This window comes from Globicatella sanguinis, from assembly GCF_002847845.2.
Lineage (GTDB): Bacteria > Bacillota > Bacilli > Lactobacillales > Aerococcaceae > Globicatella > Globicatella sanguinis.
In genome coordinates this window covers 576,716-807,401 of sequence record NZ_CP126962.1, presented here as the reverse complement: position 1 = coordinate 807,401, position 230,686 = coordinate 576,716, and the positions used below count along the sequence as shown (strand labels likewise).

Sequence of the window (230,686 nt, the reverse complement as noted above, 5' to 3'; positions counted from 1 at the left end):
TCCAGCAGTTGTTAGTGCCGAAGATGAAGTGACCATCACTTATTGGAACTTCCCTAACTTTACAAGCGATAAAGAATTCCCAGCGTCAGAAGACTATGATGCAGCTTTAATCGCAGCATTCGAAGAAAAATATCCACATATTAATGTAGAATATCAAAAATTGGACTTTACAGACGGTCCAGCAAAAATTGAAACAGCATTACAGTCACAAACTAATCCGGATGTTATCTATGATGCACCAGGGCGTATTATTGACTGGGCAAGTAAAGGCTATTTAGCACCGTTCACTGATGTTGATACGAGCACTTTAATTGAAGCAGCAGTTAAAGCAAGTTCATTTGAAGATGAATTATACTTATATCCACAAGGAATCGCACCATTCTTAATGGCGGTAAACGTTGGATTAACGGATGAATTAGGTGTAACAGATTTATTACCTTTAGATAGTGAAGATCGTAATTGGACTGTAGACGAATTCCAAGCATTTTTAGAAGCGGTGAATGATGCTGAAGGCGATACAATCCCAACCGTTGTTTATTCTAAATCACAAGCAGGAGACCAAGGTCCACGTGCATTTGTCTCTAACTTATTTGGTTCTTGGATTACCAATGATGAAGTAACAGAGTATATCATTAATAATGAAGCAGGCGTCAAAGCTTTAGAATGGATTAAGGAGCAAGCGCCTACTGGTATCTTGGGACAAGGGGCAGCTTTAGAAGCAAAAGATGCCTTAGAATACTTCAAGTCAGGAAAAGCGGCCCTAACGATTTTAGCTAGTCCTGGTTTAGCTGCTCAATGGGAAGATTTAGATTTCAAATTCTTACCATTCCCGAATGTGGACAAAGCACCAAAATATGAATATTTAGTAGCAGGTCCAGCGGTATTTGATAATGGCGATGATGCTAAAATCGAAGCAGCACAATTATTTGTTGATTTCATGATTAACGACGAAGTTTGGGGCAAACGTACTTTATTAGCGACCGGTAACTTCTCAGCTAAAGAGGGAGAAACTGGTTTATATGATAATGAGGAATTAACATTTGCTGAAAAATTAAACGATCAATTTGGTGCTTATTATAATACAATTCCAGGATATGCAAGAATGCGTCCTTTATGGTTCCCATTATTACAAGGTGTATTATCTGGTGATACTGAAGATGTTAAAACAGCTTTAGATGCTTTCGTTGAAGAAGCTAATGCCATCTATGCTGAAGAAGTAGAGTTATTAGGCGAATAGTATTAAATTTAGTTGATTTGGGAATGAAGCTAGGCCTGTATAAGATATATTCAGTCAAGTTTTTGCACATTCAATACTAGCACAGTGATTGAGTGGTCTTAAAGAGATTGGAATGAACTTGAAAAAATCAGTCAAGCTGTTGTTCGTAAATTAAAAGCACAGTGATTGAGTGGTCTCAGCCGGCATCATAAGGACTGGTTTGAGACCAACTCTGAACTGTGCGAGGTTTGCCAGACGAAGTAAAGATCATTCATTTTCTACTTCTGGTCCACTTCTTCCCAATCACTTTTATCAAAAAAATATAATGAAATGATAGAGCTCATCATTCATTATTGGACAAAAATATGTTGACACATGGTTTCGCAATATGCGACGGCTTTATGAACAATACACAAATAGTGTATGGACTTTCAGGTGTGAACGTCTATTTGTCGAGTAATGAAATGGGCTCTATTTTAGTTAAATAGGACGTGTTATAACAATTTTGAAAGAAGATTTAGTGGGCCACATTAAATTTTGATGCTTTTAAAAAATGTGGTATCTCTATATGCGACAATGATAACAATTTTTAAGACCTAAGTTAGCGATTTTAAGCTAAAATTCTAGCTATTATTTATTCAAGACAGAAAGTTAAAGTCTTATAATATTTTGAAGGAGTGTAAGTAAGATGTTAAATCGTTTAAAACGAAAATATGACATAAGTGGTTATCTTTTTATTGCTCCTGCAATGATTTTCTTCTTAACATATGTACTATATCCAATGATTAAAGGGATTCATATGTCCTTGTTTAAGTTTCGTGGAAGAAGACAGATTTTTGTAGGAATCGATAATTATACTAAGTTATTATCTGATAATGTATTTCTAAGATCAATGGGTAATACCATGTTTATTGTAGCAATCGCGGTTCCGATTGTGGTAGTTCTTTCATTATTTATTGCGATTAATATTTATAACAAATCGGCTGCAGTGCGAAGTTTCTTTAGAGGGGTATTTTATTTACCAGCTGTTTCATCCGTTGTTTCGATTACAGTTGTTTGGCTTTGGATTTACAACCCTGACTTTGGTATTCTCAACTATGTTCTAAAATCAATGAATATTATCGATGGAAATATTCAATGGCTAGGTAATTCACAAACCGCTATTTATGCGATTATCGTCGTGCTAATCACAACGAGTATTGGACAACCCATTATTTTATATATCGCGGCTTTGGGGAATGTGCCAGTAGAATTATTAGAATCAGCGAAAATTGATGGTGCTTCAAATTGGGTGATGTTTAAAAATATTATTTGGCCATTAATCATTCCGACTACATTGTATATTGTGGTAACAACGACAATTAATAGCTTCCAAATCTTTGCCTTAATTCAATTGATGACAGCCGGTGGACCGAATTATTCGACATCAACGGTAATGTATTTAGTTTATGAAGCCGGTATTAAGATCCAAGATTATGGTAGAGCGAGTGCGATGGGGGTTGTATTAGCAGCCATTATTGCGATTATTTCAACATTACAATTTAAGTATTTAAATAAAGACATTGAATAGGAGGTATGAAAAATGGAATTTAAAAAATTTGGACTTTTTAATATTTTGTCTTTTACTTTATTATCAGCATTGACAATCTTCTTTATTTTCCCATTTTATTGGATTGCCTCTGGGGCTTTTAAAATTCAAGATGTAGCGATTGCCATGCCACCTGAGTGGTTTCCAATGACACCAACAATGGATAATTTTAAACAATTATTAATTCCATTAACAGCGCGTTGGTTCTTTAACTCAGTGTTTGTTTCTCTTGCGACGACGATTTTAGTGTGTTCAACTGCTTCGTTAGCAGGATACGCCTTAGCTAAAAAAAGATTTCCAGGTGTGAAGCTATTATTCGCCATCTTCATTGGGGCGATGGCTTTACCGAAACAGGTTATCTTAATTCCATTATTGCGATTGATTACTGAAATGCAATTAATGGATACTTATCGGGCATTAATTTTACCGGCTGTTGGTTGGCCATTCGGTATTTTCTTGATGAAACAATTCTCACATTCAGTACCGGACTCCTTATTGGAATCGGCTGATATTGATGGTTGTGGGGAAGTGAAGAAATTTATCAATATTGTTCTTCCGATCGTAAAACCAGGAATTGGGGCACTCGCCATCTTTACTTTTATTTCTAGTTGGAATGATTACTTCTCACAATTAGTGTTTACTAACTCAGAAACAATGAAGACTTTACCATTAGGTTTAGCGTCGATGGCGCAAAATGCTGAATTCTCATTGAACTATGGATTATTAATGGCAGGTGCGTTACTAGCATCATTACCAATGATTATTGTATTCTTAATGTTCCAAAGCTTCTTTGCGCAAGGAATTACAGTAGGGGCGGTGAAAGGATAATGACTCATCCAATAATCGATCAACTAAAAGGAAAATTAATTGTTTCTTGTCAAGCCTTACCAGGCGAACCTCTTTATCGCGAAGAAGGTGGTGTGATGGTGTTAATGGCTAAAGCTGCAATTGAGGCGGGCGCTGTCGGTATTCGAGCCCAAGGTGTCACAGACATCAAGCAAATTAAAGAAGCTTTCGATGTTCCGGTCATTGGCATTATTAAGAAGTCCTATGAAGGATTTGATTCTTATATAACGGTTACGATGGCGGAAGTAGATGCGTTAGTTGAAGCAAAGAGCGATATTATCGCATTAGATGCTACCAATCGCACGCGTGCGGATGGAACGATTGATGATTTTGTTAAAGCTATTAAAGAGAAATATCCTCATCAATTATTGATGGCCGATATTTCTACATTGGAAGAAGGTCTACATGCAGAAGCCTTAGGCTTTGACTTAATTGGTACAACAATGAATGGGTATACACCTTATACTAAGCATCAAACAGAAGGACCAAACTTTGAACTGATGCGTCAGTTGGTAGAAAAAACCCATACTCCCATTGTAGCTGAAGGTAAAATTCATTATCCAGAAGAATTGGCAGAAGCCTTTGCTCAAGGTGTTCATACAGCAGTGGTAGGTGGAGCCATTACACGACCGTACGAGATTGCGTCTCGCTTTATGAAAGTTGTACCAAATTAACATTTCAAGAAGGTAAAATATTGAGAACGAGTCAGCAGACATTCAAGGTGTCTGAGACATTCGATAGGAGGGATAATATGACAGTATCACAATTAATCATAGGGTGGTTTTATTATGGCATTCTCTATATGGGCTTATCCATGATGGCAACGGTCATTATTAACCGAGTGGCTAAACATTATTTTACCGCACCATTAGTTATCAATGCGGTTGCAGTGAGTCTTTTAGTGGTTCTCCTATTATTGAAACAATTTACGGCTGAACAGTTTTGGTTTAATTTATTATTTGTCTATATGCCAATTGTGGCCGCTAGTGCTATCTTCAACTTGGGACTTTTTCTCATTCGTACAGGAAAACCACTTAAAGAAGAGATAATGCCAGAAGAATAAGGAAGTGAGAATTATGTTTGATACAATGTCGCTTGATGAAATGCGTCATTATTATGGTCGTGAAGAAGTTCCGCAAAATTTCGATGAGTTTTGGGATAATGAATTATTACAAGTCTCATCATTACCGGAGTATACTTTAGAGGCTTGTCAATTTAATATACCGAATGTTCAAGCATATGAATAAAAATTTAAAGGAACGAATCATGGCGTTGTATATGCGAAATGCGTGTTTCCTAAAGAAAAGAAAACAGTGCCGGTTGTCTTTCATTTTCATGGTTATCAAGGACAAAGCCCAGATTGGTCACAATGTTTAAACTACGTGGCAGCAGGTTTTGGCGTGGTCGCAATGGATGTTCGTGGACAAGCAGGCAAATCGATCGATCATGGTGTTTTTGATGGCGTAACCGTTAAAGGACAAGTAATCCGTGGAATGACACAATCTCCTGATAAATTATTCTATAAAGATATTTATTTGGATATTTATCAAATGATTGAAATTTTGGCGCAACAAGAGTGGGTAGATGAAAACTGTTTAATGAGTTTTGGTGGGTCGCAAGGAGGGGCACTCGCATTAATTGCCGGTGCCTTAAATCAACGCATCAAAAAAGTCGTTTCTATTTATCCATTTTTATCCGATTTTAAACGCATTTTGGAATTAGGTGATTGCGCCGAAGCATATAATGAATTATTCCGTTATTTCAAATATAAAGATCCCTTCCATGAAACGGAGCAGCGGATTTTAGATAATTTGGCATATATTGATATAAAAAATTTCGCTCATCGCATAAAATGTCCGGTAAAATTTTTTGTAGGGATGCAGGATGATGTTTGCCCACCCTCGACCCAATTTGCCGCATATAATCGCATTGAGAGTGAAAAGAGTGTTCATATTATGCCAGAATATGGGCATGAAGCGATGAATGTTTTCGTGAATGATTTAGTATTTAACTGGCTGGTTGGTTCAGAAATTGCAACAGAAGTATAATTAAAGGAGTTCAATTGAACATGAGCAATTTAGAAAAATATAAAGGGATTATCCCGGCGTTTTACGCTTGTTATGATGAAGAAGGAAATATCAGTGCTGAACGCTGTAAGGCATTAGCAAAACACTATTTATCAGTGGGAGTTAAAGGCTTATATGTCGGTGGATCCTCAGGTGAGTGTATTTACCAAAATGTTGAAGAACGTAAATTAGTATTAGAAAGCGTCATGGAAGCAGTAGGGGGTAAGATGACAATCATTGCCCATGTAGCCGCTCCTTCTACCCGCGATTCGGTCGAGTTGGCGAAGCATGCAGCTGATTTAGGAGTTGATGCGTTAGCAGCAATTCCACCGATATACTTCCGCTTACCAGAACCTTCCATTGAAGCTTATTGGACAGCGATGATTGAAGCAGGACAACGTGATTTTATTATTTATAATATTCCACAGACAACCGGATATGCTTTATCAACAGGCCAATTCAAAAAAATGTTGGAAAATAAATATGTGATTGGTGTTAAAAATTCGTCAATGCCAGTACAAGATATTTTAACATGGAAATTAGAAGCAGACCGTGACATCATTGTCTTTAATGGACCAGATGAGCAATTTGTTGGTGGACGGGTGATGGGTGCTGAAGGGGGTATTGGAGGGACTTATGGTGTCATGCCAGAGTTATTCTTAGCTTGTGATAAGGCTATTAATGAAGGAAATATCCCATTAGCAACAGAGATTCAATTTAAAATAACTGAAATTATCTTTACAATGGTAGGATGCCAAGGCAATCTATATGATGTGATGAAAGAAATCTTACGTCGTGAAGGATTAGAGTGTGGTCATGTTCGGGGGCCATTAGCTCGCATTACCGATGCAGATAAGCCAACAATTGATCGTGCTCATGACATGATAAAAGCAGCCAGAAGTCAGTATTGTTAAATCCCTAATAGAGTGAAAAGGAAGCTATGATGGCTTCCTTTTTTGGTATGACGGGCATGTCATACATCTAGGGTGCAAATCCCTGAGGGCACCTGCTATCGGTGAACCCAATAGTGATTCTCAAGCTTGACCATCGTGAGGTGGCGAGGAGAAGAAGAGATAACGAAATCGTGGCTCCACGAACAGGAACACAATACGAAGGCGCGTATAGCGGATGAGATGGCCAAAAGCATTAAAGTCCAAATAGATAGTCGTAACCTATGCGTGTAAATTGTGGGAGTAAACGAGGAAAGATGTATGACTTATCCCGTGAGGTCTCATGAGCGTCTCAGACGTAGTAATAACGAATCATGAGAAGTCAGCCGAAGCCATAGTAGTGTCGAAGCTTGCGTAATGTAAGTGGAGCGAAGGGCTGAACAATTAACAAAGTGTAAACTACTCGAATTGTATTCCTTTATATGTCTGACTAGTTAGGACAATATCACGTATTGATGGAGAAATAACAGAAAAAAATAAGACAAATAGGAACAGCGAAACAAGAAAGGAGACACACCATGTCGCAACTATTATTACAAATTTTATCGACTTCCAATATGACACTTGCACTCAAGCAGGTGAAACGAAACAAAGGAAGAGCGGGACTTGATGGTATAACGGTGGATGAAATCGAACAATACATCCGAGCAAACTGGCAAGATATTAAAGGTCAGATAATCCACCGCAAATACAAACCGACCCCAGTGCTCAGAGCTGAAATACCGAAGCCAGATGGCAGTAAGCGAAAATTAGGCATCCCGACTGTCATGGACCGAATTATTCAACAAGCTATTGTACAGGTATTGACCCCCTTATGCGAACCTCACTTCAGTGAATATAGCTATGGATTTCGCCCGGGACGTTCCTGTGAAGACGCCATCATGCAGTTATTAAGCTACCTTAACGATGGTTATGAATGGATAGTGGACATTGACCTTGAAAAGTTTTTCGACAACGTCCCACAAGACCGACTGATGTCACGGGTTCATGAACTTATTCACGACGGCGATGTTGAATCACTTATACGAAAATATTTACAAGCTGGAGTGCAAATCATGGGGGTTTATCATGAAAGTACTCAAGGAACCCCACAAGGAGGGAATTTATCTCCACTCCTATCCAATATCATGTTAAACGAATTGGACAAAGAATTAACAAAACGAGGGTTACGGTTTACGCGATATGCAGATGACTGCATTATAGCAGTCTCAAGTGAAGCAGCAGCCAAACGGGTCATGTACAGTGTTTCTCGCTACATTGAACAGAAACTGGGATTAAAAGTCAATATGACAAAGACAAAAATAACGCGCCCAAACAAACTTAAATACCTAGGATTCGGTTTTTATAAAAACACAAAGAGTCGACAATGGGCACCGCGTCCACATCAGGAGTCGATAGCACGATTTGAACGCAAATTAAAGCAGTTGAGCAAACGGAGCTGGAGCGTATCACTCACCCAAAGAATTGAGAAACTAAATCAAGTTATAAGAGGTTGGGTTAACTACTACAGCGTAAGTTCGATGAAAACACGACTAAAAAGGATTGACGAGCATTTAAGAACGCGTATAAGGGTCGTGATATGGAAACAATGGAAGACCAAACGCAAACGACTTTGGGGACTTGCCAAGCTAGGAATGCCTAAAGGAATGGCAGACAAAGTCTCTGGTTGGGGAGACCATTATCAATTTGTGGCACTTAAATCAGGGATACAATACTACATCACAAAGGATATCCTAAGAATAAGAGGATTAATAAGTATCTATGATTATTATATAGAGCGACATGCGTTAAAAGTTAATTGAACCGCCGTGTGCCGAACGGCACGCACGGTGGTGTGAGAGGGACGGGAAACCGTCCCTACTCGATTTGGAGATGATGTTTTTTAGGCTCTTTGTCAAATGGTGCGGGGTCACTCCCCAACCTTTTTGCACTTCGCTTAAATTTTCGGTCGAGTCATTTAGCTTACCCGATTCTCCTATTAAGTAAAGTGCTACTGTTGTATTGAAAGCCATAAAATATTTCCCCTCCAACCGCAACTAGCAGCTTTATTTTCAATCATAAAAAAATGGGGAGGATTCATAATTTAAGTGGCTAATTTAATTTTAGAGCTTTCAGTTTTAACGAATATAATTTTGAGCAATGATTTATTTTGAGTTTCTAAATCGTCTTACTACCTTTCAATCATAAAATAAATTATACTAGTAAATAATAAGTAATATTTGTCAGTTGGTATTTTGGTAGCTGTTATCTCATTGGTTAATCGCAAAATATCATGTGGCTCTTTTTTTATAGTGGATTAAATTAATTTTCAAATACGAGATTTACATTTTTTTTGAATTATAAATAGTAAGATGGAGGGGTTGTATGGATTTATATAAAGGAAAAAGATTTTGGCCAACATTAACAAAAGAAGCATCATTTTCAAAACAAAAAGGCACGCATAAAGTGGATGTATTAATAATTGGTGGCGGTATGAGTGGTTTATTGTCGGCCTATAGTTTAGCAAGAGCGGGGAAGAAAGTATTTTTAGTTGAAAAGGATTCAATAGCAAATGGATCAAGTTCATTAAATACTGGTTTGATTCAATATATGAGTGATGTTGTAATGGTGGATATTGATGAAGAAAAGAATAAAATGGTATCAAATGATTTTTATTTAAGATCGCAAAAAGCGTTAGATTACATTGAAGAAATTGTTAATGAGTTAGATGACCCGACTATTTCATTTAGAAGAAACAATAGTCTTTATGTCTCAAATGATGAAGAGAAAATTTTGAAAATAAAAAGAGAAGTTGCTAGACAAAATGAATTAAATTTTGAAACAGAGTTTTTAGATCAACAGAGATTAAAAAAAGAATATGGTATCGATGCTCTAGGAGGATTGCTTTCAAAAAATGACGTGGAGCTGAATCCGATGGCTTTTGTTTCTGCAATGGCAACCAGCGCTACACAGAATTTTGATTTGCTTATATCGGAACAAACTCAAGTGAACGAGCATAATTTTTCATTTGAAGAAAATAAATTGATAGTGGATGATTTAAGTGTTCAGTATGATAAATTGGTGATTGCGACAGGCTATGACGTGTTCCCAAGTTTTTCAAAATATTTACCGAAAATTGATTTAGTGACCTCATTTGTTGTTGTAACAGAACCGATTAGCAATCAAAAGGTTACTGACACGATGTTTTGGGAAAGTTCAAGTAGCTATCTTTATTTTAGAAAAAGTCCGGATAACCGTTTAATCATCGGTGGAGAGGATGAAGAAAATATAACTTTATCTGAGAATAAAGCTAAGATAAATTCTGAAAAATTAATTAAACAGGTTCAATCTTATCAAACTAATTCGATTAAATTAAAATCTGAATACTTTTATGAAGCTATCTTTGGTGAGTCTTCGGATGGATTACCATATATAGGACCACATCCAGAAAACCATGATATTTTTATTATACATGGAGTGGGTGGTAATGGGACAGTCTATTCCGCAATGGGAGCAATTGAGATTGTGGATTTTTCAAAAGGAAAGTTCGATGAAAAGATGAGTTATTTATGGCCGAGCGAAACCAATAATTAATGGACAAATAAGATAGAAAGAATTGGCTTTCGGCTTCGTGTCAAAATTTGGAAGTTTTATTATTTTTATGATTTTTTTAATTAGCAAAAACATTGAGTAGTACTTTATTATAAAATCAACCATCGACCCTCAAACCAAAAACCAGACTCAATTTTGCTGAGTCTGGTTTCTTTAAGTCCTATTATCGTTGATCGAGTTCCATTTTGTTTTCGGTGGTAGTAAAAATACTGATCACAATGGATAAAATAATGGCAGTGAATAGTCCTTCAATCTGAACATCGCTAACGAAATTATCCGCTAATAAAACCATAGCACCGTTTACAACTAAGTTAAACAGCCCTAAACTAATAATCGTCAATAAACATCCGACTGTTTTAAGAATTTTTCCGACAATACCATTGGTAATACCCAGAATAATAGCAAATATTAGAGCTCCCATAAAACTGTTAACGGTGACTCCTGGAAGAATATAACTCATAACGATGGTAACAACGGTAGTAATTAATAAATTTTTCATAAATGTCCCTCCTCGATACAATCTAATTATAACATATTTTTATGAAAAAGCCTACTAAGTCGCCAGGTATCAATATACTTAAGCAAGCGATTATCTTCTAGCTATCATCATTGTCGTGTTATAATGATAGCAGAATAGACTAAAAGGATGAGTGAAGATGAAGATACATTTATTAGAACCTTTACGAGTATCAAAAGAGAAAATTACTGAACTAGCAGCGCCTTTAGTTAATGCGGGGCATGAGTTCAAGGGTTTTGATACGAAAACGACCGATGTTCAAGAACTGATTGAACGTTCAAAAGGAGCGGATATTGTAATAATTGCCAATAATCCTTACCCTGCTGAAGTGATAAAGGCTAATCCACAATTAAAGTTAATTGATGTCGCTTTTACTGGGATTGATCATGTCGCTCAAGAGGCTGCTAAGGAATTAGGAATTCAAATTGCGAATGCTTCTGGCTATGCGACGACTGCTGTTAGTGAATTAGTGTTAGGATTGGTATTAGCTCTCTATCGTCAAATACCACGAAGCGATGCTGATACACGACTAGCTACTGATTTTCCGGGGCCATTTCAAGGTATGGAAATTAAAGGCAAAACAGTGGGCATCATTGGGACCGGGAATATTGGGATTGAAACGGCAAAATTGTTTAAAGCTTTTGGCGCTAAGTTAATCGGCTATAGTCGCAGTGAAAATGAGCAGGCAAAAGAACTAGGTTTGACCTATCAATCATTAGAGAACGTACTAACAAACAGTGAGATTGTTTCCTTACATTTACCATTAAATGATCACACTAAAGGATTAATATCAAAAGAAAAGTTGGCCTTGATGAAGCAAGAGGCGATATTAATCAATACCGCTAGAGGTCCAGTGGTCGACAATGAGGCACTAGCCGAAGCACTAAATGAAGGGCGCATTGCAGGAGCAGGTATTGATGTGTTTGATAAAGAGCCACCATTAGCTAGCGATTATCCATTATTGGAGGCTAAAAACACTATTTTAACGCCACATATTGCGTTTCTTAGTGATGAAGCAATGGTAAAACGAGCTGAAATTGCCTTTCAAAATGTGATTAGTTTCATCGAAGGAAAACCACAAAATATAATGAATTAATGATTGGGTTTAGAGCATCCTTTATTCAATTTAAATGCAGTGATGCAGGGCATCATGACAAGTCATGTCACCTATGCGGTTTGTATTCCTTGTGAATGTGACTGCTAAACCTATTGGGATCGTGGCGAAAAATCTATTAAATCTGAGGTCAGCAACAACACGTGGATTGGATTGTGCGAAAAATCTATGAAATCTGCGGAGAAACACTCCGTCAGTCCGTGGTGAAAATATCCGTCAGTCCATGGTGAAAATCTCCGTCGCGATGAAAGTGTCCTTTGTTCCACAGTGAATTCTCCACGCAACTCACCGGGACCACGCTCAAATTTATTTACAGTTTGAATTATTAACTTGACATTAGGAACAGATTAATTTATAATGTGAATATAGTCATAATAACATTGACAAGAAAAGTAGATGGATGAAAGTTTTACAGAGAGACTGTCGTTGGTGCAAGCAGTTAAATGGCAATTCATTGAAAATGGTCTTCGAGTTGGCTCTTCGATATTTAGGTGAGTCCGGGTTCGCCCGTTAAAGCGAGCGAGTATGATAGTACTCATTGAGGTATTAATTGTGAGATTAATATAAATTAAGGTGGTAACACGAGTGATCTCGTCCTTTTTAAGGATGGGGTCTTTTTTTGTTAGTGAAATTGACTAATAATTCTAAGGAGGAAGTAACATGTGTCATAATTGTGGTAAACATGATTTTGTGGGGAGTTTTTTAAGACCTGAAAGATTAGTCACTGCTCGACAAGAGTTTAAGGAAGGTAAAATTGATGCACAAGCGTTAAAAATTGTAGAAGATCAAGTGATTGAGGAATTAATTAATAAGCAAAAAGAATTAGGCTACGAATTTATTACCGATGGAGAGTTTAGACGCTCTACTTGGCATTTAGATTTTATGTGGGGATTTGAGGGGATTGACCATCGCCCAACAGAAACAGGATTACCTTTTGCAGATGAAGTGGCACTAATCGATGACACTTATCTAGTAGGACGTTTAGGATTTAATGAGAATCATCCTTTCTTTGAACATTTTAAATTTGTGCAACAGTTTGAAGAAAAGGGTCATAAAGCTAAATTAACAATCCCAGCACCCGCGCAGTTTCTTGAACAATTAATTATGCCTTTTGCCATTGACAATACGCTTAAGTTCTATGATAGTCAAGAAGAGTTGGTAGAGGATTTAGTTTCGATTTACCAACAATTTATCCAGAAGGCATATCAATTAGGTTTGCGTCACCTTCAATTAGATGATTGTTCATGGGGCTTATTAGTGGATGAGCGAGCTGAAGACTTTTTTGGTACTGACCAAGCAGGGTTAGAAGCAATCAAGCAATTATTTTTAGAGACTAATAATCGAGCGATTAGTCAACGTCCAGAAGACATAGTGGTAACGACTCATGTTTGTCGCGGGAATTTTAAATCGACTTATGCGGTGAGTGGCTCTTATGAAGATATTGCGGAGTTTCTTTTTGCAAAAGAAGAGGTAGATGGTTATTTCCTAGAATTTGATGATGAACGCTCAGGTGGTTTTGAACCATTGCGTAAAGTTACCGGTGATAAGAAAGTAGTATTAGGATTGATAACGTCTAAACGTCCAGAGTTAGAAGATAAAGACATAATTATCACACGTATCCATGAAGCGGCGCAGTACATTCCATTAGAACGCTTAAGCTTGTCCCCTCAATGTGGCTTTGCTTCTACCGAGGAAGGGAATAAATTAACACAAGAAGATCAATGGAAAAAGCTACAGTTGATTAAAGAAATTGCTGATGAAGTGTGGAGTTAATGAAGTTAAATTTTGATTGCCGGTTCCGATACGATTGGTATTTCGTAATAGAAGCTAAATCTTAACCCGGCAACCATCATCCTAACCGAGACAATTTCGATTTTATTTAAAGTCGCCCCTTGAGAAAACCGTGTCATTCATTACATGGATGAATCAAGTTCTAGGGCGACCGTCATTGTATTCTGTTAATTGATTTTCAATATATTTTTTAACCGTTTCTTTAGACATACTACCTACTGTTGACATGAAATAACTAGGTGTCCATAAATGGCCACCCCATAACATTACCTTTGTTTCTGGATAAGCTTTGAACCATCGACGGGCAGATTTCCCTTTAAGTGTCTTGACGATATTACTTGCGGCATGTTTAGGGTTGAACGAAATCAACATATGGATATGGTCAGGCATAACTTGCAGCGATTGGATGACAATATCGTGTTCATCACAAATGTGGGTCAACATATCTTGCATGGCGTTTTGTTTTTCAATGCTTGTAAATATTTCTTTACGATACTTTGTTACCCAAACCAAATGGAAATTAAAATCATAGACATTTGTCCTTGTTTTTACCATCATACGTAAACACCTCTTTATTTACATTATAACAATTGATATCGCTATAAACAAGCGTCATGTGTATGATATAATATATCTATAAAAACAAAGGGGGTGAAAACATGTATCAAGGAATTGAGTGTAAGATCTATCCTAACGAAAAACAGCGTCAGTTAATTCATATGACCTTTGGTCATACCCGGTTCATCTGGAACGAAATGTTGGCCATGTTGAATGCGCGGTATGAAAACAATCCTGACCTTCAGATGCTGTCTTATAATGCGTTATCCTCTCTTATTCCGCAAATGAAGAAGGAATATCCCTGGTTGCGTGAAGTTGATAGCGTAGCTGTTCAATGTAGTGTTAAACGCTTATCCGAAACTTTTGTTAGGTTTTTTAAAGGTTATTCAAAATACCCAAAATTCAAATCAAAGAAGCACACCAAACAGTCGTATTTAAGTACCATACGTGGCAACAACATTCGTTTCAATGATAATCAACGGTATATTAAATTACCCAAGTTAGGTTGGGTAAAATGTAAGTCAAGTGTGCTTCACATTGAGAATGAACGCATAAAATCTGTCACCGTAAAATATACACCTAGTGGCGACTACTATCTCTCTCTTTTGGTCACAAGCGATAATCAAGCAATGCCCAAAACAGGGAATGTAGTCGGTGTCGATTTAGGTGTAAGTGATTTAGCTATTACGTCTGATGGTCAAAAATATCAAAGTCAACGACTACATTTGTCTTATAAAAAACAATTACATTATTGGGAAAAGCGAATGGCCCGTAGACGTTTACAAGCCAAAAAGAACGGTATAGCTTTAGTGGATGCGAAAAACTACCAGCAAGCCAAACGCCAAGTTGCCCGTATTCATCAACGTATCAAGAACATCCGTAAGGATTACATTCATAAAATCACAACCGATATGGTTAAAAGTTATGACGTGATCGTACTAGAGGACTTAAAGACGACTAATATGATGAAAAATCATCAATTAGCTCGTTCGATTGCTGGCCAATCCTGGCGGATGTTTAGAACAATCCTAGAGGCAAAGTGCGAAATGTATGATAAGACATTTGTAGCGATTAATCCGTACAAGACGTCACAAAAATGTTCCAATTGCGGATATGATAGCGGTAAAAAAGCGTTAAGTATACGTCATTGGACTTGTACGAAGTGTAATATGCATCACGATAGAGATATCAACGCAGCTAAAAATATATTAAATATTGGCCTGGAACAGGCCTTAGTTAAATAGCTTAGACCGCTGTTTTGCTTTGAAATAAGCGGAACAAGTCATGAGTGTTCCTAGAAACACGCCATTTTAATGGCGTTGTAGTTCATCGTTTACAATATCATTATAGGGAATATCAAGGGGGGAAGATGTGGAAGAATTTAAAGATTATGTGTCTTTCGACTTAGAATTTAACGAGGTAGAGGGCATTCAACATTTATTACAAGTGTCGGCGATAAAGTATGTTAATCATCAAGAAATCGAACGCTTTGACACTTATGTTCATTCGAACGTTCATATTAGAAGTTTTATTACAGGATTAACGGGGATTTCCCAAGATAAAATTAAAAATGCGCCTCCTTTAGTGGAAGTATTAAGGGATTTTAAAGCCTTTGTTGGTGACTTTCCATTGATGGGGTATAATGGCAAAAAAAGTGATATTCCAGTGCTACAAAGTCATGGCTTAGATTTAGAAGCGCAATATCAAATTGATATCTATGAAATAGCACAAGAAATGAAACCGACCTATTTATCAGGTTCAAAGGGATTGAGTCTAAAAGCCGTAGCGGAATATATTGGCTTAAAAGGGCAAGCACATAACAGTTTAGAAGATGCCAAGATGACGGCAGAAGTTTATCAAGGTTTACTAGAATTGAAAGCCAATGAAAGTTATTTAGATGAACAAGAAGCAGTAACTAACAATCCATTCGCGAGCTTAGGGTTAGCAGGCTTGTTCGGCGAAGATGAATAATTGAGTCATCTTGATAAGGAGGGTTTATCAGTAACCTTTTAAATATTATGGCGAATTGAGTTGCTTGCTCTCAATGTTTTAAATTGTAGTTCAACTCAATGTGTTAAAATCGTTACTTGTCTCAATGTTTTAAAACGCTATTCGCCTCACCCAATCTGGCCTAAAACCCACCGCGGTATGAGTTAAAAGCATATGCCTAGCGTTTTATTTGAAAAGAAAGACAAAAAAGGCGCAAAAAAGCACCCTCTATGCTATAATTAAAGTGAAAAATTTTTAAAAATTGTTGCATTAGTTCTGTTGGCGCAGTCCTAATGCTTTTTGTTTATCATAATGAATATGACAAGAAAGTACCTTATATATGATACGTAGTAACTTGTGTCCGCAAGCAACTACAGCTTTCATTTTGGCTCCTCTAGCAGATAGACGTTGATAGAGATTCGAAAAAGCGGGGTCCATCGACCTTCCTGCAATACCGCCACAGGCTATCAGTGTTGTTTTAAGGTATTTATTCCCCCGGGTGGTTCGACTGCTTTTTTTTACTCCAGCACTTTCATATGAACCAGGTGATAGTCCAGCCCATGAAGCTAAGTGCGCAGCTGTCTTGAAGGCCTCTACATCTGGACCAATTTCTGCCAAGATAACCGCAGCACTATTTGCTTTCACCCCTGGGAGCTCCATTAATAATTCATATTCTTCCTTAAAATAAGTGAGTATAAATTCCTCAATATCTCCATCCATTCGCTTAATTTTTTCTGTATAAAAGCGGTACTCTTCCAATGAATCATCTAATAATCGTCGGTCAGTCTTTGACATTTTGCCGTCCATGGCTTCTAAGAGTTGTTTGGGTGTCGCTTTAACATGAGTATGCATACACTCGGCGACTCGTTCAAGGGTGATTTTTTCACCATGAATAAATAAAGAGAGTAATGCTTGGCCTGTTTGACCAAAGATATCTGAAAGATAGCTCGTCAATTTAATATTTGCCCGTTGTAAGATATTATGTATTTCATTTTTCGACTGTGTCCGTTTTTGGATATAGCTTAACCGACGGCGAGTCAATTGACGCAATTCCATTGCTTGTGCACAAGGTAAATAAGATGATTGGATTAACCCACATCGCCCTAATTGAGCAATCCATTCAGCATCTTTGACGTCAGTCTTTCGACCAGGAACATTTTTAATATGGGCAGGATTAGCCAGTGTTAATTGAATCTCACTATCGGAGAAAATATTAAAAACTGGGACCCAATATTGTCCAGTCGATTCCATAAATATATCAGTCACATTGAATGATTGAATCCATTCAAGTGCCGCTCTAAGTTCGGCTGAGGTAGTTCCAAATGTCTTCTGATGTTTTTGGGGTTTATTGGTCTCTAATGGACCAGATAATATACAACAAACGATGGTCTTTTGATGAACATCAATCCCACAGCATCGTTCAATCATTACTTCCATGATCATGACCTCCAAAATAATATTAGGCAATGTGAGCTTTCTATATTAACTTGTAATTTTATTTACACGCTCAAGACGTAATGGGTTTATCGCAAACGATAAAAAGCTCATCCAGTTTTTTTATACGGGGGTACGGACATACCTCACAATAAACGCATCGGATTTGTATTGCCCATTTAATTATAATGCGAAACCGTTTTTCTGTCATGGTTTAGAGTGCGAAGCACTCTTAAGGTTTTTCATGGGGAACAAATCGAATGATGCGAAAGAGTTAACCATTATTTGCATTTTCCATTTGACATTTTGCCCAATGATAAGTATACTTTAGAAAGAAATTTAGGGATCTTTAAACGTGTTCGAGAAACATGAAAGTTACCATAACCATATTTGCCATTGGAGGATTGCGCTAAATCCGTCTAATAGCACTATCTTTATGTACTTTTATGAGCCTACACACGTGTGTAGGTTTTTCTTTTTATCACGAAAGAGTGAAAGGATGATGAAAATGGACGCGAGTAAACCAATTATTGCACTCGATTTTCAAGAAATAGACCAATTAAATGAGTTTTTAAATCAATTTTCCGAGCCTTTAAATGTAAAAATAGGGATGGAATTATATTATACGACCGGTACGCAGATGGTTGAAGCATTACAAAAGCGTGGTCATGATATTTTCTTAGATTTAAAATTACATGATATTCCCAATACGGTAAAATGGGCGATGAAAACCTTGGCTAAGCAAGGGATAGCAATGTTAAATGTTCACGCAATGGGTGGACAAGCCATGATGGAAGCAGCCCGTCAAGGTATTGAAAAAGGGACTGGTGAAGGAGCCAAACGTCCGGTTTTACTAGCGGTGACTCAATTAACGTCCACTAGCCCAGAACAACTTAAACAGGAACAATTGGTTGAAGCAACAATGGCAGAAAGTGTCAACCACTTAGCCAAGCTTACCCAACAAGCACAGTTAGATGGCGTCGTTTGTTCACCTTTAGAAGCCAAAGCCATCAAAGAAAAATTTGGTGAGGACTTCTTAACGGTCACACCGGGTATACGACTAACCAAAGGACAAGATGACCAAAAAAGGACGGCGACACCTTATGAGGCCGCTTTAAATGGCTGTGATTATATTGTAGTGGGACGTCCGATTACCCAAGCCGAAGACCCTGTGGCAGCCTACCAAGCCATTAAAGCCGAGTGGCAAAAAGGCTTGGCTGAAAAAGCATCATTTTAGGAGGAATATTTTATGACGACATCAGCAAAACAAGCCGCCCAAATATTATTAGACATCGAAGCCGTTTGTCTAAGCCCACAAGACCCGTTTACATGGGCCAGTGGCTTAAAAGCACCGATTTACACGGATAATCGTTTGATCATGTCTTATCCTCGTGAACGAAAAGTAATTGAGTATTTATTAGCTAAAACGATAAAAGAGCATTATCCAGATGTCACGGTTATTGCCGGAACCGCTACGGCTGGTATTCCCCATGCTGCTTTTGTTGCAGCAGAATTAGATTTACCGATGATTTATGTACGTTCATCTGCTAAAGACCATGGAAAGGGTCGTGCGATTGAAGGTGCATTGGATAAACAAGCTAAAGTGGTTTTAATTGAAGATTTAATTTCGACTGGACGTAGTGTTTTAAATGCTGCTAAACAAATCCAAGCTGAAGGCGCTGAAGTATTAGGCGTGGTTAGCATTTTTAATTATCAACTCAATAGTGGCCAACAAGCATTTAAAGAAGCAGGTTTGGCATTTCAATCCTTAACGGATTACACCACACTATTAGAAATTGCGACAACAGAAGGAGGGTTAGCTGAATATAAAACATCATTAGAAGATTGGTATCAAGATCCAGTAGCATGGAGCGAAGCACAACAAAATTAATAAAGAATGACGAGATCATTCATTAAGGAGCCAAAAAATGGAAAAAATGAGTAAAAATGATAAAAGAGCCTTAGTTACATCGATTGTCGGCTCAGGATTAGATGATTTAAACGTGATGTTTTTAGCCTTTTCAATGTCCAGTATTGTCTCAACTTTAGGTATCTCTCAAACTCAAGGGGGATGGATTGCGACCATTACGAATTTTGGGATGTTATTAGGGGGCTTAGTCTTTGGAGTCTTAGCCGATCGCTATAATAAATACAAAGTCTTCAAATGGACAATTATCATCTTTTCGATTGCGACCGGATTAATTTTCTTTACTAATAATATTTACTACCTATATTTAATGCGATTCATCGCAGGAATTGGAGTCGGAGGAGAATACGGTGTGGCGGTTGCGATTATGGCTGGTATTGTCGAGCCGAAGAAAATGGGACGCGTATCCGCATTAAACGGGATTGCCGGTCAAGTTGGTTCAATCTTTTCAGCATTATTAGCTGGTTTTGTCGCTCCAATATTTGGTTGGAAAGGATTATTCTTATTAGGATTACTGCCATTAATTCTGGTGGCTTATATGCATTTTGCTGTGGATGAAGCTATTATTTCCAATCGTCGTGTAGCAAAAAATACAGATGTAAAGCCAGAGATAAAAGAATTATTTGCGACACCAATCCTAGCTCACCAAACCATCGCTTTAATGGTGATGACCACTGTTCAAATTGCCGGTTACTTTGGGATGATGAACTGGTTACCAACCATTATGCAAGAGTCTTTAGGCATTTCGGTTAAAAACTCTTCTACTTGGATGATTGCGACGATTGTCGGCATGTGTATCGGTATGTTAGTTTTTGGTCAAATCTTAGACCATTTAGGACCGCGTTTAGCCTACAGTATCTTCTTATTGATGTCAGCTGCTTCAGTCTACTTATTCCAATTTGCGAATTCAGCTTTAACGATGATTATCGGCGGTATGATTGTTGGATTTTTCGTTAATGGGATGTTCTCAGGATATGGCGCTATGACCAGTCGCTTGTATGCAGGACGTATTCATTCAATCGCTAATAATGTCATCTTAAACGTTGGCCGTGCTGTTGGAGGCTTCTCATCGGTAATTATCGGGAAAATCTTAGATAGCTCATCGGTCTCAATGGTGATGTTATTCTTAGCCAGCTTATACTTAATCAGTTTTGTCACCATGTTATCCATTCCCTATTTACAAAAAGAGCGTTATGATGCGTTATTAAATACAGACGGTGTTCAAGATGAAGGAACCGTTAAAGTAGCCACCACTACGGTTTAAGGATAAAGAAAGGAATGTGATTGTTACTGACAGTGTGTCAACTATCAGTAGCAGCCTAACCGATAAAACACTTATATTAACCAGTCGATGCCAAAAAGGTGTGGGCTGGTTTTTTTATGTATGAAATTGAATAAGTGGCATTCATTTCGAAACTAAGTAAGCGCCGAATAACCAGGTACGTATCACAGCCCAACCACCTCCTGTATGATTAAGTTAAAACTTATGGAGGTGGTTGATTGATTATTAATCTCGATGCTGCTAAACGCTATTACATTATGACTGGTCGGACAGACTTACGCAAGGGAGTTGATTCTCTGGCTGCTCTCGTTCAAAATGATTATCAATTAAATCCCTTTGAAAAGAATCTCTTTCTCTTCTGCGGGTCCAGGCTTGACCGCTTTAAAGCTCTTTATTGGGATGGCCAAGGTTTCTGGTTACTGTATAAACGCTATGAATCTGGCCGAATTCATTGGCCTAGACAGGAGGAATCACTGAAGGAAATTGACCGTCACCAACTCATTCAGCTTATGGATGGCTTTCTGATCGAACCATCCGTTCAATCATTGGAAGGATCTTACACAATGTGAAAAAAACTTGATTAAATCGTTTACATGGTTTATAATCAAAGAAATTTGAACAGAAGGGAGGTCCGGGAATGGGCATCAAATCCATCGAGACGCAGACACCTGAACAACTAATCGATATTATTGAAACACAAGAACGTGAAATTGAATGGTTGAAAGAACAGCTTCGTTTGATGATGAACCAACAGTTTGGTCGCAAGAAAGAAACAGCGCCTCAACCTGGACAAACCAGTCTGTTCGAGGATTGGCAGGAAGCTCTAGACAGCCTAGAACTAGAAGAAGAGATCGTCCAAGAAGTGAAGGCTCATAAGCGTAAAGCAAAGAAGAATAAAGGGATCAAGCGGGCGATTCTCGACCAGTTCCCTGCCGAAGAAAAGCTACACGAACTTTCAAACTGCCAGTGTCCAGACTGTGGGGAATCGATGAAACAGATAGGGGCTAGTGCTGTTCGTGAAGAGCTTGTCTTCATTCCTGCTCATATGAAACGAATCATTCATAAACAAGCTTCTTATAAATGCGAGGGTTGCACTCAAAAAGAGGGGGCCAATGACAAAATCGTGAAGGCTCCCGTTCCTAAAGCTCCCCTCAACAATAGCTTGGGGTCTGCATCATTGATCGCTCAAACGATTCATCAAAAATATGGCTTGAAGTTACCCGCTTATCGTCAAGAACAGGAATGGAAACAAATGAATCTGCCCCTAAGTCGGGATACGATTTGCGGTTGGCACATTCGCACCTATCAATATTATTTCCAGAACCTCTGTGACTTACTTTTAAACAAGCTCCGTCAACAAGAAGTTCTCCACGCAGATGAAACCAGCTATCGGGTATTAGAGAGCCAAAAAGCGAAGAATTATTTTTGGCTTCTCATGAGTGGCAAGGACACCCCAGAACAGGGGATTATTTATCAATTTGATGAAGGCAGAGGACGCCAAGTCATTCTTGACCTATTGGGTCCAGATTTTGAAGGCAGCCTTCATGCAGATATGTATGGTGCCTATGTCAACCTATGCAAGGAGAAAGTTAAAGTCAGTGGCTGTTGGGCGCATTTAAGGCGGAAATTCTTTGAAGCCCTGCCAGCTAAAGTGTCTAAGCATCATCCTGCTTATCAGGCGGTTAAATGGTGCGATTCCTTTTTCCAATTCGAACAGAATTGGAAGGAGCTGACGCCTGAGGAACGCTTGACTTGGCGCCAAACTTGCCTTCAAAGACAAGTTGACGAGTTCTTTGATTGGGTCAAGACTTTGAATGCCTTACCTCAAACCAAGCTGGGAATGGCCATCTCCTATGCTCTCAAACATGAGCCTTTCTTCCGTCAATTTCTTGAAGATGGTCGACTAGAGATGAGCAATAATCGAGCGGAGAGACAAATCAAGCCACTGGTAATTGGGCGCAAGAACTGGTTGTTTAGCCAAAGCATTCAGGGAGCCCAAGCGGCTGGGGGGATCCTCAGTCTCTATGAGAGTGCGAAGCTTAATGGTATCCATCCTCCGTCTTATTTTCAATATTTACTTGAGGAGCTTCCTGAACTTCCGGTGCAAAATTTTGAAGCACTCGAGGCTTATTTGCCTTGGTCTTCGAAGGTCAAGGAAGCCTGTCAGGCCATTAAATAATTAAAAAGACTGAAACTGGCCCTTCAACACCTATTGTAGAGTGTTGAGGGGCCGGTTTCTATATACTTGGCTATTCGGCGTTTACGAAACTAAGAAGGAAATGAGAGCAATGATGGTTGCAGTGATTTAGAGACAGTTGGATTTATTGAAATATTAGTAAAGAAGTTTAACGAAATATCACCGGTTATCTTTATGCTGAAATCTATGCCGTTTGGTTTTGAGTGAGTAGCTATTGAACAGCATGTTTGATGGTTACAAGTTTAAACTTTAAGTTAGTAAGTAAAGTAAAAGTTGGTCGCATTGTCACTCGATTTTATCGCCTAACTACTAAAACTAAATTAAAGAGATAAGCAAAACAAACTGAAAATCTCAATCGTTTCTAATGTAAAGTAATTTAATTGACAACTCAATATAGTTTTGTTAGGGTGGTAACATCGTTTTAAATTGAGGAAACTATAGGAGGAAAAAATGCAATTAACCATTAGAAAAATTGAAGATCGCGACATACCTGAAATGATTAACTTAGTTCATGAAGCGTGGTTCGAAGGATTCTATGAAAAAGAAGAATTTGAGAAGGCTGCGGCTGCCATTTCACTTAATAAAGCATTATACAATAGTTCTACAGGCCGTGTGGCAGAAGTGGATGGCCAAATTTTAGGGATGATTTTATGTAAAATAACTAAAGATGATCCGGACTTTCGCAAATTCCAAACCAATACCATTGAAAATTTAATTGAATTATCAAAACATGGCGAAGAACAAGAAATCAATCGCTTAATCAAAACGTTTGAAGCGGAAAAGTCAATCTACAATCAATTCTTAGGTGAAGTAGACACAGATTTTGATGCTAGTATTGAATATATCGCCGTCTCTTCAAAAGCCAGAGGACATGGTTTAGGTAAAAGCCTTATTTATGAAGCGATAAAAGATTTTAAAAATAAGGATTGCCAAAACCTTTATTTATTCACTGATTCTGATTGTAACTATCGATTTTATGATTATTTGGATTTTGAACAAGTGACAAGTGATACGATTCAAATTCCTACTAAAAATGGTAGCAGAGCACGCGAAGAATTTATGTACGCCTATCAATTTATGTAAAAAATAATAGAAGTGACCTAGAAGTGAATACCAAGTGGTTTTGCTTCAGTGGGTCGCTCCTATTTTTATTTGGTTTAAAGTGTCGTCGTGCGCATGATTTTGTATTAGGGAATTTGGACTAACTGTGGTTTTATTTTCCTGCAGGTGTCGTTTTGCGCATGATTTTATATTAGGGGGTCAACTGTATTGGTTAGTTCAGGGTCATTTTGCTTTGGTTTGCGCCCCGCAGAGTCCTTTCCCTCGTGAGCACAAGCTCAAAATTCCGCATTAATTTTAGTAAGTAAAACTATCTCTGTTTCCCTTGGCAAAACGGACTGTCATTTTACATATTATTTTTGGCCAGCAAAACAGTCAATTTCCGTTTTTCTTGGACAAACCGAGTGTCCTTTCCACAATTTCAGTTTCTAAACCGCAATTTTCTTTTCTCACTATTTTTGGCGAGCAGAAGTTTAAAAATCTGCTTGGTTTAAATATTCTAAAGCATATTGTGCATAGAGTTCAGCGCCGACTTTTAAGCTTTCCTCATCGACATTAAAGCGAGCATGATGATGAGGATAGATTGCCCCATTCGTTTCACTACGCGCCCCAACCGTTGCGAAGGCTCCTGGAATATGGTTATTGTATTCACCAAAATCTTCACCAACCATTTTTGGAGGGAAGTTGCCTACAAATTCTTCGCCGAAACTTTCTTTCGTAATACGATGCACCAGCTCCGCACTGTGACGTTCGTTGACGACCGGGTCTAATAAGCGGTCGTAGATGAATTCAACAGTACCACCATACATCGTCGCGATTTTTTCTGCAAAACGATGCATCTCATTTTCAACTGTATCACGAGTAGCAGCATCAAATGTTCTAACGGTACCCTCTAATTTAGTATTTTCCGCAATAATATTAAAACGGTCACCTGCTTCAACTTTCCCAATCGTTAACACGGCTGATTCCATTGGATCGATTGCGCGCGAAATGATATTTTGTACTTGTGAAATATATTGAGAAACCATCACCACCGCATCTTTTGTTAAATGTGGTTGCGCGGCATGACCACCCGAACCTTTGAAATGGACATAAAACCGATCAGTGGCGGCAAAGGTAGGGCCAACATTACAGTTTACTAATCCGGCTTGATCCATTGACCAAATATGAATACCAAAGGCATTATCGACATCGTCAAGTACATCTTGTTCAATCATTAATTTTGCGCCTTTACCGATTTCTTCAGCCGGTTGGAAGATAAAACGTACGGTGCCTTTGATAGAGTCTTTTACTGATAACAAGGCTTTTAGTGCCATCATTAACATCGCTACATGGGCATCATGTCCGCAAGCATGCATTTTGCCTTCAATTTGCGATTGGTAATCGAGATGATCATTTAACTCATGAATCGAAAGTGCATCCATATCGGCACGCAATAAGACGGTTTTACCAGGTTGTGTCCCTTTAATTTCAGTCATCACCCCGGTTGGTTCCATTAAGCGATAGTCCAAACCTAATTGATCTAATTGATTCGCAATATAACGTGTCGTCTCAAATTCTTCCAAAGATAATTCAGGGTTTCTATGCAAATGGCGTCGCATTTCAATCATGTCAGCTTCATGGTCTTGAATAAATTGTTTAACTGTCTGGTTCATATGAACATCCTTTCCTAATTTAGAATTCGTCTTGATTTAAGTAACTAAGAGCGTATTGAGCATACAATTCCGCACCGTATTTTAACGCTTCTTCGTCCACATTAAAGCGTGCATGATGGTGAGGGAAATCAGTTTCCTTGTCGACATTGCGACAACCAACTGTTGCGAAGGCTCCTGGAATATTTTTCATATAATAACCGAAATCTTCCGCTCCCATTGTCGGGTCATCATGATGGATAAATTCTTTTCCAAATGTTTGCTCGGTAATCGATTGGACTAATTGTGCACTTTGTAAATGATTATCCACTACCTCGGTCATATATAAATATTCAAATTCGACGCTTCCATGATACATTTCGGCTATTTGTTCAGCGTATGCTTGCATTTGGGTCGCCACCACTGAACGGGCTTCATTGTTAAATGTTCTGACCGTTCCTTCTAGGACTGCATTTTCCGCGATAATATTAAAACGGTCGCCAGCTTCAAATTTTCCGATGGTTAACACAGCGGGTGAAAGGGGATCAACTGCTCGTGAGATAATGGATTGTACATTGTTAACATATTCAGCTGCCATTACCACCGCATCGTGGGAAAGATGAGGTTGAGCAGCATGACCTCCCTTACCTTTAAAATGAATTTTAAAAATATCCGCGCTTGCAAAAGCAGGACCTGCATCACAGACTACTTTACCAGTCTCATGTACGGACCAAATATGAATCCCAAAGACATTGTCAACACCGTCTAGGACGCCTTGTTCCACCATTTTTTTAGCTCCTGCTGCTACTTCTTCTGCTGGTTGGAAAATAAAGCGTACAGTGCCTTTAATTTGTTCTTTCACAGACAATAACGCTTTTAAGGCGCTCAATAACATGGATGTATGGGCATCATGACCACAAGCGTGCATTTTTCCAGCTTCTACTGAACAATAATCAAGATGCTGGTTAAGTTCTTCAATCGAGAGAGCATCCATGTCCGCACGAAGTAAAACGGTCTTACCAGGTTCTGAACCTTTAATTTCAGCCAAAACACCAGTAGGTTCCATTAAACGATAGGGAACCTTCAATTTATCTAATTCTTGTGCAATAAATTGCGTCGTTTTAAATTCTTCAAGGGATAATTCAGGATGCTGATGTAAATAGCGACGATTCTGAATCAATTCATCCTCATGTTCTAAAATATATTGTTTCACTTGTGTATTCATAAAATCCTCCTAATAATATCTTTGACAGTCTATTGGCGATGATGATTAAATGTCATTAAGATAAACTAAATAGTATTGTATATTAAAAACTTATGAATTTAAAGTGAAAAGCACATGAGAATTAAAGGGTGAAGATGGAAAGAGTAGCAAAAAGCTTTTGAAACTTATATGTTGATAATATTGGTCTTTGTTTGGGGGAAAATATCCGCAATAAAACTCTAGATGATTATGTTTTTGTAACCAATAACTTATTTCTTATCAGGTAAAATGACTTACATCACCAACGAGAACTCGAAAGAAGATAAATGTTACTTTTATTGATTTATGAATGGTCCTATTACATATTGAGTTTGCGTCATTACGCTTCAAAAGCCATGTTTAAACTCAAAGGCTTTAAAATATGGTGATAGTTATCATTTAACTAATCCCCTCAAGTGTAATACAATTGACGTAATAAGAGGTGAGGAAGATGTATCAACATAATCATGCAATCAAACAAGTCGTACAAGAAATCATGGCAGATGAGATGAATCAAGTCTACACAGAAGAAGGAATTGAACCACTCTTTGTGGCCCCGTCAACCGCAAAAATATTATTAGTAGGACAAGCACCCGGTAGACTCGCACAGGAATCAAGACAGACTTTTAATGACCCGAGTGGTGATCGATTACGTAATTGGTTGGGGGTTAGTCGCGAAGTTTTTTATGAATCTGGAAAGTTTGGCATCGTACCGATGGATTTTTATTTTCCAGGTAAAGGCAAATCGGGAGATAAGCCACCACGTAAAGGCTTTGCTGAAAAATGGCATCCTAAACTACTTGAATTAATGCCTAATATTGAATTAATCATTCTAATTGGAGCCTATTCACAGCGATATTATTTAGGCAATCAGCGAAAACGAACTTTAACGGAAACAGTTCGTCATTATCAAGAATATTTACCAAAGTACTTGCCACTTGTTCATCCGTCACCCTTGAACATCCGTTGGATGAAGCGTAATCCTTGGTTTGAAGAGGAAGTTATCCCAGAGTTACAACATAGGGTAAAGGAAATATTGGAATGAACTTAGCACTTACACTCGTTCTCTAAGGAGAGCGAATTTTTTATTTCAAGACGTTAAGAATGATTATTACTTATCTTCTTGAGTTTTTTCAAATTGGAACTATACTTCCAACTTAGACTAAAAATTGGCACCATTGGAACTGTACTTCCAACTTAGACGGTTTCTTATGCGATTAAAAGTATTTTTCATCAGCAGAATAACTTGATATGAGGTGTGAAAGAATCTTTCCTAAACTTTTTATAATCGCGATAAAATTTTATAAAATTAATGGCAGTAGGCGTTATCCATGGTATGATATTAATATACGAGACATGATTATTTAGAGGAGTGCTTAAATGAAAAACAACCTTGTAAAATATCTAACCAAAGTGACCTTATTCGGATTAGTAGTCAATGTTGCGACAACACCGTTGATACCTATTTTTGCTGAAGAGGTGGCGAGTGAACAGACCGAATCACATCAAGAGACAACTACGGAAGCAACCAGCCATTCCGAAACAACTCAAGAACAAGATCTAAGTAAAAATCAATCCCTTGCTTTCTTATTTGAAGGTTTAGAAACCAAAGAGAGTCCACAACCTTATCAAGCGCAAGAACATCAATTAGTGTTGCGTTCAGTAGGCGATATGTTAATCCATGATCGTGTTTCTTGGATGGCGGACACCTATTCTGATTTATATCAAAATACTAAGGCAGCGATGTTGAAAGAAGGCTTTACGGAAGCCGATTTTGATTCAGAAGCTGATTTTGATTTTATGCCCATGTTGAACTACATCAAGCCCTATACCGAGTATGCAGATGTCACAGTCGCCAATATGGAAATTATTGCAGCCTATCCCGATTTACCTGTATCAGGCTATCCTAGCTTCAATGCACCGAATGCGATTTTGGGCAATCTAAAAAATATTGGTATCGACATCTTATCCAATGCGACTAACCATAGCTTGGATTGGTCCAGTCAAGGTGTCTATTCATCCCTTCATAATATCCAAAATACTGGGTTAGAATATTATGGCAGTTATGAATCTTGGGAAGACTATAACACCCCACGTATTATTGAGAAAAATGGGATCAAATTAGGTTTCTTAGCTTATTCGTATGGAACCAATGGCGTCCCGGTACCCGCTGGTGAGGAATATTTGATTAATTTAATTGATTTACCGGTGATGTTAGCAGAAATTGAAAAATTAAAACCACAAGTCGATGCGATTGTCGTCTCATTACAATTAGGTGGTGAATATGATACGTTACCAAATGATGAACAATTTTATATTTATCAAGCATTGAGTGATGCGGGAGTAAGTTTAATTTTAGGTGGGCATCCGCATTGTGTACAACCCTATGATTGGTACAATGGTGACCAAACCTTTGCGATTTATTCTCAAGCCAGCTTTTTAACCGGGCAACGTGAACTGGATAATAAAATTGGTGGCATTACGGAAGTGACCTTTACCAAAGATGCGGAAGGTATGGTGAAAGTCGAAAATCCTAAATTCATGCCAACGTTTAATTTAGGTATCGAAGCAGAAAAAATGTATCAAGTGGTGCCATTAGCCGATTATAATTTATATCAAATTCCAGACGGTGAGTTATGGTGGGAGACTATTAAAGAACGGATGAATTATTTTGAAGCGGATGCGAAAGTGATGACCCATCTTGAAACAGCTGCCTCCCAAGAAGCAGAAGATATTAAACGCTAAATTAGGGAGTGGGCAAGAAGTAGAAAATTAAATAATTTTCGCTTCGTCTGCCCACCCCCGCACAGTTGAGACCACTCAACCACTGCGCTATTAATTACCGAACAATAATCTTAACTAAATTTATTAAGTTTATGCCCAGTCTCAAGCAAGATATTGAAATTCCCCAGAATTTTGATCTCTTGCTTTTTTATTTTCACAATCTATTATTACCAATTCACAAATAGTTATTTTCATAGAAGAGCTCATTTTATGATGAAAGCATTACATTTGCCAATTCAACTGATTTTTCCATGATTATCGAACTCTTCATTTTAGTTAACATCGTTAAGTGTGTCTCGTTTTGAGACATGAAAACGGCACTTTTTGACATTTGTTTTCATTTTCATAAAATTTAAATTTTTTGAGCGCGTTTTTTAAACTTTTCTTAATAATTAGGCAAAAAATGTCTCAAAATGAGACACGCCCATTTTATGAAAACAGTTTTGAGCAAAATAAAACGAATGCACAATGAAGGCTAGCTCATTTCACAAGGTTGTGCATAAATATATGGTAGGTGAGTTTAGAAAGTTGGAATAATAGCAAAAATTGCTAGCATTTGAAATGGTCACTCAACTGGTTCGATTCCAGACTCTGAATGGAATAATAGCAAAAATTGCTGGCATTTGAAATGATCACTCAACTGGTTCGATTCCAGACTTTGCTTGGAGTAATAGCCAAATTTGCTGGCATTTGAAATGTGCTAGCCAAACACTCACTTAACTGAAATAAGCGTCTTTATTTTCTGATAAATTTTTGTTGCATGACGAATGCTAGATGGTTATGATTAAAGGTAGTTGAAAAATAAAGGATGGTTAATTTGCAAGAGAAGAATGAACGGTTCGCAAGATTAAATTTAATTTTAAAGGACGAAGGATTAACAAAATTACAAAATGCTACGGTGATGGTTGTCGGATTAGGAGGCGTTGGGGCTAGTTGTGCCCAAGCATTAGCACGTGGAGGCATTGGAAAATTAATTGTCATCGACGGCGATGTAGTGGATATTACCAATATTAATCGTCAGCTAATTGCTTTTACCTCGACGATTGGTCGTCCCAAAACCGCGGTGATGACTGAAATGATTCACGATATAAATCCCGGTTGTCAAGTATATCCATTGCAAAAATTTGTCCGTGCCCAAAATATTGAACCGGATTTCGCAAGTTTTCCTAGGCCCGATTATGTCATTGACTGTATTGATCATTTTTACGGAAAAGTAGCGATTATTCAATGGTGTATTGAACATCAAGTACCGCTATTGTCTTCTATGGGAGCAGCGAATAAATTAGATCCAGTTCAGTTATTATTTGATTATATTGAAAACACCAGCTATTGTCGGATGTCAAAGACGATTCGTTTAGAATGTAAAGAATTAGCCATTAAGGGTGTCGAAGTGCTTTATTCAAAAGAAAAAGCGGTCAAAATAGAAAGTCATGGCAGTGTGAAAAAAGCTGATACCTTAGGTTCTACCAGTTATATGCCACCCATTATGGGGATGACTTTAGCAAGTAAGGTAATCCGTCGCTTAGCCGGCCTGGAAGACTATGACGGCATTCCTAAAATCATAGAATAAGAAAGTTAGTTAAAATGGATACTTACTTTATTTAAGGTGGGAGTGAAGATAAATGAGTACGATTAAAGTTTTACTGCCTTTAATCTTAGTGGCAATCAGTGCTGTGATGGTCGTCAAAATGGCGGTGTTTAAAGTGGACCGAAATTCGACCCAAAAAACAGCAAAGAAAGAAGCGAATGAACCATCAAATTATATGGCCGAAGGGATGGCTATTGGTATGGGTTTAGGAACGGCCATCGGAATATCATTAGGTGAAGACAATCTGGCCGTAGGTGTGTCTATAGGGATGTTATTGGGCATGGTCATCGGCATGTCGATTGAGAAATAATTAACTTCAAATTCAAGGTGGTGAGAGGATGACCAATTTAATCGATACGCATTTTCATTTTGATTTTATTAAAGAGGATCATTTGCGGCAACAATTATTAACGGAGATGGAACAGGCATCGTTGGAGCTAGTGGCACAAACCGTCCTACCGTCCGAGTATGAACGATTAATCACGCAAGACATTAAGCCTGATAAGGTTTCACTGGGGTTTCATCCTTGGTGGATTGAAAATCAACAACAGGCTGAAAGCGAGTTAGTAGTGTTTGAAAAATGGGTATCACAAACACATTTGATTGGCGAGATAGGGCTAGACTTTAGTGACAAGCGATTAGGGGTTGTACCTCAAGCCTTACAAATAAGTATTTTTAAGCAACTCATCCAACAAGTTATAAGTCAGTCTCAAAATAGCCAAGAACCATATATCTTATCGATTCATGCTGTTCGATCGGTGAAAGAGGTTTTAGATATTTTTGAAGCGTGTCATGTCATGCAAGAAAACATCATCCCCATTATTCATTGGTTCAGTGGTACGAGTGATGAGTTAATCCGCTTGATTAAGATGGAGTGTTATTTATCGATTAATCCTCGTATGCTAACCACTAAAAAAGGGCGGGCCTATGTCAGCCAAGTCCCACGAGAGCGATTATTACTGGAAACTGATTGGCCAAGTGATCCAATAAAGTTAGAAAATGACTTACAAACTTTAATTTCAGCCTTGAAAACAACATTACCGCAGTTAGTTGAGGATTTATCAGCTTTGCGAGATGAAGAGATGTTAGAAGTGATCATGGAAAATCAACAGCAGGTGTATGGAAAATAATAAAATACTTAGATAAGTAGAAATATATTCTGCCCTCTAAATTCGGACACGGATGAAGGGGGTTTTATTTAATGACTAAAATTAATTTTAATTTAGATTAATAATCGTAATAGATCAATTAATAGATGAGTTTGGAAGTTTATCAATAATGGTATTAACTCAAAGAGTTTACCATAAAAATGTTTTTGTCATTTTCGGTCTTTTGGGGTTGAGGATATTCCTAAAAATATACAAAAACAGACTTTTAGGATGATTTTAAATTTTCAGTACTAGTATATAGACCTGAACACGAACGGTCCTATTATAAGAACACAAAATAATTTCATATTAAAAATGTATCCACTAATGCTAAATAGAATTGTATCTAACATGAATAAGGTATCATCCATCTTTCAAAACCTTTAGGATGCTCAAAAGGATTTAGTGACTGATATATTTAAAAACTGAAAAAGAGTAAGTATTAAAAAATGAGAAACACTTTCAGATTGAGGTGTAAGAAATAAATATCTAAAAAACGTGACACCACATTTTTACGCAAGAATCAAGCACCAATCAGAAATAAAACTTTATGGATGCAGTACAAATACAAAGGTGACTATTTTAGTTTTTCTGTGCTTATTATGAAAATTTCCCAATCGTACAGTTAATTTTTTGAAATGATAAAAAAGTCTGTCTTAATTATATAGCGCTTTATTAATATACTAAAGTTAATAAGAGACGAAAGGAGAAATTTCATGACAAGTTGGTTAGAATTAGAGGATAAGGTTGTTGTTGTTACAGGAGGTTCTTCAGGAATCGGAAAAAGTATTGTTGAAGGATTGTTAAAAGAAAACATTAAAGTTGCAAATTTTGATATTAACGAAGGCGATTTAAAGCATGAAAATTTATTGTTTGTCAATGTTGATGTTTCATCAAGAGAAGCTGTTGAAAATGGAGTAAAAATAGTTGTTGAGAAATGGGGAACTATCGATGGTTTAGTAAATAACGCAGGAATTAATATACCAGCGTTACTTATTGATACAAAAGAACCAGAGAGTCAATATGAATTGAATGATAAAATTTTTGACAAAATGGTATCGATTAATCAAAAAGGGCTGTATCTATGCGCTCAAGCAGTGGGACGAATTCTCGCCGAAAAAAAAGAGGGAGTTATTGTTAATATGGGTTCTGAATCTGGATTAGAAGGTTCGGAGGGCCAATCAGGATATGCTGCAACTAAAGCGGCTGTATATAGTTTTACACGTTCATGGGCTAAAGAATTAGGAAAATCAAATGTTAGAGTGGTAGGTTTAGCTCCTGGAATTATGGAAGAAACTGGTTTAAGAACATTAAGTTATGAAGAAGCACTAGCATATACTAGAAATAAAACTGTTGATGAACTTCGAGCAGGATATTCTAACACAAGTACAATTCCTATGGGAAGATCAGGTAAATTATCAGAGGTAGCAGATGCAGTTTGTTTCATGTTATCTAAAAGATCAAGTTATATTACAGGTGTGACATTAAACATCGCAGGAGGAAAAACAAGAGGGTAGGTGATTCATGTTGAGTATAATTGATCGTTGGTATAAATTATTAAATTATTTACTCTTAAATGATACAGTCTCTATCAATGATTTAGAAAATTATTTACAAAATTCTCAACAGACAATCAAAAACTCAATTAATCAGTTAAACAGTGAAATGAGCCAAATAGCTCATATTACTGAGAAAAACAATTATTTTAGAATTGAGATACTCAATTATTCAGAATTTGAAAGAATTATGGGTGGATCAATAAAACTCCAAACAGATTTTAATTCGTCGGATAAACGTCAAGCCTATATCATTAAACGATTATTAGAAGAAGAAAAATATATAATTACCTTAGACCTATCTGAAGAGTTAGGCGTAAGTAGAGGGACATTTAGTAATGATTTAAAAACAATAAAGAAGTTAACAAATGATTATGGAGTACAAATTATTAGTGTTCCAAATAAAGGAATAAAATTAGAAGGGGAAGAGCTAAACTTAAGGTTGTTTGGAATTTATCATTGTATTGATTTTTTTGAATTTAAGAATATTAATCAAGAACATATTGATATGATTCTCGGATTACAGAATAAATATTCTTTTCGAAAACAAGATGCTCATTTTCTTTTAAAAGTTTTAGAATTAACGATTTGTAGGATTAGAAACAATCAACATCTTACTAAACCTATTCCAAAATATGTGAATTATATAAAGAATTCTCAGTTGTATAACGAAATAATACTTTATATTGAAACGGAATTTACAATTACTTTGAATGAATATGAAAAAGATTTTATTACATTTCCTTTATGTATTAACGGAAATAGTATTAATATTTCTATTAGTCAATTAATGGAGAATGATTATCTCCTAGAGTCATTTCAATTAATAATGGGGACAATAAAAAATTATTTTATGATTGAAATTGATGAAGATAATTTTTTTAATGACTTGTCTAAACACCTTGCATTTTTGAATAATCGATTAATTTTCAATTATCAAATAGAAGATATATTTCATGGAGAAATTGAAAAGAAATATCCTTTCTCTTATCGGTTAGCAAAAGATACTTTAAAAGTTTTAAAAACGTATTTTAATTCACACATAAGCGATGTAGAGGCTAACTTTCTTACTTTTTATTATGAATTGGATAGTAAAACTAAAGACGAAGAAAAAGTCAAAAAGGAAATTGCGATTATTTGTAATACAGGTAAAGCAACGGCTGGTATGATCCGTAGACAAATTGAAAAAGTAGTAGGTCAAAATATTAAAATTGTACAATTTTCTGAAAGTAATTATGAAAATGAAGACTTATCAAAATATTTCGCAATTATCACAACTATACCGTTAAAAAATATTCCTCAAGAAATTCCGACTATTAGATTAACTAATATTTTTAAAGACGACTACCTTGCTTTGGAATGGGGAAAATTAAAAGTTGATCGAAATAATTTAGGAGATAAGACATTAGTTTTTTTAAATAGATATTCATCCTCAACATATGAGGAAGTAATTACAAAAATGGTTTCAGAATTAAGGGAAGAAAAATTAATTGACTATGACTTTAAGGAAAGATTATTTAATCGAAAAGCTCCAGTACTTAACAATAATGGTATTATTTTCCCTCATGAATTAAACTATACTAGTAAAAAAATAATAATAAAAATAGGTGTATTAGAAAATACAGTAATTTTAGATAATGAATCAGTTGAATTGATTTTATTAGTGGCTATTCCAAACAATATTCAAAATGATGATAATGATTTATTAGATTTATATGATTTTATATTTGGAATTGGACAAAATCCACAATTAAAAGAACGAATAATAAGAATGGATTCAGTTGAAGAATTTAATCGTTATTTTAGTAAAGGAATGATGAAATGAATCATGTAATTTTATTAAGTATGCTAGCATTAGGAGCATACTTATTGCAATTTATTCTTGGACTATCTCAAATTAAACATTTTAATAGAGTATATAAACAACTTAGAGAAAAAGGAAAAGTAGCAATTGGCACGAGACCAGGAAAAATTTCTTCAGGAACTATTGTTATGTTCGCTATCGATGAAAGTGCTAAAATCATCGAGGCTCAGAAAATGCAAGGAATTTCAGTGATAGCAAAGTTTAAACCTTTAACTCAATATATTGGACAAGATTTACATTTTATTGATTCTAAGCATCCATTAGTGAGAAAAGAAAATAAGTTGACACAGATTGCAATGGAAGATGCTCGAGACCTATTTATAAAATTAGAAATTGGTGATTATGAAGAGAATCAGACTCGTGCTCCACTATCGGATTTAGTCTTCAATACCAAATTAAAAACCAATCAGCTCTTAAATAAATTAAAAGGAAGTGTATAATATGGATTTTTTAGTTAAATTTGCAGAAGGATTTATTTCTTTATTCCAGGCAGGTGCAAACACATTTATAAGTTGGATGGGATCTATTGTCCCTCTAGTACTTATCTTAATGGTTGCTATGAATGCTTTTGTAGCACTATTAGGAGAAGAGCGTGTTAATAAATTAGCTGAAGCCTCAAATTCAAATTGGATAACAAGATATATGATTTTACCTTTTGTTTCAGCATTTATGTTAGGTAATCCAATGTCTATGACCATGGGAAGATTCCTTCCAGAATTTTATAAACCAGGATTTATTGCATCACAAATGCAATTTTGTCATACAAGCAATGGTGTTTTCCCTCACATTAATCCAGGCGAGTTGTTTGTTTGGCTTGGGATTGCTCAAGGTATTGAAGCTCTAGGATTAAACACCGCTGAATTAGCTATTAGATATTTATTAGTAGGTTTGGTAATGAATGCTATTGGTGGATGGACGACAGATTTCATAACCGAAAGATTAATGAAACAACAAGGTGTCGTTTTAGAAAAAACAGTAAAAGCGTAAAGGAGATTTTTATATGACAACCTATAAAAGTATTAAGGTAACTAAAGGAAATGGTGGATTTGGAGGACCTTTAATTATCACACCTACTGAGGAGAGAAATAAATTTATTTACGTTGTAGGTGGTGGTGAAAAACCAGAGATTGCTAATAAAATTGAAGAGTTAACAGGGATGGAAGCAGTAAATGGATTTAAAACATCTATTCCTGATGATCAAATAGCACTTGCGATTATTGATTGTGGTGGTACTTTAAGATGTGGAATTTATCCAAAAAAAGGAATTCCTACATTAAACGTTATCGCAACGGGAAAAGCTGGACCACTAGCTCAATACATTACTGAAGATATTTATGTTTCAAATGTAGGATTAAATCAAATCCAGTTAGCTGAAGAAAATGAGATTGAACTAACAACTGCAAATGTTAATAATGAAACACCAAATATAAGTAAATATGATACGACCAAAAAAATTACGGAGCAGACTACGAATCCTGGATTAATTGCGAAAATTGGTATGGGTGCAGGTAAAGTAGTATCAATCTTTAATCAGGCAGCTAGAGAAGCTGTTCAAACTATGTTAAATACAGTCATTCCATTCATGGCCTTCGTATCAATGTTAATTGGAATAATTGAAGCATCAGGTGTTGGTACGTGGATAGCGAACATTTTAGCCCCATTAGCAGGCAATATTTGGGGACTAATTCTGATTGGTTTTGTATGTTCTATCCCTGTGTTATCACCATTATTAGGACCTGGAGCGGTAATTTCTCAAATAGTTGGAACTTTAATTGGTGTGCAAATTGGAAAAGGTATAATTCCACCACATTTAGCATTACCTGCATTGTTTGCAATTAATACCCAAAATGGATGTGATTTTATTCCGGTCGGATTAGGTTTAGCTGAGGCTGAATCAAAAACAGTTGAAGTAGGAGTTCCAGCAGTGTTATATTCAAGATTCTTAAATGGAGTACCTAGAGTTTTAGTCGCATGGTTAGCAAGTTTTGGATTATATCAATAGTGTAAAGGAAGATTTAGATGGCAATTTATCAAACAAAAGTCGTTAATATTGGATCGGAAGCAAAAATGTTTATTGAAGAAAAAATGGTTGTTTTATTTGGGGAAAATGCACCAGCTGAACTAGCTGATTATACATTCAATATAATTGTAAATCCTTTAGATGGAGAAATTGAACCAGGAATGAAATTACGAATTAATAATCAGGAGTATATCGTAACAGCAGTGGGAAATGCTGTTAAAAAGAACTTAGAAGACCTAGGACATATAACGATTCGTTTTACTGGTGAAAAAGTAGCAGAATTGGCAGGAACATTATACGTTGAAGATAAGCAAATTGATGACATTCAAATAGGAACAGAAATTGCTTTATACAAATAAAACGTAAAATTTCATTTATAAGAAAATTAGAGTAAAGGAGATTAGGATGAAATACGTTATTTTTGATATGGATGGTGTAATAGTTGATTCAGAGTATACATATCTGGAATCCAAAACGGAAATATTAAAAGAATCAGGAAAAGAAATGCCAATTAGCTATCAATATCAATTTATGGGTACAACATATGAATATATGTGGTCAACAATGAAAAATGAATTAAATTTAGAAAAAGGGATAGATTATTATATTTCTGAGATGAATAGAAAAAGAAATGAAATGATTGAAAGAGATGGAGTTAAACCGATAAAAGGGGTACAAAAATTTATTAAAGACATTTATTCTAAAGGAAATAAATTAGCTGTTGCTTCATCATCTCCAAAGCATGAAATTATTAGAAATTTACATGAGTTAGATTTAATACAATATTTTTCGTGTTTAGTGAGTGGTGAGGAAGTTGAAAATTCTAAGCCGCACCCAGACGTATTTCTAAAGACCGCTGAATTATTAAATATAGAACCATCAAAATGTATAGTTTTTGAAGATACTAAAAATGGTTCATTAGCAGCAAAGGCCGCTGGAATGTATTGCATTGGTTTTGAAAATCCAGATTATCCTAAACAAGATTTATCAGCAACCGATCTAATTATCGATAAGTTTGATGGTTTTTCATTAGACAATTAGGAGGAAAAAATTTGAAATTATTGATAGATTCAGCAAATATATCGAAAATTGAAGAATATTTAGAATATTTACCTATCGAGGGTGTAACAACTAATCCTAGCATATTAAAAAAAGAAGGAAATATTGATTTTTTCGATCATATGAAAAATATTCGTAAGTTAATAGGAACAAATAGAAGTTTACATATTCAAGTAATATCTGATAGTTACAATGGAATATTAGAAGATGCATTTAATATTTTAGAAAAGGTAGATGAAAAAGCTTTTATTAAAATTCCTGTTAGCAGAAATGGGTTAATGGCAATAAAAAAATTAAAAGAGGAACAAATAAAAATAACAGCAACGGCAGTGTATTCAAGTATTCAAGGAATTTTAGCATCAGAATGGAATGTTGATTTTATTGCTCCTTATATTAATCGAATGCAAAATTTGGGTACCAACCCGTTTGAAGTAGTATCACAGATAAATGGAAATATTATTAATAGTAGTAGTTCAAGTAAAATACTAGGTGCAAGTTACAAAAATATTTATCAAGTATTAGAATCAGTAAATTCAGGTTCTGAGTATGTGACACTAGGCACTGACGTATTAGATAAGCTATTAGCTGATGTTAATATTGAACAAGCAGTAAAAGACTTTTCAAAAGACTGGTACGCCATTCATAACCGCAACTCAATACTATAAATAAATTATAGCACCTAATCACCTGAACGACTCTTGAGTTCTCTTTTATGAAAAGGTGCTCTTTATATTTTACGCTATACAATAATCAGAATAATCAATATTGGGGCTAGTTTTCTTACAAATTAGTTTCATGGGCACGGTTTCTAACTGTCAAGGGCACTCATGATCTAATTATTTGCGAATAAGCATTGTTAATCTTGGTCATAACTGACAACGAGCATTCATAAGCTATCTGTCAACGACGACTACAGGTCCATCTGCTAAAAACGCAGCATTGCGACACGAGTTTCCATAGTTTACAACCAAGCATAACAATTCAAAAACCGCCTATTTACTCCCATTCATGCCCAAATACTAAAGTATCGTCATTTTACCAACTTCCCATTAATGACTGCATCACTAATGACACAATCGTAATACTAATCCAACAAAGGGCACCTAATAAAATAGCGGGGCCGCCTGAACGGATTAATTTGCTAATATTGGTTTTCATACCAATCGCAGCCATAGCCATAATAATAAAGAATTTAGACAGAGTTTTGAATGAGCTGAATAGGGCCATGTTAATACCTAAGCTATCAAATAAGGTTGTGAATAAGGATGCTAGTACAAAATATAATAAGAATTTGGGAAAAGCACGTTTAAAACTGAATGATTGTCCATTACTTGTTTGGCGATTTGTCATATAAGATAAAGCCAATGTAATCGGAATGATTGCCAGTGTTCGGGTTAGTTTAACAATGGTGGCATTATCAAGTGTATTGGAATGATGAATCGCATCCCAAGCGGTCGCAGTAGCCGTCACTGAAGAGGTGTCATTAACCGCTGTTCCGGCGAATATCGCGAACCCTTCATTCGATAAGCCTAATATTTGCCCTAAAATGGGGAACAGGATTGCCGCCAAAATATTAAATAGGAAGATGACTGAAATGGCTTGTGCCACATCGGATTCTTCCGCATCAATAACAGGAGCAGTTGCCGCAATCGCAGAACCACCGCAAATTGAAGACCCAACACCGACTAAAATCGCCGTATCACGATCGATTTTAAATAATTTATAGCCAAGATACGCAATCAATAAGGAGGTTAAAATCGTACTGACGATAATCGGTAGCGAACTATATCCCACCTTTAACACTTGATTGAGATTCAAGCCAAATCCTAATAACACGACGGCTGTTTGTAAAATGTATTTTGAACTAAAATTTAAACCGTCAGTGAATTGAGATTGGTTGGATACACACTGATTGAGTATCATTCCTAGAAAAATGGCGATGACGGGTCCTCCGACTAAAGGGAATAATTTACCAAGGTACCATGCGACCAAGGCTACTAATAAAGCGATGATTAGCCCTGGTAATTTTGTATTAAATTGTTTCACTGCATATCGTCTCCTTTAATAAGCATAGCTTAATCTTAACAAAGTTTAATTGAAAAAGACACTTGATTTTCGTAAAATCTTTGAAAAAGCGAAGTAACCTTATAAAATAGATTTAGCTTTATTAAAGCTTCACATTACAGTAAAATGAAAATGAAAGTAATAAAAAACACGAGGAGGAGCACATGAAAGCTTTTATTTTTGATATGGACGGGGTCATAATTGATTCCGAAAAGTATTATGCCCTAGCGATTCAACGCGTTGTCAACGATTATGGTCATGAAGTCGACTCAGAGTATACCAACCAGTTTATTGGTACCACTAATACTTATACTTGGACTCGAATTATTGAAGATTTCCAAATTGATAGTACACCGGCTGAACTGACTGAAAAAATGATGGCTTATAAGGAAGAATTGGATGAGGAGCACGGGCTCATTTTTTATCCAGGGATTTTAGATTTATTAAAGAGATTGAAAGCACACGGTTTTCGTCTCGCCATCGCCTCTTCATCGGGAATGAAAGAAATTCAACAAACCGTTGATGTATTAAATGCACAAGACTATTTTGATTTCTTAGTGAGTGGTGAAGCGATTAATCTATCCAAACCAGACCCGGGGATTTATTTGCATACAGCCAAATTATTGGAAATGGAACCTTCACAGTGTATCGTCATTGAAGATTCACACAATGGTGCTCGGGCCGCTAAGGCAGCGGGCATGTATTGTATTGGTTACATCGACAGCCATTATCCTGCGCAAGACTTATCGATGGTCGACCATAAAATTTATCATCACGATGAATTGGATTTAGACCAGTTGATTCATACAGTTTATGGTGAATAAATGCCAAGCAAATCCCTATCGTATTTATGGCGGTAGGGGTTATTTTAGCTTTCGTAAATGAAGGATTACGGTGAATATTATGCAGTTAACAATCCGCAATACGGCTAAATCTTATCATAAAAGCGGGACGCATTTCCATAAACCTAAAAACACGATCATTTAATATATTACAAAATGCAGAAGTTTATGTGTGGCACCTCTAAATCAAACAACCACCATCCTAAAATCACGAGCTTTCAAAATATTAGCCTACACATCGCAATGGAAGCTTAAAAACACGAACACTTATCCCCATATAAAAATAAAACTAAAAATACAATTGACATGTTATTTATTGAATGTTAATATTTAGCATGTCAGTGAACGAACACTGCGAACGAGAGCGGCGAGTCAACACTTTTGCCAAACTTATTGCTGTTTATTAAGAACAGGTTTGAAGTAGTAAACGGACTCTTTAAGGGGTCTATTGAAGAGATGGATATCTATCTGTCGACTCAAATTTTTTATAACATAATGTTGAGGCATTGTGCTTGTGAAAACGATAGTAAGAGTAGTAAAAGTATTGCGCTATATAGACTCTTCGTTCTACAAATGAACTTTAAGGGGCACCGTGTGTCTTCATAAAAGTTTACGTATTTTTAATTTATTAAAAACGAATGTAGATAATTGTAGACCAGGCAGAAAATGCTTGGTCTATTTTTTATGTAAAAAAGTAGACACAAAGGGTAGTCAATTATATTTGAACGAAGCAACTGCAATTAACGCGATAAACGCGATAAACGCAACAAACGTGATAAACTTAACCAACGTAACAAGCGCAAAAACGCAATCACCGCATCCATATTTGAATGAGTAGTCTCATCAACGCAATCACCGCATCCGTATTTGAATGAGCAGTCTCAAATATAAAACTACCACAATTTGTCACCTTATTAAGAATCATAAACGGTTAACCCAAAGGAGTGAAATAGATTGGATCAAACAAGAATGCCGATTGTAGAGGCATTACATGAATTAAAGAGACGACGTATCGTGCCATTTGATGTCCCTGGACATAAGAGAGGTCGTTCAAATAGTGAGCTAAAAGCTTTTATTGGTGAAAAAGCCATCACCATGGATGCCAATTCAATGGAATTATTAGATAACTTAAGTCATCCCGTATCGGTCATTAAAGAAGCCGAGCAATTAGCGGCTGAAGCATTTGGCGCTAAGCATGCCTTTTTCATGGTCAATGGCACTACCTCGGCTGTACAAAATATGGTGTATTCAGTGGTAAAAGAAGGACAAAAAATTATTTTACCGCGCAATGTACATAAAAGCGTGATTAATGCCCTAGTCATGTGTGGTGGAATTCCAGTCTATGTGGAAACGCCCTATAATGCTGAACTAGAAATTTCAACCGGTATGCCACTTGAATACGTCGAACAGGCGATTTTAAACCATCCCGAGGCAGTAGCCGTTTTAGTGAATAATCCGACTTATTATGGCATTGCGTCCGACTTAAAAGGCATCACCGACCTAGCACATCAACATGGATTAAAAGTATTAGTCGATGAAGCCCATGGCACTCATCTTTATTTTGGTAAGCATTTACCGATTTCAGCAATGGCTGCCGGTGCCGATATGGCTGCTGTTTCCATGCATAAATCAGGTGGCTCTTTGACCCAATCTTCTTTCTTATTAGTGAATAATGAAATAGACCCGGAATATGTCAGAAATATTATTACCTTGACTCAAACCACATCCGCCTCTTATTTATTAATGGCCAGTTTAGACTTAGCACGTAGCCACTTGGCATTAAATGGAGCAGCTACTTTTGATAAAGTCGAACAATTGGCAGATTATGCTCGTAATGAAATTAATGCGATTGGTGATTATTACGCCTACTCTAAGGAAATTATTGACGGTCATGGGATTGCTGATTTTGACCAAACCAAATTAAGTATTAAAACTACCGATACCGGATTAACTGGTATTGAAGTCTATGATTTATTACGTGATGAATATGATATCCAAATCGAGTTTGGAGATTCAGCTAATATTTTAGCCTATATTTCTGTAGGGGATCGTATCCATGATATTGAACGACTGGTGAGTGCCTTAGCTGAAATTCGTCGTCGCTTTAAAAAGACCAAAAAAGGTTTGTTAGTCTTTGACATAGCGAAAACTGAAGTGGCCATTTCACCACGCAAAGCCTTTTTCTCAGAAAAATATCCACTACCTTTAGCTGAAAGTGTTAACCAAATCGCCGGAGAAATGGTCATGTGCTATCCACCAGGCATTCCGATTGTGGCGCCTGGAGAACTCATTACTCAAGAAATCATCGATCATATTGAGTATGCTCGTGCCAAAGGCTGTTTCTTAATGGGAACGGAAGACCCAACCTTACAAAACATTCAAGTCGTGAAATAAGCAATGTAATGGCCGAACCAGTACTAAGCAAGTCGTGAAGTAAGCATTGTAATGGGGTGAACCTAGTACTAATCAAGTAGCTAGATTGATTGATGCAACGAAACTTAAGAAAAGCGTACCTTAACCTTTTAATGAATGGAACAATAGCACTAACTATGATGCGATCGTAACAGTAGCAGATACCAACCCATTAAATTAGCGACTCATACATTCGCAGAATAAATTGCTCAAGCAAAAATCAAAACAGGCTATCAATGATCTAGCCAACAAAGTAACAACATACCCAAACCAACCAATAAACACCAAAGGGGGAATAATATGGAATTATGGTTCGATGATTATCATCAAGAAGATGTTAAATTAGGCATTAATGTGCAAAAAGTCGTCCACACCGAACAAACGGAATATCAACATGTCGCGGTTTTAGACTCGAGAGAGTATGGTCGCATTTTAACGCTCGATGGCGAGTTAATTACGACGGAGAAAGATGAGTATTTCTACTCTGAAATGATGGCGCATGTGCCACTATCAGCCAATCCCAACATAAAAAATGTCTTAGTCATCGGTGGCTGCGACGGTGGCGTATTATGTGAATTAGAAAAATATCAATCGATTGAAAATATTGATGTAGTAGAACTGGATCAACGCTTAGTCGAAATTTGCCAAGAACATTTACCGGAAACCCGACCCTGTTTTGATGATCCACGAGTAAGTTTATACATTCAAGATGCGTTAAAATTTGTACGCCACTGTGAAAATACTTATGACTTAATTATTGTCGACTCAGCCAATCCCTTTGGTTTAAATGAATCCTTATTTACCCGTGAATTTTATGGCAATTGTTACAATGCTCTAACAGAACAAGGAATATTATTGTCTCAACAAGTCAATGCCTTTTATAACGAAGATGTCGAAGCATTCAAACATGTTATGAGTCGCTTAAAAGCAGTTTTTCCAATCAATGAGACGTATATGATTTCAGTACCGTCCTATGCAGCAGGTTATATCTTAGCTGGTTTTTCTTCTAAGGGAACGAGCTGGCAGGTCGATGAAGCCAATGTCCGTCTTCACCGCGAACGGATTGAAACCATTTATTATAATTTGGCTTTACACCAAGCAGCTTTTGCCTTACCTAATTATTTAAAGGAGTTGACCTAATATGAAACCTAATATTGAAACCTTTATCGCTTGTGATGCAAGCTTTGAAGAAGCAACGACGGTCATTTTTGGTGCGCCATATGATTCAACCACCTCTAACCGACCAGGGACTCGTTTTGCGCCGAAAGCGATTCGCAATGATTCTTTTGGTTTGGAAACTTATAGCCCGTATCAAGATAAAGACTTATCGGAAGTGAAAATATTTGATTCTGGAGACTTAGAATTATCTTTCGGAAGAGTAGATTTGGCTTTACAAGATATAGAAAATCATGCCCGTGAAATATTATCAGCCGGCAAAAGACCGTTAATGATTGGTGGTGAACATTTAGTGACTTTAGGTCAATTTAGAGCTGTCGCTGAGAAATACCCCGATGTTTGCGTGATTCAATTAGATGCTCATACGGACTTACGTCAAGAGTACTTAGGTGCTGAATTATCTCACGCTACGATTATCCGTCGGCTTTGGGATATTGTAGGCGATGATCGGATTTACCAATTGGGTATCCGTTCTGGCGAAAAAGCGGAATTTGAATTTGCTAAAGAACATACGCATTTAACAAAATTCAATCTTAGTGGCTTACCAAAAGCAATTGCAGATTTAAAAGATAAACCCGTTTATTTAACGATTGATCTTGATGTGTTAGATTCGTCTGCCTTTCCTGGAACGGGTACACCCGAAGCCGGAGGCATTGACTTTATGACCTTATTACAATCGATTATCGATATTGCCCAATTAAATGTCGTGGCCATTGATGTCAATGAGTTATCCCCGCATTATGATTTGAGTGGTGCTTCAACGGCTTTAGCAACCAAAATCATCCGCGAAATTTTATTAGCCTTTAACTAAGGAAAATGAGCTTAATCAACTTAATGACAAGGTGTCTAACCGGTTTATAACACCAAAAGAACCCAATCGTTATTAATTAAGATAAATGATGGACGAATCAAGAAAAAAATTAAAAATAAAATAAATTAGACAAGAACCAAGGAGGAAAGAAAATGGCAAAAGCATTAATTATCGGAGCAGGTGGCGTTGCGAGTGTTGCGGCACATAAATGTGTGCAAAATAGTGAGGTTTTCACAGAATTGTGTATTGCGTCTCGTACAAAATCAAAATGTGATGCATTAAAAGAAAAATTAGATGGAAAAGGGACGATTATTACCACAGCACAAGTTGATGCGGATGATGTGGATCAATTAATCGCCTTAATCGAACAGGAACAACCTGATATCGTCATCAACTTAGCATTACCATATCAAGACTTAACCATTATGGATGCGTGTTTAGCCACCAAAACACATTATTTAGACACCGCAAACTACGAACCAAAAGATGAAGCCAAATTTGAATATAAATGGCAATGGGCTTATCGCCAAAAATTTGAAGAAGCAGGCATTACCGCTATTTTAGGTTCAGGTTTTGACCCAGGTGTCACAGGCGTCTTTTCCGCTTATGCTCAAAAATATTACTTCGATGAAATTGAATACATCGATATTTTAGACTGTAATGGCGGTGACCATGGCTATCCATTTGCGACTAACTTTAACCCAGAAATCAATATCCGTGAAGTGTCTGCCAAAGGTTCTTATTGGGAAAATGGCGAATGGATTGAAACCGAACCAATGGCAATTAAACGTGAGTATCATTTCGACCAAGTAGGCGAAAAAGATATGTATTTATTACATCATGAAGAATTAGAATCTTTAGCTTTAAATATTAAAGGTATCAAACGTATTCGTTTCTTCATGACATTTGGTCAATCGTATTTAACGCATTTGAAATGTTTAGAAAATGTGGGGATGACCTCGATCGAACCGATTATGTTTGAAGGACGCGAGATTGTGCCGATTCAATTTTTAAAAGCAGTTTTACCAGACCCTTCAACCTTAGGTCCGCGTACCGTAGGTAAAACCAATATTGGCTGTATCTATCAAGGAACTAAAGATGGCCAACCAGTGAAATACTATGTTTACAATATCTGTGACCATCAAGAATGTTATCGTGAAGTTGGTTCGCAAGCCGTTTCTTATACGACAGGTGTACCGGCGATGATTGGTGCCATGTTAGTCTTGAATGGTACCTGGGCCAAACCTGGTGTTCATAATGTAGAAGAGTTAGACCCTGATGCTTTTATGGACGCTTTAAATGAATGGGGCTTACCTTGGCAAGAAGACTTCAACCCTGTATTGGTGGACTAAGATGACGGAGATGAACATTCCATGGGCCGTTGATCAAGTGGCAACGCCCGCCTTTGTGGTCGAAGAAAATTTATTACGTCATAATTTAGAAATCTTACAAGAAGTTAAAAGCGCTACGGGTTGTAAAATATTTCTCGCTCAAAAAGCCTTCTCGATGTATCATTATTATCCGCTGATAGCAGAATATTTAGATGGTACGACCGCTTCAGGGATTTATGAAGCACGTTTAGGACATGAACATTTCCCAGGCGAAGTTCATGTCTATTCGCCGGCATTTCGTGATGAGGAAATGACTGAAATATTGCCAATCGCTGATCATATTGTGCTCAATTCCTTTACACAATGGCATCGATTTAAACACTTAAAGAATCAAACAAAAGCTAGCTTTGGATTAAGAGTTAATCCAAATGTTTCAACTCAAGATGGCCATGCGATCTATGATCCCTGTGCACCCGATTCACGCTTGGGCATCTTAGTAACCGATTTTGAAGGACAAGATCTAACAGGCATTGACGGCTTACATTTCCATACCTTGTGTGAACAAGACTCTGATGATTTGGAAATTACCTTAAAAGCGATTGAAGCCCAATTTGGCGATTTACTATATCAAATGAAATGGTTAAACTTTGGCGGAGGCCATCATATTACTCGCCCGGGCTATGATATTGAACGCTTAATTCGTTTGATTAATCATATGCAAACACAATATGATTTAACTGTTTACTTAGAACCAGGTGAAGCCGTCGCGTTAAATGCGGGCTATTTAGTCGCATCGGTATTGGATATTACGCATAATCAAGGTGTCACGAATGCCATCTTAGATACGTCTGCTACGTGTCATATGCCCGATGTACTTGAAATGCCGTATCGACCGAATATTATTAATTCAGGACAACCCAATGAAAAAGCCTATACCTATCAATTTGGTGGACCTACTTGTTTAGCCGGAGATATTATTGGGACATATTCGTTTGACCAACCACTCGCAATCGGTGATAAACTAATCTTTTGTGATATGGCAATCTATTCGATGGTGAAGACCAATACCTTTAATGGCATGCCCTTAGCCAAAATAATGGCTACTGACAGTCAAAATAACCTTAGCATCATTAATCAATTCGATTACAATGAGTTTAAAAGAAGACTATAAAAAAGATTAATGTTTGTTTATAAAATAGAATCGCAATAATTAACTGAATCAAGACAAAGAACAGAATTGAATTTTCTCCATTGGCGAAAATTTGATTCTGTTTTTTTAACGAGGAAAAAATTGTCAGTTTTAGTTACAACTATCACTTTTAGCCGTCTAACTGATTTTTAGATAAAATTTCAAATTAATCAAATTTTTATCTAGTGAAAAGAAAACTGCTAATGTAACTTAACTTTTTAAGAATTAATTAAGAATACTAAATAATATTGCTTAAAACCCAATTATATGGTATTTTTAAACTGATAGGGTGTCTTAAAATTTAGGTTTGATCTACTATCTAAACGATATAACATTGAAGGGGGAATGTTTCATAATTTTAATTAAATTTATTTTTTACTATCCAAGTATTTTTGATTGTCAAATTAAGCTAGAATTTTTACCTAACACATAATACGTTTGCTTTTGTCTAATTGATAATTAAAATGGTTGTTCGAAAGTTCAAGTATAAATTAGCCACTGACTTTAAGGTTTCCACACCGTCAGATTTGTGGCAAGTGTAGTGAGTCAAATTGATGCATTAAATCGTTAGAGCTTTACTTGGATGCTCCGGTATGATACTCGCGAATAGCGAGTTGGGGAAAGGGTTTGGGTAGGAGACCCAAAAAGCATCCCCAAATCATCATGCCGGGCTAGGCACCAAGTCAAGCTCTAACAATCAGGTGCCTTACGCAATGGATTCACTGTCTTAACAAACACATTGTGTGCATTAGAAAGCATCTATCCATCCAAGTTCCTTACAACAATCGATAAAAACTTCAATTGGCGTTCGATAACCTAATGATTTTCGTGGAATTTCATTGCGGAAATGAGCTGTTTGGCTGAGTATTTCCTGCGATATATCGGTAAAATCCATCCCCTTAGATAATCCATCTCTTCGAAGTAGTCCATTAGAGTGTTCATTTAAACCTCGCTGTGACGGACAACCGGGATCAGCAAAGTAAATATTGATGTCATTGACATTTGAAATGGCTTGCCAATCAGAAAATTCTTTTCCACAATCAAACGTAATGGATTTAAATATATTTCTCGGTAAATAAGCAAACCAGTTATCACAAGCTATTCGCACATCACTTGCTTTCCGACTGTTAATTTTTATCGGGATGATGAGTTTACTGATTCTTTCGACCAGTGTTAGGACGGCACTCTTATGGTCTTTTCCGACAATCGTGTCACCTTCTAGATGTCCAAATTCTTTCTCATATTGTGGATTTTCTTTTTTACGATCTTCGATGGTGCGTCTAAAGTGTTGTTTACCTCTTTTTTCCTGATGCCCATTGGGTTTTCTCTTACCTTTCATCGGTAAAGTTGAGGGATCAAAGAGTTCCGAGTCTTTAAAACGACGATAGAGTGTTCGAGCTGTACATCCTAATGGTAGTTCATTCCGACCTATGATGACGTCAGGAGACCACCCCTGGTCCACTTTTTTCTTAATATATGTGATTTGTTTAGTGTTAAAGACCTTCTTTTTGGCACCACAGCGTGATTTATTCTCTTTATATTGATCGTAGTATTCCTGAATATTACCACTATTTTTAAGAAAATTAACGACGTTATAAATGGTTTGGATAGCTCGATTCAATTTTTTAGCGATATCCGTTACTTTTTTACCACTATCGTAATAATTTTCTATCCAAATCAATTCTTTCATGGTAAGATGTGTATAAGCCATTTGTGTGTACTCCTTCCTTAGCATGTGATTTTATGTTTAGGATACCATACAAATGGCCTATTTATTTTTCTAGCTTAATTTTACTATCCAAGTATTATAAAAATAGATTCTTTTTTTTATTTTTTGATTGTCAAATTAAGCTAGAATTTTTACCTAACACATAATACGTTTGCTTTTTTTCTAATTGATAATTAAAATGGTTGTTCGAAAGTTCAAGTATAAATTAGCCACTGACTTTAAGGTTTCCACAACGTCAGATTTGTGGCAAGTGTAGTGAGTCAGATTGATGCATTAAATCGTTAGAGCTTGACTTGGATGCTCCGGTATGATACTCGCGAATAGCGAGTTGGGGAAAGGGTTTGGGTAGAAGACCCAAAAAGCATCCCCAAATCATCATGCCGGGCTAGGCACCAAGTCAAGCTCTAACAATCAGGTGCCTTACGCAATGGATTCACTGTCTTAACAAACACATTGTGTGCATTAGAAAGCATCTATCCATCCAAGTTCCTTACAACAATCGATAAAAACTTCAATTGGCGTTCGATAACCTAATGATTTTCGTGGAATTTCATTGCGGAAATGAGCTGTTTGGCTGAGTATTTCCTGCGATATATCGGTAAAATCCATCCCCTTAGATAACCCATCTCTTCGAAGTAGTCCATTAGAGTGTTCATTTAAGCCGCGTTGTGACGGACAACCGGGATCAGCAAAGTAAATATTGATGTCATTGACATTTGAAATGGCTTGCCAATCAGAAAATTCTTTTCCACAATCAAACGTAATGGATTTAAATAAATTTCTCGGTAAATAAGCAAACCAGTTATCACAAGCGATTCGCACATCACTTGCTTTGCGACTGTTAATTTTTATCGGGATGATGAGTTTACTGATTCTTTCGACCAGTGTTAGGACTGCACTCTTATGGTCTTTTCCGACAATAGTGTCACCTTCTAGATGTCCAAATTCTTTCTCATATTGTGGATTTTCTTTTTGACGATCTTCGATGGTGCGTCTAAAGTGTTGTTTACCTCTTTTTTCCTGATACCCATTAGGTTTTCTCTTACCTTTCATCGGTAAAGTTGAGGGATCAAAGAGTTCCGAGTCTTTAAAACGACGATAAAGTGTTCGAGCTGTACATCCTAATGGGAGTTCATTCCGACCAATGATGACGTCAGGAGACCACCCCTGGTCCACTTTTTTCTTAATATATGTGATTTGTTTAGTGTTAAAGACCTTCTTTTTGGCACCACAGCGTGATTTATTCTCTTTATATTGATCGTAGTATTCCTGAATATTACCACTATTTTTAAGAAAATTAACGACGTTATAAATGGTTTGGATGGCCCGATTTAATTTTTTAGCGATATCCGTTACTTTTTTACCGCTATCGTAATAATTTTCTATCCAAATCAATTCTTTCATGGTAAGATGTGTATAAGCCATTTGTATGTACTCCTTCCTTAGCATGTGATTTTATGTTTAGGATACCATACAAATGGCCTATTTATTTTTCTAGCTTAATTTTACTATCCAAGATTTTAAAAGATTTTTAGGAGGGAAGAGCATGGAGAATGGGAAAAATAGGTTTTATCATGTGCATAAATTGATAACTTTCTTATTTTTATTTTTTCAGATATTCACGGGTAGAGAAATCTTGCTAGCAAATGCAGCAGATATTTCAAACGAAAACATTGTTACGAATGTCACAATGGAAGAAAATTTTACAAGTGGAGACGGTTTGAATGATCATAATGTCACGGTTTATGCAGAGTTTACACTTCCAAATACAGCTCAATCAGGAGATACTTTTTCGATTGTATATGACGAAAAACTTTCTTCAATAGGAAACGATACTGATATCCCCGTCAAATCCGCGAATGGGATTGTAATCGGGCAGATGGACATTGATGCTACAACTAGAACTGTCAAAGTAACTTTGAATGATAATGTTACAAAATATAACAATATTAAAGGAACCTTATCTTTTGAACGTGAAGCTGACAGAAGTGAGTTTACACAGGGTTCTGGGGAATATTCTTTCAACTTTATAACTGGTGATAAGACTATTACTGCAAAATCCAATATCCAATTTACAAATAGTGGTTTCTTTAACCATGGTTTAGCCAAATATCCAGTTTCATATGATCCAGAGACTGGGTTACATAAGTGGGTCATTATTGTTAATCCACAACAAGCTAATATGCCAGTGTCAAGACTAACTGATAGAGTGCAGTCAGGCAACATGACGATCGAATCTTATAAAGTTTATACTGCTACAACAGTCTATGAAAGTTTAGGTTATGAATTAGGTGAATTTTTAGGTGGTGCTAATGTTTCAGCAGGATCATTTAATATAAACTTAGATTCAGGAAGAGATTCATATATTATTGAAGTTTATACTAAAGGAGATCCCAAAGCACAAAATGCGTTTGAAAACTCTGCTACTATTGTTAGACCAGACAATAGTTACAGCACGGCTAATGCCTATATTTATCAATTAGATGCAAAAGCGGATGCAGAAGGTGAAGAGGTATCCTATGAATTTTATAAAATTGATACTTCTAAAAATCCTTTAGAGGGTGCGGAGTTTACAGCAACTAATGACTATGATCAAACTGAGGTTCATACATCTACTTCTGACGCTGAAGGTAAAGTAACATTTACAGGATTGAACTCAAATTCAGTCTATACGATTAAAGAAACAAAAGCCCCTAATGGCTATGTCACAGATGAGTCGTTCTATGCAGAGTTGAGTTTTGATGATCAAGGGAATGCTGTCGTAACTCTATATAATGCAAAAGAGGGAACATATTTAGATGGCAATACCCTACATATGGTTAACTCACCACAAAAACCAGGTATGACGGTAGAAAAATCAGCTACTCGTGTCACAGACAGTGCTGATGTAGCTTATGACGAGGTTAAATTTAAAGCTGAAGGAGATAAAATCTACTATAGCTTTACCTTTACCAACACAGGAACTAATGAAATTACCGCCATCACATTTACTGATGAAAAATTAGGTATTCACGATCAAGTGATTACCCTTGACACACCGTTAGCACCAAAAGATAGCTATACCTATGAAGTACCAACACCATATGTTGTCACAGCGGATGATGTGACCGCAGGTTCAGTGTTCAACACAGTGACTTCGACTGGTACGACACCAGATGGTGACACCCCACCAGGTGACGATGAGAACGAAGTCCCAGGTACACCAACACCAGGTATGACAGTAGAGAAAACTGCTACTCGTGTTACAGATAGTGCTGATGTAGATTATGACGAGGTTAAATTTAAAGCTGAAGGCGATAAAATCTACTATAGCTTTACCTTTACCAACACCGGAACCAATGAAATTACCGCTATCACCTTTACGGATGAAAAATTAGGTATTAAAGATCAAGTGATTACCCTTGAAACACCGTTAGCACCAGGAGCTAGCTATACTTATGAAGTGACAACACCATATGTTGTTACCGCAGAGGATGTGGCCGCAGGTTCAGTGATCAATAGCGTGACTTCGACTGGTACGACACCAGATGGTGACACCCCACCGGGTGACGATGAGAACGAAGTCCCAGGTACACCAACACCAGGTATGACAGTAGAGAAAACAGCCACTCGTGTTACAGATAGTGCTGATGTAGATTATGACGAGGTTAAATTTAAAGCTGAAGGCGATAAAATCTACTATAGCTTTACCTTTACCAACACCGGAACCAATGAAATTACCGCTATCACCTTTACGGATGAAAAATTAGGTATTAAAGATCAAGTGATTACCCTTGACACACCGTTAGCACCAGGAGCTAGCTATACTTATGAAGTGACAACACCATATGTTGTTACCGCAGAGGATGTGGCCGCAGGTTCAGTGATCAATAGCGTGACTTCGACTGGTACGACACCAGATGGTGAAACCCCACCGGGTGACGATGAGAACGAAGTCCCAGGTACACCAACACCAGGTATGACAGTAGAGAAAACAGCCACTCGTGTTACAGATAGTGCTGATGTAGATTATGACGAGGTTAAATTTAAAGCTGAAGGCGATAAAATCTACTATAGCTTTACCTTTACCAACACCGGAACCAATGAGATTACCGCCATCACCTTTACGGATGAAAAATTAGGTATTAAAGATCAAGTGATTACACTTGACACACCGTTAGCACCAGGAGCTAGCTATACTTATGAAGTGACAACACCATATGTTGTTACCGCAGATGATGTGACCGCAGGTTCAGTGTTCAATAGCGTGACTTCGACTGGTACGACACCAGATGGTGACACCCCACCAGGTGACGATGAGAACGAAGTTCCAGGTACACCAACACCAGGTATGACAGTAGAGAAAACTGCTACTCGTGTTACAGATAGTGCTGATGTAGATTATGACGAGGTTAAATTTAAAGCTGAAGGCGATAAAATCTACTATAGCTTTACCTTTACCAACACCGGAACCAATGAAATTACCGCTATCACCTTTACGGATGAAAAATTAGGTATTAAAGATCAAGTGATTACCCTTGAAACACCGTTAGCACCAGGAGCTAGCTATACTTATGAAGTGACAACACCATATGTTGTTACCGCAGATGATGTGACCGCAGGTTCAGTGTTCAATAGCGTGACTTCGACTGGTACGACACCAGATGGTGACACCCCACCAGGTGACGATGAGAACGAAGTTCCAGGTACACCAACACCAGGTATGACAGTAGAGAAAACTGCTACTCGTGTTACAGATAGTGCTGATGTAGATTATGACGAGGTTAAATTTAAAGCTGAAGGCGATAAAATCTACTATAGCTTTACCTTTACCAACACCGGAACCAATGAAATTACCGCTATCACCTTTACGGATGAAAAATTAGGTATTAAAGATCAAGTGATTACCCTTGAAACACCGTTAGCACCAGGAGCTAGCTATACTTATGAAGTGACAACACCATATGTTGTTACCGCAGATGATGTGACCGCAGGTTCAGTGTTCAATAGCGTGACTTCGACTGGTACGACACCAGATGGTGACACCCCACCAGGTGACGATGAGAACGAAGTCCCAGGTACACCAACATCAGGTATGACAGTAGAGAAAACTGCTACTCGTGTTACAGATAGTGCTGATGTAGATTATGACGAGGTTAAATTTAAAGCTGAAGGCGATAAAATCTACTATAGCTTTACCTTTACCAACACCGGAACCAATGAGATTACCGCCATCACCTTTACGGATGAAAAATTAGGTATTAAAGATCAAGTGATTACACTTGAAACACCGTTAGCACCAGGAGCTAGCTATACTTATGAAGTGACAACACCATATGTTGTTACCGCAGATGATGTGATCGCAGGTTCAGTGTTCAATAGCGTGACTTCGACTGGTACGACACCAGATGGTGATACCCCACCAGGTGACGATGAGAACGAAGTCCCAGGTACACCAACACCAGGTATGACAGTAGAGAAAACAGCCACTCGTGTTACAGATAGTGCTGATGTAGATTATGACGAGGTTAAATTTAAAGCTGAAGGCGATAAAATCTACTATAGCTTTACTTTTACCAACACCGGAACCAATGAGATTACCGCTATCACCTTTACGGATGAAAAATTAGGTATTAAAGATCAAGTGATTACCCTTGAAACACCGTTAGCACCAGGAGCTAGCTATACTTATGAAGTGACAACACCATATGTTGTTACCGCAGAGGATGTGGCCGCAGGTTCAGTGATCAATAGCGTGACTTCGACTGGTACGACACCAGATGGTGACACCCCACCAGGTGACGATGAGAACGAAGTCCCAGGTACACCAACACCAGAAGAGACAACAACGACAACAGAAACTACTGTTGAGGAAACGACTTCTGAAACAACAGAGGAAACGACTTCTGAAGAAGAAACAACGACAACTGGCGAAACAACAACGGAAGAACCAACATCTTCTGAAACAACTACTTCGATTGTGACAGTGACAGTAACAGATACAACTTCATCAACTGAGGCACCTCAACCAGAGTTGTATGATGCTTCTATTAAGAAAATTGATCAACATGGTAATGCCGTTAAAGGTGTAACTTTCGAATTGTATCGAATCGTTAAAACGATGGTAGAGGATGCACCAGTAACAGTTGAACCAGCAGCAGTTGATACATCTGAAGTTGATGCAGCCATCGAAGCGTTAAATGAACAGATTGCTAATCTACAAAATCAAGTAGCTGTTTTAGAATCAGAACACGGAACGGTGATTTCTTCAGAATCAGTTGAACCGATTGTTGAAACATCAATAGTTCCAGAAGTTACGGCTGAAGATGGTACAATTATTGAAGAAAGCTATGTAACAGAAGTGTATATTGACCCTGTTACGGAAGCTCCAACTGTAATTGATCATTCAGCAGAAATCGAAAGTTTAAATGCACAAATTGTTCAATTACAAGAACAAGTGGTCGCGAAGTTAGCAGAGAAAACTGCAATGACAACGGAAGCAACCACAACGGCAGCACCAGTCGAAAGAATTGAAGAAGTTAAGATTGGTTCGTATAAAACTGATGCAAGTGGATTAGTACAAGTAAAAGATTTAGTTGAAGGTGAATATTACTTTGTTGAAACGGCAGCGCCAGCTGGCTATGATTTCACAAATGAACAATATCATTTTAACTTACCAAATGATAAACCAGTGTTGTTCACTATAACAAACTTCAATAACAATACTACAACCGTTGAAACGGAAACAAGTATTGTCACTGAAACAACAGAAGAATCGACCACACCAGGTGAAGAAGAAACAACAACACCAGGTGAAGAAGAAACAACAACACCAGGTGAAGAGGAAACAACGACACCAGGAGAAGAGGAAACGACCACATCAGGTGAAGAAGAAACAACAACACCAGGTGAAGAGGAAACGACAAAACCAGGTGAAGAGGAAACGACAAAACCAGGTGAAGAAGAAACAACAACACCAGGTGAAGAGGAAACGACAAAACCAGGTGAAGAGGAAACTACCACACCAGGTGAAGAGGGAACAACTACACCAGGTGCTGAAGAAACGACAACACCGGGTGGAACAACACCAAATAAACCAACAACACCAAACACACCAAATAAACCAAATAATCGTAAACATTTACCAAATACTGGTGAGTCAATCATGAATAAGATTGTTACAACCACTATTGGTATTGGATTATTGGCTGGAGGATTCTTCGTGTTTCGTTCAAAACGTGAACATGAGTAATCAAATCTTCAAAAATTAGACAGCTAAGTCATTAAAATAGCATTCATAGACTACTACCTAATTGATTGGGTAGTGGTCTTTTTGTGTAATGAAGCTTATTGATTATAAAATTCGTGTGAGACATATTTTGAAAATGCACTTCTAGTTTCGCTGTCTCATCGATTTTACTGTCTCATCGATTTTAACAGTAATGAAATGTTTACATTGAAAAGATACATATGATATGAAGTGTTGTAAACTCATAAATCAATGGTACTTTTAGTAGATACCTATCCATATACATATCATAATTATTTTTAGTAGTTAACTAGCAATACTAATAGAAGACATAGCAACCTTTACTAAATTCAATTTGCAACATAAAACTACCCTTCAATAATAAAATTAAACATTCTGAAAAAGCTGAATAAAGCAAGACAAATATTAGGTGCTATCCCCTTTGAAATACCTTTCTGATTGTTAAATTAAATTTTAAATTTAATCTAAATTTAATCTAGTGAACAAAAAACAGCAAATGTAATATTAACTTTTTAAGAATTTGTTAAGAATACTAAATAATATTGATGAAAGCTTATTGCTATGCTATTTTTAATATGATAGAGGATCTAAAATTAGGTTTGACCTGCTATCTAAACGATATAGCATTGAAGGGGGAATGCACCATAAATAGAATTAAATATAAAATTTTATTAATTGGATTATATTGTATCAAATGGAACTTAACACTTTATAGGCCAGGAATGCATTTACGATTGGATAACAGGATGTTAATCGAATCAGATCTATAAAGTTATAGTTGAAAAAATACTGTTTCAAAAGTTAAAATCAACCGAGATGATTTTAATTATGAAACTCGTGAACATAAAAGTGAGACTTATAAAAAATAGTGAAATGTTTCATAATAATGATGATAGTGGATGTTTATTAAGTAAAAATATAACATTGACAGTCTTAGACACCTTGAATTTCATGGTTATGAAGTTAAAGAGACAAGCTTTTTCATAAAATGACCTTTGGATCGACGGTAATAAATCATAGTCAACAGAAAGAAATTAAACAGGTTTATCGCAAACATCAAACCTTTAGATTGTTATATCGTTAAGTACTCAAGTCATTTTTCAAAGTGAAAAAATTGACTTAAAAATTCAATGAAGGATTCATAGGAGAGATCCAGAAGTCACAGTAGTTATTTTTGATGAATAGGGAGAAATCATCAAATGAACAGATGAAAGTAAGGAAGATAAAAATAAAGGAAATGGTTTTTAGCTTAATGACAGTAATTTTACTAGAAGAATTTAAAAGCAATCATCAAATCACAGTAGGGTTAACTTAAAAATTAGGAATCATTTATTTTTATACTGAAAACCAATTGGTAGTTGATGACTTTAGACAAGCGAATTTGTCAATGGAAGACTAAACCATAAAATTTGGTAACAATCAGTATACTACTAAGTTAAGAGTCATCTGAAAACAGGCCAGTCGCTCCCTAACTTGATATCTTCGTCAAGGGGAGTCAGTCATAAATCTATTAATAAAAAAATAGCTTACTTATCAATTATGGCGTTTTATCGCAGTTTGAGTAGGATTGATAAGCAAAAAATGGCATATTATATTCTTAATGAATTAAAAGATGGTAATAAATATTATCTTTTTAAAGATAATAACAAACGATTGAAACCTGTTGTTTTATGATAGGTAAACAAATGGGTTTTATTTCAATATTTCAACATATTAAAGTAAGGAGAATGACATGCATAAGCAATATAGATATACATTACGTAAAACCACTCTCGGTTTAGCCAGTGTGGCGATCTCAGCATTTTTAGCGGGACAAGCGCCCACCGTTGATGCGGCCGAAGCAGCTGAGATTATTAATGTTGAAGGAACACTACCAGCAATAGAAGAACCCGAAGCAACTGTCCCAGTTTCAGAAGTAGCTCCTGAAACTAATAGTGTAGAAGAAGTGCCTGCTGCTACACCAGTGGCAGAAGCAACTTCAAGCGAAGCAACGGAAGCCGACACCAACAATGTGTCTGAAGAAGCTTCAACTGAGCCAGTGGCAGAAGTTGAGTTAACAGAAACCAACCAAGAAACCAATGAAGTTAACACGAAAGATGCTTCTGAAGAAGCCTCAACCGAAGCAGTAACAGTGGCTCGTTCAGCACAAGCTAACGAAGAAAATCGTGAAGCTAATAACGCTGAGGAGACGTCACAAGATGAACCTGCTACAACAATGTTAGAACGAAGTGCAACGGAAGTACCAGCTGAATCAGATACATTAGATACTTCAGCAGAAGTAGCACCGTCTCAACAAAAACCAGCTGCAACTACCGAACCAAACTATGCTGAAGATGAGAAAAAGATTCAAGATTATAGCGAAAAAGAACGCTATAAGCAAACAGAACTGCAGCCAGGAAATACCAATCAAAAATTGGATAACAATGATGAAAAGGTAGTCAAAGACGGTTTTAAATTTCAAACTAGTAACCCAGCAGCTGACACTCCTAGTAAGAGAGAATATGGTTACCAAATCACCATCGACAAGAAGACTGGCCAAAGAACTTATACTAAAATTACTGTAACTGATAGTGGTCTTATTCCTGTAAATCCTGGAGATAAGTCAATGATGGGTCAGGGAGATAAGTTAACTGTTGAATCTCCTGATGTAACCTATAAGCCGAATGAAGATGTAGAACTAACAGCTAGTGGGAGACAAAGAAACCTAAATTATGAAGCTAGTGAAGAAACCTTAAAGCATATCAATAATAAGGACAATGACTCGACTTCTTTTGGTTTTAAGGATAATTATACTCAAGATAATCCTAATAATAAGTTTTTCAGAGATAATTTCGGTATAACTTACCAGGTCAACCCTTGGCCAAATGAAAATGATAAGCTTGAGGAGCTTAAGCTTAATAAAAATAACTATAATCCAAATGCAAAATACTTTGTCCAAGGGCAAGATATCGACACCGGTATCAAGGTAGATAACATCGACGAAAGTGCCAAGGAAAGATTAGTTGGACAAGTTTATAATCCTGTAACAGGAAAGATTGTCCCAGGCGCAAGTGCCTATATCGGTGATAATGGAAATATCTATGTTAAAATGCCGGAAGGAGCCCTTAAGAAGGACGAATCTGGTAAGACAGTCATCAATGAAGATTCTATCTTCAACAAACCTGAATACAAGGGGCTACAAAATTTTGATGTCAAATTCTTTGCCCGTCCAAGAACAGTGGATGAATTTAAAGCCATAGCAGAAGCACCTGAGGATGAATGGGATAGAGGAACTTATGTAGAAACAGGAGCAGGAACTGCTGAAATCAACCATAAAGGTAAGAGTGTCACAATCGATAAGCAAGGCATCGACCGTTACGACCACTACAACCTAGTTGGTGATTTCAAGCTAAACCTAGATGATACAAGATATTATGACCAAAAATTCGTGGATGGTAATGGTGATGATACAACTAAAGTGACTTCATCTGCTGTAAAACCTGGAGAAGCATTTAAGGTTGGAATTGTAGAGCCAGAAAATCCAGGTGAAACTGATAAGTCTGCAGAAGAAATGAACGCTGCCGAAAGCAAGGGGGAAGCTTCTGGTAGGCTGATTATGGACTTTATAGACCGTGAAAACAAGGGCAAGGCACCAGAAGACCAATGGAAGGTTGAATTACACAAGGGAGACATCGCAAACTTTACCGTTACTCCACCAAAATCAGCCAAGGCTGGAGACTTTATGGCAATCCCTATTGAGTACACTTATACAAATGGTTCAAAAGACATCCACTGGTTCCATTTTGTTGTTCAAGAATCAACCTACATCAAGCCGGAGTATGACGCGCAAGTTAATTACCCAACTAAGGAGCAAACCTCACCAGCAAAAGTAATAGAAGATGATAAGAGAATAGCCCCGAACAGTTATACTCTTCCAGATACTCTAGAAACTGACGGAGAGGGTAATAAGCTAGCTACAGATGATAGCGGCAATAAATGGACTGTAAAACTTGATGAAAAAACAGGTCAAGTAACTGCAAAACCAGTAGATCCTACAGCCTTTAATGGTGGTGAAAAACTTACTCTGCCTGTAATAGCTCACTATGTAGATGATCAAAAACCAGGTGAAGACATAACAGAAGAAGTAAATGCTTACTTTGTAATCGAAGAAAAGGCAAATATGACGCCACGTTACAATGCAAAAGTTGGTAAAGAAGAAGACGAACTATCTTCAGATGTTATCCTAAATACAGAAGATAAATACAACCGAAGACCAGGTAAGTATACCCTAGAGTCTAATACCTTTACAGATGACAAGGGTAATGTTTGGAATGTTTCAATCGATGAAACAACAGGTAAGGTAACTGCAACGGTACCAAATGCTGAAGAAGGCAAGACCGTTGACGGAGCCCTACTAAATGTACCAGTAACAGCTCATTATTATGAAGAAGATGGTAAGTTAGAAGTTGGAACAAAGACAACAGAAGTCCAATTTATGGCTTATGGTACAAATGGTACTGTTGAAAAAATCCTAGACATTCCTTTTGAAACTAGGGTAGAAAAAGATTCAAAACTTAAAAAGGGCGAAATTAAAGTTATAACTGAAGGGGAAAAAGGTTCTAAGAAAGTAACCTACACTATCGTAGATTCTGAAATTACAGATACCAAAGAAGAAGAATTAATAAAACCACAAGAACGTCTTATCTATGTAGGTGAAGGCACAAAAGACGGCACTCATTCGATTGAAGAAAAAGTGGAAGTACCATTTGAAGTTGAAGTCCAATTTGATGATAGTCTTAAACCTGGAGAACAAAAAGTAACTCAAGAAGGCGTTCCGGGAGAAAAAACTAGAACAACCACTCTTAAAATCCAAGATGGTGAAGTTATAGATACAACAACTATCGACTTCAAAACAACAAGAGAACCTGTTAAAAAAATTATTAAAGTAGGTAGAAATACAGATGGTGAGATAGTACACAATGAAGTAATCCCATTCGAAACAACAGTCGAAGTTAATTACGAACTAGCAAAAGGTGAATGGCGATATAAAAAAGTGGACAATGTTGAACTCAAGGGGAAAGTTGGTAGTAAGAAAACTACTTATACCATTGAAAATTCTGAGGTGACAGACACTAAAGTTGAAGAAATTAAACCAGAGAATGCTGTTATCGAAGTCGGTGGCAAGGACTTCGTTGGTGAAGTAAAACACGTGGAAGAAATTCCATTTGGATACACTGTTAAAGAAGTAGATAACCTCAAAAAAGGTGAATACGAAATTATAAAACCAGGAAAAGCTGGGTCTAAAACTACAACATGGAAGATTGTAAATTCTATAGTTGACGGAGAACCAACAGTTACCACAGAAACAGCAGAAGACGCTATTATTCATGTTGGTAAGGGGACTCTCGATGGTACTCACAAGGTTGAAGAAAAAGTAGAAGTTCCTTTTGAAGTTGAAGTCCAATTTGACGATAGTCTAGCTCCAGGTGAACAAAAGGTAGAAGTTGAAGGTGTTCCAGGAGAAAAAACTAGAACTACAACCCTAACTATTGAAGACGGCAAGGTAACAAATACTGAAGTAAGCGAATTTACCCAAACCAAAGCTCCGGTTAAGAAAATCATCAAAGTAGGTAGAAATACTGAAGGTACTCACACTCACGAAGAAAAGATTCCATTCAAATACGACATCTCGTATGACAAAAACCTAAAATCAGGCGAATATGTCATTGATGTTGAAGGAACTGAAGGTACTAAGAAAACAACCTGGACGATTAAAAACTCTGAAATTGTCGGAGAAGCAAAAGTTGAAATAACGAATCCAGTCAATGCAGTAATTAGAGTTGGTCAAAAAGACTTCACTGGTGAATTTAGTCACGAAGTAAAAGAAGAGATTCCATTTACAGTAAGAGTCATTGAAGATGAAACTCTAGAAGCTGGTAAGAGTGAAGTGGTAACTCAAGGTCAACCAGGAACTAAGACAACTAAATATACTCAAACTATTAAAAATGGAGAAGCGGATGGAGAATTAAAATCTGAAGAAACAGCGAAAACTGAGCCAGTTGAACATGTCATAAGAGTTGGTAAGAAGCCAGCGACAAATTATATTGAAGAAAATAGTAGTGTGCCGGTAGATATTATATATAAATACGATCCTGACATGGAAGTAACTACTGCCAGAAAAGGAGACTTGATTCCTGGGAAGGTTGAGACAGTTGTAACTAATAAATACAACCCGGAAACAGGAGAAATCGAAACTGTTAAAGAAACAGTAGTAACAAATGCTAAGCAAGAAATAATTATCGGTGTGAAACAGTATACTGGTGAGTTTAAGTACGATTATAACCAACAAATTCCTTATGAAACTGAGATAATCTTTGATGAGACACTAGCTTCAGGTACTATAGAAGTGGATAAACCAGGTCAATTAGGAAATATCAAAACTGAGGTAATTGCTAAATTTGAAAATGGTAAACAAGTGTCTAATGAAGAAAAAGAACTTGAACGAACAGAGCCAGAAAAGAGAATAGTTAGAGTAGGATCAAAAACAGACGGAACACATCAACATAAGGAAGAAATTCCATTTAAATATACTGTGATATATGATCCAGAAATGCCAGCCGGAACATATGAAGAAGTCACTCCAGGTAAAAATGGTGAAAGAGTAACGATTTGGACAATTAATAACTCTAAGATAGTAGGAGTACCAACTACTGTCGAAACTCAACCTGTAGATGCAGTTATTAAAGTGGGAAGCAAAGATTTCACAGGTAACTTTGAAACAACGAATACGAAACCGATTGAATTTGAAACAGAATACGTTGTAGATAATTCATTAGAACCCGGGACAACAAAAGTTGAACAAGAAGGTTCACTAGGTGAGGAAGAAACTAAAGTTACCCATACAATTGTGAATGGTCAAGTAACCGAATCAACAGAAGGAGCAACTTACCAAACAAAAGCTGCAGTTAAGCGAATTGTAAAAGTGGGACCTGCTAAGACGGATGGAACCCATGAATACACCAATAAGATTCCGTTTGATGTAGAGGTTAGAGTAAACCCAGACCTTAAGAAAGGTGAACACAAGGTTGTCCAAAAAGGTGAAGTTGGGGAAGAAAAATACAGAATTACAATAGAAAATTCTAAAGTAACTGAGACTTCGGATGCTGTTATAACAAAAACTCCGGTTAAAGAGATTATTGAAGTAGGTAGCCAAGACTTCACTGGTAAGATTGAATATGTAGACAAGGATAAAGTACCATATGAAACTGAAGTAACAGTTGATCCAAGTCTAAAACCAGGTGAAATTGTAGAAGAGCAAAAAGGTGAACTTGGAGAACAAGAAACCAAGATTTCTAGAACAATTACAAATGGTGAAGCTGGTGAAGAAGTCCGTGGTGAAACAAATGTAACAAAAGATCCTGTTACTCGGAAAATTAGAGTAGGTTCTAAAACAGATGGTACTCACACTTATACCAATAAGAAACCATTTGAAGTAGAAGTAAGAGTAAACCCAGACCTTAAGAAAGGTGAACACAAGGTAGTTCAACAAGGTGTTGAAGGTGAAGAAGAATATACGATTACGATTGAAAACTCAAAAGTAATTAACACTTCAGAACCAAAAGAAACTAAGGCACCGGTTAACGAAATTATTGAAGTGGGAAGCGAAGACTTTACAGGTACGCATGAAACGAAGAAAACCAAGGCTGTTGAATTCGAAACAGAATATATAGTAGATAATTCAATGGAACCAGGCACAACAAAAGTTGAACAAGAAGGCGAACTAGGTGAAGAAGAAACAACTGTAACCCACACAATTGTCAACGGTGAAGTGACGAAGTCAGAAGACGGTGAAACCAAACAAACCAAAGCACCAGTTAAACGCATCGTTAAAGTTGGTCCTGCTAAGACAGATGGTACTCACACTTATACAAGCAAAAAACCATTTGAAGTAGAGGTAAGATTAAATCCAGAACTTTCAAAAGGTGAACATAAAATAGTTCAAAAAGGTGTAGAAGGTGAAGAAGAATATACAATTACGATTGAAAACTCAAAAGTAACAAACACTTCAGAACCAAAAGAAACAAAGGCACCAGTTAAAGAAATTATTGAAGTGGGTAATTCTGACTTCACTGGCAACGTGGAATATGTAGATAAAGACTCAATACCATTTGAAACAGAAGTAACAGTTGATCCAAGTCTAAAACCAGGTGAAATTGTAGAAGATCAAAAAGGTGAACTTGGAGAACAAGAAACTAAGATTTCTAGAACAGTCACAAATGGCCAAGCTGGTGAAGAAGTACGTGGTGAAACGACTCGTACAAAAGAACCCGTAAATAGAAAAATCAGAGTAGGTTCAAAAACCGATGGTCAATACAAAGAAACTGAAACAATTCCTTTTGAAGTTGAAGTTAGAAAAGACCCATCATTAGCTAAAGGTGAATGGAAATATGCCGAAATTGATGGTGTACAACAAACGGGTGAAAGTGGACTTAAAGAAAGAACTCTTACAATTGTGAACTCAAAAGTAACTGAAGAGTCTGAATTTAAGACAACGAGAGAACCTAAGAAGGCTATCATTTTAGTTGGTGAAGACAGTTCAACAGGTGAAGTTAAACATACAGAAGAATTACCATTCGGCTACAAAGTAGAAGAAGTCGACGACCTTCAAAAAGGTGAATACAGAATTGTGAAACCAGGTAAAGTGGGAACAAAAACGACAACTTGGACAATTAAAGACTCTAAAGTAGATGGTGATCCAAAAGAAGAAATCGTTCAAGCAGAAGATGCCCTAATCCAAGTAGGTAAGGGAACTTCCGAAGGTACACACGAAATCAAAGAGACGAAAGAACTATCTTTTGAGACTAGAGTTGAGTATGATGACACACTTGAAGCTGGACAACGTGAAGAGACTGGTGGCGAACCAGGTGAACAAGAAAGAACCAACACACTGGTAATTAAAGATGGTAAAGTTGTTGAAACCAAAGAAGGCGAATTTAAGACAACCAAAGAAGCGACTGATCGAGTAATCAAGATTGGTACGAAACCTGTTACTAAAGTCGTAGAAAAACCATTTGAAACAGATTACATCTATGATGAGAACGTTGAAATGGGCAAAGAAGAAGAAGTAACTCCAGGTGAAAATGGAAAAGTTACCATTACAACTTCTTATGATAAGGCTCAAGGTAAACTTGTTACTAAGGAAGAAACAAAAGATTCAATTAAGAGAGTCGTTAAAGTCGGTGTTAAACCAGTTGTTAAGGAAGAACCAATTCCTAATAATACTGAGTACAAACATAATCCTGAGCTTAAAGCTGGAGAGGTAAGAAAAATCCAGGATGGTACTCCAGGAAAAGTGATCATCACGACTATCTTCAATAAGGAAACCGGTAAATTTGAAACGAAAGTTGAAAGAACCGAACCGACTAATGCGGTATATGAATATGGTTCTAAAAATGATGGTAAAGTAACGGTTGAAAATGAAGTTCCTTTCGAAGTAGAAATTATTGAAGATCCAGAAATGGAAGCAGGTAAGTCTGAAACGATTCAAGAAGGAAAAACTGGTAAAAAAGAAACTACTATTACTATAGAAAATAGTAAAGAAGTTTCTAGAGAAGAAAAAATCACAGAAGAACCAGTTAAGAAAATTGTAAAAGTCGGAACTAAATGTAAATGTGAAATTCCAGAGGTTCCAGAACAACCAGAAGATCCAGAAGTTCCAGAGCAACCAGAAGATCCAGAAGTTCCAGAACAACCAGAAGACCCTGAAGAACCAGAGGACCCAGAGACCCCTGAAGAACCAGAGGACCCAGAAGACCCTGAGACACCAGAGGACCCAGAAGACCCTGAGATTCCAGAGAACCCAGAAGACCCTGAGACTCCAGAGAACCCAGAGGACCCTGAAACTCCAGAGGACCCAGGAGAATCCAGAAGTTCCAGAGCAACCAGAGGACCCTGAAGTTCCAGAGGACCCAGAAGACCCTGAGACTCCAGAGAACCCAGAGGACCCTGAAACTCCAGAGGACCCAGAAGATCCAGAAGTTCCAGAGCAACCAGAGGACCCAGAAGACCCTGAAGTTCCAGAACAACCAGAAGATCCAGAAACGCCAGGTGAGGAAGATCCGAAAGACCCTGAGACTCCAGGGGAAGAAAATCCGAAAAGATTTACAGAAGTTCATTATAATAAATCAAATGTCTTACCTGAAACAGGTGAAAAGACTTCAAAATCATTATTTGCTATTGGATTAATGTCTCTTCTTTCAGGCTTTACACTTATTAGTAAAAAATCAAAAAAAGAAGACCATTAAAAAATAATTTGACTTAACAAATTAGCAAATAGTCAATTTATTGATTTACTTTATCAAAATAGTGATAAAGCAACTACAAAAAATGATAGACCTATGTTGAATGTAATAGTTTATATAATCTATCAGTTCAACATAGGGTCATTATAAAGGGACCTTGGCTAACCAAGCTCCAGTATGACAATGTAATCTTTTGTAATAAAATGCCCCCTAACCGTTAGTGTAACATCTAATGAGTTGGGGGTTATTTGTTGTTCTATATAAGATATTAAAGAACGACTCGGTAAATCATAATAATCTCTCATTATTTGAGTAGCCGAATTTACCCATAGTGCTTGATTAAGAGTAGTGAACCAATCAGCTTAGAATTATTGAATTCACTTATTCTCGATTTATGCATCCAATATTTTCAACTTCATCAGTGGGCACTACTAAAACTATCGCATAATTTGTAAGCCATTATAAAATGATCATACTGTTTTTCCATATCCAATGCCCAACCAAGAACTCGTTAAACCATTTATGATTTTGTTATCTTTTAAATACGGTCCACACTTATCCTTATAAAATACTCCAGACCTTTTTCTCACTTCCAAACCATCGAACATTTTCCATCACATCCCGTTCTAACTTATTATAGCTTCATTAACATTTATAAAATGTCGTCCCATTTACCACTTAAAACAAATTTTTTTATTTTCCAAAATCCATTTCATATTCATTTTATATAGTTGTGATAAAGTTAAGCTATCAAATATGAAAGGATGTTTTTAAATGAAAAACAGCATCAAAACAAAATTATTAATTGCATCATTATTAAGTAGTAATTTAGTGGCACTTCCACTTTATCCTGTGAATGCAGAAGAAATGGATAATACTGAAATGACAGAAGAAATGGAAGACATGAACGAATCAGATACTACCATGGAAGAAAACATGGAAGGCGACATGGAAAGCGACATGGAAGAAACCATGGAAGGCAATATGGAAGGCGGTATGGAAGAAACAACAGAGCCGTCTGTGACGACGAAAGAAGAACATGTAGAAGAAAAAGATCCGATTCCAACAGATAAAGAAGAATTAAAAAAATTAATCAAAGATTATGGTACTAAGATAACTGTTAAAGATTTACAAATGAACGTATATGAATTAGGTGCGGAACATAAAGGTGAATCTAAAACATTAGTCTTCATGCCAGGTTTAGGTGAAGCTTCTCAACCTTTAACACATAAAAACTTATTGGATGCCTTAGCTAAAAAATATCATATTTTAGTAGTTGAACCATTTGGTTATGGGTTATCTGATGTAAGTAATGAAGAGCGTACAGTAGAAAACATTACCGAAGAGTTACATAGTGCATTAGAACAAATGGATGTTAAAGAATATTATTTAGTGGCACATTCATTATCTGGTTTATATGCTTTAAAATATTCTCAAATGTATCAAGATGAAGTCTTAGGTGTGATTGGGATGGATACGAGTACCCCAATGATGAACGGCTTTATGGAAATGCAACATGAAGAAGCACCAATCGATGATAGTGGTCAAGCGACTGATTTACCTGAGATTCCAGATGTAGACGATGAAGTGAATCTTCAATATCGCTACATTGCACAATTGAACTTAAATAATGCCGATGTGGTAGATGAAAGTAATCGTTCAAATCAAGTTTTAAATGACTTCAAAGATGAAAAAATTCCTTCTGGCATCCCAGCATTATACTTATTAGCTCAAGATTCTTATGAAGATATCGAAATGCGTCGTGAATTCATGGATAAAATTACGGAAGATTGGGAAATGCAACATAAATTATTATCTGAAAACCCAGACGAAGTGGAAACTCATATTTTAGAAGGGGATCACTTAATTTATATGACCCAATACGAAGAAATGGCACGATTAATTGATGAATTTATCAATAATCATAACTAGGAGATTACCGATGAAAAAGAGTTTTATCGTACTGCTTTGTCTGTTAATGGCAAATATCGTCTACACAACTGAGGTTTTAGCTGGTGAAATCAATTTACTTGAAAAGTATCCCGTTAACACACCACTGTTTACGCAAGGATTAGAACTCAATCAAGACAATGAATTAATTTTGGGAACAGGTTTACAAGGACAATCCAAAATAGGAAAATTTAACTTAGAGACCGGTCAATTAGAAGATGCTCAACTCCTACCACATAATTATTTTGGAGAAGGTCTTACCCATACTGAAAATTATTTATGGCAATTGACCTGGAAGGAAAAATTAGTTCTAAAACGTGATCCTAAAACATTTGAAATATTAGAAGAAATCCCTATGGAAACAGAAGGATGGGGGCTTTGTTATGATTCAGAAAACAAAGTACTTTGGCGTTCGGATGGGTCAAGCACTTTATATAAACATGACCCAGAGACGTTTGAAGTATTAGACAAAGTCAAAATTATGAATGGTAAATTAGCAGCTTCAAAATTAAATGAATTAGAATATTATAATGGATATATTTATGCGAATCGACTTTATCGTGATGAAATTGTTAAGATTGATACGAATAAAGGAGAAGTGGTTGATCAATATGATGTCCGCTCAATCATCGATGAGACAATGGACGAAGAGCAAATCGCAAGTATGGATACTTTAAATGGTATTGCACACATTAAGGATAATGAATTTTATATTACCGGGAAATTATATCCTTATATCTATAAAGTAACTTTAGATTAAAATGTTAATAAATGATAAAGAGGGGATATTTTGAATATACAAAAAAATGCGTGGGCTTATATTACCCGCAAAAAACACCGAACATTGATTATTTTTCTCATATTGATGTTTATTTTAACAAGTTTATTTACTTGTTTAACCATCTTAAATGCGAGTCAACAAATTGAAAATAATGTTTTTAAAATTTCAAACTCCTCTTTATCGATAACTAAAAATGATAGTTCTTCATTTGCGATGAAAGATTTCGAACAGTTAAAGAGTATAAAGGAAATAGAGGACATTAATCCTGAATATCAAAGTTTGGCTAAATTAGTGGATCACCAAGTGATTGAAGGGGAACAACAAATTTTCCGAGAAGATACCCCGGAACAATTATCGAATGTGGTCGATGTTCAAGCAACCAATGATTCCCAACGAGACTTGTTATTTTCAAGTGGCGTGTTTACACTCGTTGCTGGCCAACCGATTCAATCTGATAGCCAGCATCATGTACTCGTTCACCAAGCATTTGCCGAGAAAAATGGTTTAAAATTAAATGATACCATTCGTTTGCAGTTAGTCGATATCGAAACCTTAAACGTACATGAAACGATAGAATATACCATTAGCGGCATTTTTACAGGGAAAAAGCAAGAAAGTTATACAGGATTAAGTTCAGATTTTAGTGAGAACACCTTTTTTGTCGATTATCAAACCAGTCAGGAACAATTGGGACTAAACCAAGATCAAATGATCACGAATAAACTGACCCTCCATACCAATTCAGTTGAAAACTTAGAATCAGCTCATGAACAAATCAAAAATTTACCCATTGACTGGTCAAAATATGAAGTCGAGAAAAATGATAAAGCATTCCAAAAGACGCTTACGGCCTTGCAAAGTATGCAACAGATTATTGAAATTGTGACCAATGCCATGATTTTAGGTGGCCTAACCGTTCTTTCCTTAATCTTAATCTTATGGCTAAGAGAAAGAATCTATGAAATAGGCATCTTTTTAGCTATCGGCATGAGTAAAAAGGTCATTATTTCACAGTTTATCTTGGAATTACTGCTCGTTTCCTTACCAGCGGCGGTACTTTCCTTTATCCTTGGATGGCAGCTGAATCAATTTTTCTTAACCGATTTTTTCAATTCGATTACCAATGAAAGTATCGGTAGTCAAATGTTACCGATTGAGAATATCGGGGATAATTTAACCCACTTTGGGATGGCTTATGGCTTATTACTGGTCATTATTTTCTTAGCCGTTATGTTATCCTGTTCGATCATTTTATTAAAGAAACCGAAGACCATCTTATCAGAAATTAGTTAGGAGTTAACAATGAAAATACTTGAATTAAAAAACATTTCGTATCAATATAAAAAAAGCAATGAACAAGTCTTATCGCTAGTGAACCAATCATTTGAGTCCGGCAAGTTTTATGCCATCATCGGTAAATCAGGTGCTGGTAAATCGACCTTGCTGTCACTATTAGCAGGTTTAGACACACCAAGAAGTGGCCAAATATTATTTAAAGAGCAAGATATTGCTAAAAATGGTTATAGTTATCATCGTAAACACAATATTTCACTAGTCTTTCAAAATTATAACTTAATCGATTATTTAAGCCCGCTGGAGAATTTAAAATTAGTCAATTCTGATGCGACCAAGGAGAGTTTATTGGAATTAGGCTTAGATGAAACCCAAATCAATCGTAATGTCTTAAAACTGTCCGGTGGTCAACAACAAAGAGTGGCTGTCGCACGCGCTTTGGTATCGAAAGCCCCTATTATTTTAGCGGACGAACCAACAGGTAATTTAGACAAGGATACGGCGACCGAGATTATTGACATCTTAAAAGACATTGCCAAACAAAAAGGCAAATGCGTGATTGTCGTCACCCACAGTAGCGAAGTAGCCGATGCCGCCGATATTGTTTTAGAATTGAAGAACAAACAATTAGTCCCAGTTAAGAATAAGGGGGATCAATAATGTTTAAAAATGCGATTGCCTATGTAACCAGAAAAAGCTTAAAATCATTCATTATCTTTTTAGTCATTTTAGTCATGGCTTCCATCGGCTTAATGAGTGTTTCCATCAAACAATCCACCAATGAAATGGTAAGCTCGACCTTTGGGAATATTAATAGTAGTTTCTTAATGGAAATAAACCGCCAAGTCAATTTTGGGACACCTCGTGGTGGGGGGAATGTTAAAGGTGAAGACATTAAGAAAATTTCTGAGACAGAAGTCGTGGACTCATTTGTGAAACGAATTAACAGTGTCGCCGATTTAGTCGATCATGAGTTAATCGAAACACCTCAAACAGAACAAAACCAACGCGAAAACTTTAAAAATGCTGTCATGATTACCGGGGTTAACAATTCTGAAAAAGAAACGAAATTCGTTTCCGGTGCCTTTACTTTAATCGAAGGTAGTCATTTAAATGACCAAGACCAATACAAGGTGTTAATTCATAAAGATTTAGCGCAGAAGAATAATTTAAAGATTGGCGATAAAATCAAATTAAAATCTAATCTTTATGATGCCGATAATGTCAAACAAGCCAATGAAACGGTTGAAGTTGAAATCAAAGGGATATTTGATGGCCATAATAAAGGCGGGGTCGTTGCCTCTCAAGAATTATATGAAAACAATATTATCTCGGATATCGATACCGCAGCGAAAGTATATGGTAATACTGAAGATACCGCTGTTTACCAAGATGCAACCTTTTTCGTAAAAGGTAATGTCAATGTCGATCAAGTCATCAAAACATTATCGAAGTTGGACATTGATTGGAGACAATATAATTTAATTAAGAGTACGGCTAATTACCCAGCTTTACAATTATCGATTTCGAAAATCTTTGCGATTACCAACCAATTATTAATCGGTTCATTAGTGTTTGCGGGTATTATTATCACCTTATTATTAACCCTTTGGATGAATGCTCGTAAAAAAGAAATTGCGATCATGTTATCAATTGGTAGAACGAAAGGCCAAATATTCTGCCAACACTTGTTGGAGATGATTCTAATTAGTGTACCAGCTATGTTAGGTGCCTACTTACTCACCAATAAAGTCGGAACACAGATTAGTAATCTTATCTTAGATAGAATTAATAATAATATCTTAAATGAAATCGCAGAAAAAGCAGCCTCAAGTCAATTAGGGGCTGGAGCAGAAACAGAAGGCTTTACTAAAACCCTCTCTGATCTTTCGATTCAGGTTGATCTACAATCATTATTATTAGTAGGAAGTTTTATTTTGGTTGTGTTAGTCATATCACTGTTTATCTCTTCATATCAAACTATTAGAAAAAATCCTCGTGAATTATTAATCGATACTAAATAAATTTTTAAGTGGATATTGGATAGGACCATGATTTTATCAATATCCACTTTATTGTGTTTCTGCTTAGTGGGAACAAAGTCCTAAAGTAGGGAAGGGAAAGAATGTTTGGTGGACAAGATAGACATAAAATTGGGAAGGGAAAGAATGTTTGGCAGACTAGATGTGTGGTTGGATCTAGTTAACCGTTATGCTATCAGTCAGTGTTTGGATGTTTGTATGTGAGAAGCTACCAGTTAATCCATATGCTATCAGTCATTGGTTTTGCGCGTTTTATGTGAAGCTAGCTCCTGGTACCCTATATGTTATCAGTGATTGTTTGGGCAATCGAATCGACTTTTTGAATTCAGTTTTTCTAATGGTAAAAAGTTAAGCAGTTGAATAGCTTCAGTAAGTGTAGGATAAATTTCTAGCTCAATGCTCAATCAAAATTTTAAATGAATGACTACCAAACGCAGTTCTACCTTTGATATAATAAGGAAAGAGAGGTAAGCGGTATTTTGATGTTTTGAAGGGATTTGTTGGAGTATTCAAGTAGAAGATTATACCTGTCACATAGACACTTTAAAACATTAATAGATAGCGTATTAGGGTTGAGTGATGATAGCTTAAGAATACCTGTTACCAAAAAGTAGTTATGTCACAACAATTAATGGAGGATTATATGAAAATATTGATAGTTGAAGACGATCAAATGATTCGTGAAGGAGTTAGTGAATATTTAAAAGAATATAATTATTCGGTCATTGAAGCGAAAGATGGTGCGGAAGCATTGTCAAAATTTAATGCTGACATCGATTTGATTATTTTAGACATTCAGTTGCCGATCATTAATGGGATTGATGTTTTGAAAGAAATTCGCAAAAAATCAGATTTACCGGTGATTATGCTGACCGCCTTTGGTGATGAAGACTATAAAATCGATGCGTTTACAAATTTTGCGGATGGTTACATTCAAAAACCATTTTCATTACCGGTATTAAAAGTTCGTATTGAAACCCTTTTGAAAAAATATTATGGGACGACTGATCAGTTTGTTTACAAGGATGTAGAGGTTAATTTTTTAAATTATACCGCCAAGTTAAAGGGTGAAATCATTGACTTGAAAGCGAAAGAATTGGAAGTCTTGAAATATTTATCTAGCAATGAAGGACGGGTGGTAACCCGAAGTCAAATATTAGATAATGTTTGGAAAGACACGGATGAGATACCGTTTGATCGTGTGATTGATGTCTATATTAAAGAGTTGCGCAAGAAATTACAGTTGGATTGCATTGTGACGGTGCGTAACGTTGGTTATAAATTGGAGAGACAATGAAAAAATTAAAAATATTACCTAAAATGTTCATTCAAATCTTTTCGGTGCTCGTGCTTCTTATCATGATTATTCACCTTTTAGTCTTCTTTATGTTTCCCAAATCATACTTAGAAACACGTAAACATGAATTGACCGTGAAGGCTGATGAAATAGCGGAACATTTAGATGGCAAAGATTTGAATTACATTACCCAATCATTAGAATTTTTCTCAAGTAGTAATGACATCAAAGCCTTTATAAAAAAAGGGGTGAATGCGAATGAACTCGCAATAGATGAGGGCATTGATGTTAATTTAAACAGCAATACCAATTCATTAATTGTTGAAGAACGGGCCATTCATTCCAATAGCGGAAGTGAATTGATGATTAACTTTGTTTCAACCGCTGATATGTTAAAGGAAGCCAAATCCATCAGTTTTAAATTTTTACCACTGAGCTTAATATTTTCAATAGCCGTCTCGATCCTCATTGCTTTTATCTATGCTAAAATGATTAAGCGCAATGTAAGTGAAATAAAAGAGGTAACCGATCAAATGATGCAACTTGATCGCCAGGCGTATTTAGAGGTGAACAGTGCGGATGAAATAGCAGAATTAAAATTACAAATTAATGAATTATACCGGTCATTGTTAAGTTCAATTGACGACATCGAAGTGAAAAATAAAGAAATCATCAAATTAGAACAGATGAAGTATGACTTTTTAAGAGGTTCGTCGCATGAATTGAAGACACCCTTATCACGGATGAAAATTATTTTAGAAAACATGAAATATAATATTGGCAAATACAAGGATCGTGATTTGTATATCGATAAATGTTTGGATATTACTAATGAGTTAACTTATAATATTTCACAAATTTTAACTTTTTCATCTTTAGAATATTTAAAGGATGATGAGGAATGGGTTACCATTAAATCGGTGTTAGACGCCGTCTTAGTAAAATATGATGAATTAGCCATGCGCAATCATTTGACCTTTAACAGTACCGTTCACTCAGAACAACTATTAATTAGTAAAAAAGCACTCAATTTGGTCTTGTCCAATTTAATTAGTAATGCGGTCAAATATTCAGAACCGAATACTGTCATCTCAATTGATGTCAAAAACGACTGGTTGTGTGTCGCCAATGTGACACATTCTGAAGTTGATTTAAAACCGTTAATGGACATAAAATTTGATTTGAATAAAGAAGATAGCCATGGTTTAGGCTTATATATCATCAAAACATTACTCAAAAATTATGGAATTGACTATGCAGTCGAAAATAATGAGCGAATGTTTGTCTTTAAAATCAAATTGATGAGTAGAGGCTAGCTATAAACTCGATAAATTTAATCAAACTATTGTTCGTTATTTAAAAGCGGAAAGGTTGATTGGCTTCAAACTGCGTCTCAATGACTTGTTTGAGGCCTACTCAACTGTGCGGGGGAGGCCAACGAAGCGATAATTATTCAATTTTCTACTTCTGGTCTACTCCAAACTATGCGGGGGGTGGTCCTACAAAGTGAAAATCAATCGATTTTCTACTTCTGGTCCACTCCCTTATTAAACGAACCTTCCTAAATAACTGATTGGTTAGTTATTTATATTCTGTTTTCAATAAATCCACCAAGGATTCTTCGTTGCCATGTTTTCCAATATATCTTTCGTATTGTATTAATGATGTTATGAGTTTATCTATATTTTTAAAATAAGCCATAACATAATGATATGATTTAACTTCTTTCATTTTAAGGTTATTTTTACAATATTCACTCGGCTTTATCTTCGATTTTTTTCTTGAATAATTATCAAAGTGTCCTTCAGCAATAAAGATTAATATTTCTATTTCTGGTTTCGTAATTATATTATGAATGATTAATTTACCTTCAAAAATCTTTTGATTTTTTTTACTCAAATTAAATTTTTCATTTTTTGAATCAATTATGCGGTACACATTAATAGGTGCCTTAAAACTGAAGCCTAAATGCTTATTAACAAATTGGTCAGCACTTCTAGTACGTATCGGACCTTCATTTAATAAACTTTCATCATTTTCTATAATAAGGCAATTGTTCATTAATAAAAGTTCGATAATCGCTTCTTCTGCAGAACCTTCACAAAGAATGGCATTTTTTATCATCGCTATACCTACCTTTTAAAAATGACGTTTTAAATAGTGAGTAAGCTTCATTTGTATATGGCATAATTGAAATGTAGTTTACGGCAGCTAATTCATGTTGGTCAAATTCGACCAAAAATATACAAAAAACCACTTGCCAACACTCAAAAATAACTTTAAACTCCTCGTTAGACCAATAACGTTTGACAGGAGGATATTTAGGAGATGTTAACAGTGGCTGAAGTAAATTATATCAGATATGAAGTGAATCAAAAAGATGAAAGTTATGCAAGTGTTAGTCGAAAGACAGGTTTCGATGCTCGTACAGTAAAAAAATATGCCAATCAAGAAGACTTTGAAGTTAAGAAACCTCAGTGCCGAAAAGCACCTGTCATGGATCCAGTAAAACCAATTCTTGATGAATGGTTGAATGAGGATTCTAAAAAGAAACGGAAATATCGCCGCACGGCGAAACGTTTATTTCAACAGCTTGTGGAAGAGCATGATTTTAAAGGGTCTGAGAGAAGTGTTCGCCAGTATGTTTCTAAACGAAAAAAAGAATTAAAAACAATGGTTGATCAAGCGGCTTTACCTTTAGAATCTATCCCGGGGACAGCCCAAGTGGATTTCGGAACGGCTCCTTTTGTTTATCAATCAGAATCGATGGAGTTACCCTATTTGGTGATGTCGTTTCCTTTCAGTAATACGTTTTATTTTCAGGTTTTTCCTTCGGAAAATGCAGAGTGTTTACTCGAAGGTTTACAACGTATGTTTCATCATATGGGTGGGGTTCCGAGAACCATTCGATTTGATAATTTTAGACCGGCAGTGAAAAAGATATTAGGCAAAGGAGAGCGAAAGCTCACGGATGTGTTTGAACGCTTTGTGGGGCATTATGGCTTTCATTATGAATTTTGTAATCCAGGTAAGGGGAACGAAAAAGGCCATGTCGAAGCGATGGTGAAGTATGTAAGGAATAATTTCTTATTACCGGAATGTCATATTGAAGATTTAGATCAATTTAATGAAACGTTATGGCAAAAAGCTGAGGATGATCGTGATCGTTCTCATTACAAAAAGGATGTGCCAATAGATACGCTCTATCAAGAGGATTGCGCACAATGGCTTCTCCTTCCGGAGAAATCATTTGATTGCGTACGTTATGAAGTAGTTAAAGCTGATAAATATGGTTTTATTACTGTGGATAAAAAACAATACTCAAGTTCGCCTCGATTCGCTGGGGATAAGTTAACCGTTGCGATCACATATCATTCAGTGAGTGTTTTAAATGAGCAACATGAAGCTGTGGTTCATCATTCGAGACTCTATGGTGTTAGACGAAAATCAATGGTTTGGCAACCCTATCTTGATTTATTATCTCGACGACCACGAGCGATTAAGTACACCAGTATCTATGATCATTTCCCAGAAGAATGGACGCGATATTTAAAAGCTTGTACAGAAGATGAGCAAAAAGAAGCTTTAAGATTATTAGGTACGTTACTTAAAAATGATGATTTCACGCTACTGAATCAGGCGCTAAATGATGTATCAGCACAAGGACATCCAAGTGTTGATCAAATTAAACATCGATTCTATTCACTCGTTAATAATCAAGAGGATTATTCAACATACACGCCACAAATGTCTTTACCGGATATGCCTGATATCACAAGAGGACTTGATCATTATGACGCCCTCTATGCGAAAGAAGGTGGAGCGCGTGAATAATCAAATTATAGAATACGCCAAACGCTTAAAACTCAGCTGGATTCGAGAACATTACCACGAGGTGACAGCCGAGTCAAATGAAACTTACTTGGTTAAGTTGTTTGAAAAGGAAATAGAGCATCGAGAAGAGCGCAAAGTCAACTTACTGTTGAAGCAAGCGCAACTACCTAAAACAGGCCATCAGCCTTTTCAGTGGGAACATATTCAGATTCCGCACGGAATCGACCGCGATACGATTATTCAGGGTGATTTCATTAAGAGACAAGAGAATCTCATTCTTTATGGAGGTGTTGGGACGGGCAAAACTTATTTATCTACGCTCATTGCCCTAAATGCCATACATAGATATGGCAGCCAGGTGAAGTTCTTTACCGTGGCAGGCTTAGTTAACAAGCTTATAGAAGCAAATCAACAAGGACAGCTACCAAAGTTGATGAAACAGCTAGACAAGCAACACGCGATAATTTTAGATGAATTAGGTTATATCCCTCTCAACAAAGAGGGCGCAGAATTACTCTTTCAGGTCATTTCTATGTGTTACGAGAACAAGAGCTTAATCATCACAACGAATCTTCAGTTTGGGCAATGGAATCACGTCTTTGGAGATCCAGTATTAACGGAAGCCGTTATTGATCGACTCATTCACCATTCCCATTTATTAATGTTTAGAGGCGATAGTTTCCGTTATAAAGAGTCATTAATTCATGAGTAGATAGTGATGGCAAGTGGCATACAAAATTAATTGCCGTTTAACGCAATTCCCTATTGCCAAATACACTTCATTTTCGCTTCATAGTCAGGCGCAGTATTTTCTAAAACACCTTTAATAAACTGGTCACTGCGAGCAACATCATTTCTTTTTAATGATGCTGATAGTTTTTCGACATTAATTTTTACTTGTTTTTTTACAATAAAAATTGCATCATTACGATCGAGCATATCTAATAATTCAGCATAATGGGTGGTATAAATCAATATAGCACCATTAGTATTGACTTTTCTGTCTAAAAAGAATTTTATTAAAGTTGCGGCAATTTCACGATTAAAGTGATTCTCTAATTCATCGACAATTAACACGCCTCCTTTTTCTAGGACGACTAGCATTTCCATAAATAAGCTCATCCCTTTTACTGTACCTGAGGACAATACAGTATGGATGTCCGTAACGGAATTCAATTTAACTATACGATCTTGATTTTTAAAATGAATTTCTACACCAATCTCATTACTATCTTGTTTTGAGATAAAGTTAATTTTTTCGATTGAAGGATCTAGAAATTTTATGATTTCTTCAGGAATAGAACCATAACCACTAAAAAAATTAAAATTGGTAAACTTTACCATGTCTTTAAAGTAAAGGCTTTGATAGTCATTTTTTTTATAAAATACATTCATCATTGAGACATCTTGGCTAAGACCTAGATAGACATCTTCATTGTTACGTTCATGTTTTTTTAAATAGCTTCCTTTTTCAAAGTTGAATATATCTTTCTTCGTTCTAACACCCGTTGTTTTTTTAACAGTTAAGTATTCTTCCTCAATAATGTACTTGATTTGACCGTCCAATTCATCTCTTTTCCGACTGACTGTTGTTTCTAAACGGTTAAGAGTAGGTTTTTGATTAAGATTTTCATAAAAATAAATCACAAAAGTAATCGTTTGACCTAATTCTAAATTTAAAATATTATCTGTTGGCAAAAATGAAATTCTGTAATTGATCGGTTGTGCTTGCAGTAAATTTAAAGCGAATGAAATCGTATTGAGTAATTGTGTTTTACCTGAAGCATTCAGACCTGTAAAAGTGTAAGTGTAATTTAGATAGTAATTATTGAATAAATTTAATAATTCATGCTTTTCATCTGTAGTCACTCTTGCATCTAATAAAAAGTTTACTTCCACTTTTTCTTCGAATAAAGGGTGGTTGAGAATATCTATTTTAATCACTTTCATACGAATTCCTCCTTTTTATATACTTATATTATCATAATTAACACTTATTAACAACAATTATTTACAAGAAAACGTAATTATCTGTTCGTTTTAGGATTGTTCTTCTCTTATATGAAACTTAATATCAAAAAAGATTAGCTCAGTTTTTTTGTAACAGGGGTAAGTTACGTGCAACAAATTGGGTAATCTTATTGTAAATTTTAAGAGTAATGGTAAGCACTGTTTGATTTTCACAAAGTAAGGCATCTTTTTCGAATGTATTTTTATTGCACTTTATAAATAAAACTTATAATTTTTTCTTAAACCAATTGAAACAAGCCTTCAATTATGTTAGAATAAGTTCATAAATTCACAATTGGAGGAAGAGAAATGAATTTAAGAAAATGGGCGATTGGCCTTATATCAACAGCGTTATTAAGCGCACCTATTACAACAGCATTAGCTGAGGAAGCCGACACAACGTCAGGAGCTTCACAAACATCAGAATGGTATGCAGATCCTGCAACCTTAAAGGAATCCTATGATATTGTAATCATTGGTGCTGGTGGTGGAGGGATGGCAGCAGCAATTACCGCACAAGAAGCAGGTGCTGATGTCGCAATCTTTGAGAAGATGCCGATTGCTGGTGGGAATACTTCTAAATCTTCAGGAGGAATGAACGCTTCTGAAACTAAATTCCAAAAAGAACAAGGAATTGAAGATTCAAATGATTTATTCTATGAGGATACATTAGAAGGTGGTAAAGGGACTAACGATCCAGAATTATTACGTTATATGGTGGATCATTCAGCAGAAGCGATTGACTGGTTAGATTCAATCGGGATTACTTTAAACAACATTACTTTCTCTGGTGGTGCTTCAGTTAAACGTATCCACCGTCCAGAAGATGGATCAGCTGTCGGTGGTTATTTAGTCGAAGGTTTATTAAGAAATATTCACGAAAAAGAAATTCCATTATTTGTTAACTCAGAAGTAACCAAAATTAATGAAACAGATGGTAGAGTATCTGGTGTGAATGTAACGGTTGAAGGAGAAGAAAAAACGATTAACGCGAAAGCGGTGATTATCGCAACCGGTGGTTTTGGTGGTAACTTAGAAATGGTTTCTGAAATCAAACCAGAATTAGAAGGATTTGTGACGACCAACCATGAAGGCGCAACCGGTGACGGTATCCGTATGGCTGAAGAATTAGGAGCAGCAGTGGTGGATATGGATCAAATTCAAATTCACCCAACCGTTGAACAATCGACTTCATACTTAGTAACCGAATCTGTACGTGGTGATGGCGGTATCTTAGTTAACCAACAAGGTGAACGTTTCACTGACGAATTATTAACTCGTGATAAAGTTTCCGCAAACATTATTGCCTTACCTGAAAAATATGCCTATATCATTGCAGACCAAAGATTAAAAGAATCTGTCACAGCGATTAACCAATACGAAGAAAAAGGAATTGTAACCAAAGCTGAAACAATTGAAGAATTAGCTGAAAAATTAGAAATTCCTGCTGAAAACTTAAAAGCTACTTTAGACACTTGGAATGAAGCTGTTAAAAACCAAGAAGATAAAGACTTTGGAAGAACAACAGGTATGGAATATGACTTATCTCATGCGCCATACTACGCAATCAAAATTGCACCAGGAATTCACCATACAATGGGTGGGTTAAAAATCGACACTGAAACTCATGTATTACGTGAAGATGGAACCGCAATTGAAGGATTATTTGGTGCTGGTGAAGTAACCGGTCAAGTTCACGGATCTAACCGTATCGGTGGTAACGCAGTTGCTGACATCATCGTATTCGGACGCCAGGCAGGTAACATCGCAAGCGAATATGTAAAACAATAATTGACCATTGACTAAGCCTCTTTCTACGACTACTGATTAATTTCAGTGGTCGTTTTTTTAGCATGAAGCGTGCTAATACTAGTACTCTCTAATGTTATTTAGTAGGAAAAAATTTATGATCGTAATAATGATTAATTAAAAAGAATTGCTATAACTCCGATAACATTATTGTATTTCTTAATAGACATCTTGTTTTTTTATGAAACTTTGTCATTCAGAAACTATTAATTTTCTTATAGTATGAATAAGTATGGGAGTGGGCAAGAAGTAGAAAATTAAATGATTTTCGCTTCGTCTTCCCACCCCCCGCACAGTTGAGTGGCCTCAAACAAGTCTTTAAGACGAAGTTCGAGGCCACTCAACCACTGCGCTATTAATTAACGAACAATAAACTTGACTAAATTTATCAAGCTTATGCCCAGACTCATCGAAGAATTATCATAGTGGATAAATGTTTATTGTATTCTAAAAAGGGGCCAAAAATCGAAAGAATTGCAGCCGAAAAAGGGACCACCTGCAGTCAATTATCCGCTATAATATTTAGATAGAATTTTTATAGTGGAGGTTGCTTGGAGTGTTAAGTATGACTCTTGAATTTGAAATTATCAGTTGTTATCGTCGAGGAGAAACTAAAAGAGGAATTAGTCGTAAACTGGAGGTAGATAGAAAAACAGTCAGAAAAATTTGTGATGCTTATGACGAGACGCTAGTTAAACTGGGCGAAGCTGAAGACGACCAAGCCCTTGAACGTGCCACAGAGGAATTAGTGTTAAAGAGAAAGTATGATAGCTCTAACCGAAAGAAAACAGCCTTTACTCCAGAAGTAGAGGCAAGAATGAAGGAGTTGCTTGAAGAAGAAAAAGAGAAAACAAAAAGATTAGGTTCACATAAACAAGCTCTAACTGCCGTAGCTGTCGCTGAAATACTCAATGAGGAAGGCTATGATATTAAGTATCGAACGGTCGCTCACTATTGGGGACAATTGAATAAAAAGGCTAAGGAGGCTTTTATACGCCAAGAGTATGAATTAGGATCCCGAGTTGAATTTGACTTTGGAGAAGTTAAGCTGGATATCAATGGAAAGGTGACAACACTTTACCTAGCGGTCTTTGCCAGCCCAGCTTCCGATTATTATTGGGCTTATTTATATACCCATCAGAAACAAGATGTTTTTCAAGACGCACATGTTCGCTTCTTTGAACAGGTAGGAGGTGTTTATTTAGAAGTTGTCTATGATAATATGCGTAACGTTGTTTCAAGATTTATTGGCAAAAGTGAAAAGGAGTTGAATGCTCGTCTGATTCAATTAGCTACTTATTATGGGTTTGATATCAACGTCACCAATTGTTTCAGCGGTAATGAGAAAGGAACAGTAGAAGGCAGGGTTAAAAAGGTGCGTCAAGCTTGTTTCACCAAAGTCTATCAGTTCGATAGTTTAGAAACAGCTTGTGACCATCTCCAATCCCAACTGGTAAAACTAAATGAAAGTAGCCAAATAGAAGCCGAAAAGGAACAGCTCTTATCTTATCGCCCACCTTTTGAATTAGCAGATTTCCATGAACTAAAGGTAAATCGTTATTCCGCTATTCATTATGAACGCAATCAGTATTCAGTACCCGATTACCTAGTTGGAAAAACTGTCCAAGTGAAAGCCTATCATGACCGCTTAGTTATCTATTCTAATGATCAAGAGATCGCTAGGCATCAAAAAATAGAGGGTTTTCAAGGCTTCTGTCTCGATATCTTCCACTATATCAAAACTTTGAAAAAGAAGCCGGGGGCATTAAAGCATTCACATGCATTGAAGTATAACCCTGATTTGAAAATCCTCTATGAGAAATATTATAGCGATAAACCAAGAGATTTCCTAGAACTACTTGAAAAATATCAAGTTTTAAATCCTGAGGTTCGCATTCAAACCATTGAAGCCAGCCTTCTTTCTTCACTAGAAGAGCCCTCAATGGAGTCGAGTCAAGATGCCATCATCCAGCAGACTCAGCAGACTCTTCATCAATTCAATGACCTTTTCGGTTTGGAGGAAGTTATATGATGAAGATTGTTGAAGCAGCTAATGAGCTAAAATTGGCCTTTCTTAAAGAGAATCACCAGCAATTAATAAAAGAGTATCAAGCCAGAGGATTGAACATTGAAGAGGCCATCGAAGAATGGCTGAATGAAGAAGTGATGCATCGACGGGACCGTAGTCATCAAAGGCGAATCAAAGCGGCTAAATTTAATCAGAAGAAGTATTTGGTGGACTTTGATGACACAGTCTTTCAGGAGCCTGTTAGAAAGGAACTACGGAACTTAAAGACGTTACAATTTATTGAAGAAAAGGAGAATGCCATTTTTATAGGAAATCCAGGAACGGGTAAGACCCATTACAGTATTGGATTAGGGATGGAAGCTTGTTTAAAGGGTTATAATGTCTTATTTGTCAACGCCCCTAATCTAGTCATCCAGATGAAAGAGGCCGTCACTCAGAGTCAATTTTATCGTTTTAAGCAGCGCTTAAAGAAGGTAGATTTATTGATTATCGACGAACTTGGCTATTTATCCTTCGATGAATCGGGGGCTGAACTTATCTTTAATTTATTATCGAATCAGATAGGAAAGGGATCGGTGATTATTACCACTAATTTAACATTTGATCGTTGGCAAGAATGCTTTAAAGATCCTACTTTAACAGGAGCGCTTGTCGACCGTCTCGCTTACAAAGCCCATGTGGTAGATATGCGAGGAGAAAGTTACAGAATGAAGCAAACAAGCCTATGGAAAAAGGGACTAGAGAAAGGAGAAGATTAGCTCCTATTACCACTGCAAGGTGGTCCCTTTTTCGTCAGCAAAGTGGTCCCTTTTTCATTTGACATATACAATAAATTACGATTAAAATATATGACAAATTTAATAAGTTGAAAGCGACATAATGAGTCTACCTATTTTATTGTGTTGAATGAATGAGATTTGCCATAGCCTAACAATAAAAAATACCATGTATAAACATCATTACACATGGTATAAATTTATTTTACTATTTATTTAATTTAAAACAGTGAAACTTAAAACTCCATACCTTCATTTTGAAACCATTACTTGTAAAAGTGTTATGAATTCTTCTAAATAATTACGATTGAATACGAGAACTTTGTAAACTTTTACGAATGTTTTCGATTGATTCGTTATTTCTTTTTTGATCCGTTAACATCACATTAATATAAATGAAGTCCATCATACTAATATATGCCAATCTTGCCATTAAAGCTTCCGTTCGAAAGGCGGATTCTTCGGTGGTAATAATCACTGTTTCGTCCGCTAATTGTGCGAGATTCGATTGATTGATACCTGACAAAACAATGAGTTTCGCTTTATTTCGCTTTACTTCCTCTGCTAAAATATTTGATTCTCTGGTCATACCAGAATGGGAAAAGATAAAGACACAATCGTTTTTCCCCATTTTAGTGGTATAGGATAATTGCATATGATAGTCCTGAATATAATTGACATGATGTTTGGTACGCATAAATTTATGGTAACTATCATAAGCCACAACCGAGGAACCACCAAGACCAAAGAAATGAAGGGTGGTAGATTTATTTATTATTTCTAAAATATGATCTAACTGTTCTTCTGAAATACTATAGCGAAGATCGAGCAAAGCTTGGACATTCGAGTTTAGAACTTTCATTGCAATATCATAGGTATTATCTTTTTGATCAATATCATGATAATTACTTAAAAAATTATCATTGCGAATTTCAGAAATATTTTTAACTACTGACATTTTAAAATCTTGATAGCCTTCAAAACCTAATTTTTTTATAAACTGAAATATGGAAGACTTAGAAACATTGATGTAAGTAGCCAATTCATCTAAAGTCATTTTACCGATTGAATCATCAGAGTTAATTAAATATTCTGCAATTTGCTGTTCAATCGTGGTTAAGGAACTGCCTAAAGCTTTAATTTTACGTTTTAGATAATAATTGGTTGTATCATCATTCATGATGTTCCTCTTTTCTACTTAGTTCTGATTAAGACTATTATACTAAAAATAAATAGATTTTAAAAGATATCGAGCAAAAAATAAATTTTATTTTTGAAAGAGTTTACAAAAAATATTATTTATTGTATAATGAATTTAAAATAAAAGGCTTCCATGGGGGTGTAAAAACATTTTAGTTGTCGGATGAGATTTATGAAGGAGAGTAAGATGAATAATTATCGTATTGCAATTGTTAATTCAAGTAGTTATGGGCGTATATTTCCTGAACACATTGAACGTTTAGAAGAAATTGGTGAAGTTGAGCGAATTGATGTAGATAGTGATATTGATGGAAAAGCGTTAGCAGAAGTGTTAGCACCATTTAACATTGTGATTTCAAGTGTAACGCCGTTTTTTACAAGGGAATTCTTTGATAATAAAAAAGATTTACTGCTTATCAGTCGTCATGGAATAGGTTATAACAATGTCGATTTAGAAGCGGCTAAAGAATGCGGAACGGTTGTTTCGATTGTTTCTCCTCTAGTTGAACGTGGCGCAGTTGCCGAGCAAAATATTACGAACTTACTGACAGTAATGCGTAGAGTGACTGAATCGACCAAAGCAGTTAAATCAGATCATTGGGAAGACCGAGCAAGTTATGTGGGACGTACTTTATTTAATAAGACTTTAGGAGTCATTGGGATTGGTAATACAGGAAGTTGTGTTGCTGAAATTGCACGTTATGGATATAAATGTGATGTATTGGCTTATGATCCTTATAAGTCACAAACTTATATCGAAAGTTTCGGTGCTCATAAAGTTGATTTTGAAACATTACTTAAGCAATCTGATGTCATCTGTTTATGTGCGAATTTGACAGAAGAAAACTACCATATGATTTCTACTGAACAAATTAATTTAATGAAAGATCACGTCTATCTTTCAAACTCAGCTCGTGGTGCCTTATTAGACGAAGAAGCAATTGTCGAAGGATTAGCTTCAGGAAAAATTGCCGGTTTAGGAACAGATGTATTAGAAATTGAACCAGGTCGAGGAAATCACCCTTATTTACAATTTGATAATGTGGTGATGACCCCTCATACAGGTGCTTATACATTAGAGTGCTTAGAAGGTATGGGGTTAAAATGTTTAGAAGATGTTGAACGGATTGTGAATGGGAAAGTCCCACATACAGCAGTCCAAACAGTCATGAAATAAGGAGATTTGATAATCATGTTAACAGACTTACAGGTAAAAATGGGGCCGTCATTTTATCAATATCATATTGGTGCACTACAAAATATTCCTAAGCTTTTAAAAGAATATCATGCAGAAAATATCTTAATTGTGCACGGAACTATTTCTTGGGAAAAGGCAAAACCATTTTTAAGCTTTATTGATAACTTCGAAGGGGATATCACCTATCATCAATATACTGGAGAATGTAGTTATTATGGCGCGGACTTAATTAAAGATATTGTTGAAAAGCAAGACATTGATTTCATTATTGGTGTTGGCGGTGGGAAATTAACCGACTTGGTAGGTTATGCTGCACATATTGCGAATGTACCTTTCGGGGTGGTACCAACCCTAGCAAGTAATTGTGCTCCTTGGACGCCACTTTCAGTTATGTATAAAGAATCAGGTGAATCAGAAGGTAAATCAGAACATTTCTTAAGACAAGCAGCTTTTTTAATTACAGATCCTGAGCTCGTAATCGATTCGCCTGTTGAATATTTTGTAGCAGGGCTAGCCGATACAATTGCGAAATGGTATGAATCCGATGCAATTTTGAAACAAGCTCATTTACAAAAAGAAAATTATTTGCAACTTGCTCAACACATTACTGTATTATCGAAAGATCAAATTTTAAATGATGCAGCTAAAGCAATTGAAGACATGAAGAATCAAGTCATTAGTGATGAATTCTATCGTTTATCAGAAATCGTCTTTGCGATTGCCGGTATGGTGGGTGGCTTAGGAGGTAAATATTCTCGTAATGCTGCAGCACATGCTATGCATGATGGTTTAGGAAAATATTATCCAGCCGTTAAAAAATATTTACATGGCGAAATTGTTGCTTATGGTATTCTTTATCAAATGGCTATCGAAAAACGTTGGGCTGATATTGATGAGTTAATACCATTATATAATGAATTGAATTTACCTAAGTCGTTAAAAGAAATGCATATTGAGATTGAAGAAGGAGAATTACTCGATAATTTAGTTGAATTTATCGATAGCAAAGAGAAAGTTCATTTAATTCCTCTTGAAATCAATCAAAGTGTATTAAAATCAGCAATATTAGAACTAGAAAATTATATAAATAAATAGGAGGTTTTACTATGGAAACATTATCAGCAATGCAAAGTTTACTCATTGCTATTTGGGTTGCCGCTGTTATGTCTCGTGGATTAGGTGGGATGACCTTAACGCTTCGTTTCTCCCCATTAATGACTGGTTTTATTTGTGGGTTAGTCATGGGAGATGTGAAACAAGCAATGATTATTACTGCAGGACTACAATTAATTTATATGGGGGTATTCTCTCCAGGTGGTTCAATGCCACAAGAACCAGCTGTTGCAGCTGCAATTGCCGTACCGGTTGCTTTATTAAGTAAAATGAACGTGGAGTCAGCGATTGCGGTAGCAGTTCCAGTTGGATTATTAGGATCATATTTATATCAATTCCGTTTCTTTTTAAATACCTTTATAGGTAAAATGACGGATACAGCAGTTTTAGAAAATAATATTAATGATAAGAAAATCAGTAGAACGGTAATAGCTTATCCTACGATTGCATCATTCTTATTATTCGTTCCGCTAATCTTTATTTCACTTTATTGGGGTGCACCTGTTATCGCCGACTTTATGAATAAGTTAGAAGGAACGGTCTTTATTCATATTCTAACCGTAGTAGGTGGAGGGTTAGCAGCGATTGGGATTGCGACCACGATTTATGTTATTGGACGTAAAGACTTATTAGTCTTCTTCTTCTTAGCATATTTCATTTCAGTCACTCTTTCTTCATTAGGTATCACAATGGTAACATACGCAATCTTTGGTATTATGATAGCAATTATTTATGTTACTGCTCGTTCAGCAGGTGGAAAAGAAGCAAAATCAACAGCAAGATCATCTGAAAGTGGCGACGCCTTTGATGATGGATTTGACGATGGTTTTGACGATGGGTTTTAATTAGAGGAGGTAAAAACAATGGAATTAACTAATAAGGAAATGAAACAAACAACTCAAAATTCACATTTAGCTCCTGAGAAAATTACAACGAAAGACGTAACAAAAGCTTATTTAAGATGGCATTGGGCCAATGAAATTCCCCACTCTTTCGACCGCTATCTTGCAGCTTCGTTATTATATGCATTAATGCCTATTTTACGAAAATTATATAAAGATGAAGATCAACTAAGAGCGGCATATCAACGTCAGTTATTATTCTTCAATACTCAATTAACATGGGGTGGTGGAGTGATTACTGGATTAATGGCTTCAATGGAAGAACAAAGAGCGTTACAAGAATACAATGGTGAAGAAGTAACTGTTTCGGATGACTTACTTTATAATACAAAAGCCGGTTTAATGGGAGCTTTAGCGGGAATTGGTGATGCGATTGACTCTGGTACTATTCAATATATCTTCATCGCCATTGCAGTTCCATGGGCTCAAGCAGGATCTGGATTAGGAGCAATCATTCCGTTTGTATTGTTTGCAACTTATCAATATTTAATTGGTTTATTCTTCGCTCGTTCATCATTTAAATTAGGTCGTGACGCAGGGGATATTTTACAAAGTTCAGGATTACAACAAATTATTGATGTATTATCTATTTTAGGGATGTTTATGATGGGAATTTTAGCAGCTAACTATGTTAAAGTGTCCTCTTCACTTGCTTTTAACATTTCTGGACGCGATTTTGTCATTCAAGAATTATTAGATAAAATTTTACCTGGTATCTTACCGTTAGCGACAGTAATGTTTGTGTATTTCTACTATCAAAAGAAAGGATTAAAAGTGACCAATATTCTATTAATCCTAACGGCTATTCTAGTCGTATTAGCAGCAATTGGTATTCTATAACAATAAAAGGAGTAGTATATTATGGGACGAATTAATTTAGCTCGCGTGGATGAAAGATTAATTCACGGACAAGTAATGATTACCTTATCTCAACGAAATGGAGTTAACTCAATTTTTGTGGTGGATGATGTGGTAGCAATGGATAAGTTTATGCGTGAAATTTACATGTCAGCAGGAAGTCGTACGGGTCAAAAGACAATCGTAACGACTATGGATCGCATGAAATCTTACTGGCACGATTATAATTTAAAAGATTACAACTGTATTTTATTAACAAAATCAGTTAAATCAATGTACGAATTAGTAAAAGACGGAGTAGAAATCAAAGAATTGAATATCGGTGGTGTCGCTGAGAAAGATTCTTCTAAAGATATTCGTGTAACTAAATCTGTATACATAAATCAAGAAGATGCAGAAATGCTAAAAGAAATGCATCAACAATATGGTGTTGAAAATATTTATTTCCAACAAACACCATCTGCTGAAAAACATAGCTTAAAAGAAGTTTTAGGGAAATTTAACATCACATTATAGAAAGTCGGGATATTATGAATCAAAGTGAAGAGCGATTAAAAGACTGGTTATTTCGCTATCGTACTGTCTTTAATAAGCGACAATCAACCGTTCAAATCAATCGTTTTATTCATTCATTTGTTAAAGATGTCTATCAATTTCGTGAAGATATCGAAGTGAAAGAGTTAACGAATAATAAACAAGATTTCGGCAAAATTATCATTGTAGGAAATCCAAAAAAAGCACGACAAGTAGTGGCAACCTATTATGATACACCGAAATAACACTTTGGTTCATATGATTTTTTTGATGTGAAAGAACAAGAGAAAAAAACCTTTCAATATATCATGATGTCGGCTGGATTATTATTTTTAGGTGGATTATTGGCACTTTTTATGTATTTAAAACTTAGTCAATTTGCCATCGATTTTAGAGACTATAAAACTTGGATAGTCAGTATCACTGTAATGGCTTTTTTCTTGATAGCGAGTAAAGTATCTCGTGGCGTCAGTCGTCGTAAAAATGTGGTTCGGAACACATCTTCCATTCTTGCGATATTGGAGTTAATGTATCAACGAAGAGATCCAGGAATTGCTTATATTTTAATTCCAAATGGCACTTATGGTTTTGAACAAATAGAGTTAGTAAAGCAATTATTTGTGAAGAGAGGCGAACTCTATTATTTAGACTCTATTGGTAGTGATAACGCGTTATATTGTTTTACCCAGTCTAAAAAAGAACAAGATAAATGTCAGCAATTTTGTATAATGCCACAAGCTGGCACAAGTCATTATCATTATATAATCAGTTCGCAAAAATCAGCGGAAAGTTATTATTTAGATCGTGGTGATTTAAATTCAACTGAGGTCAATTGGAAGAATATTAATACGATTATTGCTTATTTTAAAGGAGGAAATTAAATGTTTGGCATCGTAATAGCTTCTCACGGAACATTATCACAAGGTTTAATCGACTCAGTCGATGTTATCTTTGGTAACACAGAAGGACTAGCAGCTTGTGTTTTAAAAAAAGGGCAAGCAATCGAGGAATTAGGTGACGATATTGCGAAGGCAATACAAACCGTTAATCAAGGAGACGGTGTCCTAATATTAACAGATCTATTATCTGCGAGTCCATATAATCAGTCATTAATGACCATAAATGGATTAGAAGATTCATTGAAAAGTAAATGCCATGTGTTATCAGGAGTTAATTTACCGATGTTAATTGAAGCTGTTAATCAACGATTAATTGGCACTTCGATTGAAGAAGCAATTGAGTCAATTCAAACACAAGCAACATCAGGTATCAGTCATTGGCATATTAGTCAATTAGCTGAAGAAACAACCTTTGATGAAGATGGCTTCGATGATGACTTTTAAGAAAGGAGAAATTTCATGAAATGGTCTTTTAGATGGTACGGTAAAGATGACAATATTCCGATTGAGCATATCCGTCAGATTCCACAAATGCATGGAGTAGTCGGGACATTGTTAAATAAATTACCAGGCGACGTTTGGGAAATTGAAGAAATTGAAGCGTTAAAAAAACAAGTCAATGAAGCAGGACTAGAATTACATGGAATTGAATCTGTATCGGTCCATGATGCGATAAAAGCAGGGACAGCTGAACGTGATAAGTATATTGAAAATTATATTCAAACAATCCGTAATTTAGGTCAATGTGGTGTTAAAGTTATTTGTTATAGTTTTAAACCGGTATTCGGTTGGCTAAAAACAGATTTAAATTATCAGTTTGAAGACGGTTCATATGGATTAGTCTTCGATCAAAGTGTCATTGATGGTATGGAACCTACGGAAGTCTTTAATCACGTCCAAAAACAAACCGGAGGATTTAAACTATCTGGTTGGGAAAAAGAACGCTTAGATAAATTCGAACGTTTAACAAAAATGTATGAAGGCATTACAGAAGAACAACTCTTTGAAAATTATAAGTATTTTATAGAGTCGATTATAGACGCTTGTGAAGAAGCGGATGTCTATTTAGCGGTTCATCAAGACGATCCACCTTGGGAAATTTTTGGTTGGCCAAGAATTACTAAAAATGCGGAAGACTTACGTCGCATCTTATCGATCACTGATTCAAAACATCATGGCTTAACGATTTGTACCGGTTCTTTAGGTGCAGACCCGAATAATGATATTCCAGCTATCATTCGTGAAATGGGCGATCGAATTAATTTCGTTCATTTTAGAAACGTTCGCTATTTAGGTGAAAAACATTTTGCGGAAGTTGCTCATTATTCGCCTGAAGGTGATTTAGATATGGCTGAAATAATGAAAGCTTTGGTTGAAGTAGGATATGATGGGATTATTCGCCCAGACCATGGCCGAGCAATCTGGGGTGAAGTATGTCGACCAGGTTATGGTTTATATGATCGTGCCATCGGTATTGGCTATATGCAAGGCTTATATGAAATGTGTAAGAAACAATTGGCAGAATAAAAATATAAGGAGTAAACCAGACTAACAGTTTAATGTTGAAAGATGGTTTACTCTTTTTTTTGAAGGGTGATACTTGATGAAAAACTACTATCAATGGTTATCGATTAATCCTGAATTATCGACTAAAGAAATTCAAACATTGATAATACAGAAGCTTCAAACGGTCAATCAACAACAAGCTTTAGAAGAAATCAGTGACATTATTTATATTGAAACCATTACCCAATTACGTCAAGCTCAAGAGGTTTTTAAAGATGAGCTATCAAGACAGCAATATGATGCTGAATTAGTACAATTAAATCAAAAGAGAACTGCGAAAATTTCGGATGTTCGAGTAAAAATAAAATCTAAAATGGAACAGCAACACGATAAAATCGTTAGTAAATATCGTTTGTGGCAAAAGTTACTGATTATAATAGGAATTATCATAACTTTTATAATTTCGATGGTCACGGTTGGTATAAAAGCATCCTTCATTTTTTTAGCAATAGCATCAGTCTCGTTATTATTAGTGATGGTCTTGATTCCTGTTTTTCGTAAATTACAACTTGACCAAAGACCTCAATTTTTCAAGTTTGGCGCGATGTTCGTTATATTTATAATATGGTATTATTCCTTACAATTTCTTTTAAATGCAGTACAATTATCAGTAATAGAGCTTGAGCAAATCGGGAATATTCTTATCTATTGTTTGTTAGGTTGTTTAATTACTGGATTAGTGTTAGAATGGTTCATTTTTCAAGAAGAAATTAAATTTGAAGATAGTTTACGTGAAAGGTTAGAAAAACAAAATATGAAGATGGATTCGAAGGAGGATACAGTTTGAAAATCGATCAAATAAAATTAGCAATTTTTGATATGGATGGTACCTTATGTAATACAGAAGATATTCATGCTAAAGGATGGGATGATGCCTTTAAACATTATGGATATGACTTTGGACTCGATTTCGTTAATAGCATGCGTGGTAAAAGTATTGTAGATAATAATCGAGTGATTACGGAACGTACTGGTGATCCGACTTTAACTCAAAAAATGCGAGAATATCGTGAAGCTTATATTTTGGAAATGATTGCGACTAATCAAGTTCAATTAATGCCAGGAGTTAAAGAAATTTTGGAAACATTAAAAGAACACAATATTCCAATAGCTATTGCGACGACTTCCTACACTGAAAGAGCTGAGAAAATTACGGGACAGCTAGATATTCAGAATTATTTTTCAACTAAAGTCTATGGCGATATGATAACTCATCAAAAACCTAATCCTGAAATTTATCTCAGAGTGTTAGAAGAAACCGGATCAACACCAGATGGAGTAATTGCAATTGAAGACTCTCCAACCGGTGTTACAGCCGCTCGATCAGCCGGATTAAAAACTTATTTTATTAATGACTGGCTTACATTGGATATAGATGATTCAGAAGTAACGTCTTATAAGAATATGCATCAATTATTGGATGAACTATTATCCTAATATATGATAAAATAAGATTATAACGAATTACAGATTCTAGCTAATCATATCCAAATAAAAGAGGAAATTAGGTGTAATTATGAAACAACTAGAAAAACAACAATATGACCATACCATTCACTATTGGTACGAAGCAGACCTTATGACCGAACATGAATATGGCTTAATCTTCAATATAGATACAGATACTATTCCGGCTTTAGTTGAAACGATTAAAAAGGATATTGAAGCGGATAGTGAGGATAACCAGCATTTTTGGTATTTTGGACGTACGCTTGATGATTTAATCTTGATGGTGCGCTATGCACACAATCAGTTTATCGTACAAGTTAATGTGAAAGACTTTGAATTTGCCTTATGTTTAGATGAGCACATCGGTTGGAAACAAGAGTTTTTAGCACAATTGACAGCATAATAGGCTATTAATATCGGTCGTGAGGCCGATTTTTTTATTGGTATTGTTCGGTAAGATAGACTTAGCTTTATGTATGTTTTCAGAATCAAAGTTGTATGCTTTGAGAACGATAAAAGACGCTTCCCTTCACATTCGGTCAGCTTTTTAAGATCTAATAAGAGTGTGAAAGAATCAGTAAAGGAATGATAATATGAATAAATGGTGGCAAGATTTAAGTCGCTTATTAAAATGGCTCTTGTATTTCTTAGTGGCCATCTTTACCCTTTTTATTGTCAACCAATTGATGTTGACTTATCAGTTCTTTAGCCAATTATTACATCCTATCATGGGGATGATTGTAGCGGGACTGTTATTAATCGGCCTTGTTTATCTGGGCTTTAAAATTTACAAAACTTGGGGACAACAGCCCGAAATTGTTGAATTAGCAGATGATGCTAGTGAAGCGGAATTTCATATTTATTTGCTGAAGGTTAAAGAAATTTTACAGGACAATCCTAATTTAGCGGATTTTGATTTTGATCAAACAGAGATGCCATTATCCAGTGTGATTGATAAAGCCTTTATCCAATTACACGAGCGCTCTTTACCATTAATCAAGGAAAATGCGAATGCGATCTTTCTTTCAACCGCAATTTCACAAAATGGTGCTTTAGATAGTTTGGTCGTGTTATTTTCGTTGTTACGAATGGTATGGCAATTAAGTAATTTTTATCAAACAAGACCTACGTTAAAAGGCATGGCTAAGCTGTATGTTCAAGTGGCATCGGTCGTTTTAATGGCTCGCACGATTGAAGATGCTGACTTAATTGAAGGACAAATGGAACCTTTAATTACCTCAGTGATTGGCGAAAGTATCGCTTCAGCTATTCCAGGAATGGTTCCTATTACCAATTTAGTTGTCTCCAGTTTAATGGAAGGCTCGATTAATGCCTTCTTAACGCTGAGAGTTGGTCTAATTGCCCAAACGTATCTAGGAATGGATCGCAATGAAGAGAAAAATAAAATTCGCCGTAGTGCCTCCGTGAATTCAATTAGCTATATGGGAGAAATCTTATCCAATAATAGTAAAGTTGTGGTGAAATCCGTCGGTAGTGCCGTGAAAAATGCAGGTAAAGGTTTCATTCCTAAGAAATGGTTTTTTGAAAAATAAATTAAACTATCATAACTCTTTGTCAAATGATGTGGGTTAATTATTTTGCTTTGTGTTAATAGTAATGATTTTGGAAAATTTTGGGAGTGGGCAAGAAGTAGAAAATCAAATGATTTTCGCTTCGTCTGTCTACCCCCGCACAGTTGGGAGTGAACCAGAAGTAGAAAATCAAATGATTTTCGCTTCGTCTGTTCACCCCCGCACAGTTGAGTAGGTCTCAGACAAGTCTTTAAGACGCAGATTGAGACCACTCAACCCCTGCGCTTTTAAACATCGAGCAATGACTTGATTGAATGAATCAAATTTATGCCTAACTCATTAAGACGCAGGTTGAGACCACTCAGCCACTGCGCAGTTCATTAAATAGGTAGGACTGAACAGAATGTAAATGCTAATCTAAAAGTGGTCCAATAATCGATTAATAATAATCGAAAAACGGTCCACTTGTTTTAATTTAAATCCCCATATGTGATAATTCTCATATGGAGGTGATGGGAGTGATAAATTTAATGGATAAGCATACAATCATAAGACTCAAACTTGAAGGCGATTCAAATAGAAAAGTAGCTCAGAAGCTTGGAATTAACCGTAAAACTGTAGCAAAATATTGGAATGATTACAAAAAACTACAAAAAAATCTTGATGAAGGAAAAGTAGATGCTCGCATCGTACAAGAAAAAATAGCACAAGAACCTAAATATGATAGTTCAAATAGAAAAAAAGTAAAATACACTAAAGAATTGGATGAATATTTAGATAAAATCTTAGAAGGCGAAAAAGAAAAAGACTTAAAATTAAAAAATCATAAGCAATCTTTAAGTGTCGTTCAAATTCATAAACTAATACTTGATAAAGGATTTGAGATAAGTTATCCATCAATAGTTTCGTATGTAAGAGAAAAGAGAAAGAAAATTAAAGAAACTGCTGTGAGACAACAGTACGACTTTGGTGACAGGTTAGAATATGACTTTGGAGAGGTAAAACTTTACATAGCAGGAAAATTAAAAACCTTAAGTCTAGCAGTTCTATCATCACCTGCTTCAAACTTTAGATGGGCATATCTTTACACAAATCAACAGGCTGAAGTGTTTTTCGATTCCCAAGTTAGATTTTTTGAAATGATTGGTGGTATGTACAAAGAAGTAGTTTATGACAATATGAAAAATGTTGTTACAAGATTTATTGGTAGAAATGAAAAGAAGCTAAACAAAAATCTTTTAGCTTTCGCTAATTACTATGGATTTAATATCAATGTAACAAACTGCTTCAAGGGTAATGAAAAAGGTCATGTAGAAGGAAGCGTTAGGATAGTAAGAAAGAATGCTTTTGCAATTAAATATGAATTTGATAGCTTTGAACAAGCTTGTGAACATTTAGAAAAGGAACTTTTTATAATGAATAAAACTTCGTTAATAGAAGATGAAAAGAAAAAACTTTTAAGATTAAGACCAAAATATGATTTAGCTAAAATAACTGAACAAAAAGTTGATGCTTACTCATTTGTTACAGTCAATAACAACAAATATTCTGTACCAGACTATCTAGTAGGTGAAACAGTAGTGGTTAGAAGTTATGCAAGAGAAATTAAAATTTATGTAAATGACAATCTTGTTTGCACACATAAAAAGAAAGATGGTTCTTTGGAATATTCTATCGACATTAAACATTACTTAAATACACTAGATAGAAAACCAGGAGCAATTAGAAATTCGCTTGCATTGAAAAGTACTCCATACCTTAAAACCATCTTTGATAAATATTTTATCAAAGAACCAAGAAAATTTGTAGAGATAATTAAAGATAATAAGGAAAAAAGTACTGATGAGTTAGTAGATGTATTTAATGAATACATTAAATATGGCGAAAATGGAGTTCCAAAAGATGTGATAAAGCAAGTTAATAGCATAGAATTAAAGACCAGAATGATAATATCATCCTACGATAATCTTTTAGTTGGAGGTAACAAATGAGTATTAAAGAAATTGCAAACGAATTAAAACTTTCATATCTAAGAGAATGTCATGGAATACTTCTAGAAGAAGCATCAAATCTAGGGTTATCAAATGAGGAGTTTTTACTTCTTTACTTAGAAAGAGAACTTGAAAGAAGAAAAAACAATGGTATCACCAGAAGAATAAGCCGTGCTAAATTTGTAAACAAAAAGTTTTTAGAAGATTTTGACAAAAACAAATACTCTTTAGAATTAAATAAAAAATTTGAATATCTAGAAAAACTAAAGTTCATAGAAAACAAAGAAAATGTACTATTGATAGGAACACCAGGATGTGGAAAAACACACTATGCAACAGCGTTAGGAATTAAAGCGTGTATTGAAGGAAAAAACGTATTGTTTACAACCGTTCCAAATTTAATAATTGAACTACAAGAGTCAATGAGTAAAAACCAACTAACAAATTACAAGAGAAACTTTGAAAAGTATGATTTAGTAATCTTGGATGAACTTGGATACATCTCATTTGATAAGGCAGGATGTGAAATACTCTTTAATTTACTTTCTTCAAGAAACGACAAAGGTTCAATAATATTAACAACAAATTTAACATTTGATAGATGGGAGGAAGTATTTAAGGATCCGATGCTTACAGGTGCGATAATCGATAGATTAGCGCATAGAGCACATATCATGGATATGTCACGAGAAATAAGCTACAGGATGGAAGATACAATTGAATGGTCAAAATTAAATAGCTGAAAAAACAAGAAAAAAATTTTCTCCCCCTAGGGGGAGAATGAATTAATTAACAACAATACTATTATTAAGAATAAATATTGGACCATTTTTCAAATATTATCATGGACCATTTTTCGGTTGACATTTACACAGAATTTAAAAAGTTTATGTCCACTCCCTTTTACGGTCTAAACCACACGTTTTACCGATTTTCACCCATTAGAAAACATCGCAAGAAAGTTCTTGATACCCCCCGAAAAATGATATAATTAGATTAGAATCTAAAGAGAAAGTAGGGGGAATGATGAGAAAATGTTCATTGTCAGTTGTTTTTATGTTGCTTGTTTCCTTGTTTTTGACTAATTCAGTGAATGCTGCTGAGTTGACCATTCCAGAAGGCTATTATCAATATACCGGTGAATCGATGGTGGAAGGCATTTCTATTAGCGATAATCAAGTCATGTTAATATATGACACGGCTACCCAAGTCGAAGAAGATCCATTGATTTCTTTATTATTAAAATGGGGCGATGCTGTCAATAATGGTTTAACTGGTTTAATTAATCCCAATATGAAACCATCAGAAGAGCAACGAGATAATTTGCCATTGATTGAATTAATCACCTATGACCAAGTAGTACCGTTTCCTAAATTAGCTATCGTCATTCACCAACCCTCACTTTATAATGACGAAAATATTTTAAGAATTCGAGTGGGCAATAATACTCAATTTGAATGGGAATTCACTATTGAAGAGAATGGCGATTTAACTGATAAAGACGGCCATACCTTTACCTATGTGGAAGAAGTTGAAGCCGCATCGACAGCAGATACTCATGTAGCAGACGACACAGAGACTTCACAAGTAACCAGTGAAGAATAGGTAATTGTTGATACCATAATTTTGGGGTATGAGCAGAAGTAGAAAAATGTTTGTTTTTGCTTTGTCTGTCTAAATCTGCACCGTTAGCATTTGGCCAGAAGTAGAAAATTAAATGAATCTCACTTTGTTTGTCTAATTTGTGCAAAGTTGAAACCAATTAACCACTACGCGATAAAATATACTATTAGAACACAACAGAATTTTTAAGGTTTATACAATACTCCTAAGCCTCATCGCCAAAAACTTTGAATCAAATGGAATTACCATCACAATATTAATGGGATAGTGTAGCTAATCTTTATCGAAGGTTAGTTAAGCTATCTTTTTTTATTAAATCGATTGTTTGTCAATCAAAATGTTAGTTGATCCTCACGCTATATTCATTCTCTATCGGTTAACGATTTTATTTTCTTTAAAAAATTGTTAAAATAGAGTCAGTATGAAAGGGGAATCAGTATGGGATTATTTGATTGGTTTAAGAAGAAAACATGTAGCGAAAAATCAGCTGAGGAGTCATTAAGTACTCATACACCAGATGTTAATCCAGTCCACAAAATCGTGACGCCTGGGTTACATTTATCAACGCATAAAACAACGACTACCGATCCATCGATAGAAGACATTCAATCGGCCTTAACTATGGCAGTGAATGCTTATGATGAATATGTGTTATTAGAATGGATTGATGATGCCAAGCAGAAGACTTATTTATATGGTGTCGGCTTTGGCACGACTTATCATATTGAGTACCGTCCTAAAAATGGGCAAAAGGGCTATGCTTATGTAAGAGAAGGTGTGCCACTTGAAGAAGCTCAACAACTCTATCTTGCTTTTACAATGTCTCATCAAGTCACCATTGATTTTCAATGGCAATGGCTGGAAGTGGAGTAAAGTTAGTCAGGAGCATGGGCGTTAAGATTAGAGACTGGTTGTTTGTGGGATTTTATCACGAGGTTAAAAATTGCTTGTGTGGGATAACGGAGTCGCTTAGTTTGAAGCTAATTTGTGTGGAATAATGTTATCGTTAAGATTGGAGTCCGTTTATATAGGGAAATGCTGACGTTTCAGCAAAAGCAATCTTATGTAGGGAAATGCTGACGTTTCAGCAGAAGTCAGTCTATTTAGGGGAAATGTTGTAGCTAAGATTGGAGCTCATTTATGTAGGGAAAGGCGGTCACTTCGGTAAAAGCCAGCCTGTGTAGGTGAAAGCTCTCGTTTAGTTCTAAGTTAAATCCACAAACTACAAGAAATTTTGCATAAACCAGGTCGCATTGATTAAGATGATGTCCAAAAACCATCAAAAGATACTTTGCAACGGGTAAGAATCATCAAGCACATCACCAGGTACACTCTCTTATTTAGATTTTTAAAATTTTATTAAAGCGCTCCTTATCAAAGCGTTGTAAAGGCTTTTCTAATTGAGTTTTGTTACACTTAAAATATAATATAGTTATATTGAAGGAAATTGTTAGAACAATCAAGACAAGAAAGGAGCATTATCCTAGATAGCTAGGATAAGTACAAGCCAATGAAAAAGAAAAGATTATTTGGATTAGCCGCCTTAATGGTTGTGTTAGCAGGATGTGATGGGACCTTACCTTATACTTCTACTAATACTTCTTATAATAATACAGCCAAGCAATATTCAGAATCATCAAGTGATTATTATTCTGAGAGTCAACAAGTGAGTTATGATGCTTATGGAACCTTAGAAACCAAAAACTATGACAAAGATGCTGAAAGTGCGATGAAATTAATTACCGATAATGGCGGTATTATTCAATCACAAGATTCAAACCATGCGACTAACTATTATACCGACTTTGTAGGGACGGAGTTATCTGTGGTGGCAGAGATTCCAAAAGATAATTTTGAAACAGTTGTGCAAGCTTTGAAAGAGAATTATCATGTTCAATCCTTTAATATTTCAAGTCGCGATGTGACGGATGATATTGAAAATACTGGCGAAACCCTTGAAGTGAAAAAAGCTCGTTTAGATGAGATTAATAAGAAATTAGAGGACGATAATTTACGCTTTAGCGAACGTGAAGAGTTAGAAGCCGATAAAATTGTTTTAGAAGATGAAATCCGTGCTTTAGAAGAACAACAAACTCAACAAACTGAATCAGTAGATTTCAGTACGCTTACTTTATCCTTACGTGAAGTAGATTACTTTACTTCTGAAGGTTTACCTTTCTGGTTACCATTTGCGAGAGTCTTTAAAAACTTCTTCTTTATCTTAGCATGGGGATTAGTGATTGGTTTAGTAGCTGCTTTGTCAGTGACACCCTTTATATTTGTCGCTTCAGTGGCATACCTATTAATCCGCAAACATCAATATAAGATGTTCCATAAATTAAAACATAAAATGGGTATCAATCAAGATTTTAATTCAAAAGAAGGATCCGTTAAAGTAGACCGCAACAACAATATTTTATTAGACGGTGAACAATCACCTGTTGAGGAGCCGAAAGAATAATTAGACTGTGTTGACGATTAATCATTACTCATCAAAGAACCGAAACTTTAAGTAGAAAGTAGGCATTAAAATGGCAAAATTTGCCCCAACTGGACAGACAGTAGCAGAAGTAATTGAAAGCTTACCCTTTGAAAATAAAAAAGCTGATGCGTATGAATTATTAGCATTATATGAGCGTGTTTCAGGTGAAGATGCTGTCGTTTGGTATCCTAATATTATTGGTTTTGGTCAATACCATTATGTGTATGATACAGGTCACGAAGGGGATGCCACCTTGTTGGCTTTCTCACCGCGAAAAGCGAAAATCAGTTTGTATCTCGACCAAGATTTTCCTGAACGTGAGGGATTATTGGATAAGCTAGGTAAGATTAAAAAGGCTAAAGGTTGTGCCTACGTTAATAAATTAGCCGACATTAATATGAGCTTCTTAGAAGAGTTATTGGAAAAATCATTAGCATATACCAAAGCAAAATACGATGTTAAATAAGTGAGTTTTGAGCCACACACCGAGGGAAAGGTGTGTGGTATTTTTAGTATTTGAAACACTCACTCGTCAACTCGCTACTTATTTTTCTCCACAATGCACAAGGGTTTTCATGCGAAAAATAGTAGTAAATTTGTTACAATAGAAATTGTGAAATAAGCGTTTACTAAGGAGGAATAAAATGGAACAAACTAAAAAATGGTGGCAAGAGGTTGTCATTTATCAAGTCTATCCAAGAAGTTTTTATGATACCGATGGTGATGGCATTGGTGATATTAACGGTATCACTGAAAAATTAGATTATTTAAAAGAATTAGGGATTGGTGCGATTTGGTTATCACCAGTTTATCAGTCTCCTAATGATGATAATGGTTATGATATTTCAGATTATGAAGCGATTATGGAAGAATTCGGTACCATGGAAGACATGGACCGTTTGATTGCAGATGCGAATCAACGTGATATTAAGATTGTGATGGACTTGGTGGTGAACCATACTTCAGATGAACATCGCTGGTTTATCGAAGCGAAAAAAGGCAAAGACAATCCATACCATGATTATTATGTTTGGGCAGATCCAAATGAAGATGGTAGTGCACCAAATGATTTACGTTCAAACTTTTCTGGCTCTGCTTGGCAATTCGATGAGGCCAGTGGTCAATATTACTTACATTTATTCAGTAAGAAACAACCAGATTTAAACTGGGAAAATGAAAAAATGCGTCAAGAAGTTTATGACATGATGAATTTCTGGATTGATAAAGGAATCGGTGGTTTCCGTATGGACGTGATTGATTTAATCGGGAAGTTACCAATGGAAGGCTTAACGGTTGATGGACCAAACTTACATCCATATTTACAAGAAATGAACCAAGCAACGTTTGGCAAACATGATTTATTAACGGTAGGAGAGACATGGAGTGCGACTCCTGAAACTGCCAAATTATATTCAGGTGCTGACCGTAATGAATTATCAATGGTCTTTCAATTTGAACATATTTTATTAGATCAACAAGAGGGTAAAGAGAAATGGGATTTAGCACCCTTACAAATTAAAGATTTAAAACGTGTCTTTGAAAAATGGCAAGTTGAATTAAAAGATGAAGGTTGGAATTCATTATTCTGGGAAAACCATGACTTACCGCGCGTGATTTCACGTTGGGGAAATGACAGTGAATACCGTGAGCGTAGCGCTAAATTATTTGCGATTCTCTTACATATGTTAAAAGGGACACCGTATATTTACCAAGGTGAAGAAATTGGAATGATTAATACGCCTATTAGCGATATTAGTGAAGCCGATGATATTGAATCGGTGAATTTATATCATGAGCGTCTCGCAGCAGGTTATGATAAGGAAGACATTTTAACGTCGATTAATACCAAAGGACGTGACAATGCTCGCCGTCCAGTTGCTTGGACTTCAGCAGACAATGGTGGCTTTACAACTGGCACACCTTGGTTAGCTTTAAATCCTAACTATACTGAGATTAATGTAGAAGATACCTTAAAAGATAAAAATTCAATCTTCTATACGTACCAAAAATTAATCCAATTACGTAAAGATAATCCAATTGTGGTTTGGGGCGACTTTGAATTATTGGATACAGCGAATGATGTTTTCAGTTATTACCGAGAATATGAAGGCAAAAAATGGTTAGTCGTGGCGAATATGAGTAATGAAGAAAACTCATTTAGTACGAATGATACTATTAAAGAAGTGATTATCCAAAATATGGATCAAGAATATACAAGTCTAGAAAACTTAACCTTAGCTCCATGGGAAGCTTTTGTAGTGGAGATTGCATAATAATTGAATAGATACTAAATAACAGCCACCAGTTGGTCTCGAAAGAGAATGAACTGGGGCTGTTTTTAGTATGAAAAAGGGATGGTGATGGAAGGGGAAGTTAAATGTTAATATATTGCTTTCGAATAGTGGAAGATGAAATGATGGAATGATATATCAAATTTAAACATATTCTATCAATCTATAGTCATGATTGTTCTGGTTTTGTCGATAATATTTTATGAAAAACAAAGTAGTAGAGGGTAGACTGTTCTAAACTTTTTGATTAGTGCATTGAATGTTATAAAAGTTACAATAAGATTACCCAAATAACTTGTCATCAAAATAAGAAATATTCTGTCTCAACGATATTAAAATCTTCTTTTTAATATTTAGTTTTTAATTCCAGTGTATAAGGAATAGGTTGGAAAGGTAAATGAAATTCATTATTAGTTAGAATGCATTGTGGACAAATAAATGGTATACTTAAACTCAGATATTGTATTGGAAAATTATTAATAATTTATATTTCAATTTTTATCCGATAAAATTATTGTATATGGTGGGATTTAATGAAAAAAATTGATTTACATTTACATACTCAAAGTTTAAAAACTGGAGATGGGTCAAAAAGAGTTATAAAACCAAAGAATTTTGTTGAAAAAATGAGGGAAAACAATGTTAAAATTTGCTCAATTACTAATCATAATAAATTTGATCTAAATGAATTTAATGAAATAAATTCACTAAATGAGGATTTATTAATCTTTCCAGGAATTGAACTAGATATTAAATATTCTGATGGAGTAGTTAAACATATTATTGTAATTTCTAATCCAAAGAAAAAAGATTTGTTTTCATCAGTTTTTAATGATTCTAAAAGAAACTATGAAACCTATACTCTTGGTTATACTGAGTTTTTAGATAAAGTAAAAAAATTTGATAGTAAAAATATTATCATTATCCCTCATACCTTTTATAAAGAAAAAGATAGAGGTCTAGATTTAAATCAAATAAAACAATTAAAAGTGGATTTGATGGGATATATTATTTTCCTAGAACCAAAAGATTTAAGAACAATGGGGATTATTAATTCACATAATGATTTATCCTTATTTGGCAGTGATGTTAAGAACTGGAATAATTATCCAGAAAAAGAATTACCTGAAATAAAGTTTGATGTTGATAGTTTCGAAAAATTTATAACTTTAGCTAGTGATTCTACTAATTTTGTAAAGATATTTTTGAATGATGCTTCATTATTTGAAATAAATAAAAGTGGACCAGAATCTCAATACAGTGATTTAAAAAATAGTATAAAAATTTATAATGATATCAATATCATTTTTGGTGAAAAAGGTTCTGGAAAAACAGTTTTGATTAAAGATTATATAATTCCGAAAATTTCAAGTGAGGGTAAGAATTATTATTTTTATGAAGCAAAAGAATATCAAAATATTTATGAAAATTTAATAAAAAACATCACAAAGAATGTGATTATTGATAAAGATCTCTTTAAAGATTCTCTAAACCTATTTAAAAATATTATTAATTATAGTGAAGAAACCCCACAGGATTTCATTAAGAAATATAAAAATCATTTTGAAAATATACAAACAAATAGGAAAGCAAAAAAAATTATAAAAACTGAAGCCTCTTATTTATCAAATGAATATTTAGAAAATAGTGATGAACTATTAATTGAATTAAAAGACAACTTAAAGTTAGTTAAAAAAGTTGAATTATTAAATAATGAAACAGATGAATTTTCAAGAGACAAACAAAACTTGAAAACACAATTAAATTTATTAAAACAAGACATATATACAAATCAATCTAATCTAATAAAAAACAATTTTTACCATAATGGATTAAAATTGTTTTTGGAAACATTGAATAGTAGCATTCAGAAACAAACAGGTATTGCTTCAAAACCAATAAATTTAGGTTTTTCGGATTTAATAGCTAAAAGATTAGCTAGAATTCAATGGAATAGTAAATTGCTTGAAAACTTAGAAAATAGATTTAATGATGAACAAATATTTGATTTTGGTAATTTACCCAATAAAGGTAATATAAAAATAAAGGCTTCTATAATGGTAATGGATCAAAATACTAAATTTAATCAAAATCTTCCTTTTAAAAAAAATGATATTGAAAGTCGAAGAATAATAATAAGAAAAATAAAGGAATTTAATTTAGAGAATTTCAGTTCAGTAGATTCATATTTTTCGCCAACAGAAAAACAAATTGAGCCTTCAAACTTCATGAAAGAAGTTGTTAAAAAACATATTGAAATTGTCCTTATGAATGAAAAAGAAAGATTAGTAGCTTATAATCCTAGTGAAGGTGAAAAAGCTATATTATCAATTAGTGGAATTCTTGAAAATGGACAATATGAAATTTTTGTTTTTGATGAGATTGAGCGAGGTTTAGGCAATAAATATATTTCAACGTATTTAATACCAAAAATAAAATCATTAAGAGATTCCGGAAAAACATTAATTTTATCAACTCATAACGCTAACTTGGCAATTAATACATTACCAAGTCAAACAATTTTTTGTAATTATTCTAATGATGATAATAAAGAATATAATTATTATGAAGGAAATATGTATTCAAATGAATTAAGAGCAAGCGATCAAGATATTCTTAAATGGGAAGATGTTGCCCTAATAAACTTAGAAGGAAAAAAAGAAATGTTTGAGACAAGGATTGATATATATGGAATATGATGTAATTAACTGTGAAATATTAACTATTAATGAAGAGGTTTTTTTAAAATCTGACGAAAAATTATTATTTAGTGTAAATCTTTCAAGTTCTGACACAAATGATATTAAACAATTTTTCGATAATATATTTGATTATGTGGTAAGTAACGAAAAATTGATAGAATTTAATTTAATTAATATGAGAGAAACTGATTTATACACAAATGTTGCCCAAAGTCTTATTAATCAAATTAACTCAGAAATTAAAATTTCAGCTAGAAATTTCGAAGCATTAATTCGTATTCGTAATGAAATGGATGAATAATATTCAATTTTAGTTTATAAATGTATTGTGTTCAAGGAGATTGTAAAATGTTAAACAGAAAAGTAATAAAAAAATATATTGAAGACCAACCAATAAAAGTAGTAGAAAAAATCGATTTAGAAAAGAATAATATAAAATATCAACATATTACGCAACATCGTGAAATCACAAAAATAAGTGGCGATGAAGAATTAGTTCGAGCTTTTTTACTAACTAGATTGGTAAATGACTTAGGATATAAACCAGATAAAATTGAAATAGAAAAGGAATATAAAGCGGGACGTCCTTATACTATCACATCTAGAATTGATATAATTGTAAGAGACAAAAAAGATAATGCATTTCTATTTATTGAAGTTAAATCACCGTCAGATTATATTAAAGAAAAAGAGCAAGTTATCGAAGATCAATTGTTTAATTTATCAGCACAAGAAAACGAAAAGTCAGGAGTCAAATATCTAGTATTATATACCTTAAATGATGAAATTGAAAATGAAATAGAAGATGAATGTATGTTAATAGATAAAACTATTACAAAGAATTTTAATGAATGGGAAATAAATAGACAGTATCTAAATGAGTTACCTTCAAGATACGGAAGGGCACAAAAACAACCTTTTGTTAAGAATAGTAAGAATGATTTAAGAACTAATTTTACACCGGAATACCTCTCAGCCTTGCAAAAGGATTTACACAATGTTTTGTGGGGTGGTGGTGGAACTGATGATAATGAAATATTCTCATCCTTAGTTAATTTAATTTTGGCAAAAATTCAGGACGAAGATGAAAAAAATGATGGAGAACGTTACGATTTTCAATCATTTGTTTATAATAATTCATCTGAAGAAGAATTTGAGTCAGCAGAAGATTTATTTAATAGAATAAATAAATTGTATAGATCAGCTTTAAAAGAAAAATTAAATGTTACAGATGATAACGAAATTAATAAATCATACGTTATTGATACAAAAAAGTTTTCATTATCAAAATTGAAATTTACTGTACAACAATTAGAAAATTTATCTTTTGTTGATGGAAAGAATAGCTTAAATGGAAAAGATATTTTGGGTGATTTCTTTGAAGGAATAATTAGAGACGGCTTTAAACAGACAAAAGGACAATTTTTTACTCCATTAAAAATTGTAAAATTTATGCTTTGGGGTACTCAAATAGATAAATTAGCAATCCAAAGAATTAAAGAGGATAAAGTAATTCCATATATGATTGATCCCTCAGCGGGAAGTGGCACATTTCTAATAGAATATATGAAATTTATTACTTACACTATGAAATATATGAATTCAGGAGATGGAAAATACAATAAAGATTTAGGAACATCCAGAGCTGTAAAAGATAGAATATTAAGTGATTGGTTTTACCCAGATTATAGAGAAAATAAATGGGCAAAAGATTATATATATGGATCAGAAATTAACTTTAATTTAGGAACTGCTACTAAGGTTAATATGATATTACATGGAGATGGTTCCACGAATATATTTGTTAAGGATGGTTTGTTACCTTATAAGGAATATGTTAAAGAACAAGAACCAAATGTTATGACGACGAACTTAAAAAGCGATATTTACAAACATGAGCATAAAGATTTAAGAGTAAATGAGAGTTTTGATGTAATATTAACAAATCCACCTTTTAGTGTTGATTTAGATAATGATACAAAAAAATCATTGAATAAGTCTTTTCTATTTGGAGATAAGAAAAACTCTGAAAATTTATTCATAGAAAGATATTATCAATTATTAAGAGAGAATGGTCGAATGGCAATTGTATTACCTGAAAGTATCTTTGATACCACAGAAAATAAATATATTAGGCTATTTTTATTTAAATATTTTAATATTCGCGCTATCGTTTCTTTACCACAATCCACCTTTGCACCATATACTAATACAAAAACTAGTATTTTATTTGCACAAAAAAAAGTTTCTGAGGAACTTAAAATATGGAATCAAACTTGGGACAGAATTAGTTTGGAATATTCAAAATTAAGAACAAGAATATTGAATATTATTAAGGTCTATGATGGCAAAGCTCAAAAGAAAAACTTAGCATCGATTAAAGATTTATCTCAAAGTGAGGAAGCTAATTTAATAAAAGATTTTCTTATAGAATACTCTGAAGATTTTGATGGTAATTTATCTTTGTCAGAATTGATAAAAAAATATTATGATGATTTAAAAGAACTATGTATTTATGATAAAGATACAATAGATGAGTTTGGTTACGTTAATACTTGGTGGGTTTTCAATCGACTATCAAAAGAGTTAGATTACGATATTTTCATGGCGGAAGTGGAAGAAGTAGGTTATAAAAGAACAAAAAATAATACTTTATACCGTCCAAATGATCTATTTAGAGAAAGTAATGGAGAAATTTTAATTGATGATGTAGAGGAAAATCAAATGAAAGTATTAGATTATTTAAGAAAGATTGAATGGAGTTAATAATGAAAGTATTTAATAGATTAATTTCGAATATTTCCAAAGAAAAGACTTTTAGATTTGATAGTTCATATCAATATAGTCGAAATGAAGCAGAATTTGTTAAATTTTCAGATCTTTTCGAGCTTATTGAGCCTACTAAAATTGAATTGAGTGAGTTACCAGATGTTATTCAATATTCTGAGATAGGTAATGTTTCTGAATTTGGTTTTACAAACTCAAAAATGGTTGATTTATCTGATTTCGATGCTAATAATAATCTAATAAAAAAAATTAAAAAAAATGATATTCAGCGCCCACTAGAAAATACAATATTGATTCCAAAAGTCAGACCATATCTCAAAAAATTTGTTTATGTTGATAAAACCAATTTATCTTATTTTACTAAGGCCTTTATACAAATAAAACCTAAGTTTTTTCCAATTCTTAGTTATTATTTTCTACTTATGAATGGGACTGAAAATATTAATTCTGTTTCTCGAATAGGAAAAGGTTATCCAACGTTGAATTCTAATGATTTATCAAATATAATGTTTGAAAAGAATAAGATTGAAAACTTATTAAAAAAAGATAAATATATTGAAGAAAAGGTATTAAATTTACATAATAAAATCCGCATATTGGAAGTAAGATTAAATGAAGAAAATAGTTCAACGGCCTATATTGATGATGTATTTGAAAAATATTTTGATTGGAAGAAAACTGAATTAGAATCTTTAATGAAAGAAAAGGTTAAATATAATAATTTTTCAAAATTTGGGAATAATGTAGATTTAAGATTTAGTTCAAAATTCCATAGAACATCTGGTGTATATGCACTAAAATTATTAAACTTAAATTCAAATAAAATTAAAGATTCTGTTATATCACCTATTATGACAGGAAAAGGAATATCACCAAAAGATTATGCGGAAGATTCAGATTGTTACTATATAACAATGGGGGATATGAGTGAGTGGAAAATTGATTATTCCAACTTAAAATTTGTAACAGAAACATTTGAAAAAAATAATTCTTCTAAAAAGCCTAAAGGATCTAAGTTTGAAATTCCTACTAAAGTTGAAATCGGGGATATATTACTTATGAGATCTGGTGAAGGTAGTGTCAAATATTTTGTGTAACCTGCATATTAAGATTGTAATATAATTAATAACTATTTATTGAATTTCACCTTGCCTTTTAGATGAATTATCATAACGACCAGTGAACTTGTACTTCCTCTCAATAAGATAATTCATCTAAAAGGCAAGGCCAGCAACCGAAGGGCGCTAGTTAAGCCTCACATGATACTTGAGGATTTTTCTGTTTCTCTTCTTAAGTTGAATTCATTAACCGGCCTTTTGAGATCTATCAGCAGTTGAAGTTCAAATGCAACCTTCCCAAAGCCTTTATGAATACGATTTGCGAACTTGGCATTATATTCTATGACATAACAATAGACTGTCTTTTCTAGGGACGCCTCATGTGGAAATTGTTCTTTAATTTTCGTTCGCTTCTTCAATTGCTTATTAAAGGCCTCGGATAGATTGTTTGTATAAAGTGATGGCCATATCTCTTTGGGAAAATGCATGAACGAGAAAAGGTTCTTTTTTCGTCTTAATTGTTCTACCAATTTTGGATAAGTCCCTTTCCAAGTCTGAATAAATTCATTAAGTAAGCGCGTGGCTTCTACGATACTACCAGCTTTAGGGACTTTTTTTAGCCCTTCTAATACTTCTTGACGATCTTTCACCCGTACTTTCATGGCGAAATGTCTCAGCAGATGAGTCCAACAGGTTTGATGAAGGGCCATTGGAAACTCATTGGTTAACGCTTCCGCTAAGCCTGTTAATTCGTCTGACACAAAGAGAAACACATTTTCGAGCCCTCTTTGTTTTAGGTCTTGTAGCATTTCACGATAGTGCAAGGAGGACTCTGTCGGATAGACTTGAAAATCGAGTATTTCTTTATAGCCTTGAGCATCAATTCCAATAATGGTATGGACAGCTTCTTTAGACACACTCCCACGTCTTACCGGGATAAAGGTGGCATCGCAATATAGACAAACATAGTCTTGCTTAATAGGGCGTTGTCGGTAAGCAGCTAATTCTTCTTCAAATGTTTTAGAAAGATGAGAGATAGTCGTTGGCGAATAGTGGTGACCATACATTTTTTCAATGAGGTCTGAGATATCGCGTGTTGTCACACCTTTTTGATACATTAAAATGATCATCTCTTCTAAGTGATTAGGGGCTTGTTGAAGACATTGAATCGTTTTAATATCAAACAGACCTAATCGATCTCTTGGTATTTTGAGCTGTAGCTTACCGTATTCTGTCGTTAATGTTCTGGAATAATAACCATTTCTTGAATTGCCGGTATTGTAGCCTTTCACTTCCCATTTCTCATAATTAAGAAAAACCGTTCTTTCGCTTTCAAGGAGTAGGTTAATAGCTTCTTCTAAAGCTTGACGAAATATTTCATGAACCGATTCACCTTGTGCTAGTGCTGTGATTAATTTTGTGTTAAAATCTTTCATGAGGGACCTCCTGTTTGTGATTGTTTTGTTGTTATTACAATCTTACAAAAAAGAGGTCTCTTTTTCCAGGGAGACTCCGAGGTTACACAAGATATTTTACGCTATGCTGGTGAAGGTGGCATAGGTAAAGTTGCATTAGTCGATAAAGAAATTAATGCAATCTTTAGTGATTTTTTAATTAGACTAAAATTTGATAAAAAGAAATATCTCCCAGAATTTTGTTATTATTATATGAGAAGTTTCTATTTTCAATATTTAATTGAAATTCATAAAAAGGGTTTAGGAAATAATACAAATATATTTCCAAATATTATAAATGAATTTCCCATTCCTGATATTGATTTAGGTTTACAACAAAATATTGTTAAAGAAATTGTACAATCAAAGGAAAACATCAATAAAATTAGAACAGAAATTTTAAATTTAAGATCAGAAATTAAGTTATTGATTAATTAAACGAGAGGTTTTATTGAAAATTATAGTTTATCTATATAATAAAATTTTATGTTATAGAACATAAAGATTAAAACTTATTTTTAGAATGATATACGAAATAACACATTACCAATATAATAGTTGAAATAAATATCTTTTATTGATGACTGAGGAACATTTAAATTTATATGTTCCTCAGTTTTAACCTAAAGCACTAAAAAATCAATCTTATTTATTTTTCAATTAAAAAATATTATTAAGCTATCAATACTTACTCCCAAAATTTGCGCTAATTTTTTTAATTTGTCACATCTTGGATTACATTCACCTCTTTCCCATCTTCCATAAGCAGATTTTGTGACACCTAATTTTTTTGCAATATCCTCTTGCTTTAGACCACGTTTTAATCTAATAGTTTTTAAAGTTTTTACATTCATTTTTTTCACCTCTCGTAATATATATTTAGAAGGTCATTTCACACCCTTCTGATCGTCTCTGTTTCTCTTGATTTACCGAACATTATGTCATGGATAAGGGCTTTACCCGTTGTCAGACTGGACGATTTCGAAGAAATCGAACAGGATGACAATGGCAAGCAAGCGAAGCGCGCTAGCTAAGCCTCATTTCAATTCATAAAATGTTTAATTGTCCCTTCATATTGCTTGGTTACTGTGAGATGTTGTAGGATAATAAGTCTTGGAAAGGGACTTACGGGAATATGCTATTCACCTCTGTGGCTTTGTCTACTTCTTAAGTCTGTAACCCGGACCATTGATGTCACAACCAACACACTAGCTGTTTCCACCCTGGTTCACACCCGCTAGTAGGCGAGTGGCAGCTTGAATCAGCGTGATAAGTATTCTATTAAGCGAGGCTGTTATAGGCAATGGTATCCTGGGATATCCCACAGTAACCAAGCAATTTCCAAATATAATCGAAAGGAGGTCCCTCACATGAACTTATATGTCGGTTTAGATGTTAGTCTAGCTAAGCTAGACGTCTGTTGTTTAACGGATGATGAACAATTTTCTGTTTTGTTAGAACGTTCTTTTAGAAATGATCACGACGGTGCCACTGAACTGAAAGAATGGATTCTTCAAGCCTATCAGGACTATCACTTTGATCGAATCGTCATCGGCATGGAATCCACATCAGCTTATAGCTTTCATCCCGGTTACTTCTTCAAAGAAGACCCAGAGCTGAGTGAGCTAAATGTAGTGGTCACAATTGAAGAACCAAGCAAAATCAAGAAATATCGTGAAGTTTTCTCCGAAAATAAAAACGATGCTTTAGATGCTTTCTATATTGCTGATTACTTGCGTATCCAAAGGTTTAATCTCTCTTTCTTAAAGGAAGACCAATACATCGCCTTACAGCACCTTACACGGTCTCGCTATCAATTAATCAAGCAACTTACTACAGTCAAGCAACACTTCCTAGAAAATCTTTACTATAAGTGTAATACGCTTTCGATGAATCTTAAAGAAGATGGGCATTCCACGACTGCCCTCAGTGCTACCGTCATTTCACTCATGACAGAAGACTATTCTCTAGATGACCTGGCTAATATGCCTTTAGAAGAATTTGGCCAATTGATTCAAAAGCTAGGACGGGGACGCTTCAAAGCACCCGAAGACTTAGCTAAAACAATCCAAAAAGCCATTCGATCGAGTTATCGTCTCTCTAAGGTCCATGCCCAATCCATTGATATCGTGCTGGCTGTCTTAGTCCGTGAGATTCGCTCGCTTGAAAAAGCAATCAAAGATCTCGACAAAGGGATTGAAGATATTGTTCAAATCCTACCAGAATATCAGTGCTTAACTTCTATTCCTGGTATTGGTCCGGTCTATGCCGCTGGAATCATCGCCGAAATCGGACAGATTGAACGCTTTGATTCTCAAGCAAAAATTGCCAAGTACGCCGGCTTATCCTGGAAGGAAAATCAGTCGGGAAAACGATCGTCACAAAACACACCGATGATTCATCGGGGCAATCGGTTCTTGCGTTATTACCTAGTTGAAGCTGCCAACTCTGTTAAACGCTATTTACCTGAATATGCCCAGTTCTATCATAAGAAATTCCAGGAAGTACCTAAACATCAGCACAAACGTGCCCTCGTCTTAACCGCAAGAAAATTAGTGCGTCTGGTGGATGTGCTACTACGCAATCACCAACTCTATACGCCACCGGAGGTGTTGCATAGATAAAAGACGAACAAAATAAAAGAAACAGTTAATAAAGTTCGTGAAAAAACGCGATTTCACGAGTGTTTATTTAGTGCGCCCTTAAACACCTAAATAATCAAAAGCCGAGTCTAAAATAATTTATTTTTCTCTTGACTTATTACCACTAGACTAATATTAAATACGTAGTTTAGGATGAAATACTTTTTTTAAAATAATATCTATCAGGAGGTCTCTCATGTCATTCTCAATCATTCATCAAGACATTACTCAATTATCAGTTGATGCCATTGTTAATGCAGCTAATACCGAACTCTTAGCGGGTGGTGGGGTTTGTGGTGCGATCTTTAAAGGGGCAGGGTATGATGCGATGACAGAAGTTTGTCGTCCTTTATCACCAATTAAAACAGGTGAGGCTGTGATGACGCCGGGTTTTAATTTACCAGCTAAGCACGTGATTCATGCGGTTGGGCCTATTTATAGCCAGTACACGCCAGAAGAAGCCAAGCGTTTATTAGCTCAAACCTATACAGCTTCATTACAAGTGGCAGTTGATCATCAACTAAATTCAATTGCTTTTCCGTTAATTTCAAGTGGGATTTATGGTTATCCCAAAGAAACAGCATATCAGGTCGCAGTCGAGGCCATTGACGCTTTTTTAACTGAGCATTATTTGGATGTCTATTTAGTCTTGTTTCCATAAAATTAAAGCTTCTCATGTGAGGTGCTTTATTATTTTTTTGAATATCTATTTGCATAGGCATCTAAGATTATTCTACTAATAATATGAAGAGGAAGTCTTGATCGTACTTCATATTCTGGAAAATTCGAAGTTTTTGATTTATATCCTAATAAACTAATATCTGATAATTCACGTAGTGGGCTACTACTGTTAGCGGATATTAAAATAATTGTAGTATCCCTATCATGTAGAGTTCTGGCAGCATCGATTAGTTCTTGAGTTTCTCCACTTAAAGAAATAATGATACAGATATCTTTATTATTTGCTCTATGACTAATTAATCTGATAATGTTTGGATCTGTGTACAATTCCGCTCGTTTATTTAAAAGATGAAATTTCATTTCCATTTCGGAACCAATTTGCTCGGAAAGTCCTCTAGCATATAAATAAATGACTTCAGCGCTATTTATATATTGAAGAGTATCATCAATCAACTCTATATTTAAATTCTGGATGGTATTAATGACTTCTTGTTGATTTTTTGTAATGATATTTTTGATTTCTTGTCCGTCGTTTAGCAAATCTAAAAATGTTGAATCTTTAATATTATCCTTTAAAGAAAGCTTGTAATCAGTAAAACCTTTAAAACCTAGTTTTTTTACAGCACGTACAATTGTAGCTGTTGAAACATTTGCTAAATCACTAAGTTCTGTGATAGATAACTCCGATATTTTACTTGAATGGTTTTCAATAAATCTAATTAAATATTTTTCACTTTCAGTTAACTTCATGTCATCACCTCGAAAAATTTTACATATTTTATGTCTATTATAGTATTAAAAAGAAAACATTTACAAGCTTTAGAGTGAGATAATAAAAGAGAAGGGAGTGGTTAAATGATTTATACTTTTACTGCGAATCTAGCAATTGATATGTTCATAGAAACAGAGCATTTAAAACCCAATCAAGTTAATAGAACTAATTATTCCAAGTATTCAGCGAATGGGAAAGGAGTGAATGTTTCAAGAGTATTAAAACATTTTCAAATAGACTCTGTTGTAACTGGGTTTAAAGCCGGTTTTACAGGAGATTTTATAGAAGATGAAATGAAAAAAAATAATATTGAAACTTTCTTACCATCTATTGATGGTATAACTAGAATTAACATTTTTACCCAAGTATTAGATGAAAATAACGAATATACACAAGTTAATAGTGGACCTCACGTTGATGAGAAAGCTAAGTTAGATATTTTAAATTATTTTAAAAGCAACTTAAAAAATGGAGATTTTTTAAGTATTAATGGCAGTTTTCCTAATGGAATCAATAAAGATTTTATTGAAAAACTTTGTAAGTTAGTAAAAGAAAAAGGTGCTGAGATTATTATTGATAATTCATCTAATTTTGTTCCAGAGTTATGTAAATATGAACCATTTTTAATTAAACCGAATGAAATTGAATTATGTAATTGGTTTAATGAAGTAGCCGAAAATCAAGAGCAATATATTGAATTATCAAAAAAACTATTAGAAAAAGGAGCTCAAAATATACTTTTATCTATGGGAAGTGAGGGGGCAATGTTAATTAGTAAAGAGAAAATTATTGCATGTAATGCACCAAAGGGGAAAGTAATAAATACTGCAATGTCTGGAGATGCATTATTAGGTACTTATCTTTCTCATCGTATAATTGGTGAGAGTGAAGAAGAATCTTTAAAATTAGCAGTGACTGCGGGGAGCTCTACAGCATTCAGTGATGGCTTAACTGATTTTAAAGATATTGATGAATTAATCAAGCAAGTAAATGTAACAAAAAATGAGGAGGAAAATTAATGGTAAAATATAAAATTATTGCTGCTACAGGTTGTCCAACAGGAATAGCTCATACTTTTATGGCTAAAGCGGCTTTAGAAGATGCTGCAAAAGCAAAAAATGTTTCAATTAAAGTTGAAACTCATGGACAAATAGGAATAGAAAATGAGTTAACAGTCGAGGAAATTGAAAATGCAGACGCAGTTATTATAGCTTCAGATAAAGATGTCAATGATGAAAGATTTGTTGGAAAAAGAATTATTGATGTTTCAGTTTCTCAAGGTATTAAAAATGCACCAAAATTAATTGAGGAAGCCTTAGAAGGAAAAGGTATAGTAAAATATCCTAATAATAATATTATTGAAAAAAACATCCCAAACACCAAAAATAATTATGAAAATCCATCATTCGGGAGACAAATTTATAAGCATTTGATGAATGGTGTATCTCATATGCTTCCATTTGTCGTAAGTGGTGGTGTCTTAATCGCTATATCATTTTTATGGGGCATATTCTCATCAAATCCAGAACATGAACAATTTAATAAAATTGCTGCTACGATTAACAATGTTGGTGGTACAGCAATGGGCTTAATGACCCCAATATTATGTGCCTATATTGCACAAAGTATTGGGAAAAGACCGGCCATTGTATCAGGATTCGTTGCTGGTATGATAGCTTCACAAGGTGGATCAGGATTCTTGGGTGGTATTATAGGTGGTTTTCTTGCAGGATACATAGTATTGTGGTTAGAAAAAATGCTTAAATCTCTTCCAAAACAATTTGATGGACTTAAAGCTATCTTCTTATTACCATTGATTAGTGTGTTAATAGTAGGAGTATTAATGATAATTATTAATTCACCTATGCAATCTATAAACAACTTTATGATGGAATTTTTATCTGGATTTCAAGGTGCTAATCCAATAATATTAGGTCTTATTATAGGAATTATGTGTGCCTCTGATTTTGGGGGACCGATTAATAAAGCAGCATATGTCACGGGAACTGCATTATTAGCTCAAGGAAACTATTCATTTATGGCTGGTGTTTCTGCAGCATGTATTGCCCCACCATTAATTACCACTTTTGCTGCTTTAATATTTAAAAATAGATTCACAGAAGATGAGAGAAATGCAGCATATGTTAATGCAATTCTTGGGTCTACTCACATTACAGAAGGCGCAATACCATTTGTAGCAAAAGACCCTATTAAAGCTTTACCATGTATGATGTTAGGTTCATCTGTTGCGGCAATTCTAACGTATTTGTGGAAAGTTCAAGTACCCGCACCTCATGGTGGTTTTCTAGTGTTACCAGTTGTAACCAATCCATTACAATGGGTGATCGCCATCTTAATTGGTTCAGTAATCGGCGGTTTAGCACTTGGATTTAGTAGAAAAGTTATTGAGTAAGATAGGAGGAAAAAATGTCTTTATTAGATAATAAATCTGTATTGTTAAATAATGAAGTTGATACACGAAATAAAGCTTTAAATTTGATAACTAATTATTGTAATCAAATTGGAGTTGTCACTAATGTTGAAAAAGTTATAGAAAAATTTATTGAACGAGAAACCTTAGGAAGTACAGGTATGATTGATGGATTTGCAATTCCTCATGCTCAATCAGAATATATTACAACCCCAAAAGTAATTGTACTTAAAAATAATTCTGAAATTAATGATTGGGAGACAATGGATCAAAGTAAAGTAAAAATAGTCTTTGCAATTTTAGTTCCAGAAAAAAGCGAAAACAATGAACATTTACGAATACTATCTCTATTATCTCAAAAATTAATGAATAAAGAATTAAGAGAGCAGATAATCGAGACAAATTCAGTTGACAAAATACTAGAACTAATTAATTTATAAGACTAACTATATGAAGTCAAGTAGAAAACAAAAGAATTTTATGAAAGATAGCAAAAGATAATTTAATAAAAATGAGCATGGCAAATAAGCCTTAATAAAAGGCAATTTAAAAAATGAAGTTAAGCTTGAGGAACAAACTGAGTGTTTGTTTTAAGTAATTTAAATATAACTCTGATTAGCTTTTTAGCAACGTGTGTAAGAGCAACGAAGTGGTGTTTACCATCCTTTCTCTTTCTCTGATAATAATCTTTAAAGCAAGGATCCCTCATAGCTATTAATCTAGAAGCGTTAAGGATAGCCCATCTAAGATAAGGAGAGCCACGTTTAACCATAGAAACACCCGTAGCGATAAATTTTCCAGACTGATGAGTGGTTGGATCAAGGCCAGCAAAAGCTTGTAACTGAGCAGGAGTATCAAATCGATTGATATCAACAATCTCAGCTAAAATAATAGAACCAAGATTGTAAGAAATACCAGGGATAGATAGAATAGGAGAGTTTAATTCAATCATAATATCTTCTATCTTAGCATCTAGTTCATCCATTTTAGAAGAATAGAAATTAATCATATCAATCGTTTGAACAAGCTCAAAACTACTTGCATCAGAACTAGTTCCAATAGAATTGCTCGCAACATTTCTAATTTCTAACGCCTTGTCCTTAGAATATCTACCTTTAGAATTATCTTTAAGGAGATTAGTAAGCCTAGTAAGATGAGCATTTGCGATTAATTCCTTTGAAGGGAACTCATAAAGAAGAGCCATAGTAGATTTTTGATTAATCGAGTAAACGCAATCCTCAAGCTCTGGAAACACAATCTCAATGATTCTAGCAAGCGAGATTTTGAGCCTAGCTAATTGATCTTTAAGTCTAGAACGATATCTAGTCAGTGACTTAAGCTCCGTAACATGGTAAGATAAATCCAAGTGGGGTTTAGCATCACTGGAAGAAAGCATAAGAGCAATTAACTTAGCATCAATTTTATCAGTTTTAGTCTTTCTAAGCGTATGAGCTTTTCTGAAAAGATTAATTTGCAAAGGATTGAAAACTACTGGGGAGTAGCCATTATCAATCAAAAAATTGATTAAGTTTAAGCTGTAATGACCAGTAGCTTCAAGCCCCACTTTTACATTTTCAGAAGATGTTGGCATAAAAGATAAAAGAAGATTGAAGCCTTCCCTATCATTGGAAAAGGTAAAGACATCTCTAATCACATTCCCATCAGAATCACAAATAAAACAATCATGCTTATCCTTAGCAACATCGATACCAATAAGCAACATAAAAACACATCCTATACAATAAATTGGCTGTGGTTATCCACAAAAACTATGTATCGTATCCTTGCACGAGATAAAACGTCTAGCGTTATCTAACTCATAAACAAATAAACATAGAAATGTGGTTGGAGCCTTAATAAAATAGTCTAAGCTATAGGAGAAAGAACCAATCCACAAGGCTATGATTATCATATAGTAAAAAGAAAAAAAGAACACTAATTACTATGTGTTCATTATACAAGGAGTAGACATGCATAATATTACGAAAAATAAATTAGAAAAATTAATAAAAGTTTCTGATAGTAATCAAATTATTTCTGCTTTAGCTATTGATCAAAGAGGCTCATTGAGTAAGATGCTAGGAAGTAATAAGAATGAAGAAGATACTAGTAAATCGCTTCGTGAATTTAAGGGAATTATTTCAAAAGTTTTAACACCTTATTCATCATCCATCTTATTAGATCCAGAGTATGGGCTAGATGCATCTAAAGTAAGACATACTGACTCTGGCTTATTACTAGCTTATGAAAAAACTGGATATGATTCATCAGAAGTCGGAAGATTACCTGATTTAATTTCTGACTTTTCAGTAAAACGTTTGAAGGAGAATGGAGCTGACGCAATTAAATTTTTAATTTACTATGATGTAGATGAAAATAAAAAAATTAATGATATTAAACAAGCATTTATTGAAAGAATTGGATCAGAGTGTCTAGCGGAAGAATTACCATTCTTTTTGGAAATATTAACATATGATTCAAAGATTAATAATGAAAAAGGGATTGAATATGCTAAAATAAAACCACGAAAAGTAAACGAGGCAATGAAAGTATTTTCTCATCCTAGATATAATGTTGATGTTCTCAAAGTGGAAGTTCCAGTAAATATGAATTTTGTTGAAGGATTTAATAGTCAAAATGACTTTGTTTTTACAAAAGAAGAGGCAATGAATTTCTTTAAAGAACAAGATGAATCAACAGATTTACCATATATTTATCTAAGTGCAGGTGTAACAATAGAATTATTTATAGATACTCTTAAATTAGCTAAAGAATCAGGGGCTAATTTTAATGGTGTGCTATGTGGTAGAGCAACATGGAAAGATGCTGTTTCAGAATATTCAGAGAACGGACTTCAAGTAGCAGAAAAATGGCTTTCCGAGAAGGGAATCGAGAATATTATTAAGTTAAATGAAGCTATTAAAAAGTACGCCACATCATGGAGTAGCAAAATTGATGTAATTAAATAATGTTTAAATTATAAAAGAGCAACACGGGAAATTTTATAGATTTTCTGTGTTGCTTATTGGTTTTTATATGCTTAAAATTGAAAAAGAATTAGTAACGAATGATGTTGAACTATAATTTATTAAATCTTATTTTAGAATAAACAGATAGAAATATATAATAACAATATTATACAAAAATAGTTGTATAGTTTTATGTGTATGCATTTGATATAATTAATGGGTATTGCCATCAAATAGCTCCACCCGTGCCAATGTGAGCTCCGCCCTTTGCCAATTTTTGCTCCACTTGTGCCAAATATAGCTCCACCTCATTTAATAGCACTTAAAGCCCCATAAAAGGGCTTTAAGCTTGGAACACCTTATCGTATTCCCATACGCTCGCGCATGGAAATTTGCCCATCTATGAGGATATGGTAGGCATTGTGAACGATGCGGTCTAGTATGGCATCTGCTAACTGGACACTTTCAATTTTTTGGTGCCAGCCCTCTGGAGCGAATTGTGAACAGAAGATAGTAGAAGTTTTATTTAATCGTCCTTCTATCACTTCTAGTAAATACAGGGAGTCCTCTTGACTAATCGGAGTCAGTAGCCATTCGTCAAGAATTAAGAGTTCATACTTACTGTAACTCTTTATGATTTTACGATAGGGTCCACTTCCATCACGTTTGGCGATCTTTAGCTCATCAATCAACTCTGGTAGCCTAATATATTTGACCCGTTTGAATTGCCTACAAGCCTGGATACCGAACGCATTAGCTATCCAAGTCTTCCCATTGCCAGATGCTCCCATAAGGATGATATTTTGTTTATTTTCTAGATAGGTTCCTGTCGCTAATCGTTGAATTAAATCCCTATCTAAATGACGGTCGGCATGATAATGAATATTTTCAATATAAGCTTCTGGATTGGAAAAAGTAGCTTGATTGATTAGCCGATTCAACTTATTGTTCTGCCTCTTGGCATATTCGTGGTCAATCAATAAAGTTAACCTTTCTTCAAAGCTCATGGCTTGGTAGTCTTGGTTATTCATTTGCTGCTCATAGGCTTCAGCCATCCCGCTAAGTCGCATGGCTTTCATTTTATTTAGTGTTTCTTGTTTAACCATTATTTTTTCCTCCCAAAGTAATCTGCCCCTCGGACAAAACCGTGTTGTTCATCTTGTTTTTGTTGAACTGCCTCTTGATGGGTGGGGCGATTCGTTTCTTCCTTTATGATTTGTTTAAATGTCGATAAAGTCGGTTGCTTAGCGATGTCCAGTAGGATTTCACTCGTCTGTTCTATTATAGCTAGCGAATGTTGCTCCTTTAATCGTTGAATGCCTGCGATCATTCTTAGCGCTCGCTTCTCCACCTGTTGAGCTAATATCTTATCAATCAGTGCTTGGGTTGCTGGACCGATTGTTTGTGCCCAATTCCGGCTAGAATCGGGAGTGTGATCCAGATAGAGCCGATGATGGTCAGGCATATGATCCTTGTTCGTGCTATAAATTCCTATGTCACCATGAATTCGTTTATGAGATGCAATTCGCCCCTGATTGAAGTAAACTTCTAGTAAGTCCTGAGTGAGGCGTACCTCGACCTGACTTTGGACGTATTCATAAGGGACGGAGTAGTAGTTCTTGTCTACTTGGATATGATAATTAGTTTGGACTTTAGCTACTCTCCAGTCCGTTAGTTGAAATCGGGGTTGTCTAACCGGGGTGAGATATTCCCATTCTTCTTCTTCGAAGACGCTCTGTCTTGAGCCAAGCTTCTTTTGGAAAGGGGCAGTGGTAATTTCTTCTAACTTCTGAAAAATCAGCTCATTTAATTCATGAAGATAGAAACACTGGACATTCCTCAAGGCGGCAATGATTTGACGACTCGCTAGCCCGACACTTGATTCAACAGATGGTTTGTCTTTCGGTTTTTCTACACGTGCTGGGACAACAACGGTTCCGTAATAATCAGCTAAATCTTGATAAGCAGCATTCAGCTTAGGCTCCGCATAGTTGGGCGTTTGAATCCCCGTTTTCAAATTATCTGGAGACAAGAGTTCTGGGACACCATTGAAGTACTCAAAAGCATGAATGTGAGCAGTCAACCAACTAGGAGAAGTCATATCTAGAAAGCCTTCCACATAGAAATGCTGACTGAATGGCAGACAAGCCACAAAGAGATAAACATCAATATCAGGGCCACCAGCTAAATCTTTTAAAGATAAAGTTGCGCCCGCCCAATCTACTTCTAATATTTCGCCAGGCTTCCGTTTCAATGGCATCGTGACTTTATACTTGCGAGCATAGTCTCCGTAGAAGCGACAATAAGATCGATAGGAATAGCCCATCAAGCCATCCTCTTTAGCGCGATCCTTATACTCCTTATGTAATAAAGTCAGTGACATGTGCTTCTTCCCCAATTCCTTATGAACATATTCCCAGTCTTCTTGATAATAGCCTTTGGCTACCGGCGTCTTTTCTGGAAAAAGAAAGGTCTCCAACCATTGATTGGTCATCTCATCTTCAAGAGAACTTAAGTCTCGAGCTTCAGCTCTTTCAACCACCTCCCTAATTGTGTGTCTGGAACTACCGACGAGACTTTCAATTGTTCGCTGACTCGTTCCTGAAAACGTCAATTCCAGTATTCTGCGATAATTAATCACAAAAAATACCCCCTTATAATATATTCATGCTGGAATTCAGCATGTAAGCCTATTATAAGGGGTTTATTCATTTAAGTGGGGCTCATATTGGCAATGGGTGGAGTCATTTTTGGCACAAGTGGAGCAAAAATTGGCAAAGGGCGGAGCTCACATTGGCACGAGTGGAGCTTTGGGATGGCAATATTCAATTAAAATATAATTTAGGAGGTGACAGGTTGGATATATCAGAAAGAGTCTATAAACGAATAGCTGAAGAGTTCATTGGTAATGGAAAACTAAAGACGTATAAATACAAAACTGGGGAGGAATTAGTTGAACTCTTTAACAATTATTTTAATTTTCAAGATAAATATGATCGTGGATTTCCATCAAGATGGCTATACGTAACTGAAAAAATTAAAATTATAGGAATCGAAAATTTTTTTGCTAGAATTCTGAGTTCAAATTTTTTGAGAGTTGAAGAAGGATATACAAGACAAAATGTTGATTCTGTCATTATGGATTCATTATCTAACTTTAATGAAATATTAGACCCTTTAGATTTAGTTATCAAGAAAGTCCAAAATCGAATATCAATTCAAAATATAATTGATAATGAAGAAATTGGCCACGGTGGTTTCGCTAAAGTTTATTTTAGTAAAGAAAAGAATATAGTTATTAAAAAATTGCACCATACCCTCAAAGATGATGAAGCAGCTTCAAATAGGTTTAAAAGAGAGTTCGATATTACTAAATCTTTAAATGATATTCCTGGAATTATGAAGGTATTTAGGTTTGATTCTGATAAAATGTTTTATGAAATGGAGCATTGTGAATATACCTTAGAAAAATACATAAAGAATATAAAAAGCAATGATGATAAATATTATCTTATTGATGAATTACTAGCAATAATGTCAAAAGTTCATCTTAGAAATGTAATCCATCGTGATTTAACACCTAATAATGTATTTATAAATAATGATCAAGTAGTTATAGGTGACTTTGGACTTGGAAAAGATATTTCAGCAGAGTATTCGAGATATACAAAGGAAACATCGGGGCTTGGTCAGTTTTACTATATTGCACCTGAACAAGTGAATAGTCTAAAAGATGCAAGTTATCCGGCTGATGTTTTTAGCTTAGGAAAAATAATTAATTACATTATGACAGGTTCACCGAATGATAATAAACATGAGTTTGAGTATTTAACTGATAAAGCGACTGCTCAAAACACCGAGAATAGATATCAAAATGCGTCTTTATTTTATGATTCATTTAAGGATTTTATGAGAAAAAAGAATCGGCAATATGAACAAGCAAAATTTGAAATGGACATTGCTTCAGGTCAATTTTCTAATGATACTAATGACTATTTATTACAATTAAGTATAGAAGAGATTAGTGATAAAGTTGCTGAAAATTATAATTACGTTTCTGCAATAAAATATTTAATAGAAGATCAACCACAATTTTCAGAAAAAATTATTGAAAGATTGAGAGAAGGTATAAACAAAGGCTATAAATGGAGTAGTTATGATAATTTTGCAGCGTTAGCGTTTCAAGTTCTAACATCAAATGTAAAATTTAATTTTGACATTAGAACAAGTGCAGCAAAATTATTGGCCTATACTGCTTATGATGTTAACAGATTTTATGCACAAGATTTAATTCAAAAAATTAAGAAAATTGGGATTGAGCCTACAATAGAAGAAATACTTAGTGAAGATTTGTCATAAAATAAATAAAAATATTAATTTAGAAAAGGTTTATGGATTTTATTAATCCATAAGCCCATATTTTTTTGCCTTCTTTTCTTCGAAGCATCTCGTAGAGACTTCGGTTTTTCCTGTAACCTTGTGAATCCAACAAGTTTTCTAATCCTCACTTCACTATCTTTTTGCCTTTAATTTACCTGTTCTTTTCGGACAGTTTTCCAACAAAAAAATTGCCATATTGAACCGATTTTAGCGAAAATTTTTATTTTTTGTGTAAACAATGCAGAAGTGATTCGAAATTGACAGGCAGAGCACTTTTTCCATCTAAATTAACCGTTTAATTAATTGAACATTATAACTTCCTCACAACATTTTAATCATCAATAATCTGGTTATGACACGCTTCACACACTTCAATTCTATTTACGCTTAAGTTTTTCACTAAGTAATCTCCATTGAATCTTTGTGCAATCACCCTCTATTATATTTGAATCATTTCCTAAAGCATTGAATAAAGTCTTAAAATTAGTTACTATTAAAGATGTGAAAGCGATTAATATTATATAGATGGGAGTGTTGACGATGGGGAGACAAGTATATACTTTAACGCAACAACAATTAAAAGTCGTGGATCAAGCCTTATTAAATAAAGAAACTGCGATTAAAGGTCCAGCGGGTAGTGGCAAGACTTTAGTAGCGATTAGTATTGCGAATCGTTTGGCTGAGGAAGATGAATTAGCACTCCCACTGGATGGCGAACGTCTACCGATTGTTTTAACTACCTTTACTAACGCCTTGGTCAATCATATTCGTCAGGATTATTATTTGGATGAGATTAAAGTGATGACCGTTCACCGTGCATTGAGTGATTTTATTCGCAAAAATGGTGGAAAAGTGAAGTTTGCTTCGCGAAAGTTAAGAGCCTTTTTAGAAAGTCATCTCGATACCAAACGTTATAGTGTCAGGTTTATGGAAGCTGAATTTGCCTTTATTTATGGCAATGGCTTGAAGAAGCGTACGGATTATTTACAAGCAGTTCGAATAGGACGTGGCCGAGGCAATCTTGACCGAGAGTATGTGTTTGATTTATTTGAACAGTACCAAGCACTACTCGCTAAAAACAATGAGTATGATTTTTCAGATATTGGTAATTTAGTGTTAGCTTTCATTGCAAAAAATGACACATCACCCACTGTAAAGCATCTTATTTTAGATGAGGTGCAAGATATGCCGAAGACTTGGATACGTGCCTTACAACAAATTACGCAAGATAAAATTGTCTATATTGGCGATGTGGCGCAATCCATTTATGGCAAACGTTTCACTTGGATTGGCGTGGTAGGTTCAAAATTTAGACCATTAGAACTGCAACGCAATTTTAGAAATACAAGGCAAATATTTGAAGCGGCCGATTCGATTTTAAAATTTGAATATGTGATCAATGAAGCCTCACGTCAAGAATATTCGCAAGATATTACGGAGACCCAAGATGAAGGTAATCGACCACAACTTTTTTTATTACGCAATGAACAAAGCCAATTAGAACATATTATATTAAAGATAAAAGAGATTCTATCCGATTATCCTAATGAACGGATTTGCATCGGGTTTCGTAAGACAACGGCCTTTAAATTTCGAGTATTAAAGGCATTGAGTAAAGCTGGCATTGCGTATCAAACCAATCTGAGTAAAGACACAGGGAAGACACCAGTAGTCGTTTCGAGTTTTCATTCCATGAAGGGTCTCTCATTTGACCATGTGATTTTAGCGGAGATGGATGGCGCCATCTTTGCGGATGCGATTGAAGAAACGGATGGTGATGTTGAGCGTCGTTTAGTATTTGTGGCGATGACACGTGCGCGTAAGACCTTGAGTTTATTTGTTGGTAGTGACCAACCGGTTCGGTATTTAAGTGAGATTTCTCCAACTAAAATTTTACCGATTGTCTGGAATCCGACGGCTTTTGATACTTTATTTAAAGAGCAGATTCAACGATTGACTATTCGTCGTAACATTTTGCGTGAGGAGTTTCAACGCTATACGCATCGGATTGCTGAATTAGAAAGCGAGTTAGAACAAGCGCAAGCTGAATTAGCCAAAATGCTCGATCAACCGATTAGTCAGGTAGGATTTGGTAATGAGAAAATATCAAAATTAACCGTTGATATTGAAATTGAGAAGCAACATCAATTAGCAGTTGAAGCAAAATTAATGGAAACCAAAGTGCAAGACCAATTGGCGCATAATCAATTAGATTTAGAGCCAGCGACATATTATTTTAGTGATAATGCGAAACTACTCATATTAGGTGGCGATGGAGGTTTCCGTGAGAAGCATTTACCAGGGCTCTTAAAAGAATACGGACTAGCCAGAGATGCTTATGAATGGATTCCCTATGATGAAATGAAACATTTTGATATTACCACTTGTTATTATTCAACAAAATATTCAGATTTAATCGTCGGGGCTACGCCACATAGTACAAAGGGCATTGGCAACAGTTCGAGCTTAATTCAATTTATTCGTGATCATCAATCCGAATTACCTAGAGCACATATTTTAGAACAAAATGGCATCCCGATTAAATTATCAAAAGAAGATTTTAGAAAGTTGCTTCCTAATACAGCCTTGTATGCTGCATTAAAAGGCATTTAATCGATTAAAGTCTCACTTGATTTGGCAATTAAGCGGTGAGGCACAATGTATTGTTAGATAGGAATGCATGGCTTGAGGCTCAATGTATTGATAGACAGGGACGGATCACGAGAGGTTCAATGTATTATTAGCCAGAGACGAATCCGACGATTATAATCAAACTGTCTATTTAAACAGACAATTTATATTTTGTCTATTATAACAGACAAAAAGAGGTGAGGTTATGCAATATATCGCAATGATTGGCGATGTCATTGAGTCAAAGTCCATTAAGGAACGTCAACAATCACAAGATCAATTAAATAAGATTATGAAGCAATTAAATGAACAGTATCAAACAACGATTGTTTTTAATTTTACGATTACAATCGGTGATGAATTATCCAGGATTAATAACTCAATTTTAATTTCAATCCCACTTATCCTTACTTTCTTTACAGGTGCCTGGCTAGATATTTAATAATTAGTGAAGTTAATAGATACTCAAAAACCCGCTAGCAGATTTCTGCTAGCGGGTTTCTTCATTATATTTAATTAAATTCGACTGCTACTCCAAAGTGATCGCTCACGATGGGTTCTTTTTTGCCATCAAAAACAACTCGGTAATTTTTAACTTCTCCCGGGTAATCCGTAAAGATATAATCGATTCTTTTTTCATCCGTATGGCCTTCCCATCCGTCAATATCACTCAAAACGGTTGCAGATCCAATCTTTTCTTCTGCCTGAACATAAGCATCTTTTAATTGAGGAGCCGTAGTTTTGATATAGTCATAGCCCTTGTCTCTAAGATCTGCCTCATTGTTGAAATCACCCATAAAAAGATGAGTCTTCTGACTCTCTTTTTCAATATGAGGAAGCGTATTATCCCATTCATACTTGAATAAATGATCACCTGATGGATCTAACCACCAAGAGTAGTGGCATGAAAAGACTACCCATTCTTTACCTTCAAGGCTTACATTACCTTTTAGAACTCTTCTGGTGTAGTGATTCGCATAATCCGATATTTCAGACACTAAGAAACTTTCTGGACTGAAAGGTGTTTTGGATAAAATAGCCACACCTTCATCGTACACATCATAGCCAATATGATTGGCTGTCCAACTCCAATAGTAATGAAGTCCACGCTCTTTTAGCAACTGAACGATGAGATATGCAAAGTTATCTTCCTTTATAGCAACAGGGTATATTTCTCCAGAAGCTGGGGTAAATAAATCATCCACAATTTCTTTCGCTTCCATTGTTTGATTAATTTCCTGAAGAGCGATAATTTGAAAATCTTCTTTGGCGATATAATCAACGATTTGTCTTAATTTTAATTCTGGATCTTCTTCCATCCATGAATGAGTATTCAGTGTTAAAACGTTCAATTTATGTCTCCATTCTAACCAATGTTTCTTTAATTCACTCGACCAATCTCTGTATCTGCGGAGATATCATGCGTTTGAATGAACTCAAAGTTTTGATTTTCTGTCAAGTTCGTAAAAACAACCATGATAGTGGTGTCTTTTCCTGCTTTTTTAAGCGAAGCCAAGTCCATTTCAGCTATTTTATCTCCAGCAATTACTTCTTGACCTTCTTCAACAAAGATTTCAAAACCTTCACCTTTTAATTCAACTGTATCTATTCCTAAATGAATAAGCACTTCAATTCCACTTGCTGTTTTAATACCAAATGCATGTTTGGTTGGGAAGACAGTTTGAATTGTACCATCTACTGGAGAGACTACTGTATTTGTTGAAGGGATTACTGCATAACCATCACCCATCATTTTCTGAGAAAATACTTCATCATTTACTTCAGTAATCGGAAGTACGTCACCTTTTGCTACTGGGAAAATTACTGTTGTGAGTCCTTTTGAACCTGTAGCCACTACTTCCTTTTCATCCATTTCATCAAGTTTAGGTTCTGGAATAGCTGCATTAGAGCTCAATACATCCAAAATATCAGATTTTAAGACATCTGCTTTCGGTCCATAAACTGCTTGAACTCCATTATCTTTCTTCACAAGCCCCATTGCGCCTGCTTTTTTCCAAGCGTTTTCGTCTCCAACAGAATCAATATCCTTAACAGAAACACGTAAGCGAGTCATACAAGCATCTACATCTGTAATGTTTTCTTTACCACCTAATAAGTGAATAATATCATACACTTGTTGTGTAGCATCTACAGGATCTCCATTTTCAGATGCTACTTCTCCACCTTCGTAATTTCCATTACGTCCTGGTGTTGCAAAATTGAATTTCTTAATTAAGAAGTTTGCAATAAAGTAAGTCAATATTCCGAATAGAAGGGTTACCCAAACAAAGTTAATTAAATCCATACCTAGTCCCGCACGAATCGCTAATGGCGTACGTGTAAGCAATTCAATGTTACCAAACGAGTGAACACGTAAGTTTACGATATCAGCCATCGCAAATGCTGCTCCTTGGATTACCGCATAAACGATATACAAAGGCATAGCTGCGAACATAAACATAAACTCAAGTGGTTCTGTAACACCTGTTAAAAATACAGCTAAAGCAGCGGATACATACATTGATTTATGTGTTTTTAGTTTGTCTTTATCGACATTTTTATACATAGCATAAGATAGACCCATTAAGATACCTGATGATCCAATCATTTGTCCGACTTTAAAACGAGCAGGAACTACGTTATTTAATAACCATTGGTACGTAGCAGTATCACCAGCAGCGTCTAAATTAATTAAATCTCTTACCCATGCTAACCAAAGTGGGTCTTGACCGAATACCATAGCACCCTGTTGTGCACCAGTTAATACTTCATAGGTTCCTCCAAGAGGTGTGTAGTTAATTGGAATAGTTAACATGTGGTGTAAACCAAATGGTAATAATAAACGCTCTAATGTACCAAATAAGAATGGAGCTAAGACTGGAGCTGATTCTTGTGATTGCGCAATCCATACACCGAAACTATTAATACCACTTTGAATAAATGGCCAAACAATAGCTAATACAATTGAAGCAATTAAAGACCATAAGATAATAACAAACGGTACAAATCTTTTTCCGTTAAAGAAGGATAAAGCATCGGGTAGTTTTCTAAAATTATAATATTTATTGTAAGCAACAGCTCCCATAAATCCTGCAATAATACCGACGAAAACCCCCATATTTAAAGCTGGTGCCTCTAAAACACTAACAAAATAACCATCAATTGGTATTTCTGCTCCAAATAATGTTTGTGTTATTGCATTTGGGTCAGCTAACATTTCACTGGTTACGCCAAAAATCGCTCCTGTAATTCGGTTAATTAGAATAAAACTGAGCCCGGCAGCGAAGGCACCCCCAGCTCTATCTTTTGCCCAACTTCCACCGATTGCTAATGCGAATAAGATATGTAAATTTCCAATAATTGCCCAACCAATATTCTCAATCACACTACCAATCGAAATCAAAGCTTGCATATCTGGATTAATTAGAGGAAGTGATCCACCAATACTAATCATTAATCCTGCAGCTGGCATAACAGCAATAACGCCCATTAAGGCTTTCCCGAATTTTTGCCAAAATTCAAAATTAAATATTTTTTTCAACTTTCTTCTCCTTGTTTTCTTTTATTTTTTATATTTCTAAAAAAATTGTGAATCTGGTATTGTCACCTCCATCTTATTCATTTATCCCCATCATAATAACTACTACACTAAAAACAGTAAAAACGATTTCGATTTATTATACTTTTTTATACAATCGCTCTCATAAAATAGTTCATTTTAGTAGTAATGTATAAAACTTATAGCGTAATATAAATGATAGGTTCTTCTTAGATCTATTAAGGATACTAATAGTTCTAATCTATCATATAACCACAATGTTGTAAAGAATGATACCATCTTGTAAACGTTTAGCAACACTCTTTATGTCTTTGAAATATAACATGAATTACATAAATATTTTAATAAAAAAATAAGTTAATTTAAAAATACTCATTCAATTTTTTGTATTTGTAAGTTAAAACCCTATAAAATAGAAAAATCGGTTGCATTTATTTTAAATATATTTTTTCAGTTTCTGCGACGTTATCAGTGCATTAAGAAGAGGCTGGGCAAAACTCGATAAATTAAATTAAGTGATTGTTCGATAATTAAAAGCGTAGGGGTTGAGTGGTCTCAAACGGCGTCTTAATGAGGTGAGGTATCACTTTGATAAATTCAATCAAGTCATTGCTAAATATTTAAAAGCGCAGGGGTTGAGTGGTCTCAAACGGCGTCTTAAGATAGCTGAGTATAATCTTGAAAAGTCCAGTCAAGTGATTGCTCGATAATTAAAAGCGCAGTGGTTGAGTGGCCTCAATCTGCGTCTTGCGACTTGGTTGAGGCCTACTCAACTGTGCGGGGGTGGACAGACGAAGCGAAAATTATTTCATTTTCTACTTCTGGTCCACTCCCAACTGTGCATGGGTTGGAAGACGAAGCGAAAATTCTTCATTTTTTTACTTCTAGTCCTTAACCTTATTGTACTCCCATTATTTTTCTAGAATAAACTAGGTGAAAACTCTTAAAAACTCATTCATTTTGATCAAAAATCAACTAAAACGGGCTTATTTTTGAAATGTTTCAAAAATTTTTTTAGCCTTTTAAAAAGGCGCTAAAACCTTATGATATCAAGGTTTTTAAGCTGTATTCATTTTTATGTTTTTATACAAAAACAGACAATTGTGAACTTCATCATTCACAAATTTATAATAATTGATTATAATGATGGTAAATGGATGTCATGGGTTAGTTCAATCAATGGAAACTGGTTGGAGGCAACAATTGAAATTTTCAGTCGAATGGTGGACTAACCTCGACATTCAAAAATCGATGAGGAGTGATACCATGTATGGTGCATTAGAAGCAGGTGGCACAAAATGCGTTTGTGCTATGTTTGATAACGAAGGACAAATTATTGAGCGAGTAAGTATTCCTACTGAAACGCCCGATATTTCTGTACCAAAAATGATTGCTTTCTTTAAAAATTATCCTGAGATGAAAGCATTAGGGATTGGGTCATTCGGTCCTTTAGGCGATAATGAAGAGTTATCTTCTTACGGTTATATTACAACCACTCCTAAAAAAGGCTGGAATAACTATAATTTCTTAGGTGCTTTTAAAGCAGAATTTGATGTACCGATGGCGTGGACTACCGATGTGAATGCGGCGGCTTATGGTGAAATGAAACAAGGGGCAGCCAAAGGATTGGATAATGTCATTTATTTAACTGTTGGAACCGGTGTTGGGGGCGGTGTCGTTGTCGACGGTCATGTAGTTAGTGGCTATGGTCACCCTGAAACAGGCCACATGTTAGTCAGACGTCATCCAGAAGATCAATATGAAGGTAAATGTCCTTATCATGGAGACTGTTTAGAAGGGATGGCTGCTGGTCCAGCAATTGAAGAACGTTGGGGCCAAAAAGGTTTTGATTTAGCTGAAGATCACCAAGCTTGGGAAATGGAAGCTTATTATATTGCGCAAGGATTGTATAATTACTATACTGTTTTAGGTTGCGAACGATTCATTTTAGGTGGTGGCGTGATGAAACAACGTCAATTATTCCCATTAATTCGTGAAAATTTCAAAAAGTTCAATAATGGTTATTTAGAAACACCAGAATTAGAAGTCTTTATCGTACCACCAGCATTAGAAGACGATGCCGGTATTACAGGATGTTATGAATTAGCGCGTGAATTACTATCATAATATCGTGTACACATTAAATTCTGTGAATGAATTGAGTCATGCAATCAACAATGAATTCAAATAAAAAGAGTGGTCATGACGATGCGGGACGATTAACTTGTATTCGGTCTGCCACTCCCAATATTAGCGATGGCTAGCGGATGCCTTAATTTGATAGTCATCGTTATAAAATTTTAAGTAAAGTGAGGTGAAAGAAATGGCAACAATGAAAGATGTCGCAGAATTAGCGGGCGTTAGTTTAGGGACCGTCTCAAGAGTCATTAATAAAGCACAAGGCATTAAGCCCCAAACACTTGAAAAAGTTAATGCGGCGATTGAAAAATTAAATTATGTACCCGACCAATATGCACGTGGGATGAAATTAAATCGTACCAACACCGTTGCTTTAATCGTACCGACGATATGGCATCCGTTTTTCAGTGAATTTGCTTATCATGTCGAACAAGAATTGAGTCGCTTAGATTATAAGATGCTTCTATGTAATAGTGCTGGTCCGGAAAAGGAAGCAGAATATATAAAAATGTTACAACAAAATAAAGTAGATGGAATCATTGCGATTACATATAGTTCGATTGAGGAGTTTTTATCTTCAGGTATCCCTTTTGTCAGTTTTGATCGTGTCTTTCCAGGTATGGATATTGCTTATGTTGCGTCTGACAACAAGGTAGGTGCTGAAATAGCGGCGAAGACACTCATTGAGAAAGGGTGTACGCATTTTGGCTTTGTCGGAGCACATAATGAGACGGAGAACGAGACGAAAAAGCGTCGTCAATATTTTGAAAAAGCCATTATAGAAGCAGGATATCAACTTTCAATTTTAGATGAAGTGGAGCCTGTTCCTAACTTAAAAGAAAAGATTCGCGAGTTTTTAATTGAAAATCCTACAATAGATGGTATCTTTACGATTAATGACTTTGCGGCGCTTGATGTGATTGAAGTTGCGGAAGATTTAGGAATGAGAGTGCCAGAAGATCTGCAAATAATTGGCTATGATGGAATAAAAATGGCGATGGAGCGACAATATGTCGTGTCAACGATTAAACAACCGTTGGAAGAAATGTCTAAAAAAGCAGTGGAACTTATTTTAGATATTATTGATAATAAAGAACATACGCGTCAATATTTAATTCCTGGTTATTATGTTGAAGGCAGAACCACAAAAAAATAAAAAAAAAGAAAATACCTATTGACAAAAAACGCTTTCTTTTATAAACTAAGATTGTAGAAAGTTACGAAGTATTTTTTTTTAGAGCGTTATTGAAACGTTTCAATTAGAATGTAAATTCAAATAAAATCAAATTGTGCTGACAGGCAATGCAGCACTAATTTTTTAAAGTTGTTTTGAAACGTTTCAAAAAAGGAGGAGGAAACAGATGTCAACGGTCATCAAAAAAGAGTTGAGTACTTGGGAGAAAATAAAAAAACAAAAAGTATTATTTTTAATGTTGTTACCAGGTTTACTACTAACATTCGTATTTAAGTATATCCCGATGTACGGAGTCTTAATTGCCTTTAAGGACTACAATCCATTACAAGGTATCTTAGGAAGTGATTGGGTAGGATTTAAAGAATTTGCCAAGTTCTTATCAGCACCCAATCTGGGATTATTAGTCGGGAACACCATAAAGTTAAGTGTTTATGGATTATTGTGGGGTTTCTTGCCACCGATTATTTTAGCAATTATGTTAAATCAATTAGCAAGTCCAAGATTGAAAAGACAAATCCAGTTAATCTTATATGCACCTAACTTTATCTCAGTTGTGGTCATTGTCGGAATGATTTTTCTACTGTTCTCTATTGAAGGTCCGGTTAATCGTATTTTAGAGATGGTAGGCATCAATATTAATTTTATGACCAATCCTAATTATTTTAGAAGTTTGTATATTGGAAGTGGTATTTGGCAAGGAATGGGTTGGGCTTCAACCTTATATACAGCTACATTGGTTAATGTCGATCCGTCGCTAGTTGAAGCTGCTAAACTGGATGGTGCTAATATTTTACAAAGAATATGGCATATTGACTTACCGACCTTAAAACCGGTGATGGTCATTCAATTCATCTTAGCAGCGGGTAATATTATGAGTGTCGGTTATGAGAAAGCTTACTTAATGCAAACATCATTAAATTTAACCGCATCTGAGATTATTTCAACTTATGTTTATAAACAAGGTTTAGTTTCAGGTAATTATTCTTATTCAACAGCTGTTGGTTTAATCAATACCGTCATTAATGTGGTATTACTGATAATTGTTAATAAAACAGTGCAACACTTAAATGATGGCGAAGGATTATAGGAGGTAAATGATGAATTCAGCAATGCAAACCGATTTTGACCGTCGAATTTTACTGATTAATAAAATCATGATTGGTCTAATAGTGTTAATTACTTTTGTGCCACTTGTCTATATATTGATTGCTTCTTTTATGGATCCAACTACTCTATTAGCCAAAGGAATTAGTTTTAACCCAAAAGATTGGACATTACAAGGCTATCAAAGAGTTTTTGCTGACGCGTCCATTGTGAGAGGATTTATGAATTCAATTTTCTATTCGTTAGCTTTTTCGATTATTACAGTTGCTGTCTCGATGTTAACAGCATACCCTTTATCTCGAAAAGACTTAGTTGGTAGAAAATGGATTAATATTATGTTATTAATCACTATGTTTTTTGGGGGCGGCTTAGTTCCAACTTATTTATTAGTGAAGCAACTAGGAATGTTAAATACCGTGTGGTCAATCTTAATTCCGGGAGCGGTTAATGTTTGGAATATTATTTTAATTCGAACTTACTGTCAAAATTTACCTGAAGAATTAATTGAAGCAGCCGTTATCGATGGGGCTAATGATTTTCAAATTTTTGTCAAAACTATTGTGCCACTATGTAAGCCGATTTTATTTGTACTGTTCTTATATGCCTTTGTCGGTCAATGGAATTCATATTTTGATGCGATGATTTATTTAAAAGATCCAAAACTAGAACCTTTACAATTAGTTTTACGAAAAATCTTAATTCAAAATCAACCTAATCAAGAAATGATTGGAACGAATACCGCAATGATTGATATTCAGCGGATTGCCGAAATGATTAAATATGCCACAATTGTTGTTTCAAGTTTACCATTGATGATTATGTACCCATTCTTCCAAAAATACTTTGATAAAGGTATTTTGGTTGGTTCAATTAAAGGATAAAAAAATTTTTGGAGGGAAAAAAGATGAAAAAAGCAAAAATGTTAGGATTGTTAATGTCCAGTGGATTAATTTTAGCTGCATGTAGTGGGGGTGGTGGAACCTCAAGTCCTGATTATGGTTTGAAAGATGTAAAATTTCCATTAGAAAAGCAAGTGACCTTAAAAGTGACGACCGGTAGTTCACCGTTAGCGCCAGAAGACCCTAATGATAAATTAATCGTCAAAAGATTAGAAGAAGATACGAATGTTCATATTGAATGGACTAATTACAATACTGATTATGCTGAAAAACGTAACTTAGATATTTCCAGTGGCGATTTACCGGATGTGTTCCATAATGCTGCGGCCTCTGATGTGGATTTAATTAAATGGGCTAAAAACGGGGTGATTGTACCTTTAGAAGATTTAATTGACCAATATATGCCTAATTTTAAGAAAATATTAGATGAAAATCCAGAATATCGTGCCATGATTACCGCACCAGATGGTCATATTTATTCATTTCCTTGGATTGAAGAATTAGGTTCTGACAAAGAATCGATTCACTCTGTTAATGATATCGCATGGATTAACGTAGACTGGTTAGATAATTTAGGTTTAGATATGCCAGAAACAACCGATGATTTAATCGAAGTCTTAGAAGCATTCAAAACTCAAGATCCTAATGGTAACGGTGAAGCGGATGAAATCCCAATGGCCTTTATTAATAATGGAGGTAATGAGGATTTTAAAATTTTAATGGGTGCCTTTGGAATCGGTGATACAGATGATCACGTCGTTGTTTCAAACGATAAAATAGTAGACTTTACAGCAGATAACGAAGAGTACAAAGAAGGAATCAAGTTCATGCGTGATTTATATGAACGTGGCTTATTAGATACTGAAGCCTTTGAACAAGATTGGAATACTTATATTGCGAAAGGCTCAGAACATCGTTATGGTGTTTACTTTACATGGGATAAAGCCAATGTGACGGGAATGAACGATAGTTATGATATTTTACCAGCATTAGCAGGACCAGATGGCAAAAAACATATTACTCGTACTAATAATTTTGGTTTTTCTCGTGACCGTGCAGTCATTACTTCAGCAAATAAAAACTTAGAGTTAACGGCTAAATGGATTGATAAGATGTACGAACCGGTACAATCGGTTCAAAATAACTGGGGAACCTATGGTGATGATACCCAACAAAATATCTTTGAATTTGATGAAGCAACTCAAACTTTAAAACATTTACCATTAGAAGGGACCGCTCCAGGAGAATTACGTCAAAAAACCGAATTAGGTGGACCTTTAGCTATCTTGGATGAATACTATGGTACTGTGACAACTATGCCAGATGATGCAAAATGGCGTTTAGATTTATTACATGAACATTATGTGCCATATATGAATAATGATTATAATTACCCACGTGTATTTATGTCAGTTGAAGACTTAGAAAAGATTGAAACAATCGAAGCTGACTTAATGGAATATGTCAACCGCAAACGTTCAGAATGGATTGTTAACGGCAATATTGATGAAGAATGGGATGCTTATTTAGCAGAATTAGATAGATTTAGATTACCAGAATGGTTAGAAATTAAACAAAAATATTTTGATGAGTATTTAGCTAACCAAGAATAGTAGGAGGCGTATCAATGACTCAATTTACAATCGAGCGAGCAAATCAATTTATTAAAGCAAACAAACATTTAGTCAATCCACAATACCGACCTCAGGTGCATTTTACTGCACCTATCGGGTGGATTAATGATCCAAATGGCTTTATCTTCTATCAAGGAGAGTACCATTTGTTTTATCAGCATTATCCTTATGATGCGATTTGGGGACCGATGCATTGGGGACACGCAAAATCAAAAGATTTGATTCATTGGGAACATTTACCAGTAGCGTTAGCACCAGATAAGGACTATGATCTTGGTGGATGCTTTTCAGGTAGTGCCATTGAAAAAGATGGCAAATTATGGTTAATGTATACGGGGAATATTCAAAATGAACAAGGCGAACCACGTCAAATTCAAAACATCGCTGTCTCAGAAGATGGCGTTCATTTTGAAAAAATCGCTCAAAATCCGGTATTAACTGAAGCGGACTTACCAGAAGGAATAGTGCCAGCTGACTTCCGTGATCCCAAGGTTTTTGAAAAAGATGGTAAATATTATGCGGTGATTGTGGCTCGTCATGTAGACGGTGTAGGTTGCGTTCTATTATACAGTTCCGATGATTTAATAGAATGGCAATATGAGTCGATTTTCCTTAAAGGTACAAAGGAACAAGGTGAAATGTGGGAATGTCCAGATTATTTTAATCTCGATGGTGTCGATACACTCTTGATGTCACCGATGCGTTTTGGACGCGAGGATTTGAGTCATCATAACTTAAATACCACGGTAGTTGTTAAAGGGAAAGTTGATTGGGACAAAAAGGAGTTTATCCCTGAACAATGGGAAGAATTAGATCATGGACATGATTTCTATGCGCCTCAAACATTAGAAGATGATCAAGGGCGTCGCATTATGATTGCTTGGATGAATACTTGGGGTCGTCAGAATGTGACCAAAGAGTTAGGTCATCAGTGGGCTTTCGGTATGACGATGCCCCGTGTCTTAAATTGGCGCGACAATCAATTTACACAAACACCCGTGTTGACCGAAGCTCATTTAACAGCAGAAACGACGGATGATTTCTCAACCAATCAAGCGAAAGTATTAGTCTTACAACCTAAGACACAAGCGGATTTCGAGTTACGAGTGGGGAGTACACAAGACTATGTCAGCATTCGCTATGAGAAAGATGGCAATGCGGTTTATTTAGACCGGGAAAATCTAAGAATTGATTTATCAGGTGAAGAAAATGAACCTGTCACTAAACGAGGTTTCAGAGTAAAAGAAGCTCAATTAGCTAAACTGGAAATTATCTTAGATACGAATTCCATCGAATTAATTGCTAATAATGGTACAGCAACCTTATCCTCTAATATTTATTTAGGAGAAGGAATTGAACCTGTTGTGACATTATGGAGCGGAGATGTTGAAATTTCAAGTTATGTCATTCAATAATTGTTTGATTATTGTTTGTTGAGGCTTTAGGTCATGACCTCCTGAAGTGTCTTTGTATATATTTGATGAAACAGCAGGTCATGCCATCTAATAATACCTCATTGATATTTGGTGAAACAGCAGGTCATGCCATCAAATAATATCTCATGGATCTTGATGAAATTTTAGTTAGTGCCATTTAATAATATCTTATTTAAATTAGGTGAAACTCCATCATGACGTCCAGTAAAAGCTTCAGTGATTGATAGAAGATTATTTAAAACAAACTAATAGGGAATGGACCAATCAAAGGTAATCAAAGGATTACTAATGATTGGTCCTTTTATTTTGGAGTAAATATAAGCCTTCAATTACTAACAATCGAATCATAGGATTGTTCATGCTAGTTCCTGTTGGTGCTGTAACAAAAAAACGAGTCCACAATCATTAAGAAAATGTAAAAATTACTTTTTGTTTTAAAAAATGCTTGACTTAATAATAGATAATTATTACAATTTAAAACGTTGAGTTTATAAATTGAAAGGTTGAGAGAAATGAAAAAAATATGGCGAGCTTTCTTTTTAATCATGTTATTATGCTGTACGTCCCTTATTCAACGTCCTGTCATGATTGCGAAAGCGAATGAACCAACAGAATTAAATATTGTCACCAGTTTTTATCCAATGTACGCTATCACCAAAGAAATTGTCGGTGATTTGCACGAAGTTCGCGTTCTTAATTCTAGAAATGGTATCCATGGTTTTGAACCTTCAGCCAATGATATAGCGGCTATTTATGATGCCGATATTTTCATTTATCATTCTAATATTTTAGAATCTTGGACTAAAAATATTGCGGCTAATTTACAGAATTCATCCGTTATTTTAGTTGAGGCTTCAAGAGGAATGGCCATGCAGAAGGTTACCGGTTTAGAAGATATTGAAGAAATCGAAGGGATGGATAATGCGGCGTTGTATGACCCACACACTTGGTTAGACCCGATTGAAGCTGGTGTTGAAGCGCAATTGATTGCAGATCGTTTATCGGAATTAGACCCAGACAACCAAGAGACTTATCAAGCGAATGCAAAACAATTTGTTGAACAAGCAGAACAACTTGTTGCTAAATATCAACCGATTTTTGAACAATTGAAACAGAAAACCTTTGTTACCCAACATACGGCTTTTTCATATTTAGCCCACCGCTTTAATTTGAAACAGTTAGGAATTGCAGGGGTATCTTCCGATATTGAGCCGTCATCAAAGAAAATTGCCGAAGTACAAAAATTTGTTAATGAGTACCAAGTGAAGACAATCTTTGTTGAACCCAATGTCTCTGACCGTGCCGCTAAAGTGATTGCGGATGCGACCGGCACAACCATTGTGGAATTGAGTCCACTAGAAGGCGATCCACTTAATACTGATCCATTTTTAGTGAATTTAGAAAAAGTATTAGAAACATTAAGCAGTCATTTACAACAGGAGGAATAGTATGAATTTCAAAAAATCATTATTAGTTACGTTATTAGCCAGTGGAGTATTCTTAAATCAAAATATAGTCTTAGCCGAAGAAAACAGTTCATCAGGTATGAATTATGTCGATGGCACTGAAGAAACTAGCTCATCAGGAATGGATTATGTTGATGGAGCTGAAGAAAACCAAACTGACAGTAATCATTCAATGACCGAATCACGCTCACAAGAAGAAGTCAATTTAGATGAAGGCATTGCCGCAGAACAAATTATTGTAAAAATTACCGAAGAAGGTTATGTTACTTCTCATGGAGACCATTATCATTATTACAATGGTGAAGTACCTGAGGATTCTATTTTCTTAGAAAGCATTGTGACTGAAGAGGACCTTGATTCTTTTGAAAAAGTGAGTGAAATTGCGAATGGGTGGATTGTCAAAAAAGACGATCAATATTATGTTTGGTTAGAAGAGGGCAAAAAAGCATCGACTGTACGTTCAACCGATGAATTGTTATTACAAGCGAATGGTCTTAATCCGAAAGATGCTAAGGCAATCGTGGAATTGAGAAAAGATTATCACTTAACTGACGAGAGCTTAATTATGCCGGTTGTAGATAAAACGCCAGAGGAAGTTTTAAAAGATGTAGACTTCGAAGGTCAACCGATTGTCGTTTATATTACTGAAAAAGAATATGTACTGTTAGTTGGCATTGACTTATATGTATTCAGTGGCGAAGTAGCAGAAGAAGCTTATTTTAGTGAATTATTATTAGCACCTAGCGATTATCAATTACAAGAAGCAGATGTTAAACAAGCGATTAAAGACGGTTTTATCGTAAAAATTGATGACCAATATAAAGTCTATCAAGAAAAAAATAATGACCATATTATGGATATCGACACGATTCTTCAACAAGTTAAAAAATCATTTGCTGAATTTCAAGAACAAGATGCATCACAACGTGATAAACGAGAAAAAGTGAATCATGTAAAAGAAGGCGAATTGTTGGGTGGATCAGGTTCAAGAGATGATAGTGGTAGCTATGTGACCAGTGATGGCTATGTGTTCAGCCCCTATGATGTTATTCAAGACTTAGGCGATGGCTTTATCGTACCGCATGGTAATCATTTTCATTTTATACCAAAATCTGACCTTACTGCTGCAGAGTTACAAATTGCGTTAGCTGTATTAGGTAAGAATGGTAACACTAAACCTTCGACATCTGATAATAGCGGACAATTTGGCAACAATCATCAAAATAATCAAAACAACCACAGCAATCAAAATGGTCATACTCATGGCAACACGATAACGGTTAAACCTAGCAATTCTAACAAACCGTATACGACAAGTGATGGATATGTCTTTTCCGTTGAATCGATTACTAAAGTAGAACGTCAAGGGATTATTGCTAAACATGGTAGTCATTATCACTGGGTACCTTTTACTGATTTAAATAAAAAAGAATTACAAGCAGCCAAAGCGTACATTAAAAAACATTTCGGGATTGATTTAGTTTTAGTCAATGAAAATGACAAGAAAGATAAAAATGAATCAACATCACCGCAAGAAATATCATTTAATGCTAAAGCGGTGTTAAGAAAAGAAACTCAAAATGGACAAGTTGGTTATGTCTTTTTAGCCAATCATAAAGAAGTCTTCAAACCCATTAGTGAACTAGATTATCAAGCCATTTCATTTGCAGAGCAACAACTTAATTTAAATGAGAATTTAAAATATAAATTTGAAGTTGCGAAAGCGAATGAAGGTGAATTAGAACCCGGTTTATATGTTCCACTTAGCCAATTACCAATGCATGCGGGTAGCGCCACATACGATACTGGTGATTCCTTTATCATTCCACATATCGATCATATTCACATTGTGTATTATAGTGATTTAACCAAAGAACAAATTGCGACGGTTAAATATTTAATGCAACATCCTGAATATCGTCCAGCACCATGGACAGATGAAGGCCATGAAGACACCATATCGAATGAGATTACTTATGTGCCAAATGTGACACCAAAATCTCAACGTGCTGGATTGAAAAACTGGCAAATCGTTCACAGTGTTGAAGAAGTAAATGCTGCCTTAGCAAAAGGAATCTTTGCGAATGACGAAGGTTATATCTTTAGTCCAGAAGACTTAAAAGACAGTGCAACTTTTGTTTGGGATAATGGTACTGTGTCAATTCCTAAAAAAGGTGGAAGTGAATATTTCACTTTAGATACCAACCAATTACCAGAAATATTGAAAGCACAAGCTCAAGAGATTATTAAAGAAAGACAAAATAAAAAACAAGAAGATTCAACGGAAGCAGACAATCAACCAGAAGCAGAAATTTCAAATGCGACCTTGATTGAATATTTAGAAAAACATTATAATCTACCGCCTTTCTCAGTTTATTATCAATTTGAACCAGAAGGCTTTAAAGTCTATTATTCAGATGATGACTTTATCGTCATTGATAAAGCAGATGTACTTGCTGCGTATCAAGAAAAAAGCACATTACCTGAATTACCTAAGGCTGTTGAAGCAGAATCAACTACTTCAGAAGTGGATGGTGAAACAACAGAAATGAACCAAAACGAAAGTGCTGTGGAAGAAACGACGACCACTGAATCCGTTAATGGTGTTGTCGAATCAACTACTGAAGTTATGGCTGAATCAGATGTTGAAACAACGGTTGAAACCAGTGTCGAAGCACCTGTTGAAGAGACGAGTACTACAATGGAAGTCCCTACCACTACTGAAACAGTAGAGTAATTACCTTCTGGTCCACTCCCAACTGTGTGGAGTGCTCAGAAAAAGCGACAATGATCTATGTTGTTATATTGTGCCTGTTCTTTAATTTACGCCAATAAATTAATACTTTATTTAAAAACGTGCTATTAAACTAATCGGGTATAAGTGCTAACATAAAAATGTACAGTTGTGACAAAATAAAGATGTACAAATAGAAGCTTCACAGACAGGAGGAGATAACGGATAATCATTCATGAGGTGATGTGAATGTATAATCCAATCCAGATAGATTTTGCGGAAGATTTAAAAGTGAAATGTCTTAAGGATTTAGCAAATTATAAGGCTGTTATGGAGGTGTGCAATATGAAACCTAATTTTTCTCAACTTGCTCGAGAGTTGGGGAAAGATCGAAGGACGGTTCAGAAGTATTATGAAGGTTTTGAAAAGGCAACGACGAGAGTCAAGCCTTCTCAAGCGGATGACTACTACAAGTTGATCAAGGAGTTGCTTAGCGAAGACTGTATCCAAACTTTTCACTATATTCGCCACTTATGGCGCTATCTTGTAGATAACCATGACCTGCAACTAAAGGAATCTTCTTTCAGATACTATATCAACAAGAAGCCAGAGTTTAAGCAATACTTTGAGAAGAGGAAATTTATGAACAATGAGCCAATCTTGCGTTTTGAGACTGACCCGGGTCAACAACTACAAATAGACTGGAAGGAGAACTTTAAATACGTAACGAAGGAAGGGGAGCTTATTTATCTGAACGTTTTTGTGGGTATCTTAGGTTACTCGCGCTATAGTTTGTATCACGTTACCCTGAATCGGAGGCAATATACCTTATTTGCCGTCTTAAACGACATCTTTGAAAAGCTAGGAGGAATTCCCAAAGAAATACTCAATGATAATATGACGACGATCATGGAAGAGCCACGAACGTCCTATCGTCCTGGCTCTGTTAATCAGAAGTTTGAACAGTTTAGTCGTGATTATAATTTTGATGTCAGAGCTTGTGTCGCTCGGCGTGCAAGTACCAAAGGGAAAGTGGAAAGCCAAATGAAGTTGATTGATGAACTCGATGCTTATCAGGGAAAGTTTTCCTTTGAAGAGTTGGTGGGCCATGTTGAAAAGATGAATCTTCGTAAAAATCTTGAGATCCATCCAACCACCAAAAAATCACCCATGAGTCTCTTGGAATACGAAAAAGACTTCCTATCCCCGCTGCCTAGCAAAGAGATAAGAAGTCGTTACTATTATCAACAAACCGTCAAGGTGAACAGCTCTTCGATGATTAGCTATCAATCGAATCAGTATTCAGTTCCAGTTGAATACATCGGAAAAAGGCTTGGCCTAGAGGTTGAAGACAATACCTTGTATCTTTATGATAACACGAAGTTGATCGCGAGTCATCCAGTATCTAATCTGGCCATGAATTACTTGCCAGGACACTATGAACAGCTCGTCGCTAGCACCATGCCCTATAAGTCACAAGAAGAGGTCGAAGCTTATTCAAAAGAAAATTTAGAAAGGTTGAACGCTATTTATGGCAAGAAAGGATAAAACAACGTATCTTCAGCTCAAGGAGAACTTAGACTATCTTAAGCTCACTCAGATGAGCCTGCATTTAGACGGGGTTTTAAGTGGCGATTACGACCACCTCTCTATTGTGGATACCCTCTTAAGGTTAACGAATCATGAGGTAGATATTAAGCGTCAAAATAGTAAGGATATGATGATTAAAATCGCTAAATTACCAATCAATATGACCTTTGAAAACTTTGACTTTGACTTTCAACCAAGCATTCAAGAGCGAGAAATCCGTAATTTGATGACCTTATCTTTTATAGAAAAAAAGGAGAATGTCGTCTTCTTGGGTTCAAGCGGAGTAGGCAAGACCCATTTAGCCGCGGCAATTGGTTTAGAAGCAGCTAAGAATCGCTATAACACCTATTTCATTAAGTGTAGCGATCTCTTAGAGAAGCTCAGAAAGGCTCAGTCAGAGAATCGATTAGAGAGCAGTCTGCGTTATTATAATCGGGCCAGCTTACTCATTATTGACGAACTAGGCTACTTACCCTTAAATCCAGGAGATGAGCGTCTCTTGTTCCAAGTCATTGACCGGCGTTATGAGACTAAGAGCACCATACTTACCACGAATATTCCCTTTGGTAATTGGGATGAGCTGTTTCAGGATGCCTTAATTGCGCATGCGATTGTTGATCGCGTCCTTCATCACTCAAAAGTGATTCAAATTAATGGCGATTCTTACCGGTTAAAAGATCATTTAAACAAGGAAGAAGAGGAATAAACATAGTCAATGCGATATGTAATTGTACATATTTATATTCACACTTTTGTACAATTTTGTGTTGACATTTACATCGGGTTCGATGGTACCAAATAGAAATAAGAAAAAGCGTTGAAGTCCTAGTAAGGAACCTCAACGCTTTTTTAGGATGTAAAATCCTAAGCAAAGTCGTATAAATACCAAGCAACATCTCGAAAAGTTGAGGGTAGCTTGGTTTTTATGGTTGGACTGTGTGGCGGTCTCTCGAAAATGAAAAATGATCTAAAACATCAAGATTTCTTTTCCTCAATCTATGTAAAACATTATGTGAAACATTCTTAAAAGAGGTTTTATTCGCTAGCTTTTTTGACAGTGAAGACACCATGATGTGGTGTATCACTCGATGGACGACGGTTCTATTCGCTAGCCTTTTTTGATGGTGAAGACACCGTGCAAATGGCTAGCCGATAGAAATAATCGAATAGTTTTATTCTTTGACTTGTTAAACAATTAGTCTTTCAATGCTTCAAATTTTGCGCGCATGGTGGGATTATTACGTGTTAATTTTTTTACCGTTAAATCATCCGCTTTATTATTTGCTAGACGCAAGTTATTTTCAGAAGATAATAAAGCAGCTTTAGTTTTTTCTAAATGTGTGATGGTTTTATCAATTTCATCAATGGCTGTTTGGAATTTTCGGCTGGCCAGGTCATAATTACGTGCGAAGGCTGATTTAAATTCTTCTAAATCTTCTTCAAAGTGTGCAATATCAATATTCTGTTCTCGAGTTAAAGCTAACTCTTGTTTATATTGTAGTGAGTTCATTGCGGCATTTCTAAGTAGACTAATAATCGGAATAAAGAACTGCGGGCGAATGACATACATCTTTTCATAAGCATAGGAAACATCAACAATTCCATTATTATATAATTCATTATCCGCTTCTAGTAAGCTGACTAAGATGGCATATTCACATTTCTTTTCAGTACGATCTTTATCTAATTCTTTAAAGAAATGTTCATTTTTCTTTTTAGTGGCGGTTTCGTCATTTTCATTTTTCATTTCAAACATAATTGAAATGATTTCAGTACCGTGTTCATCATATTCTCGATAAATATAATCGCCTTTACTTCCTGAACGAGCATCATTATCTTTCCCGAATTGTGCACGGGGAAAGGCAGTAGCGCGAATCTCATTAAATTGAATTTCGCAATGTTGCTCGAGACTTTCACCTACCATTTTAGTGGATTGTTTAGCTTTAAAGTCTTTATAGAAAGCAATGGTTTCATCTTTTTGCATTAATTGAATTTCATAGCGTTCTTTTAAGTTTTTTTGCTCAATTAAAGTTTCTTTTTCTTGTAATTGCAAACGATTGGTTAATTCATTAATTTCTTTATCTTTGGCTGTTACCAGTTCTATCGATGAAATTTTATGCGTATTCTCGATTTGTTTTAATTGAACTTCCAAGTCGGCAATTTGTTTGTCGCGTTGGGTCAATTGTTCGTTTAAATCCGCTTTAATTTGCGTTTCCTTTTCAACTAATGAAGCGGCATTTTTTTCTTTTTGTAAATCAATTTGTGCCTGTAACTTCGCTAAAGCCTGTTCTTTTTCAGCGATTAATTTGGTTAAAGCTTGTTCTTTGTCGTTCTTTAGTTGGGTAATTTCACGTTCTTTTTCTACTGTTAATTGAGAAATAACCTGATCTTTTTCGACCGCTAGTTGTGCTAATTCTTTTTCTTTATCATTTAGTTGTTCAGTTAATAGTTTACTGAATTTTTCTTCAGCAAGGGCAATATCTTTTTGATGTTCTTCATTAATTTGTACTAAGCGATTATGTAGTTCTTGATCAAATTCTGAAGTTCTAACTTGGCTCGCGATATTCGCATAACTGGTCTTATCAATTTGAAAAGTTTCACCACAATGTGGACATTTAATTTGGTGCATTTACTCAACTCCTTTGTTTGTCAATAGTATTGTATCATAGGGTGAGGTCAAGTTTCATCTTTGTATTAAATACGTAAATTTGCTGACAAATACTTCTTTAACAGACACACTGGTTGAATCCAGAACACTTGGGACTGAACTGACCCCCAAAATTAGACAAACAATTTAACTTTTGGTGACACTATAAGTTCTAACAAAAAGGTTGTAGTGGAATTTAAACCCATTTTACGAAAGGTTGCAATTGTAAAAAGATTCTAATAAGCACAAGGCAAGTACGCACTAGCATATTAAGCCCTAAAATCTGTCGATTAAATGACTGTTCGATTTAAGACGGCTTTTGCTTCTTGATAAATGTCTTCAATGATGGTGTGAACCGGCTTAATTTCATTGATCATCCCGGAAATTTGGCCAGCCATTAGTGAACCATTCTCAAGGTCGCCGTCTTTAACTGCTTTGGCTAATGAACCAAGTGTCAAGCTTTCTAATTCATCCCGACTGGCATCATTATTTTCCAGTTCAATAAATTTCTCAGTCATTTGATTACGAAGACAACGGACTGGTGCGCCAGCTCGTGTACCGGTGACGACCGTATCGGTATCGATTGCTTTAAGTATAGCTTCTTTATAGCCTCTGGCAATCGGACATTCTTCACTCGCTAAGAAGACGGTTCCCAATTGAACCCCTTGCGCGCCTAAAGTGTAAGCAGCGGCCATGCCACGACCATCCGAAATTCCACCGGCCGCAATGACGGGGATTTTAACGGCATCAACGATTTGGGGAATCAGTGCCATAGTGGTGGTGTTACCAATATGACCACCTGCTTCTGTTCCTTCTGCAATAATCGCATCTACTCCTAATTCTGACATCTTAATGGCATGTTTTACGCTCGCAACTACAGGAACAACTTTAATCCCGGCTTCTTTTAGATAGGGCATGACATGCTTAGGTGTGCCGGCACCGGTTGTGATGATTGGCACTTGTTCATCAATAATCACTTGGACTAATTCCGGAATATTTTCCATCATCAACATCAAGTTTACGGCAAAAGGACAATCGGTAATTTTTCTTAACTCGCGAATTTCATGACGTAAAGTTTCAGCGGACATGCCACCTGAAGCAATAATACCAAGTCCACCAGCTTGTGAAACGGCAGCGGCTAGGGGGTAGCGTGCAATTTGCGCCATCGCTCCTTGAAAGATGGGATATTGAATTTTAAAAAGTTGTGTAATGGTCATAGGGCATCCTCCTAAAAGTTTGATTTGTATTTCACAAGTTAATCGTATCATAAAATTTATCACTTTAATAGATTTCGCTGGATAATTTTATGATGGAGTGAGCCTGAAGAAAAATAGATGGTTTTCTTTCTATCTATCGACCGCCGCCACAGTTGAGACTTGGCACGAAGTAGACAGTCGGATGCTTTTTGATGCGTCTGTCTAAAACTGTTGGGAGTGGACCAGAAGTAGGAAATCGAATGATTGAATTTGACCAAGTTGAGGTCTCATCTTTTTAAGACGCAGTTTGATGCTTTTCAACACACAGTTGAACATTAGTGAGTAATTCTTTGACTAGATTAATCAATTTGATACTTAGTCTCTATAAGCATTGTTTTATGTCGCTTAGCCATTGTGCATGTCATTAACCAAATTTTACCATGTTTATACCAGCCAAGAGAAGGAAAGCCATTTATTATATCAGACGGATTAAAATCTAAGAAAACCGCTCAATGGTACTAAGTGGAGAATGGGCATGAAAAAGAGCGAGTATCAATTTAAAAATGGGAAACTATCCCACATCATTGTCTGTTTAATTAAATAAATTATTAAAAGTGGGGCGATGGTCGTTTTAGAAGTGTGATAATAAATTAGTTCGTCCATGCATTATTAGAGAGTGTTCTTTCGATAGCGCTCACTTTACGCAATATGGTATAGTATAAGTATGAGAAAATGAATAAAGTGAGGTTAACTAATGATGAATATTGCCTTAATTGCCCATGATCAAAAGAAACCTATCATGATTGAATTAACAGAAAAATATTTAGATGTTTTGAGTCAACATACGATTTATACTACTGGAACTACCGGTAAAGTAATCAATGAAAAAACAGGGTTAGTCGTCAATCGCTTAAATTCTGGTCCATTAGGTGGCGACCAACAAATTGGTGCGATGATTTCCGAACAAAAAATTGAATTAGTTATCTTTTTACGTGATCCCTTGGCAGCACAACCGCATGAACCGGATGTCAATGCGTTAATTCGTTTGTGTGATGTCTATAATATTCCATTGGCTACAAACATCGGAACGGCCGAAGTATTACTAAATGCGTTACCGTTAGTAGAAGCAGTCGAAGAAGGCGCCATTTAATGATAAAAGGCGACATTGATTATAGAAGGTGACCTTTTAATATAAAAGTCGTCCTTGAATGGTAAAAGGCGGTATCGATTATAGAAGGTTGGCTTTAAATATAAAAAACACCCTTTAATGATAGAAGGTGGTATCGAATTAAAAAAAATAACGGCAAATGGATATTCCAATTAAGGAATGCCATTTCCGTTAAGCCTGTTTTTTATAGTGTTTATCTATCATAAAGGAAGGACTAATTCATCTTCCTCGGGCTCACCTAAGACTTCGATAATTAAGCCATGTGGTAAGCAAATTGCTGTTTGACCAGGGCGTTTGATCCAACCCGTCTTAACCCCGATTTGATCAGGTGAATTGTCTTCTTTAATGCGAATATGGTCACCTTCACGTTCGATAATATTATATTGGTTATCACCGGGATAATAAGTCTTTTGTACGTTTTCGGCGCCTTCATATAATTCGAAACGATCGACTTCTTTTCCATGTATTTTGACAATCGCATAATTGGTCACTTCTGGTTGCATTGAATATTGAATCGCGGTAACGATGGTTGGTAAAAAGGAGAGAAATAAAGCGAAGGCAATTAAGATATAATCCCATGGTTTTAGAAAAGTAATTATTTTTTTCATTCTATCACTCCTTTCATTGATCTTACTTGTTTATTGTATACAAAAGAAACATTTTTTGCTAGCCTTTTGTTGAAAATTTTGGTATCATATTGTGTGTGCAACTATTAGCGCTATTAAATTAGGAATAGTAAGGAGATTATATTTATATGAATTTAAAAGCAGAATTAAGAACAACTACCGGAACTTCAGCTTCTCGCAAAGCACGTCAAGAAGGTAAAATTCCAGTAGCAATGTATTCTAAAGGGGAAGAAACCCAATCTTTATTAATTGACCGTCGTGAATTCGAAAACATCTTGAAAAAAGAAGGTGTTAATGCGGTATTTAATGTTGACATCGATGGTAAAACACAACAAGTTTTAATCAAAGACTTTGTTAAAGCTTCATTAAAAGATGAGTTCTACTCAGTAGACTTACAAGCTGTTTCAGCAGATGATAAATTACAAGTTGAAATTCCAGTTGTATTAGTTAACGAAGAAACTGTTAAAGAAGGTATCGTGGACTTATCATTAACAACTGTTTTAGTTGAAACAACACCAGCAAACATTCCTTCATCATTTGAAATTGATGTTAAAGGTATGGAAATTGGTGACGTTAAATACGCTTCTGATTTAGAAATGCCAGCTAATGTTGAATTAGTTACAGATACAGAAGAATCATTAGTGTCAGTCGTAGCTCCAACTGAAGAGCCAGAAGAAACAACTGACGAAGATGAAGTTGCGGAACCAGAAGTAATCGGTGAAAAAGAAGCAACAGAAGAATAATTTCTAGTAGGAAATGGAGGTTGGGGCGCAAGTCTCAACCTTTTTTATTGAAAGGGGGATGGTGATGGTAACAGCAAGTGCTCAGTTAAAAGAAGAAATAATTGCAGCCGCAAAAGAAATTGGCATCGATAAAATAGGTTTTTCAACAGCTGAACCTTTTGCTCATCTGAAAGCCTCACTTGAGGAGCAAAAAGCTAAAGGTCATACTTCAGGTTTTGAACATCCTAATATCGATGAAAGACTTTACCCAGAATTAATTTTTGACGGACCAAAGTCGATTATATCGATTGCTTTAGCTTATCCGAGTCGGATTAAAAATCCTTACCCTCAAGATCGTGAAAATCGCCGAGGAATGTTTGCCAGAGCATCATGGGGAACGGATTATCACCATATTTTACAAGATCGTTTGGATAAGTTAATTGCCTTCATTAAGACCAAGACCGAAACGGCTAATTTTAAAGCAATGGTTGATACCGGCGAATTAATTGATGTGGCAGCTGCTCAAAGAGCGGGTCTAGGATTTATTGGTAAAAATGGTCTGCTGATCACCAAAGAATTTGGTTCTTATGTCTATTTAGGTGAGATTATTACCGACATAGAGTTTGAACCGGATACCCCCGTTGAAAATGGATGTGGGGAATGTACCCGATGTATCGATGCTTGTCCAACCAATGCTCTGCTTGGTGATGGTCGAATGAATGCCCAACTTTGTCTTAGCTATCAAACGCAAACCAAAGGTTATATGCCGAAAGAATTTCGTCGGAAAATCACTCATGTTATTTATGGGTGTGACATTTGTCAAATTGTCTGTCCTTATAATCAAGGCATTGATTCACACATTCATCCAGAAATGGAGCCAAATCCTGACCAAGTTCAACCCTTATTGAAACCGATGTTAACAATGTCGAATAAAGAATTTAATGCTAAATTCGGTGAAATGGCCGGTTCTTGGCGTGGGAAGAAACCATTACAAAGAAATGCGATTATTGCATTAGCTAATTATCGTGACCGTACCGCTTTACCATTATTATTAGAAATAATGGAACAAGATCCAAGACCGATGATAAGAGGTACAGCCGCTTGGGCGATTGCACAAATTCAACGTTATTACAATGTTTCAATGATACAATGCGTGGCGGATCAATTGGAGAAGGAAACCGACCCCGAAACAATACAAGAAATGACTGAGGCTTTACAAACATTAAAGAATAAACGGATGCCTCGAGATGAGAAGAAAGTAGAGTAATCAATGAAAAATCATATCGCCTTATTTGAACCTTTAATGCCAGCCAATACCGGTAATATTGCCCGTACATGTGCGGCGACGAACACGGCCTTACATTTAATCGAGCCTTTAGGTTTTAGTACCGATGATAAAATGTTAAAACGTGCTGGGTTAGATTATTGGCACAATGTTGAAATTTATTATCATAAAAATTTAGATTCTTTCATGGAATGGTTAGGTGAACGTCGATTATATTTAATCACAAAGTTTACCCCTCATGTCTATAGTGAGGTGAATCTAGCCGATGAAAGTATTGAAGAACAAGTGTTTATCTTTGGTAAAGAAACAACGGGTTTACCAATCGAGTTTATGGAAGCACATCAAGATCAGTGTTTGCGGATTCCAATGAATGATGAACATGTGCGTTCTTTAAATCTATCTAACACCGCTAATATTATTATTTTTGAGGCTTTACGCCAACAACAATTTAAAGGGTTGGAGAAAGTTCACCATTATCGTGATACTGAAAAAGCACGCCAACTAGAGTGGTAATACAAAGAGTGAGGAAAAGAAATTGCAGAACATTTGTTTTTGCATCTTGTCCCCACTCTTTTTTATGATGAGACGAAAGCGGCTATATCATTATGCGACGAAACGGCTCTACAATTGTGTAACGAAAACGAGTCTTTAATTAAGCGATTGAAGCGACTTTTTTATTGTGCGAGTGAAGCGAGTCTTTAATGCTGCAACGGAAACAACTCTTTTATTAAGCGAGTCTATCATGATGAGATAGAGCAGAAGAATTGAAAATCAACTGGTTTTCTACTCCTTACCCACTCGTATGTTATTGTCCTTCTCGTCGCAATATGGTATGATAGCAGTAGTTGGTTCCTTAGCTCAGCTGGGAGAGCACTACCTCGACAAGGTAGGGGTCGCTGGTTCGAACCCAGTAGGGACCATTTTTTATTTTTTTAGGTTTACATAAGTTTCAAAAACATTGATAATATAGCATTCTTTACTAGAATATATAATTTTGAATTTTAAAAGTGCCTTGGTTTTCCTGGACACTTTTTAGGACACATTACCCCCCTATAGACTAATGGAATGGACTAGCTAAAATGCTAGTTTTTTTATTACTTACCAAATAAATCCCAATGTCATTAAACCAATATCGAATAGCGATTTCGCATAATTCCGTAAATATGGTGAAGCCACACACCATAAGCCAACCAAACACCTACATACAAAATGAACCGGAACTTGACTTTCATTAGTAGATGATTATAATTAAAGTAACAGATTCGAGTAGTAACTAAGGTATTTGTCTAGAGACGTGATGGTAGGTGCAAATCACGCAAATTAATTAGTGAATCCACGAATCGATATGCCTATGAAAACAATTTATTGAGTAAGTAGTGCCGGTAATCCCGTTAACGATTTGATTTGAGAGCAAGTATGATTATCATATTTGAAATCGGGTGGTACCGCGAACAGAGCCTTCGTCCCAGATAGTGGATAAGGCTCTGTATTTTTTTATACCTAAAGAGGAGGAAGCGATATGTTAGATCGTAAAGTATTAAGAGATAAGTTTGAAGAAGTAGCAGCTAAACTTGCTACCCGTGGTGTAGCTCGTGAGACTTTGGATGAGTATCGTGAATTAGATATTCAACGCCGTGAATTATTAGTTGAAGTAGAACATTTAAAGCAAACGCGTAATGCTGTATCAGGCGAAATTGCCCAATTGAAACGCAATAAAGAAAATGCTGATGGAAAAATTGCTGAAATGAAAACATTAGGAGAAACCATTAAAGAAAAAGATGAAACTTTAACGGCTATTGATGAAAAGTTAGAGTATATTGAACATCGATTACCAAACATTCCTCATGACAGTGTACCTGTTGGGGAAGGTGAAGAAGATAATGTGGAAATTCGTCGTTGGGGTGAACCTACCCAATTTGATTTTGAACCATTGAATCATTGGGATATTGCGGAAAAACTTGGTATCTTAGATTTTGAACGTGCCGCAAAAGTAACCGGTAGCCGCTTTGTTTTCTATAAAGGATTAGGTGCTCGTTTAGAACGTGCAGTCTATAATTTTATGTTAGATACTCATACTGAAAAAAATGGTTATACTGAAATGATTCCACCTTATATGGTCAATGATCAATCAATGTTTGGAACTGGCCAATATCCTAAATTTGTTGAAGATACATTCCAATTAACTGATGAGCGTGGCTTTACTTTAATTCCAACAGCTGAAGTGCCATTAACGAACTATGTTGCGAATGAAATTTTATCGGAAGACCAATTACCAATAAAAATGACAGCCATGTCACCTTCTTTCCGTTCTGAAGCGGGTAGTGCGGGTCGTGATACTCGTGGTTTAATTCGTCTACACCAATTTCATAAAGTAGAGCTTGTAAAAATTGCTCATCCTGACCATTCTTATGAAGAATTAGAGGCCATGACTGCCAATGCTGAAGGTATTTTACAAGCGTTGAATATTCCGTACCGTGTGTTAACTTTATCAACTGGCGACATGGGCTTTTCAGCAGCGAAAACTTATGATATAGAAGCGTGGATTCCAGGACAAGATACTTACCGTGAGATCAGTTCATGTTCAAACTGTGAGGCTTTCCAAGCGAGACGTGCTAAAATTCGTTTCCGCGATTCAGAAGATCGTGTAGTATTAGCTCATACTTTAAATGGATCTGGCTTAGCTGTTGGACGTACAGTGGTAGCTATTTTAGAAAATTACCAACAAGCAGACGGCAGTGTGAAAATTCCAGAGGTGCTTGTTCCATATATGGGCGGGGTTACTGAAATTAGATAAAAATATAATGAAAAAAGCCTTTGTATCAATAAAGTACAGAGGCTTATTTTTATTGATGGTCTTAATTTGGTCTTAAAAAAGTTTCTAGACACAGAAACTCCGTATAATATATACAAAAGAAAGCCTGTAATATAATAAAGTTAACTAGGAGATAATCTATTATAATATGGGCGGGGCTACTGAAATTAGATAATATCTTTTAATAGCCAAACTATATAATAACTAACATTTTTCTCTATCAATGATGGGCCTTAACTAGCTTAAATCGCTGGTTACCAAATTGATAGAGATTTTATTTTAGGTAATTTTTGAATGGATTGTAAATATTGAAAAAAGGTCAAATTTTAAATGTTTCATTTGTAATATAACCTGGATGTTTTATAATAGACTTATAAGATAGTATGGGAGGGTTTACAATGAATCGAGGACTGAAGCTTTTAAGAAAAGTAAAAGGCGTATGGGTTGCAGTGGCCATGTTATCTGGGTTTATGGGAGCAGGGCAAATTGTATCAGCCGAAGAAACGGTACCAGAACCAACTGCAATATTAGAAGAGAACAATATTGATGAGGATCTACCAGCATTCGTTGAAAGCGAAGTTATAGTTGAATCGGTGACAGAAGAGAACGAGGCAGAAGTTGTAGAAATATCGGAAGCACCAGTAGCAGAAGACACGACCGAAGCTTCATCAGTTGAAGAAACGACCGAAACTTCAATAGAAGACACAACTGAAGCAGTAGCGGAGGAAACGACCGAAGCTTCATCAGTTGATGAAACGACCGAAGCTTCAATAGAAGACACAACAGAAGCACCAGTTAATGACACGACCGAATCATCAGCAGAAAATACGACTGAAGAAACAACAGAAGACACGACCGAAGAAACAAAAGAAAAAACGATTGAAGAGCAGATTGCTGACTTAGATGAAAAAATCAAAGAAAAAGAAGCGGAATGTCAGACATGTGAAATTCAAATGGCTGAATTAAAAGATGAGATTACACGTAAAGAAAGTGAAATCGCAGAACTTGAAGCCACAATCAAACAAATTGAACAGCAACAAGTAATTGATGAAGCGCACCTTACTGAGTTAAAGGAATGTTTAGCCAATGTTGAACAAATCCGTGCAGAACTAGTTGCGAAGCAATCAGAATTGACTACTGAAATGGCAAAGACAGCATCCGATTTAGATGCGAAAAAAGAAGAACGGGCTTTATCGGAAGAACAAAGAAAACAAGCTGAGGCAGATAAAGAAAAAACGGCAGAAAAATTAGCGGCCGCTGATAAGGAGGTAGCTGATAAACAAGCTGCTTTAGATCGTTTAACCAGTGAAGGCGTCGCTACTGAAATTAAAGCCTTAGAAAATGAAAAAGCAAAATTAGGACAAGAGATTGAATCCCTTAGCCAACAAATTGCTGACTTACGAGCGCAAAGTGCACAGAATGCTGATACAGCTGCGATGGATGCTCGTATTAACGAATTAACGGTAGCGTTGGATGAATGGAAACGGGTCGCCGATGCACTCCAAGCACAAAAGGATCAACTATTAGCACAAAAATCAGACTTGGATGATAAAATTAATCAATACCGGGAATTATTAGGCACTCCACCAGTAGTGGGCGAAAATCGTATTTTAATACCCGCTGAATTTACGATGGAAAATATTTACAAATTATATACTGGTGAAATGACTGGCGCTGAATTTGATGCGATTACCAAACCATATTCACAATTAGAAGGTTCTAAAAATCAATTTGTGATGAATCCAGGTGATAAAGAACGTATTGTTCCAGATATTAATGATGTTAGCGAACAATTAATTCAAGAATTAACCTTCTATTCATTGGACCTCATTAATCAAATTCGTCAAGCCGTTGGTGTTTCACCTTTAGTAGCCAATCATAGTACCATTAAATTTGCCGATGACATCGCCAAGCGTTATGTTAATGATGCCTATACATATGCACAAAGTCGTCTAGACATTGAGAATGGAAAAAGTACTGCCGGTCATTATGATAAAGCAATATCTGAAGAAGCTGGTAAGAATGGATTAGATGATACCTATGGCAACTTTTATGAGAATCTCGGTTGGGGCTATATGGAATATGAAGGTCAAAAGACAGAGACCGGTGGTGGCGAATTGACAGAAGATGGCTATGTGAACGTTCCGGTGTCAAATATTAAACGTGCCATTTATTCAAGTGTTTTAAATATGATGTTTGACGATGGTGGCGAACCAAATTATGGTCATTTATATTCATTGATTGGTTTAAGTGAATATATGGCATACAAAGAATTCGAAGCACTAAATGGCGATTATAAAGTAACTGACCCTGAATGGTATAACAAACAATTAACCAATATTGCGAATGATGCAAAAGGGCACTTTGGTTTCTCCATGGGGAATGTTAAAGAAGATAATTATTATCAAACGCGTCATCACTTTATTACGGTAACCAAACCACAAGTTAGAGATGAAAAACTATTTGATCTTAATGCTGATTTTACATTAGATTCTGTTACTCAACAAAACGAAGAAGTTGAACAGCTTTTAAATGAAACTTTAGCTCAATTTGAGAAAGTAAATATGGAGCTTTCACAAAATGAAAATAACATTCAAGCCAATAATGCTCATGGAGCTGAAGTAAAAGCTGAGCAAGATGCTTTAGCTGAAGAAAAGACGCAAAAGGAAGAACTGGCAGCAACACAATCAGTGCAAGCGGATCAACTGGTAACAACTCAAACGACAAAAGAAGAACGATTGGTAGAAGTAAATACTTTGTTAGAGTCATTATCAGAAGAAAATGCTAACCTAGCACAAGCGATTGCAAAGGCACAAGAAGTATTAGAAAAGGCAAAAAGTAATAAAGAGTTACAAGAGTCTAATTTAATAGCAATCAATGATTTTATTGAGCATATAAATACTAAAATAGCTGATTTAACCACAACAATTAAAGAATTAGAAGCATCATATACTTTAATTACGACTCAATTAGCTGATGTTGATACAGAAATCAAGGCTTTGGCTGGTTTACCGGTATTAATCGAACAACAACAAAAAACATTACATACTCATGCAACTCATTTAGCAACATTATCAAAACAATTAAATGACAAAGAAGCTGAATTCACTCCATTAAAAGAGGCATTAACAGCTTTAGAAAAAAATTGTGAAGAAGTTGCGAATAATTTAGCTGAATTGAAAGAAAAACGTAAACAATTAGTGGCTTCAATAAAATCTAAAGAAACTGACAAAGAGCAAAAAGGAACTCAAACATCTGTCAAGAAAAGTGCTGTCTTACCTGAAACAGGAGAAAAAGACCATAATGTTTTACCGGCAGTTGCTATTTTATTAACAACAGGATTAGGTTTTATCACCTTATCTAAACGTAAAGAAGATGCATAATTTTAAAAAACGATTGGCCGAGGGTCAATCGTTTTTTATAGTTAGGGATAAATTGCAGTCATTCCTGACATTCTTATTGTAGGTGAAAGGACGCCACTATTACGATAATTGATTTTATTTCTTTGAGAAGCTCTTTCTTGTAGGTGAATAGACGTCACACCATTTTTGGTGAGTATAATTGCCACTACTGAATAACAAGAAAAATAGAGGCTGGGCAAAAACTTTTAAAATTCTGTTCAGGCATATCTATTTAATTAAAAGCGCAGTGGTTGAGTGGCCTCAACCTGCGTCTTAATGACTTGTTTGAGGCCTACTCAACTGTGCGGGGGTAGGCCGACGAAGCGAAAATCATTCGATTTTCTACTTCTGGTCTACTCCCAATAATAAACCGTGCACCAATTCGATTTCATCAGCATTTAAGCCCAACGAAACAAAGTAGTCTGCCACATCAGGATATTTAGCGGTAAATAATTGATCCAAGCCTTCCATAATCTCCGGATAAGAATGATAAATATTTTGCTGATGCCCTTCTTTAATAATACGTTCATCATATTTAATGTAACCATAACTTACCTGATAATCCGCCACGATTTCTTCAATTGGGACGCCCGCCATTTTTAATAACAAATAACTGATGACACCAGTTCGGTCCTTACCCGCACTACAATGAACTACCGCCGGTAGACTATCTGGCTGAATTAACTGTCTAAATAATTTCGCAATTTCATCTTTAGCTTCTTCTAAATATTCCATATAGCGAAATTTCATAAAGTAAGGATCATCGGTTGTTTTGCTCATTTCTAAGGAGCGCCCTGCGTCGGCACCACTACTCAAATTAATCGTTAAATAGTGGGGGACTAACTTTTGAAACTGATTGGGATGGCGTTCAATTTCTTTCGGTGAACGCAAATCAAATATTGTTTGAATCCCCAAGTCTTTCATTTTTTCAACATCGGCTGCTTCGTCCGCAAATAACATACTAGAACGATAAATGCGTTCATTCTGTGTTAATTGATCATTAATCGTATTAAAGTCTCCTAATTCACGAAAATTAACAATTCCTTTAAATTTTATTCTTTTTCCCATGTAACTTCACCTCCATAACAGAATACCATAGGAAAATTACTTATAAAACTATTTACATGATTTTTACATAGATTTACAAAACACTTACAGGAACTTTATTTTAAATTGTCCTGGATTTGATAAAATAGTCTTATCAAATCATTTTGGAGGATTATCATGTTTAAACTTAACAAATTAGTTTCACTTTTAGGTTCAACGATTGCTTTAACGGCTTTAGGTTCTAATTTATTAATGGATCCAGTGGTAGCAGGTGCGGAAGACTTAGCTGGAGAATTTACTTTATATACCTCACAACCTGAAGAAGATGTGGCAAAATTAGTGGAGGCTTTTAATGCGGAATATCCTGATGTGAAAGTGAATGTTTTCCGTTCAGGAACTGAAGAAGTGATTTCAAAATTACAAGCTGAAAAAGAGACGGACAATGTTTTAGCAGATGTTTTGTTAGTTTCTGACAGTTTTACTTTTGATAATTTAGTAGAACAAGATTTATTGCAAGCCTACGAATCACCAGAATTAGCGGAGATTGATACAACGTATGTGGATGATGAACACTACTATACGGGTACTAAAATTATCGTAACAGGTATCGCAGTTAATACCGATATGGCAGACGCTGAAATGATTAAAGGATTTTCTTCTTTAACGGATGAATCATTAAAGGGTCAAGTGATGATTCCGAGTCCATTATATTCAGGCGCAGCATCATTAAACTTATCCATCCAAGTACAACAAGACAATATTGGTTGGGCTTTCTATGAAGGCTTAAAAGCGAATGAAGTCTTTGTAGGGAAAGGAAATGGTACGGTTCGCGATGCGTTATTAAATGGAGAGAAAGCGGTTGGCCTTTTAGTTGACTATATGGCTAATCGTGCAAAAAATGATGGCGCACCAATTGAATTCATTTATCCAGAAGAAGGGGCTTTATATGTTACCGAACCCATTGGCTTAATTAAAGATACGCCAAATCAAGCAGTAGCAGAAAAATTCATTGACTTTGTTTTATCAGAAGCTGGTCAAAAAGTAGCTTCAGAAATGGGGTATACACCGGTACGTAATGGCGTGGAAGCACCAGAAGGATTGAAAGGTGCGGATGAGATTTCTCCGATTGAATTTGATGCAGCAAAAGTCATCGAAACTCGTGATGCAGATAAAGAACAATTTGCTGAAATGTTCGGTGCGGGTGAATAATTTTAAAAAAAGGAAATGATAGTGGATGAATAAAATAAATAAGTCAATCCAATCGTTCTTAATTGGAGCGCTAGGGATTTTCATATTTATTATGCCATTACTGACCTTATTTGCTTTGGCGTTTGAAACTGAGGGCGGTTTTAGTCTTCAGAATTTCAACGCCATTTTTAGTTCTTCACGTAGTGGATTGGCGATAAAAAACACCCTCATCGTAGGGGGTGCTTCTACAGTATTAGCTTTTCTATTAGGTGGACTCTATGCATTTATGGTGGCATATACAAATGTGAAATATAAAAAATTATTAGAGATTTTAATTATCTTACCGTATTTAATACCGGGCTATATTGTAACATTAGCTTGGACTTCTTTGTTTTCAGGCAATGGTGTTATTAATCGCTTACTAATGCAGCTTGGTTTACCAAAAGTTAGTATGTACTCCTTGGGTGGGATTATATTTGTTTTAGGTGTTAGTAATGCCGCCCTCGTTTATTTAAATTTAGTCGATGTGTTAAGAAAAATACCACAAGAACAAGAACAAGCTTCTCAAGTGGCGGGATATGCTTTAAAAGAAACCTTAATGAAGATTAATTTAAAGAGTGTGCGAGGTCCCATTTTAAGTGCTGTAGTCTTATCGTTTTTAAGTGCTATTGATAACTTTGCTATCCCCATTACTTTAGGGACTCCCGGTGGTATTAGTGTTTTAAGTACTTATATCTACGAAAAAGCCATTGGTTTTGGGCCCACTAGTTTTAATGAAGCCTCAGCTTTAGCGATAGTGTTGTCTAGCATTTCATTATCAGCTGTGTTGATTCAAAAAAGTTTAACCTTGCGTGAAAAACCGCTTGAATCACAAATGGCAAGCTATCATCATCGCGTGGCCTTAAAACCTGTGCAACGTCGGCTTATACAGTTTGTTTTAATCGTCCTATTGATGATATTAAATATTATTCCCCTCATCTTTATGTTCTTGTCATCTTTACATAAAGGTTATGTGCGATCGATTTTTGATGTATCACATATGTCACTAGCGAATTATCAATTCATTTTAACGACACCGGGGATGTATTCAGGCTTCTTAACAAGTTTATGGTTAACCTTAAGTTCATTAGTGGTGTGTTTATTAATTGGCGTGTGGGTCATGTATATGAAGAGTCGCTATCAACTTAAATCAGTCTTTTTTGTAGAAACGGGAGCCTCTTTAACCTATTCAGTCCCAGGTATCGTGTTAGCGTTAAGTATGATTTTTTATTGGGGGAAAGTCCCTAATGTTTATGGAACCATGTTAATACTGTGGATTGCTTATGTGACTCGATATGCTTTGTTATTAATTCGTGGTAGTCAAACTGCCTTTATGACAGTTGGGCCAGAATTGGAAGAGGCAGCAATAGTTTCGGGTTCGAGTTCTATTGAAAAATGGTTTAAAATTATTTTACCTATGATTCGTCAACAACTATTATCGAGCTCTTTCTTAATGATTATAGGAGCCTTAACCGAGTTGACCTTGTCCTCGTTATTATCAGCCGCTAATTCAAAAACCATTGGGCTAACAATTTTTGCTTTACAAACCGGCGGTGATAACGCGATTGCACAGGCCTATTCGGTATTATTAACCTTATTAATTTTAACCATTTTAATGATGCGTAGTCGTTGGGAAAGCAAGGAAGGTGAGAACAAATGAGTCATTTAGAAATAAAAAAATTAGTGAAGCAATTTGGAAATTTTACAGCGCTTGAAGAAATTAATTTGGAGATTCAGTCGAATGAATTTATTGCGATATTAGGTCCGTCTGGGTGCGGGAAAACTACGCTATTAAGATCGGTAGCAGGGTTTGTTGAACCGACGGCTGGCTCAATTCGCTTCAATAATCAAACATTTTACCAAGATAAGCAAGTATTGTCGGTTAATGAACGTCAAATTGGCATGGTCTTTCAACAATTTGCCTTATGGCCTCATTATGATGTTTATCAGCATTTAATGTATCCCTTAAATGCTAAAGAAAATCGTCAACAACTTACTAAACAAGAAAAAGAAATGAGAGTCAAAGAAATATTAGAATTAGTGGAATTAAGTGATTTCAGTCATCGTTATCCTCATGAACTATCCGGTGGGCAAAAACAACGGGTGGCATTGGCGCGAGCCATTGTGGCGCATCCAAAGTTATTATTGATGGATGAACCTTTATCAGCATTGGATGCCCATTTGAAAGAAAGCATGATACGAGAAATAAAAAAAATCCATCAAGCATCTAATGCGACCACATTATATGTTACGCATGATCAAAAGGAAGCGATGGCCTTAGCAGATCGTGTGATAGTAATGAACCAAGGTCAAATCGAACAATTTGATACGCCCTATAATTTATATCATCATCCTAAGACCGAGTTCGTTGCACGTTTTGTTGGTAAAGCTCAATTGATTAAAGGCATCTGGAAGGGCGAACAGTTTTATCCTAATCAAGCGGTCAATGGTGCCAGTTGGAGCGCTCCACATATTGATGCGCATTTTAAACAACTTAATACATTGCCAATCTTACCTGAGCAATTTGAATTACGTGACTATCATGTTCAAGGAAAAGGCATTGTCGGCAAGTTACTTGATCAACAGTTTTTAGGTCGTGAGACTCAATATGGTATTCAATTAGAAGATGGTCAAGAATTAGTAATTTCAAGTAATCAACCTCAAGCTTTTAAAGTCAATCAAACAGTCCTATTAAATTTTAAAGGTGGTCAAGCATCATGAAGCTTCATTTACATGACAATCAATCCTTTCAAATTTTACAAATAACCGACTTACATTTAAAAGACTATCCATGGAATGATGCTGACGAGAAAACCTTAATTCATATTAAGGAAACGGTAGCACGTTACCGACCGGATTTGGTTATTTTTACTGGGGATATGATTTGGGCTACATTAAACAGCCAGCCTTTGGTCAGTTATCAGCAATTTATCACTTTTTGTCAGAGCTTAGCGGTGCCGATTGCGATTACTTATGGAAATCATGATACTAATCATCCTGATGTTAGTCGGAAAATCTTACGCGAAATGGAATTGCAAATTGATTTATTAGTAGAGAAACAGCAAGTCATGATTGCTGAAGAACGTGAATCTTATATTATCCCAATTTATGATGAACAAAAGGAAACGATGAAATATGCATTATTTGTGCTTGATTCAGGTGGCTATAATACGCAATATGATGGGCGTTACGATTGGATTTTACCGGAACAAATTCAATGGTTTAATCAATGCTCTAAAACATTATTAGAGCAAGGAGAAGTACAAGAGACATTAGTTTTTCAACATATCCCATTGCCAGAGTATTTTGAAGCCTATTATCAACAAAAGCCACGTAACGCAGTGACAGAGGAATTTTTTCGTGTCGATGGTCCTAGTCTAAATACCGGATTTTTCGCTCAATTAATCTTTGATCCATTGGCGACCACTTTATTCGTTGGTCATAATCATAATAATAATTTTGATGTCAATTATCGTGATTTTCGCTTAGTTTTTGGACAGGTATCGGGTTTTGGTGCCAATGCCTTGGTCAATCGTGGAGCCCGCTTAATACGCTTAACATCACAGGGTGTTCAATCGGAAATAATTGAATTTTAGTTTAGCATAATAAGTCCTCTGTTACTGTTGTTTTTAAATAATGTATCAGGAAATAACTTAATAGCCGATGATTTTTAAGCTCCTAATGGGGTGACAGTTTGACATTAAGTCAGCGTTAAATATTTTTATGTGAGAGTCAATTTGTCGGTAACCCATTAATCTAGATTGCATAACAAAAAAAAGTTGAGCCAACGAGCTGGCCCCCAAAGGTTAGATTTTGTCTAACCTTTGGGGGTCACTGCAAATGTTGAATATTACTCAGCTTTTTTTATGATTTAATTATTCATCATCGTTCATATCATCGACGTCATTATCTTGATGATCATTGGCTTCATCGACGATAACTAAGCGGGTGCGTTTACGGTTATTTGTACGAACACTGTAAACAATCGTACGGATTGCGCGTGCGACACGTCCTTTTTTACCAATGACACGCCCGATATCTTCTGGGTTTAAAAATAAGTGATATTCGTAGAATTCATCTGTATCTACTTCTTCAATTGTTAATTCTTCAGGGAATTCGATTAAAGGTTCAACAATTGTACGAATTAATTGATTAATATTTGCCATCTAAATTCTTCCTTTAAAGTTTCATTTCTTATTGAAAATACAACAAGATTTCTGTTTTATAATAGCATAGAAACCCTTTTCGGTCAAACTAAGATAGTCGACGAAATCGTGACAAAATATGATGTTTTAGAATAAATACCATAATAAAGATGATAAAACTAACGACCGCTACCATTCCCGACATAGAGACATTAAAATGGATGGCTAGCTGATAGCCAATGACACTATTAATACAAGCAATCATCGCTCCCAAAATCAGTAATTGTGGGAAACTTTTAGCGTATAATTGAGCGCTTAGGGCGGGTGCAACCATTAAGGCAATGACTAAAATAGCACCGACACTTTGAAAGGCAATCACACAGTGTAAGGCCACTAAAGTCATTAATAAAAAATTGATTAAGGAGACCTTAATATTGGTTGTTTTAGCAAAAGTACTATCAAATAAAATCAATTTTAAAGGATGGTAAAAGAATAATAGAAACAATAGGATGATTCCCAGTAAGATCGTATTTTGAATCAAAGCAACAGGGAAACTGTGTCCGAATAATTCTATTCGATTTAAAGGGGCAAAGATAATTTCTCCTAGTAAAACGGCATCGATGTCCAGATGAACATTGTCAAAGCATTTGGAAATTAAGATCACGGCTAAAGCAAAAAAGAAAGTATAGACAATCCCAATTGCAGCATCGATTTGGATATTGGTTTGATAGGTTAACCATTCAATCGCATACACCGTTAAGACCCCAAACAAGGTTGCGCCGATAATCAGTAGTGGCGAGTCTAAATTTTGGACTATAAAATAGGCTAAAACAATCCCTAATAAAATAGTATGTGAGATAGCATCGGCTACCATGACGGTTTGCTTTTGAACTAATATATTACCTAAAAGGCTACTTGATATTCCCACTAATAATAAAATCCATAATGATTCAATCATTTTGCTTCACCTCGCTTAAATAAGGGGCTTTTTGGGCCGATGATGAGGGAGAGAATGGTCATCATAAATAAGCAGAGAACGACGGTCGGACCAGTGGCCAATTTTTCGATAGTGGTACTAAGATAAGTGCCGCCTACCGCTGCGATAATCGAGGCAATACTGCCGATGATTAATACTTTTTCATATTGATTACTCCATTGTAAAGCGATAATAGTAGGGGCAATTAATAAACTACTTATCAATAAAGCACCAACCGCTTTTAGTCCTACAGCAATAATAATAATCGCTAAAAACAAATTGAGAAATTTAAAAAATGGGACATTGATGCCAATGCTAGTGGCAAAGTCTTTATCGAATAATACAGTTTTTATTTTCGGATAGTGAATCAAAAAGACGATAATCGTAAAGATGGCTACAATTCCGATGGTAATCACATCATCTCTCATTAGGTAGGCTGCTTGTCCCATAATATAATTATTAAGACCAGCTTGTGCTGTCTTAGCAAAGTTAGGATTACCTTGAATATAACTCATTAAGACCATCCCCAATCCAAAAAATGATGAAAGAACCAGGGCGAGGGTACTTTCAAAATGAAAAGCTTTTTCGCGACTTAGCCAGTGGATAATGACGATTGACAATAAACTGGCAGCGACTGCTCCCATTAATAAAATAATGGGATTACGTTGTTGAAAAATCATGTAGGCAATGATGACACCTGGATAAGAAGAGTGACCGATTGCATCACCTAATTGACTTTGTTTTTCTAAGACCAAGGTACTCCCTACAATGGAGCTAGCAACGGCTAGTAGGCTCAGCCCGATGGCGACCACTAGATATAGGTAATGATTATTCCATAAGATGCTCATGTTTATTCGCCTCCAGTTGTGAGTGTTTGATGCCATAGTAGGTTAAATCCAGATTGTCTTTGGTTAGCACTTCGTCAATGGGTCCTGCTGTGATTAGTTGTTGATTAATCATGACAACATAGTCGAAATAGTCTTTTAATGTTTCTAATTGATGATGCACGGTAATACTTGATTTATTTTGTTTTTGGAAATCATTTAATTGTTGCATAATCAGTTGTTCACTGGTGCGATCAATACCTGCTAGTGGTTCATCAAGAAAATAAGCCTGTGCATCTTGAGCAATGGCCCGTGCTAAAAAGACTCTTTGTTTTTGTCCACCAGAAAGTTGGTTAATTTGACGATCTTTTAAATCGGTTAATTTCATGATGGCTAACGCTTGTTCCACTTTGTCTTTCTTTTCTTTAGAGATGGGTGAAAAGATAAAGCGATTGCTGCTGACACCCATTTTAACCACATCTTCAACCGTTGTTGGAAAGTACCAATTCACATTGGAGCGTTGGGGAACATAAGCAATGTGTTGACGACTTTCTTTAATCGTTTGGTTTAGTACGCTCACTTGGCCGTCATAAGGAATTAGACCAAGACAGGCTTTGATGAAAGTGGATTTACCGGCACCGTTAGGACCGATAATGGCAATCTTTTTATTTTGCGGTAATTGTATATTGAGGTTGTTTAAAGCTTTTACTTTATCATATTGAACAGTTAAATCGACTGTTTCTAATAGAGGATTCATATAAAGCGCTCCTTTCAAGCAAGATGATGAATAATGCAAAAATAAACGAGTGGGGAGCGGGCACTAAGAGAAGTGTATGTTAAACTCTTTTGTCCACTTCCGCACTCGTTAGTTAACTAAAATCTAAAAATTATTTAGCTAAGTGTTGAATAATGACATTAATATTATGTTGATACATCGCGATATAATTATCACCAGGTTGGCCTGCTGGTGCTAATGAGTCAGAGAATAAGGCTTCATCTTCATTCATTACCACTTCCACTGAACCACCTTTTGCTTTAACAGCTTCTTGTAATTTTTTCATTCTATCCGGATTAGTGGTAGACTCTACAAAGATTGCTGGTACTTTATTATCGATAATAAAATCAACAGTTTCTGAAATTTGTTGATTTGAAACTTCAGAATCGGTACTAACACCTTGTGGGGCATAGACGACAAAATCATTACTTTTGGCAAAGTAGTTAAAAGCATCATGTGGGGTAACTAAGTTACGTTGTTCAACCGGTAATTTTTCTAGTTCTGTAGCGACCCATGATTTTAATTGGTCTAGCTCATTTAAATATTGTTCGGTATTGCGTTCGAATGTTTCTTTTAATTCAGGGAATTTTTCTTGTAAAGCATTGCTAGCGGTAATAGTTGCTTGTTTATATAAATCAATATCAAACCAAAAATGCGGGTCGATTTCTTTTTGACCATCTTCTTCCATTTCTCCGATTTGATCTTCTTTAAAATCTTTCGTTACTGCCACACCATATTGTTCTAAAACATCCACCATTTTGCCTTCAAAATGCAAACCGTGATATAAAACAATGTCAGCTGTTGAAATTTTATTTAAATCTTGCGCTTTCGGTTGATATAAGTGTGGATCACTGCCAGCTGGAATTAAAAGCTCTAGCTCCACTTCATCACCCGCGATATTTTGAACCATATCTGCTAAGAAAGAAGTAGTGACCGTCACTTTTGGTTTTTCATTAGCACTGACAACTGGGCTCCATAATCCCAACCCTATGATAAACGACAAAATACTAAAAATAATTCTTTTCATTTTAAAATCTCCTTTTTAGGCATACCTAATTTATTTGTTGACTATAGTATATAATGTCATAAAAAACAAATCAATAGGTTTGCCTAATTTTTTTTAGGTTCAATCTTAGTGTAAAATAACTGTTGGTCAGCTAAAAGCAAAAAAAGATAATCCTCTGCTATACTGTAAGTAGTCTAAACACACAGAAAGGTAGAGGATTATCCATGAGTATTATAACACAAATTATGCAAAAAATTAATGAAATGATGGCAGATTTATATAATCAAGCGATTCAAGGTGAAGTAGATTTTTCAACATGCATCAAAACCATTAGCAATACGATGCGTCAACTCTCAGTCGATTTAGGAGAAGATCTCTGTACAACAATTGAGGAATCACTCTTTGAAAGTCCTGGAAGAAAAGCAAGATATAGCGTTCATCGTTGCGATGATGAAAAAACAATCTCCACACTGATCGGTGACATTAAACTCTCAAGGCGTTATTACAAAGATAAACAAACGGGTGAGTTCTGCTATTTATTGGATGACTTCTTATCGCTCACGCCTCACCAGCGCATGGATATTGATCTAGAAGCAGCCATTTACGAGAAGGCTAGTAAGCATTCTTATCAAGAGACCATTGATAGCTTCGAACATATCGGGATTTATAGTCGTCAGACAGTCAAGAATATTGTACATAAGTATAGCCCAGATTCTGTTGCGTTGCCGGTGGAAGCAAAGCGTTAGGTAGACTGCTTATATATTGAAGCCGATGAAGACCATGTAGCTTATCAAGATGGGAAGAATCGGGAAATGCGCTTGGCGTATGTTCACGAAGGATACAAAGAAAATTTAGAATCAAGTGACCGAAAAGAATTAAATATTAGTCGCATATTCACAGGGTTATACGAAGATAGCGAGGAATTGTGGGAAGATATTTATTACTATCTCGACCAACAATACGATTTAGCAGCCTGTCCGCTCCTTTATTTAAGTGGAGACGGGGCTCACTGGATTAAGAAAGGGTTGGACTATCTACCGACTCAGACGCGCTTTGTTCTTGACCCTTATCATACGGTTAAACACCTTCGTCAGGCATGTGTTGGTATCAGTAATGATCATTTATACGCCACTTTACATCGTTGGCTTTATACAGGTGAAAAAGGCTATTTACAGGACTACTTCCAAGTGCGACTCAGCGATCCGTCGCTACCGGACTCTTCGAAACAAACGCTTCAAAAGGTTCGTCGCTATCTAATAGGCAATTGGGATTCTATTCAAAGACAAAGGGACCCTCAATATATCGGTTGTAGTGCCGAAGGTCACGTCAGCCATTGGTTAAGTGCTCGTTTAAGTTCGCGACCGCTAGGATGGAGTACAACAGGAGCAGAAAACATCGCTAAAGCCCGTGCTTATGACTTAAATGGTGGCGATTTAAAAACTTGGGTAACAAATCAAATTAAAACAAAAGAAAGAAAAAGAAGAGTAGAGAAATTAGATGGCCGTGTGGGGCGGAAATACGTTCGTCAGTATGATTGGAGTGGTAAAGTAGCCATCTTACACTATTCCAATAACACACGCAGTCGCCAGGCTTTTGGGACAATCGCTGGTTATTGAAATATAGTAGATTGAAGCCAGTCTTCATAATGATAGCTAAAGGCGATGAAGTGAATGCTTGATAGCGAGCAACGGCATGGTACTGGCGTCTAGCGAGACTGGATTGGCTATCGGGTGGAAATGCCTCCCTAAAGACTTCCAGAACCTCCCATGCCGCTAGAGGCTGGCTATCAAGGATATCGATTAAAATATGGAATCCATGAAACTAGGTTCAGAGAATTAGTAAAAAGTATGGTAGAGGAAAACCAACAATAATTTGACACTATCAGGTTCAATTAAAAATTTGTCTAATCACTAAGATAATGTTAAAATAAGTTGATGAACTTTAGGAGGGTGTTAGATGTCCCAGAGTAGAGAAGACTATGTGAAATTCATCTATGAAAATGGAACTTCACAATTGGTATCAAATAAAATGATTGCTAAAGGGCTGCAAGTATCTGCACCTTCCGTTTCGGAAATGGTTGTCAAACTAGCAGCTGAAGGGTTGTTAGAGTATCAGCCTTATCAGGGTGCAGAGTTAACGCCAAAAGGAATTGAAATGGCTAGAAACTTAATTAGAAAACATGAAATTTGGGAGTATTTCTTAGAAAAAGAATTGGGTTATACCAAAGAAGAGGTTCATGATTTAGCAGAAGTTTTAGAGCATTCAACGCCTAATGAGTTGGCCGATCGTTTAGCAAAATATATTCAATATCCTGAATAGAGGTGATTGAACTGTCACTAGAAGCAATGGTTAGAATGAATATGTTATTTAGTTATTATCAAACCTTATTAACTAAAAAACAACAACAAATGTTGGCACTTTATTATGAAGAAGATTATTCATTAGGTGAAATCGCCGAACATTATAAAATCAGTCGACAAGCGGTGCATGATACGATTAAACGTAGTGAAAAAGCGTTAGAACAATACGAAGCCAACCTTGGACTATTGAAAAAACGTAACCAACGTGAAGTATTATTGGATGAATTATTATTAAATCTTGATAATAAAGAACAAGCAACTAACATTATCCACCAATTAAAAGAATATGATGAATAAGTAAAGAGGAGATTTAAATATGGCATTTGAAGGGTTATCGGAACGCCTCCAATCGGCTATTAGCCAAGTAGGTGCAGGAGGGACAATTACTGAAGCAGACTTAAAACAAATGATGCGTGAGATTCGTCTTGCGTTATTAGAAGCGGACGTTAACTTCCAAGTAGTTAAGACATTCGTCAGAAAAGTCAATGAGCGTGCATTAGGTTCGGATGTATTAGCTTCATTATCACCAGCACAACAAGTATTGAAAATCGTTGATGAAGAATTAACGGCCTTAATGGGTGGTGAAATAGAAGAGTTAAATCTTCAATCAGCGCCGCCAACAATCATTATGATGGCAGGTTTACAAGGGGCAGGTAAAACAACCACGGTTGGTAAATTAGCGAAATATGTAACAGAAAAAGGTAAAAAACGTCCATTATTAGTAGCTGCTGACGTTTATCGTCCGGCAGCGATTGACCAATTAAAAACGATTGGGAATCAATTAGGATTTGATGTTTTCAGTTACGGTACAGAAGCGAATCCGGTAGATATTGCACGTGATGCAGTGGCTCAAGCGCGTATACAAGGTAATGAAGTCGTTATTATCGATACGGCTGGTCGTTTACATGTTAATGAAGAATTGATGAATGAGTTACGCAATATTAAAGCAGCGGTTCAACCTCATGAAATCTTATTAACGGTTGATGCGATGACCGGACAAGATGCCGTTAACGTCGCCCAATCCTTTAATGAAGCCTTGGATATTACCGGGGTTGTTATCACTAAGTTAGATGGGGATACCCGTGGTGGGGCGGCCTTATCTATCCGCTCCATTACGAATAAACCAATTAAATTCACCGGACAAGGAGAGCAATTAGATGCTTTAGAACCATTCTATCCAGATCGTATGTCTAGCCGTATTTTAGGTATGGGTGACATGATGACCTTGATCGAAAAAGCCCAAAGAGATTTCGATGAAGCGAAAGCTCAAGAAATGGCTGAAAAGATGAAGGATGCAACCTTTGACTTTAATGACTTCCTAGAACAAATGAATCAAGTTAATAAGATGGGGCCAATCAAAGACATCTTAAAAATGATTCCAGGCGTGAGTCAAATTCCTGGTTTAAATGATGTAAATATCGATGAAAAAGATATGGGACGTGTTAAAGCCATTATTTATTCGATGACACCTGAAGAAAGAGCCAATCCTGATATTATTTCTCAAAGTCGCCGTAAACGGATTGCAGCTGGTTGTGGTCAAACATTAATGGATGTAAACCGCATGATTAAACAATTCAACCAAACACGTGATATGATGAGTCAATTATCCAATGGTAAAATGGGTGGCATGAAGAAAATGATGAATCAAATGCAACAAATGCAAGGCGGTATGCCAGGTATGGGTGGATTACCAGGCATGGGCGGAATGCCACAAATGAGTGACCGCGACTTCATGACACCAGAACAAATTAAAGCAGCTAATGAAGAGAAAAAATTACGACGTTTATTGAAAAAGAAAAAACGCCGTTAGTTAATGAATGAACCGTCTTATATAGATAAAATGAACTTCGGTAAGTTTTAAGTTTAACACCGAAATGTTAATGGAAGAACTGTCTTAGATAGACAAAATGAACATCAGACCGTTTTAGATAACTCGTTTCGTAAGAGGCGGGTTATTTTTATACAAAAAAATCCCCAAAAAATTTGTGTAATATTTATTATAGGTAGACTAATTTGCAAATAATTTTTGAAGAAACATCTACTTTCTTTGGGACTGGAAGCGTTTTATACTAAAGATGTAAGGAGGAATGAGAGTGAAAGAAAGAACTAGTTCAATATTAAATCGATTACTATCATCAGAAGTACCACTTACAATAAAATATATAGCCAACGAATATTCTGTTAGTGAAAGAACTATTCGTAATGAAATTAATATTATTAATGATGAGCTTGTTAGTTTAAATTTACCACAAATCAAAACAATAAGAAATAAAGGGATATTTCTTAGTTTGGATAAAAAACAAAAAAATATATTAAATTCAAAATATGATTCAACAGATGAATTTCAATACTTGACACCTGACGAAAGATTAATTGATATTATTTTAGACATTGCATTTGGTAATCAACCAGTATTTTTAAATAAAAAGGAAGAAGAGTATAAAGTATCAAAGTCAACTTTAGATGATGATATTCGTAATGTAAGAAAATATTTGTCAGAATTTAATTTAGAGGTTGTTAGTGTACCTAAAATTGGACTTCAATTTAACTCAGATGAAAATAAGATTAGATCAATGCTTTTTTTTATGCTTAGTTCAATCTATTTTGATATTGATGATGCAAAGAAAGACAGAATGTTTAAATATGTCCCTAAAAATGATTTAGAAATACTCGATAAAGTGAATAACAAATACTTTTTTGATCGAATCGGAACACATTACCCTGCGCATTTTAATCTTTTAACTTATATATGGATGAGACGAATTAAGCAAGGGAATTTAATTAGATTTGACTCAAATGAAGATAGAAACAATAAAACTATTGATGAGAATATTCTTCCTTATGTAAGTGAAATAATAAATCTATTTTCAATCGAAACAACTGAAGACGAATTTTTTTACATTACAATGCTTCTTAAGTCTCTAAATAAAGAGGATGATTATTACCCTTCAAATTGGTTAGATATTCAATTATTGATAGTTAGAATGATTCAGTATGTTGAGTATAATACTTCCATCCTCTTTACAAAGTATGAATTTAATCTGCAAAAATCTCTCTATAGTCATATTTCTAGCATGGTTAAAAGGATTCAAAGTGGTTTACAGCTTGTAAATCCATTAAAAGATAAAATTAAACATTCTTACAGTGTGATATTTACTACAATAAAAGACTTCATGCTTAAAGTTGAAAATGAATTAGGTGGAAGAATTACAGATGATGAAATTGCTTTTATTACTATTCACTTTTCAACGGCTTTGAGTGAACTTAATCAAAATAAACAGTATTGGTATAGGGCAGTAGTTGTATGTAACTACGGGATAGCTACTGGAAAATTATTAGCTGAAAATTTAAAAGAAAACTTTAATATTGAAATTTTAGCGGTTGTAAGTAGCCATGACATTACATTATTAGAAAAATTCGACGCAGATTTAGTTTTTTCAACAATTCATTTTGAATATACAAAAAAACCATTATTAGTTATTGACTCTATATTCAATTCGGAAACCAAATTATTGGTAAATACTTTTTTAGAACAAAATAGTAGTTTAAAAAGAACCGTTAATTATGAAAATGACTATACTGAGATGTTCCAAGAAATCCTTGAATTATATAAAAGAAGTGAATCAGGAATGAGTGCTCATTTATATAAAGAAATTGAGCAGATATTTTATAAAAATAAATTATTAATTAATAAAAGGAAGGTACAGCCTATGATTCAAGACTTATTGCCAGACGAAAACATTTCAGTAGAAAGAGGTGAATATACTTGGGAAGAGGCAATCAGAAAGGTTTCTGAGCCCCTTCTAAAAAGTGACGTGATAACGGAAGAATATGTAAATGCTATGATTAAAGGTGTAAATGATTTTGGCCCTTATATCGTAATAGGTCCACACCTTGCACTTGCACACGCTAGACCAGAAGATGGGACAAAAAAACTCGGACTTAGTGTTTCTGTTTTTGAAAAATCTATAAAATTTAACCATGAATTTAATGATCCAGTGAAAATTATTTTCTGTTTATCTGCTGTCGATTCTTATTCACATTTAAACGTAATGAAAAGTTTAGTTAATCTAATTAGAGAAGAAAATAAACTCACAAAATTATACAACGCGAAAAATAAAAATGAAATAAAAGAAATATTATTTAATGAATAATGGAGGAAGAATAATGGCAAAAAAATTAAATATCTTATTTGTTTGTGGAGCAGGATTGGGGTCTAGTTTTGCAGCTCAGATGGCTGCAGAGGATGTGTTAAATAAATATAATATAGATGCAAAATTAGATCATGTAGATATCTCTACAGCAGCTTCAATGCAACCCGATGTTATTATTACGGCACAAAATTTTGAAAAGCAGTTCGCTCAATTTACAATCAATACTGAAAAAACAGCTTTGATTTTTTTAAAGAATATTGTTTCTACTAAAGAAATTGAAGAAAAGTTAATCCCTGTATTAAAAGAGCGTTCATTTATCTGATTTATAGGAGGAAAAAAACATGAGCTTCGTAAATTTCTTAATCAATAACGTATTAACTCAGGCATCTATAACAATTTCTTTAATCGCAATGTTAGGTCTTATTTTACAAAAAAGATCTGTTGGACAAATAATCTCTGGAACTCTAAAAACATTATTAGGATTTCAAGTATTAAGTGCGGGTTCTAGTATTATTGTTTCTAGTCTAACATATTTCGGAGAAATTTTTCAAAAAGGTTTTAATACTCAGGGAATCGTACCTTCAATTGAAGCGATAAATGGGCAGGCTATGAATGAGCTTGGTTTAGGTAGTAGTATAGCATTAACTTTTTTAGCTATATTTATTTGTAATATTTTGATTGCTAGATTCACAAAATGGAAATATATATTTTTAACTGGTCAAGCACTTTTATGGATGGCAACTATGACAACGGTTTTTGGTTATTTTGCTGGACTAAGAGGATTTTTATTAATTTTAGTAGGTGGAATCGTTGGCGGAATTTTTACTGTTTTGATGCCTGCAATCGCTCAACCAATTATTAGAAAAGTTACAGGTTCAGACGATATAGCTTTGGGTCATTTTTGTACAATTGGTTATTTATTCGAAGCGGGTATTGCAAAAATCTTTGGTGAAAAAGGAGAAAATAAAAAATCAATCGAGGATATTGAACTGCCTAAAGCATTTGAATTTTTACAAGATACTTATTTGTCAGTGATGGTTGTAATGGTTCCGCTTTATTTAATTACAGCATTTTTTGCTGGCCCTTCTGCAGTTGATACCGGAACACAAAATTATTTAATGTTTAGTTTCTTACAAGCAATTCAATTCGTAGTTGGGGTTTATGTTCTATTGTCAGGTGTGCGTTTATTACTTGGAGAAATTGTTCCGGCATTTAGAGGTATTGCCATGAAATTAGTGCCAGATGCAATTCCAGCTTTGGATTGTCCAGTATTTTTCCCATACTCACCTAACGCAGTAATATTAGGCTTCATTACTACCACGATAGGAACACTTATAGCAATGTTTACACTTCCGATGGTTGGATTAGCAATGATCTTACCAGGAATGTTAACGAACTTTTTTGCAGGTGGTACTGCTGGTATTTTCGGAAATGCTGTTGGGGGACGAAGAGGAGCAATTATTGGTGGTATTGCGCATGGTTTCTTTATTACATTATTGCCAGCGTTATTAGTAACAGCGTTTAATCAACTTGGATTTGTAAATGCAACAGCAACAGACGTAGATACTGTAGCAGCAGCTTTATTATATTATTGGATTTTAAGTCCTATCTTTAAAATGTTTTAATAATTTTTAAAATGGGGGTGGCATAATGTTCAATCTATTTAGAAAGAAAAAAAATATTAATAACAAATTAAAACCAAACAGTGAAAAAAATATTAAAACTGAAGACGAAGTTAGAGAAATAAAACATCAAATTGATGTTTTATTGAATACAAACAATGAAAAAGATGCAGAATATTATGAAAAAATTGGATTGCTATATTCAGAAATTGACAATATTGAACTTGCTATAGAAAACTTAGAGAAAAGTCTAGAAATTGAAATTTCAATGGGGGAAGGTTATAAAAAATTAATGAATCATTATAACCAAAAACGGAAAGATGCAGCCTTTGCAAAAGACAATGAAAAAATCGATTACTATTTGTCAAAAATGGATGAAATGAGAAATATCGCAAAAAGTGCAACATTGAAAGGAAAATAGGGGAATGTATATCACACTAAAAGAAATAATGAAAAAAGCAGATAAGTTGAATATGACAGTTGGTGCATTTAACATGCATAATTTAGAGATGCTACCAGGGATGATTAGATCAGCAAAAGAAGTAGGCGCTCCGATAATTATTCAAACAAGTATCGATACAGCAAAATATATTGGATATGATGTAATTGTTGCTGTTTGTAAACAATTAGCTGAAAATGAAATTGTTGACGTAACTTTACATTTAGATCATGCAAAAGATTTAGAAGCAATTAAAGATGCGATTGATGCAGGTTATTCTAGTATAATGTATGATGGTTCAAGCCTACCTTTCAAAGAAAATATTGCAAAAACAAGGGCTGTAGTTGAGTATGCACATGCGCGTGGTGTGTCTGTAGAGGGAGAATTGGGAACTATTGGTGGTACCGAAGAGGGAGTTTCAGTCGCTGAAGAAGATAAACAATATACAAAACCTGAAGATGCTCTTCGTTTTGTGCAAGAGACTGGGGTGGATGCTTTGGCAGTGGGGATAGGAACAAATCACGGACAATTTAAGTCAAAAACGAATGTAAATATTCCATTGCTTAAAAAAATTCATGAAACTGTTGATATCCCTCTTGTTTTACATGGTGGGACAGGAGTTAAAGAATCGGATTATCCAGAGTTGATAAATAATGGAATTAGAAAATTTAATGTTGGAACAGAATTATTAGTAAATTGGACTGAAACAGCAAAAAAATACTTCGTTGAAACGCCAGTGAATAAATCATTACGACATAATATTATTCCATGTAATGATCGTGTAAATGAGATTATAAAACATAAGTGTCATTTGTTTATGAATCTAGATAGTCCTTTAAAGTAAAAACTTATGAAAAAAACATTAATTTTGATTGCAGGGCCTCCGGCAACAGGAAAAACATATTTGACTAATTTAATAGAGAAAATACAACCTAATTTATTTAAGGTAACTCCTGATGAATTAAAAGAAGATATCGCTGATAATATAGGGTTTGGCAACTTGTCTGAAAAAAAAGAATTAGAATTGATAGTTTGGGACTCCTATTACTGCATTTTAGAATCTTACATGAAAGTTGGAAAAAAAATAATTCTTTCCGAATATCCATTTTCTGATAAACAAAAAGGAACATTGACTAAACTCACTGATAAGTATGGATATGAAATTATTACAATAAGATTGATAGCTGATTTTGAAATACTTTGGGAACGAAGATATATTAGGGATAGAGAAAATGACAGACATCTTAGTCATATCATGACACATTATCATTTTGGAGACCAGCTTCATAATAGGTCTGAAGCTGATAATCATATAACTAAGGCAGAGTTTTATAATATTATCACTGAAAGAAAATATAACGATTTCGAATTGGGAAAATTATACGAATTTGTTGTAAATGATTATAAAACTGTTGATTATTCAAAACTCTTAAATGAATTAAAAACAATCTAAGATTGCTGATGACTAGAAATAGTACTAATTAAGTATTGTTTCTAGTTTTTTTATATTTAAAATTATTTATGAATTTACAAGTTGGAAATATTACTTCTTTTTTGTCTTACATTCGCATCCATCTGTCAATTCTTGAAAAAACCGAGAAACTTGGCAATTTTAATACAATAGTCAATCATTTTTTGATATAATTTTATACGGTGTGTGAATTTCGTGACACAGATCCATAAGACAGAATCGGAGGGACAAACGTGTCAACATTACAAGAAAATATTAAAAATTTAAATGATAAACAAAGAGAGGCCGTATTAACAACGACGGGCCCAGTCTTAATCGCTGCCGGAGCCGGTAGTGGGAAAACGAGAGTCTTAACTCATCGAATTGCTTACTTAGTAGAAGAAATCGGGGTTAATCCATGGAATATTTTAGCGATTACCTTTACCAATAAAGCCGCGACAGAAATGCGAGAGCGGGTGCAACAATTAGTTGGCCCAGCCGCCGAACAAATTTGGGTATCTACTTTTCATGCGATGTGTGCTCGTATTTTAAGACGTGAAGCTGAACATATTGGCTATGAACGTAATTTTACGATTATTGATACTGGTGAACAACAAACGTTAATGAAACAAGTACTTAAAGATCTAAATTTAGATAGTGAACGATTCAATTATAAGGTGTTATTACATGTAATTGATGAAGCCAAAAATGAAGGCCAATTACCAGAAGAATATGCTGAGTTAGCTGATGGCTACATTGAAAGAATTCATGCAGATGTTTACCGTAAATATCAGTCACGTTTAAAAGAAGCGAATGCGATGGATTTTAATGATTTGATCTTATTAACAGTTAAATTATTGGAATCAAACGAACAAATACGTCATTTTTATCAACAGAAGTTCCAATATATTCATGTCGACGAATACCAAGATACCAACCATAGTCAGTATCAATTAGTGCAATTATTAGCGGGCTTACTGCGCAATGTTTGTGTGGTAGGGGATGCTGACCAAAGTATTTATGGTTGGCGTGGGGCGAATATGGAAAATATTTTGAACTTTGAAAAAGATTATCCTGATGCCAAAGTGATTTTATTAGAACAAAATTATCGTTCGACCCAAACTATCTTAAAAGCGGCGAATAGCGTTATTGTGAACAATAAAAAGCGTAAAGAAAAGCAACTTTGGTCTGACAAAGAAGTTGGTGAGAAAGTGGTTTTCTATCAAGCGGATAGTGATCGTGAAGAAGCCCAGTTTGTGATCCAAAAAATTCATCAACTTAAAAATGATGAAGCTTATAAAAATCGTGATTTTGCGATTTTATATCGTACACAAGCCCAGTCACGTAGTTTAGAGGACCAATTGCTTCATGCCAACTTACCGTATAAAATTGTTGGAGGATTAAAATTCTATTCACGTAAAGAGATTCAAGATACTTTAGCTTATTTACGTTTAATTGATAATCCTAATGATAATATTAGTTTTAACCGTATTGTCAATGAACCGAAACGGGGGATTGGTCAAGCAACTGTGGAAAAATTAGCCGCATTTGCTGATAGTCAACAAATGTCTTGGTTTAAAGCGATTGAACATTTAGCACATTCTAATATTAGTAAATCAGCTCAAACGAAATTAGCCAATTTTGCGACGATGATTCAAAATTTACAACAACAAGCTGAATTTTTAAATATGAGTGAATTAGTCGAACAAGTTTGGGAACAAACGAAATATATTGAAATATTACGGGCACAAAATGATATTGAATCAGCCAATCGTATCGAAAACTTAGAGGAGTTCGCTTCCGTTACCAAGCAGTTTGATGAGGAAGGAACGGTCGATGAGGTTGAAATCGATCCCGATTTTGCTCTACCAACGACAACGCCTGAGTCAACAGTACAACCTGAATTAATCTTATCCTTAACGGAAGATTCATCAGAAACGAGTGAGCCCTCTACATTAACGCGCTTTTTAACCGATGTTTCTTTAGTTAGTGATACCAATGAGGAAACAGATTTTGAAGATCAAGTGACCTTAATGACCATGCATGCCGCTAAAGGATTAGAGTTTCCTTTTGTCTTTATTGTCGGAATGGAAGATGGCTTATTCCCACTATCTCGGGCAATGGAAGATGACGATGAATTAGAAGAGGAGCGTCGCTTAGCATATGTGGGGATGACGCGTGCTGAAAAACGCTTGTTCTTAACTGCTACTCGTTCGCGCCTTTTATATGGGCGTTATCAAAATAACTTGCCAAGTCGTTTTATTGATGAAATTGATTCCGAATTATTAGACAATCAATCATTCGGTTCCCGTGTCTATACCCGTCCGTCTATTAGCGAAGGGGGTGTGATGAACCCCGGTTTAGGACGTTTCAATCGAGCACGTTCGACAGGAGGAGCAAGTCACAGTGGAACAGCAGCTTTAAGAAGTGCCAACAAAGCAGCACTTTCCAATAAACGTCCCCTTTCTACAGCCAAAACCAGTTTAAGTACGAATGAAGGACCCGTAACTTGGAAGGCCGGTGACAAGGTTCAACATAAAGCCTGGGGCGTTGGAACCGTTGTACAAGTTGTGGAGGATAAAGGCGATACTAAATTAACCATTGCCTTTCAAACTCAAGGTATTAAGGATTTATTAGCAGCTTATGCCCCCATTACCAAAGTAGAAGAATAGGATGAAGAATATGCAATCAAATTCAATTGAACGATTAGAACAGTTGATTGAGTTACTAAATGATTATGCTTATCATTATTATGTGTTAGATAAACCGATAGCTTCAGACCATGAATATGATGTGCTATATCGTGAATTAGTCCACATTGAAACCCTCCACCCTGAGTGGATTCGTCCGGAATCGCCTACTCAACGGGTGGGAGGACAACTGTTAGAAGGTTTTAAAAAAGTGAGTCATGCTCAATCAATGTATAGTTTAGGCAATGCTTTTAATGAAAATGAAGTGGCAGCCTTTATTGAAAGAGTAACAAATGCTGCCAGCGGTCCGGTGAGTTTTATGTGTGAATGTAAAATCGATGGTCTCGCAATTGCTTTAACCTATGAAGCAGGTAAATTAGTCAGAGGGGCCACGCGTGGCGATGGGACGATTGGCGAAGATATTACGCATAATATCCGCACCATCAATTCGATCCCTTTACAACTACGTCGTCCTATTTCAACGGAAGTTCGTGGTGAAGCGTATATGCCTAAAGCGGTCTTTGCGGCTTTAAATGCCGAGCGCGATGAAAAAGGGGAAGTACCATTGGCTAATCCGCGTAATGCAGCTGCTGGAGCCCTAAGACAAATTGACCCTAAAATGGCGAAACAAAGACAATTAAATGCTTTTATTTATGATTCGATATTAACGGAAAGTTTTAATCCTATGTCGCAAGAAGAATTATTTAATCAATTTAGTGAGGTGGGGTTAAGAACGAATCCTTTACGTCGCTTATGTCAAACCAAAGATGAAGTAATGGACTTTATTCATGAAGTAGGCAATAAACGACACGATTTACCTTATGATATTGATGGCGTGGTCATCAAGGTTAATAACTTCCAATTAAGAGAAGCATTAGGTTTTACTGTTAAGGCACCACGTTGGGCAATTGCTTATAAGTTTCCGGCTGAAGTAGCGACTACTGTCGTTAGGGACGTCGAATGGACAGTAGGGCGAACAGGAGTGGTCACTCCAACGGCCGTGATGGACCCGGTTAATTTAGCGGGTTCAGTCGTCCAAAGAGCCACCTTACATAATATCGATATTATTGCTGATTTAGATGTCCGTATAGCAGATACTGTTCATCTGCATAAGGCGGGTGACATTATCCCGGAAATTTTAGAAGTATTAATGGACCAACGTCCAGCTAATTCACAACCTTTAACCATTCCGAATCAATGTCCTGCTTGTCAAAGTGAGTTAATTAGAATTGATGATGAAGTGGCATTGCGTTGTCAAAATCCTTTATGTCCAGCCCAACAATTAGCTCAGTTAAGTCATTTTGTGTCAAGAAATGCGATGAATATTGTCGGTTTAGGTGAAAAAGTCATTGAACAATTATTGAATAAAGAATTAGTAAAAGATGCGGCTGATTTATATTATTTGACTTATGAAGAATTATTAACACTTGATAAAATTAAAGATCGTTCAGCTAATAAAATCTTACAAGCCATCGAAGAGAGTAAACAACAATCGCTTGAGCGTTTACTATTCGGTTTGGGGATTCGTCATGTCGGTGCCAAAGCAGCCCAATTAGTGGCTCAAAAATTTGGTACAATAGAACGAATTATGACCGCAACATTAGAAGGATTTAGCAGTATTGAAGGACTAGGAATCATGATTAGTCAATCTTTAGTGAACTTTTTTGCTGAAGAGGGTTCGCATCAATTAATTCAAAGATTACAAGATGCGGGAGTGCAAATGTCGTATCAAGGTGTTAAAATAGAGGATATAGCAAATTTATCGACGGAATGGACTGGCAAAACGGTGGTCATTACCGGTAGTTTTGCTGATTACGACCGCAAAGAATTACAAGCGAAATTAGAATCATTAGGCGCTAAAGTAACGAGTAGTGTTTCAAAGAAAACCGATATTGTCGTTGCTGGTGAAGCGGCCGGAAGTAAATTAACGAAAGCCCAAGATTTAGGCATCACAATCTATAATGAGGCTCAGTTATTGGAACGAATATAAAGGATGTGAATGAACTGAATGAAAAAAAGCATAATGAAAGTCACGACATTATTATCAATTGTTGGCTTACTATCAGGGTGTTTAAGCGAATTAGATAAGGAAGTTGTTGAAGAGACGATAGCACCCGATCAAGTAGCAGTTCAAACGACTGCTAATCAACTTTCAATGGATTATTACCGTGCGGTTATTACCGATGGTCGCTATGAAATGGGGGTTGCTTCCAGTAGTAATACTAATTTAAGTTCTGCTGGAAATACAATCGCTTTTGAAGAAGGGCTCTTACGTATTAGTAAAGGGATTTTCCCAACTGATCAATATTTCTTACAAGAAGGACAAATTATTGACGAGGATACTATGACGAATTGGCTAGCCCGTGAGTCGAGTGATAATCCGGAAGGGCTCAACCCAGCCTTGGCGGCCAATGAAGAAGAAACAGCACCAGATACCGAGACGACCATGGCCGAAGGTGAGGAGACCACGATGGCTGCTGAAGAAAATCAAGTAATCGTTGATTCGACTTCAACACCGATTTACTTAACGCAAGTAATGGAAAAAAACATTATGGTTGAAACCGATGAAGGCTATCAATTAGCGGGCGTGGTGATTGGTTTAGCGATGAATAGTGTGTATCAATATACCGATGATGAAGGTGTTTCTTATGAACAGGAAATTTCTTTAGGTGAAATGCGTGAACGGGGTCGTCAATATGCTAATATTATCGTAGGACGTTTACGTAATACCGAAGCCTTACGTAATGTGCCGATTGTTGTTGGCTTATTTAGACAAACAGCGAATAATGAAATTGCCGGTGGGGCTTATATGATGAACGGTATTTCACGAGAAGGTAATTATATTTCTGATTGGACTGAACAAAATGAATATCGTGTTGCTTTACCGATAGTATCTTCGGGCGATTATAGCGAACAATATGCATTCTTTGATAATTTTAGTGATGAAGTGCGCAACTTCTTTCCACATTTAAATGGGGTGACAGGCGAAGCTTTATATATTGATAACGGCTTAGCATCTTTAACTATTGAAATTGTCTCACAATTCTATCAACAATCTGAAATCACCGCTCTAACACAACATGTGACAGATGTGGCGACAAAGAACTTGCCAGAAAACATACCTGTAGAAATTAGCATCGTGTCCGCTCATGGTCCAGAAGCGATCATTACGCGTACTGGTGAAAACACTCAATTTACGGCGCATATTTACGAGCAATAGAAAAGGGGAATTAATATGACAGAACGTGAAGAAATCATCCGTGTAGCAAATTTATCGAAACTCGCTTTTGATGATGCAAGTTTAGATACTTTTGCGAAAGAATTTAATAGTATCGTAGAATTAGTTGAACATTTAGAAGAGGTTGATACAACAGGTGTCAAACCAACTTATCATGGCAATGACTTAATCAATGTGTTTCGTGAAGATGAAGTCATTCGTGGTACTAAGCGTGAAGCCTTCTTGAAAAACACCAAAACAAGTCAAGATGGATTTGTCAAAGTACCTGCTATTATTGAAAGTGAGGAGGCATAAAATGACGGTATTTCCAACAACAATTAAAGAAATGAAAGCTGGCCTAAAATCGGGCGATTTTACAGCGGTTGAGTTAGTGGAACATACATTTAACCAAATTGAAGCCATTGATGCAAAAGTTGAAAGTTTTTTAGCTTTAAGTAAAGAAGCAGCCTTAGCAGATGCGAAAGCCGCTGATGAGCGTGGCTATGGTGAGGATGCACCGGTTTTAAATGGTATTCCGATTGCCATCAAAGACAATATCGTCACCAAAGATTTAACAACCACGGCAGCCAGTAAAATGCTAGAAGAGTTCAATCCTACTTATGATGCTACAGCTGTTGAAAAATTAAAAAATGCAGGTGCGATTATTGTAGGGAAAGTGAATTTAGATGAATTTGCGATGGGTGCAAGTACAGAGCGTTCAGCTTTTAAAACAACACGCAATCCTTGGAATTTGGACCGAGTACCGGGTGGGTCATCAGGTGGTTCAGCTGCGGTCGTAGCGAGTCGTCAAGTCCCAGCGTCATTAGGTACGGATACTGGCGGTTCTATTCGTCAACCAGCAGCTTTTAATGGTTTAGTTGGGTTAAAACCTACTTATGGTACTGTATCACGTTATGGTTTAATTGCCTTTGGTTCTTCATTGGACCAAATTGGACCAATGACCTTAACGGTTGAAGATAATGCCTTGATTTTAGAGGTAATTGCTGGACATGATCGTCATGATTCAACCAGCTTACCTAATCTACCAATGAATTATGGTGCTAAAATCGGACAACCTTTAACTGGGATGAAAATCGCTTTTCCTAAAGAGTATAAGGACGAGGTTATTGCTGAAGATATTCGTCAAGCAATGCAAGCAGCAGCTGATTACTTTACTTGTCAAGGAGCGATTGTTGAAGAAGTATCGCTACCGTTGATTAAATATGGTATTAATGTTTACTACATTATTTCTTCCGCAGAAGCATCCTCTAACTTACAACGTTTTGACGGCGTCCGTTATGGTTACCGTTCTGAATCCGCTCATACTTTAGAAGAGGTTTATGTTAAGTCACGTTCTGAAGGTTTTGGTGAAGAAGTGAAACGTCGTATTATGTTAGGAACTTATTCATTAAGTTCAGGACAATTTGATAAATTCTTTAAAAAAGCGGCGCAAGTGCGTACCATGATTAAAGATGAATTAAATAAAGTCTTTGAAGAATATGACATTATTATGGGACCTACTACAACCAGTACCGCCTTTGAAATTGGTGGACGGGTTAAAGATCCAATCGCAATGTATGTGGAAGATTTATTAACTGTTACGGCGAATATCTCTGGTTTACCGGGGATTTCAGTACCGGCTGGCTTTGATCACGAAGGATTGCCGATTGGTTTACAAATGATGGCTAAACCATTAGCAGAAGCAACCTTATATCAAGTCGCTTATAATTTTGAACAAAATCATGACTTTGTTCAAAAAGCACCAACATTATAGGAGGTAAGACAAATGAATTTTGAAACTGTTATTGGATTAGAAGTCCACGTTGAATTAAAAACTGATTCTAAAATATTCAGTACGTCACCTGCTCATTTTGGTGCCGAACCGAATACGAATACCAATGAAAAAGACTGGGGTTATCCAGGAGCACTACCCGTTATGAATAAACGTGCCATTGAATTTGGCATGCGTGCTTCATTGGCATTAAACTGTGAGATTAATCGTGAAATGCGTTTTGACCGTAAAAATTATTTTTATCCAGATAATCCAACAGCTTACCAAATTTCGCAAGCCGATTATCCAATTGGACAAAATGGTTATATCGACATCGAAGTAGAAGGGCATCCTCGTCGTATTCGCATTGAACGTGTCCATTTAGAAGAAGATGCGGGTAAAAACACTCACGGTACTGACGGCTATTCTTATGTGGATTATAACCGTCAAGGAACACCTTTAATTGAGATTGTAACCGAAGCGGATATACGTTCTCCTCAAGAGGCGTATGCTTTCTTAGAAGCGTTACGTGAAAAAATTATGTATACTGAAGTTTCGGATGTGAAGATGGAAGAGGGATCATTACGTTGTGATGGTAATATTTCCATTCGTCCATTTGGCCAAGAAGCATTTGGGACCAAAACAGAGTTGAAAAATTTAAACAGTTTTAACTTTGTTCGTAAAGGTTTAGAGTTTGAAGAAAAACGTCAAGCGCAAATATTACTAGCAGGTGGTAAAATTCAACAAGAAACTCGTCGTTATGATGAAGCAACTGGTAAAACCATTTTAATGCGTACTAAAGAAGGTGCAGCGGATTATCGTTATTTCCCAGAACCCGATTTACCACCGGTCACCATCGATGAAGAATGGATTGAATCGGTGAAAGCCACGATTCCTGAAATGCCAGACGTTCGTCGTCAACGTTATACGAAAGAATATGGCTTACCTGAGTATGATGCGATGGTCTTGACTTTAACGAAAACAATGTCAGATTTCTTTGATCAAACAGTGGCGAATGGTGCTGATGCCAAATTAGCTTCTAATTGGTTAATGGGTGATGTGTCAGCTTACTTAAACAGTGAGAAAACCACCCTAGAAGAAATCAAGTTAACACCGAAGAATTTAGCACAAATGATTCAATTGATTGAAGATGGCACTATTTCTTCAAAAATCGCCAAACAATTATTCAAGATTTTAGCTGAAGAAGGTGGCGATGCGACGGAAATCGTTGAAGCGCGTGGGATGGTTCAATTGAGTGATCCAGCTAAATTACAACCGGTTATTGATGAAGTCATTGCAAAAAATGAATCTTCATTAGAAGACTTCCGTAATGGTAAAGATCGTGCAGTTGGTTTCTTCGTTGGACAAGTGATGAAACAAACGCGTGGTCAAGCGAACCCTCAAGTCGTAAATAAATTATTGATGGCGACTTTGAATAAGTTAAAATAAAAATTTTATTAACAGTCCTAAAAGATGAGAATACGCTTCTCATCTTTTTTTAATATACTTAAGTTATTGTTGGCTGAAGAAGCAGAAAGCAGGCCAATTTATTGCGGATGTTAGATAATGCAACACAAGTTGTTAAAAAGAATTTGCTAATAAATTAAAATTTGATTATAATAAGTTTAAATCATTTTATATTAGAAAGGAATATTTCAAATGGATACGAAGAAGAAAACAAGTGCTTTAATTGGAGCAGCCTTTATTATGGCGACTTCAGCAATTGGACCCGGTTTCCTAACGCAAACAGCTAAATTTACCAATGACCTGCACGGTAGCTTTGGTTTTGTTATTATTATTACCATTATTTTAGCAGCTATAGTGCAATTAAACGTGTGGCGTGTTTTATGTGTCACTGGACTACGTGGTCAAGATGTCGCGAATAAAGTATTACCAGGTCTAGGATATTTTGTCGCGGCTCTGGTCGTATTAGGTGGATTAGTCTTTAATATTGGTAATGTAGGTGGTGGAGCATTAGGATTTAATACTTTATTAGGGATTCCAACTCAGTTTGGTTACTTTTTAGCTGGCGCCATCGCGATCATGGTTTTTTTACTTAAAGATGCCATGAAAGCGATGGATACTTTTACTAAAGTATTGGGAGCGATTATGATTGTCGTTATTTTCCTTGTCATTCTCATTGTGCAACCACCGATTGGGACAGCATTAAAAGAATCGCTATTTCCTACAGCAACGAGTGATTCATTATTTACAGCGATTTTAACTTTATTAGGAGGAACAGTTGGCGGTTATATTACTTTTGCTGGCGCTCACCGTTTAATTGATGCCGGCATTACCTCTGAAGAAAACTTGCCACATATTAAGCAAAGTTCTGTTATGGGGATTTCAATTGCTTCGATTGTGCGTGTATTTTTATTCTTAGCTATCTTTGGTGTGATTAGTAAAGGTGTTTCACTTGATCCTAACAACCCAGCAGCCGATGCCTTTAAACAAGGAGCCGGCGAAATTGGCTATCGTTTCTTTGGTTTAGTCTTATTATCAGCAGCAGTTTCTTCGATTGTGGGTGCGGCTTATACCTCTGTTTCTTTCTTGAAAACATTAAGTAAATCGGTAGCTAAATATGAAAAACAAGTTATTATTGGTTTTATTGCAGTATCGACTTTGGTAATGGCCTTTTTAGGTAATCCTGCGACCTTATTAGTGATCGCCGGTTCATTTAATGGATTAATTTTACCCGTTACCTTAGGTATCAGTTTATTAGCGGCCAATAATCCAGATATTATGGGTCCCAACTACAAGCACCCTAAAGCTTTATGGATACTAGGGATTATAGTGGTTATTTTAACTGCTTATATGGGCATTCTATCGTTAGGCAATTTGGGCCAATTATTTGGCTAAAAGTAGTATAAAGGAGTATTGAGCCGAGGCTTACTCCTTTATTTGTTTTGAGGATAGTAACTTTAAATATTCTTAATGAGGATAGGCATAAACTTGATAAAATTAATCTAGAGATTGTTCGCTAATTAAAAGCGCAGTGGTTGAGTGGCCTCAACCTGCGCCTTAAGGTAGCTGAGAATAATCTTGAAAAATTCAGTCAAATTAATGCTCGTTAATTTATAGTACAGTGGTTGAGTGGTTATAAACGTTGTCATAATGACTTGTTTGAATCCTACTCCATTTTGCGGAGCGGCAGACGAAACAAAAATCAATCGTTTTTTCTTCTGGTCTACTCCCAACTGTGCGGGGATAGGTCGACGAAGCGGAAATCATTTGATTTGCTACTTCTGGTCCACTCCCATCTATGATAATATTAAAATATGAAGATTTAATGAGAGGCTGTTATCAATGTAACAGTCAAAGCAATGGCAGATGAGGTGAAAAAATGAGCGAAGTAAAAATTGTACCACATGGTGACGCTTCGATGTTAGTCGAATGGGGAGCTGTAATTGATCCGAAAATTAATCAAAAGATTACCGGTTTGGTATCATTGTCTAAAGATCAAAAAATTGAAGGGGTCATTGATTTTATACCAGCTTTTTCTAGCTTATTAATCAATTATGATCCGCGTATTATTACTTTTCAACGTTTAAAAAAGATAACTCAAGATTTATTAACCATTGAAATCAGTAATCACCAACTAAAAAAACGCATCTTTGAAATTCCAGTTTGTTATGGTGGTGAGTATGGGCCTGATATTGAGTTTATTGCGAAAAACGCACAATTGACCAAGGAGGAATTAATTCAAATTCATTCTGGAACCGACTATTTAATCTATATGTTAGGTTTCTTACCAGGCTTTAGCTATCTAGGGGGATTAGATGAGCGGATTCATACCCCGCGTTTAAATAATCCACGAAAAGCAATCCCAGCAGGGAGTGTGGGGATTGGTGGCTCACAAACAGGGATTTATCCCCTAGAATCGCCAGGTGGTTGGCAATTGTTAGGACGTACGCCAATCAAAACATATGATCCAGAGCGTGAAGAACCAATTTTGTTTGAAGCAGGAGATTATATACGTTTTGTACCAATTGACCAAGCGACTTATCAAGAAATTGAAGCCGCAGTAGCAGCTGGTGACTATCAAGTGAATGTCGTAGAGGAGGGGTAAGCATGGGGATTAGAGTATTAAAAGCCGGAATTTATACGACGGTTCAAGATATTGGCCGAATGGGCTATCAAAGTCAAGGATTCGGAGTGGCGGGCGTCATGGATGTTCGTTCTTTCAAAATTGCCAATTTATTAATTGATAATCCTGAAAATGAGGCTGTTTTAGAATTTGCATTAACGGGACCAACCCTTGAATTTACAGCCGAAACCATTATCGCGATTACCGGTGGCGATTTTCAGCCGAAGATTAATGATGAGTCAGTACCGATGTATACCGCCATTTATGTTTATAAAGGGGATGTTTTATCATTTGGAGGAGCCCGTACAGGAACGAGAGGTTATATCGCTTTTTCTAGTTATTTAAGCATTCCCGTCGTGATGGGCAGTCGCTCAACCAATACTAAAAGCGGGATTGGAGGCTTCAAAGGACGACGTCTAAAAGAAAATGATTTTATTGGCTTTCGGATAAAACGACGCTATCTACCTTATTTCCTATCACGGACTTTAGATATTGATGAATTTGATCAAGAAGAAGCTATCATTCGGGTAGTGATGGGGCCTCAAAGTGATATGTTTACCCCGGATGGATTAAGGACCTTTTTGAATGAAGAATATACGGTGACCAGTGATTTTGACCGCATGGGTTGTCGATTAGATGGTCCTTATATTGCCCATAAGGGGAAAGCTGATATCATTTCAGACGGTACCGCCTTTGGTTCTATCCAAGTGCCCGCTCATGGCAAACCCATTATATTGTTAGCGGATCGTCAAACTACCGGAGGCTATGCAAAGATTGCGACAGTTGCTTCGGTGGATATCCCGAAACTAGTCCAACGTAAAACAGACCATAAAATTCGTTTTGAGGCGATTTCAGTCGAAAAAGCGCAACAATTATTATTGGCAGAACAACGGGAATTTAGTCAAATGCGCCATACTATCCATCAACCTTGTCAAGAGGTGTTAGATGTGCGTTTAGTGGCTAAACGGTTGACGACGTTATTTGAATAGGAGGAAACAATCAATGGATTTAGAAAAAATTAAAGCATTGGTACAAATTGTAGAGGAATCATCTTTATTAGAATTTATGATAGAGGATGGTGACACTAAAATTAAAATGAGTCGCAAAGGTGAAATGGGACAACCCACAGCTGCTATTAGCACTCAAATAGAAAAATCTGAAAAGGATACTGATAATGAGGAGTCAGATCAAGACTTGTATATCACCTCTCCCATTGTCGGGACTTTTTATTCAGCTTCAGGTCCGGATGTACCAGCCTATGTGTCAGTAGGAGATACTGTTAAAAAAGGTGAAACCGTCTGTATTGTCGAAGCGATGAAATTAATGAATGAAATTCAATGCAACTATGATTGTGTTATTGATGCCGTATTAGTAAGTAATGAACAAAAAGTCGAATACGGGCAACCATTATTCCGCGTGAAAAAAATATAATCACAGTGGAACGGAAGGAGTCGTACAATGATTAAAAAATTATTAGTAGCAAATCGTGGTGAAATAGCTGTACGAATCATTCGTGCCTGTCGTAATATGGGAATCCGTAGTGTTGCTATCTATTCTGTTGAAGATAAAGATAGTCTTCATGTTAAACTGGCTGATCAACGTATCTGTATAGGAGAAGGTCCCGCACGTAATAGTTATTTGAATCAAGAAAGTATTTTAACGGCCGCGATTAATATCGGAGCCGATGCCATTCACCCTGGGTTTGGTTTTTTATCAGAAAATCCTAATTTTGCCAGACTTTGTCAAGAGCATGGAGTCATTTTCATTGGTCCTGAAGGGGATGTGATGGAAAAGATGGGAGATAAATCCCATGCCCGTCAAACGATGAAGATTGCTGGAGTCCCAATTGTTCCCGGTACAGAAGGTACTGTTCATGATGTGGATGATGCGATAAAAGCAGCTGATATTATCGGTTATCCGGTTATGATTAAAGCAGCTGCCGGTGGTGGCGGGAAAGGGATGCGCGTAGCCCATGAGCCAAGTGAATTTAAACGTTTGTTTAATATGGCACAGCTGGAATCCGTTAATTCCTTCAGTAGTGATGCGATGTATTTAGAACGATTTATCGTTAATCCCAAACACGTTGAAATTCAAATCATTGCCGACATGCATGGCAATGTGGTCGCTTTAGGTGAGCGTGATTGTTCTACCCAACGTAACCACCAAAAGTTAATCGAAGAAGCACCCTCACCCGCAATTGATGATACAAGCCGTCAAGCAATGAATGAAGCAGCTGTATTAGCAGCCACCACTGTTGGTTACGTCAACGCAGGAACGGTAGAGTTTATTTTAGATAATGAAGGTAACTTTTACTTTATGGAAATGAATACTCGTATACAAGTAGAACATGGTGTGACTGAAATGGTGACTGGCACTGATTTAATTATTGAACAAATAAGAGTCGCCAATGGTGAAAAATTAAGTTTTAAACAAGAAGAAGTACAATTACTTGGTCATGCGATTGAATGTCGTATTAATGCCGAAATACCTGAAAAGAATTTTATGCCCAATCCAGGTAAAGTCACCCATTTACATTTACCCGCAGGCAATGGGGTGCGAGTCGATACTGCTTTATACAGTGGTTATGTCATACCGCCAGACTATGATTCGATGATTGCCAAAATTTTAGTTCATGCACCAACCCGTGAGGCAGCCATTATGAAGATGCGCGCGGCACTGGACGAAACGGTTATTTTAGGTGTCGAGACGAATTTAGATTTTCAGTACCAATTATTGCGTCATCCATTATTTGTTGAAGGTAATGTGGATACTGGTTTTGTGAATCGTATGTTACATCTTGATTAGAAGGAGGAGAGACATGCTAAAAGTAGATTTAAATGCTGATATGGGCGAAAGTTTTGGTGCTTATCAAATTGGCGCTGATCAAGCATTGGCACAGTACATTTCATCAGCGAATGTGGCTTGTGGCTTCCATGCCGCTGATCCCAATGTCATGGCAAAAACAGTCGACTTATTGGTAAAAGAGGAGGTAGCGATTGGTGCTCATCCTGGTTTAAACGATTTAATGGGATTTGGCCGACGCCCCATGACCATAACGCCTACTGAAGCTAGAAATGATGTTTTATATCAATTAGGTGCTTTAAGTGCCTTTGCTAAAGCGAAAGGGAAGAAATTACATCATGTGAAGCCCCATGGTGCTTTATATAATATGGCCGCTCAGGATGCATCATTAGCCATGGCCATAGCGGAGGCAGTCGCCAGTTTTGATGCTAATTTAGTTTTCTTAGGATTATCTGGTAGTGAGATGTTAAAAGCCGCAAAGGCTTGTGGATTAAAAGTTGCTTCGGAAGTGTTTGCTGATCGTGCTTATACGGATGAAGGTTTATTAGTGAATCGAAAATTACCAGGCGCCATGATTGAAGACCCCGATGATGCAATTAATCGGGTTATCCAAATGATTAAAGAAGGTACAGTTACCAGTATTAATGGTAATTTTATTCCGATTGAAGCTGATTCGATTTGTATACATGGGGATGGTCCCAATGCAGTAACGTTTGCTAAACAAATCCATCAACGATTAATTGCCGAAGGTATTCAAATTGTTTCGTTGCAAGATTTGATTTAAGCAATACAATTTGATTTAACTAGCACAATTTGCTTTTGAGTTTTCATTTAGGTTAGATTGACCGGACAGAAACATTAAGCGTTCTATCTGGTGCTGTCAATCGTTCAGTAAGGGCGACTGGCGTCGATATAGAGCTGACTATTTAGTGCCTTAAGGTAGACAGTTTTCATGACTTGCAGTCGCTTTTTTCATTGAAAAGTCTTACTAAGTTAAGATGAAAGAACTTTTTTGACAATTTAATTTTTTGATATTTAATTGAAGCAATTAAGTTATAGTGTATCAAAGCGAGAAAATTATTAATAAAAATAATAAGGTTTCAATTGCAATTTGAAGTTGATTTGGTATAATAATAATATAATTTCATATCCATAAGGGAGTAACTTAAGGTTTGAATACCTTGTCAGTATCAACATCGTCAAGTAGATATATCTGCTGGTACTGTACTTAAAAAGTGAGACTTGTGCGTTCAATTGCTATTAGGTGAATTGGCGTAGAAGTCTCATTTTTTTTTAAAAGAACTTCTAATGAGAATATGAAAATTAAAATTTAGGAGGAGAAACATGACAAAGAAAGATTTTGTCCCATATCTTGAGTCTAGTGACTCAGTAGTCTCAATGTTGGAATCGAATGTTTCGCAAGGTTTAAGCGAAGCTGAGGTAAAAAGACGCCAAGAAGAGCATGGTTTCAATGAATTAGAGACAGAAGAAAAGACAACGTTGCTACAAAAATTCATTGAGCAATTTAAAGACTTTATGATTATCGTCTTATTAGTGGCAGCGGCAGTATCGGTTGTTGCTGAAGGGATGGAAGGTTTAACTGACGCCATTATAATCTTATTGGTAGTGGTTTTAAATGCGGTAATGGGTGTTTTCCAAGAAGCAAAAGCCGAAGAAGCGATTGATGCTTTACGTAAAATGGCCTCACCGAGTGCTAAAGTCCGTCGTGACGGTACCATTAAAAATGTTAAAAGTCCTGAATTAGTACCCGGAGATATTATTATCCTAGAAGCTGGAGACGTAGTTCCTGCCGATGTTCGTTTAATTGAAGCGAGTTCATTACAAATTGAAGAGGCAGCTTTAACTGGAGAATCTGTTCCAAGTGAAAAAGCAGCAGCCACCTTAGATGCTGACGATGAGGTTGGTATTGGTGATCGTAGTAATATGGGGTTCTCAAGTACTAACGTTACTTATGGTCGTGGTGTTGGGGTCGTAACCGGCACTGGTATGCAAACTGAAGTTGGGCATATTGCGACCATGTTATCAGGTACTGAAAAACAATTAACACCATTACAACGTGATCAAGAAAAATTAGGTAAGACCTTAACAGTGTTAATCTTAGCAATTGCCGCGGTTACTTTCTTAGTGGGTATTTTACGTGGACGTTTACCATTGGATATGTTATTAGTGGCTATTTCATTAGCGGTTGCTGCTATTCCAGAAGGTTTACCTGCTATTTCAACCATTATCTTATCATTAGGTACGCGTACGATGGCTGATCGTAATGCTTTAGTTCGTACTTTGCCAGCGGTTGAAACCTTAGGAAGTACTCAAGTAATCTGTTCGGATAAAACAGGTACCCTTACTGTTAATAAAATGACGATTGAAAAAGTTTACTATAATGGTGAATTGCATGATGCAAGTGAAGCGATTGACTTAAATACACCATTATTAAAATCAATCGGATTTGCCAATGACACGGAAATTGATGATCAAGGCCAATTATTAGGAGATCCTACTGAAACGGCAATGATTAAATATGCTTTAGACAAAAAATTTGACTTAAAAGGCGAATTGGCAAAATATCCACGTGTCGATGAAGTACCATTTGATTCTACTCGTAAATTAATGTCAACAATTCATCAATTAGAAGACGGACGTTATTTCGTTGCTGTTAAAGGGGCACCGGACCAATTAATTAAACGTTGTACACAAGTTGACAACAATGGTGAAGTTACTACTTTAGCTGACAAACAAGTAGATGAAATTTTAGAATATAATACAAACTTAGCGAAAGATGCTTTACGTGTCTTAGCGGGTGCTTACAAAATTATTGATGAAATTCCTGCTGATGTTAAATCAGAAACAATTGAAACAAATTTAATCTTTGCTGGTTTAGTAGGAATGATTGACCCTGAGCGTAAAGAAGCAGGCGATGCAATTGCTGTGGCTAAAGAAGCGGGTATCCGTACCGTTATGATTACCGGTGACCACGCTGTAACAGCGCAAGCGATTGCAGAACGTTTAGGTATCTTAGATGCCAATGACACCAATAATGAAACACATGTTTTAACTGGTGCGCAATTAGATGAAATCTCTGATGAAGAATTAGCACGTACCGTAGCAAATTACTCTGTTTATGCGCGTGTTTCTCCAGAACATAAGGTACGTATCATCAAAGCATGGCAAGCTAATGATGTGGTTGTTTCAATGACGGGTGACGGTGTTAATGACGCACCATCATTAAAACAAGCAGATATCGGTGTTGGTATGGGAATTACCGGTACAGAAGTATCAAAAGGTGCTTCAGATATGGTCTTAGCGGATGATAACTTTGAAACAATCGTAGTTGCAGTAGAAGAAGGACGTAAAGTATTTGCGAATATTCAAAAAGCTGTTCAATTCTTATTATCTGCTAACTTAGGTGAAGTATTTACTTTATTCTTTGCAACTATGTTAGGTTGGACAATTTTAGAACCCGTTCATATTTTATGGATTAACTTAGTAACAGACGTCTTTCCAGCGATTGCCTTAGGTTTAGAAGGCGCTGAAAAAGGTTCAATGAAACATGCTCCTCGTACATCAAAAGATAGTTTCTTATCATTTGGTGTTTTACCAAGTATTATTTACCAAGGTATTTTAGAGGGTGGTATTACCTTATTCATGTATTGGTTAGCTGCTTATGGACCATTCCCAACTCAATTAGTAGGGGATGAACGTCATGTTTTAGCTGAAACAGTCGCATTCCTAACATTAGGTATGATACAATTATTCCATTCTTATAATGTGAAATCAGTATTCCAATCATTATTTAGTACCAATCCATTTAACAACAAATACTTAAATATGGCATTTGTTGGTTCTGGTGTTTTATTATTAATGGTTGTGTTAATTCCAGGTTTACAATCATTATTTGGCGTTCATGATTTAACTGGTATTCAATGGTTATTAGTTATTTTAGCGGGTCTAAGTATCGTTGTCTTCGTTGAAATCATCAAGTTTATTTTACGAGCAACAGGTGTAGCTGCTAAGTATGAAAAATCAGGAGCAGACTTTAAAGCTGTTAAATAATTTTGTAAGACAATTTGAATAAACAAACTCGACTAAGAGTGATTAAAATCAAGGCTGGGCAGAGATTATATCTGTTCGGCCTTGTATTTTTATAGGCATTTTGTCAAATGGTGTGAAATTACTAGAGGTCAAATGGTTTGACCCCACTAGCAATAGGCTATTGATGGTGGGTGAGGTTTGAAAAAACTAAATTTTGTTGTTTGGGGCTGGGCAAGAAGGAGTGGCTGGGAAAAAACTTTTAAATTCTATTCAGTTTTTGCTCGAACATTAATAGAGCAGTGTTTGAATGGCCTTAAACGGCGTTTTAAAGACTTGTTGGATACCTACTCCTGCTTCGTCTGTTCACACCCATAATGATTGAATGGTATTAATTAAGCGTATTGGATTATAAAGTGGCTTGTTGAAATGGAGAAAACCGCTTAAAACAGCTTAGAACCGCTCGCTAGTTATTATGAATCTGTGCGGTCAATTAAGAAAACAGCATCATTTTATACTATTTAGGTGTGTGTTTATTTGTAAGATAATCGACAATTGAAGCTTACTCAATCATAAACTAAGTTTAATATTTAAAGTGAAAAATATTTTTTCAATAACCCACGCTTTTTTTGTTGAAATGTCGTATAATAGGCGATGGAAACGTAAAGATAGCAAATAAGATGATTAGAACCTATTAGATACAATTCCTTTATTAATTTGATTAGAGGTGACGCTTTGATAAGAACAATTGAAGAAGCAATACAGTGGATGGATGACCAGCAAACTGAAGTACATCGTGTAGGACTGGATAAAATTCTCGTCGCATTAGACTATGTTGATAATCCACAAAAAGGTTTAAATACCATTCATATAGGTGGAACAAATGGCAAAGGATCTGTAACTGCTTATTTACGAAATCTATTTATGAAACACGGATTTTCTGTGGGAGGATTTACCTCACCACATATCATGAAATTTAATGAACGTATCAGTTTGAATGGACAAGCAATTGACGACGAAACGGTTGTTCGTTTAGTGAATAAAATGGTCGAACTTAATGAGTATATGGCCACGACACCGCATAGTCGCTTGGTATTTTTTGAACTCTATACGGTGATGATGTTTTTATATTTTAATGAAGTTCAACCGGATATTTGTTTAATTGAAGTTGGATTGGGCGGTTTAAACGATTGTACCAATGTGATTGACTCTAAATATATTTTGATTACCACGATTGGCAAAGATCATGTGGAACGATTAGGCCATACTTATCGTGAAATTGCACAACAAAAAGCCGGTATTATTCATGGTAATGCGGATGTCTTCATTGGTGAATTACCTACTGAAGCGGAAGCAGAAATCGAACGAATTTGTGCCATCGAAGGGGCAACACTTTATCGATTAGGCCAAGATGCAACTTATGAAATTCAAAGCCAATCATTAACCCAAGGCAGTATTTTCCAATTCAATAACCATGATATTTATTGTATTAATATGATTGGAAAACATCAAATTCATAATGCTTCCTTATCGTTATTATTTTTCCAACATTGGATGAGAAAATATGGTCATGTTATTGATACTCAGCTCGAACACCAAGCCTTATTTGAAACCAAGTGGATTGGCCGGATGGAAAAATTAAGTAATCAGCCATTAATTTACATTGATGGCGCTCATAATGAAGCCGGTTTGAATGCTTTGGCAGATACGATGCAGACCTATTTAGCAGACAAAAAGATTAAGTTAATATATTCAGGTCTCATGACAAAAAATCAATTAGAGCACGTTAATTTATTATTGAAAATGCCTTTAGCAGAAATCGTCTTTACGGAGTTTGAACATCCAAATTCTATGTTAGTGGATGATTTTAAATTGTTGGTTAAACAACATCCTGAAATAAATATTCCGACACGTTTTAGTATTGATTGGGAACATGAACTTACGCCAGGTGACCAAGATATATTAGTGGTGACAGGTTCATTATACTTTATCGCTCAAGTTCGAGCTTATTACTTAAATAAAGAGCTGGTACTGAGTGACGTATAAAAAAGATTGAATTAAAGTATTTTAACTCCTTTTGGTGTATCTATCACTGAAAGGAGTTTTTATATGGAAGTGAGTAAAAATCGTAATCTATTTATAGAGGAAGTCCCCAAACAAAGTAGACCACGAGAACGCTTGTTATATTTTGGTGAAAAGGCACTGGCTGATCATGAATTGCTGGCAATCTTATTACGGACCGGTACCAGACAAGAAAATGTGATTGAATTGGCTTTGCGTTTAATTCAAGAATTTGAAACTTTATATGGTTTAAATCAAGCAAGCTTAGAGGAATTACAAAGTGTTCCGGGGATTGGGCCAATAAAGGCCATTGAGCTAAAAGCGAGTATGGAGATTGGATTAAGAATTGCGACTAGTACCATTCCAAAATATGGGAAGATTACGTCGACCAAGGATGTGGGAGAATGGCTTTTGCGCGAGATGAGACAATTTCATCAAGAACATTTAACAGCACTCTTTTTAAATACAAAAAATGAGATTATACGACGGAAAGATATTTTTAAAGGGACGGTTAACAGTTCAGTAGCGCACCCGCGTGAGAGTGCGAAATGTTCCTTAGTGAAAAGCTAAGGCTCTTATTTTTATAAGAGAAGGCTTATTTCGAAAAGTAGAATGAAGGGGTAACGTCCGGAAATACTTTCTTTAAGCTCCGCCATGCGATTTGTTACGTAAATAATAAATGGTATGAAGCGCGGTAAAGTCGGCAGAAAAATTTAGCAGTGATTTGATATGCCGGAAGTCGGTTAATAAGATGAGGAGAACGAAGTTATGTGGACCAATAAGTAAGTAGAGGTTGAGTAAGAAGTCTCGCTATGAAAAACCTTCTATTTTTACAGGAAATAGCGAACTTATTTATTGAAAGTAGCCATCTAAGTTAACCTAAATGATAGAAATAAGTCAACATTGAAAACAGAAGCTAGGAAGAATTTACGTTCGTTGAACTAGTTGATTGGTGACAGTCATTTACTTCTGTGAGAGCGAAGGCATGACCTTTGATCTGTCTAATCCACAGGGAGGAATAGCCTTCAGTCAATTGTGTAAAACAGTATGATATAAAGCACAATTGATGGAACGCGGTATGCGGTGAAAGCTGCACGTACCGTGTGGTGTGGGGGAAAAATTGGTGATAACTTCAAAAATTTACCTATCACAATTATTTAAAGAAGCCGTAAAATATCCAACTGCGCGAATTATTATTGGACATAACCATCCATCCGGCGACCCAGAACCATCGCAAGCAGATTTAATTTTTACCAAACGAATGATTGAGTGTGGTAATTTAATGGGAATTGAATTATTGGATCATATTATTATTGGACAAGATAATTATTTAAGTTTAAGAGAAGTTACTAATATTTTTGATTAGGTTGATTACGTAATTTTAAGAAATTTGAATTGGCTATACGAGTCTAAATGTTAACGATAGAACAACTAAAAAATGATAAGGCTTGTAGTTAAAAAGATAACCAGTTAAAGATGAAACTAGATATTTTCTAACATTGGCCAAGTTGAAAATAGATAAGTTTAATTTAAAAAATGATTGAATCACTTGAGCCTTTTTTTCAACGCGTCTACGATGGCATTTATTTTCATTGAAATGGTATCGACTTTGCATCTTAATGTGAGAGGATTCTTAAAGTTAAGCCATATTGCTTGTTAACAAAATGAAAACGTGTTACAATAAACTTATGTTTTTGTTAAGGGAAAGTTTGAATTATAATTTGTTTTACCATAAGGGAAAGTTGATTTATATTTAGTTTTACCATTCACAGAAATAAATATTTACGTGCATAGGCACAAAGGAGTTCATTATTAATGGAACAAGGAACAGTTAAATGGTTTAATTCAGAAAAAGGTTTTGGATTTATCGAACGTGAATCTGCTGATGATGTATTTGTTCATTTCTCAGCTATCCAAGGTGAAGGGTTTAAAACTTTAGAAGAAGGTCAATCAGTTACTTTCGACGTTGAAGAAGGCGCTCGTGGACCTCAAGCAGCTAACGTACAGAAAGCTTAATTTTAATTAAATCAATGATGCGGTTAGGACTTCGGTTCTAACCGTTTTTGTATTATTAAGACAATCGCTAGTCACTAGATGCCTTAGTGAATTGAAAGTTTCGTAATGATAACACAAATTAAGCCAAAAAAAAGCAATTATTAATCTCTAGGTGACTTAGTACATTGAAGAGGCTGAAAGCTTCAATTTAACCATTAGCGAATGAATTTACTTTGTAAGGAACAGTAAAAAATTGATATAATATAGAGGAGATGAGGTGTCGAAATGAAAGTAGAATTAATATCATGTGGAACAGAATTATTATTAGGCGATATTATTAATACCAATGCGGCTTATTTAGCGAATGAATTAGCCAATATTGGGGTTAATATTTATAAACAAACAACAGTAGGAGATAATCCTGAACGATTTAAAAGAGCATTAGAATTAGCCTTTGAAGCAGCTGATACTGTTATTATTACGGGAGGGTTAGGGCCTACTGATGATGACTTAACCCGGGATGTTGCTGCCGAATTTATGGGAATGCCCCTTGAATTTCAAGAATCTGTGTGGGAAGAGATTGTTGATTATTTAATGGGAAAAAATCCTAATTATCAATTGGCTGACAATAATCGCAAACAAGCGATGGTGCCACAAGGCGCTATTATTTTACACAATCCGATTGGTACTGCGCCAGGATTAATATTAGATAAAGACGAACGGCGAATTATTTTAATGCCGGGGCCACCTCGAGAAATGAAACGGATGTATCACGAACAAGTAGAACCTTATTTGAAATCAAAAAGTCATCAAGTTTTTGCATCGTGTTATGTTCGCTTTTTTGGAATTGGTGAATCATTATTAGAAACAAAAATTAAAGATATTTTAGATCAACAAACGAATCCAACGATGGCTTTATATGCTAAAACAGCAGAAGTATTATTAAGAGTGACCGCATCAGGTGAAAATGAAACAGAGTGCTTATCTTTGATAGAGACGGCACTCCAACCGATTAAAGAACGGGTAGGTGAATATATCTATTTAGTCGGTACTTCGGAAGTATCTGAAACACAAACCGAAATGCATCGTGTACTAGCTCGAACACTGATTGACAATCAATTAACGATTAGTGTAGCCGAGTCACTAACAGGTGGGGATGTAGCGTCATTACTAATTGAACAAAGTGGTGTTTCACAAGTGTTTAAAGAAGGGATTGTGTGTTATTCCAATGAATCAAAAATAAGCACCGTTGGCGTGAAAGAATCAACGCTTAACCAATTTGGTGCTGTGAGTAGTGAAGTCGCAAGAGAGATGGTCATGGGAGTCGCGCAAAGACTCAATGCTGATGTCGCAATCGCGACGACGGGTTTAGCTGGGCCTGAAAGTGATGAAAGTGGTAAACCAGTTGGCCTAGTGTATGTAGGAACTTATTATAAGGGGCAAGCTGAAGTAAAAGAATATCACTTCTTTGGCGACCGGGCGCTTATTAGGGACCGTGCGGCTAAAAACGCGTTGAATCAATTAAGATTAATGATCAATCGCGTCAAAGATAAATAGGTCTAGAGGCCGATTAAAGAATCACCTTCAACCTGTATAATAATAATATAGAATAAAGGAGGTCTTTAAAATGCTTATGATATATCAATTACCTTATGTATTATTAGTGTTAATTTACTTCGCCTTACTAGCAAGTATCTTTACTAAGCAAGCAACATTTAAATATAAAAAAGTAACTCAAATTTCAAGTGGTGCCTTGATTATTGTCCTGTTTGCGAATTTATTGTCTACGATTATTTTCGGTCGTTATTCAAATGTACCCGAAACCAATATCGTCGTAGTATCAACCGGTATTTTTGCGGGACATGCACTCATTTCCTGGTTGTTTGATTTATTAGATCGCCGTTTCCACCAAAACTGGTTAAGAGTGATTTATTATATTGGCATGGGATTTGTTGTACTGACCAGTTACTATGCTGGAGTTGATACCTATGCGGCACGACCGATAGATGGCATGATTGGCACAACTGTTATGATTTGTTCCTTAGTGGTTGGTTGTACTATACCTTTCTTTGGAATGGCATGGTTGATAGATCTTTTCGTTATGCGTCATCGTGCGCCTAAAAACTATAAATTTAAACCGACTCAAGATAAATTAAATCATTATCGTGAACATGGTTTATCTGAACAAGAAATCATCTTTTTCCGTCAACAAATGGCCGAAGCCAAAGAGCGGATTGAAAATATTGAAGTGGAAATGAATAAAGTGGCTAAATTAAGAGTCATTGAAAATCGTCACAATGTAGTAGCCGTTTCAAAACAATATTTCAAAGATATTGTTAATGAACCTGAACGGGTAGCTCAAGCAGGTATCTTCTTAAATAAATTATTACCATCATTAGAAGATTTAACCGCTAAATATACCGAGATATCCGGTCACGTTGCTAAAAATAAACAAACCTATTTAATCTTAGAAAAAAGTGCTCTGACAATTGACAATATTTGTGAATCCATTACAGAGAGCTATGTCCGTTTCCATCAATCATTATATAATGATTTACAAGATGAAATAAAATTAGCGAATCGTGCGCTTAATAAGGAAATAGATGACACAACTGAACAAGATACGATTGATGAGTTAGTGAGCGACCCATTTAACTTTGAGGAGGAATAATATATGGCTGAAAAAGATACTGAAAGCTTATTTGATGAATTAATTGGCGAAGCGACATCATCAGAAGTTGAGGAATTAATTAGTAATCCTTTTGATGAAAAAACAACCCATGATGAATTAACAAGTGTTCAAAAAGATTTATTAGATGCTCAAATGTTATCGAAGCGTCAAATAACGAATAGTAAACTGATTGACCGTTTACCTGAACATCGTCAAAAGCAAGCGAAAGATTTAGCTAGTCAAATTGACGAAACCAACATGAATGCTGTCATTGCTTATGGTTCCAATGCCCAAAAGAAATTAAGTGAGTTCTCACATTCAATGTTAAATCGTGTTCAATTAAAAGATACTGGAGAAATTGGTGATTCATTAACCGAATTGATGACTCAATTACAAAAATCTAATCCAAAAGATTTAACCGCTGAACCTAATCTTTTTAAACGATTATTTGGAAAGGTGAAAGCTTCAATTTCCGAAACACAAATACAATACCAAAAAATCGGTAGCCAAATTGATAAAGTAGCCATCCGTTTAGAACGTGAGAAAAACGAGTTATTAAACGATAACTTAATGTTAGAACAATTATACGAGAAGAATAAAGATTACTTTGAAGCACTCAATATTTATATCGCTGCCGGCGAAGTTAAAATGCAAGAATTACAAGAAAAAATTATACCTGAAGCGATTGAAAAGGCTAAAAAAAGTAATAGTCAAATGGATGTTCAAGTCGTCAATGATTTAAATCAATTTTTAGATCGTTTGGATAAGCGAACGCATGATTTACGATTAACTCGCCAAATGACGATTCAACAAGCACCCCAAATTCGTATGATTCAAAATACGAACCAAGCATTAGCTGAAAAAATCCAAGTATCTGTGCATACGGCGATTCCATTATGGGAAAACCAAATAACCATTGCTTTAGCCTTATTAAGACAACAAAATGCTGCAGTTTCTCAACGTCAAGTTTCGGAAACAACGAATGATTTATTATTAAAGAACTCTGATATGTTGAAACAAAGTGCTATCGATACCGCGCGAGAATCTGAACGTGGTGTGATTGATATTGAGACCCTACAAAAAACGCAAGCTAACTTAATTGAAACTTTAGAAGAAACCTTGCAAATTCAATCAGAAGGGCGTCGCCAACGTGCTTTAGCTGAACAAGAGTTACAAGCAATGGAGCTTGATTTAAGAGATAAATTATTGCAAATAACGGCCGAACAAAAGCAACAAGAAGCCAATCGCACTCAGGATGATAATTATCAATTTTAATATAAAAAACGGAAAGAAATCAACATTTCTTTCCGTTTTTTTTTTCAAATGAGTCAAAGTGCTTGATGATACTTAATATTATTACAAAAAATATAGACAATAGCCATCGCTTCTTAGCGAGTGGAAGAATGTACCGAACTGGTACAGAAAAAGAGAGTGAGCTAGAAGTAGAAAATCATCTGAATTTCCCTACGTTTGATCACTCCCGAGTTGAGTAGTTATTAAGTCATTTGATAACTACTCAGTATTTAATTGACTAGTGTTGGCAAGAAATAATGTATTTCGTGTCCAAAGCCGAAATTATTTTAACCCTATTATTTAAGATTAAAGAAGAAAATATCCTTTTCACCTAAACGGTCAAAATCTGTATCTTGAGGTTTTAATTCTAATACCCAATCATCTTCTGCGAATTTCTCATAAGTTTTGCCATCCATTAAGAATGTGTGGTAACGTGAGGCTGTTTCACCAGCAGGTAATTCACGATTTTCTAAACGTGGCTCTAATAAGCCTTCGCTATAGTATTTAATCATATCAGCTAATACTAAGGTACCTGAAACCGAATCTAACTGTAAATCTTTTTTAGTTTGGTTGTCATAGGTGACAGCTAGCGTTAATAAATAAGCACCATCTTCAAAGTCAGCAAAGCGATCTTTATAATCTTCATTTGGTTCTAATTCTGTTAATTGGTAACTATCAACCGTAATAGTTAAACCTTGGGATTCAATGGTTTCACCTAATTCAACTTCATCAACGAGCGTTTTATTACCCCAATTTTCTAATGTGAAGACATCAGGATAGAAATCAGCGGCTGCAGCTGCAATTTCTTCACCTTTAGTAGTAAATGGAATACGAATGTTAGTTCCACGAGCTAATAAAGTCTCAGTTTCAAAATCTTCAGAGGTATAAACAGATGGTGTTTCCATTAGACCAATACCTTCGGCTTCAATTTTTTCCATTGTATTTGGTGTAATCGCTAATGGATAGAAACCACGAATTTCTTTGCCCGCTTCTAAGACACCTTCATTATCGGTATGGAATAACCAAGTGATTGATTGAGATTCTTTCACTAAAGAATTATTATGCGAAATATAATCTTCATTACCTGTCACCGTCGTATCGAAGGTAGGAACAGGGTAAAGGTCTTGATCACCTGTGTTTTTTAAGGTGATATCATAGACAATTACACCACCTTTTTCTGTTTGATCACCGAAAACATATTCCCAGTCAACATCGAAATTACTTATTTCATAGTAGTAATAACCATTGATGATAATATCAATGCCGTCAACATTTTCAGTTAAATTGATTGGTTTTAAGTTTTTATATAAAACATCTACTTTTTCAGCTTCTAATATTTCTTGTAATTTAGCTTGAAAAGCTTCCCAATCGGCTGCATCAGCTTCATCCTCGGCCTCATCATCATTGGCAGGTGGTTCTTCATTGTTTCCAGGTGTTTCTTCATTATTTGTTTCATTGTCATCAGTATCATCGGAGTCTCCGTCAGAACTTTCATTATTTTCGGAAGATTCTTCTGCGCTACTTGTTTCTTCTGCTACGGTAGTTTCTTCTGCTACGGTAGTTTCTTCTGCTGTGGTTTCTGCTGCTGTAGTTTCTGCTTCATCTTCAGAAACTGTTGTTGTTTCCTCTGCATAAGCAGGGGCAAGTGTTGGTACAAAAGTACCGGCTAACAATGACAATATCAATGTACTAGCTAATAATGATTTTTTCATTCTAATTCTCTCCTCTCATATTAACTACTTAAAGCATAGCTAAATTTAAATTCAAAGTAAAATGATAAGCTTTTCAAAATGTTTAAAAAAATAATAAGAATTTTAATTGAATGAGTTTGTTAGTATTATATATTTTTCACAAAGTTAGATAAAAAATAGTTTTAAAAGAGTGGTAGAATCAATGATGAATCAATGATGATAGAACACTTAAATACTGTATAAGCAATTTTCGTTTGTGAAAAGAAAAATAAAAACGACCGGAAATGGGAAAATTCCAGTCGTTTTTGATTTAAGTTTCTTAATTAAAAATTAAGTTATACTATTATTGTATAGGTGGTAGCAATTGATTAAAATGGTTATTTAACGAGGTATTCAATCATCACATCTTGATTTGCTTCATCGGTATTACCAGCATAATTTGGTGTTGCTAAAGAAATTCCACCTTGAGCATTATGGAAGAGATACATGTCTTTAGCTAAATCTCCCTCAAGCCCCGATACTTTGATAACGGTATTGACTTTAACATTACGGACACCAGAGCCATCATGTGAATTGACACGAATTTCTTTTTCTGGGACTACCTCAAATTTTATTTCGCCTTTTTGTGGTTCTGTACCAGGGTAGACAAAGCTTACGGTTCCCTCTGATGAATTTAATGTGATTTCGTTTGGAATATTCATGCCGTCATTACCAAAGAGAGTGTCACTTGATACTTCACTCTTATCAACCATAAATGGATATTGACTTGGGTCAACCGCTTCCTCATTTCCTGAATTATCAGAATTATCTTCAGGGACATATTCACCAACTAAGTATTCAATCATGACATCTCTATCTGCTTCTTCTACATTGCCAGCGTAATTTGGCGTTGCAAGTGAGACACCACCGTTCGCATTTTGGAATAGATACATTTCATTTGCGAAATCTCCTTCAATACCTTCAATTTGAATGACGGTATTGACTTTGACATTACGAATGCCTGATCCATCATGTGAGAAAATACGAATTTCTTTGGTTGGAATCTTAGTAAAGGTTGCTGTTCCAACTGGTTCGCTACCATCAGCAGCTTTAAATGTAACAGAGTTAGCGTCAGTATTGATAATAATATTATTTGGAATATTCATTCCTGGATTAAAGAATGGTGTTTCACCAGCTATATGTGATAAATCAACCATATAAGGGAAATCATCTGTATTTTCTTCAGCAGGTGCCTCAGTTGTTTCTTCAGCAGGTGCCTCAGTTGTTTCTTCAGCTGGAGCCTCAGTTGTTTCTTCGGCAGGCGCCTCAGTTGTTTCTTCAGCAGGTGCTTCAGTTGATTCCTCGGCAGGCGCTTCAGTTGTTTCTTCAGCTGGTGCTTCAGGTTGAGTACCTACTAAGTATTCTAACATGACATCTTTTTCGGATTCGTCAACATTACCAGCATAGTTTGGTGTCGCTAATGAAATACCACCATCTTTATTAACAAATAGGAATAGATTTTCGCTACCTTGTTTTGAACGAATTACTGTATTTACTTTAATATCGCGAATACCAGAACCATCGGCAGAGAAGACACGAATGTCTTGAGTTGGAATATTGGTAATTTCAATATTTGATACTTGTGATTCTTGTTCCGGATAATCGTAAGCTAAGGTTAAATCATTTTTAGCTAAGTTTAATCCGTTAGGAATATTCATACCTTCACGTACGAAGTAAGTTTTATCTTGTAAAATATTTAAATCAACCATATATGGGAAGTCTTCTAAACTAGGTTCTTCAACATCAGTTTGAGTAGGTGTTTCAGTTAGAACATATTCTAACATACCTTCTTGACCAGCTTGTCCGCTGTAATCTGGTGTTAATAATGAAATCGTACCAGAATTGTTGAAGAATAAGTATAAATCTTCGGATTCTTTTGCCCCGGTATCAGCAACAGGTTTTAAATGTAAAACGGTGTTGACTTTTACTTGACGGGTTGATCCATCTTGAGCAATAGCTGTCAATTCTTTAGTGTCAATATTTTCGGTTGTTAATTCATAAGTAGCTTTGCTGTCCATGAAATAAACACGTTTATCTAATAATGAGACTTGAATATTTTGTGGAATGCCTTCGCCATCACGTTTGAATGTGGCATAGCCACCAAATTGATTTAAGTCTACTGCATATGGCTTATTAGCATCTTCGGTAATACTTTTATCTAATTGATCAACGGTGTCTTTATTTTTAGCCGCTTCAGTTTCTGAGTAATCTTTTGCGACTTGTTTTAAGAACTCAATTGTTTCATTTGATAATTTAATATCCGGATTGTTATTGATAATGGTTTGAACAATAGTGTCAATGTTAACTTCTTGATTATTTACCACTGTATTGGTAATTTGGGTTTTCATTTCGACAATAATTTTATTGATTTGAACATCTGTTACTTGATTTTCTTTTTTCGCTTGTTCGACTAATTGAATCTCTTTTTCAGCGACGACGATTGATTTTTGATCAACTTTTAAGCCGGCTTTTTCAAAGAGAGCATAAACACCTGCTAACGCACCTTCACCGGTTACCGGTTTAACAGTTGCGATTTTAATGAGTACGTCTTTGGCACCTGAAGTAATGGCTGCATTCTGATAAGTCGTTGGTTTGACCACTAAAATGTTTTGTGGGGTAATGACTTGTACTTGCACACCAGAACCTTCTGGTAATTTTTCAATTAAGGCACTTGAGAAAACACCGGTATTTTGATTTGACCCATCTTGTAAATATTGGTTAACGACAGTACCGTCAACATAAATTGTATTATCGATAGGCAAATTATTAGCACCTAATAGTTGTTTGGTTTGCTCAGCTTCTTGTGCGGTTAAAGATGCACCTAATGATAATTCACGTTGTGGTGCAGTGGCTGGGGTTGTTGCTTGAACTTCTGTTAATGAGATGACACTAGAGCTAATTGGGACAATTGCTAAGGAACTTAACGCTAAGACCACGGTCATTTTTTTCATAAGTTTCATAATAAACTCCTCCTCTTTATGATTTAATTATATCATTAATTTTTTTGGAGTGGGTGAAAAAGGCTTGAATAAAATTTGAAAATATGAACCGTTTTCGAATTTTTTGTAAAAAAAAAGAAGTCAAAAGACTTCCATTTTTAATCAATTATTTTTTTGATTCGTGGTATTTTGTCATAATACCTTTTGTAGAGAATAAGTTACGAACGGTATCAGATGGTTGTGCACCATTAGCTAACCATTGTAAAGCTAATTCTTCTTTAATGTCTAAAGTAGCTGGCTCTGTAAGTGGGTTGTAAGTACCGATTTGTTCGATAATACGACCATCACGTGGAGAACGAGAGTCTGCAACAACGATTCTGTAGAATGGTTGTTTTTTAGCACCCATACGTTTTAAACGGATTTTAACTGCCATGTTCATTTCACCTCCATAAATATCATTCACAAGTATGTATTGTATCAGATTATTATCACCCTGTAAAGTATTTTTCCTTTACACCTTCAAGTTTTTTTGAATTAATTTTTTTGCAATTGTTTCCAATCGATTTTATGGTAGACAAAAGCCGCGATTAAGACGGTTAAACCATTTGATAACAGCATTGAAATCCAAATCCCGGTTGAACCAAGATTACTAAAGTTACTGAATAACCAGATGAGTGGTAAGCGGAATAACCATAGACGACCGATTGACATGAACATCGAATAATTGGTTTTACCCATCCCTTGGAAGACCCCATTATAAGAAGAGAAGAATCCCATAAAAAAGATAATGAACGTACTATACATCAAATATTCAATGGCTTGATTCCAAAGATTTTGATTACTCATATCGGTAATAAACAGTGATAGTAAATCTTGTTTAAAGAAATAAATAACAAATGAAGAAATAATTGAAATGAATCCAATAATAAAATTAGTGCGTCTAAAGATTGCTTTGGCACGATCAAATTGTTGTGCTCCGATATTTTGGCCAATTAAAGAAGTTAAAGCCATCCCAATCCCCATTTGTGGTTGTGTTAATAAATCAGATAAGCGATTGCCCATCGAGAAAGCTGCTAAAGTATCCGTCCCATATGATTGGATTAAGCCATTTAAAACAGTAAATCCCATGGCAGCACCACTATAACCTAAGGCTGAAGGGAGCGCAATTTTAGTTAATTCTTGAATAATTGGAAAATGGTATTCACGATTTAGTAGACGTACTTTAACTTGTGACTGACGTTTAACCACATAAGCGGCTAGTATTAAAAGAATCATTTTAGAAATGACTGTCGCCCAAGCGGCACCTGCAATCCCCATATCCAAACCAGGTAAATTAATTAAGGGAATGGTTTTAAAAATAAAGATAGGATCTAAAATTACATTAATCAAGGAGGAGATGGTACTAATAATCGTGATAGTCTTATTGTTTCCCTCAGAGTTGAGAATCGCTTGGTGGGCAAAATAACCAAAGTCGAAAAAGAGACCGATGAAATTAATTTTTAAATATGTCGTACTTTTAAGCGCGAATTCTCCCGTGCCACCCATCCAGCTAACAAAGTCTGCTGAATAAATATAACCGATAATCGAAACGAGTAAGCCAATAATTAGAGAGAGGTTGAGCGCATTTTGGGCAAATTGATTGGCTTTTTCATATTGTCGAGCGCCTAAGCGCTGTGCGATTAAAGTAGTGGCACCGACGCCAATTCCCATACCTAAAGAAATAAATAGGAAATTTAGTGGCCAAACAAAAGCGGTAGCAGCAAAGTCATCTGAAGAGAGCTGAGCCACATAGAGACCATCGGTTAAATTATAAAGAGTTCGAATTAAATTGTTAAACATCAGAGGGGCTGAAAGGGCAATAATTGTTTTGGTAATGTCGCCTTCCAACATAATATTTTGTTTTGTTTTATTCATATTTTTATCACCAAACGGTATTATAGCAGTTTCATGAATTATTTGCACCTGTTAAGTAATTTTATTTAGGCAAAAATATTTCAGTTATCGTTAAAATATGCTATCGTTATTTTGATAGTGAATGAAAGAGGGATGAATATGAAACAATATGATTTAATTACCATCGGTGGCGGTAGTGGCGGCAGTGGAGCAGCCAATCGAGCAGCTGAATATGGTGCTAAAGTTGCAGTCATTGAAGGTGGTTTAGTTGGTGGGACTTGTGTTAATCTGGGATGTGTGCCCAAAAAGGTAACGTGGTATGCTGCCAGAGTAAATGAGGCCATTCGCCATTATGGACCAGGATATGGCTTTACTGCTGACAATGTACAATTTGATTATCAAAAATTTTTAGAAGCGCGTGATGGTTATGTTAGCCGTTCACGTAATGGTTATGGCAATCGATTTGAAAAAAATGGCATTGATGTTTACCGAGGGTTTGCTAAATTTCTTAATAATAATCAAGTGGAAGTTAATGGCGAAGTACTTGAAGCGAAACATATTGTGATTGCGACCGGTGGTCGTCCAAGTTTACCTAAGGTCAAAGGGATTGAATTAGTAGATACTTCTGATGACTTTTTCAATTGGGATAGTTTACCAGAGACCGTGGCAATTATCGGTGCCGGCTATATTGCCGTTGAATTAGCGGGTGCGTTACATTCACTTGGTGTCAAATCCCATTTAGTAGTCAGATATGACCGTCCATTACGACAATTTGATCAAATGTTAGGTGAAAGTTTAGTAGAAGCGATGGCTCAAAATGGTCCTACTTTAGTTCCTAATACCACGATAACGGAATATCGCCAAAATGGGGATAAAATTGATTGTTTAGTTGGGGATAAAGTCATCTTAACCGTTGATAAAGTGATTATGGCGATTGGTCGTCAACCTAATACCGACCAATTAGGTTTAGAAAACACGGATGTTGAATTATTGCCATCGGGTCATATTAAAGTCGATGAAGGACATCAAACAACCGTGCCAAATATTTATGCGATAGGTGATGTAATCGGTAAGGCTGATTTAACGCCGGTAGCTATTAAAGCTGGACGTCAATTATCAGAGTATTTATTTAATGATGCGACAACTTCTGCCATCTCATATGACATGATTCCAACGGTTATTTTTAGTCATCCAGCTATTGGAACGATTGGTTTAACTGAACAGGAAGCAGTTGATCAATATGGAAAAGATGCCGTTAAAGTCTACCGTACTAAATTCTTCTCAATGTACGCTAGTGCTGCTTGGCATCGTGAACCCTGTTATTTTAAATTAGTTTGTGTAGGTGAAGAAGAAAGAGTGATTGGCTTACATGGTATTGGTGAAGGCGTTGATGAAATGATTCAAGGTTTCGGTGTCGCTATGAAGATGGGGGCTACTAAAGCACAATTTGATGCAGTCGTTGCGATTCACCCTACGGGTAGTGAAGAATTTGTGACGATGCGTTAACATCTTGATAGGGAGAGTTAATAGGATGGATTCAGTAGCATCAAGGTATTAACTAATATTTTTAACTATGCTTAGTGTAAAATAACTGTTGGTCAGCTAAAAGCAAAAAAGATAATCCTCTGCTATACTGTAAGTAGCTAAAACACACAGAAAGGTAGAGGATTATCCATGAGTATTATAACACAAATTATGCAAAAAATTAATGAAATGATGGCAGATTTATATAATCAAGCGATTCAAGGTGAAGTAGATTTTTCAACATGCATCAAAACCATTAGCAATACGATGCGTCAACTCTCAGTCGATTTAGGAGAAGATCTCTGTACAACAATTGAGGAATCACTCTTTGAAAGTCCTGCAAGAAAAGCAAGATATAGCGTTCATCGTTGCGATGATGAAAAAACAATCTCCACACTGATTGGTGACATTAAACTCTCAAGGCGTTATTACAAAGATAAACAAACGGGTGAGTTCTGCTATTTATTGGATGACTTCTTATCGCTCACGCCTCACCAGCGCGTGGATCTCGAGCTAGAAGCAGCCATTTACGAGAAGGCTAGTAAGCATTCTTATCAAGAGACCATTGATAGCTTCGAACATATCGGGATTTATAGTCGCCAGACAGTCAAGAATATTGTGCATAAGTATCGCCCGGATTCTGTTGCGTTGCCAGTGGAAGCAAAGCGTCAGGTAGACTGCTTATATATTGAAGCCGATGAAGACCATGTAGCTTATCAAGATGGGAAGAATCGGGAAATGCGCTTGGCGTATGTTCACGAAGGATACAAAGAAAATTTAGAATCAAGTGACCGAAAAGAATTAAATATTAGTCGCATCTTCACAGGATTATACGAAGATAGCGAGGAATTGTGGGAAGATGTTTATTACTACCTCGACCAACAATACGATTTAGCAGCCTGTCCGACCCTTTATTTAAGTGGAGACGGGGCTCACTGGATTAAGAAAGGGTTGGACTATCTACCGACTCAAACACGCTTTGTTCTTGACCCTTATCATACGGTTAAATACCTTCGTCAGGCATGTGTTGGTATCAGTAATGATCATTTATACGCCACTTTACATCGTTGGCTTTATACAGGTGAAAAAGGCTATTTACAGGACTACTTCGAAGTGCGACTCAGCGATCCGTCGCTACCCGACTCTTCGAAACAAACGCTTCAAAAGGTCCGTCGCTATCTGATAGGAAATTGGGATTCTATTCAAAGACAAAGGGACCCTCAATATATCGGTTGTAGTGCCGAAGGTCACGTCAGCCATTGGTTAAGTGCTCGTTTAAGTTCGCGACCGCTAGGATGGAGTACAACAGGAGCAGAAAACATCGCTAAAGCCCGTGCTTATGACTTAAATGGTGGCGATTTAAAAACTTGGGTAACAAATCAAATTAAAACAAAAGAAAGAAAAAGAAGAGTAGAGAAATTAGATGGCCGTGTGGGGCGGAAATACGTTCGTCAGTATGATTGGAGTGGTAAAGTAGCCATCTTACACTATTCCAATAACACACGCAGTCGCCAGGCTTTTGGGACAATCGCTGGTTATTGAAATATAGTAGATTGAAGCCAGTCTTCATAATGATAGCTAAAGGCGATGAAGTGAATGCTTGATAGCGAGCAACGGCATGGTACTGGCGTCTAGCGAGACTGGATTGGCTATCGGGTGGAAATGCCTCCCTAAAGACTTCCAGAACCTCCCATGCCGCTAGAGGCTGGCTATCAAGGATATCGATTAAAATATGGAATCCATGAAACCGGGTTCAGAGAATTAGTAAAAAGTATGGTAGAGGAAAACCAACAATAATTTGACACTATCTAACTATGTTCATTATTAGCTCATTGTGCTGTTCTAAGGTATAATGGTGTTACATTCATTTAAGGAGAGGTTACGATGATAGTAAATTTAATTATTGGTGGGATAATTGGCTGGTTAGCTGGCTTACTTTTAGGTAAAGATATTCCTGGTGGTGTTATTGGGAACATTATCGCCGGTTTATTAGGATCAGCTATTGGCGAGTATTTATTCCATGATACAGGTTTTATTGCTTCATTTTTAGGAGCAGTTATTTTAATTATTGTCTTTAGTTTTATCAACAAAAATAGACAATAGATTAGTTATTAAATAAATGGACAAGAGCTTAAAGTGTTAAAACTTTTAGATCTTGTCCATTTTTATTTTATCGATTTTTTAGTTGATTACCAAGGCGTTCAGCTTTTCAGATAAAGACGTACTAGCAAAGTGTGAGATTGTTATGTCAGCGTTTAATTGTGCTTCAAACAAAAAGTAGGTAGGGTGTGGGCAAGAAGTTGAAAATCATTCGATTTTCGCTTCGTCGGCCTACCCCCGCACAGGTGAGTAGACCTCAAACAAGTCTGTAAGACGCAGTATGGGTCACTCAACCCGTACGCTTTTAATTATCGAGCAATCACTTGATTGAATTTATCAACTTTATGCCTAACTTCTTTAAGACGTAGTGTGAGGCCTATCACCCATTGCGCTGATGAGTTTCGAATAATCACTTGAATGAATTTATCAAGTATTGTCCATCTTCAAACGCTATTATTATACAGTTTCTATACAGTTTCATAACCGACCATTAGACCACCACGTTGCGCATAGTAGCTACATAAGCCACTGGTTGGACGGATGTTAATGGTTGCCTGTGGAAATGATTTTAAAATGACCTCTCTTAGTTTTAAGGCACCAGATTCATTTAAGCAATGTGAAATATCAATACGTCCATTATTAAAGTTAGCTTCGGTAAGTACGTCAACAATTGAATTGTGTGCACGTTTTTCCCCTTTTGATTTATGAACGACTTCAATTTGACCAACGTCACTACGAACACCAATTAAGCGAATATTCAGTAAACCAATCATCCCACCCACTATACGGTTTAAGCGACCATTTTTTACTAGATTATCAACTGACTCTAGCATAAAGACTAAACCAGTTGATTGATGATAATTTTCTACTTCTGTCACGACTTCATCGAATGATTTGCCTGCTTGTATTAATTCAATCGTCTTATCTACTAAAATATCCATTTCAGTCCCAGCAGAAAGAGTATCAATAATTTGAATATTTTTTTCAGGGTGTGATTCTAAAACAAGGTTTTTGGCTAATTGAGCACTATTAAAGCTTCCTGATAAAGCACCCGAAATTGTAAAACAAATAATAATATCTGCATCCATAAAAGCTGAAGCGTAAGTATCAGGTGACGGACAAGCGGTTGAAGAACCTAATTTGCTATGTTCCATAGAGTCCATTAAATCCGGAACTTTACTAAGATCGTCGTCAATAAATAACTCGGTACCAATATTAATTAATAAGGGAACCACTTGAAAGCCAATCTCATCGGTTATTTTTTCTTCATGTCTGATGCATGATCCGGAGTCAGCAAGTATTTTCCATTTCATGTTTTTTACCTCCTTGGTTTTTACCTAAGTATATAAAAATAATGGTGAAAGTGCAATTATTTAGGGATATTTGATGACCGGGCTATCAAGAACATTTCTATATAATCGATCAATCATGTTTAAAAGTTCGCTGTTAAAAAATATTTCTATGGCAATTTTTAGCAGATTGATTGAAATAGTTTTCAAAACTAGATAAAATATAGATGTAAATAGGATTTAGGAGGGATACCATGATTTTAGGAAATTTAAATAAAGCAAATCTATTGGTCATTATTTTTCTGTTTTTTGGGTCAGTATCAGTAGGATTTACCATGATTGGCGAGACTCATTATGCCATTATGTCGATTATTATTGGAGCAATCATCCACTTTTTTAATGGAGCGTATCAATACCAAGAAGATTTGGAAGAAGAAGAATTATCGTTTGCAATTGAATTGGATTCTTTAAGTAAAATGGTAACGTATGGATTGGCACCGAGCGTTTTGTTAGTGCAGATTACTAATCAAAGCGTGGTTTCGGTAATGGTAGCTGCTTTTTATTTACTAGCAGTAGCGACTCGAATTGCTCATTATAATCGGCCTTTGGAGCTTCAAGGTGAAGTAGAAGAAAGTTCTGTCTATGGTTTACCATTAGTGTCGATTGCGATGGTGTTACCATTATTATCAATTTTAACTTGGATAGCACCCACCGACTTGGTGATGTATCTATGGATTTTAGCATTTGGATTATGTTTAGTGGGCTTTATATTAAAAATTGAACTCCCTAGAATTCCTGCTAATTTTATTTTTGCTATTTTAGCATTAGGGATCTTTGCATTGGGACTATTATTAATTCAAGGACCGATTAAATTTTAAACTAAGATTGGAATAAAGCTAAGGGCTGGATAGAAATGTATGATTTCTGACCAGCTTTTTTTGATGCTTGGATTGTGATATACAGTGTAGTAACCTAATAAATGTGGATTGAATCAGTAAGCGCATGATGGCGACAAAAGATAACAGTTGGTAGCTGGGAGTAGACCAGAAGTAGAAAATTGAATAATTTTCGCTTCGTCGGCCTACCCCCGCACAGTTGGGAGTAGACCAGAAGTAGAAAATTGAATAATTTTCGCTTCGTTGGCCTACCCCCGCACAGTTGAGTAGGCCTCAAACAAGTCGAAAGACGCCGTTTGAGGCCACTCAACCACTGCGCTTTTAATTACCGAGCAATCACTTGATTGAATTTATCAAAGTGATACCTCACCTCGTTAAGACGTAGTTTGAGGCCACTCAACCACTGCGCTTTTAATTACCGAGCAATAAGTTGATTGAATTTACCAAGTTGAGGACCAATCTCTTTAAGACGCCGTTTGAGACCACTCAACCCTGCGCTATTCATCAACGAACAATAATTTTACTAAAATTTATCAAGTTTATGCCCAGCCTCTTCATTTATTCAGCAATCGCTTTAAAACGATAATTGTTGCGTTGGAAATGAATTGCTATGTTGTTATTTGCTAATGAATCATTTAAAAATGCTGTCTTTTGCTTCTCAAAAAATTTCTATGCAGTCATTTAACATTTTTTCGACACTAAATAGTTTTTCACAAACTTTCATTTTTCTAAAAGCGATTAAACATTTTCATAGGAAAGGTAATTTCACAATGTAAGCTTTCCAAATGCTCAAAAACAGTAAAAAAACCAAAAAACACCCAATTTTTGTTTTCATAAATTTTCAGCGTGTCTCATTTTGAGACACAAAAACAGTCGTTTTTGAGTAGAATTTTCATTTTCATAAAATTTCGAAAAATAATTCGCAAAACTTGATAAATTCTTAATAATTAAGCAAAATATGTCTCAAAATAAGACACGGGCCTGTGAATAATAAATTTTCATATTAAATAAGGTAATGGAAGTATTATATTCAATTCGTTTCACAAGCCAACGAACCGACATGCATCGAAATATGAAAGAAGCAAAGAGTGTTGTTCTGTTTAGTAAAATAGTCTTGTATCCTTGCACAATTCAAAACTGAAAAAAAGATTACCTCAATAGTTTTTGTAACTGGGGAAAGTTACGTGCAACAAATTGGGTAATCTTATTGTAACTTTTATATTAACTAAATTTTTCAAGTTTATGCTTAGCCTCCTTATTCAATCGTGATTCTTTTTTTTAGTTGTTCTTCATTTCTAGTGTGGTTACTGTTATAATAAAGAATGTTAACTCAATACAATAATGAAATTTATCCATATTATCCTTGAAAGGAGATTTTTGATGTCTAAAAAATCTATCGATACGATTTCTGATCAAATTGAATCCATCTTAACCTCGATTATTCATGATGAAGATGTATCAGAAAAAAATATTCATCAAATTGATGAGACCACTATTCAAATCAATGAACAAATTTATCATGTCGCTACCAATTATCGCGAAGGCTTTGATTTTGGTGCTTTTGAAGCGAGGTATCAAGAGTATTTTGAACGTTTTGATTTTATTGTAGGTGATTGGGGCTTTGAACAATTACGTTTAAGGGGTTTTTATCAAATTAATCGTCGTAAGGTGCCACGTGAACAAATCATTGATTACTTAGATGATTATTTAAAAGAATATTGTAATTTCGGTTGCCGTTATTTTGTTTTAGCAAAAGAAGAAGCATTGGTTAAATACAATCAATTGCGAGAACGAATTAGCCAGGCTAAGCCACAGTCGAAACGACCTACAAAAAATCCTATTAATACGATTCATCAAAAACAACAAAATTCATTGACAACGAATAATGAGAAAACCAAACGGAAATCACGCCATAAACGTCATAACCAACGTGAACAAAATCAAGCTTTTCAAATTAAGCAATTAGGAAAGCAACATACATCACAAAACAAAAAAGCTGATTTTGAAGCCAATAAAGTGGTGAAATCAAAACAAAAACAAACTCATCGTACTAACAAACGAAATTTTATTATTAAACAACAACCTTAGAAGGAGCATTCAATGAAAAAGTATAAAGCTTATTTAATTGATTTAGATGGAACCGTATATTTTGGAAAAAGACGAATTCCAACGGCAGAAGCCTTTATTAAACAGTTGCATGAAAAAGAGATACCCTATTTATTTATGACGAATAATGCAACGAAAACGCCGGAAGAAGTGGCCTTAAATTTACAAAATAATTATCATTTACCAGCTGAACCAAAAAATGTTTATACTTCGTCATTAGCTTTAATTGATTATTTAAATGCACATCATCTAGGACAAACAGTCCATGTAGTGGGCGAGCCTTCCTTTAAAAAATTGATTGAAGATGCCGGCTATCAGATTGATCAAACAGAAAATGCGCAAGTGGTAGTGCAAGCACTTAATCGTGAAGTAACCTATCATGAACTAGCAACAGCCGCTAATGCTATTCGCCAAGGCGCTCCATTTATTGTGACCAATACCGATCGTCGTATTCCAACAGAAAATGGTATGATGCCGAGTTCAGGTGCGTTAACTGCTTTTATCCAACATACGACGGAAGTAGAGCCGATTATTATGGGGAAACCACATCGTCCTATTTTAGAAGGCTGCCTACACCGATTAGGTCTGACAATCGATGAAGTGTTAATGGTAGGAGATAATTACGAAACCGACATTCGTGTTGGGATTGATAATGGAATGGACACACTGTTGGTATTAACAGGTGTGACTCATCCGGAAGATGTTGCCAATTTACCGATTCCACCTACCTATGTGGTGGAAGATTTATCGCAATGGGAGCTTTAATATGATTCAATTCAAACAATTCATGCGCGTGTTGTTGATGATTGTTGCATTTATAAGTTTGGCAATTTCGATTGTCATCTTATCAGGCGGGCTGATTTATCGTGGCTATTTAAGTTTTGTTGATTTAGCTACGCCAGTCGGATTAACCAAAACACAATTATTAGTGAATATCGAACATATGATGGACTTTTTAATTCTACCTCAAGTTAAAACCCTTAATTTTCCTGATTTTTCGAGTTCCGCTGCTGGTATCCAACATTTTGTTGAAGTGAAATATTTAATGCAAGCTAATTTTGTTTTGACTATTTGTGGCTTGATATTTTTAGGATGGAATTATCAGTCTACTAACAAATTAGGTGTCAAAAAATTGCAATATCAACTCTCTAAATTAGCGGTTTATTTTCCGCTTCTTTTACTTTTTTTAATGGTCATTGCCTTTGATCAAATCTTTTTGTTATTCCATCAAGTTTTTTTCCGAAACGATTTATGGTTATTTGACCCTTTAGTCGATCCAATTATCTTAGTCTTACCAGAAAATCTATTTTTAATTTATTTTGTCAGTGTCATTATTTTATATGAATTATTATTAGCGATTTATCGACGCATTATGAAATAGGAGGAATGACCATGTTAAATGTCGGCACCATTGGTACTTCTTGGATTACCGAACAATTTATTCAAGCTCTAAAATTGACGAGACGATATCATATTAAGGGAATCTATTCTCGTAATGCCAAAAATGCCCGTGATATTGCTAAGTTTTATCAAGCTGATTATTATTGTGATCAATTAAATAATTTATTATATGATCCCACCATTGATGTTATTTATGTTGCGAGTCCGAATAGTTTGCACTTTCAGTACGCGAAAGAAGCGATTCGTGCTGGGAAACATGTGATTGTTGAAAAACCGGCCTTTGCTTCGGTTAGTGAATGGTATCAAATCCATGAATATGCTGAACAGCAAGGAGTTAAAGTATTTGAGGCAGCGGTACACTACCACAATCGCAATTATCGACGTTTAAGACAATTAGTTCGAAATTTACAAAAGGGACATTCACAACCATTTTTAGGGGCTAATTTTAATATTGGTCAATATTCTTCTCGTTATGAACAATATATTCAAGCGATGGCGGGTCAAGAAGAGCAACCAAATATTTTTAATCCAAAATTTGCGGGTGGTACTTTAATGGACATTGGTGTTTATCCATTATATGTAGCCTTGGATTTATTCGGTATGCCTGATAGCGTCAGTTACCATACCGTTAAAGGTCCAAATCAAATTGACTTATTTGGTAATGCGATTTTAAAATATAAACATTCTCAAGTAAATATCTTTATGTCTAAAGGCGTTCATTCGATTATGCCATCTGAGATTTACTTCGATGATGAAACAGTGGTGATTGAGGGCATTACTCGGATTGCGAGTGTTAAATTAATTAATAAAGCGGGACAAGAGGCTAAAGTAATCGATTATCGCCCAGAAAATGTTATGTACGATGAACTAATTGCTTTTGCAGAAGTATTGACAGATCCCGATAATATTCAGCAAAAAGTTCGTTATGAAGACTGGAAGCAGATGAGTTTACAAGTTGCACAAGTCATGGAACAATTAAGAAAATCAGCCAATCTAAAATTTAATTAAGGAGTCAATATGGCAAATTTTATTCAAGAACCTTTTAAAAAGATATGGGACCAGCAGGGTTTCGAGCAAATGAGTCCCATACAAGAAGCGTTGTATCCCATCATTCAAAGTGGTGAATCGGTGATAGCTGTTTCACCAACGGGAACAGGTAAGACATTAGCCTATCTGTTACCATTATTAGCGCAAGTTGAAAAAAATAATACTTTGCAATTAATAGTCTTAGCGCCATCACAAGAATTAGTTAAGCAAATTGGAGAGGTAGCTGAACTTTGGGGGCGAGCCAAAGAACTTGAAGTCCTAACAATTCTGGGTAGTGCCAATATGCAACGCCAAATTAATGCCCTGAAAGACAAACCGGAAGTCATTGTGGCTTCTCCTGGTCGTTTATATGAGTTAAGCGAGCAATCGCGTAAATTAAAACTTCATTTAGTCAAAGCCATCGTTTATGATGAAGCCGATTACTTATATGAAGATGAGCAAGCCATTACCATTGAAAAGTTTACTAATAAATTAATGCGTGATGTGCAAAAAGTTTGGGTTTCAGCTACTTTTGGTCCAGCGCTAGTTAAGGTGGCAGTCGAGATGGGAGAAAGTGTTCGAGTCGTAAACGTAGACCATCAGTCATTAGATAATATCGAACATTTTGGTTTGATTGTGCAAAATCGTCAAAAGATTCAATATTTAAAACGCCTTTCACATGTTGAGGGAATGCAAGCCATTGTCTTTTTTGAGCAAGTTAATGAAGTGGATCAAGTGGCAGCCAAATTAATTTATGATGGTCTTAATGTTGTATCTTTACATGGACAATTGTCAAAATTAGAGCGTGAACATGCTATTAATGCTTTTAGAGAAGGCAAAGCTACTTATTTATTGACAACCGATGTTTCAGCACGAGGTCTTGATATAGCAGACTTACCATGTGTGATTCACTATAATCGCGTCAACGATGCTCGAACATACTTGCACCGTTCTGGTAGAACTGGTCGCATGGGTAATAAAGGAACCGTCTTATCATTATTAAATGAGCAAGAGTTTAGGAATTTAGCTCATATATTAATGAATGAAGGGGTTAACCTACAAGAACGCGCTTATTATCAAGGAAAACTCGTGACGATTGAAGAACGTGATGCGTTACGATTAGCGAATATTGAAGTTGAAAAAGAGCAAAGTATTAAACGCAAGGCGCAAGCAAAAAGTAGAGCCAATCAACCGAAATCTAAGAAAAAAGTTGTGAAGAAGAAAAATCGTTTACGTGACACTAAAAATAAAGGCAAACGTCGTGGAAAATAATTAATCGATTCATGCGGCTTCTTACATCACTATTTAATGCCATTTAATCGATTAGGTATAACCCTACAAAAGAGAGAACTCAAAATATAAATAGAAAAAAATAGGTAACAATAATAAAAGCTCATTGAAACCCAATTAACAGATTTTTTTAATCCAGATCGATAAGGGGAGAATTTTTGATTAAGCTCTAATTGTAATCAAATTTCTTCTCTTATTTGTTTTTAAAAGATATAATTGAGATATTGTGAGTGATAGATTATAATATAATGAGTAAATATATCGGAGGGGTATCATGACTGAAAATAAATTAATTTTGACACTATTTGGCGCGACTGGAGATTTGGCGTCGCGTAAATTATATCCCGCAATTTATCGACTATACAAGAATGGTCATCTTTCGAAACAATTTGCCTTGATAGGAACTGGAAGAACTAAGTGGAGCCACGAGGATATGCGTCAAACTGTTAGACAAAGTGTCGCAAAAGAAGTAGAAGATGCAACACATTTGGAAGAATTCTTAACGCATATGTATTATTTATCCCATGATGTGAATGATAAAGCACATTATCAAAATTTAAAAGCTTTTCAAGCAGAGCTTGATCAACAATACCAAACCGATGGGAACCGTATTTTCTATATTTCATTATCACCTGCATTATTCCCAACCATTACCTTACATTTAAAAACGGAAGGCTTGATTACGGAAAATGGGTATAATCGCTTAATAATTGAAAAACCATTTGGACATGATACAGAGTCAGCGCAAGAACTCCAACTAAAATTAAATCAAGCATTTGATGAAGACCAAATTTTCCGTATTGACCATTATTTAGGCAAAGAAATGGTACAAGCGATTCGCAATATTCGTTTTGACAACCGTCTTTTCAGCGATATTTGGAATAATAAGGGAATTGATCATTTCCAAATTAGTTTGTTAGAAGAGGTTGGAGTTGAAGACCGTGGGGAATATTATGATCACTCAGGGGCAACTCGTGATATGATTCAAAATCATGCTTTACAATTATTGGCTTTGTTAGCGATGGATGCACCTAAAGATAATTCGGCAGAAGCGATTCAAGAAGAGAAAATTAAAATACTTGCATCACTTCATTTACCGAAGACAACCGAAGAAGTTAAAGCCAATTTTGTTCGCGGACAATATGGTCCTGCCGCGGATTTTAAAGGGTACCGTGAGGAAGAGAATGTGGCCAGTGATTCCAATACTGAAACCTATTTAGCAGCGAAAGTTGAAGTGGATTTACCTCAATGGGAGGGTGTACCATTTTTCGTAAGAACAGGAAAACGTGTCAATTCTAAATCGACTTTAATTGATGTTCAATTTAAACCGACGATGGAAGGTATTGCCGGAAATCATTTAAGAATTGAAATTGCTCCGCGAACAGGTTATCGTTTATTAGTTAACCAAAAGGTATTTGGCTATTCACATGATACTTATAGCATTCCGTTTGAATATTATTATACAGATGAACAATTAGCACAAACACCGCAAGATTATGAGCGTCTAATTTTTGAATGTATTTTAGGCGACAAGAGTCACTTTGCCCATTACTTAGAAGTGGAACACGCTTGGAAATATATCGATAATTTATTTAGTCATTGGCAAAAGATAGAACCCGATTTCCCTAATTATGAAGCTGGCTCTAAAGGACCACAAGCAGCTGATGATTTATTAGCTAAACACCATATAGAATGGCATCAATAACAAAAAAAGACCGCTATTTAACCGAGAACAATCGGCTAAGTAGCGGTCAGTTTTTATAGGTTTATCTTCCAGTAAATAAGAAGTATAAAATGATAATGGAACCTAAGATAATACGGTAATAACCGAAGGCTTTAAAGTCGTTTCGTTTAATATAATTAAGTAAGAATTTAATCGCAATAACGGAAACGATAAACGCGACGAACATACCGACACCTAAATAAATTAATTCAGCTTGGCTAAAGACTAAACCAAATTTTAGCAGTTTTTTCAAGCTTGCTCCAAACATAATGGGAATACTCATATAAAAAGAAAATTCAGTGGCGATAAAACGAGAAGTACCAAGTAACAATGCCCCTAAGATGGTAGAACCTGAACGAGAGGTTCCCGGAATAATGGCTAATGCTTGGAAACATCCGATTAAAAAGGCGTCTTTAAAGGTTAATGTTTGGAAAGTATTAATCTCATGAGAGTGACGACTCTTTTGACGTGTTTCTATCCAAATAAAGGCAAAACCATAAACAATTAACATAGCGGCAACTACTAAAGGTTTATTAAAATACATCTCCATATAATCATCTAAAACAAGTCCAAATAGGACAGCTGGAATACTCGCCACCGCGACTTTAAACCAGATAAACCAAGTGTCCTTACGTTCTTGTGCGGATTTTTTAAATGAAAAAGGATTTAACTTATTAAAGTAAAGTAAGACTACCGCCATAATCGATCCAAGTTGTACTAAGACAAAAAATAATTCCTTAAATTCTGGACTAGAAGTCAGTGAGAAAAACTCTTCAATAATAATCATATGACCTGTACTACTAATCGGTAACCATTCCGTAATCCCTTGGACTATACTCAAGATTAAAATACGGATTAATTCTAAAATATCAATATCAAAATTCATAAATTTTTTAACCTCGCTTTCATACCTATTTTATTATACACTTATTTGAAAAAATTAGCGATTATTTTTTTACTACTATGATTTGGTATGTTATAATATAGCTACTATACTATGATAGGAGCTAATATAAATGTTTGGATTTTTCAAGAAAAAACAACAAGAAAAAGAACCTGTAATTAAAGAAATAAAATTATATGCACCAGCTGATGGTGAGTTAATCAATATTGAACAAGTAAACGATGTCGTTTTTGCTCAAAAAATGATGGGAGACGGTTTTGCTGTCCTTCCAACAAATGGCTCAATTTCATCACCAGTAGAAGGGACGATTGTTAATGTCTTCCCGACTCAACATGCAGTAGGATTTAAAGCGGGTGAGTTAGAAGTTTTATTACATATGGGCATTGATACTGTTTCGTTAAATGGTGAACCATTCGAAACGGATGTCAATGAAAACGACAAAGTCACCGCTTCAAGTAAAATATCTGAAGTTGATTTAGATGCTTTAGCAACTGAAGGTAAAGATAATGCGATGATCGTTATCTTTACAAATGGTTCAGAAGTGATTGAAGAGTATAAAATAACTGCTTCAGGTAATGTGACCAAAGGTCAAGAAATTGGCTATATCACTTTAAAATAATGGCTCTTTGTCAAATGGTGTGGGTCACGGAATTTTTGGTCGTTCAACACAATTGTGTTGAACGGCCGTTTTATTCTAATTATGCGGTTTTCTCTGTCTTGGATTCTTTTTCTTGACTAAAATATAAAGGGCGATAGTTTTGGTTTTTGCAATTCTTACTTAACAAAATATAGCGTGCTCTTAATCTTAAACGTCTAAAATTAGTATAACCATGTCCTGTTCGTTTGATTGTTTTAATGATATTATTGGTTGCTTCCAGGTGTCCATTTGACAATGTGACGGTTAAAGCATTGGTAATATACTCTTGATAGCGTGTAATCGTGTTAAACGCTGTACGAATCACTTGACGATAGGAATATTTTTTTATTTCTTGAAGTTCATAATGAAACAATTCGACATCGTGTGTCATAATGGCATATTTGAAATCATTTATTTTTTCATAGGCATTTCTAAGCCCTATATCAAGCGAAAGTAGATATTCTACCATCATTTTTTCAGTCACTAATCCATCGAACAGGCGATGGGTTTGATAATTCTCAAAATCTAGATCTTCTCGGTTTTTAAGAAGTAATTTCCATAATTTTTTCAACTTATTATAATCACATTTCGAGGGTTTCTTTTTATATTGATTCATTACTTGAATCCTTAGGTTGTTAAGGGCTCTATTGAGTAATTGAATGATATGGAACCGGTCAATCACAATCTTAGCACATGGGAACAGTGTCTTTATCATGCTAATAAAGGGAAGATTCATGTCCATCGTAATCCATTCAACTTGACGGCGTACGTCCAATGGGAAACGGAAAAAATGTTTTTTGATATCCGCTTGTTGACGACTGTCTAATAAATCTAATATTTGGTGAGTAGAAGCATTGGCATAAATAAAGGACATTTCTGCTTTACATGA

The 230,686-nt window shown here is 35.7% G+C and carries 179 protein-coding genes, 1 tRNA gene, 3 pseudogenes and 2 other annotated features (2 of these 185 cut by a window edge); of the genes and pseudogenes, 148 read left to right on the top strand and 35 right to left on the bottom strand.

The genetic code is table 11. The annotated features are described in order from the left end of the window. The 9 genes and pseudogenes from CYJ72_RS03365 to CYJ72_RS03325 all read left to right on the top strand — a co-directional run. Positions 1-1,237 carry the 3' portion of an ABC transporter substrate-binding protein gene (locus CYJ72_RS03365; protein WP_284630467.1) on the top strand. Its footprint begins 80 nt before the window's first position, so 1,237 of the gene's 1,317 nt are visible here — the last part of the coding sequence; its start codon lies beyond the left edge, outside the window; its stop codon occupies positions 1,235-1,237. A 667-nt stretch (positions 1,238-1,904) separates the two neighbouring features. Then, positions 1,905-2,786, top strand: a complete 882-nt coding sequence (locus CYJ72_RS03360; protein ID WP_284630466.1) for a carbohydrate ABC transporter permease — start codon at positions 1,905-1,907, stop codon at positions 2,784-2,786. A gap of 12 nt (positions 2,787-2,798) precedes the next feature. Next, entirely contained in the window at positions 2,799-3,632 is an 834-nt protein-coding gene (locus tag CYJ72_RS03355; protein ID WP_066126421.1) for a carbohydrate ABC transporter permease, read from the top strand. After that, positions 3,632-4,324: an N-acetylmannosamine-6-phosphate 2-epimerase gene (locus CYJ72_RS03350; protein WP_066126419.1), complete on the top strand. Its 693-nt coding sequence runs from the start codon at positions 3,632-3,634 to the stop codon at positions 4,322-4,324. Before CYJ72_RS03355 ends, CYJ72_RS03350 begins: the two co-directional genes overlap by 1 nt. 77 nt (positions 4,325-4,401) lie before the next feature. Further along, a complete protein-coding gene (locus tag CYJ72_RS03345) occupies positions 4,402-4,713 on the top strand; it encodes a hypothetical protein (RefSeq protein ID WP_284630463.1) in 312 nt (103 codons plus the stop codon). Between the two features lie 13 nt (positions 4,714-4,726). After that, a pseudogene (locus CYJ72_RS03340) lies at positions 4,727-5,698 on the top strand (alpha/beta fold hydrolase). A gap of 20 nt (positions 5,699-5,718) precedes the next feature. Further along, positions 5,719-6,630, top strand: a complete 912-nt coding sequence (locus tag CYJ72_RS03335) for a dihydrodipicolinate synthase family protein (protein WP_066126415.1) — start codon at positions 5,719-5,721, stop codon at positions 6,628-6,630. Positions 6,631-7,184: 554 nt separating this feature from the next. Continuing rightward, positions 7,185-8,468: a group II intron reverse transcriptase/maturase gene (gene ltrA, locus CYJ72_RS03330; protein ID WP_284630461.1), complete on the top strand. Its 1,284-nt coding sequence runs from the start codon at positions 7,185-7,187 to the stop codon at positions 8,466-8,468. Between the two features lie 562 nt (positions 8,469-9,030). Then, the gene (locus CYJ72_RS03325) at positions 9,031-10,239 is read left to right on the top strand and encodes an NAD(P)/FAD-dependent oxidoreductase (protein WP_284630459.1); all 1,209 of its coding nucleotides are present in this window, start codon (positions 9,031-9,033) and stop codon (positions 10,237-10,239) included. Positions 10,240-10,420: 181 nt separating this feature from the next. Here the strand turns inward: CYJ72_RS03325 and CYJ72_RS03320 are convergent, their stop codons facing one another. After that, a complete protein-coding gene (locus CYJ72_RS03320; protein ID WP_066127184.1) occupies positions 10,421-10,756 on the bottom strand; it encodes a phage holin family protein in 336 nt (111 codons plus the stop codon). 157 nt (positions 10,757-10,913) lie between these two features. Between CYJ72_RS03320 and CYJ72_RS03315 the strand changes: the two genes are divergently transcribed. Both CYJ72_RS03315 and CYJ72_RS03310 read left to right on the top strand, forming a co-directional pair. Then, positions 10,914-11,870: an NAD(P)-dependent oxidoreductase gene (locus CYJ72_RS03315; protein ID WP_284630457.1), complete on the top strand. Its 957-nt coding sequence runs from the start codon at positions 10,914-10,916 to the stop codon at positions 11,868-11,870. A 389-nt stretch (positions 11,871-12,259) separates the two neighbouring features. After that, positions 12,260-12,490 (top strand) — a binding site (T-box leader). A gap of 58 nt (positions 12,491-12,548) precedes the next feature. Further along, positions 12,549-13,661: a 5-methyltetrahydropteroyltriglutamate--homocysteine S-methyltransferase gene (locus CYJ72_RS03310; RefSeq protein WP_284630455.1), complete on the top strand. Its 1,113-nt coding sequence runs from the start codon at positions 12,549-12,551 to the stop codon at positions 13,659-13,661. A gap of 153 nt (positions 13,662-13,814) precedes the next feature. Here the strand turns inward: CYJ72_RS03310 and tnpA are convergent, their stop codons facing one another. Beyond that, the gene (gene tnpA, locus CYJ72_RS03305; protein WP_431606503.1) at positions 13,815-14,255 is read right to left on the bottom strand and encodes an IS200/IS605 family transposase; all 441 of its coding nucleotides are present in this window, start codon (positions 14,253-14,255) and stop codon (positions 13,815-13,817) included. Between the two features lie 83 nt (positions 14,256-14,338). Here tnpA and CYJ72_RS03300 point away from each other — a divergent pair, with 83 nt between their 5' ends. Continuing rightward, the gene (locus tag CYJ72_RS03300) at positions 14,339-15,481 is read left to right on the top strand and encodes an RNA-guided endonuclease TnpB family protein (RefSeq protein ID WP_284630451.1); all 1,143 of its coding nucleotides are present in this window, start codon (positions 14,339-14,341) and stop codon (positions 15,479-15,481) included. A 127-nt stretch (positions 15,482-15,608) separates the two neighbouring features. Beyond that, the gene (locus tag CYJ72_RS03295) at positions 15,609-16,208 is read left to right on the top strand and encodes a 3'-5' exonuclease (RefSeq protein WP_066127338.1); all 600 of its coding nucleotides are present in this window, start codon (positions 15,609-15,611) and stop codon (positions 16,206-16,208) included. Between the two features lie 288 nt (positions 16,209-16,496). Here CYJ72_RS03295 and CYJ72_RS03290 read toward each other — a convergent pair whose 3' ends face one another. After that, positions 16,497-17,663 (bottom strand): IS110 family RNA-guided transposase, encoded by a 1,167-nt coding sequence (locus CYJ72_RS03290; protein WP_071407987.1) that lies wholly within the window; start codon positions 17,661-17,663, stop codon positions 16,497-16,499. 505 nt (positions 17,664-18,168) lie between these two features. Between CYJ72_RS03290 and pyrF the strand changes: the two genes are divergently transcribed. The 6 genes from pyrF to CYJ72_RS03260 all read left to right on the top strand — a co-directional run bounded on the left by pyrF (position 18,169) and on the right by CYJ72_RS03260 (position 24,149). Next, on the top strand, positions 18,169-18,897 hold the full coding sequence (gene pyrF, locus CYJ72_RS03285) for an orotidine-5'-phosphate decarboxylase (protein ID WP_284630447.1): 729 nt from the start codon (positions 18,169-18,171) through the stop codon (positions 18,895-18,897). Between the two features lie 12 nt (positions 18,898-18,909). Then, positions 18,910-19,551: an orotate phosphoribosyltransferase gene (gene pyrE / locus CYJ72_RS03280; RefSeq protein WP_101814058.1), complete on the top strand. Its 642-nt coding sequence runs from the start codon at positions 18,910-18,912 to the stop codon at positions 19,549-19,551. 37 nt (positions 19,552-19,588) lie between these two features. After that, a complete protein-coding gene (locus CYJ72_RS03275; RefSeq protein WP_101814059.1) occupies positions 19,589-20,851 on the top strand; it encodes an MFS transporter in 1,263 nt (420 codons plus the stop codon). Between the two features lie 236 nt (positions 20,852-21,087). Further along, positions 21,088-21,438 carry an IS66 family insertion sequence element accessory protein TnpB gene (tnpB, locus tag CYJ72_RS03270; protein WP_084801928.1) on the top strand — a complete coding sequence of 117 codons (351 nt, stop codon included), beginning with the start codon at positions 21,088-21,090 and terminating at the stop codon, positions 21,436-21,438. 68 nt (positions 21,439-21,506) lie between these two features. Continuing rightward, positions 21,507-23,048 carry an IS66 family transposase gene (gene tnpC / locus CYJ72_RS03265; RefSeq protein ID WP_284630444.1) on the top strand — a complete coding sequence of 514 codons (1,542 nt, stop codon included), beginning with the start codon at positions 21,507-21,509 and terminating at the stop codon, positions 23,046-23,048. Positions 23,049-23,516: 468 nt separating this feature from the next. Then, positions 23,517-24,149, top strand: coding sequence for a GNAT family N-acetyltransferase (locus tag CYJ72_RS03260; protein ID WP_066126479.1), 633 nt, complete (start codon positions 23,517-23,519; stop codon positions 24,147-24,149). Between the two features lie 449 nt (positions 24,150-24,598). Here the strand turns inward: CYJ72_RS03260 and CYJ72_RS03255 are convergent, their stop codons facing one another. Together CYJ72_RS03255 and CYJ72_RS03250 are read right to left on the bottom strand one after the other, a co-directional pair. Further along, entirely contained in the window at positions 24,599-25,780 is a 1,182-nt protein-coding gene (locus CYJ72_RS03255; protein WP_101814060.1) for a M20 metallopeptidase family protein, read from the bottom strand. A gap of 19 nt (positions 25,781-25,799) precedes the next feature. After that, on the bottom strand, positions 25,800-26,981 hold the full coding sequence (locus tag CYJ72_RS03250; RefSeq protein ID WP_066126482.1) for an amidohydrolase: 1,182 nt from the start codon (positions 26,979-26,981) through the stop codon (positions 25,800-25,802). A 469-nt stretch (positions 26,982-27,450) separates the two neighbouring features. On the opposite strand from CYJ72_RS03250, the gene CYJ72_RS03245 reads away from it, so the two are divergent. The 13 genes from CYJ72_RS03245 to CYJ72_RS03185 all read left to right on the top strand — a co-directional run bounded on the left by CYJ72_RS03245 (position 27,451) and on the right by CYJ72_RS03185 (position 39,683). Further along, positions 27,451-28,044 (top strand): uracil-DNA glycosylase family protein, encoded by a 594-nt coding sequence (locus CYJ72_RS03245; protein WP_180764817.1) that lies wholly within the window; start codon positions 27,451-27,453, stop codon positions 28,042-28,044. Positions 28,045-28,379: 335 nt separating this feature from the next. Then, positions 28,380-29,744 (top strand): CapA family protein, encoded by a 1,365-nt coding sequence (locus CYJ72_RS03240; RefSeq protein ID WP_284630441.1) that lies wholly within the window; start codon positions 28,380-28,382, stop codon positions 29,742-29,744. 856 nt (positions 29,745-30,600) lie between these two features. Further along, a complete protein-coding gene (locus tag CYJ72_RS03235; protein WP_431606501.1) occupies positions 30,601-31,353 on the top strand; it encodes a tRNA threonylcarbamoyladenosine dehydratase in 753 nt (250 codons plus the stop codon). Between the two features lie 52 nt (positions 31,354-31,405). Then, complete coding sequence (locus tag CYJ72_RS03230) at positions 31,406-31,681, top strand: glycine zipper domain-containing protein (protein WP_284630437.1); 276 nt, start codon at positions 31,406-31,408, stop codon at positions 31,679-31,681. A 28-nt stretch (positions 31,682-31,709) separates the two neighbouring features. Continuing rightward, positions 31,710-32,501 carry a TatD family hydrolase gene (locus CYJ72_RS03225; protein WP_284630435.1) on the top strand — a complete coding sequence of 264 codons (792 nt, stop codon included), beginning with the start codon at positions 31,710-31,712 and terminating at the stop codon, positions 32,499-32,501. Between the two features lie 734 nt (positions 32,502-33,235). Beyond that, the gene (locus CYJ72_RS03220) at positions 33,236-34,036 is read left to right on the top strand and encodes an SDR family oxidoreductase (RefSeq protein WP_071407705.1); all 801 of its coding nucleotides are present in this window, start codon (positions 33,236-33,238) and stop codon (positions 34,034-34,036) included. A gap of 10 nt (positions 34,037-34,046) precedes the next feature. After that, positions 34,047-35,900 (top strand): BglG family transcription antiterminator, encoded by a 1,854-nt coding sequence (locus CYJ72_RS03215; RefSeq protein ID WP_284630431.1) that lies wholly within the window; start codon positions 34,047-34,049, stop codon positions 35,898-35,900. Further along, entirely contained in the window at positions 35,897-36,379 is a 483-nt protein-coding gene (locus CYJ72_RS03210) for a transcriptional regulator GutM (RefSeq protein WP_284630429.1), read from the top strand. Before CYJ72_RS03215 ends, CYJ72_RS03210 begins: the two co-directional genes overlap by 4 nt. 1 nt (position 36,380) lies before the next feature. Next, the gene (srlA, locus tag CYJ72_RS03205) at positions 36,381-36,926 is read left to right on the top strand and encodes a PTS glucitol/sorbitol transporter subunit IIC (protein WP_071407702.1); all 546 of its coding nucleotides are present in this window, start codon (positions 36,381-36,383) and stop codon (positions 36,924-36,926) included. Positions 36,927-36,939: 13 nt separating this feature from the next. After that, positions 36,940-37,941 carry a PTS glucitol/sorbitol transporter subunit IIB gene (gene srlE, locus CYJ72_RS03200; RefSeq protein WP_071407701.1) on the top strand — a complete coding sequence of 334 codons (1,002 nt, stop codon included), beginning with the start codon at positions 36,940-36,942 and terminating at the stop codon, positions 37,939-37,941. Positions 37,942-37,958: 17 nt separating this feature from the next. Then, positions 37,959-38,318 (top strand): PTS glucitol/sorbitol transporter subunit IIA, encoded by a 360-nt coding sequence (locus CYJ72_RS03195; protein ID WP_071407700.1) that lies wholly within the window; start codon positions 37,959-37,961, stop codon positions 38,316-38,318. A gap of 46 nt (positions 38,319-38,364) precedes the next feature. Beyond that, positions 38,365-39,000 (top strand): HAD family hydrolase, encoded by a 636-nt coding sequence (locus tag CYJ72_RS03190; protein WP_284630423.1) that lies wholly within the window; start codon positions 38,365-38,367, stop codon positions 38,998-39,000. 11 nt (positions 39,001-39,011) lie between these two features. Next, a complete protein-coding gene (locus CYJ72_RS03185; protein WP_284630421.1) occupies positions 39,012-39,683 on the top strand; it encodes a fructose-6-phosphate aldolase in 672 nt (223 codons plus the stop codon). A gap of 370 nt (positions 39,684-40,053) precedes the next feature. Here the strand turns inward: CYJ72_RS03185 and CYJ72_RS03180 are convergent, their stop codons facing one another. Then, positions 40,054-41,064, bottom strand: coding sequence for a YeiH family protein (locus CYJ72_RS03180; protein WP_284630419.1), 1,011 nt, complete (start codon positions 41,062-41,064; stop codon positions 40,054-40,056). A 182-nt stretch (positions 41,065-41,246) separates the two neighbouring features. Here CYJ72_RS03180 and CYJ72_RS03175 point away from each other — a divergent pair, with 182 nt between their 5' ends. From CYJ72_RS03175 to nspC, 6 genes are all read left to right on the top strand, one after another. Further along, positions 41,247-41,906 carry an HAD family hydrolase gene (locus CYJ72_RS03175; protein ID WP_284630417.1) on the top strand — a complete coding sequence of 220 codons (660 nt, stop codon included), beginning with the start codon at positions 41,247-41,249 and terminating at the stop codon, positions 41,904-41,906. Between the two features lie 987 nt (positions 41,907-42,893). Continuing rightward, positions 42,894-44,318 (top strand): aminotransferase class I/II-fold pyridoxal phosphate-dependent enzyme, encoded by a 1,425-nt coding sequence (locus CYJ72_RS03170; protein WP_284630874.1) that lies wholly within the window; start codon positions 42,894-42,896, stop codon positions 44,316-44,318. 318 nt (positions 44,319-44,636) lie between these two features. Continuing rightward, positions 44,637-45,476, top strand: coding sequence for a polyamine aminopropyltransferase (gene speE / locus CYJ72_RS03165; protein WP_284630415.1), 840 nt, complete (start codon positions 44,637-44,639; stop codon positions 45,474-45,476). 1 nt (position 45,477) lies between these two features. Beyond that, positions 45,478-46,323, top strand: coding sequence for an agmatinase (speB, locus tag CYJ72_RS03160; protein ID WP_284630413.1), 846 nt, complete (start codon positions 45,478-45,480; stop codon positions 46,321-46,323). A 152-nt stretch (positions 46,324-46,475) separates the two neighbouring features. Further along, positions 46,476-47,675, top strand: coding sequence for a saccharopine dehydrogenase family protein (locus CYJ72_RS03155; protein ID WP_284630411.1), 1,200 nt, complete (start codon positions 46,476-46,478; stop codon positions 47,673-47,675). 10 nt (positions 47,676-47,685) lie between these two features. Next, on the top strand, positions 47,686-48,825 hold the full coding sequence (nspC, locus tag CYJ72_RS03150) for a carboxynorspermidine decarboxylase (protein WP_284630873.1): 1,140 nt from the start codon (positions 47,686-47,688) through the stop codon (positions 48,823-48,825). Between the two features lie 766 nt (positions 48,826-49,591). On the opposite strand, the gene CYJ72_RS03145 is transcribed toward nspC, so the two are convergent. Beyond that, complete coding sequence (locus CYJ72_RS03145; protein ID WP_284630089.1) at positions 49,592-50,554, bottom strand: IS30 family transposase; 963 nt, start codon at positions 50,552-50,554, stop codon at positions 49,592-49,594. 480 nt (positions 50,555-51,034) lie between these two features. After that, a complete protein-coding gene (locus CYJ72_RS03140; protein ID WP_101975427.1) occupies positions 51,035-51,997 on the bottom strand; it encodes an IS30 family transposase in 963 nt (320 codons plus the stop codon). 121 nt (positions 51,998-52,118) lie between these two features. Between CYJ72_RS03140 and CYJ72_RS03135 the strand changes: the two genes are divergently transcribed. The 10 genes from CYJ72_RS03135 to CYJ72_RS03095 all read left to right on the top strand — a co-directional run bounded on the left by CYJ72_RS03135 (position 52,119) and on the right by CYJ72_RS03095 (position 76,780). Continuing rightward, on the top strand, positions 52,119-57,803 hold the full coding sequence (locus CYJ72_RS03135) for a DUF7507 domain-containing protein (RefSeq protein WP_284630409.1): 5,685 nt from the start codon (positions 52,119-52,121) through the stop codon (positions 57,801-57,803). 1,750 nt (positions 57,804-59,553) lie between these two features. Continuing rightward, positions 59,554-67,755 carry a G5 domain-containing protein gene (locus tag CYJ72_RS03130; protein WP_284630407.1) on the top strand — a complete coding sequence of 2,734 codons (8,202 nt, stop codon included), beginning with the start codon at positions 59,554-59,556 and terminating at the stop codon, positions 67,753-67,755. Beyond that, positions 67,643-68,104: an LPXTG cell wall anchor domain-containing protein gene (locus CYJ72_RS11620; RefSeq protein ID WP_369599370.1), complete on the top strand. Its 462-nt coding sequence runs from the start codon at positions 67,643-67,645 to the stop codon at positions 68,102-68,104. Before CYJ72_RS03130 ends, CYJ72_RS11620 begins: the two co-directional genes overlap by 113 nt. A 771-nt stretch (positions 68,105-68,875) precedes the next feature. Next, the gene (locus tag CYJ72_RS03125; RefSeq protein WP_284630405.1) at positions 68,876-70,033 is read left to right on the top strand and encodes an alpha/beta fold hydrolase; all 1,158 of its coding nucleotides are present in this window, start codon (positions 68,876-68,878) and stop codon (positions 70,031-70,033) included. 10 nt (positions 70,034-70,043) lie between these two features. Continuing rightward, complete coding sequence (locus CYJ72_RS03120) at positions 70,044-70,811, top strand: glutaminyl-peptide cyclotransferase (protein ID WP_066126217.1); 768 nt, start codon at positions 70,044-70,046, stop codon at positions 70,809-70,811. A gap of 30 nt (positions 70,812-70,841) precedes the next feature. Beyond that, positions 70,842-72,125 (top strand): ABC transporter permease, encoded by a 1,284-nt coding sequence (locus CYJ72_RS03115; protein WP_066126218.1) that lies wholly within the window; start codon positions 70,842-70,844, stop codon positions 72,123-72,125. Positions 72,126-72,134: 9 nt separating this feature from the next. After that, positions 72,135-72,785, top strand: a complete 651-nt coding sequence (locus tag CYJ72_RS03110) for an ABC transporter ATP-binding protein (RefSeq protein ID WP_284630401.1) — start codon at positions 72,135-72,137, stop codon at positions 72,783-72,785. After that, a complete protein-coding gene (locus CYJ72_RS03105; RefSeq protein ID WP_284630399.1) occupies positions 72,785-74,149 on the top strand; it encodes an ABC transporter permease in 1,365 nt (454 codons plus the stop codon). The genes CYJ72_RS03110 and CYJ72_RS03105 overlap by 1 nt, the downstream gene beginning before the upstream one ends. A gap of 661 nt (positions 74,150-74,810) precedes the next feature. Next, positions 74,811-75,464, top strand: coding sequence for a response regulator transcription factor (locus CYJ72_RS03100; RefSeq protein ID WP_071409302.1), 654 nt, complete (start codon positions 74,811-74,813; stop codon positions 75,462-75,464). Further along, positions 75,461-76,780: a sensor histidine kinase gene (locus CYJ72_RS03095; RefSeq protein WP_284630397.1), complete on the top strand. Its 1,320-nt coding sequence runs from the start codon at positions 75,461-75,463 to the stop codon at positions 76,778-76,780. The genes CYJ72_RS03100 and CYJ72_RS03095 overlap by 4 nt, the downstream gene beginning before the upstream one ends. A gap of 265 nt (positions 76,781-77,045) precedes the next feature. Here the strand turns inward: CYJ72_RS03095 and CYJ72_RS03090 are convergent, their stop codons facing one another. Next, complete coding sequence (locus CYJ72_RS03090; RefSeq protein WP_284630395.1) at positions 77,046-77,588, bottom strand: hypothetical protein; 543 nt, start codon at positions 77,586-77,588, stop codon at positions 77,046-77,048. Positions 77,589-77,792: 204 nt separating this feature from the next. Here CYJ72_RS03090 and istA (CYJ72_RS03085) point away from each other — a divergent pair, with 204 nt between their 5' ends. Continuing rightward, positions 77,793-79,298, top strand: a complete 1,506-nt coding sequence (istA, locus tag CYJ72_RS03085) for an IS21 family transposase (RefSeq protein WP_101814116.1) — start codon at positions 77,793-77,795, stop codon at positions 79,296-79,298. After that, the gene (istB, locus tag CYJ72_RS03080) at positions 79,291-80,010 is read left to right on the top strand and encodes an IS21-like element helper ATPase IstB (protein ID WP_101814115.1); all 720 of its coding nucleotides are present in this window, start codon (positions 79,291-79,293) and stop codon (positions 80,008-80,010) included. Before istA (CYJ72_RS03085) ends, istB (CYJ72_RS03080) begins: the two co-directional genes overlap by 8 nt. Positions 80,011-80,060: 50 nt before the next feature. Here istB (CYJ72_RS03080) and CYJ72_RS03075 read toward each other — a convergent pair whose 3' ends face one another. Next, positions 80,061-81,248 carry an AAA family ATPase gene (locus CYJ72_RS03075; RefSeq protein ID WP_284630392.1) on the bottom strand — a complete coding sequence of 396 codons (1,188 nt, stop codon included), beginning with the start codon at positions 81,246-81,248 and terminating at the stop codon, positions 80,061-80,063. A 369-nt stretch (positions 81,249-81,617) separates the two neighbouring features. Here CYJ72_RS03075 and CYJ72_RS03070 point away from each other — a divergent pair, with 369 nt between their 5' ends. From CYJ72_RS03070 to istB (CYJ72_RS03060), 3 genes are all read left to right on the top strand, one after another. After that, positions 81,618-83,099 (top strand): flavocytochrome c, encoded by a 1,482-nt coding sequence (locus CYJ72_RS03070; protein WP_284630391.1) that lies wholly within the window; start codon positions 81,618-81,620, stop codon positions 83,097-83,099. Between the two features lie 583 nt (positions 83,100-83,682). After that, on the top strand, positions 83,683-85,149 hold the full coding sequence (gene istA, locus CYJ72_RS03065; RefSeq protein WP_284630389.1) for an IS21 family transposase: 1,467 nt from the start codon (positions 83,683-83,685) through the stop codon (positions 85,147-85,149). Then, positions 85,146-85,904, top strand: coding sequence for an IS21-like element helper ATPase IstB (gene istB, locus CYJ72_RS03060; protein ID WP_071408384.1), 759 nt, complete (start codon positions 85,146-85,148; stop codon positions 85,902-85,904). Before istA (CYJ72_RS03065) ends, istB (CYJ72_RS03060) begins: the two co-directional genes overlap by 4 nt. A gap of 319 nt (positions 85,905-86,223) precedes the next feature. On the opposite strand, the gene CYJ72_RS03055 is transcribed toward istB (CYJ72_RS03060), so the two are convergent. After that, positions 86,224-87,102, bottom strand: a complete 879-nt coding sequence (locus tag CYJ72_RS03055) for a MurR/RpiR family transcriptional regulator (protein ID WP_066126150.1) — start codon at positions 87,100-87,102, stop codon at positions 86,224-86,226. Between the two features lie 207 nt (positions 87,103-87,309). Between CYJ72_RS03055 and CYJ72_RS03050 the strand changes: the two genes are divergently transcribed. The 24 genes from CYJ72_RS03050 to CYJ72_RS02935 all read left to right on the top strand — a co-directional run bounded on the left by CYJ72_RS03050 (position 87,310) and on the right by CYJ72_RS02935 (position 112,146). Beyond that, positions 87,310-88,299 carry a D-isomer specific 2-hydroxyacid dehydrogenase family protein gene (locus tag CYJ72_RS03050; protein WP_066126148.1) on the top strand — a complete coding sequence of 330 codons (990 nt, stop codon included), beginning with the start codon at positions 87,310-87,312 and terminating at the stop codon, positions 88,297-88,299. A gap of 15 nt (positions 88,300-88,314) precedes the next feature. Continuing rightward, complete coding sequence (locus tag CYJ72_RS03045) at positions 88,315-89,415, top strand: iron-containing alcohol dehydrogenase family protein (RefSeq protein WP_284630385.1); 1,101 nt, start codon at positions 88,315-88,317, stop codon at positions 89,413-89,415. An 11-nt stretch (positions 89,416-89,426) separates the two neighbouring features. Further along, positions 89,427-90,278, top strand: coding sequence for a PTS mannose/fructose/sorbose/N-acetylgalactosamine transporter subunit IIC (locus CYJ72_RS03040; RefSeq protein WP_284630383.1), 852 nt, complete (start codon positions 89,427-89,429; stop codon positions 90,276-90,278). Between the two features lie 39 nt (positions 90,279-90,317). Next, complete coding sequence (locus tag CYJ72_RS03035) at positions 90,318-91,175, top strand: PTS system mannose/fructose/sorbose family transporter subunit IID (RefSeq protein WP_066126152.1); 858 nt, start codon at positions 90,318-90,320, stop codon at positions 91,173-91,175. A 21-nt stretch (positions 91,176-91,196) separates the two neighbouring features. Beyond that, positions 91,197-91,709: a PTS sugar transporter subunit IIB gene (locus CYJ72_RS03030; RefSeq protein WP_071409294.1), complete on the top strand. Its 513-nt coding sequence runs from the start codon at positions 91,197-91,199 to the stop codon at positions 91,707-91,709. A 14-nt stretch (positions 91,710-91,723) separates the two neighbouring features. Continuing rightward, a complete protein-coding gene (locus CYJ72_RS03025) occupies positions 91,724-91,972 on the top strand; it encodes a hypothetical protein (protein WP_284630381.1) in 249 nt (82 codons plus the stop codon). Between the two features lie 27 nt (positions 91,973-91,999). Beyond that, positions 92,000-92,608: a hypothetical protein gene (locus CYJ72_RS03020; protein WP_284630379.1), complete on the top strand. Its 609-nt coding sequence runs from the start codon at positions 92,000-92,002 to the stop codon at positions 92,606-92,608. Next, positions 92,609-93,070, top strand: coding sequence for a PTS sugar transporter subunit IIA (locus tag CYJ72_RS03015; RefSeq protein ID WP_066126141.1), 462 nt, complete (start codon positions 92,609-92,611; stop codon positions 93,068-93,070). 15 nt (positions 93,071-93,085) lie between these two features. Further along, positions 93,086-94,153: a mannonate dehydratase gene (locus CYJ72_RS03010; RefSeq protein ID WP_284630378.1), complete on the top strand. Its 1,068-nt coding sequence runs from the start codon at positions 93,086-93,088 to the stop codon at positions 94,151-94,153. Positions 94,154-94,229: 76 nt separating this feature from the next. Further along, positions 94,230-94,979 (top strand): hypothetical protein, encoded by a 750-nt coding sequence (locus CYJ72_RS03005; protein ID WP_284630376.1) that lies wholly within the window; start codon positions 94,230-94,232, stop codon positions 94,977-94,979. Further along, positions 94,976-95,629: an HAD family hydrolase gene (locus tag CYJ72_RS03000; protein ID WP_284630374.1), complete on the top strand. Its 654-nt coding sequence runs from the start codon at positions 94,976-94,978 to the stop codon at positions 95,627-95,629. The genes CYJ72_RS03005 and CYJ72_RS03000 overlap by 4 nt, the downstream gene beginning before the upstream one ends. A 79-nt stretch (positions 95,630-95,708) precedes the next feature. Further along, positions 95,709-96,044: a hypothetical protein gene (locus CYJ72_RS02995; protein WP_284630372.1), complete on the top strand. Its 336-nt coding sequence runs from the start codon at positions 95,709-95,711 to the stop codon at positions 96,042-96,044. Positions 96,045-96,234: 190 nt separating this feature from the next. After that, positions 96,235-97,194, top strand: a complete 960-nt coding sequence (locus CYJ72_RS02990; RefSeq protein ID WP_066126132.1) for a DUF697 domain-containing protein — start codon at positions 96,235-96,237, stop codon at positions 97,192-97,194. A 497-nt stretch (positions 97,195-97,691) separates the two neighbouring features. Beyond that, on the top strand, positions 97,692-99,164 hold the full coding sequence (gene istA, locus CYJ72_RS02985; RefSeq protein WP_284629263.1) for an IS21 family transposase: 1,473 nt from the start codon (positions 97,692-97,694) through the stop codon (positions 99,162-99,164). Next, positions 99,161-99,907 carry an IS21-like element helper ATPase IstB gene (gene istB, locus CYJ72_RS02980; protein WP_071408141.1) on the top strand — a complete coding sequence of 249 codons (747 nt, stop codon included), beginning with the start codon at positions 99,161-99,163 and terminating at the stop codon, positions 99,905-99,907. Before istA (CYJ72_RS02985) ends, istB (CYJ72_RS02980) begins: the two co-directional genes overlap by 4 nt. A gap of 280 nt (positions 99,908-100,187) precedes the next feature. Further along, on the top strand, positions 100,188-100,769 hold the full coding sequence (locus tag CYJ72_RS02975; RefSeq protein ID WP_284630370.1) for a hypothetical protein: 582 nt from the start codon (positions 100,188-100,190) through the stop codon (positions 100,767-100,769). Positions 100,770-101,225: 456 nt separating this feature from the next. Continuing rightward, on the top strand, positions 101,226-101,660 hold the full coding sequence (locus CYJ72_RS02970) for a hypothetical protein (protein ID WP_284630368.1): 435 nt from the start codon (positions 101,226-101,228) through the stop codon (positions 101,658-101,660). Positions 101,661-102,297: 637 nt separating this feature from the next. After that, a complete protein-coding gene (locus CYJ72_RS02965; RefSeq protein ID WP_284630366.1) occupies positions 102,298-103,248 on the top strand; it encodes a DUF4349 domain-containing protein in 951 nt (316 codons plus the stop codon). A 70-nt stretch (positions 103,249-103,318) separates the two neighbouring features. Beyond that, on the top strand, positions 103,319-103,735 hold the full coding sequence (locus CYJ72_RS02960) for a DUF1801 domain-containing protein (RefSeq protein WP_284630365.1): 417 nt from the start codon (positions 103,319-103,321) through the stop codon (positions 103,733-103,735). Between the two features lie 178 nt (positions 103,736-103,913). Continuing rightward, positions 103,914-105,542: a glycoside hydrolase family 13 protein gene (locus CYJ72_RS02955; RefSeq protein WP_284630363.1), complete on the top strand. Its 1,629-nt coding sequence runs from the start codon at positions 103,914-103,916 to the stop codon at positions 105,540-105,542. Between the two features lie 551 nt (positions 105,543-106,093). After that, positions 106,094-108,259, top strand: coding sequence for a hypothetical protein (locus tag CYJ72_RS02950; protein ID WP_284630362.1), 2,166 nt, complete (start codon positions 106,094-106,096; stop codon positions 108,257-108,259). Then, positions 108,249-108,563: a hypothetical protein gene (locus CYJ72_RS02945; protein ID WP_284630360.1), complete on the top strand. Its 315-nt coding sequence runs from the start codon at positions 108,249-108,251 to the stop codon at positions 108,561-108,563. Before CYJ72_RS02950 ends, CYJ72_RS02945 begins: the two co-directional genes overlap by 11 nt. A 47-nt stretch (positions 108,564-108,610) precedes the next feature. Continuing rightward, the gene (locus tag CYJ72_RS02940) at positions 108,611-111,028 is read left to right on the top strand and encodes a type I restriction-modification system subunit M (protein WP_284630358.1); all 2,418 of its coding nucleotides are present in this window, start codon (positions 108,611-108,613) and stop codon (positions 111,026-111,028) included. Between the two features lie 2 nt (positions 111,029-111,030). Further along, positions 111,031-112,146, top strand: a complete 1,116-nt coding sequence (locus tag CYJ72_RS02935) for a restriction endonuclease subunit S domain-containing protein (protein WP_284630356.1) — start codon at positions 111,031-111,033, stop codon at positions 112,144-112,146. Positions 112,147-112,304: 158 nt separating this feature from the next. On the opposite strand, the gene CYJ72_RS02930 is transcribed toward CYJ72_RS02935, so the two are convergent. Next, complete coding sequence (locus tag CYJ72_RS02930) at positions 112,305-113,543, bottom strand: IS256 family transposase (protein ID WP_066127251.1); 1,239 nt, start codon at positions 113,541-113,543, stop codon at positions 112,305-112,307. Between the two features lie 674 nt (positions 113,544-114,217). After that, entirely contained in the window at positions 114,218-114,415 is a 198-nt protein-coding gene (locus CYJ72_RS02925; RefSeq protein ID WP_284630354.1) for a helix-turn-helix domain-containing protein, read from the bottom strand. A gap of 516 nt (positions 114,416-114,931) precedes the next feature. Between CYJ72_RS02925 and CYJ72_RS02920 the strand changes: the two genes are divergently transcribed. Continuing rightward, complete coding sequence (locus tag CYJ72_RS02920; protein ID WP_101814127.1) at positions 114,932-116,185, top strand: IS110 family RNA-guided transposase; 1,254 nt, start codon at positions 114,932-114,934, stop codon at positions 116,183-116,185. Positions 116,186-116,399: 214 nt separating this feature from the next. Continuing rightward, the gene (locus CYJ72_RS02915; protein ID WP_284630353.1) at positions 116,400-116,864 is read left to right on the top strand and encodes a macro domain-containing protein; all 465 of its coding nucleotides are present in this window, start codon (positions 116,400-116,402) and stop codon (positions 116,862-116,864) included. Between the two features lie 29 nt (positions 116,865-116,893). Here CYJ72_RS02915 and CYJ72_RS02910 read toward each other — a convergent pair whose 3' ends face one another. After that, complete coding sequence (locus CYJ72_RS02910; protein ID WP_284630352.1) at positions 116,894-117,634, bottom strand: MurR/RpiR family transcriptional regulator; 741 nt, start codon at positions 117,632-117,634, stop codon at positions 116,894-116,896. Between the two features lie 105 nt (positions 117,635-117,739). Here CYJ72_RS02910 and pfkB point away from each other — a divergent pair, with 105 nt between their 5' ends. The 3 genes from pfkB to CYJ72_RS02895 are packed head-to-tail and all read left to right on the top strand — an operon-like array spanning position 117,740 to position 120,527. Then, positions 117,740-118,675 carry a 1-phosphofructokinase gene (pfkB, locus tag CYJ72_RS02905; protein WP_284630350.1) on the top strand — a complete coding sequence of 312 codons (936 nt, stop codon included), beginning with the start codon at positions 117,740-117,742 and terminating at the stop codon, positions 118,673-118,675. Further along, complete coding sequence (locus CYJ72_RS02900) at positions 118,675-120,069, top strand: PTS fructose transporter subunit IIC (RefSeq protein ID WP_284630348.1); 1,395 nt, start codon at positions 118,675-118,677, stop codon at positions 120,067-120,069. Before pfkB ends, CYJ72_RS02900 begins: the two co-directional genes overlap by 1 nt. A gap of 14 nt (positions 120,070-120,083) precedes the next feature. Beyond that, positions 120,084-120,527: a PTS sugar transporter subunit IIA gene (locus CYJ72_RS02895; protein ID WP_284630347.1), complete on the top strand. Its 444-nt coding sequence runs from the start codon at positions 120,084-120,086 to the stop codon at positions 120,525-120,527. A 119-nt stretch (positions 120,528-120,646) separates the two neighbouring features. On the opposite strand, the gene CYJ72_RS02890 is transcribed toward CYJ72_RS02895, so the two are convergent. After that, positions 120,647-121,810, bottom strand: coding sequence for an IS110 family RNA-guided transposase (locus CYJ72_RS02890; RefSeq protein WP_284630345.1), 1,164 nt, complete (start codon positions 121,808-121,810; stop codon positions 120,647-120,649). Positions 121,811-122,057: 247 nt separating this feature from the next. Here CYJ72_RS02890 and lacD point away from each other — a divergent pair, with 247 nt between their 5' ends. Then, positions 122,058-123,056 carry a tagatose-bisphosphate aldolase gene (gene lacD, locus CYJ72_RS02885; protein ID WP_284630343.1) on the top strand — a complete coding sequence of 333 codons (999 nt, stop codon included), beginning with the start codon at positions 122,058-122,060 and terminating at the stop codon, positions 123,054-123,056. A gap of 359 nt (positions 123,057-123,415) precedes the next feature. On the opposite strand, the gene istB (CYJ72_RS02880) is transcribed toward lacD, so the two are convergent. Together istB (CYJ72_RS02880) and istA (CYJ72_RS02875) are read right to left on the bottom strand one after the other, a co-directional pair. Beyond that, positions 123,416-124,162 carry an IS21-like element helper ATPase IstB gene (istB, locus tag CYJ72_RS02880; protein WP_066125522.1) on the bottom strand — a complete coding sequence of 249 codons (747 nt, stop codon included), beginning with the start codon at positions 124,160-124,162 and terminating at the stop codon, positions 123,416-123,418. Next, positions 124,162-125,697: an IS21 family transposase gene (gene istA / locus CYJ72_RS02875; RefSeq protein WP_066125521.1), complete on the bottom strand. Its 1,536-nt coding sequence runs from the start codon at positions 125,695-125,697 to the stop codon at positions 124,162-124,164. Before istA (CYJ72_RS02875) ends, istB (CYJ72_RS02880) begins: the two co-directional genes overlap by 1 nt. A gap of 215 nt (positions 125,698-125,912) precedes the next feature. Between istA (CYJ72_RS02875) and CYJ72_RS02870 the strand changes: the two genes are divergently transcribed. The 3 genes from CYJ72_RS02870 (at position 125,913) to CYJ72_RS02860 (ending at position 130,509) form a co-directional block, all read left to right on the top strand. Then, positions 125,913-127,415 (top strand): protein kinase domain-containing protein, encoded by a 1,503-nt coding sequence (locus tag CYJ72_RS02870; RefSeq protein ID WP_284630341.1) that lies wholly within the window; start codon positions 125,913-125,915, stop codon positions 127,413-127,415. A gap of 561 nt (positions 127,416-127,976) precedes the next feature. Further along, complete coding sequence (locus tag CYJ72_RS02865) at positions 127,977-130,049, top strand: UvrD-helicase domain-containing protein (RefSeq protein ID WP_284630339.1); 2,073 nt, start codon at positions 127,977-127,979, stop codon at positions 130,047-130,049. A gap of 223 nt (positions 130,050-130,272) precedes the next feature. Then, positions 130,273-130,509, top strand: a complete 237-nt coding sequence (locus CYJ72_RS02860; RefSeq protein WP_066124303.1) for a SatD family protein — start codon at positions 130,273-130,275, stop codon at positions 130,507-130,509. A 70-nt stretch (positions 130,510-130,579) separates the two neighbouring features. Here CYJ72_RS02860 and CYJ72_RS02855 read toward each other — a convergent pair whose 3' ends face one another. Next, positions 130,580-131,419, bottom strand: a complete 840-nt coding sequence (locus tag CYJ72_RS02855) for an endonuclease/exonuclease/phosphatase family protein (protein ID WP_284630336.1) — start codon at positions 131,417-131,419, stop codon at positions 130,580-130,582. A gap of 29 nt (positions 131,420-131,448) precedes the next feature. Continuing rightward, positions 131,449-133,608: a PTS transporter subunit IIBC gene (locus tag CYJ72_RS02850; protein ID WP_284630335.1), complete on the bottom strand. Its 2,160-nt coding sequence runs from the start codon at positions 133,606-133,608 to the stop codon at positions 131,449-131,451. Positions 133,609-134,892: 1,284 nt separating this feature from the next. Between CYJ72_RS02850 and CYJ72_RS02845 the strand changes: the two genes are divergently transcribed. The 10 genes and pseudogenes from CYJ72_RS02845 (at position 134,893) to istB (CYJ72_RS02800) (ending at position 148,529) form a co-directional block, all read left to right on the top strand. Further along, positions 134,893-135,753 carry an ROK family protein gene (locus CYJ72_RS02845; protein ID WP_284630872.1) on the top strand — a complete coding sequence of 287 codons (861 nt, stop codon included), beginning with the start codon at positions 134,893-134,895 and terminating at the stop codon, positions 135,751-135,753. 196 nt (positions 135,754-135,949) lie between these two features. Beyond that, a complete protein-coding gene (locus CYJ72_RS02840; RefSeq protein WP_101813398.1) occupies positions 135,950-136,921 on the top strand; it encodes a LacI family DNA-binding transcriptional regulator in 972 nt (323 codons plus the stop codon). A gap of 205 nt (positions 136,922-137,126) precedes the next feature. Further along, positions 137,127-138,047, top strand: coding sequence for an ABC transporter permease (locus tag CYJ72_RS02835; protein ID WP_066124309.1), 921 nt, complete (start codon positions 137,127-137,129; stop codon positions 138,045-138,047). A 10-nt stretch (positions 138,048-138,057) separates the two neighbouring features. Beyond that, the gene (locus CYJ72_RS02830) at positions 138,058-138,945 is read left to right on the top strand and encodes a carbohydrate ABC transporter permease (RefSeq protein WP_284630332.1); all 888 of its coding nucleotides are present in this window, start codon (positions 138,058-138,060) and stop codon (positions 138,943-138,945) included. A gap of 23 nt (positions 138,946-138,968) precedes the next feature. Beyond that, positions 138,969-140,576 (top strand): ABC transporter substrate-binding protein, encoded by a 1,608-nt coding sequence (locus CYJ72_RS02825; protein WP_284630331.1) that lies wholly within the window; start codon positions 138,969-138,971, stop codon positions 140,574-140,576. A 14-nt stretch (positions 140,577-140,590) separates the two neighbouring features. Continuing rightward, positions 140,591-142,012: a glycoside hydrolase family 32 protein gene (locus CYJ72_RS02820; RefSeq protein WP_284630329.1), complete on the top strand. Its 1,422-nt coding sequence runs from the start codon at positions 140,591-140,593 to the stop codon at positions 142,010-142,012. Positions 142,013-142,545: 533 nt separating this feature from the next. Then, positions 142,546-143,481 carry a metal ABC transporter solute-binding protein, Zn/Mn family gene (locus tag CYJ72_RS02815; RefSeq protein WP_284630328.1) on the top strand — a complete coding sequence of 312 codons (936 nt, stop codon included), beginning with the start codon at positions 142,546-142,548 and terminating at the stop codon, positions 143,479-143,481. 1 nt (position 143,482) lies between these two features. Continuing rightward, a pseudogene (locus CYJ72_RS02810) lies at positions 143,483-145,381 on the top strand (pneumococcal-type histidine triad protein); the annotation flags it as partial. A gap of 1,101 nt (positions 145,382-146,482) precedes the next feature. Continuing rightward, on the top strand, positions 146,483-147,781 hold the full coding sequence (gene istA / locus CYJ72_RS02805; RefSeq protein ID WP_284630270.1) for an IS21 family transposase: 1,299 nt from the start codon (positions 146,483-146,485) through the stop codon (positions 147,779-147,781). Continuing rightward, positions 147,765-148,529: an IS21-like element helper ATPase IstB gene (istB, locus tag CYJ72_RS02800; protein ID WP_101813346.1), complete on the top strand. Its 765-nt coding sequence runs from the start codon at positions 147,765-147,767 to the stop codon at positions 148,527-148,529. Before istA (CYJ72_RS02805) ends, istB (CYJ72_RS02800) begins: the two co-directional genes overlap by 17 nt. Positions 148,530-149,018: 489 nt before the next feature. On the opposite strand, the gene CYJ72_RS02795 is transcribed toward istB (CYJ72_RS02800), so the two are convergent. Next, on the bottom strand, positions 149,019-150,452 hold the full coding sequence (locus tag CYJ72_RS02795; RefSeq protein WP_066124321.1) for a DUF2130 domain-containing protein: 1,434 nt from the start codon (positions 150,450-150,452) through the stop codon (positions 149,019-149,021). A 308-nt stretch (positions 150,453-150,760) separates the two neighbouring features. After that, a complete protein-coding gene (locus tag CYJ72_RS02790) occupies positions 150,761-151,687 on the bottom strand; it encodes a nitronate monooxygenase (protein WP_284630324.1) in 927 nt (308 codons plus the stop codon). Between the two features lie 736 nt (positions 151,688-152,423). On the opposite strand from CYJ72_RS02790, the gene mgsA reads away from it, so the two are divergent. Beyond that, positions 152,424-152,816 (top strand): methylglyoxal synthase, encoded by a 393-nt coding sequence (mgsA, locus tag CYJ72_RS02785; protein WP_066124335.1) that lies wholly within the window; start codon positions 152,424-152,426, stop codon positions 152,814-152,816. Positions 152,817-153,034: 218 nt separating this feature from the next. Here the strand turns inward: mgsA and CYJ72_RS02780 are convergent, their stop codons facing one another. After that, positions 153,035-153,442: a NusG domain II-containing protein gene (locus tag CYJ72_RS02780; RefSeq protein ID WP_284630323.1), complete on the bottom strand. Its 408-nt coding sequence runs from the start codon at positions 153,440-153,442 to the stop codon at positions 153,035-153,037. Between the two features lie 146 nt (positions 153,443-153,588). Between CYJ72_RS02780 and CYJ72_RS02775 the strand changes: the two genes are divergently transcribed. From CYJ72_RS02775 to CYJ72_RS02750, 6 genes are all read left to right on the top strand, one after another. Beyond that, complete coding sequence (locus CYJ72_RS02775; RefSeq protein WP_066124327.1) at positions 153,589-154,203, top strand: 50S ribosomal protein L25; 615 nt, start codon at positions 153,589-153,591, stop codon at positions 154,201-154,203. 64 nt (positions 154,204-154,267) lie between these two features. Then, complete coding sequence (gene queG / locus CYJ72_RS02770) at positions 154,268-155,449, top strand: tRNA epoxyqueuosine(34) reductase QueG (RefSeq protein WP_284630322.1); 1,182 nt, start codon at positions 154,268-154,270, stop codon at positions 155,447-155,449. Positions 155,450-155,452: 3 nt separating this feature from the next. Beyond that, on the top strand, positions 155,453-155,980 hold the full coding sequence (locus CYJ72_RS02765; protein ID WP_071407798.1) for a tRNA (cytidine(34)-2'-O)-methyltransferase: 528 nt from the start codon (positions 155,453-155,455) through the stop codon (positions 155,978-155,980). A 334-nt stretch (positions 155,981-156,314) separates the two neighbouring features. Then, positions 156,315-156,387 (top strand) — tRNA-Val (locus tag CYJ72_RS02760). 327 nt (positions 156,388-156,714) lie between these two features. Beyond that, positions 156,715-156,938: a binding site (T-box leader), on the top strand. A gap of 48 nt (positions 156,939-156,986) precedes the next feature. Next, positions 156,987-158,261 (top strand): serine--tRNA ligase, encoded by a 1,275-nt coding sequence (gene serS / locus CYJ72_RS02755; protein ID WP_284630321.1) that lies wholly within the window; start codon positions 156,987-156,989, stop codon positions 158,259-158,261. A gap of 416 nt (positions 158,262-158,677) precedes the next feature. Beyond that, positions 158,678-161,662, top strand: coding sequence for an SEC10/PgrA surface exclusion domain-containing protein (locus tag CYJ72_RS02750; protein WP_284630320.1), 2,985 nt, complete (start codon positions 158,678-158,680; stop codon positions 161,660-161,662). 360 nt (positions 161,663-162,022) lie between these two features. On the opposite strand, the gene CYJ72_RS02745 is transcribed toward CYJ72_RS02750, so the two are convergent. Continuing rightward, on the bottom strand, positions 162,023-162,748 hold the full coding sequence (locus tag CYJ72_RS02745; protein ID WP_284630319.1) for a tyrosine-protein phosphatase: 726 nt from the start codon (positions 162,746-162,748) through the stop codon (positions 162,023-162,025). Between the two features lie 156 nt (positions 162,749-162,904). Between CYJ72_RS02745 and CYJ72_RS02740 the strand changes: the two genes are divergently transcribed. Genes CYJ72_RS02740 through CYJ72_RS02725 form a run of 4 tightly spaced genes read left to right on the top strand, consistent with a single transcriptional unit; the run spans position 162,905 to position 167,550 of the window. Beyond that, on the top strand, positions 162,905-163,936 hold the full coding sequence (locus CYJ72_RS02740; protein ID WP_284630318.1) for an ABC transporter substrate-binding protein: 1,032 nt from the start codon (positions 162,905-162,907) through the stop codon (positions 163,934-163,936). 25 nt (positions 163,937-163,961) lie between these two features. Then, positions 163,962-165,614, top strand: a complete 1,653-nt coding sequence (locus CYJ72_RS02735) for an ABC transporter permease (RefSeq protein WP_284630317.1) — start codon at positions 163,962-163,964, stop codon at positions 165,612-165,614. Then, positions 165,611-166,675 (top strand): ABC transporter ATP-binding protein, encoded by a 1,065-nt coding sequence (locus CYJ72_RS02730; protein ID WP_066123606.1) that lies wholly within the window; start codon positions 165,611-165,613, stop codon positions 166,673-166,675. The genes CYJ72_RS02735 and CYJ72_RS02730 overlap by 4 nt, the downstream gene beginning before the upstream one ends. Beyond that, positions 166,672-167,550 carry a metallophosphoesterase gene (locus CYJ72_RS02725; RefSeq protein WP_284630316.1) on the top strand — a complete coding sequence of 293 codons (879 nt, stop codon included), beginning with the start codon at positions 166,672-166,674 and terminating at the stop codon, positions 167,548-167,550. Before CYJ72_RS02730 ends, CYJ72_RS02725 begins: the two co-directional genes overlap by 4 nt. Before the next feature lie 279 nt (positions 167,551-167,829). Here CYJ72_RS02725 and CYJ72_RS02720 read toward each other — a convergent pair whose 3' ends face one another. The 5 genes from CYJ72_RS02720 to CYJ72_RS02700 form a co-directional block, all read right to left on the bottom strand. After that, positions 167,830-168,120, bottom strand: coding sequence for a KH domain-containing protein (locus CYJ72_RS02720; RefSeq protein WP_066123613.1), 291 nt, complete (start codon positions 168,118-168,120; stop codon positions 167,830-167,832). 88 nt (positions 168,121-168,208) lie between these two features. Then, complete coding sequence (locus CYJ72_RS02715) at positions 168,209-169,057, bottom strand: metal ABC transporter permease (protein ID WP_066123615.1); 849 nt, start codon at positions 169,055-169,057, stop codon at positions 168,209-168,211. Beyond that, positions 169,054-169,923 (bottom strand): metal ABC transporter permease, encoded by an 870-nt coding sequence (locus CYJ72_RS02710; RefSeq protein WP_066123618.1) that lies wholly within the window; start codon positions 169,921-169,923, stop codon positions 169,054-169,056. The genes CYJ72_RS02715 and CYJ72_RS02710 overlap by 4 nt, the downstream gene beginning before the upstream one ends. Further along, complete coding sequence (locus CYJ72_RS02705) at positions 169,904-170,656, bottom strand: metal ABC transporter ATP-binding protein (RefSeq protein WP_066123620.1); 753 nt, start codon at positions 170,654-170,656, stop codon at positions 169,904-169,906. The genes CYJ72_RS02710 and CYJ72_RS02705 overlap by 20 nt, the downstream gene beginning before the upstream one ends. A gap of 130 nt (positions 170,657-170,786) precedes the next feature. After that, the gene (locus tag CYJ72_RS02700; RefSeq protein ID WP_066123624.1) at positions 170,787-171,701 is read right to left on the bottom strand and encodes a metal ABC transporter solute-binding protein, Zn/Mn family; all 915 of its coding nucleotides are present in this window, start codon (positions 171,699-171,701) and stop codon (positions 170,787-170,789) included. A 203-nt stretch (positions 171,702-171,904) separates the two neighbouring features. Between CYJ72_RS02700 and CYJ72_RS02695 the strand changes: the two are divergent. The 30 genes and pseudogenes from CYJ72_RS02695 to CYJ72_RS02550 all read left to right on the top strand — a co-directional run bounded on the left by CYJ72_RS02695 (position 171,905) and on the right by CYJ72_RS02550 (position 208,321). After that, a pseudogene (locus CYJ72_RS02695) lies at positions 171,905-173,296 on the top strand (ISLre2 family transposase). Between the two features lie 340 nt (positions 173,297-173,636). Then, the gene (locus CYJ72_RS02690) at positions 173,637-173,999 is read left to right on the top strand and encodes a metal-dependent transcriptional regulator (RefSeq protein WP_066123627.1); all 363 of its coding nucleotides are present in this window, start codon (positions 173,637-173,639) and stop codon (positions 173,997-173,999) included. A 26-nt stretch (positions 174,000-174,025) separates the two neighbouring features. Continuing rightward, on the top strand, positions 174,026-174,337 hold the full coding sequence (ylxM, locus tag CYJ72_RS02685; protein ID WP_066123630.1) for a YlxM family DNA-binding protein: 312 nt from the start codon (positions 174,026-174,028) through the stop codon (positions 174,335-174,337). Positions 174,338-174,356: 19 nt separating this feature from the next. Then, on the top strand, positions 174,357-175,850 hold the full coding sequence (ffh, locus tag CYJ72_RS02680; RefSeq protein WP_071408299.1) for a signal recognition particle protein: 1,494 nt from the start codon (positions 174,357-174,359) through the stop codon (positions 175,848-175,850). A gap of 277 nt (positions 175,851-176,127) precedes the next feature. Further along, positions 176,128-178,194, top strand: coding sequence for a BglG family transcription antiterminator (locus CYJ72_RS02675; RefSeq protein ID WP_284630315.1), 2,067 nt, complete (start codon positions 176,128-176,130; stop codon positions 178,192-178,194). Between the two features lie 13 nt (positions 178,195-178,207). After that, positions 178,208-178,516 (top strand): PTS sugar transporter subunit IIB, encoded by a 309-nt coding sequence (locus tag CYJ72_RS02670; protein WP_284630314.1) that lies wholly within the window; start codon positions 178,208-178,210, stop codon positions 178,514-178,516. A 19-nt stretch (positions 178,517-178,535) separates the two neighbouring features. After that, a complete protein-coding gene (locus CYJ72_RS02665; protein ID WP_284630313.1) occupies positions 178,536-179,819 on the top strand; it encodes a PTS sugar transporter subunit IIC in 1,284 nt (427 codons plus the stop codon). Between the two features lie 25 nt (positions 179,820-179,844). After that, complete coding sequence (locus CYJ72_RS02660; RefSeq protein ID WP_284630312.1) at positions 179,845-180,237, top strand: tetratricopeptide repeat protein; 393 nt, start codon at positions 179,845-179,847, stop codon at positions 180,235-180,237. A gap of 4 nt (positions 180,238-180,241) precedes the next feature. Beyond that, a complete protein-coding gene (locus CYJ72_RS02655; protein ID WP_284630311.1) occupies positions 180,242-181,099 on the top strand; it encodes a class II fructose-bisphosphate aldolase in 858 nt (285 codons plus the stop codon). A gap of 6 nt (positions 181,100-181,105) precedes the next feature. Then, positions 181,106-181,708 (top strand): DEAD/DEAH box helicase family protein, encoded by a 603-nt coding sequence (locus CYJ72_RS02650; RefSeq protein ID WP_284630310.1) that lies wholly within the window; start codon positions 181,106-181,108, stop codon positions 181,706-181,708. A gap of 251 nt (positions 181,709-181,959) precedes the next feature. After that, positions 181,960-184,377 (top strand): UvrD-helicase domain-containing protein, encoded by a 2,418-nt coding sequence (locus tag CYJ72_RS02645; RefSeq protein ID WP_284630309.1) that lies wholly within the window; start codon positions 181,960-181,962, stop codon positions 184,375-184,377. Position 184,378: 1 nt separating this feature from the next. Then, complete coding sequence (gene ligA / locus CYJ72_RS02640) at positions 184,379-186,385, top strand: NAD-dependent DNA ligase LigA (RefSeq protein WP_284630308.1); 2,007 nt, start codon at positions 184,379-184,381, stop codon at positions 186,383-186,385. Positions 186,386-186,403: 18 nt separating this feature from the next. Then, positions 186,404-187,615 carry a CamS family sex pheromone protein gene (locus CYJ72_RS02635; protein WP_101813578.1) on the top strand — a complete coding sequence of 404 codons (1,212 nt, stop codon included), beginning with the start codon at positions 186,404-186,406 and terminating at the stop codon, positions 187,613-187,615. A 15-nt stretch (positions 187,616-187,630) separates the two neighbouring features. Further along, on the top strand, positions 187,631-187,927 hold the full coding sequence (gene gatC / locus CYJ72_RS02630) for an Asp-tRNA(Asn)/Glu-tRNA(Gln) amidotransferase subunit GatC (protein WP_284630307.1): 297 nt from the start codon (positions 187,631-187,633) through the stop codon (positions 187,925-187,927). Between the two features lies 1 nt (position 187,928). Beyond that, positions 187,929-189,386: an Asp-tRNA(Asn)/Glu-tRNA(Gln) amidotransferase subunit GatA gene (gene gatA / locus CYJ72_RS02625; protein ID WP_284630306.1), complete on the top strand. Its 1,458-nt coding sequence runs from the start codon at positions 187,929-187,931 to the stop codon at positions 189,384-189,386. Between the two features lie 12 nt (positions 189,387-189,398). Then, positions 189,399-190,832 (top strand): Asp-tRNA(Asn)/Glu-tRNA(Gln) amidotransferase subunit GatB, encoded by a 1,434-nt coding sequence (gatB, locus tag CYJ72_RS02620; protein WP_101813575.1) that lies wholly within the window; start codon positions 189,399-189,401, stop codon positions 190,830-190,832. 210 nt (positions 190,833-191,042) lie between these two features. After that, positions 191,043-192,242: an NRAMP family divalent metal transporter gene (locus tag CYJ72_RS02615; RefSeq protein ID WP_101813574.1), complete on the top strand. Its 1,200-nt coding sequence runs from the start codon at positions 191,043-191,045 to the stop codon at positions 192,240-192,242. A 484-nt stretch (positions 192,243-192,726) separates the two neighbouring features. Next, a complete protein-coding gene (gene pxpB, locus CYJ72_RS02610; protein WP_101813573.1) occupies positions 192,727-193,452 on the top strand; it encodes a 5-oxoprolinase subunit PxpB in 726 nt (241 codons plus the stop codon). Positions 193,453-193,454: 2 nt separating this feature from the next. Next, positions 193,455-194,459 carry a 5-oxoprolinase subunit C family protein gene (locus CYJ72_RS02605; RefSeq protein WP_066123659.1) on the top strand — a complete coding sequence of 335 codons (1,005 nt, stop codon included), beginning with the start codon at positions 193,455-193,457 and terminating at the stop codon, positions 194,457-194,459. Between the two features lie 13 nt (positions 194,460-194,472). Beyond that, positions 194,473-194,901 carry an acetyl-CoA carboxylase biotin carboxyl carrier protein gene (gene accB / locus CYJ72_RS02600; protein WP_066123662.1) on the top strand — a complete coding sequence of 143 codons (429 nt, stop codon included), beginning with the start codon at positions 194,473-194,475 and terminating at the stop codon, positions 194,899-194,901. A gap of 27 nt (positions 194,902-194,928) precedes the next feature. Further along, a complete protein-coding gene (gene accC / locus CYJ72_RS02595; protein WP_101813572.1) occupies positions 194,929-196,275 on the top strand; it encodes an acetyl-CoA carboxylase biotin carboxylase subunit in 1,347 nt (448 codons plus the stop codon). 13 nt (positions 196,276-196,288) lie between these two features. Further along, positions 196,289-197,056, top strand: coding sequence for a LamB/YcsF family protein (locus CYJ72_RS02590; RefSeq protein WP_066123667.1), 768 nt, complete (start codon positions 196,289-196,291; stop codon positions 197,054-197,056). Between the two features lie 560 nt (positions 197,057-197,616). Next, positions 197,617-200,343, top strand: a complete 2,727-nt coding sequence (locus CYJ72_RS02585) for a cation-translocating P-type ATPase (RefSeq protein WP_284630305.1) — start codon at positions 197,617-197,619, stop codon at positions 200,341-200,343. A 711-nt stretch (positions 200,344-201,054) separates the two neighbouring features. Next, entirely contained in the window at positions 201,055-202,365 is a 1,311-nt protein-coding gene (locus CYJ72_RS02580) for a bifunctional folylpolyglutamate synthase/dihydrofolate synthase (RefSeq protein ID WP_284630304.1), read from the top strand. A gap of 63 nt (positions 202,366-202,428) precedes the next feature. Beyond that, a complete protein-coding gene (radC, locus tag CYJ72_RS02575) occupies positions 202,429-202,950 on the top strand; it encodes a RadC family protein (RefSeq protein WP_071408217.1) in 522 nt (173 codons plus the stop codon). A gap of 538 nt (positions 202,951-203,488) precedes the next feature. Further along, on the top strand, positions 203,489-203,746 hold the full coding sequence (locus tag CYJ72_RS02570) for a JAB domain-containing protein (RefSeq protein ID WP_431606500.1): 258 nt from the start codon (positions 203,489-203,491) through the stop codon (positions 203,744-203,746). A 449-nt stretch (positions 203,747-204,195) separates the two neighbouring features. Further along, positions 204,196-204,396 (top strand): cold-shock protein, encoded by a 201-nt coding sequence (locus CYJ72_RS02565; RefSeq protein WP_066123681.1) that lies wholly within the window; start codon positions 204,196-204,198, stop codon positions 204,394-204,396. Between the two features lie 264 nt (positions 204,397-204,660). Further along, a complete protein-coding gene (locus CYJ72_RS02560) occupies positions 204,661-205,932 on the top strand; it encodes a competence/damage-inducible protein A (RefSeq protein ID WP_284630303.1) in 1,272 nt (423 codons plus the stop codon). A gap of 70 nt (positions 205,933-206,002) precedes the next feature. Then, positions 206,003-207,046 (top strand): 5-bromo-4-chloroindolyl phosphate hydrolysis family protein, encoded by a 1,044-nt coding sequence (locus tag CYJ72_RS02555; RefSeq protein WP_284630302.1) that lies wholly within the window; start codon positions 206,003-206,005, stop codon positions 207,044-207,046. A gap of 3 nt (positions 207,047-207,049) precedes the next feature. Next, positions 207,050-208,321, top strand: coding sequence for a toxic anion resistance protein (locus CYJ72_RS02550; RefSeq protein WP_083513124.1), 1,272 nt, complete (start codon positions 207,050-207,052; stop codon positions 208,319-208,321). A 314-nt stretch (positions 208,322-208,635) separates the two neighbouring features. On the opposite strand, the gene CYJ72_RS02545 is transcribed toward CYJ72_RS02550, so the two are convergent. The 4 genes from CYJ72_RS02545 to CYJ72_RS02530 all read right to left on the bottom strand — a co-directional run bounded on the left by CYJ72_RS02545 (position 208,636) and on the right by CYJ72_RS02530 (position 214,922). Further along, positions 208,636-210,051 carry a DUF5068 domain-containing protein gene (locus tag CYJ72_RS02545; protein ID WP_284630301.1) on the bottom strand — a complete coding sequence of 472 codons (1,416 nt, stop codon included), beginning with the start codon at positions 210,049-210,051 and terminating at the stop codon, positions 208,636-208,638. A gap of 356 nt (positions 210,052-210,407) precedes the next feature. After that, positions 210,408-213,029, bottom strand: a complete 2,622-nt coding sequence (locus CYJ72_RS02540) for a DUF1002 domain-containing protein (protein WP_284630300.1) — start codon at positions 213,027-213,029, stop codon at positions 210,408-210,410. Positions 213,030-213,174: 145 nt separating this feature from the next. Further along, positions 213,175-213,441, bottom strand: coding sequence for a 30S ribosomal protein S16 (gene rpsP, locus CYJ72_RS02535; RefSeq protein ID WP_066126553.1), 267 nt, complete (start codon positions 213,439-213,441; stop codon positions 213,175-213,177). Between the two features lie 101 nt (positions 213,442-213,542). Next, the gene (locus CYJ72_RS02530) at positions 213,543-214,922 is read right to left on the bottom strand and encodes an MATE family efflux transporter (RefSeq protein ID WP_284630299.1); all 1,380 of its coding nucleotides are present in this window, start codon (positions 214,920-214,922) and stop codon (positions 213,543-213,545) included. A gap of 138 nt (positions 214,923-215,060) precedes the next feature. Between CYJ72_RS02530 and gorA the strand changes: the two genes are divergently transcribed. The 3 genes from gorA (at position 215,061) to CYJ72_RS02515 (ending at position 218,528) form a co-directional block, all read left to right on the top strand. After that, positions 215,061-216,407, top strand: coding sequence for a glutathione-disulfide reductase (gene gorA, locus CYJ72_RS02525; protein WP_284630298.1), 1,347 nt, complete (start codon positions 215,061-215,063; stop codon positions 216,405-216,407). Positions 216,408-216,575: 168 nt separating this feature from the next. Next, on the top strand, positions 216,576-217,967 hold the full coding sequence (locus CYJ72_RS02520) for an ISLre2 family transposase (protein ID WP_284630297.1): 1,392 nt from the start codon (positions 216,576-216,578) through the stop codon (positions 217,965-217,967). 342 nt (positions 217,968-218,309) lie between these two features. Next, on the top strand, positions 218,310-218,528 hold the full coding sequence (locus tag CYJ72_RS02515) for a GlsB/YeaQ/YmgE family stress response membrane protein (protein WP_174519415.1): 219 nt from the start codon (positions 218,310-218,312) through the stop codon (positions 218,526-218,528). Positions 218,529-218,992: 464 nt separating this feature from the next. Here the strand turns inward: CYJ72_RS02515 and CYJ72_RS02510 are convergent, their stop codons facing one another. Beyond that, positions 218,993-219,838 (bottom strand): DegV family protein, encoded by an 846-nt coding sequence (locus CYJ72_RS02510; RefSeq protein ID WP_284630296.1) that lies wholly within the window; start codon positions 219,836-219,838, stop codon positions 218,993-218,995. Between the two features lie 230 nt (positions 219,839-220,068). Between CYJ72_RS02510 and CYJ72_RS02505 the strand changes: the two genes are divergently transcribed. The 7 genes from CYJ72_RS02505 to zwf all read left to right on the top strand — a co-directional run bounded on the left by CYJ72_RS02505 (position 220,069) and on the right by zwf (position 228,238). After that, a complete protein-coding gene (locus tag CYJ72_RS02505; RefSeq protein WP_071408870.1) occupies positions 220,069-220,692 on the top strand; it encodes a CDP-alcohol phosphatidyltransferase family protein in 624 nt (207 codons plus the stop codon). Positions 220,693-222,090: 1,398 nt separating this feature from the next. Continuing rightward, complete coding sequence (locus CYJ72_RS02500) at positions 222,091-222,798, top strand: YutD family protein (protein WP_066125317.1); 708 nt, start codon at positions 222,091-222,093, stop codon at positions 222,796-222,798. Between the two features lie 12 nt (positions 222,799-222,810). Then, entirely contained in the window at positions 222,811-223,581 is a 771-nt protein-coding gene (locus CYJ72_RS02495; protein WP_066125319.1) for a TIGR01457 family HAD-type hydrolase, read from the top strand. A gap of 1 nt (position 223,582) precedes the next feature. Beyond that, positions 223,583-224,197 carry a TIGR01906 family membrane protein gene (locus CYJ72_RS02490; RefSeq protein ID WP_066125321.1) on the top strand — a complete coding sequence of 205 codons (615 nt, stop codon included), beginning with the start codon at positions 223,583-223,585 and terminating at the stop codon, positions 224,195-224,197. Positions 224,198-224,208: 11 nt separating this feature from the next. Continuing rightward, positions 224,209-225,225, top strand: coding sequence for a Gfo/Idh/MocA family protein (locus CYJ72_RS02485; protein ID WP_101812936.1), 1,017 nt, complete (start codon positions 224,209-224,211; stop codon positions 225,223-225,225). Between the two features lie 9 nt (positions 225,226-225,234). Further along, entirely contained in the window at positions 225,235-226,515 is a 1,281-nt protein-coding gene (locus tag CYJ72_RS02480) for a DEAD/DEAH box helicase (protein WP_284630295.1), read from the top strand. A 292-nt stretch (positions 226,516-226,807) separates the two neighbouring features. Further along, complete coding sequence (gene zwf, locus CYJ72_RS02475) at positions 226,808-228,238, top strand: glucose-6-phosphate dehydrogenase (RefSeq protein WP_071408866.1); 1,431 nt, start codon at positions 226,808-226,810, stop codon at positions 228,236-228,238. Between the two features lie 61 nt (positions 228,239-228,299). Here the strand turns inward: zwf and CYJ72_RS02470 are convergent, their stop codons facing one another. After that, on the bottom strand, positions 228,300-229,142 hold the full coding sequence (locus tag CYJ72_RS02470) for an undecaprenyl-diphosphate phosphatase (protein WP_284630294.1): 843 nt from the start codon (positions 229,140-229,142) through the stop codon (positions 228,300-228,302). Positions 229,143-229,272: 130 nt separating this feature from the next. Between CYJ72_RS02470 and CYJ72_RS02465 the strand changes: the two genes are divergently transcribed. After that, positions 229,273-229,779 carry a PTS sugar transporter subunit IIA gene (locus tag CYJ72_RS02465; RefSeq protein WP_276649741.1) on the top strand — a complete coding sequence of 169 codons (507 nt, stop codon included), beginning with the start codon at positions 229,273-229,275 and terminating at the stop codon, positions 229,777-229,779. Positions 229,780-229,858: 79 nt separating this feature from the next. Here CYJ72_RS02465 and CYJ72_RS02460 read toward each other — a convergent pair whose 3' ends face one another. Further along, on the bottom strand, positions 229,859-230,686 hold the 3' portion of the coding sequence (locus tag CYJ72_RS02460; protein ID WP_284630293.1) for an ISL3 family transposase. The gene runs 531 nt beyond the window's last position; the window shows 828 of its 1,359 coding nt (coding positions 532-1,359); the start codon falls outside the window, past its right edge; its stop codon occupies positions 229,859-229,861.

What these genes read in the sequence shown, in the direction of transcription:
- istB (WP_071408384.1), top strand. Translation starts at nt 85,146, where the DNA reads ATGATGAAGATTGTTGAAGCAGCTAATGAGCTAAAATTGGCCTTTCTT.
- CYJ72_RS02495 (WP_066125319.1), top strand. Translation starts at nt 222,811, where the DNA reads ATGAAAAAGTATAAAGCTTATTTAATTGATTTAGATGGAACCGTATAT.
- CYJ72_RS03070 (WP_284630391.1), top strand. Translation starts at nt 81,618, where the DNA reads ATGAATTTAAGAAAATGGGCGATTGGCCTTATATCAACAGCGTTATTA.
- CYJ72_RS03230 (WP_284630437.1), top strand. Translation starts at nt 31,406, where the DNA reads ATGAGTACGATTAAAGTTTTACTGCCTTTAATCTTAGTGGCAATCAGT.
- istA (WP_284630389.1), top strand. Translation starts at nt 83,683, where the DNA reads ATGACTCTTGAATTTGAAATTATCAGTTGTTATCGTCGAGGAGAAACT.
- mgsA (WP_066124335.1), top strand. Translation starts at nt 152,424, where the DNA reads ATGAATATTGCCTTAATTGCCCATGATCAAAAGAAACCTATCATGATT.
- CYJ72_RS02765 (WP_071407798.1), top strand. Translation starts at nt 155,453, where the DNA reads ATGAAAAATCATATCGCCTTATTTGAACCTTTAATGCCAGCCAATACC.
- CYJ72_RS02650 (WP_284630310.1), top strand. Translation starts at nt 181,106, where the DNA reads ATGAAAAAAACATTAATTTTGATTGCAGGGCCTCCGGCAACAGGAAAA.
- CYJ72_RS02590 (WP_066123667.1), top strand. Translation starts at nt 196,289, where the DNA reads ATGCTAAAAGTAGATTTAAATGCTGATATGGGCGAAAGTTTTGGTGCT.
- srlA (WP_071407702.1), top strand. Translation starts at nt 36,381, where the DNA reads ATGGATTTTTTAGTTAAATTTGCAGAAGGATTTATTTCTTTATTCCAG.
- CYJ72_RS03095 (WP_284630397.1), top strand. Translation starts at nt 75,461, where the DNA reads ATGAAAAAATTAAAAATATTACCTAAAATGTTCATTCAAATCTTTTCG.
- CYJ72_RS02955 (WP_284630363.1), top strand. Translation starts at nt 103,914, where the DNA reads ATGGAACAAACTAAAAAATGGTGGCAAGAGGTTGTCATTTATCAAGTC.
- CYJ72_RS02840 (WP_101813398.1), top strand. Translation starts at nt 135,950, where the DNA reads ATGGCAACAATGAAAGATGTCGCAGAATTAGCGGGCGTTAGTTTAGGG.
- CYJ72_RS02900 (WP_284630348.1), top strand. Translation starts at nt 118,675, where the DNA reads ATGGTAAAATATAAAATTATTGCTGCTACAGGTTGTCCAACAGGAATA.
- CYJ72_RS03100 (WP_071409302.1), top strand. Translation starts at nt 74,811, where the DNA reads ATGAAAATATTGATAGTTGAAGACGATCAAATGATTCGTGAAGGAGTT.
- CYJ72_RS02565 (WP_066123681.1), top strand. Translation starts at nt 204,196, where the DNA reads ATGGAACAAGGAACAGTTAAATGGTTTAATTCAGAAAAAGGTTTTGGA.
- CYJ72_RS02975 (WP_284630370.1), top strand. Translation starts at nt 100,188, where the DNA reads ATGATGAGAAAATGTTCATTGTCAGTTGTTTTTATGTTGCTTGTTTCC.
- CYJ72_RS02585 (WP_284630305.1), top strand. Translation starts at nt 197,617, where the DNA reads ATGACAAAGAAAGATTTTGTCCCATATCTTGAGTCTAGTGACTCAGTA.
- CYJ72_RS02655 (WP_284630311.1), top strand. Translation starts at nt 180,242, where the DNA reads ATGTATATCACACTAAAAGAAATAATGAAAAAAGCAGATAAGTTGAAT.
- CYJ72_RS03300 (WP_284630451.1), top strand. Translation starts at nt 14,339, where the DNA reads ATGTATCAAGGAATTGAGTGTAAGATCTATCCTAACGAAAAACAGCGT.
- CYJ72_RS03335 (WP_066126415.1), top strand. Translation starts at nt 5,719, where the DNA reads ATGAGCAATTTAGAAAAATATAAAGGGATTATCCCGGCGTTTTACGCT.
- ffh (WP_071408299.1), top strand. Translation starts at nt 174,357, where the DNA reads ATGGCATTTGAAGGGTTATCGGAACGCCTCCAATCGGCTATTAGCCAA.
- CYJ72_RS02940 (WP_284630358.1), top strand. Translation starts at nt 108,611, where the DNA reads ATGTTAAACAGAAAAGTAATAAAAAAATATATTGAAGACCAACCAATA.
- CYJ72_RS03130 (WP_284630407.1), top strand. Translation starts at nt 59,554, where the DNA reads ATGCATAAGCAATATAGATATACATTACGTAAAACCACTCTCGGTTTA.
- CYJ72_RS02970 (WP_284630368.1), top strand. Translation starts at nt 101,226, where the DNA reads ATGGGATTATTTGATTGGTTTAAGAAGAAAACATGTAGCGAAAAATCA.
- ltrA (WP_284630461.1), top strand. Translation starts at nt 7,185, where the DNA reads ATGTCGCAACTATTATTACAAATTTTATCGACTTCCAATATGACACTT.
- CYJ72_RS03320 (WP_066127184.1), bottom strand. Translation starts at nt 10,756, where the DNA reads ATGAAAAATTTATTAATTACTACCGTTGTTACCATCGTTATGAGTTAT.
- gatC (WP_284630307.1), top strand. Translation starts at nt 187,631, where the DNA reads ATGACAGAACGTGAAGAAATCATCCGTGTAGCAAATTTATCGAAACTC.
- srlE (WP_071407701.1), top strand. Translation starts at nt 36,940, where the DNA reads ATGACAACCTATAAAAGTATTAAGGTAACTAAAGGAAATGGTGGATTT.
- CYJ72_RS02545 (WP_284630301.1), bottom strand. Translation starts at nt 210,051, where the DNA reads ATGAAAAAATCATTATTAGCTAGTACATTGATATTGTCATTGTTAGCC.
- CYJ72_RS03120 (WP_066126217.1), top strand. Translation starts at nt 70,044, where the DNA reads ATGAAAAAGAGTTTTATCGTACTGCTTTGTCTGTTAATGGCAAATATC.
- CYJ72_RS02825 (WP_284630331.1), top strand. Translation starts at nt 138,969, where the DNA reads ATGAAAAAAGCAAAAATGTTAGGATTGTTAATGTCCAGTGGATTAATT.
- accB (WP_066123662.1), top strand. Translation starts at nt 194,473, where the DNA reads ATGGATTTAGAAAAAATTAAAGCATTGGTACAAATTGTAGAGGAATCA.
- CYJ72_RS02530 (WP_284630299.1), bottom strand. Translation starts at nt 214,922, where the DNA reads ATGAATAAAACAAAACAAAATATTATGTTGGAAGGCGACATTACCAAA.
- CYJ72_RS02510 (WP_284630296.1), bottom strand. Translation starts at nt 219,838, where the DNA reads ATGAAATGGAAAATACTTGCTGACTCCGGATCATGCATCAGACATGAA.
- CYJ72_RS02780 (WP_284630323.1), bottom strand. Translation starts at nt 153,442, where the DNA reads ATGAAAAAAATAATTACTTTTCTAAAACCATGGGATTATATCTTAATT.
- CYJ72_RS03245 (WP_180764817.1), top strand. Translation starts at nt 27,451, where the DNA reads ATGTATCAACATAATCATGCAATCAAACAAGTCGTACAAGAAATCATG.
- CYJ72_RS02480 (WP_284630295.1), top strand. Translation starts at nt 225,235, where the DNA reads ATGGCAAATTTTATTCAAGAACCTTTTAAAAAGATATGGGACCAGCAG.
- CYJ72_RS03105 (WP_284630399.1), top strand. Translation starts at nt 72,785, where the DNA reads ATGTTTAAAAATGCGATTGCCTATGTAACCAGAAAAAGCTTAAAATCA.
- CYJ72_RS02745 (WP_284630319.1), bottom strand. Translation starts at nt 162,748, where the DNA reads ATGGGAAAAAGAATAAAATTTAAAGGAATTGTTAATTTTCGTGAATTA.
- CYJ72_RS02675 (WP_284630315.1), top strand. Translation starts at nt 176,128, where the DNA reads ATGAGAGTGAAAGAAAGAACTAGTTCAATATTAAATCGATTACTATCA.
- CYJ72_RS02845 (WP_284630872.1), top strand. Translation starts at nt 134,893, where the DNA reads ATGTATGGTGCATTAGAAGCAGGTGGCACAAAATGCGTTTGTGCTATG.
- CYJ72_RS02965 (WP_284630366.1), top strand. Translation starts at nt 102,298, where the DNA reads ATGAAAAAGAAAAGATTATTTGGATTAGCCGCCTTAATGGTTGTGTTA.
- CYJ72_RS02775 (WP_066124327.1), top strand. Translation starts at nt 153,589, where the DNA reads ATGAATTTAAAAGCAGAATTAAGAACAACTACCGGAACTTCAGCTTCT.
- CYJ72_RS02515 (WP_174519415.1), top strand. Translation starts at nt 218,310, where the DNA reads ATGATAGTAAATTTAATTATTGGTGGGATAATTGGCTGGTTAGCTGGC.
- CYJ72_RS03135 (WP_284630409.1), top strand. Translation starts at nt 52,119, where the DNA reads ATGGAGAATGGGAAAAATAGGTTTTATCATGTGCATAAATTGATAACT.
- CYJ72_RS03110 (WP_284630401.1), top strand. Translation starts at nt 72,135, where the DNA reads ATGAAAATACTTGAATTAAAAAACATTTCGTATCAATATAAAAAAAGC.
- CYJ72_RS03355 (WP_066126421.1), top strand. Translation starts at nt 2,799, where the DNA reads ATGGAATTTAAAAAATTTGGACTTTTTAATATTTTGTCTTTTACTTTA.
- CYJ72_RS02485 (WP_101812936.1), top strand. Translation starts at nt 224,209, where the DNA reads ATGTTAAATGTCGGCACCATTGGTACTTCTTGGATTACCGAACAATTT.
- lacD (WP_284630343.1), top strand. Translation starts at nt 122,058, where the DNA reads ATGCATAATATTACGAAAAATAAATTAGAAAAATTAATAAAAGTTTCT.
- CYJ72_RS02505 (WP_071408870.1), top strand. Translation starts at nt 220,069, where the DNA reads ATGATTTTAGGAAATTTAAATAAAGCAAATCTATTGGTCATTATTTTT.
- istB (WP_101813346.1), top strand. Translation starts at nt 147,765, where the DNA reads ATGGCAAGAAAGGATAAAACAACGTATCTTCAGCTCAAGGAGAACTTA.
- speE (WP_284630415.1), top strand. Translation starts at nt 44,637, where the DNA reads ATGGAATTATGGTTCGATGATTATCATCAAGAAGATGTTAAATTAGGC.
- CYJ72_RS03260 (WP_066126479.1), top strand. Translation starts at nt 23,517, where the DNA reads ATGCAATTAACCATTAGAAAAATTGAAGATCGCGACATACCTGAAATG.
- CYJ72_RS03350 (WP_066126419.1), top strand. Translation starts at nt 3,632, where the DNA reads ATGACTCATCCAATAATCGATCAACTAAAAGGAAAATTAATTGTTTCT.
- CYJ72_RS02670 (WP_284630314.1), top strand. Translation starts at nt 178,208, where the DNA reads ATGGCAAAAAAATTAAATATCTTATTTGTTTGTGGAGCAGGATTGGGG.
- CYJ72_RS03250 (WP_066126482.1), bottom strand. Translation starts at nt 26,981, where the DNA reads ATGAATACACAAGTGAAACAATATATTTTAGAACATGAGGATGAATTG.
- rpsP (WP_066126553.1), bottom strand. Translation starts at nt 213,441, where the DNA reads ATGGCAGTTAAAATCCGTTTAAAACGTATGGGTGCTAAAAAACAACCA.
- CYJ72_RS02815 (WP_284630328.1), top strand. Translation starts at nt 142,546, where the DNA reads ATGAAAAAAATATGGCGAGCTTTCTTTTTAATCATGTTATTATGCTGT.
- CYJ72_RS03050 (WP_066126148.1), top strand. Translation starts at nt 87,310, where the DNA reads ATGAATAATTATCGTATTGCAATTGTTAATTCAAGTAGTTATGGGCGT.
- CYJ72_RS02710 (WP_066123618.1), bottom strand. Translation starts at nt 169,923, where the DNA reads ATGAGCATCTTATGGAATAATCATTACCTATATCTAGTGGTCGCCATC.
- CYJ72_RS02930 (WP_066127251.1), bottom strand. Translation starts at nt 113,543, where the DNA reads ATGAAAGATTTTAACACAAAATTAATCACAGCACTAGCACAAGGTGAA.
- CYJ72_RS03035 (WP_066126152.1), top strand. Translation starts at nt 90,318, where the DNA reads ATGAAACAAACAACTCAAAATTCACATTTAGCTCCTGAGAAAATTACA.
- CYJ72_RS02865 (WP_284630339.1), top strand. Translation starts at nt 127,977, where the DNA reads ATGGGGAGACAAGTATATACTTTAACGCAACAACAATTAAAAGTCGTG.
- CYJ72_RS03005 (WP_284630376.1), top strand. Translation starts at nt 94,230, where the DNA reads ATGAAAAACTACTATCAATGGTTATCGATTAATCCTGAATTATCGACT.
- istB (WP_066125522.1), bottom strand. Translation starts at nt 124,162, where the DNA reads ATGGTTAAACAAGAAACACTAAATAAAATGAAAGCCATGCGACTTAGC.
- CYJ72_RS02700 (WP_066123624.1), bottom strand. Translation starts at nt 171,701, where the DNA reads ATGAAAAGAATTATTTTTAGTATTTTGTCGTTTATCATAGGGTTGGGA.
- gatB (WP_101813575.1), top strand. Translation starts at nt 189,399, where the DNA reads ATGAATTTTGAAACTGTTATTGGATTAGAAGTCCACGTTGAATTAAAA.
- speB (WP_284630413.1), top strand. Translation starts at nt 45,478, where the DNA reads ATGAAACCTAATATTGAAACCTTTATCGCTTGTGATGCAAGCTTTGAA.
- CYJ72_RS02790 (WP_284630324.1), bottom strand. Translation starts at nt 151,687, where the DNA reads ATGACCATTACACAACTTTTTAAAATTCAATATCCCATCTTTCAAGGA.
- CYJ72_RS02465 (WP_276649741.1), top strand. Translation starts at nt 229,273, where the DNA reads ATGTTTGGATTTTTCAAGAAAAAACAACAAGAAAAAGAACCTGTAATT.
- CYJ72_RS03325 (WP_284630459.1), top strand. Translation starts at nt 9,031, where the DNA reads ATGGATTTATATAAAGGAAAAAGATTTTGGCCAACATTAACAAAAGAA.
- CYJ72_RS02910 (WP_284630352.1), bottom strand. Translation starts at nt 117,634, where the DNA reads ATGAAGTTAACTGAAAGTGAAAAATATTTAATTAGATTTATTGAAAAC.
- CYJ72_RS02470 (WP_284630294.1), bottom strand. Translation starts at nt 229,142, where the DNA reads ATGAATTTTGATATTGATATTTTAGAATTAATCCGTATTTTAATCTTG.
- CYJ72_RS02705 (WP_066123620.1), bottom strand. Translation starts at nt 170,656, where the DNA reads ATGAATCCTCTATTAGAAACAGTCGATTTAACTGTTCAATATGATAAA.
- pyrF (WP_284630447.1), top strand. Translation starts at nt 18,169, where the DNA reads ATGGACGCGAGTAAACCAATTATTGCACTCGATTTTCAAGAAATAGAC.
- CYJ72_RS02945 (WP_284630360.1), top strand. Translation starts at nt 108,249, where the DNA reads ATGGAATATGATGTAATTAACTGTGAAATATTAACTATTAATGAAGAG.
- CYJ72_RS02740 (WP_284630318.1), top strand. Translation starts at nt 162,905, where the DNA reads ATGTTTAAACTTAACAAATTAGTTTCACTTTTAGGTTCAACGATTGCT.
- CYJ72_RS02615 (WP_101813574.1), top strand. Translation starts at nt 191,043, where the DNA reads ATGGATACGAAGAAGAAAACAAGTGCTTTAATTGGAGCAGCCTTTATT.
- CYJ72_RS02690 (WP_066123627.1), top strand. Translation starts at nt 173,637, where the DNA reads ATGTCCCAGAGTAGAGAAGACTATGTGAAATTCATCTATGAAAATGGA.
- CYJ72_RS02795 (WP_066124321.1), bottom strand. Translation starts at nt 150,452, where the DNA reads ATGCACCAAATTAAATGTCCACATTGTGGTGAAACTTTTCAAATTGAT.
- CYJ72_RS03195 (WP_071407700.1), top strand. Translation starts at nt 37,959, where the DNA reads ATGGCAATTTATCAAACAAAAGTCGTTAATATTGGATCGGAAGCAAAA.
- CYJ72_RS03030 (WP_071409294.1), top strand. Translation starts at nt 91,197, where the DNA reads ATGGGACGAATTAATTTAGCTCGCGTGGATGAAAGATTAATTCACGGA.
- CYJ72_RS02605 (WP_066123659.1), top strand. Translation starts at nt 193,455, where the DNA reads ATGGGGATTAGAGTATTAAAAGCCGGAATTTATACGACGGTTCAAGAT.
- accC (WP_101813572.1), top strand. Translation starts at nt 194,929, where the DNA reads ATGATTAAAAAATTATTAGTAGCAAATCGTGGTGAAATAGCTGTACGA.
- CYJ72_RS02935 (WP_284630356.1), top strand. Translation starts at nt 111,031, where the DNA reads ATGAAAGTATTTAATAGATTAATTTCGAATATTTCCAAAGAAAAGACT.
- CYJ72_RS03360 (WP_284630466.1), top strand. Translation starts at nt 1,905, where the DNA reads ATGTTAAATCGTTTAAAACGAAAATATGACATAAGTGGTTATCTTTTT.
- CYJ72_RS03025 (WP_284630381.1), top strand. Translation starts at nt 91,724, where the DNA reads ATGAATCAAAGTGAAGAGCGATTAAAAGACTGGTTATTTCGCTATCGT.
- CYJ72_RS02990 (WP_066126132.1), top strand. Translation starts at nt 96,235, where the DNA reads ATGAATAAATGGTGGCAAGATTTAAGTCGCTTATTAAAATGGCTCTTG.
- queG (WP_284630322.1), top strand. Translation starts at nt 154,268, where the DNA reads ATGGTAACAGCAAGTGCTCAGTTAAAAGAAGAAATAATTGCAGCCGCA.
- CYJ72_RS03255 (WP_101814060.1), bottom strand. Translation starts at nt 25,780, where the DNA reads ATGAACCAGACAGTTAAACAATTTATTCAAGACCATGAAGCTGACATG.
- CYJ72_RS03275 (WP_101814059.1), top strand. Translation starts at nt 19,589, where the DNA reads ATGGAAAAAATGAGTAAAAATGATAAAAGAGCCTTAGTTACATCGATT.
- CYJ72_RS03040 (WP_284630383.1), top strand. Translation starts at nt 89,427, where the DNA reads ATGGAAACATTATCAGCAATGCAAAGTTTACTCATTGCTATTTGGGTT.
- CYJ72_RS03145 (WP_284630089.1), bottom strand. Translation starts at nt 50,554, where the DNA reads ATGGCTTATACACATCTTACCATGAAAGAATTGATTTGGATAGAAAAT.
- CYJ72_RS03310 (WP_284630455.1), top strand. Translation starts at nt 12,549, where the DNA reads ATGTGTCATAATTGTGGTAAACATGATTTTGTGGGGAGTTTTTTAAGA.
- CYJ72_RS02735 (WP_284630317.1), top strand. Translation starts at nt 163,962, where the DNA reads ATGAATAAAATAAATAAGTCAATCCAATCGTTCTTAATTGGAGCGCTA.
- istB (WP_071408141.1), top strand. Translation starts at nt 99,161, where the DNA reads ATGAGTATTAAAGAAATTGCAAACGAATTAAAACTTTCATATCTAAGA.
- istA (WP_101814116.1), top strand. Translation starts at nt 77,793, where the DNA reads ATGTTAACAGTGGCTGAAGTAAATTATATCAGATATGAAGTGAATCAA.
- CYJ72_RS02720 (WP_066123613.1), bottom strand. Translation starts at nt 168,120, where the DNA reads ATGGCAAATATTAATCAATTAATTCGTACAATTGTTGAACCTTTAATC.
- CYJ72_RS03170 (WP_284630874.1), top strand. Translation starts at nt 42,894, where the DNA reads ATGCCGATTGTAGAGGCATTACATGAATTAAAGAGACGACGTATCGTG.
- CYJ72_RS03220 (WP_071407705.1), top strand. Translation starts at nt 33,236, where the DNA reads ATGACAAGTTGGTTAGAATTAGAGGATAAGGTTGTTGTTGTTACAGGA.
- CYJ72_RS02925 (WP_284630354.1), bottom strand. Translation starts at nt 114,415, where the DNA reads ATGAATGTAAAAACTTTAAAAACTATTAGATTAAAACGTGGTCTAAAG.
- CYJ72_RS03290 (WP_071407987.1), bottom strand. Translation starts at nt 17,663, where the DNA reads ATGGAAGTAATGATTGAACGATGCTGTGGGATTGATGTTCATCAAAAG.
- CYJ72_RS02830 (WP_284630332.1), top strand. Translation starts at nt 138,058, where the DNA reads ATGAATTCAGCAATGCAAACCGATTTTGACCGTCGAATTTTACTGATT.
- CYJ72_RS02920 (WP_101814127.1), top strand. Translation starts at nt 114,932, where the DNA reads ATGAACTTATATGTCGGTTTAGATGTTAGTCTAGCTAAGCTAGACGTC.
- CYJ72_RS03155 (WP_284630411.1), top strand. Translation starts at nt 46,476, where the DNA reads ATGGCAAAAGCATTAATTATCGGAGCAGGTGGCGTTGCGAGTGTTGCG.
- CYJ72_RS02715 (WP_066123615.1), bottom strand. Translation starts at nt 169,057, where the DNA reads ATGATTGAATCATTATGGATTTTATTATTAGTGGGAATATCAAGTAGC.
- CYJ72_RS03090 (WP_284630395.1), bottom strand. Translation starts at nt 77,588, where the DNA reads ATGATAAAAAATGCCATTCTTTGTGAAGGTTCTGCAGAAGAAGCGATT.
- CYJ72_RS02540 (WP_284630300.1), bottom strand. Translation starts at nt 213,029, where the DNA reads ATGAAACTTATGAAAAAAATGACCGTGGTCTTAGCGTTAAGTTCCTTA.
- CYJ72_RS03315 (WP_284630457.1), top strand. Translation starts at nt 10,914, where the DNA reads ATGAAGATACATTTATTAGAACCTTTACGAGTATCAAAAGAGAAAATT.
- CYJ72_RS03225 (WP_284630435.1), top strand. Translation starts at nt 31,710, where the DNA reads ATGACCAATTTAATCGATACGCATTTTCATTTTGATTTTATTAAAGAG.
- CYJ72_RS03055 (WP_066126150.1), bottom strand. Translation starts at nt 87,102, where the DNA reads ATGAATGATGATACAACCAATTATTATCTAAAACGTAAAATTAAAGCT.
- serS (WP_284630321.1), top strand. Translation starts at nt 156,987, where the DNA reads ATGTTAGATCGTAAAGTATTAAGAGATAAGTTTGAAGAAGTAGCAGCT.
- CYJ72_RS02635 (WP_101813578.1), top strand. Translation starts at nt 186,404, where the DNA reads ATGAAAAAAAGCATAATGAAAGTCACGACATTATTATCAATTGTTGGC.
- CYJ72_RS02915 (WP_284630353.1), top strand. Translation starts at nt 116,400, where the DNA reads ATGTCATTCTCAATCATTCATCAAGACATTACTCAATTATCAGTTGAT.
- CYJ72_RS02500 (WP_066125317.1), top strand. Translation starts at nt 222,091, where the DNA reads ATGTCTAAAAAATCTATCGATACGATTTCTGATCAAATTGAATCCATC.
- pxpB (WP_101813573.1), top strand. Translation starts at nt 192,727, where the DNA reads ATGAGCGAAGTAAAAATTGTACCACATGGTGACGCTTCGATGTTAGTC.
- CYJ72_RS03075 (WP_284630392.1), bottom strand. Translation starts at nt 81,248, where the DNA reads ATGAAAGTGATTAAAATAGATATTCTCAACCACCCTTTATTCGAAGAA.
- CYJ72_RS02860 (WP_066124303.1), top strand. Translation starts at nt 130,273, where the DNA reads ATGCAATATATCGCAATGATTGGCGATGTCATTGAGTCAAAGTCCATT.
- CYJ72_RS02960 (WP_284630365.1), top strand. Translation starts at nt 103,319, where the DNA reads ATGGCAAAATTTGCCCCAACTGGACAGACAGTAGCAGAAGTAATTGAA.
- CYJ72_RS03190 (WP_284630423.1), top strand. Translation starts at nt 38,365, where the DNA reads ATGAAATACGTTATTTTTGATATGGATGGTGTAATAGTTGATTCAGAG.
- nspC (WP_284630873.1), top strand. Translation starts at nt 47,686, where the DNA reads ATGAACATTCCATGGGCCGTTGATCAAGTGGCAACGCCCGCCTTTGTG.
- CYJ72_RS03140 (WP_101975427.1), bottom strand. Translation starts at nt 51,997, where the DNA reads ATGGCTTATACACATCTTACCATGAAAGAATTGATTTGGATAGAAAAT.
- tnpC (WP_284630444.1), top strand. Translation starts at nt 21,507, where the DNA reads ATGGGCATCAAATCCATCGAGACGCAGACACCTGAACAACTAATCGAT.
- CYJ72_RS03210 (WP_284630429.1), top strand. Translation starts at nt 35,897, where the DNA reads ATGAATCATGTAATTTTATTAAGTATGCTAGCATTAGGAGCATACTTA.
- CYJ72_RS03175 (WP_284630417.1), top strand. Translation starts at nt 41,247, where the DNA reads ATGAAAGCTTTTATTTTTGATATGGACGGGGTCATAATTGATTCCGAA.
- CYJ72_RS02890 (WP_284630345.1), bottom strand. Translation starts at nt 121,810, where the DNA reads ATGTTGCTTATTGGTATCGATGTTGCTAAGGATAAGCATGATTGTTTT.
- zwf (WP_071408866.1), top strand. Translation starts at nt 226,808, where the DNA reads ATGACTGAAAATAAATTAATTTTGACACTATTTGGCGCGACTGGAGAT.
- CYJ72_RS02550 (WP_083513124.1), top strand. Translation starts at nt 207,050, where the DNA reads ATGGCTGAAAAAGATACTGAAAGCTTATTTGATGAATTAATTGGCGAA.
- CYJ72_RS02660 (WP_284630312.1), top strand. Translation starts at nt 179,845, where the DNA reads ATGTTCAATCTATTTAGAAAGAAAAAAAATATTAATAACAAATTAAAA.
- CYJ72_RS02490 (WP_066125321.1), top strand. Translation starts at nt 223,583, where the DNA reads ATGATTCAATTCAAACAATTCATGCGCGTGTTGTTGATGATTGTTGCA.
- CYJ72_RS02950 (WP_284630362.1), top strand. Translation starts at nt 106,094, where the DNA reads ATGAAAAAAATTGATTTACATTTACATACTCAAAGTTTAAAAACTGGA.
- CYJ72_RS02820 (WP_284630329.1), top strand. Translation starts at nt 140,591, where the DNA reads ATGACTCAATTTACAATCGAGCGAGCAAATCAATTTATTAAAGCAAAC.
- istA (WP_284630270.1), top strand. Translation starts at nt 146,483, where the DNA reads ATGTATAATCCAATCCAGATAGATTTTGCGGAAGATTTAAAAGTGAAA.
- CYJ72_RS02665 (WP_284630313.1), top strand. Translation starts at nt 178,536, where the DNA reads ATGAGCTTCGTAAATTTCTTAATCAATAACGTATTAACTCAGGCATCT.
- CYJ72_RS03015 (WP_066126141.1), top strand. Translation starts at nt 92,609, where the DNA reads ATGTTTGGCATCGTAATAGCTTCTCACGGAACATTATCACAAGGTTTA.
- CYJ72_RS02835 (WP_066124309.1), top strand. Translation starts at nt 137,127, where the DNA reads ATGTCAACGGTCATCAAAAAAGAGTTGAGTACTTGGGAGAAAATAAAA.
- CYJ72_RS03125 (WP_284630405.1), top strand. Translation starts at nt 68,876, where the DNA reads ATGAAAAACAGCATCAAAACAAAATTATTAATTGCATCATTATTAAGT.
- CYJ72_RS03045 (WP_284630385.1), top strand. Translation starts at nt 88,315, where the DNA reads ATGTTAACAGACTTACAGGTAAAAATGGGGCCGTCATTTTATCAATAT.
- pyrE (WP_101814058.1), top strand. Translation starts at nt 18,910, where the DNA reads ATGACGACATCAGCAAAACAAGCCGCCCAAATATTATTAGACATCGAA.
- ylxM (WP_066123630.1), top strand. Translation starts at nt 174,026, where the DNA reads ATGGTTAGAATGAATATGTTATTTAGTTATTATCAAACCTTATTAACT.
- gatA (WP_284630306.1), top strand. Translation starts at nt 187,929, where the DNA reads ATGACGGTATTTCCAACAACAATTAAAGAAATGAAAGCTGGCCTAAAA.
- gorA (WP_284630298.1), top strand. Translation starts at nt 215,061, where the DNA reads ATGAAACAATATGATTTAATTACCATCGGTGGCGGTAGTGGCGGCAGT.
- CYJ72_RS02995 (WP_284630372.1), top strand. Translation starts at nt 95,709, where the DNA reads ATGAAACAACTAGAAAAACAACAATATGACCATACCATTCACTATTGG.
- CYJ72_RS02730 (WP_066123606.1), top strand. Translation starts at nt 165,611, where the DNA reads ATGAGTCATTTAGAAATAAAAAAATTAGTGAAGCAATTTGGAAATTTT.
- CYJ72_RS02750 (WP_284630320.1), top strand. Translation starts at nt 158,678, where the DNA reads ATGAATCGAGGACTGAAGCTTTTAAGAAAAGTAAAAGGCGTATGGGTT.
- CYJ72_RS02555 (WP_284630302.1), top strand. Translation starts at nt 206,003, where the DNA reads ATGCTTATGATATATCAATTACCTTATGTATTATTAGTGTTAATTTAC.
- pfkB (WP_284630350.1), top strand. Translation starts at nt 117,740, where the DNA reads ATGATTTATACTTTTACTGCGAATCTAGCAATTGATATGTTCATAGAA.
- CYJ72_RS02560 (WP_284630303.1), top strand. Translation starts at nt 204,661, where the DNA reads ATGAAAGTAGAATTAATATCATGTGGAACAGAATTATTATTAGGCGAT.
- CYJ72_RS02520 (WP_284630297.1), top strand. Translation starts at nt 216,576, where the DNA reads ATGAGTATTATAACACAAATTATGCAAAAAATTAATGAAATGATGGCA.
- ligA (WP_284630308.1), top strand. Translation starts at nt 184,379, where the DNA reads ATGAAGAATATGCAATCAAATTCAATTGAACGATTAGAACAGTTGATT.
- CYJ72_RS02895 (WP_284630347.1), top strand. Translation starts at nt 120,084, where the DNA reads ATGTCTTTATTAGATAATAAATCTGTATTGTTAAATAATGAAGTTGAT.
- CYJ72_RS02725 (WP_284630316.1), top strand. Translation starts at nt 166,672, where the DNA reads ATGAAGCTTCATTTACATGACAATCAATCCTTTCAAATTTTACAAATA.
- CYJ72_RS03345 (WP_284630463.1), top strand. Translation starts at nt 4,402, where the DNA reads ATGACAGTATCACAATTAATCATAGGGTGGTTTTATTATGGCATTCTC.
- radC (WP_071408217.1), top strand. Translation starts at nt 202,429, where the DNA reads ATGGAAGTGAGTAAAAATCGTAATCTATTTATAGAGGAAGTCCCCAAA.
- CYJ72_RS03240 (WP_284630441.1), top strand. Translation starts at nt 28,380, where the DNA reads ATGAAAAACAACCTTGTAAAATATCTAACCAAAGTGACCTTATTCGGA.
- CYJ72_RS03010 (WP_284630378.1), top strand. Translation starts at nt 93,086, where the DNA reads ATGAAATGGTCTTTTAGATGGTACGGTAAAGATGACAATATTCCGATT.